We start from the raw sequence: 230,686 nt of genomic DNA, 5'->3' as shown, positions 1-230,686 counted from the left end.
CAGCAGGGCCGCGTGGATCGTGTTGAGCCGGTAGCGCTTCGGGAAGTCGATGATGTCCCAGTGGCCGTTGTCGGCTTTGTACTCCGGCTTGTTGATCGTGTACTGGTGGTACTTGTCCGTCCCGAAGCGGTACAGCCACGGCCCGTTCATCCCGGCCAGCGCGAGCACCACCACCCCGGTTATCCCGAGGCGGCGGGCACGGCGGCGACGGGCACCGTCATTCATTTCTTACGTCCCCCAAGGGCGATCTGCACGGTCTGGTCGCCGCCCCCGCCCGCCGCGGCCCACCGGGGCTTGTGCTGCGGCGCGTGCGGGGCGTGCTGCTCCTGCTGCGGGGCCGGGGGCTGCTGCGGAACGGCCACGTTCTCGGGCACCGCCGGCGACCTGCGCCGCTCCTGCCGCAGGCTCCAGCGCCAGGCGAGGATCGGCGACGCGGTGATCAGCAGGGCGAAGGCGCCCCAGGTGATCATCGCCGGGTGGGAGTGGCCGAAGACGAAGCCGGCGGTGATCGAGCCGGCGAAGACCAGGATGAAGAACAGATGGATCCGGAAGGTCCCGAACAGCGTGTCGGGACTGGCCGAGTCGCCCTTGGGTGTCACCACGAACGAGCTCTTGCGGCGCAGCACGGTGTCCATCAGCGACCGTGCGTAGATCGGCGCGGACAGCGCCGACATCACCATGCCCGCGACACCGCCGGAGCCCTCCGGCTCGTGCGGCGAGACGTTGTGACGGCGGTTCCAGATGTACAGGCCGATCTGGAGTGCCGAGGCGTTGCCGTACAGCATCAGCCAGACCGTCGGGTCGATGTTCACGCCCGAGGCGCCGAGCCCGAGGAACAGGGCACAACTCAGCGCCGCGAGGATCCAGTTGAGCGCCGACATCGGGTAGAAGATGATCATCATCGTGTAGTTGAAGAGCTTGCCCGGAGGCATCGTGGCGAAGCCCTTCCAGTACTGCTTGAGGATCGTCTCGTAGGTGCCCCGCGACCAGCGCAGCTGCTGGGTGAAGAAGTCCGTCCAGGCGCCGGGGCCCTCACCGACGGCGAGCACGTCCGGTGTGTAGACGGACTTCCACCTCCGGCCCGTCGCCGGGTTCTTGGCGCGGTGCATCTCGAACCCGGTCGCCATGTCCTCGGTGATCGAGTCGTAGAGACCGCCGATCTGCTTCAGCGCCCTGATGCGGACGGCGTTGGAAGTGCCGACGAACATCGGGGAGCCGTAGAAGTTGCCGGCCCGCTGGATGAGGGCGTGGAAGAGGAACTGCTGGGACTCGGCGGCCTTGGTGATGGGGTTGTCGTAATTGCCGTACACCTGGGGGCCGATGACGAAGCCGACGTTCGGGTCGCGGAAGAAACCGAGCATCCGCTCCAGGTAGTTGGGCAGCGGAACGTGGTCGGTGTCGACCGAGGCGAAGTAGTCGTACGCGTCGCCGTGCGCCTCCAGCCAGGCGTTGTAGTTGCCGTGCTTGGTCTTCGCACGGTGCGCGCCCTTGGGCTGGTTCCACTTCTCCACGCCCTTGCGGGAGAAGTGGTGCACGCCCAGGCGCGCGCAGACCTCCTTCACCTCCGGGTCGTCGCCCTCGTCGAGGAGCCAGATGTGCAGAAGGCCCCGGTGGCGCAGCCTGACGGCGGCCTCCAGGGTCGCCGTCACCATGGCGAGCGGCTCCTTGCCCGGCACGAACGAGGTGAGGAAGGCGACTCTGGTGCCGGTCTCGGGCACCACCGGGACCGGGTCGCGGGCGACCAGGGTGGCGTGCGCGTTCGACAGCACGTTCATGCAGCGGAAGAACTCGATCAGACCGATCGAGACCAGCATCACGATGTCGAGGACCGGCAGGAAGTCGTAGGCGGGATAGTCGCGTTCGGTCCAGTGCTCGGGCTGGAGCAGCCAGCCGAGCAGCACCAGCGACAGCAGCGGCGCGGCCCCCAGCATGAGCGCGGCCCTGAGGCGGTGCGGTTCCTGCGAGAGCAGGGAGCGGTACTGCACCGTGTACGGCTTGTCCGGGTCGGGCTGGGTGAGCGGGCCGGCGAGCCGGCTGTAGTGCTCGTAGTCGTATCTCGGCAGCGTGCTCTTGATCCTGCGGATGCTGCCGGTGCGGTGTGCCGGCATGCGCAGCTGGGTCGTCTCGGACGGGTCGAAATCCTTTCGGGCACCCGTCGGCGTCGACGTCATGAGTCATCCCCCCAACACGCGCCGTCTGGCGCGTGTTCGTCGGTTCTCTTCGTCCGCCGGGGTCCCCCTCGACCCTCGCGGACGTGTCACTGGCAGACCGGGGCCAACGCGTCGTCCACAGCGTATGGACGTGGAACCCCGGCTATCCGGTTGCACGACGCCCCCCTCGGCGTCCGGCCATGAACGGGGCCCCCAACCCCCCATGCCGCAACCGGCCAAGCCCCCCACTTCTCTCAACTGCCATAAATCGACAGCCTCTTGCGGGCCCAGGGTTCTACGTCTCCCTTCATGATCGCAAGATGCGAAACGCGGTGTTAACCGGTCATACGCGCTAATTGGGACGCGTGTGCGAAGAAGGGGCACATGGGGGCGTCCGTGAGGGGCTCCCGGGGCATGACGAAGAGCCCCCTCGTCACCACGAGGGGGCTCTTCGGTCGGTGCGCCGCCAGGGACTCGAACCCCGGACCCGCTGATTAAGAGTCAGCTGCTCTAACCAACTGAGCTAGCGGCGCCTGCTGACGCGAAAACTCTATCCGACCCGCGGGGGTGCTCCGGACCGCAGGGGTGTGCTCCGCAGCAGGTGGGAGGGGTCCCGTACATCATTCGGACCGTCAACATGCGACACCGGACGACAGTTGAGAAACTGACGATTGTGCAGAAATGCGAACATTTCCATCTGGAGTGTGAGGGGCATCGCATGGAGACTCCGGTATTCGAGGAACTCGATCCCGCGAGCGACTGCGACTGCCCCGGATGCGTTCACTGGCGGCGCGTCCTGCCCCCAGGGTCCCGGGCGGCGGGCCCCTGGGGCCACCCGGCGACCCTCTCCCACGTACGCGGCCTCGCCCGGGCCGGGCGGACCCCGATGGCTCTCGCGCTGGCCGCCACGGCGGGCGCCGTCCTCGCGGCCGGGCAGGCGGTGCCGGCGGTCGCCGCCGCGCACGGACCCGCCCTGCCGGGCGTTCCCGCAGGTGACGAGCCCGACACGCCGCAAGGCAGCAAGGCGCCGCTGCACGGACCCGCGGGCAGTCCGGCGGCAGCGGCGAAGCCCGGCCAGGCTGCCAAGGCGCCCACCACCACGCGGGCCGAGATCATCAACCGCGCCAAGACCTGGATCGACGCGGACGTGCCGTACAGCATGAGCGCGTACTGGAAGGACGGCTACCGGCAGGACTGCTCCGGGTTCGTCTCGATGGCCTGGGGGCTCCCGGGCAACGAGTGGACGGGCAGCCTCGACAGCTTCGGGGTGCGGATCACCCGCGACCAGCTGCAGCCCGGGGACATGCTGCTCTTCCACAACCCGGACAACCCGGAGAAGGGCTCGCACGTCGTCATCTTCGGCGGCTGGACCGACTACACCCACACCTACTACGTCGCCTACGAGCAGACCCCGCCGCACGCCAGGAAGCAGTCCACCCCGTACGCGTACTGGTCGAACTCGGACCACTACGTGCCCTACCGCTCCAAGGGGCTGGCGGAGGGCGCGGGCGGTGCGGAGCCGTCCACGCCGACGGTGCCGGCCACCCCGGGGACGGCGACCCGTTTCCCGGGAGCCGCGTACTTCGGGACCGGCGCGAACAACGCCTACGTCACCCAGCTCGGCAAGCTCCTGGTCGAGCGGGGCGGCGCACGCTTCTACACCACGGGTCCCGGACCGCGCTGGACGAGCGCCGACCAGCGGGCGACCCAGGCGTTCCAGAAGGCGCAGGGCTGGACCGGCGCGGACGCGGACGGCCGGCCCGGACCGACCACCTGGGCCTACCTGACCGGCAAGAAGGGCAAGGACATCCCGGCCGTCGCCGGAAGCCCCGGGGCCCCGGGCACGGGCACCTCGCACCCCGTGCCCGGCTACCCCGGACGCGCGATGTTCCGGCCCGGCGCGAACAACGCGTACGTCACCCAGCTCGGGAAGCAGCTCGTCAAGAAGGGGTTCGGCACGCACTACACGACCGGCCCCGGGTCCCGCTGGGGCGAGGCGGACCGGCGCAACGTCGAGGCGTTCCAGCGGGCCCAGGGCTGGCGCGGCGGCGCGGCGGACGGCTACCCCGGGCCGGAGACCTGGCGGCGGCTCTTCTCCTGAGCCCGCCGGACCCCGGATCCGAACCGGCCGGATCCCCCGCCGAACCGGCCGGGCTCGCCCACGGTTCGTGAACACACTTCCAGGCGCGGAGGCATGGAGGCAGCTATGACTACGACGACGTCACACACCCCGGAACACACCCCCGAGCCCGAGGGGCCGCCCTCACCCGAGTCCCGGCCCGAGGGCCCCGCCGAGGGCGGCGGCGGTGCGCGGGCCGTCCGGCTCATCCAGAACGAGGTGACCACCGAGATCCCCGTCCACCTGCTCTTCCGCGACGACCCCGACCCGGTGTCGGTGCCGCTCGCGCCCGCCGTCGTGGGCCGGCGGCGCGGCACCGGCGAACAGCCGAGGATCAGGCGGCCCGCCGTCGGCCGGCCGCCCCGCCCGGTCCCGGAGACCGACCCCGACCTCGTCGAGCGGCCCGCCCGCGTGCTCCCGGGACTGGCGGGCGTGCTCGCCGGGACCTGCGGTGTGGCCGGCTGCGCCGTCACCTCGTGGTGGGCCGGCGTCCTGCCGCCCGCCCTCCTCGACGCCCTGCACCTGCCCCAGGCCGCGGGCGCCGGGTTCGGCCCCGCGCAGTGGGCGGCGTACGTGGGGGCCGGCACCCTCGGTCTGTTCGGCTTCGGCGGTCTCGCCCGCGGCCGGACCGGACGGGCCTGGGTGCTCGGCCTCTTCGGGCGCTACCGCGGCACCGTCCGGCGTACCGGGCTGATGTGGGTCAACCCGCTGGTGCTGCGCCGCCGGGTCGACGTCCGGCTGCGGCACTGGCGCAGCGAACCGATGTCCGTGGTGGACGCGAACGGCGTCGCGCTGCGGGTGGTCGTGCTCGTCGTCTGGCGCGTCAAGGACACCGCGCGGGCCACCCTCGGGGTCGACGACCACCAGATGTATCTGCGCGAGTGCGTGGAGGCGGCACTGTCGCGGGTCCTCTCGCAGCAGCCGGCCGAACTGCCCCCCGCGGTGGTCAAGGACCTGACCCTGCGCAACACGGACGCGGTCGGCGAGGCGCTGACCCGGATGGTGGCCGCGGACACCGCCCCGGTCGGCCTGGAGGTCTTCTCCGCCCAGCCGACGCGGATCGAGTACGCGCCCGAGATCGCGGCCGTGATGCAGCGGCGCCGGATCGCGGCCCTGGACGCGCAGCACCGTGACAGTGTGCTCGGCTCTGTCGTCGACTCGGTGGAGGACACCGTGACCCGGCTGACCGTGCGGGGACTGGTCGAACTCGACGACTACGAGCGCAAGGCGCTGGTGAAGGACCTCACGGTGGCGTTCTGCACGGGACGCGGAGAGGTGTCGTCGTAGGCGGGTCCGCGATTGGTATGGACATGTTCAACTACCCGCAATAATCTGGGACTTGGTCTAGACCTGAGTACCGCGCGCACAGCTCACGAGAACCTCCCCCACGTCCTCCAGGAGCGGCAGCATGCGCAAACGGACGAACAAGTCCCTCACCAGCGGCAAGACGAAGATGTACGCGGCGGCTCTCGGCCTCGCCACGGCGGGCACGTTCGTGCTCTCCAGCGGCGGGGCGAGCGCCCACGGCTACACCGACCAGCCCCTCAGCCGGCAGAAGATGTGTGCCAGCGGCGGCAGCGTCGCCAACTGCGGTGACATCCAGTGGGAACCGCAGAGCGCCGAGGGTCTCAAGGGCTTCCCGGCGGCGGGTCCGGCCGACGGGCAGATCTGCTCCGCGGGCCACACCAACTTCAGCCAGCTCGACCAGCCCAAGACCCCCTCGGGTACGGCCTGGCCGACGACCAAGGTCAGCGCGGGGCAGAGCTACAGCTTCCGCTGGCAGTTCACCGCCATGCACGCGACGACCGACTTCAAGTACTTCATCACCAAGACCGGCTGGAACCAGAACCACGCGCTGACCCGCGCGGACCTGGAGACCACCCCGTTCCTGACGGTCCCCTACAACGGACAGCGCCCCCCGTCCACGCTCTCGCACACCGGCACCCTGCCGAGCGGCAAGAGCGGACACCACATCATCCTCGGGGTGTGGACGGTCGCGGACACGACGAACGCGTTCTACTCCTGCGCGGACGTCACGTTCTGAGGCCGGCACGGTTCTGAGCCTCTCTTGAGGCGCGGGCACCACCGGCGCGGGTATGTTCCCCGCACGCCGTTCCGACCAGGACGGCGTGCGGGGAAAGCGGTGTCCGACCGACCGGGGGGTCCATGATGAGTGTGTTCTTCTACGCAGTGCCCGTGCTGATCATCGCCGTGGCGCTGCTCATGGCGGTCAAGGTGGTCCGCCGCTCGCTGGAACTGCGCAGCGCGTGGAACAGCGGGCTCACCGCCGAGGCGCGCTGTCTGCGCTTCTACACCACGACCAGCGGAGGCAGTGGCGACTCCTCGGTCACCACGACCCGGCACCACGTCTACGAGTTCACGACGCGCGACGGCCGCGCCGTCCGCTTCGACGAGGAGAACGGCCGCCCGACCGTCGTCGAGGGCGACATCGTCACCGTGCACTACACCACCGCGCACCCCGAGAAGGCCACGGCCCACGCGCCGAGCCCGGTGAAGGCGGCGGCGGGCACGTTCGTCATGCTGGCGTTCTGCGGTGTGATCGTCGCCTTCTGTGTCGGCTTCATGGTCACCTACCACGAGGCCTTCGCGGGGGACTCCTTCTTCGGCGGCATCTAGGACCTCACGGGTGACGGACGCACACCCCTCCACATCTGACGGGCCGTCAATTACCGTACGCGCCCATGGGGTCCAGCAGGCGTACCGTCGGGGAACTCGTGGCGCAGCGATGGGGCGACCACCGGCTGGGGCTGTGGTTCGAGGGCCGGACCGTCAGCCACCACCGGATGGCGGCGGGCGCGGCCCAACGCGCCGCGCTGCTCGGCGAACTGCTGCCGCCCGGCGCCGAACCACACCTCGGGGTGCTGCTCGACAACACCCCCGAGTACCCGCTGTGGCTCGGCGCGGCCGCCCTCGCCGGAGCCACCGTCGCCGGGATCAACCCGACCCGGCGCGGGGCCGAACTCGCCCGCGACATCCTGCACACCGAATGCCGCGTCCTGATCACCGAGCGGGCCCACCTGCCGCTCCTGGACGGCCTCGAACTCCCCGGCGTACAGGTCCTGGTGACCGACACGGACGCCTACGGCGAACTCCTCGCACCGTACGAGGGAGCGAAGCCCGACCCGACCGCCGCGCGGCCCGACAGCCGGTTCCTGCTCCTCTTCACCTCCGGCTCGACCGGCGCTCCCAAGGCCGCGATCTGCACCCAGGGCAGGATCGCGGCCGCCGGACTCTCGCTCGCCGGCCACTTCGGGGTGCGCCCGGACGACACCCACTACATCTGCATGCCGATGTTCCACGGCAACGCGGTGATCGCCGACTGGGCGCCCGCGCTCGCGGCCGGCGCGCGCGTCGCGCTGCGGCGCCGCTTCTCGGCGTCCGGGTTCCTCCCCGACGTCCGCGCCTGCGGCGCCACCTACTTCACCTATGTGGGCCGCGCGGTGCAGTACCTGCTGGCCACACCAGCCCGCCCCGACGACCGGGACAACCCGCTGCGCAGGGGATTCGGCACCGAGGCCGGCGCGGTCGACGCGGCGGCCTTCGAGAAACGCTTCGGCGCGCGACTGGTGGAGGGGTACGGATCCTCGGAGGGCGGCGCCGCCATCCAGCGCACGTCCGGCACCCCCGCCGGGGCCATCGGGCGGGCGGCCCCCGGAGACGACCTCGCGGTGATCGACCCCCGGACCGGCCGCAGCTGCCCGCCGGCCGTCTTCACCCCCGACGGGCGGCTGCTCAACGGGGACGAGTCGATAGGGGAGTTGGTGAACCGGGGCGCCAGCCCCTTCGAGGGGTACTGGCGCAACCCCGCCGCGGACGCGGCCCGGCGCCGGGGCACGGATCCTCGACCGGACGCCCCCGCCGCGGAACGGAACTGGTACTGGACCGGCGACCTCTTCTACCGGGACAAGGACGGCTACCTCTACTTCGCCGGACGCACCGACGACCGGCTCCGCGTCGACAGCGAGAACCTCGCCGCCGCGATGATCGAGAACATCCTTGCCCGGTACGGGGACGCCGCCGCCGTCGCGGTGTACGCCGTGCCGGATCCGGTGGCGGGCGACCAGGTCATGGCGACGCTCGCCCTGAAGGACGGGGCCTCCTTCGACCCCCTGGACTTCGCGGCGTTCCTGGACGCCCAGCCCGACCTGGGCACCAAGATGGCGCCCCGCTTCCTGCGGATCGTGGAGCGCATGCCCGTCACCGCCACCAACAAGATCCACCGGGTTTGCCTGCGACGCGAGGGCTTCCGCTGCCCCGACCCCGTGTGGTGGCGGCCCCCGGGTGAGCGGGCGTACCGGCCCCTGACGGCCGCCGACACCGACGGCCTCGACGCCCAGTACCGGGCCCACGGCCGGGAGGATCTCCTCGCCCGACCGTCCCACGCGCCGGCGGAGTCGCCCACGGGCCGGACCCCGCAGGGCTAGGCGGGCGGGTTCCGGGCGGCGGGGCGCCGGAGGGTGGGGCACGGTCCACGCCGTGCGCACCCGCGGGCCGGTTGGTGCGCGGTCACCGGGCCCGCCTACGGTGTTCGCCATGATCCGACCGGTGGCGTACACGGGATATCTCGTCGGCGGCGTGCTGGTCGGCGCACCGCTGTCGGCGGGACTGCTGACCCTCGGCACCCTGGGCGCGGCGCTGACCCCCGTCCTGGTCGGGCTGCCCCTGCTCGGGCTGCTCGCGCTGTCCGGCATACCCGTCGGCGTCCTCGAACGGTGGCGGGTGGGCCGACTCGACCGGCCCGCCGTGCGGGACCCCGGCCCGGGTGACGAGCGCGGCCACCCGCCGGTCGACCCGCACCGCACCCCGGCCGAGCCGGGACTCGGACCCTGGGCCAGACTCCGCTTCACCGAGCAGGCGACCTGGCGCGAACTGGCGTACACGGTGCTGCTCGCCTTCGTGCTGTGGCCGCTGGACCTGCTGGTCCTGGCCGTGGTGTTCGGTCTCCCCGGCGCCCTGCTCGCCGCCCCCGCCGGGCTCGCCCTCGCCGGCGACGAGACCCGCGTCGCCAAGCTCTGGCTCGTCGACGGCTACGCGCAGGCGTCCGTGATCGCCGCGGGCGGACTCCTGCTGCTCTTCGCCCTGTTGTGGCCGCTCGCCCTCTACGGCCGGGCCCGCGCCGCCCTCGCCCGGGTGCTCCTCGCGCCGCGCGAGACGGAGACGCGGCTCGCCGAGGTGACGGAGTCCCGGGCCCGGCTGGTGGCCGCCTTCGAGGCGGAACGGCGGCGCATCGAACGGGACCTGCACGACGGAGCCCAACAGCGGCTGGTCGCCCTGAGCATGCGTCTCGGGCTCGCCCGCCTCGACGCCCCGCCCGAACTGGCCGACCGCCTCGCGGAAGCGCACCGGGAGGCCGACGAAGCCCTGGGTGAACTGAGGGAGTTGATCCACGGCATCCACCCCCAGGTACTCGCCGACTACGGCCTCGGGGACGCGATCACCGACGCCGCCGACCGCTCGGCCGTCCCGGTGGACGTCGACGTCGAGCTGCCCCGGTTCACCGAAGCCGTCGAGTCCGCCGCGTACTTCGCCGTCCGCGAGGCGCTCGCGAACGTGGCCCGGCACAGCGGCGCCGGACGGGCGTGGATCAGCGCCGGCTGCGCGTCGGGGGACCGGCACGGACGGCGGCTGTGGATCGAGGTGCGGGACGACGGCCGCGGCGGAGCCGTGCCGTCCGGGGGCGCGGCCGGAGGGATCGTCGGGATGGGCGGGACCGTTGGGACCGGAGGATCCGCCGGTCGTGCCGGTTCCGGCCTCACCGGTCTCGCCGACCGCCTCGCCGTCCTCGATGGAACACTGGCCGTCGACAGCCCACCGGGCGGTCCCACCGTGCTGCGTATGGAGATCCCGTGCTGAGAGTCGTACTCGCCGAGGACGGCGTGCTGTTGCGGGAGGGCCTGGTGGGGCTGCTGAACCGCTTCGGGCACGAGGTGGTCGCGGCCGTGGGCGACGCGGAGGCGCTGCGGGACGCCGTGTCCGCGTACACGCCCGACCTCGTCGTCACCGATGTCCGTATGCCGCCCGGCTTCCAGGACGAGGGCCTGCGCGCGGCCCTCGCGCTGCGCGCCGCCGACCCGCGTCTCCCGGTGCTGGTGCTCAGCCAGTACGTCCAGCGCGCCTACGCGGCCGACCTCCTCGACACCGGTGACGGAACCGGCGTCGGCTACCTCCTCAAGGACCGGGTCGGGCAGGTCGAGCAGTTCGCGGAGGCGGTCGAGCGGGTCGCGGCCGGCGGGACCGTCGTGGACCCCGAGGTCGTACGGCAGTTGCTGCGCCGCCGGCGCGATCCGCTGGCGACGCTGACACCGCGCGAGCGTGAGGTCCTCGCCCTGGTCGCCGAAGGCCGCTCCAACGGCGCCATCGCCCGGGAACTGGTCGTCACCGAGGCCGCCGTCGGCAAGCACATCGGCAACATCCTGGGAAAGCTGGACCTGCCGCCGGCCGAGGGGACACACCGCCGCGTCCTCGCCGTACTCGCCTATCTGCGGGGGTAGTTGGGGCGCCACGGGGTCTTTCCGGAGTGCCGTGAAGGGTGCCGCGGTGAGGAGTCCCGGCCGGTCCGCGCGGGGAGGATACCGGGACACGTGAGCCGGCGGGCCCGCGTGCCCGACGCCCGAGCCCAGGTGGGCCTTCGAACGGATCGGAGAGACACCCCCTGGGGGCCGGACCGTGCACCCGGCCCGACGGTCCGGCGGTGCCCCACCCACCCTCGACAGCACCCGAAAGGCACTCATGTCCCCCACGCATGACACGCTCGACCGCGGCCACACCGACGACCTGCTCGCCTTCGTCAGGGCCAGCCCCTCGCCGTACCACGTAGTGGCGAGCGCGGCGCAGCGCCTGGAGAAGGCGGGCTTCGCGGAGCTGCGGGAGCGGGACGACTGGACGGCCGGAGCCGAGGGCGGCCGGTACGTCGTCCGTGCGGGAGCGCTGCTCGCCTGGTACGTGCCGCCGGGCGCCCCCGCCCACACGCCCTTCCGGATCGTCGGCGCCCACACCGACTCCCCGAACCTGCGGGTCAAGCCCACCCCGGACACCGGTTCGGCGGGCTGGCGGCAGATCGCCGTGGAGGTCTACGGCGGTGTGCCGCTCAACACCTGGCTCGACCGTGACCTGGGCGTCTCGGGGCGGCTGGCCCTGCGTGACGGTTCGAGCCGGCTGGTCTGCGTCGACGAGCCGCTGCTGCGGGTGCCCCAGCTCGCCATCCATCTGGACCGGACCGTCAACGAGGGGCTCGCCCTGGACCGGCAGCGCCACATGGCCCCGCTGTGGGGACTGGGCGACCCGCGGCCCGGCGCGCTGCTCGGCCGGGTCGCGGAGGCGGCCGGCGCGGACGTCTCCGAGATCCTCGGCTGGGACCTGATGCTCCACGACGTCCAGCCGCCCGGGTACCTGGGCGCGGACGAGGAGTTCGTCGTCGCGTCCCGCCTGGACAACCAGATCTCGGTGCACGCGGGCGTCGCGGCCCTGGTGGCCGCGGCCGGCGCGGCCCGGCCGCCCGCGCGCATCCCGGTGCTCGCCGCCTTCGACCACGAGGAGGTGGGCAGCGGCTCCGAGTCCGGCGCCCAGGGCCCCCTCCTGGAACGGGTGCTCGGCCGGTCGGTGACCGCTCGCGGCGGGGGTGCGGAGGACTTCGACCGGGCTCTCGCCGGCGCCCTGTGCGTCTCCTCCGACATGTCCCACGCCGTCCACCCCAACTACGCCGAGCGGCACGACCCGGGCCACCACCCGCTGCCCAACGGCGGCCCGGTCATCAAGGTCAACGCCAACCAGCGGTACGCCACCGACGGCGCGGGTTTCGCCGCCTTCGCCGGGGCGTGCGAGCGGGCCGGGGTGTCCTGGCAGCCGTTCGTCTCGCACAACGCGATGCCCTGCGGCACCTCGATCGGCCCGATCACCGCGGCCCGGCTCGGCGTGGCGACGGTCGACGTGGGGGTGGCCGGACTGTCGATGCACTCGGCGCGTGAGCTGTGCGGAGCACGGGACCCCGGGCTGCTGGCGCGGGTGCTGACGGAGTTCGTCACGTCACAGTAGGCCGACACGCGTGAAGGCCCCCCACGCGCGTGGGGGGCCTTCACCAAGGTGCGCCGCCAGGGACTCGAACCCCGGACCCGCTGATTAAGAGTCAGCTGCTCTAACCAACTGAGCTAGCGGCGCATGACTCTCGCCTCCCGCTTCCGCGGGCGGCGACAAAAGAAATACTACCTGGTCCTCGGGGGTGCTTCCGACCACCCGCGCGACACCCCGGGGACACCGGTGGGTGCCGGGTCCCGGGGACGCCGTGCGGGTCGGTCCCTAGATCGAGAGGGAGAGCAGGACGGGGGCCGCGCCGCGGTTCAGTGTCTCCGCGGCGCGGCGCAGCCGGTGGGCGTGCTCGACCGGGAGGGAGAGGGCGAGGCAGCCGACGGAGGAGCCCGCGGTGATCGGGACGGCCGCGCAGACCGTGCCGATCGCGTACTCCTGGAGGTCGAGCACCGGCATGGTGGCCGGCTGGGAGTCCAAGCGGGACAGCAGCAGCCGCTCGCTGGTGATGGTCCGCGAGGTGAGGCGGGCCATCCTGTGCCGGGCGAGGTGGTCACGGCGGCCGTCGTGGTCGAGCTGGCCCAGCAGGCTCTTGCCGACCGCGCTGGCGTGCGCGGCGGAACGGAAGTCGACCCATTCGTTGACCGCGGGGGTCGCCGGGCTCTCCGCGTACTGGGTGACGTGCACCTCGCCGTCGATGTACCGGCTGACGTAGACCGCCGCGCCGACCGAGTCCCGGAGCCGGTCGAGGGTCTGCTGGAGCGTCTCGCGCACGGCCTGGTCGCGGCCCTCGGCGGAACCCAGGCGGCTGAGGGAGGTGCCGGTCACGTACGCCCCGTCGGCGACCTGCTCGACGTACCCCTCCCGGCGCAGCATCCTGACCAGCGCGGTCAGCCGGTCACCGCCGAGGCCGGTCTGCCGGGCGAGCTCGGCGCCGGTGACACCGGTGGTCTGCCGGGCCACCGTCTCCAGGACGCGCAGGGCGTCCTGAGCCGAGTGGTACGGCGTGGTCGGCTCGTTCTTCAGCGCCACGGTTTCCCCCTGCGCTTTGTGGCCCGGCTCAAAAAAGACGTCGGTCCGGACGGCTGGGCTCACCCCACGATAACCGTCAAGCAGCTCTCCGTGAGCGCCTGTTGACGAGATTGGTGGTGCGCTCCATGCCGCTCAGCAGGAGCGCACCACCCTGGCATATGTCAAGGTCACGGCCCATGGGGCATGCCCCGCACGCCGGACCTCGCGCCTTCCCCTCCGCGCCCGCCGTCCGCCCCCGGTTCACTCCCCGTCGTCACAGCACGGCGCTGAGGAATTCCCGGGTCCGCTCGTGCTCCGGATCGCTGAAGATCTTCTCCGGCGGACCGGACTCGATGACGTGGCCGGAATCGAACATGAGGACCTGGTCCGAGATGTCCCGGGCGAAATTCATCTCGTGGGTCACGCAGAGCATCGTGATGTCCGTGGTGCGGGCGATGTCCCGGAGGACATCGAGGACGCCCGCGACCAGCTCCGGGTCGAGCGCGGAGGTCACCTCGTCCAGCAGCAGCACCTGCGGCCGCATCGCCAGCGCGCGGGCGATCGCCACCCGCTGCTGCTGGCCACCGGACAGCCGACTCGGCCGCTCGTCGCACTTGTCCGCGAGGCCGACCAGGTCGAGCAGTTCCCGTGCCCGCACCTCCGCCTCGTCCTTGGACATGCCGAGGACCGTCACCGGCGCCTCGGTGACGTTTCTGAGCACGCTCATGTTCGGGAACAGGTTGAACTGCTGGAAGACCATCCCGATCTTCTTGCGGACCTCACGGACCTCCCTCTCTGCCGCGGGGAAGAGCCGGTCCCCGGCGACGGTGATCGTCCCCTCGTCCGGCTTGGTCAGCGTCATCAGCAGCCGCAGGATCGTCGTCTTGCCGGACCCGGACGGGCCGATCAGCGTGACGTGCTTGCCGGAGTCGACCCGGAAGTCGAGGTGGTCGAGGACGGTGTTGTCCCCGAAGCGCTTGGTGACCTGGTCGAAGCGGATCAGCTCGCTGCCGTCCACCTTGGGATTGGCCAGGTCCTTCAGGGGGCTGGTGTCGGTGTTCGTGTCAGCGGACAAGGCGTCGCTCCAGGGCTCGCAGCAGCAGGGAAGCCGGGTAGGAAATGAGGATGAAGGCCACGCCGATGACCGTGAGCGGCTCGGTGAACTGGAAGTGCTGCTGCGAGTACAGCCGCGCCTCCCCGAGCATCTCCAGCACGGTGATCGTCATCAGCATCGGGGTGTCCTTGAGCATGGCGATGACGTAGTTGCCGAGCGCCGGCACCACGCGGCGGATCGCCTGCGGCAGGATCACCGCCGTCCAGGTGCGCCGCACCGGCAGGCTGAGCGCGGTGGCCGCCTCCCACTGGCCGGCGGGCACCCCCTCGATACCGGCCCGGTAGACCTGCATCGTGTACGTCGAGTAGTGCAGGCCGATCGCGACGACACCGGTGGTCAGCGCGGAGAACGTGATGTTCCACTCGGGCAGCACGTAGAAGAGGAAGAACAGCTGCACCAGCAGCGGGGTGTTGCGGACGAACTCGGTGACCACCCCGACCGGCCAGCGCACCCAGCGCGTCGGCGTCCGCATCAGCAGCGCCCACACCAGACCGAGCGCGAACGCGATCACCGAGCCGAGGGCCAGCGCCTGCAGGGTGACCAGCAGGCCGTCCCAGAAGTGCGGCATGAAGTCACCGACGGCGTTCCAGTCCCACGTCATGAGGCACCTCCGGTCGTCGTCTCCATGAGGTCCGTGGTGCTCATGAGCCACTCCCGCCCGCGGTACCGGCGCCGGCGCCCACGCCGGTCGTCTCCGCCCGCTTCAGCTCGCGTGCCGGCAGGCTGTCCGGCTCCTTGCCGACCCCGGCCTTCAGCCGCTTCTCCAGACCGCGCATCAGACGGGTGAGGACGAAGGCGATGACGAAGTAGATCAGCAGGACGTACGTGTAGACCTCCGCGCTCTGCTGGAGCGCGAGCCGCACCAGGTTGGCGCTGAACGTCAGGTCGCCCATGCCCATCACGGAGACCAGCGCCGTGCCCTTGAGCAGCTCGACGAGCAGGTTGCTGAACGGAGGCACCATTTCCGGCACAGCCTGCGGCAGCAGGATCAGCCGCAGCCGCTGCCAGTGCGTGAAACTGAGGGCGATCCCGCCCTCACGCTGCGCCGGGTCGACCGCGTTCAGCGCGCCGCGCACGATCTCCGAGCCGTACGCGCCGTAGGTCAGCCCCAGCGCCAGCGTGCCCGCCCACAGCGGGACGAGCTGCCAGCCGAAGGCGAGCGGCAGCACGAAGTACACCCAGAAGATCATGATCAGGGCGGAGGTACCGCGGAACACCTCGGTGTAGAAGCCCGCGAGGAAGCGGACGATCCATCGCCGCGAGGTACGCGCGATGCCCACCACGAAGGACATGGCACCGGCCAACAGAGCGCTGCAGAACAGCAGTTGGACGGTGACCCAGATCCCTTTGAGTACGAGTTCCCAGAGTCCCGATGTCATCCGCGGCACAGCTCCTTCGCGGTCATGTCGGTCATCTCGGCCTTGGTGAAGCCGAACGGCCGCAGGATGCGGAAGAGTTCGCCGCTCTCCTTCATCTTCCGCAGCTCGACGTTGAAGGCGTCCCGCAGTCTCGTCTCCGGCGAACGGAACGCGAAACCGCCGCCGTCGACGTGCGGCTTGCCCTTGACCAGTGGCGCGAAGGGCTTGGTGCTCTCGGTCTTGCCGGACTTCTTCACCACTTCGCGGACGGTCAGCGCGGTCCCCGCGAAGACGTCGGCGCGCCCGGCCTCGACCGCGTTCAGCCCGGCGACCTGGTCGGGCACGATCAGGATCTCGCTCTCCTCGTACCCGGCCTCGACCGCGTACTGGATCTCCGCGTACCCCGTGCCCGTCGCGAACCTGGCCTTCTTCGCCACGACGTCCTTGTAGTCGCGCAGGCCCTTCGGATTGCCCTTGCGCACGATGAACGCGTCGAGCATCTGGTAGTCGGGGTCGGCGAAGATGACCTGCTCGCACCGCTCGGCGTTGATGTACATCCCGGCGGACACGACGTCGAACTGCTGCGAGTTGAGCCCGGGTATGAGGGAGCCGAACTCGGTCGGCACCGGCTGGACCCGGTCGACGCCCAGCCGCTTGAAGACGGCCTTGGCCAGTTCCGGTGCCTCTCCGGTGAGGTGGCCGTCCCGGTCGATGTACCCGAAGGGGATCTCGCCCGCGATACCCAGCCGGACGACGCCCTGCGCCCTCAGCCGGTCGAGGAGTTCGCCGCCGTCGGTCGAGGACGCGGTGGCCACCCGACTGCAGCCGGCGGCACCCAGCGCACCGAGCGCCGCGACCCCCGCGAGCAGCGACCGGCGGGTGGTCCCGGGGGTGTGTCTGTCGTGTGCGCGGCTGTTTTCATGTGCTTTCCCAAAAGGTGGAGCCATGGCCGCGCGGCTACCCGAGAGCATGCGAAGTATTCGGATCTATTTCAGCCCCGTACGGGTACGACGCGCACTTGACCTCGGGGGGACCATGGAATGCATGGCTGATCGATTCATCGAAGTCTCGCTGGTCAAGCGCGGTGTGCACGGCACCGCGAAACTCCTCGACGACCGCGCGCCGATCACCTGCGCGGCGGTCTGGGACGCCCTTCCGCTGAGCGGCGACGTCTACCACGCGAAATACGCACGCAATGAGATCTACGCTCTCTTCCCCCCTTTCGCGATATCCGAGCCACCCCTGGAAAATCCGACAGTTACCCCTATTCCAGGAGACCTCTGCTATTTCGCTTTCGCGGGAACGGAGCTGGGGACCAAGGCCTACGGCTACGACGCGGACGTCCGTCCCGGCACGACGGTGGTCGACCTCGCGCTCTTCTACGAGCGCAACAACCTGCTCCTGAACGGGGACGTGGGCTGGATCCCGGGCATCGTCTGGGGCCAACTGGTCGAAGGCCTCGACGAGATGGCCGAGGCCTGCAACGACCTGTGGCGGACCGGCGCCGCCGGGGAGACACTCAGCTTCCGGCGGGCCTGAGGCGCACCGGCAGCTTCCGGCACCGCCGGTGCCGGTCCCACCGGGCGGCTAGGGCGCGGGAGTCGCCGGGGGAGCGACCCCGGCGGCGCCCGCCTCGTACAGCGCGTGCGCGGTGCGCAGGACGAGGTCGTCCCGGTGCCGGGCCGCGACGATCTGCAGCCCGGCCGGCAGTCCGTCCCCGTCCAGACCGACCGGGACCGTCGCGGCGGGCTGCTGCGTCAGGTTGAAGGGGTATGTGAACGGTGTCCAGCCCGTCCAGCGGCGCAGCCCCGAACGGGCCGGCACCTCGACGCCCGCGGCGAACGCCGTCAGCGGCAGCGTCGGCGTGACCAGCACGTCGTACGTCGTGTGGAACAGGCCCGTGCGGCGGCCCAGCGCCATCCGGACGTCCGTCGCGGCGAGATACTCCAGCGCGCTGTACCGGGCGCCCCGGCCGCAGACCTCCCGCAGCCCCGGATCGAGCAGGGCCCGCCGGTCGGGCCCGAGTCGCTGGGTCACCCGGGCCGCCCCGCTGAACCACAGCGTGTGGAACGCCTCCACCGGATCGGTGAAGTCCGGGTCGGCCTCGGTGACATGGGCGCCGAGCCCCGCGAGCCGCTCCACCGCCCGCCGCACCGCAGCCGCGACCGCGGGGGCGACCGCGACCTGCCCGCCGAGCGACGGCGAGTACGCGACGCGCAGACCGCGCACCCCGCCGTCGAGGGCGTCCACGAAGGAACCGTGCGCCGGGCCGAGCGCGGACCAGTCGCGGGCGTCCGGCGCGCCGATCACGTCGAGCATCAGCGCCGCGTCGGCGGCGTCCCGGGTCATCGGGCCCACGTGCGCGAGCGTCCCGAAGGCGCTGGCCGGATAGAGCGGCACCCTGCCGTACGTCGGCTTCAGCCCGAAGATCCCGCAGAACGCGGCCGGTATGCGCACGCTGCCACCGCCGTCCGTGCCGAGCGACAGGGGACCCGCGCCGAGCGCGACGGCCGCCGCGCTGCCCCCGCTGGAGCCGCCCGCCGTGCGCGAGACGTCGTACGGGTTGCGGGTCACGCCCGACAGCGGCGAGTCCGTGACCCCCTTCCAGCCGAACTCCGGCGTGGTCGTCTTGCCGAGGAACACCGCGCCGTGCTCGCGCAGCCGGGCCACCGACGGCGCGTCCTCGTCCCAACGGCCCTGCTCGCTCACGGTCCTGGAGCCGCGCAGCGTCGGATGCCCGCGCAGCAGCAGGATGTCCTTCACCGTGACGGGCACCCCGTCCAGCAGGCCCGCCGGCGCCCCGCGCCGCCAGCGGTCCGCCGAAGCGCGCGCCTGGTCCATCGCGTCGCCGGCGAGGAGACGGACGAACGCGTTCACGGCGGGCTGCACCCGCTCGGCCCGTTCCAGGGCGGCACGCGTCACCTCCTCGGGGCTGAATTCGCCCTTGCGGTACCCGTCGACGAGTTGTACGGCGGTCAGCTCGGTGAGTTCCGACATCGGCCCCTCCACGGTGGTTCAGTGTCCGGGTACGTACCCACGCTTCTTGTCGACCACGTTCCGCAGGGGCTCACCCGCCGCCCAGCGGTCGTACAACTCCAGGAACTGTGCGCTCAGTTCGTCCCGCCAGCCGATCGTGTCCCCGCTCATGTGCGGCGACACGATCAGACCCGGGACCTGCCACAACGGGCTGTCGGGGCCCAGCGGTTCGTGCTCGAAGACGTCGAGGGCCGCGCCCGCGATCCAGCGCTTCGACAGTGCCTCGGCGAGCGCCCGCTCGACGACGAGCTGACCGCGCCCCACGTTGATGAACCGGGCCGAGGGCTGCATCATCCCGAAGCGCCGCGCGTCGAACATGCCGTGCGTCTCGTCGGTGAGCGGCGCGGCGCACACCACCCAGTCGGCGCGGGCCATCAACCGGTCGAGCTCCGCCGGTCCGTGGATCCCGGTGCGCGGCCTGCGGCCGACCAGGGCCGTGGTGATGTCGAGCGCCTTGAGCGTGCGGACGATCGCCCGCCCGATGGGCCCGGACCCCACCACACAGGCCCGGGTGCCGGCCACGCGCTGTGACTCACGGTGGCGCCACTCACGGTCGCGCTGGAGGTCCCAGGTCCGGGGCAGGTCCTTCGCCATGGCGAGCACCAGCGCCGCCACGTACTCGGCGATCGGCTGGTCGAACACCCCGCGCGCGTTCGTCACTACCGTGTCGGAGGCGGCGAGTTCGGGGCACATCAGATGGTCCACACCGGCGCTCGCGGTGTGCACCCAGCGGGGCCGCGGACCCTCGCCCGGCCAGGCGCGGCGCACGGCGTCCGAGGCGAAGTCCCACACGAGCAGCGCGTCCGCGGACGGCAGCTTCTCCGCGAGCGTCGAGGTGTCGGCGTGCTCGACGCGGACCCGGCCGGTGAGACGGCCGAGGCGGGGGAGGGGCTCGGCGTCCAGGACGAGCAGGGTGGTCCCGGGGGACGAGGGGGAGGACGGGGCGAGGGACATACGGGCGTTCATCGGAGGAAACCGTTTCGCAATGCCAGTCCGCTTCTCTGGGGTGTCCTGAGGCGAGATGACCGGGGGGACGTGCGGGCGAACAGGGGTCGAAGCCGTCTGAGATGCGCGGATTGACCACGCTCGCACCCGAACCTACCTTCGTCAACACGGGCCCGCACACGGTCCGTTGCCCACCTGTTTCCCTTCGTGAGGCCGGTGCCAGCCATGGACGTTTCCTTTCTCGGCGGTCCGCATCCGCAGCGCGGGGTCGGTGTCGTCGCCCCGTTCGACTTCGCCCTCGACCGTGAGCTGTGGCGCTGGGTGCCGGCCGAGGTCTCCCTGCATCTGACCCGCACGCCGTTCGTGCCGGTCGAGGTCAGCCTCGACCTGGCCCGGCTGGTCTCCGAGCACGAGACGCTCGGCGACGCGGTCCGCGCGCTGAACGCGGTCGCCCCCGAGGTCGTCGCGTACGCGTGCACCTCCGGCAGCTTCGTCGGCGGGGTCGCCGGTGAGAAGGCCATGTGCGAGGCGATGACACGGGCGGGCGCGATCCCCTCGCTCACCACCTCCGGTGCCCTCCTGGACGCCCTCAAGGAACTCGGCGCCCGCCGGATCGCCCTGGTCACCCCGTACACCGTGTCCGTCACCCAGTCCCTGGAGGAGTACCTCGCCGAGGCCGGCATCACCGTCACGGACCGCGCCTTCATGGGCCTGACCCGGCACATCTGGAAGGTCCCGTACCGCGACGTCGCCGAGATGGCCCGCCGGGCGGTGCGCTGCCACGCCGACGCCCTCTTCATCAGCTGCACCAACCTTCCGACGTACGACGTCATCCCCCAGCTGGAGGCCGAGCTGCGGATCCCGGTGATCTCGGCCAACCAGGTGACGATGTGGGCGGCGCTGCGCCAACTGGGTACCCGAGCGGTGGGCCCCTATCAACGGCTGATCGATTCCGCCGCCCGCAGGGACCCCGTACTGCCGGAAGAACAGGAAGGTTGGGCATGACCGCACTCGGATTCCTCTACCCCGGCCACTCGGCCGAGGACGACTACCCGCGCATGGAGCAGCTGCTCGGCAGCGACGTCCGCCTGACCGTCGTCCACACGGACATCGGGGAGGACGCCCACCGCGTGGACGCCCTGCTCGAGATGGGGTCCGCGGAACGCCTGGAGGCAGGTGTCGAGGAGCTGCGCCTGTCCGGTGCCGAGGCCGTGGTCTGGGCCTGCACCAGTGGCAGCTTCGTCCGTGGCCTGGAGGGCGCCCACGAGCAGGTCCGCGGCCTCGCCCGCTCGGCGGGCATCCCCGCGTCCTCGACCTCCTTCGCCTTCGCGCACGCCGTCCAGGAGATCGGGGCGACCCGCGTGGCGATCGGGGCGACGTACCCCGAGGACGTGGCCGCGCTCTTCGCCGCGTTCCTCAAGGAGGCGGGCACCGAGGTGGTGGCCGTGAGCGCCTCCGGCGTCGTCACCGCGGCCGAGGTCGGCACCTGGGAGTACGACCAGGTCCTCGCCCTCGCACGCGACGTGGACCGCCCCGACGCCGAGGCGATCCTCCTCCCGGACACCGCGCTGCACACCGTGGCGCACATCCCGGACCTGGAGAAGGAACTCGGCAAACCGGTCCTCACCGCCAACCAGGTCACGGTCCGGGAGGCCCTCCGCCTGACGGACCGCCGCGTGAACGCTCCCCAACTGGGCGCCCTGTTCACGAGGGAACCGATCGTCCAGGCGTAGCGAGCCGCTCGCCAAAAGTAGTCTCAGCCCCTCCGGCGTTTGAGGAGCGGGGTCTGGGGCGGAGCCCCAGGGGACGGGAAGGGCAGGGGCGGAGGGGGCGAAACCAACGCCCCTCCGCCCGCCCGGGGGGCACCCCGAGGAATAAACGGAGCCACCCTCCTGTTGGCAGGCGCGAGGACACGATCGCGGAGCAACAGGAGGCACCCCCGGTGGACGAGACGGCCGAAACGGGCGAGATCCGAGGCACGGCACAGGGCACGGCCCCGGTCCCCCTCTCCGTACTGGACCTGGTCACCGTGGGCGCGGGCCGCACCGCGACCGACGCGCTGCGCACCAGCGTCCGGATCGCCCGCCTCGCGGAATCCCGCGGCTTCCACCGCTACTGGGTGGCCGAGCACCACTCGATGCCGGGCGTGGCCAGCTCCTCGCCCGCGGTGATCCTCGCCCACCTGGCCGCCCACACGGACCGCATCCGGCTGGGCTCCGGCGGAGTGATGCTCCCGAACCACGCGCCGCTGGTCATCGCGGAGCAGTTCGGGACCCTCGAAGCGATGGCCCCGGGCCGCGTCGACCTCGGCCTCGGCCGGGCCCCCGGCACGGACGGCGCCACGGCCGCGGCCCTGCGCCGCAGCCAGCGGCTCAACGAGGGCGCCGACGACTTCCCCGAGCAGCTCGCGGAACTCACCCGCTTCCTGGACGACGACTTCCCCGACGGCCACCCCTACGCTCGGATCCACGCCGTTCCGGGACCCGTCCAGTCCACCTCGCCCGGCGGCGTCCAGTCCCCGCACCGGCCGCCGATCTGGCTGCTCGGCTCGTCCGGTTTCAGCGCCCGCCTCGCCGGAGTGCTCGGTCTGCCCTTCGCCTTCGCCCACCACTTCTCGGCGCAGAACACCGTTCCGGCGCTCGACCTCTACCGCGAGTCCTTCCGGCCGAGCGCGGTCCTGGACGCCCCGTACGCCCTCATCGGCGTCTCCGCGCTCGCCACGGACGACGAGCGGGAGGCCCGCCGTCAGGTACTGGCCGCCGCCCTGAACATGGTCCGCCTGCGCACCGGCCGCCCGGGACTCGTCCCGACGCCGGAGGAGGCGGAGGCGTACGAATTCAGCCCGATGGAGCGGGAGTTCATCGACTCCTGGAACGCCAACGTCATCCACGGCACCGCCGACGAGGTGCGCACCGGGCTCGACGACCTCCAGAAGCGCACCGGGGCCGACGAGTTGATGATCACGGGCAACGCGCACGGCGGAGACGTACGGCTGCGCTCCTACGAACTGATCGCGGACGCCTACGGGTTGCCGAAGGCCGAGGACACCGAGGCCTGAGGGCAGGTCCGCAGACCCGGGGACCGGCGAGACCGGCCAGGCGTGTGACCGCGTCCGGCCGCCCCGCTCGGGACCCGGTCAGGCCAGCGGGCAGGCGCCCGAGGTCAGCAGCGCGGAGATGCGGTCCGGTGCCACCGGCCGGGAGTACAGCCACCCCTGGCCGGTGTCGCAGCCGATCCCGCGCAGCCGGGACGCCTGCGAGGCCGTCTCCACGCACTCCGCGGTGACGGTCAGCCCGAGCCGGTGCGCGAGCTGGATCAGCGCCTCGACGATGACCTCGTCGGCCGGGTTGGGGTGGGCGGAGGTCCCGTCGGCGTTCTCGTACTGGAAGCCGCGGACGAAGGAACCGTCCAGCTTCAGCACGGACACCGGGAGCCGGCTGAGGTAGGCGAGGTTCGAGTAGCCGGTGCCGAAGTCGTCGATCGCGATGCGCACGCCCATGTCGCTGAGCGCCTGGAGGGCCTGGAGCGGCCGGCCCGCCGAGCCCATCACCGCCGACTCCGTGAGCTCCAACTGCAGGAGATGCGGGGCGAGTCCGGTCTCCGCCAGGATCTCCGCGACGTCGGCCACCAGATCCGAGTCCCAGACCTGGCGCACGGCGACGTTGACGCTGACGAAGAGCGGCGGCGCGTCCGGATGGTCCAGCTGCCAGCGGCGGGCCTGCCGGCAGGCGGTGGCCAGCACCCAGCGGCCGAGCTGCACGATCGAACCGTCCTCCTCGGCCAGTCCGATGAACCGATTCGGCGTCAGCATGCCGAACCGCGGATGGTTCCAGCGGACCAGCGCCTCGACCCCGTGCACGCCGCCGTCCTCCATACCCACCAACGGCTGGTACTCCAGGGCGAATTCACCGCGCTCGACGGCGGACCGCAGGGTGGACGACAGGGCCTGGCGGGTCATCCGGTGCGCGTTGCGCTCCGGGTCGAAGAGCGTCCAGCGCCCCTTGCCGTCGGCCTTCGCCCAGTACAGCGTGGTGTCGGCGGCCTGCATCAGGCCCGTCGCGGTCGTCCCGGTGGCGCGCCGCTCGACGACCCCGATGGAGGCCGACAGGGACAGCCGCTGACCCGACAGGTCGAACGGCGCCTGGAGCGCCTTCAGTACGGACTCGGCGAGGTCCGCCACCTGCTCGGTGCCGGTCGAGTCCTCGACGAGCAGCGCGAACTCGTCGCCGCCCAGCCGCGCCACCAGGGGAGACGTGGCCCGGGCGTGTCCGGCCTCGTCGGCGCAGCGTGTCAGCCGCTCCGCGACGGCCGCGAGCAGTCTGTCCCCGACCCGGTGGCCGAGGGTGTCGTTGACGGCCTTGAAACCGTCGAGGTCCAGATAGCAGAGTCCGATCCGGCCGGTGCCGCCGTCCTCGTACGCCTCCGCCTCCAGGGCCGCCGTCAGACGCTCGAAGAACAGCGTGCGGTTGGGCAGCCGGGTCACCGGGTCGTGCATCTGCAAGTGACGCAGCCGGGCCTGGAGTTCACGCCGGGGACCGATGTCGGCGACCGACACCAGGACGGCCTGTTCCTGTGGGGGCAGCGGGGTGACCGTGATCTGCACCCAGAGGGAGTGACCGTCGGGGTGCTTGAGCCGGCGGGTGCAGCGCAGCCGCGCCTGCCGGCCGCGCAGCACCTCGCGGTAGGCGTGCCAGGTCCGGGCGTCGGAGGCCAGGTCCACCAGCTCGGAGGCGGACCGGCCGGCGAACGTGTGCGCCTCGACGCCCAGCAGCGTGGCCAGGGACTCGTTCGCGGTGACGACGGTGCCGTCGCGGTCGACGACGGCCATCGCGAGGGGCGCGGTGGCGAACGCCGCCTGGAAGGCGCGGGGTGACGTTCCGTCGGGAGCCGCAGACTCCACGGCCGTCCCCGGTGACACGGAGGACACGGGTGGCGAGGGAGGGGCGGATGTGCCGGGGGAGGGTCCGACGGACGGACGAGAAGACGTGTCGATGTGACGCTCTGTGACGGTCGGCCGGACGAGGTCTCCCGCGGGCGCCGGCCCTTCGGACGTTCCGCTCACCGCTCGCTCCCGCAGTGCAGTCGTTCTTCGTATGGGTCTCTCGGGTGGTCGGCCGGACTGGGCGGCCGCACAAGCCGTGTCGGTGCAGGAAAGTGTGCCGATCATAGAGGCTGGCCTCGGAACGGTGCAGCCCCTGTCCAGTGTCCCGGAACAACCACCCGTTCTGACAGATCGTTTCTGCCTGCATCTGGACGGGTTCCTTCCCCTGCCGACCGCATGTGACGTTCCGTGAGTGGTCGGGGGTGTCGCCCCGTCAGCCCTCTCACTCTTCTGGTGCAGACAAACAGGGCGAAGTAATACAAATGCACACAGGCTGGGTGCGGTGTCCCGAAATCCGCATCCGGAGGTCGACGTGCCGCGTCCGCTCCCCCTGGGGGTTCTCACTCGTGGGGCCCTGCGCGGCCTCGCCCGTGACGGGCTGCCCCGCTGGCGCAGCACCGCGGCCGCGTTCACCTCGATGACCGCGCTCGCCGCGACCTCCCTGGTGCCCGGCCCCGCGCTCGCCGAGCCCCTCGCGGACCCGTGCGCCCTGACGCGCACCGAGGCGCACCACTCGGAGGGCGTCGACACCTGGAATTCCTCCTATGTGCGCCCCACCCGCCCCCTCGACGCCGTGATGGTGTTCCTGTCCTTCCCGGACTCCACCCCGACCACCACCCCGGCGGAGCTGACCGGCGACTACTTCCCCGCCACCAGCCGTTTCTTCGAACGCGCCTCGTACGGCAGGTTCACGGTCCGCCCGCATCCCCAGCGCGCCTGGATCCAGATGCCGCACCCCTCCACCTCGTACGCCATACAGCGCGACTGGAACGCCACCGACCGGGCCGCCTATCTGCGCGACGCCCTCGCGGTGTCCGACCCGCAGGTCGACTTCTCGCGCTACGACGTCGTCTACTTCGTCGCCGACCCGGACGCGCCGGGCGTCGACTCCGACGCCACGAAGGTCGTCAACCTGGACACACCGCTGCGCGCGGACGGCACGGACATCCGCCGCGTCGTCACGGTCTTCGAGAAGCACCCGCCGGACCGGCTGGTCCTCGCGCACGAGACCGGCCATGTCTTCGACCTGCCCGACCTGTACCACCGTCCCGAGGACGGCAAGGGCGACTGGGACACGTACGTCGGAGACTGGGACCTCATGGGCAGCCAGTTCGGCCTCGCGCCCGACCTCTTCGGCTGGCACAAGTGGCGGCTGGGCTGGCTGGAACCGAACCAGGTGGCGTGCGTACGGGGCTCGGGAACCACCCGTCTGACGCTGGAGCCGCTGGGTGCCGGGCCGGCCGGGTCCGCCGGTTCCGCCGGTTCGGCGGTGCGCCCGGTGGGTGGTACGGGTTCCGTCGGTGCGGCCGGGGTCTCGGGCGGGGCGCCGGGCAGTGCCGGCGGTGCGGCCGAGCGCGGGGCGCTGGGGGTCGCCTCCCTCCCGGGCACGCGGACGTTCGGTGTCGGGCGGGGCACCAAGCTGGCGGTCGTCCCGACGGGACCCGGCACGGCCCTCGCCTTCGAGGCGCGCGGCTCGGCGGGCAACGACGGCTCGACCTGCACCCAGGGCGTTCTCGTCTACCGGGTGCGCAGCGGCACCGAGTCGGGCGGCGGCCCCATCCAGGTCCTCGACGCCCACCCGCACACCGAGGCCTGCTGGGAGGACTCGGTCTACCCGCCCCTGGCGGACGCGCCGGTGAGCCTCGGAGAGAGCTTCACGGTGCCGGGCGAACGCGTCCGGGTCGAGGTGGAGGACCGGACCGCGTCGGGCTCCTGGACGGTCCGGATCACGACGGGCTGAGCGGACGCGACGGCACGGCCGTACGCCGGTGCGTAGGGGTGGGGGGAAACGACGAGAGCGGGACGCTCGCGTCTCCGCGATCATCCCGCTCTCGTTGGCGTGCGCCGCCAGGGACTCGAACCCCGGACCCGCTGATTAAGAGTCAGCTGCTCTAACCAACTGAGCTAGCGGCGCCTGCTGACGTCGTAGACCTTAGCATCCTGATCGGCGGGAGGAAAAATCGATATCCGCACCGCCGCCGACACCGCCGCACGGGCCGCCCGCACGGCCGCCCAGAGCAGGATCTCGGGCCCGGGGAGCCAGGGCTGACGGGTGTCGGGGGCGACCAGCCAGCGCGCGTCGTGCCGGCCGGAGTCCGTCGCGACGCCGGGCGCGGCGAGCGCCGGTACGGTCACCGCGTCCCCGGTGCCGTGACAGAGCAGGGGCGGCACCTCGCGGCAGCGACCCACGTGCCCGCCCGCGCTTCCGTGCCCTCCGGAGTCCCGCCCCTCGGAGCCCCACTCCTCCCAGCGCATCAGCGACGGCAGCCGCTGGGCGGTGCCGGGCGCGGCGAACAGCAGCATCCGCCCGCGGTACGCCGCCACCGGGCCCGAGCCCGGCCCGTCGTCCCACAGCCGGTCGAGCATCCGTCGGCCGAAGAGTGACGGCGCGCTGACGACGTCGAAGGCGCTGCCGCACGGCAGCACGACCGGCGCGTCCGGCCGCTCCGCCCAGAGGGTGAGCATGCTTCGCGGATACGTTCCTGCCGAGGCGAGCCAGGTGGCTCCCTCGGAGGTGACTCCCGAGGCGTCCCGCCACTCGGGCAACGGCGTTCCGGGGCTGTGCGGGGTGCTGCTGGCCGGGTTCCGTGTGCTGCTCATGACGCATACATCTACCGGGGGTGAGCGGGTCACTCCGGAGGGTTGCGAAAAACCGGGACAGGAGCGGGTGGAGGGGAGTATCTTGCCCGCCTGGCATATGCCAGCGATCTTGTGACGGCATGGACGACCTGATCGCCGGACCGCCTCCCGGCGGCCTGCGGGTGCCTCGGCGAGGTTCCGGACGGCAGGGCGCGACGTGCCGCGGTGTGCCGGGACCGGGCCCACCGGGGAGGCTGCGTGGGACTCCGGCTCCGCACGTCGCGCGGAGCCGGGGCCCAGGTGGGGTGGGCCTGGTGATGGGGCACGCGGTCGGACCGCCGGCGGAGGCGGAGGGTCCGCGGGGCGCACGCCGCGCCAAGCCGGAGGTCGAGGACCGCCGGCGCGGCGGCGGGTGTGCGGGGACTCGGGCGGGGGTCGCGCCCCCGGCGCCGGGGCCGCACGGCTCTCGGTCCGCGGCCGGCCGCTTCCTGCCGGAGGGCGAGGCGCGGCGCAGCCGGGGGCACGGGGACGGGTGGAGGCCGTGGCGGTCCCCGGCGCCGTTGGCTGCGGCTCCCGGGCGGCGGGGTGGCCCGTATCAAGCCGTGGGCCGGGTGGCCCGATCCGGGGCCGGCGGAGGGCGTGCGGCGACGTGGCGGAAGCCGCGCCGTCCCCGGGGTCCGGTGGCCGCACGGCTTCGGCACGCGGGCGGGTGCGGTCCCCGCTCAGAGGGTGTCGGACACCCCGTGGCCGTGGCCACCGCCCTCGGCGCCGGAGAGCAGGTCGCGGCCGAACTCGACCATCTTCTTCGCGTAGTCCTCGGTCCACTCGGCCCGCTCGGCGATCTCCGCCGTGGTCAGCCGGTCGAAGCGGCGCGGGTCGGCGAGCTGCGCGGCCGCGACGGCCTGGAACTCGAGCGCCCGGTCCGCCGCGGCGCGGAACGCCTGGGTCAGCTCCGTGGCCCGGTCCAGCAGCGCGTGCGGATCGTCTATCGACTCCAGGTCGAAGAAGTGCTCCGGGTCCCCGGCGGCCTCCGCGGGCTCGAAGAGCAGGGGCGCGGGGCGAAGCCGCGGTTCGTTCCGACGCGGCGTGGGCTCCGCCATGTCTTCTCCTCCTCGTACGGTTCAGATGCCCCTCTCGGAAGAGGGCCACCGTCCATTGTCCCCCGGCGGCGCAAGTGGGCCCCCGGGGGCCGGGCGCGCCCCCTGTGCGGGTGCCCGGTCCGCCGGTTCACGCCGGGTCCGTCCGGAACGGCTGGGTCCGGAGCGGGGGCGGTCCCGCAGCCGCGGCTCAGGAGCGCCACGCCACCCGATGTTCCTCCAGATGGGACAACACGGAGTGGTTGGCTTCCCAACCGTCCGGGAACTTCACCGTGACGCCCAGCTGGACCGGCTCGGTCGAGGGGTGGTCGTCCAGCAGATCGCCCACGCCCTCACGGCACACCACGATGCAGGCGTGCCGGTGCCGGGACGCGAGCACGCACAGCCGCCCGGTCTCCAGATGGAACGCGGTGGCGTCCGGCCGCCCCGACAGGGGATGCAGGACGACCGTGACGTCGAACTCCCGCCCCTGGAGGCGGTTCGCCGTGTCGACGGTGACGTCCGCGACCCCGAGGCCCGCCAGCGCCGCGCGCACCGCCGCGGCCTGGTCCCGGTGCGCGGTGCCGACCGCGATCCGGTCGGCGGTCAGCGGCACCGGCTCCGGCGCCCGCTCCGAGGTGGCCGCGCCGCCCCGGTCGAGCAGCCGGCGGACGACCTCGGCCACCGCCCGTACGGCCTCCGGGTCCGTGCGCGGTGTGTGCCGGGCGGGGAGCTGGAGCAGACCCCAACCGGACTCCGCCGCCTCGTCGATGACCCGGTCGGTCCCCGAACCGTCCGACGGGACACCGAAGTTCAGCCGCCGGTCGGCGTGACCGGTGCCACTGCGGAACGGCGTGTACGGATAGAAGGCGTCCGAGACGAGCGGGGCCGCCGACGCGGGCAGCCGCCAGGACACCGGCAACCGGTGCTGCGGCAGGTGCGGGTTGTGGGCGAGCAGCGTGGTCACCGCGGACGCGGACGGGTCGTACGACAGGCCGGCCCACTGCTCCGAGCCGACGATGGCGAACGGGTCCAACTGGCCCGGGTCACCGACGAACAGCGCCCGCTCGAAGAGTCCCGCGACGGCGAGCAGCGCGTCCGAGCGCATCTGGTACGCCTCGTCCACGATCGCGTGCCGCCAGGGCTCGACCCCCTTGACGTGGGCCCACTTCGCGGCGGTGGAGATGACGACGTCCAGGCCCGCCAGGTCGGCCGCCTTCGTCGACTTGCGGACCTGGTCCAGGCCGTCGAGCGCCTTGTCGTACGGGTCGGAGTCGCTGCTGTGCAGCCGCCCCACGGGCACCTCCGGGGCCTTCTCTGCGATCCGCAGCACCAGGTCGTCGACCTGGGCGTTGGTCTGCGCGATGACCATCAACGGGCGTCCGGCGGCGGCCAGTTCGAGGGCCGCGCGGACCACGAGCGTCGATTTCCCGGCGCCGGGAGGCGAGTCGACGACGACGCCGCGGTCGGTGCCGTGCAGGGTGTCGCGCAGGATCGCGTCGGTGGCGCGGGCGGCCTCGGCACCCGGGTCGAAGACGGCGGTCACAGGACGTCCTCCTCGGTCACCGGGTCCGGGAGCGGCAGGGCGTCCGGCTCACCCGGCGGCCCCCCGTGCGTCCACGGCGTGTCCTCCGGGTCGGGCAGCTTGGCGCCGCCGCGCTGCTCGTGCTCGAAGAGGGTGAAGCAGAGGAGGTCCCCCTTCTCCGGCACGGACCCGGCCTCGGGTTCCCTGCCCCGGCCCATCTTGTCGGTGATCCGCAGCACCACGGCGGCACCCTCGTCCTCGTACCCCACGAACTCCGCGGACTGCGGCTTCCCGCCGAGCGAGCGGTACACCTTGGCGCGCTCGCCGAGGTGCGGGTGGTCGTCGGTGCGGACGGTGACCAGGGGACGGGGACTCGGCCGCTTGCCCTCGCTGTACGCCATGACGACGTCGGTGACCTCGCCCGCGAACGCCTCCCCGGCGAGCCGCCGGCCGGCCATCACCAGCGGGTCGTCCAGCGCCTCCTGCGCTTCCAGGCGCGCCTGTTCGCGCTCGCGCGTGGCGAGCTTGTTCGCCGCGGTGACCGCGTCGTCCCGGCGCGGCTGCGGCGGTTCGCCCGCCACCACCCGGTCGCGGTGACCGGTGAACGACCAGCGGTCGCGAGTCCACCGGTCGGCTGCGTGCGGTCCCTCCGGCAGGGTGCGCAGCAGGTCGAGCCCCTGCCACACGGCGTCCCAGGTGGGCCGGGTGACGCTCGCGACGAGATCGCGGATCCGCCGCTCGGCGGTGGTCAGTTCACCGAGCCGGTCGTCCGCCTCGACGCCGTCCTCGGCGGCGGCGAACGCCGTCCGCGCGCGGTCGTACGCCTCGATGGCGGGGGCGAGCAGCTGGTTGTCGAAGGCGGGGTCCGTGGCGGGGCCCGCGGGCGGCCACACGAGCTGGCCCCGGCCGTCCCGCTGGAGCTCGGCCCGCACCGCGGCCTCGGCGCCCGGCTCGCCCTCCGGCGGATCGATCCAGGCGAGCAGCGCGCCGAGATGCTGGTCCTCCAGGCTGCTCTGGCCGGTGGCCCAGTGCCGGGACAGCACGTCGGTGAGGGCGAGGAGCAGGGCGGAGCCGGGCACCCGGGCCCGCTCCCCGAAGTGGGTGAGCCAGCGCCCGGACAACGGCACCCGCGGCGGCGCCGGATGCGGTGCCTCGGGATCCTGCTCGGCGGTGCGACGGAACCGGGTGGAGCGCCCGAGCAGGCGGACGAACTCGATGGCCGCGCGGCCCGGCACGATCAACTGCGGTGCGTCCGCGCACAGCTCGACCTCGACCTTGACGCGCTTGCCGGTCTCGGGGTCGGTGTCGCTGCGCTCGGCCGCCTCGACCACGTCCGCGAACGTGTCGATGTACGGCAGGACGACGTCCGCCAGCTCGGCGAGGAACGCGAACCGCAGGTCGCGGTCGCGGGGCTGCGGCACGACCAGCAGCCGCGGCGTGTCCCGGTCGGTGCCGACGAGCGCGCCGAGCGGCGCGCCCGCCTCGCCCGCGGTGGTCAACGGCACGAACACCAGCGGTCGCTCGACGAGATGACGGTGGAGCACGGTCGCGGTGGGCTGCGCCCGGCCGCTCTCGACGGCCTCCAGCCGGGCGAGCGTGGAGATCAGCGACATACGCCCGCCTCCCGGGCGTCGGCCGACGCGGGGCTCACCGACACCTGGGCCGGGACGCCGACCGGAGTGCCCAGCGCCTCCGCCCGCAGCAGGGCCGCTCTCCGCAGGGCCGCGACGGCCGGGTCCGCCGGATCGCCGGCCTCTCCGTGCGCCGCCGCGAGGACGTCGGTGACCGTCGTCAGACCGCCCAGCTCGGCGCGCAGGGAGCGGCCCAGGGACGTCACCACGCCCCGCGCGCGGGAGCGGGCCCGGCAGTGGAAGGCCAGCTCGCAGGCGGCCAGGCACTCGGGCGCGTACGTCGCGGGAACCGCCTCGACGGCCGTGATCAGCTCCTCGGCCGGGAGGTCGGGGGAGAAGCAGCTGCCCTCGGGGAGGGCCGCCGCGATGTCCTCGACCCGGGTGAGGCGGGCGAGCTGCCGGCGGGTGACGGCGCGCTGCTTGCGCACGTCGACGGCCGAGGCGGTGGGGAGGTTGGAGAAGTCCTTCGGGCAGACCAGCAGGACGCGGTGGCGGACCTCGGGGACGGGATCGAGACGGGCCGCGACCTCCTCCAGCGCCAGGACGTACACCGCGGACTGCCGGGCGGCGGCGCCCACCTTCGCCGGGTCGGCCGAACCGTCCAGCATCGGGAACGACTTGATCTCGACGACCGTCCAGCCGCCGTCGGGATGCACGACCACCGCGTCCGGCTCCAGGAAGGCGGCGGAACCCGCGACGTCCAGGGCGAGCATCGGATGGTCGAGCAGCGTCCAGCCGCCGGCCTCGGTCGCCTCGCGCAGGGCGAGCGCCGTGCGGGCGGCGCGCCCCTCGGGGCCGATCGCGCTCAGGTCGGGCACGGCACCGGAGCCGGGCGCCGCGGCGCCGGGGTCGAGCTTCTCGTGCACCAGCCGGAGCAGTTCGGCACCGCCGTCGGCCTTGACGCGGGCCTCGAACGCGTTGCCCCGCATGAAGGCGAACTGCGACTGGCCGAACGCGGACGGCGCACCGAGCGCGCCCGCCAGCTTCGCCTTGTCGACCCCCGCGCCGTCCAGCAGGGCCCGGCGGTCACAGCCGGGGTTGGCCGCGAGCGCCGCGAGGGCGCGCGCGTCCAGTGCCTTCGGTGGGACGTCCGGACCGCGCAGCTCAGCGAGCTGCTGCCGCAGCGCCGTCCCCCGCGTCCGCGGGAGAGGCACCCGGCTCGGCTCCCGGTCCGGATCGGGACTCGCGCTGTCGGGGGATGCGTTCACCCGGGGAAGTCTGGCACCCCGCACTGACAATCGCGGAACCCTCGCCCCGCGCGACACCCGCGACCCACGGGACACGGCCCTCGAAGAGCGACCACAGCCGGTTCGCCGCGCGCATCACGAACGGGGTCAGCAGCAGGCCGACGCCCATCACGGCGGCGCCCGCGACGGCGTCCAGGAAGTAGTGGTTGGCGGTGCCCATCACGACGATCGTGGTGAACAGCGGATAGACGACACCGGCGACCTTCGCCGCGGGCGTACGGCCGTGGCGCCACAGCATCACGCCGCACCACAGCGCCCAGCCCACGTGCAGGCTCGGCATCGCCGCGTACTGGTTCGTCATCCCGCCCATACCGCGCGGGGCGCTCGCCTCGCCGCCCCACCAGCCGTAGTCGCTGTACTGGGCCATCGTGTCGACGAAGCCGTGCCCCGACGACAGCAGGCGGGGCGGGCACGTCGGCAGCAGCGTGAAGCCGATCAGGCCGATGAACGTGGAGGTCATCAGCCAGGTGCGGGCCGCGCGGTAGCGCACGGCCCGGGAACGGAACAGCCAGACGAGGATCGCGGGCGTCACCAGGTAGTGCAGCGACGCGTACCAGAAGTCGGCGGGCACACCCAGCCAGGCCTCCCGGGTGAACAGCCGGTTCAGCGGGTGCTCGGCGTTGAGGCGGAGGACCTTCTCGATCCGCAGGATCTGCAGGCCGTGGTCGACCGCGCCGGCGGTGTCGCCCCGGGCGAGCAGCCGGCCCGCGGAGTAGCACGCGTACACGAGGACTATCAGCGGGAGCTCGGTCCACCAGCGGAGCCGGCTCTGCGCGGCAGCGGACCCGCGCAGCTCGGTCCACCGGCGCAGCCGGGCGCGTGGTGCCGCCTCCGTACGCGGTGCATCGGTCTGCGGCATCCGATCGCCCTCCCCCATCTGCTCGTGGCCCTTCGTCCGTCGTGACCCGACAGTCTGCAGTCTGCTGACGGTGGTGTGTGGCCACATGGGATTTTACGGTGCGTGCGGCCGCCCCGAAGGGGCGCCCCCGGTCCTCAAAGACGCGGAGATCGCCCCCCGGGTTGCCTCGCGCGCCGGTGCGCGATGATGGAGTGACCGACTTGTCAGCGGTTCCGAGTACCCGTCCCCTCGTGCCGCCCGTTCCGGAAGGGCTCCTCTCCATGGCACCGCGCATCCTGCTGGCCCGGCACGGACAGACCGAATGGTCGCTGTCCGGAAAGCACACCGGCAGGACCGACATCCCCCTCCTCGAAGAGGGACGGCGCGGCGCCAAGCTGCTGGGCGAGCGGCTGCACCGGCCGCCCCTGGACGGTCTCCCCGGTGTCGAGGTGCGCACCAGCCCGCTCGTGCGCGCGCGGGAGACCTGCGAACTGGCCGGTTTCGGGGACCGCGCGGACACCTGGGACGCGCTCATGGAGTGGGACTACGGCGCCTACGAGGGCATGACCCCGGCCGAGATCCAGGCGGTCCGGCCCGGCTGGTTCATCTGGCGCGACGGGGTTCCCGGGGGCGAGACGCTGGACCAGGTCACCGCGCGCGCGGACGAGGTCGTCTCCTGGGCGCGCTCCGCCGACCGTGACGTGCTGGTGTTCGCCCACGGCCACATCCTGCGGTCGATAGGCGCCCGCTGGCTCGGGCTCCCGCTGGACTTCGCGGCCCGCGTCCGCCTGAACCCGACCTCGCTGTCGGTGCTCGGCTGGGCCTACGGCGAGCCCGCGATCGAGACGTGGAACGACTGCGGACACCTGAGCGGCTGAGCGGCGCCACCGCCACCGACGCCGGCGGCGGGTGTCACGCCGTGCGCGGCAGGCTCGCGTGGCGGTCCAGGAACGCCGAGACGCCCGAGGCCCTGCGGTGCGGGAGCAGCACCCGGGCCGTGCCCGCCAGCATGGTCTGGATGCGGGAGGACTGGACCTCGCTCAGCAGCTCCAGGACGCGCAGCCCGGCGACGGCGGCCTCGTCCGGTCGTCCGCCGCGCGCCAGGTCGTCGGCGAGCTCGGCGGTGTAGAGGGCGATGTTGCGGGTGAAGTGCGGGTCCTGGAGGTCGGCCGCGCGGCGGGCGTGCCGGGCCGCCCGGGGCCAGTCGCCCAGCATCGACCAGCACTGCGCCTCGAGACCCTGCAGTTCGGCCTCCCCGTAGAACGTCATCCACTCGGGGTCCGTCTCGGCGGGGCCGCGCTCGTAGAGGGCGTGCGCGCGGGCCATCGCCTGTTCGCAGCTCCTGCGGTCGGCGAGTCCCGCCCAGCCGCCCGCCTCGCGCAGCGCGAGCAGCGAGAGCAGCCGCGGGGAGCCGAGGGGGCGGCCCGCGCGCTGGGCGGCCTGGGCCGCGCGCACCGCCTCGCGCGGGCGGCCCGCGTCACGGGCGAGGAACGCCGTGTTGCAGAAGGCGTGGGCCTCCAGCCCCCCGTCGTCGGCCATCCGCGCGGTCGCGAGCGCCTCCGCGTAGTGCGAGCGGGCGTCGTCGAAGCGCCCGGAGTCGTGGGCCAGCCAGCCCACCGAGATGGCCAGTTCGCCCGCGCCGGAGTACAGCCGGTCGGCGGTCGCCTGCCGGGTGGTGCCGGCGTCGAGCAGCTCGTAGGCGGTGCGCAGCGGCGCCGCCGCGCGCCGGTACAGGCCGTCGGCCCCGTGCCGGTCGTCGAGCAGCCGGATCTTGCGGACCGCCTCCTCCAGGGCGCCGGCCTCGGAGGTCCCCGCGCGGTGGACACGCCGTTCGGCGGCCACGGCGCTGTTGCCGAAGGCGACCGCGAAGGGTCCCAGTGAGGCCGCCGCCACGGTGGCGGTGCCTCCCGTCATGAATGCGCGACGCTGCACGTCGCTCTCCTCGTGGTTCTGACCGTGTTCCTCGTACGGGGCGTACGGATCGCACCCGGGATGCGGGTCGTACGGAGCGTGCTGTTCGTGCGCGGCGTACGGGGTCGGCGGCTCGTAGGGGGTGGGGTGGAGCGAGTTCGGCGTCTCATACGTCCCGGGCGTCACGTCCGTCTCATACGAGGCGGGCGAAGGGCTCGCGAGGTGCTCGGGGGGCGCCTCGTCCGTGCCACGCGCCCCGCGTCCGCGTACCCATGAGCGGGGTGCGAAACCCAGGTCGGTCAGCGTGCGGCCGGGGAACATGTGCAGGAACACCCGCTCGTACGCGTAGTTGGGACAGCGGATCTCGCCCGCCTCGACCCGCCCGATGTAGCGCGCGTCGCAGCTCACCCGCTCGCCGATGTCGCGCGCGGCCCGCCGGACCAGCGCGGCGAACTCGCCGGGGGAGCGCAGGCCGCGCAACCGCCTGAAGGCGAGATTCGGCCGGGGTGGCCTGGGGGACGGGGACGAGGTCACCGTTGACGACGCCATGGCCGGGCCCTCTCTTGCGAACCGTCGAACCATGCCGGAAGCGTGGCGGGTTGCCCGGGTTGTGCCCAGTAGGTGCCCTGCTTCCGGCGGGGCAAGAACGTACCTGCTGTGACAGCGCCACCACGCTGGGTTTGGCTACAAACCGGATATCTCATCCACGATCCGCCATGAACTGCCATCCTTTGCGGCGGAGTTTCGCCGTAGCCGTTGACGTCCTGGCGCGTTGAACCCGATGGACCGGGAGCCGCCCGAACTCCCGACCCACTCGTCATGAGGAGGGGTTCCGTTGGAGGCCGGGATGCAGATCAGGCAGAGCACCGAGTCACGTACACCGCTGTCGACGGCACAGCACAGACCGTCCCCGGAGTACGGCGCCCCCCAGCGCCGGGTCGCCGAGTGCGACCTCGTGACCGTTCCGGCACGTCAGGGTCTGGAGGCGGTCGACATCCTGCGCCGCGGCGCCTGCGACGCCGTGGGGCCCGTGCTGCACGACGACGACTGCGACACCCTCGGCTTCCTGGTGCCGCCGGGCACCGCGGACGCCTGGGACGTGCCGGGCAGCACCTGCACACAGACGGAGGGCCGCGGCCTGCGGCTGGCCCCCGAGCCCCCGGTCGAGGGCTCGGACTGGCTCCTCCCGCCCGGCGACGCCGACCTCGCCACCGACCCGGCGGTGCTGCGGGCCGCGCTGGGCGAGGCGGCCCGGCTCATCGAGGCCGCGGACGGCTGCCGGTGACGGCACCGGCCGACGGCCGTCCGCCCCCGGTGACCCGCCGCTGAGCCGAGCCGCCCGCGCCCCCCGATAATGGCGGGATGGCACGGGCGAAGAACCAGCGGTCGGACGACCGCCGTGACACGGGACGGGGCGCGCGGCGCGGTCAGGCGGCCGAGGCCGTCGTCGAGACCGTCGACGGCGGACTCGCCGAGCTGCTGCCCGACCGGGACCGGGCGCGTGCCTGGACGCTGCTCATCGACGGCGCCCCGCAGTCCCACGTGGACCTCGACGACCCGTCCTACCTGAGCTTCGAGTACCAGCGCCGCCTCGGTCACGTCATCGACCTGGTCGCGCCGACGGGCAAGCCCGTGCAGGCCGTGCACCTCGGCGGCGGCGCCCTGAGCCTCGCCCGCTACACCGCCGCGACCCGCCCCCGGTCCACCCAGCAGGTCGTCGAGCGCGACGCCGCCCTCGTCCAACTCGTCCGCCGCGAGCTGCCGTTGGACCCGAACGCCCGGATCAGGGTGCGGTCCACGGATGCCCGCGAAGGTCTCGCCAAGGTGCCCGACGGCTGGGCCGACCTGGTCATCGCGGACGTCTTCAGCGGCGCGCGCACCCCGGCCCACCTCACGTCCGTCGAGTTCGTCACCGAGGTCCGCCGCGCCCTGAAGGTCTCCGGGGTCTACGCCGCGAACCTCGCCGACGGACCGCCGCTCGCCCATCTCCGCGGCCAGATCGCCACCGTGGCCGCCGTCTTCCCCGAACTCGCCCTGATCGCCGACCCGGCGGTGCTGCGCGGCAAACGCTTCGGCAACGCCGTCCTCGTCGCCTCCGGGCTGCCGCTCCCCGTCGCGGAACTCACCCGCCGCGCCGCCTCCGACCCGCACCCCGCGCGGGTCGAACACGGCAGGCAGCTCGCGGACTTCACCGGCGGCGCCGTACCGGTCACCGACGCGGTGGCCGTCGCGTCACCGGCCCCGCCGCCCTCGGTCTTCCGCTGACCCGGAGTCCGGCCACGGCGGTGCCCCGCCCCGCGGGGACGTCAGTACGTCCCGATCTCCACGTGCGGCGGCCCGTCGTGCCAGGTGCAGAACACCGACACCCGGTCCGCGCCCGAGGTGTACTCCACGCGGATCCACGACTCGGTCTTCCACACCTGCATCGACCAGCCGGCCTTCGGCGTCGCCGAGACCAGCGTCGCGTAGGCGGGACCGATGTCGAAGACCGCCCGGCCGCCGTCGGTGTCGTAGCTCTTGACCTGGCCGGACGCGCTCGGAGAGGCGGGCGGGCCGCTGCCGCTCGGCGTCGCGGACGCCGAGGGTGTCGCGCTCGGCCGTGACGTCGCCGACGGCCTGCCCGACGCCTTCCCCGACGGCTCGGCCCGATGGGTCGAGGAGGCCAGCGGCTTCGACTCCTGCGCCGTCGCGCCGGCCACCGTGATGGGCAGGGCGCGCGGCGGGTCGTACGCCGTCCCCGTCATCACCGTGTGCACACCCCACCACGACAGCGTGACCGCCGCGCCCGTGGCGAGCGACCACGCGAGTACATGTACGAGTCCTCTGCGCATCGCGGCCATACTGCACCACGCGCCCCACGGGTGTCTCAGGGACCCGGCACCGCCGGGCGGCGCCGCGGACGTCCGGCCGGGATTGTCCACAGGTGCCCGGAAGGGGTTGTCCACAGGCGCCGTGGGGCATCGCCCGGATGGCGTACGGTGCCGCCCATGGCAAGTGTGCTCGTGGTCGAGGACGACCAGTTCGTACGCTCGGCCCTCATCCGGCATCTGACCGAGGCCGCACACACCGTGCGCAGCGTCGGTACGGCCCTGGAGGCGCTGCGCGAGGTCGCCCATTTCTCCTTCGACGTCGTGATCCTCGACCTCGGGCTGCCCGACCTGGACGGGTCCGAGGCGCTGAAGATGCTGCGCGGCATCACCGACGTGCCCGTCATCATCGCCACCGCGCGGGACGACGAGACGGAGATCGTCCGCCTGCTGAACGACGGCGCGGACGACTACCTGACCAAGCCGTTCTCGGTCGAGCACCTGTCGGCGCGGATGGCCGCGGTGCTGCGCCGTTCCCGCACGAGCGCGGCCGACGCCCCGCCGTCCACGGTCATTCGCGTCGGCGGCCTCGCCATCGACCCGCTGCGCCGCCAGGCCGAGCTCGACGGGGTACGACTCGACCTCACCCGGCGCGAGTTCGACCTGCTCGCCTTCCTCGCCGGCCGCCCCGGCGTCGTCGTCCCGCGCAGGGAGTTGCTCGCCGAGGTGTGGCAGCAGGCGTACGGCGACGACCAGACCATCGACGTCCATCTGTCCTGGCTGCGCCGGAAGCTGGGCGAGACGGCGGCGCGACCGCGCTATCTGCACACTCTGCGCGGCGTCGGCGTGAAGCTGGAGCCGCCGAGAGCGGAGCGACCGCTGTGAGGTGGGCCCTGGTCAAGGTCTGTGTGGCGGTGACGACGATGGTCGTCGTCGCCTTCGCGGTGCCGCTCGGCCTGGTCATCAAGGAGATGGCACGCGACCGGGCGTTCTCGAACGCCGAGCGGGAGGCCGCCGCCATCGCGCCCGCGCTCTCCATCACCACCGACCGGGACGAGTTGGAGCGCGTCGTCGCCTCGGCCGGCTCGGACGCGGGCATCGGCGTGCACATACCCGCCGCCGACCGTGAACCGGCGGTCGAGATCGGCAAGGGGCGCGCCGCCGCCAAGGACATTGCCATGACCCGCAGGCTCGGCCGGGCCTCCACCACGGAGGTGGCCGGCGGATCGACCCTGCTCCAGCCCATCGCCATCAGCTCGGGCGAGATCGCGGTCGTCGAGGTGTACGTCCCCGAGGCCGAGGTCAGCAACGGCGTGGGCACCGCCTGGGCGGTCCTCGCCGCGGTCGGCGTCGCGCTCATCATCGGCTCCGTCGCGGTCGCCGACCGGCTCGGCATCCGTATGGTCCAGCCCGCGCAGCGCCTGGTCGAGAGCGCGCACGAGCTGGGGGAGGGGAAGCTGGGCTCCCGGGTGCCCGAGGAGGGGCCGACCGAACTGCGGCTGGCCGCGGTCGCGTTCAACGCGATGGCCGACCAGGTCGTCCAACTCCTCGCCAACGAAAGGGAGCTGGCCGCCGATCTCTCGCACCGGCTGCGCACCCCGCTGACCGTGCTCCGCCTCAACACCGCCTCGCTCGGCGACGGTCCGGCGGCCGAACAGACCCGGGCCGCCGTCGCCCAGCTGGAGCGCGAGGTCGACACGATCATCCGGACCGCCCGTGACGCCAAGCCGCAGACCGCGGCGATCGGCGTCGGCGCCGGATGCGACGCGGCCGAAGTGGTCCGTGAGCGCATGGACTTCTGGTCGGCGCTCGCCGAGGACGAGGGCCGCAAGGTGCGGGTGGCGGGGGTGGACCGGCCGGTCCGTATCCCCGTGGCCCGCACGGATCTCGCGGCCTCGCTCGACGCCCTGCTCGGCAACGTCTTCCGGCACACCGCCGAGGGCACGGCGTTCGCGGTCGACGTGCACAACGGCGAGGACGCGGTGATCGTGCTGGTGTCGGACGCGGGCCCGGGCATCGCGGACCCGGAGGCCGCCATGGCGCGCGGCCGGGGCTCGGGCAACGACGGCTCGACCGGCCTCGGCCTGGACATCGTGCGCCGGCTCGCGGAGTCGACGGGCGGTGACGTACGGATCGGTTCCTCCGTGCTGGGCGGGACCGAGGTGCGCATCTGGATCCAGCTGGACGGCCGCGCGCCGGTCCGCCGCGGCCACCGGGGGACGGTCCGCCGCCGCAGGCGCGGCGCGGGCGTGAGCTGAGCACGACCGACGCGATACGGAGGCCCGGCCGCCGGCGGACCGAAGGCCCGGTCGCGGCCGGATGCCGAGACGTTCCGCCCGCGCGCCGACCCCGCCGAACCGCCCATATTGGTCTCGACCTTTAACCGTCCCCGATGCCTTCCTTAAGCGGACCCTAAGATCCGCAACCTCCGCCCGGATGGGCCGGTTTGACCGATTCCGGATCGCTAGCGTGTGCCGCACCCCCATGGGACACCCCCCTGAGAACCCCCGTGAAACCGCGAAGGCAGGCACGCGATGAGCAGTACGCACCGGCGCAAGGTCAGTGGCAGGAACAAGGCGATAGGCGGCGTGGTCGCCGCGGCCGTGGTCGGCGGCGGCGCCCTCCTGTTCACCGGCAGCGCGCAGGCGGCGAGCGTCGGCGCGGCGTACACGAAGACCAGCGACTGGTCGACCGGATACACCGCGCAGTACGTCATCACCAACGACACCGCCCAGGCCAAGAAGGACTGGAAGCTGGAGTTCGACCTGCCCTCCGGCAGCACGCTCGGCTCGCTGTGGAACGCCACGTCGAAGGTGAGCGGTCAGCACGTCACCGTGAGCCCCCCGTCCTGGGACAAGGACGGCCTGACGCCCGGCGCGACCGTCACCGTCGGCTTCGTCGTGAACGGCACCGCGAACCCCACGGGCTGTCTCATCGACGACGCCAAGTGCTCGGTGGACGGCGGCGCCACGCCCGAGCCGAGCGGCCGACCGAGCGAGTCCGCGAGCCCCACCACGACCCCGAAGCCGACCGCCACCGCCTCGCAGAGCGAGACCCCGAAGCCGACCGCGACGGCCACCACCGCGACCCCCACGCAGAGTTCGGGCAGCGGCAGCGCCACGACGGCGGGCTTCGCGCCCTACGTCGACACCTCCCTCTACCCGGCCTTCGACCTGGTCAAGGCGGCCGAGTCCACCGGCGTGAAGAACTACAACCTCGCCTTCATCACCGACGGCGGCGGCTGCACCCCCAAGTGGGGCGGCGTCAGCGACCTCGCGAGCGACGCGGTGGCCTCGCAGATCGGCGCGCTCCGCGCGAAGGGCGGCGACGTCCGGGTCTCCTTCGGCGGCGCCTCCGGCTCGGAGCTGGCCACGACCTGCTCCTCGGCGGACACGCTCGCGGCGGCGTACGGGAAGGCCGTCGACGCGTACAAGCTCACGAAGGTCGACTTCGACATCGAGGGCGGGGCTCTGCCGAACACGGCCGCCAACACCACCCGCGCCAAGGCCATCGCCAAGCTCCAGCAGCTCCACCCCGACCTGGACGTCTCGTTCACCCTGCCGGTCATGCCCGAGGGCCTCACCCAGGACGGCGTGAACCTGCTCTCCAACGCCAAGACGAACGGCGTGAAGATCAACACCGTGAACATCATGGCGATGGACTACGGCGCCTCGTACAGCGGTGACATGGGCACCTACGCCGAGCAGGCCGCCACCGCCACCCAGGCGCAGGTCAAGAGCGTCCTCGGCCTCTCCGACAGCGCCGCGTGGAAGGCCGTCGCGATCACTCCGATGATCGGCGTCAACGACGTCTCGTCCGAGATCTTCAAGGTCGACGACGCCTCGCAGCTGGTGACGTTCGCGCAGTCGAAGGGCCTCGGCTGGCTCTCCATGTGGTCCGCGACCCGCGACAAGCAGTGCGCGGGCGGCGCCAAGAACTCCGCCGACCCGGTCTGCAGTTCGATCACGCAGAGCGACGGCGCCTTCTCGAAGGCCTTCGGGGCCTACAAGTAGCCATCCGAAAACGGGGGTTGCGCGCCCCGGCCGGACCCCTGCACCCCCCACCCGGCCGGGGCGTCGTGGCGCCCGGTGAAGAACCGGCCCGCGGAACAGCGGGGCGCGGCACCCCCCTCGGTGCCGCGCCCCGCTCCCGTTTCCCCCGCACCCGAGGCCTTCCGGCCCGGCCTACTCGGCGGGCGTCACCGGCGCGAGCGTCCCGGTGCGTGCGGCCTGGCTGTACCAGTGGGCACTCGACTTCGGGGTGCGGACCTGGGTCGCGTAGTCGACGTACACCGCGCCGAACCGCTTGCCGTAGCCGTACGCCCACTCGAAGTTGTCCAGCAGGGACCAGAGGTAGTAGCCGCGGACGTCCGCGCCGTCGGCGATCGCCCGGTGCACGGCGGACAGGTGGCCGTTCAGGTAGGCGATGCGCTCGGGGTCGTGGACGCGGCCGTCCGGGTCCGGCTTGTCGTCGTAGGCCGCGCCGTTCTCCGTCACGTACAGCGGCAGGCCCGGCACCTCCCGGGTGTAGCGCATGATCAGGTCGTGCAGACCCGACGGGTCGATCGTCCAGCCCATCTCCGTGCGCTCGCCCGGCGTCTGGTGGAACGCGACGTCGTCCGCCCCGGGCCAGGGGGAGTGCGAGCTGGCACCGTGACCGTCCGCGCGCGGACCGTCCGCGGGCGCCTCGGCGGCCGAGACCAGCGTCGGCGTGTAGTAGTTGAGACCGAGCGCGTCCAGCGGCTGCTTGATCGTCTTGAGGTCGCCCTCCTGGACGAACGACCAGTCGGTGACCGACCGGGTCGCCGCGAGGAGCGTCTGCGGGTACGCGCCGTGCAGCATCGGTCCGTGGAAGATGCCGTTGGCGAGGTCGTCGATGCGCTGCACGGCGTCCAGGTCCGCCGGGTCCTGCGAAACAGGCCTGACCACCGAGGAGTTGAGGCTCACCGCGACCGAGTTGCGGGACGGCATCACGGAACGCAGCGCCGACGTGCCGAGCCCGTGTGCCAGGTTGAGGTGGTGGGCCGCGCGCAGGGCGGCCACCGGGTCCGTCCGGCCGGGGGCGTGCACCCCGGAGCCGTAGCCGAGGAACGCGCTGCACCAGGGCTCGTTGAGGGTGATCCACTGCTCGACGCGGTCGCCGAGCGCCTCGCCCACGATCTGCGCGTACTCCGCGAACCGCAGCGCCGTCTCCCGCTCGGGCCAGCCGCCCGCGTCCTCCAGCTCCTGGGGCAGGTCCCAGTGGTAGAGGGTGACGGCCGGCTTGATGCCGTGGGCGAGCAGCTCGTCCACCAGCCGCCGGTAGAAGTCGAGACCGCGCTGCACGGCGGGACCCCGGCCGGTCGGCTGCACCCGCGACCAGGAGACCGAGAAGCGGTACGCGCTCAGGCCGAGGTCCGCCATCAGCGCCACGTCGTCGCGGTAGCGGTGGTAGTGGTCGACAGCGATGTCACCGTGCTCGCCGCCGGCCGTCCTGCCCGGCGTATGGCTGAAGGTGTCCCAGATCGAGGGGGTTCGGCCGTCCTCCCGCACCGCTCCCTCGATCTGGTACGCGGAGGTCGCCGCGCCCCAGAGAAAGGCCGGAGGGAAGGTCAGGGGCGATACGGACTCAGGCATGGAAGCGCTCCCAAGGGGGTCGTGAAGACCGACGGGTTGGAGGAGGGGGAGAGGCGGGAGGACGGGGGCCGGGGCAGCGGTGGCCCGGCCCCCGGGCGAACGGTCAGCCCTTGATCGCGCCCTGCATGATCCCGCCCACGATCTGCTTGCCGAACAGCAGGAAGGCGATGAGCAGCGGCAGGGTGCCGAGCAGCGCGCCCGCCATGATGACGGCCTGGTCGGGGATGTATCCGGTGCCCAGCGAGTTCAGGGCGACCTGCACGGTCGGCTTCTGCTGGTTGAGGGCGATGATCGGCCAGAGGAAGTCGTTCCAGGCCATCACGAACGTCAGCAGGCCGAGCACCGCCATGGCCGGCCGAGCCGCCGGGAAGACGACGTGCCAGACGACCCGCAGACTGCTGGCGCCGTCGACCCGCGCCGCCTCGATCAGCTCGGTGGGCAGCGCCTGCATGAGGTACTGCCGCATGAAGAACGTGCCGAAGGCGCTCACCAGGGTGGGCAGGATGACCGTCTGCAACTGGTTGGACCAGCCGAGGTCGCTCATCCACAGGTACAGCGGGACGACCGCGAGCTGCGGCGGGATCATCATCGTGCCGATGGTGAGCAGCAGCAGCAGGCCGGAGAACTTGAACCGCAGTTTGGCGAAGGCGAACCCGGCGAGCGTGGAGAACACGACCGTACCGACGGTGATGGTCCCGGCGACGATCGTGGAGTTGACCATCGCGGTGCCGAGCCCGGCCTGCTCCCACGCGGCCTGGAGGTTCTTGAACAGGTTCCCGCCGAACCAGAGCGGGGGCGGCGACTGCGCCAGTCGCTCGTTGTTGCGGGAGGCCGCGACGGCCGTCCAGACCAGCGGAGCGAGTGAGACCAGCGCGAAGACGGTCAGGACGAGATAGGTGACCGGGCCCGCGTGGAGCTGCTTGCCCGCGCCGAGGATCCGACGGCGCCCGGGGACCCGGTCCTCCGGCGTTCCCTTCGCCTCTGCCTGAGGTGCAGTCAGTTCAGTGGTGGTCATTGGGATTTCCTCAGCCGTCGGGTGACCAGCAGGTTGATCGCGGCGATGATCAGCAGGATCAGGAACATGGTCCACGCGATCGCCGACGCCTTGCCGAGGTTGCCGATGGTCCAGCCCTGGTCGTACATGTAGAGGCCGAGCGTCTGGTACTGGTGCGCGGAGCCGCCCTTCGACCCGCTGACCCCACCGAACAGGAGCGGCTCACCGAACACCTGCGTCGCGCCGATGGTGGAGACGACCACGGTGAACAGGATCGTCGGCCGCAGCATGGGGACCGTCACGTGGCGGAACTGCTGCCAGCGGCCCGCGCCGTCCAGCGCCGCCGACTCGTACAGGTCGGCGGGGATCGCCTGCATCGCCGCCAGGTAGATCAGCGCGTTGTAGCCGGTCCAGCGCCAGATCACGATCGAGGAGACGGCGAACTGGCCGCCCCAGTCGGACTCGCGCCAGTTGATCGGGTCGACCCCGACGAAGTGGAGGAGCCAGTTGATCATGCCGCCGTCCCACGAGTACAGCAGCGTGAAGACGAGCGTCGCCGCCGCCACCGAGGTGGCGTACGGGGTGAGCATCACGACCCGCCACACGGTCGAGCCGCGCAGCCGGTAGTTGAGCAGGTGGGCGATCCCGAGGGCCATGACCAGCTGCGGCACCGTGGAGATCACGCCGATGGTGAAGGTGTTCTCCAGGGCGTTCCAGAAGAACTCCGAGGACAGCAGGTTCTTGTAGTTGTCGAGGCCGGCCCACGTCTGGTGGTCCAGGCCGGACAGCTGCACGTTGTGCAGCGAGTACCAGGCCGTGTAGAGCAGCGGCACGAGCCCGAAGGCCCCGAAGATGATGAAGAAGGGGGCGATGAACGCGTACGGCGACGCCTTCATGTCCCAGCGGTACAGCCGGCTGCGCCAGGAGTCCGGGCCCGGCGGAGGCGTACCGCGACCCTGAGCGCCCCGGGCCGCGCCCGGCTGGGAGCCGGGCGCGGCGTCGGCGCTCGTCGCGGGGTGCGCGAGAGCCTGCTTGGAGCTGGTCACTGGCCGAGCACGTCCTTGATCTCCGCCTTGGCCGCGTTCCAGCCCTGCTCGGGGGACTTGCCCTTCTGCTCGACCTGGAGGATGCCCACGTCGGTGATCGCGGTGCCGATCGGCTGGTCCTTGGTGCCGAAGTTCTGGACCGGGATCGTCTTCGCCGAGTCGGCGAAGATCTGCGTGATCGGCGCGTCCGAGAAGTACGACGTCGTCGCGGCCGCCGGCTTCAGGGTGTCGTACGCCGCGGGCGTCGACGGGAAGCTGGCCTGCTTGGCGAAGACCTTCGCCTGCTGCGCGGGCGCGGTCAGCCACTTGGCCAGTGCGATGGCCTCCTTCTGGTGCTTGCCCGCCGTCGGAACACCGATGAACGAACCGCCCCAGTTGGCCGCGGTCGGCGCGGCCGCCACGTCCCACTTGCCCTTGCCGGCGTCACCGGACTTCTCCTGGATGTAGCCCATCATCCAGGCGGGGCAGGCCACCGTCGCGAACGAACCCTTGGCGAAGCCCTGGTCCCACGTCGGGTCGAACTGCTTCAGCTTCGCCGACATGTCGCTGGTCGCCACCGTCATCGCGGCGTTCCAGGACTTCTTCACGCCCGTGGACTTGTCCCAGATGACGTTGCCGTCCTTGTCGTAGTACCGCTGGCTCTCGCCACCGAGGGCCGCGTTGTAGACCGAGGAGGCGGAGTCCACGAACTTGGTGCCGCTCGGCGCCTTCTTCATGTACTGCTTGCCCAGGTCGACGTACTTGGCCCAGTCGCCCTTCCACTGCGCGGCGAGCTTGGTCCGGTCGGTCTCCAGACCGGCCTTCTCGAACAGGTCCTTGCGGTAGCAGATCGCCATCGGGCCGATGTCCGTACCGAGCCCGATGGTCTTGCCGTCCTTGGTGGTGGCCTGGGCGAGCTTCCAGTCCAGCCACTGCGACTTGTCGACCTCCTTGCCGAGGTCGACGAACTTGTCGGCCTGGGTCTGGACGGCCTCCGTTATGTTGCCGACCTCGATCGCCTGGATGTCGTCGGTGCCGGAGCCGGCCTGCAGACGGGTGAGCGTCTTGGGCCAGTAGACGTCGGTGCGGGTGGTGACGTTCTCCTTGATCGAGATGTTCGGGTGCTGCTTCATGTACTCGTCGTAGAGACCGGCCTGCTTGTAGCCGAAGACGCCGAAGGTGCCGACGGTCAGGGTCGTCTTGCCCTTGCCGTTGCCACCGTTGTTCGCGTCCGACGAGCCGCTGTCCGGGTCGCTGGAACAGCCGGCCAGCAGTCCCGTGGCGAGCGCGGCGACGGCCGCGATGGCCCCCAGCCTGCGGGACCGGCGGGTACTCGTGCGCATTGCGTCCTCCTGTTGCCTGACGTGCCGACCCCCCGGCCAACTGCATTGGTGGCGCCCGTTGTTACTCGCTGCGGCTCGGGCGGGGAACGTGCGGGTTGTGTATGTGTCAGGTACTGTGGGAGCGCTCCCACCAGTGATGTGTTGAAGAGTCGTCGGTTCCCGCGGGGGTGTCAAGGGTGGGGGAGCGGAGAGATGCGTTCAGTTATCGGCCTGTTAGCTGAAGATGTCATTCCGCTACATGGCCAGAGTTGTCTTATAGCCCCTTCGGAGCCCGAAGGCGAGCGCCGGGTGCGGGAACGGGTCCCCGCGCGGACGTGAGCGGCGCTCACCTCGGCGGACGGGACTGTTAGATTCCAGGCCACTTGGTGTCGACGGGAGGGCGAAGCCCATGGCAGTCCACGGAGCGCGGGGCCGCAGCGGTGGGCGGCCCACCCTCGAGGAGGTGGCCGCGCGCGCCGGCGTGGGCCGCGGCACGGTCTCCCGGGTGATCAACGGCTCCCCGCGGGTCAGCGACGCGACCCGCGCCGCGGTCGAGGCGGCGGTCGCCGAACTCGGGTACGTCCCCAACACGGCGGCCCGGGCCCTGGCCGCCAACCGCACGGACGCCATCGCCCTGGTCGTCCCCGAGCCGGAGACCCGGTTCTTCGCGGAACCGTACTTCTCGGACATGCTGCGCGGTGTCGGGGCGGAACTCTCCGACACCGAGATGCAGTTGCTGCTGATCTTCGCGGGCAGCGACCGGGAGCGGGAGCGTCTCGCCCAGTACCTGGCGGCGCACCGCGTGGACGGGGTCCTGCTCGTCTCGGTGCACGCGGACGACCCGCTGCCCGACCTGCTCTCCCAGCTGGAGATCCCCGCGGTGATCAGCGGCCGGCGCTCGGCCGAGGAGACGCTGCCGTCGGTGGACTCCGACAACTACGGCGGGGGCCGCGCCGCCGTGCAGCACCTGGTCGCCCGCGGCCGCCGCTCCATCGCCCATCTCGCCGGCCGCATGGACGTGTACGGAGCCCAGCAGCGCGTCGCCGGCTACCGCCAGGGGCTGCTCGACGCGGGCCGCCCGGTGGACGACCGGCTGATCGTGCCGGGCGACTTCACCGAGGAGGGCGGCCGCCGGGGCATGACCCTGCTGCTGGAGCGCTGCCCCGACCTGGACGCGGTCTTCGCCGGCTCCGACGTCATGGCGGCGGGCGCCCGCCAGGTCCTGCGCGAGACCGGCCGCCGTATCCCGGACGACGTGGCCCTGATCGGCTACGACGACTCGGCCATAGCCCGCCACATGGAACCGCCCCTCACCAGCGTCCGTCAGCCCATCGAGGACATGGGCCGCGCGATGACCGACCTCCTCCTCGGCGAAATAGCGGACCGCCGCCCCACCGCCTCCCGCACCCTGGAGCAGCGTCAGCTGGTGCTGCCGGCGGAGCTGGTGGTGCGGGCGTCGTCCTAGAGGTCCGGTTCGGGTGGTTTCGACGCGCCCGGAATGCCTGGCCTGCGGTTTCCGTCCCTTCGGGGGGCTCGGTAGGGCAGGCTGATGGGCATGGTCCTGCATCCCTTGCTCGGAGTCGACGAAGTGCCCGCCGTGGAGACGTACTTGGGTCGGGTGGGTGAGGTGTTCACGGTGTTCCGTGAGCAGGACTCCGGGTGTGTGTCCTACGGAGTGCGCCTTCTCGACGGCGCCCGCTGGTTCGTCAAGGAGGCCGCCGACGAACGGGGCCGCCGCTCGCTCGACCGGGGATGGGCGTTCCACCGGTCCGTACGGCACACCGCGATCGTGCCGCAGGTCCACCGGATGGCCGTCCGGGACGGATGGGCGGTGGTCATGCCGTGGCGCGAGGGCGAGGTGCTGTACCACCCCACCGTGGGCGGTCCCCGGGACCGTACGACCCAGGGGAGTCCGATGGCGCGCTTCCGGTCCCTGCCCGTCGCCGACATCCTGTGCGCGTTCGACCGGGTCCTCGACGCGCACCTCGCCGTCGAGGCCGCGGGCCATGTCGCCGTCGACTTCTACGACGGCACCCTGCTCTACGACTTCACCGGGCGGACGGTGCACCTCGTCGACCTGGACGCGTACCGGCCGGGCCCCTTCGTCCTCGACGAGGAGCGACTGCCGGGCTCACGACGGTTCATGGCTCCCGAGGAGTTCGAGCGCGGGGCCGTGATCGACACCCGTACGACCGTCTTCACGCTCGGCCGGGCGGCCCGGCTGCTTCTCGACGCGGGCGACGACGAACGGGCCTGGCGCGGCACCCCGGAGCTGCTGGCGGTCGTCGAGCGCGCCACGTTCCCCGCTCCGGACGACCGCTTCCCCGACGTCCACCACTTCGCGGCGGCGTGGCGCACGGCGGGCGGGTCCCGGCAGCGCTGACCTCAGTCACGCACCGTCAGTTCCCAGCGGACCTCGCCGTCCTGCCAGGCGTCGGTCGGTGACAGCCCCGCCGCCGTGGCGACGGCGGCGGAGGCGTGGTGCGCGGGGTGGACATGCGCGACGACCGTACGGACGCCGAACGTGCCGGTCAGCAACGGGACCAGTGACCGGGCCGCCTCGACCGCGTACCCGCGTCCCTGCCAGGGCGTGCCCACGACCCAGGCGATCTCCGCGACCTCCCCCTCGACGGTGGCCTGGACGGTCCCCACCAGGCACCCCTCCCGGCGCGCCCTGAGCACCCAGTTGCCCCAGACGACGGCGGGGTCCGGTGAGCCCGCGGCGAGCCGTTCGTACCGCGCCCGGAGCGCCTCGGCGGTGAGCGGCTCCCCGCCGATGAACGCGTGCAGCGCCGGGTCGGACAGCACCGCGGCCATCTCCTCGGCGTGCCGGGCCCGCAGCGGGAGCAGATCGAGCCGGGCGCTGGTGGTGTCGGGCTCGGGGTCCATGGCGTCTCCGTTCGACGGCCGCTCGCGGACCGGGTTCCCCCGGAACGCAATCAGCCGGTGACCTGTTCAACAGGTCACCGGCTGATTACTCAGGGTGAGTGACGGGACTTGAACCCGCGGCCACCTGGACCACAACCAGGTGCTCTACCAACTGAGCTACACCCACCATGTCCGGTCTTTGTGCTTCTCCGACCGGCCGAGAAAAAGTGTACAGGGTCGGAAGGGGTGCTCGCGCACGGCTTTTTCCGGGGCCCGGAAGGGCCCCGTCAAAGGCCTATTCGGTGGGTACGACGTGCTTGGCGGCGATGGTGCGGGCGGTGTCCGAGTCGGGGCCGGGCTGCGGGACGAAGATCGCCTCGCGGTAGTAGCGGAGCTCGGCGATGGACTCGCGGATGTCGGCGAGGGCGCGGTGGTTGCCGTTCTTGTCCGGGCTGTTGAAGTACGCCCGGGGGTACCAGCGGCGCGCCAGTTCCTTCACCGAGGAGACGTCGACGATGCGGTAGTGGAGGTAGCTCTCCAGGCCCGGCATGTCGCGCAGCAGGAAACCGCGGTCGGTACCGACGGAGTTCCCGCACAGCGGCGCCTTGCCGGGCTCCTTGACGTGCTCCCGTACGTAGGAGAGGACCTGCTCCTCGGCGTCCGCCAGGGTCGTGCCCCCGGCGAGCTCCTCCAGCAGACCGGACTTCGTGTGCATCTGGCGCACCACGTCCGGCATCGTCTCCAGGGCGGCGTCCGGCGGGCGGATCACGATGTCCACACCGTCGCCGAGTACGTTCAGCTCCGAGTCGGTGACCAGCGCGGCCACCTCGATGAGCGCGTCATCCGACAGCGAGAGCCCGGTCATCTCGCAGTCGATCCACACCATGCGATCGTTCATGTGTCTCACCCTACGGCCCGCCCCGGCCAGGTGGACCCGCCCGTGCGCCGGGCCGCGGCGACGGATCGCCCCGCGGACGGCATGCGTGAGGGCCCGCACCCGAAGGTGCGGGCCCTCACGTTCACCTACGAGGCGGTCGGGCTACGGCGCGCTGCGCTGCCCGGGCAGGCTCGGCCGGCCCGCGACGTACAGCTCGGGCCGTTCGCGCAGCGCGTCCGGCGAGAGCGCCGAGGCGCCCAGCGCCGCCGCTGTGCGGCGGGTCTGCATCGGGACCGGGCCCGGATGGTCCTGGTGCACCGACGCCGGTGGTCCGACCGGACCCGTCGCGCTCTCCGGGTCCACCGAACGTTCCGCCTGTGGCCGACGGGCGCGGTACGCCGCCCGGTACGCGGCCGGGGACGATCCCAGCTGACGCCGGAAGTGACCCCGCAGCGCGACCGGTGAGCGGAAGCCGCAGCGGCCCGCGACCTCGTCGACCGAGTAGTCGGACGTCTCCAGCAGCCGCTGCGCCTGCAGCACGCGCTGCGTGATCAGCCACTGCAGCGGAGCACTGCCGGTCAGCGAACGGAACCGGCGGTCGAAGGTGCGGCGGCTCATGTAGGCGCGCGCCGCCAGCGTCTCCACGTCGAACTGTTCGTGGAGATGCTCGAGCGCCCAGGCGACGACCTCGGCCAGTGGGTCTGCGCCGATCTCCTCCGGCAGTGACCGGTCGAGGTAGCGCTCCTGGCCGCCGCTGCGCCGGGGCGGCACCACCAGACGCCGGGCGAGCGCGCCGGCGGCTTCGTTGCCGTGGTCCGTGCGCACGATGTGGAGGCAGAGATCGATTCCGGCCGCCGTCCCCGCGGAGGTGAGCACGTCGCCGTCGTCCACGAAGAGTTCGCGGGGGTCGACGTGCACCGACGGATAGCGCTTGGCCAGTGTCGGTGCGTACATCCAGTGGGTGGTCGCCGGACGGCCGTCCAGTAAACCGGCCGCGGCCAGCACGAAGGCGCCGGTGCACAGTCCGACGATGCGGGCACCTTCCTCGTGCGCGCGGCGCAGTGCGTCGAGTGCCTCCTCGGGTGGTGGCGAGGTGATCGACCGCCAGGCGGGCACGACCACCGTGCCGGCCCTGGAGATCGCTTCCAGGCCATGTGGTGCGGTGAGTTCCAGGCCCCCTGTGGTCCGCAGCGGGCCTTCCTCGCCGGCACACACCAGAAGGCGGTAGCGCGGCACGCCGGCGTCCTGGCGGTCAATCCCGAACACCGACAGCGGTATGGAACTCTCGAAGATGGGGCCGCCGCTGAACAGCAGCACCGCGACGATCTCCTTGCGGCGTCGCCCGGACAGCTTCCGGGCCGCGGCATCCGGCGCGGCAGTGGAGTCGTGGCTCATCCTGCTAAGCCCCCCTCGGTGGTCGCGGCTCCTCGGTTGTGTCGCTCCTGCACGTTTCCCCTCGGTCCTGCACGAGTCCCCCGCCGTAAGACAAGATCGAATCTACTGTGTCCCGTGGCGCCAAGGTGACCAGATCGGTACTCCGTGGAATGTCGACATGGCAACTTGGCGTGAAGCATTCGATCACGAAGCGTTGCACTCGTGGGCCGTGCAGGGAAGTGCGCCTCGTGGCAGTGGCCAATCCACGTAGGGTGTGCGCGCCCTCCGTACCCCTTTCGGTGCAGGTGGAACGGGGGTTGGGGGGTCGTTCGACCAAGGGATGGGCCATAACGAGAAGTTGGCTGAAAAGAAACGCAGGAGTGCGTGCAAACCGGTCAGTCGACCGACTTGTTTCCCGCACCGTGACGCCCGCCACGACGGGTTCCCGAGCCGCTCGTGCCGCGTTGGCCGCCCCCCGTCTCCGTACCGTTCCCGCGTCCCGCGTCCGCCGCCGGGCCCGGTGCGGTCCTCCCGTGCCGGCCCCGCTGCTGCGGCGTCCGCTGCCGCGCGGACGACCGTGCGGCGTCCCGCTGTTGCTCGCGCAGGACGGCCGCGCCCCGCTCGGACCGGCGCAGCAGCACCAGGCAGGCTCCGGTCACGGCCGCGAGACCGAGGGCGGTGCCGGTCGCGCCGGCCAGCGAGGTGCCGTACCAGAAGAGGACCACGGGGACGAGGACACAGCTGAAGGCCGCCCAGCGGACCAGGTCGCTCACCGTGTCGGTCGCGGGCGCCGTCGCGGGGCCGGGGGCGGCGTGCGATCCGGGGTGCGCGGCGGGGCGTGATCCGGACGGGGGCGCGGCGGGGGAAGAGGACGGGGCGGACGGGCGGGGGGCGGTGTCGGGTCCGGGCACGTTCTGCTCCCTAGTACTCCTGTTGTTCTCCATGCTCTCCATGGCGATGGCTGCGCAGGGTTCAACGTCTGGTCGACCGGCCGGTCACTGCCCGGCCCGCTGTCTCCGCCGTCCGGCAGGGTGGTGCGGGCCCGCGCGAGGGCGCCGAACGGTCAGGAAAGCGCCCGTCCCTGGGTGAACCCTGTGCAAACCGCCTGTACGGGGCAGCAACCATTGCGTTACGGGCGCCTCTCATGCATGCTCCCTGGAACGCCGCGTAAGGCGCGCGGGATCTGGGCAGAGGAGGCGTGCCGCCGTACCCTTGGGGGTATGGGGTTGGGAAGATGTTTCCCAGACACAGCTCTGCCGATCGTTGTCGTCCCCACCACGAGGATCCAGACGCCGAGACAACCATGGCCGGTCACGAATTCTTCGATCACGCGGACCGCAAGCGCCCGCTCGCCGATCCCACGGCGGCCGAGCCCCTGGCGGCGGAAGCTCCACGCCAGTCCTGCGATCCCGCTTTCCAGCACGGCGTCGTCGTCGGTTTCGACGGCTCGACGTCCAGCGAGCGCGCCCTCGCCTACGCGATCGGCATGGCTCACCGCTCCGGTTCGGGCCTGATCATCGTGCATGTGGCCAACCGGCTGCCCACCACGGTGTGGGCGGGCTGCGAGCCACCCGTCTTCGTCGACGTCCCCGATCACCGCACCGAGGTGCTGGGACTGGAACTGGCCTGTGCCGAGTACCTCTCCGAGGTGCCGTGGATCCTGGTCGAGCGCGGCGGTGACATCTGCCACGAACTCGAAGAGGTGGGGCGGGAGTACGAGGCGGACGCGATCGTCGTCGGCTCCACGCACGGCATCGTCGGGCGCATCTTCGGCTCCGTCGCGGGGCGGCTCGCCAAGCGCGCCAGGCGCCCTGTGATCGTCATTCCCTGACGCTGCGTCACGCCGACCGCACCGATTCCGGGAGCGGCTCCCTCTTCTGCGTGAAGCGCGTCAACCTACCGGCGCGTAGCGGGTGTTCGTGCCCTGGTGGGGGGAATACACCGGACGCCGGTCCTTGTGGCGGCGACCGCCGGGACGCGAGATCGACCGCACCGGACAGCACGACACCCGACGCCGCCCCCGGACTGCCGCGACGCGCCGCGGCCGGGGTGTGACGGCCACCGGCTGAGATCGGCGCGGGCCGGGGCATTGGGCGGCTCCGGCCCTTCGGGAACGGTCCCCGTGCACAGGTGGCGCGCACGGGGACCGTTCATGTCCGGCTTCCGGTGAGGGACTTGGCGGTGCGGACTACTCGACGGTGACCGACTTGGCCAGGTTGCGCGGCTTGTCGATGTCTCGGCCGAGCGCCAACGCCGTGTGGTAGGCGAGCAGTTGGAGCGGGATGCCCATCAGGATCGGGTCCAGCTCGTCCTCGTTCTTCGGGACGACGATCGTCTGGTCGGCCTTCTCCTGCTCCTGGTGCGCGACCGCGAGGATCTTGCCGCTGCGGGCCTTGATCTCCTCCAGCGCGGCGCGGTTCTTCTCCAGCAGGTCGTCGTCCGGGACGATCGCGACCGTGGGGAGCGCGGGCTCGATGAGGGCCAGCGGGCCGTGCTTCAACTCGGAGGCCGGGTAGGCCTCGGCGTGGATGTACGAGACCTCCTTGAGCTTCAGCGAGGCCTCGCGGGCCACCGGATAACCTCGGACGCGGCCGATGAAGAGCATCGAGCGGGCCTCGGCGTACTGCTCGGCCAGCTTCTTGATCTCGTCCTCGCGCTCCAGGATCTCGGAGATCTGCGCGGGCAGCCTGCGCAGGCCCTCGATGATCCGCTTGCCGTCGCGGACCGACAGGTCACGGGTGCGGCCGAGGTGCAGGGCGAGCAGCGCGAACGCCACCGTGGTGTTGGTGAAGCACTTCGTCGAGACGACGCAGACCTCGGGGCCCGCGTGGACGTACATGCCGCCGTCGGCCTCGCGGGCGATCGCCGAGCCGACGACGTTGACCACCCCGAGCACCCGGGCGCCCTTGCGCTTCAGCTCCTGCACGGCGGCCAGCACGTCGTACGTCTCACCGGACTGGGAGACGGCGACGTACAGGGTGTCGGGGTCGACGACCGCGTTGCGGTAGCGGAACTCGGAGGCAGGCTCGGCGTCCGCGGGGATGCGGGCCAGCTCCTCGATCATCTGGGCGCCGATCATGCCCGCGTGGTACGAGGTGCCGCAGCCGAGGATCTTCACGCGGCGGATCAGGCGCGCCTCGCGGGCGTCCAGGTTCAGGCCGCCGAGGTGGACCGTCGAGAACCGGTCGTCGATCCGGCCGCGCAGCACCCGGTCCACGGCCTCGGCCTGCTCGTGGATCTCCTTGTGCATGTACGTGTCGTGGCCGCCCATGTCGTACGACGCGGCCTCCCACTCCACGGTGGTCGGCTCGGAGGTCGTCCGGGTGCCCTCCGTGGTGTAGGTCCGGAAGTCGTCGGCCTTGAGGGTGGCCATCTCGCCGTCGTCGAGGGTGACGATCTGGCGGGTGTGGGTGACCAGCGCGGCGATGTCCGAGGCGACGAACATCTCCTTCTCGCCGATGCCGAGCACGACGGGGGAGCCGTTGCGCGCCACCACGATGCGGTCGGGGAAGTCGGCGTGCATCACGGCGATGCCGTAGGTGCCCTCGATGACCCGCAGGGTCTCGCGGACCTTGTCCTCCAGCTTCTCCTGCTGGGACCGGGCGATGAGGTGGGTGAGGACCTCGGTGTCGGTCTCGGAGAGGAACTCGACGCCGTCCGCCTCCAGCTTCTTGCGCAGGTCGGAGGCGTTGTCGATGATGCCGTTGTGGACGACGGCGACCGAGCTGTCGGCCGACATGTGGGGGTGCGCGTTCACGTCGGAGGGGGCACCGTGCGTGGCCCAGCGGGTGTGCGCGATGCCGGTGGTGCCGGCGAACCGCTTGGGGACCTTGGCCTCCAGGTCGCGGACCCGGCCCTTGGCCTTGACCATCTTCAGGCCCGCGGCCTTCGGCGAGGTCACGACGATGCCCGCCGAGTCGTAGCCGCGGTACTCGAGGCGCTGCAGGCCCTCCAGGAGCAGCGGCGCCACGTCACGCCTGCCGATGTATCCGACGATTCCGCACATATATACGTATTCCTCAGCCGTAGACGATGCGGCGCAGCTGCCTGAGGCTGAGCTCGGGCGGCGCGACCGCGCGGTACTTCAGGTCCGCCTCGATCCGATCGAAGATCGTCGCGTTCACCAGGCCCTGTGCCTGGAGTTCGCGGTGGCGGCGACGGACGTACTCCTCGGTCGTCTCGTCGAACCAGGCGAGCACGTCCTGGACCACGCGCAGCGCCTCGCCCCGGCTCAGGGGCGTGGACCGCGTCAGATGATCAACAAGTTCGTCGTGCACCCGTTGATCCTGGGGTACCGGAAGGCGATCCGCAAGAATTCTGCCCGATATCGGGCAAGAGGTTGTTGAAACTCTTATGGGCCGCTGTTTGCACGCTGTCCATCCGGCGTCTTGCGCCCCGTCGATTGCCGGGAGCAACTTCTGGAGCCATGGACACTCCACGCATGGGCGTACCCGAGCGGCTCGCCGAGAACATGAGCATGGCCGAGCAGCACGAGTACCTGCGCGCCAAGTTCTCGCGGCGCAACATGATCAGAGGCGGCGCCGTGACCCTCGGCGCCGTCGCCGGCGGCGCCTTCGTGCCCGCCGCCGTCGCACAGGCGGCGGTCCCGACACAGCGGACCTCCGCCCCCGCCGCGACGGAGAAGGTGGACGGCGCGCTCGTCGCCCCCTTCGGCCGTCACCTCGCCTTCGGCAACGACCCGCGCACCGAGATGACCGTCTCCTGGCAGGTGCCGACCGCGGTCAGCCGGCCCTACATCCGCATCGGAGCCCACCCCTGGGACCTCTCCCGCAAGATCGACGCCGAGGTCCGCACCCTCTACACCCCGGCCGGCGTCGGCGCGAGCGGCGACCACACCCAGTACTACCTGCACGCCAAGCTCACCCACCTGCGCCCCGGGAAGACCTACTACTACGGCGTGGGCCACGCGGGCTTCGACCCCGCCGCGCCCCACCTCCTCGGCACGCTCGGCACCTTCACCACCCCGCCCGACCGCGCCGAGCCCTTCACCTTCACCGCCTTCGGCGACGAGGGCGTCGGCTACCACGGCCTCGCCAACGACGCCCTGCTCCTCGCCCAGAACCCGTCCTTCCACCTGCACGCGGGCGACATCGCGTACGCGGACCCGTCCGGCGCGGGCAAGAAGGAGGACACCGGCTTCGACTCGCGCATCTGGGACCAGTTCCTCGCCCAGACCGAGACGGTCGCCAAGCAGGTCCCCTGGATGCCGGCCTACGGCAACCACGACATGGAGGCCTGGTACTCGCCCAACGGGTACGGCGGCGAGGAGGCCCGCTGGACGCTGCCCGACAACGGCCCCGACAAGGCCAACCTGCCCGGCGTCTACTCCTTCGTCCACGGCAACACGGCGATCATCTCGCTGGACGCCAACGACATCTCCTTCGAGATCCCGGCCAACCTCGGCATCTCCGGCGGCACCCAGACGAAGTGGCTGGAGACCCAGCTCAAGAAGTACCGGGCCGCGCGGGACATCGACTTCATCGTGATCTTCTTCCACCACTGCGCGTACTGCACCTCCACGGCGCACGCCTCGGAGGGGGGCGTGCGCCAGGAGTGGGTGCCGCTGTTCGAGAAGTACACCGTCGACCTGGTGATCAACGGCCACAACCACCAGTACGAGCGCACCGACGTCATCAAGAACAACGCGGTCACCAAGAAGCTGCCGATCGGCGGCACGGCCTACCCGGAGACCGACGGCGTCGTCTACGTCACGGCGGGCGCGGCCGGCCGCAGCCTCTACGCGTTCACCGCCCCGGAGTCCTACGAGGGCAAGGAGAACGAGGTCGAGTCCGTCGCCTCCTTCGTCAACCTGAAGGACGGCAAGCAGAACGAGACGGTCACCTGGTCGCGCGTGCGCTACCTCAACTACTCGTTCCTGCGCGTCGACGTCACGCCCGCCTCCCGCGGCCGCCTGGCCACGCTGAAGGTCCGCGGCATCGCCGAGACCGGCGCCGAGGTCGACCACTTCACGGTCGCCCGCCGCGCCAAGTAGGCACCCACCCGCGCCCCGGCCACGGGGGTATCGCCGGCGATCCCGCGAGCGGGGCGGTCCTCGATCCGTCTGTCGTCACAGGCGTTTGAGGACCGCCTGCTTGGCCAGTGTGAACTCCTCGTCGGTCAGGACGCCCTCCCGGTGCAGCTCGCCCAGTTCCCGGAGCCTGCGCAGCAGGGCGTCGTGATCGGCCTCGGACGCGGGTGCGGGGATCGCCGCCCGGCCCGCCTCCGCGGCCGGCAGGGCGGCCTCCTCGGGCACGGACACCGCCGGATGCGGCAGCCGGGCCTGCACCGCGGCGGCGATCAGCGCCATCAGCGGATCCTTCTTGAAGCCCCACAGCTCCACGGAGTTGGGGTCGTACTTCGGCGGCGCCTTCGTCTCCGCGCCCCGCACGGTGAAGCGCAGACAGCCGTTCTCCAGGCCCACCGCCGGGTGCCACTCGACGGCCGTGATGTCGCCGAGGGCGAGCGTGCGCGCGCCGGCCGCCGACTTCGCCTCCTCCGTCTTCCAGTTCCAGTCCAGCCGTACGGAATCGCCGTCGAAGGTCGCCGTGCCGTCACCGGCGGAGGCGGACAGCGGGACCGCCGGGCCGGGCAGCAGATAGCCGTCGACCGGCCCCGCGGGCACCTCGTCGAGCAGCAGCGCGTTCCGTACCTCGTCCACGAAGTACTCGGCCACGCCGAACCGGTCCGCCTCGACCGTCAGTTGGTAGGGGTCGTTCGGCTCGCCGAGCTTGCCGCCGGTCGCCTGGAGCAGCGGGTCCGCGCCGTCGCGCAGCCGCAGCCTCAGCCGCCCCGCCTTCTTGCCCTGCTCCAGCGAGACACCCGCCAACGCCCCCAGGGGAACGGTCAGTTCACCCAGCTCCTTGCGCAGCAGGCCGACGTTCCTGTCCCGTCCCGGGGTCAGTCGCAGCGCGTCGCCGTCGAAGACCCAGGTGCCGTCCCGCTGGATGATTTCCGCCATGAAGGGGATTGTTCCACCGCGACTGCGGGAGAGTGGTCTCGACCAATTCGACGGCACGGTGAGCGGCCCACCCCCGAGGCCGGTCGGAGCCCGTGCCGGGCATCGATGGGAGCGCATGTGAGACAGCACCACAGAACGCCCCGCCTTCTCGGAACGCTGCTGCTCGTGGCCGCGGCCGGCCTCTCCCTCACCGGAGCCGCCCCGACCGTGGCGCCCACCCCCTCCACCCCCACCCCGCTGGGCCGGGTCGTCCCCGCCCCCGCCTCCGTCGACCCGGGCGGAGCCCCGTACCGCGTCACCCCGGACGCCCGCATCCGCGTCGACGACTCCCGCGCCGTCCGCGCGGTCGGCGCGTACCTCGCGGACGTCCTGCGGCCCTCCACCGGCTACCGGCTGCCCGTCACCGCGCACGGCGAGGGGGCGATCCGGCTGCGGCTCGGCGGCAAGGGCCTCGGCGAGGAGGGCTACCGCCTCGTCAGCGGCAGGTCGGGCGTCACCATCACGGCCGGCCGCCCCGCCGGCCTCTTCCACGGCGTCCAGACCCTGCGCCAGCTGCTCCCCGCCGCCGTCGAGAAGAACTCCGTCCAGTCCGGACCCTGGCTGATCGCCGGCGGCACCGTCACGGACACTCCGCGCTACGGCTACCGCGGCGCCATGCTCGACGTCTCCCGGCACTTCTTCACCGTCGCCCAGGTCGAGCGCTACATCGACGAACTGGCCCTCTACAAGGTCAACACCCTGCATCTGCACCTCAGCGACGACCAGGGCTGGCGCATCGCCCTCGACTCCTGGCCGCGCCTCGCCACCTACGGCGGCTCCACCCAGGTCGACGGCGGACCGGGCGGCCACTACACCAAGGCCGACTACCGCGAGATCGTCCGCTACGCCGCCTCCCGCTACATGGAGGTCGTCCCGGAGATCGACATGCCGGGGCACACCAACGCGGCCCTCGCCTCGTACGCGCGGCTGAACTGCGACGGTGTCGCGCCACCGCTCTACACCGGCACCGAGGTCGGCTTCAGCTCGCTGTGCGTGACCAAGCCGGTGACGTACGACTTCGTGGACGACGTCCTCCGCGAGCTGGCCGCGCTCACCCCGGGCCGGTACCTCCACATCGGCGGCGACGAGGCCCACTCCACCAGCCACGCCGACTACGTGACCTTCATGGACAAGGTGCAGCCCCTCGTCGCCAAGTACGGCAAGAAGGTGATCGGCTGGCACCAGCTGACCGGAGCCACTCCGGCGAAGGGCGCCATCGCGCAGTACTGGGGGCTCGACGACACCGACGCCGCCGAGAAGGCACAGGTCGCCCGGGCCGCGCAGAACGGCACCGGCATCGTCCTGTCGCCCGCCGACCGGCTGTACCTCGACATGAAGTACACCGCCGACACCCCGCTCGGCCAGGACTGGGCCGGACTCGTCGAGGTGCGCAGGGCGTACGACTGGGATCCGGGCAGCTACCTCGCCGGTGTGCCGGCCTCGGCCGTCAGGGGCGTCGAGGCGCCGCTGTGGACGGAAACGCTCGCGACCTCCGCCGACATCGACGTCATGGCCTTCCCGAGGCTGCCAGGCGCCGCCGAACTCGGCTGGTCGCCCGCGTCGACGCACGACTGGGACACCTACAAGGTGCGCCTGGCCGCGCAGGCCCCGCGCTGGGACGCACTGGGGATCGGCTACTACCGCTCGCCCCAGGTCCCCTGGCCCGCGAGCTAGCCCCACCCGGGCCGACGTGCCGACGGGCGCCCCGGAGGACCGTCTCCGGGGCGCCCGCCCGTGTGTGGGGCTCGCGGGAGCCCGGTACTCAGAACCCGGCGATCGGGTTCTTCAGCGTGCCGACCAGCTGGAGCGCGCCCGACGGGTCGGCCAGGTCCACCATCTGCCGGTTGTCGCGCAGCTGGAGTCGGTTGAGGCAGGACAGCGCGAACTCCGGGGCGAACATGTCGTACTGCCGGAACTTGTCCTCGAGTTCGGGATTCTCCTCCTGGTAGGAGCGCACCGACTCGGCGACCGTGCGCCAGAAGTCCTGCTCGCCGAGGATTCCCTCGGCCGCCAACTGTGCCGCCAGGAAACGGAAGTAGCAGTCGAAGACGTCCGTGAAGACCGACAGCAGCTTCTGGTCCTCGGGGACCTCGACCCGGATCCGCTCCACCGCAGGCGGCAGCACCGCCTGCGGGTCGAGGACCGCGATCTCCTCGGCGATGTCCTTGTAGACCGCCCGCCGCACCGCCCCGTCCTTCAGGACGAGGATGACGTTCTCGCCGTGCGGCATGTAGACGAGGTCGTACGCGTAGAAGCTGTGCAGCAGCGGGGTGAGGTAGGCGCGCAGGTAGTCGCGCAGCCACTCCACCGGTGTCTGCCCCGACCGCTCGATCAGCGCGCCCGCGAAGGACGCGCCCTCGTGGTCCACGTGCACGAGGGACGCCATCGTGGCGAGGCTCTCGCCCTCCTGGAGCGAGGACACCGGGCTCTCGCGCCACAGCGCGGCCAGCATCTTGCGGTACGGGGAGTACCGGTCGGTGGCGGCCTCGTACTCCAGGTGCCGGTAGCCGACGGCGGCCCGCTCGCGGATGATCGACAGGCCCGTCGACTTCAGCACCGGGTCGTTCTCGATCAGCTGCGCCAGCCAGTCGTTGATGGCCGGGGTCGCCTCCATGTACGCGGCGGACAGACCACGCATGAAGCCCATGTTGAGGACGCTCAGCGCCGTCTTCACATAGTGCTTCTCGGGGTTCGTCGTGTTGAAGAACGTCCGGATCGACTGCTGCGCGAGGTACTCGTCGTCGCCCTCGCCGAGGCACACCAGGTGGCGCTGGGCGACCTCGGCGGCGAAGGTCACGGAGAGCTTGTTCCACCACTGCCAGGGGTGCACGGGGATGAGCAGGTAGTCCTCCGGGTCCAGCCCCTGCGCGGACAGCGTGCCGGCGAACCGCTCGACGGTCTCCGCGCCCAGCTCGTCCCGCACGAACGACTCGTACGCGATGCCGACCCCGGCCGTGAACGCGGCCCGCGAGCGGTGCGCGGCCAGCCACACCAGCCGGACCGGGCTCGCGGTCTCGGGGGCGTACGCGAGGTACTCGTGCACCCCGAAGCCGAGCCGCCCGTTGTTGGCGACGAAGCAGGGGTGGCCCTCGGTCATGCCGGTCTCGATGGCCTGGAAGCCGGCGCCGGCCAGCTCGCGGACCGGGACCTGCGGCTTGGTCAGTTTGAAGCAGGTACCCGAGAGCGTGGAGGAGATCTCCTCCAGGTAGACCGGCAGGACCTCGTCGCTCAGCCCCAGCGACTCCTTCAGCTCGATGAGGAAGTCCAGTGCGGCCAGCGGCAGTTCGGCGCCGTCACGGTGCCGGGTGATGGACTCGGCGTCCACCTGCCAGTGGTCGAGGGAGCGGCGCACCGCGGTGTAGCGGTAGCGGGTCTGCCCGTCGTCGCCGCGGACCTCGTAGCGGCCGTCGGGCAGCAGCTCCGGAGTGATCAGCCGCTCGTGGGCGAACTCGGCGAGGGCCTTGCGGACGAGGAGGCGGTTGGCGGTGGCCCAGCGCTCGGGGGAGAGGTGGGCGACGCTGTCGGCGAGGGTCATGCCGCCACCGCCTTCGCGAACTGCTCGCGGGTGCAGAAGCTCAACAGGGCCTTCTTCTCCGGCTTCTGGATCTCCCGCTCGGGCACGAAGCCGACGGCCTCGTTCAGGGCGTGCACCGCCGCGTTGCTCACGTCGGGCTCCACGACGACGCGGCGGGTGGCCGGGTCGGCGAACAGGTCCTCCATCACCGCGGTGATGACGGCGCGGGTGAAGCCGTGCACGGGGGTGTCGCTCGGCGCGACCAGGAAGTGCATACCGACGTCGCCGGGTTCGGGCTCGTACAGGCCGACGAGCTCGATGTACCGGGGGTCGTAGCGCTCCATCAGGAAGACGGGCTCGCCGTCCAGCAGACCGAGGTACGCGTGGTGGTGCTCACTGGCCGCGATGGCCATGTACTCGCGCTCCACGTCGTGCAGTTTCGCCTCCTGCATCATCCAGAAGGCGGCCTTGGGATGCGTCACCCAGCGGTGCAGCAGCGGGGCGTCCTCGACGGGGTCGAGGGGGCGGATGTGGAACGTGCCGATGGCGGTGGGGGTGGTCATACGGAGAACTCCTGGAACGCGATGGTCTTCTCGACCGGGTAGTACTCGGTGCCGAGCAGCTCGCGGATGATGTACGCGTTGCGGTACGCGCCCATGCCGAGGTCCGGCGAGGTGATCGAGTGCGTGTGGACACCCGCGTTCTGCAGGAAGATCCCGCGTCCCGTGGTGTCGATGGCGTAGTTGCGGGCCACGTCGAAGTTGCCCTGGGCGTCGTAGCACAGCCGGTCGCGGACCGGGGCGAGGAACGCGGGCTCGGTGTACCGGTAGCCCGTGGCGAGGATCAGGCCCTCGGAGTGCAGCTCGTAGTCCTTGACCTGCTCCTGCTGCCGCAGGCCCAGCGTGTACACGCCGTTCTCGTGGCGCACCGACTCCAGGGCGGAGTTGGTGAGGAGCCGCGCGGGGACCGGGCCGCCGAGGTTCTTCTGGTAGAGCAGGTCGAAGATCTCGTTGATCAGGTCGCCGTCGATGCCCTTGAACAGGCCCTTCTGCTCGGCCTGGAGGCGGTAGCGGGTCGGCTCGGGCAGCGCGTGGAAGTAGTCGATGTACTCCGGAGAGGTCATCTCCAGGGTGAGCTTGGTGTATTCGAGCGGGAAGAAGCGCGGCGAGCGGGTCACCCAGTTCAGCCGGTAGCCGTGGACGTCGATCTCGCTCAGCAGGTCGAGGAAGATCTCCGCGGCGGACTGGCCGCTGCCGACCAGAGTGATCGACTCCTTGGCCTGCAGCTCCTGCTTGTTCTGCAGGTAGCGGGAGTTGTGGATGAAGTCGCCGCCGAGACCCGCGCAGGCCTCCGGGACATAGGGCTGGGTGCCGGTGCCGAGGACCAGGTGCCGGGCGCGGTAGGTCTCGCCGGCCTCCGTCCGCACGACGTACACCTCGTCCTCGTACGTCACCTCCGCGACCGTGGTGGAGAAGCGGACGCTGCTCAGCTTGTTCGCCGCCCAGCGGCAGTAGTCGTCGTACTCGACGCGCAGCGGGTAGAAGTTCTCGCGGATGTAGAACGAGTAGAGACGGCCCGATTCCTTCAGATAGCTGAGGAAGGAGTACGGGGACGTCGGGTCGGCGAGGGTGACCAGGTCCGACATGAACGGGGTCTGGAGGTGCGCGCCCTCCAGGAACATCCCGGAGTGCCACTCGAAGTTCGGCTTCGACTCCAGGAAGACGCCGTCGAGTTCGGCGATCGGTTCGGTCAGGCAGGCGAGGCCGAGGTTGAAGGGCCCGAGCCCGATCCCCACGAAGTCGTAGGTCTTGTCCGTGGTGTCAGCAAGCGCGGTCAAGGGAGTCTCCCAGGTGCTGCTCGGCGTGGCCGGCGATCAGGTCGAGGACGGCGGCGATGTCGTCCACCGTGGTCTCGGGGTTGAGCAACGTGAACTTCAGGTAGTGGCGTCCGCCGACCTTGGTGCCCGCGACGACGGCGTCACCGGAGGCGAACAGGGCCTTGCGGGCGTACAGGTTGGCGCGGTCGATCTCGGCCGGGTCGGTGACGCCGGACGGGACGACGCGGAAGACGAGGGTGGAGAGCGAGGGCTCGACCACGACGTCGAAGCGCGGGTCCGCGGCGAGAAGTTCCCAGCCCTGTGCCGCCAGGTCGCAGACCTCGTCGAAGAGTTCGCCGATGCCGTCGGCGCCCATCACCCGCAGCGTCATCCACAGCTTCAGGGCGTCGAAGCGGCGGGTGGTCTGGAGGGACTTGTCGACCTGGTTGGGGATGCGCTCCTCGACCATGCGGCGCGGGTTGAGGTACTCCGCGTGGTAGGTCGCGTGCCGCAGCGTGGCCACGTCGCGGACCAGCAGGGCGGAGGAACTCACCGGCTGGAAGAAGGACTTGTGGTAGTCGACGGTGACGGAGTCGGCGCGCTCGATGCCGTCGATACGGCCGCGGTTCTTCAGCGAGGCGAGCAGGCCGCAGCCGTAGGCCGCGTCCACGTGCATCCAGGCGCCGAACTGCGAGCAGAGTTCGGCGACTTCGGGCAGCGGGTCGATGGAGCCGAAGTCGGTGGTGCCGGCGGTCGCGACGACGGCCATGGGGACGAGGCCGGCCTCCTTGCAGCGCTCCAGCTCGCGGGCGAGGGCGAGGGTCTGCATCCGCTTGTCGTGGTCGACGGGGATCGAGACGACGGCGTCCGGGCCGAGGCCCAGGAGTTTGGCGGACTTCCTGACGCTGAAGTGGCTCACCTCGGAGGCGAAGATGCGCAGGTCGGCGAGGTCGTCCGACTTGGCCTCCTCGCGGGCCAGGAGCAGCGCCTGGAGGTTGGACTGGCTGCCGCCGCTGGTGAACACGCCGTCGGCGGACGGTCCGAAGCCGATGCGCTCGTTCGTCCAGTCGATGAGCTTGCGCTCGATGAGGGTGCCGCCGGCCGACTGGTCCCAGGTGTCCAGGGAGGAGTTGACGGCGGAGAGCACGGCCTCGCCGAGCACGGCGGGTATGACGACCGGGCAGTTGAGGTGGGCGAGGTAGCGGGGGTGGTGGAAGTAGACCGCGTCCCGCAGGTAGACCTCCTCCAGTTCGTCGAGGACGGCCGTCGTGTCGTGGAGCGGCTTGTCGAGGTCGATCCCCTGGATGCGGGGAGTGAGATCGTCGACCGAGACACCCGTGAACGGGCGGGTGGTGGTGGCGAGTTTGGCCGCCACCCGCTCGACGCCTTCGGTCACGGAGCGGCGATACCGCTCCGCGGTGGTGTCGTTGAGCAGGTGCGAGCGCATGTGGGGGTCCTCCGTGCGGGGGAGAGTCCGAGCGGGACAGGAGAAAGGGCGGGTCGCGACGTTCGACTTAGGTTAGCCTAACCTAAATCGATCACGCGTCCCGCCCGGTCCCGCTCCCGCCGTGCGTGACGTACGCCTCGCCCGGATCGCCGAAGAGAGGTGTACGTCCGGCAACCAACTACTCGCCGCTGTCCCGCAGTTGTTCCTCCGTCAGTCCCTGTCGCCAGTAGCCGACGAAGGTGACCCGGCGGCGGTCGACGCCGCGCTCACGCACGAGATGTCTGCGCAGTTCCTTCACGCGGCCGGACTCTCCCGCGATCCAGGCGTACGGTGCCTCGGCGGCCGGGAGCCGGGCGGTCCGCACCGCGTCGAGGCCCATGGAGCAGTCCGCGCCGGGGTGTTCGTCCCGCACGAGCCAGGTGATCTCGACGTCGGCGGCCGTCACCGGCTCCTGGATGTCACCGACGTGCTGGACCTCCAGCCAGGCCCGGACACGCAGGCCGGCCGGGAGCGACTCGAGGATGGCGCAGGCGGCGGGGAGGGCCGTCTCGTCGCCCCACAGGACCACGAGGTCGGTGTCGGCCGGCGGCCGGAAGCGGATGGCCCGGTTGTCCGCGAGGGCGGGGCCGAGCAGGGCGACCCGGTCGCCGGGCCGCGCGCCGGACGCCCAGCGCGAGGCGGGCCCGGCGGGGACGTCGGCACCCGGCTCCGTGCCGTGCAGCACGAAGTCGATGTCGATCTCGGTGGGCCCGCCGGGTCCGCGGCGCAGCGAGCGCAGGGTGTACGAGCGCATCACGGCCCGTACGTCGTCGGGGAGTTCACGCCAGCCCTGCCACCAGCCCTCGCCGAGCTCGACCGGCACGGCCGGCTCGCTCTGGCCGGGGTGCGGCAGGAAGAGGGACAGGGACTGGTCGCGTCCGTCGGAGTGGAACGCCTCCAGGTCGGACCCGCCGAAGGTCACCCGGACCAGAGACGGACCGAGCCGCCTCGTCCGTACGACCCGGAGGGCGAAGAAACGGAACGGGGCGGCTACGGCCGTCGTCATGCGTGCTCCTGAGGGATCGTCAGGGGGTCACCGTCAGCGGGTCACGCCGGGTGTCAGGCGACCTTCTTGGCGTTCTCGATGGCCTCGGCGAGCTTGTCGAGGATCGGGGTGCACTTGTCGTACGACAGGATCGGCTCGGGCGTGCGCGCGATGACCTGGCCGGCCTTGACGGCGGGCAGCTTCTTCCAGGTGGCCTCGGTGATGTCGGCCGGCTGGATGGTCGAGGTGCGGTCGTCCATGATGATGATGTCGGCCGGGTACTTGTCGACGTTCTCCCAGCTCAGGTTCTCGAACCAGCCGCCGCTGGCCTTCAGGGCCTTGGCGGAGGGCTCGACGATGTTCACGCCGAGGGCCTTGAAGTACTCCAGGTCGATGGAGAGGTTGGAGCCGGAGACGTAGAAGATGTCCTGGCTCGCGCTGCCCGCGAGGACCTTGATCTCCGGGCGGGCCTTGGCGGCCTTGCGCAGCCGCTCGGCGGCCGTCTCGAACTTCTTCTTCGCCTCGACGATCTTCGCGGACTTCACGTCGGCGCCGAGCGACTCGGCCAGGGCGAGCATCCGCTGGAGCGGCTGCGGCATCTGCACGTCGAAGACGGAGACACCGACGCTCGGGGCCAGCTTGAGGATCTTGTCCTTGGACTCCTCGGGGACGTACCAGAGGGTGCCCGCGCTGTCGAACATCGTCGAGATCAGTACGTCGGGCGCCAGGCCCGCGTACTTCTCGATGTTGAACTGGCCCCACTCGTTGCCGAGGACGGTCACCTTGCTGATGTCCATGTCGCCGGCCTGGACGTCGGCCTTGCCGTCCTTGGTCTTCGTCGGGCCGAACACGCCCTTGACCTCGACGCCGTAGTCGAACAGGGCGGCGGCGACACCGGTGAAGGCGACGATGTTCGCCGGGATCTTGTCCAGCTTCACCGTCGTGCCGCGGTCGTCCTTGAACGTCCACGGGCCGGACTTGGCGGCGGCCTTCGTCGCGTCCGAGCCACCGTTTTTCGAGGCGTCGTCGTCGCAGGCGGCGAGGACGGCACCGAGGCCGAGGGCGCCGCCCGCGGCGAGGATGCCGCGACGGGAGAGGTGGGTGGCACGGGCGTTGGGCATGAGTGTGACTGCTTTCGGCACGGGGCGGGGACGCCCGCCGGACAAGTTCGAAGGTAGGTTAGCCTAACCTCATCACCTGTCCAGCGGGTGGGGTGCGTCGCGACCGGACGTACCGGGCGGAACGCCATCGACCGCCCGCGCAGCGGCGCCGCCCGCGGCCCCTCGCCGAGGCCGGCGGGGGATCAGCCCGTGAGCCCCAACTCCCGGGCGATCAGCATGCGCTGGACCTCGCTGGTGCCCTCGCCGATCTCCAGGATCTTGGAGTCGCGCCACATACGGGCCACCGGGTACTCGTTCATGAAGCCGTAGCCGCCGTGGACCTGGGTGGCGTCCCGGGCGTTGTCGACCGCGATCGTGGAGGAGTACAGCTTGGCGATCGCCGCCTCCTTCTTGAACGGCTCGCCCGCCACGAGACGCGATGCGGCGTCGCGCCAGCCGACCCGGGCCATGTGGGCCTTCATCTCCATGTCCGCGATCTTGAACTGGATCGCCTGGTTGGCGCCGATCGGACGCCCGAACGCGTGCCGCTCCTTGGCGTACCGCACCGACTCGTCCACGCAGCCCTGCGCGAGCCCGGTGGCGAGCGCGGCGATGGCGATGCGGCCCTCGTCCAGGATGCGCAGGAACTGGGCGTAGCCGCGGCCCTCCTCGCCGAGCAGGTTCGCCGCGGGGACGCGCACGTCGGCGAAGGACAGCTCGCGGGTGTCGGAGGCGTTCCAGCCGACCTTCGAGTACGGGGCCGCGACCGTGAAGCCCGGGGTGCCCGAGGGGACGATGATCGCGGAGATCCGCGGCTTTCCGTCGGGCTTGCGGCCGGTGACCGCGGTGACCGTCACCAGGCCGGTGATGTCCGTACCGGAGTTGGTGATGAAGCACTTGCTGCCGTTGATGACCCACTCGTCGGTGTCGGGGTCGAGCCGCGCCGTCGTACGGGTCGCGCCCGCGTCCGAGCCGCCGTCCGGCTCGGTCAGGCCGAACGCGCCGAGGATCTCGCCGGAGCAGAGCCGGGGCAGCCACTCGGCCTTCTGGGCGTCCGTGCCGAAGAGGTGGATCGGCATGGCGCCCAGCGAGACGCCCGCCTCGAGCGTGATGGCCACGGACGAGTCGACCCGGGCCAGCTCCTCCAGGGCGACGCCGAGGGCGAGGTAGTCGCCGCCCATGCCGCCGTACTCCTCCGGGAACGGCAGCCCGAACAGGCCCATGCGGCCCATCTCGCGCACGATCTCGTACGGGAACTCGTGCCGCTCGTAGAGGTCGCCGATCTTCGGGGCGACGACGTCGTGCGCGAACTCCTCCACCGTGCGGCGGAGTTCCTCGAGTTCGGGGGAGAGACGGTGGTCCAGCGACATGGGGATCACTCCTGGTGGGACTGAGTCGTGTTACCGAGCGCTTTGACGGTGCGGGACGGGCTGGGTCGGCCCAGTTGTCCGGCCATCCACACGCTGGTGGCGGTGAGGCGGCCGAGGTCGACCCCGGTGTCGACACCGAGGCCCTGGAGCATCCACACGAGGTCCTCGGTGGCGAGGTTGCCGGTCGCGGACTTCGCGTACGGGCAGCCGCCGAGGCCGCCCGCGGAGGCGTCGACGGTGCTGACGCCGTGCTGGAGGGCGGCCAGGGTGTTGGAGAGCGCCTGGCCGTAGGTGTCGTGGAAGTGCACGCCGATCGCGCTGGTCGGCACGCCCGCCGCGTTCAACTCGGCGAGCAGGGACTGCACATGGCCGGGGGTGGCCACGCCGATCGTGTCGCCGAGGCTCAGTTCGTCGGCGCCCATGTCCATGAGCGCCTTGCAGACCCGGACGACCTGGTGGACGGGGACCGGGCCCTCCCACGGGTCACCGAAGCACATCGACACATAGGCGCGGACCGTCAGTTGCGCGTCCTTCGCGCGGCGCACCACCGGCTCGAACATGGCGAGCGCCTCGTCGAGCGTGCGGTTGAGATTGGCCTTGGCGAAGGACTCCGTCGCACTGGCGAAGACGGCCACGTGCCGGGCGCCGAGCGCGAGCGCCCGGTCCAGTCCGCGTTCGTTCGGCACGAGGACGGGGAGCGCCACCGGCAGGCCGGACACCTGCGGGAACAGCTGCTCGGCGTCCGCCAGTTGGGGAACCCATCTGGGGTGTACGAAGCTGGTCGCCTCGATGGTGGTCAGTCCCGCGCCGGCGAGGCGGCGGATGAACTCCGCCTTGACCTCGGTCGGCACGGTCGCCTTCTCGTTCTGCAGACCGTCGCGCGCGCCGACCTCGTAGATCCGCACCCGGGCGGGCAGGTCCTCGGCCGGTACGGCCATCGGCAGGCCCAGTTCGGACGTGCTCATGCTGTCTCCGCCTCCTCGGCCGGGGTGACGACCGCGAGGACCTGGTCCATCGCGACGGTGGTGCCCGGCGTGACGTCCAGCTCGCTGACCGTGCCGGCGTGCGGCGCGGAGATGACGTGCTCCATCTTCATCGCCTCGACCACCAGCAGGCTCTGCCCGGCGGTCACCTCGTCGCCGACGGCGACCTTCACGACGGTCACCGTGCCCGGCATCGGGGCGGTCAGCGAGTCGGCCCCCGCGTGCGCGGCGCCGGTCAGCGACGCGGCCACCGGGTCGTGGTCGCGGACGTGCCAGGCGTCGCCGTCGCGGCCGATCCAGTCGGCGGCGCGGTGGAAGGTGTGGCGCACGCCGTCGAGGGTCACCGCGACCTGTCCATCACCGACCGTGTGGGCGCCGCGCGGGGTGTACTCGACGGGGTCGAGGACCCGCAACGAGAAGGTGGTCGGCTTCGGTGTGCCGCCCAGTCGCCAGCCGCTGGGCACGGAGAACGGGTCGGTCCAGCCGTCGCCCGCCGGGCTCAGCTCGGCGAGCCGCACGGCCGCGGCGGCCTCGTACACCTCCTCCGGCACCCCGTCCGGGACCAGGCCGGCCGCCTCGCGCTCGACCAGTCCGGTGTCCAGCCGGCCGGCCACCACGTCCGGGTGGGCCAGCAGGCGGCGCAGGAAACCCGCGTTGGTCTGGACGCCGAGGGTGACCGTGTCGGCGAGGGCGGCCCGCAGCCGGCGCAGCGCCGTCGGCCGGTCGGGCCCGTACGCGATGACCTTGGAGAGCATCGGGTCGTAGAGGCTGCCGACCTCGGTGCCCTCCGAGAGGCCCGAGTCGGTGCGCACCCCGTCGCCCTGGGGCTCGCGCAGGGCGAGCACCGTGCCGCCGGAGGGGAGGAAACCGCGCGCGGGGTCCTCGGCGCAGATCCGGGCCTCCACGGCGTGCCCGGTGAGGGTGATGTCGTCCTGCTCGTAGGGGAGCCGCTCCCCGGCGGCGACCCGCAGCTGCCACTCGACGAGGTCGAGGCCGGTGACCAGCTCGGTGACCGGGTGCTCCACCTGGAGACGGGTGTTCATCTCCATGAAGTAGTACGACGACGCGTCGCCGCCGGGGACGATGAACTCGACCGTGCCCGCCCCGCGGTAGCCGCAGGAGCGGGCCGCCTGGACGGCCGCCTCGCCCATCGCGGCCCGGGTGGCGGGGTCGAGGAACACGCTGGGCGCCTCCTCGATGATCTTCTGGTGGCGGCGTTGGAGCGAGCACTCGCGCTCGCCCAGGTGCACCACATGGCCGTGTCCGTCCGCGAGGACCTGGATCTCGATGTGCCGGGGGCGGTCGACCCAGCGCTCGACGAGGAGGGTGTCGTCGCCGAAGGAGGCGCGCGCCTCGCGGCGGGCGGCGGCGATCTCGTCGGCGAGGACGGTGGCGTCGCGGACCAGGCGCATGCCCTTGCCGCCGCCGCCCGCGCTCGGCTTCAGGAGCACCGGCACGCCGATCTCGCGGGCGGCCTCGATCAGTTCGTCGTCCGTCAGACCGCTGCCGGAGGAGCCGGGGACGACCGGGACCCCGGCCTTCTTCACCGTCTCCTTGGCGCGGATCTTGTCGCCCATCAGGGAGATCGCCTCGGGGGAGGGCCCGATGAACACGAGTCCGGCGTCCGCGCAGGCCTGCGCGAAGGCGGCGTTCTCGGCGAGGAACCCGTATCCCGGGTGGACGGCCTGGGCGCCGGTCCTGGCCGCCGCCTCCAGCAGCCGCTCCACCGACAGATAGCTCTCGGACGCGGGCGCGGGCCCGATCCGAACGGCCGTGTCGGCCTCCCGGACGTGCCGCGCGTCGGCGTCGGCGTCCGAGAAGACGGCCACCGAGCGCACGCCGAGCGCGCGCAGCGTGCGGATGACGCGTACGGCGATCTCTCCCCGGTTGGCCACAAGCACCGTGTCGAACATGGGTCCCCTCACATCCGGAAGACGCCGAACTGGGGTTCACCCAGGGGCGCGTTGGCACAGGCGGTCAGGGCGAGTCCGAGGACCTGCCGGGTCTCCATCGGGTCGATCACGCCGTCGTCCCAGAGACGGGCCGTCGCGTAGTAGGCGTTCCCCTGCTCTTCGTACTGCCGGCGGATCGGCGCCTTGAAATCCTCCTCGTCGGAGGCCGGCCAGGACTCGCCGCGTCCCTCCAACTGGTCGCGCTTGACCGTCGCGAGGACCGAGGCGGCCTGCTCGCCGCCCATCACGGAGATCTTCGCGCCGGGCCACATCCACAGGAAGCGCGGCGAGTACGCCCGGCCGCACATCGAGTAGTTGCCCGCTCCGTACGACCCGCCGATCACGACGGTCAGCTTCGGCACGCGGGTGCAGGCGACGGCCGTGACCATCTTGGCGCCGTGCTTGGCGATGCCACCGGCCTCGTACTGACGGCCGACCATGAAGCCCGAGATGTTCTGGAGGAAGACCAGCGGGATGCCGCGCTGGTCGCACAGCTCGATGAAGTGGGCGCCCTTCTGGGCCGACTCGGAGAAGAGGATGCCGTTGTTCGCGACGATGCCGACCGGGTGGCCGTGGATCCGGGCGAACCCGGTGACCAGGGTCTGCCCGAACTCGGCCTTGAACTCGGCGAAGCGGGACCCGTCCACCACGCGCGCGATGACCTCGCGCACGTCGTAGGGGGTGCGGGAGTCGACCGGCACCGCGCCGTACAGCCCGAACGGGTCCACCTTGGGCTCGACCGACGGTTCCACGGACCAGGGCAGCTCCCCGCGCGCGGGGAGGGTGGCCGCGATGTTCCGGACGATCCGCAGGGCGTGCGCGTCGTCCTCCGCGAGGTGGTCGGTGACGCCCGACACGCGTGCGTGCACCTCGCCGCCGCCGAGCTCCTCGGCCGTGACGACCTCGCCGGTGGCGGCCTTCACCAGGGGCGGGCCGCCGAGGAAGATCGTGCCCTGGCCGCGGACGATCACGGCCTCGTCGCTCATCGCCGGGACGTACGCCCCGCCCGCCGTGCAGGAGCCGAGGACGGCGGCGATCTGCGGGATGCCCGCGCCGGACATCCGCGCCTGGTTGTAGAAGATCCGCCCGAAGTGGTCGCGGTCGGGGAACACCTCGTCCTGCATCGGCAGGAAGGCGCCCCCGGAGTCCACGAGGTAGATGCAGGGCAGGCGGTTCTCCAGCGCGACCTCCTGGGCGCGCAGGTGCTTCTTCACGGTCATCGGGTAGTACGTGCCGCCCTTGACCGTGGCGTCGTTGGCGACGATCACGCACTCGCGGCCGCTGACCCGGCCGATCCCCGCGACGACGCCGGCGGCCGGGGCCTGTCCGTCGTACATCCCGTCGGCGGCGAGTGGCGCCAGCTCCAGGAACGGCGAGCCGGGGTCGAGGAGGGTGTCCACTCGGTCGCGCGGCAGCAGCTTCCCGCGCGCGGTGTGCCGGGCGCGCGCCTTCTCGCCGCCGCCGAGCCGCGCCGCGGCCAGCTTTCGGCGCAGCTCCTCGCCCAGCGCGCGGTGCGCGGCCTCGTTGGCCCGCCAGGCCTCCGACGCGGGATCGGCCGCGCTCGTCAGCTCCGGTGCCTCGTGCATCCTGCGGTCCCCTCACCAGGTGTCGACCAGTTAATGAGCGTTAACGCATTTCCTTCAGGTTAACGACCGCTAACCTCCCTGTCTAGAATCGTTTGCATGGCCACGAGAACCGACGCCCCCACCCGCCGCGAGCAGATCCTCAAGGAGGCGGCCCGGCTCTTCGCCGAGCGCGGCTTCCACGGCGTGGGCGTGGACGAGATAGGGGCGGCGGTCGGCATCAGCGGCCCCGGTCTGTACCGGCACTTCCCGGGCAAGGACGCGATGCTCGCCGAGCTGCTGGTGGGCATCAGCGGCCAGCTCCTCACGGGCGGCAAGCGCCGGGTGGCCGAGGCGGAGGGGGGCGCGGAGGTGCTGCTCGACTCGCTCATCGAGGGGCACATCGACTTCGCGCTCGACGACCGTCCCCTGATCACGCTGCACGACCGTGAACTGGACCGCCTGCGGGACAGCGACCGCAAGCTCGTGCGCCAGCTCCAGCGCCAGTACGTCGAGCTGTGGGTGGAGGTGGTCCGCGAGGTGTACCCGGAGCTGGCCGAGCCCGCCGCCCGGTCGGCCGTGCACTCGGTCTTCGGCCTGCTGAACTCCACCCCGCACCTGGGACGCCCCGGCGCGCTCCCCGGGCGCGCCGTGACGGCGCGGCTGCTGCACCGGATGGCCAGGGGTGCCTTCGGGGCGGCCGCGGTGGCCCCCGGCGCGTGACGAGCGTCTCGGACGGTGGCCCCTGGACGTCTGTCGTGACCGGCGGGTAACGTGGTATCTGAGCAAGCGCTTAGACATGACCCAGGTATTCAGGTGGAGGTGGCGGCGGTGCGCCGTACTGTGTTCAACGAGGACCACGAGGCGTTCCGGGAGACCCTGCGCGCCTTCATCGAGGCCGAGGTCGTCCCGGTCTACGACGAGTGGTTCGCCGCCGGCCAGGCGCCGCGCGACTTCTACCTCAAGCTCGCCGAGCTGGGCGTCTTCGGTATCCGCGTCGACGAGGAGTTCGGCGGCGCCGGCATCGACTCGTACAAGTTCGAAGCCGTGATGTACGAGGAGACCGCGCGCGCCGGTGTCCAGTTCGGCGGCTCGGGCGTGCACGTGCTGCTCGGCCTGCCCTACATCAAGATGCTCGCCACCGACGAGCAGAAGAAGCGCTTCCTGCCGAAGTTCGTCACCGGCGAGGAGATGTGGGCCCTCGCGATGACCGAGCCGGGCACCGGCTCCGACCTCGCGGGCATGAAGACCACCGCCAAGCTCTCCGAGGACGGCACGCACTACGTCCTCAACGGCTCCAAGACCTTCATCACCGGTGGCGTGCACGCCGACCGCGTGATCGTCTGCGCGCGCACCTCCGCGCCCACCGCCGGCGACCGCCGCTTCGGCATCTCGCTGTTCGCCGTGGACACCAAGGCCGAGGGCTACTCCATCGGACGCAAGCTCGACAAGCTCGGCCTGAAGACCTCCGACACCGCCGAGCTGGCGTTCGTCGACGTGAAGGTCCCCGTCGAGGACCTCCTCGGCGAGGAGAACAAGGGCTTCTCCTACCTCGGCCACAACCTCGCCTCCGAGCGCTGGGGCATCGCCTTCGGCGCCTACGCGCAGGCCAAGGCCGCCGTCCGGTTCGCCAAGGAGTACGTCCAGGAGCGCACGGTCTTCGGCAAGCCCGTCGCCTCCTTCCAGAACACCAAGTTCGAGCTGGCCGCCTGCCAGGCCGAGGTGGACGCCGCCGAGGCCGTCGCCGACCGCGCCCTGGAGGCCCTCGACGCCGGTGAGCTGACTCCGGCCGAGGCCGCCAGCGCCAAGCTGTTCTGCACCGAGGTCGCGCACCGCGTCATCGACCGCTGCCTCCAGCTGCACGGCGGGTACGGCTTCATGAACGAGTACCCGATCGCCCGCCTGTACGCGGACAACCGGGTCAACCGCATCTACGGCGGCACCAGCGAGATCATGAAGACGATCATCGCCAAGAACATGGGCCTGTAAGGCCCGCGAAACGACTGCACGGTACAACTGCCCCATGAGCGAGGCACTTCAGTCCCTCCTCGATCTGCTCGACCTCGAGCGGATCGAGGAGGACATCTTCCGCGGCCGGTCCCGTTCGGCCGTCGTCCCCCGCGTCTTCGGCGGGCAGGTGGCGGCGCAGGCACTGGTCGCCGCCGGGCGCACGGTCCCCGCGGACCGGCACGCCCACTCCCTGCACGCCTACTTCCTGCGGGCGGGCGATCCGGGCGCCCCCATCGTCTACACCGTGGACCGCATCCGTGACGGACGGTCCTTCACCACCCGCCGGGTGGTCGCCGTCCAGCACGGACAGCCGATCTTCCACCTCTCGGCGTCCTTCCAGACGTACGAGGAGGGCCTGGAGCACCAGGCGACGATGCCGTCGGCGCCCGACCCCGAGACGCTGCCCACGGCCGCCGAACTGCTGCCCCGGTACGCCGACCGCTTCTCCGGCACCGACGTCCTCGAACGGCTCCTGGAGACCCGCGAGTCCGTCGACCTGCGCTACGTCGACGCGCCGCCGTACGGCACCGTCGGCGAGGTCCGCGAACCGCGCTCCCAGGTGTGGTTCCGCACCAACGGCAAGCTCGACGGCGCCGTCGACCAGCCGCTGCTGCACGTCGTCCTCGCCACCTACGTCTCCGACATGACCCTCCTCGACTCGATCCTCCTCGCGCACGGGCGCGGCGGCTGGGTGACCGGGGACGTCGTCGGGGCGTCCCTGGACCACGCGATGTGGTTCCACCGCCCGTTCCGCGCCGACGAATGGCTCCTGTACGACCAGGAGTCGCCGTCCGCGTCCGGCGGCCGGGGTCTCGGCCAGGCCCGCATCTACACGCGGGACGGCCGCCTCGCCATCTCGGTGATCCAGGAAGGCGTGGTCCGCGTCCCGCGCCAGGGCCTTCGCCGGTAAGACTGGGGCATGACTGAAGCAGCGCGGGACGAAGCGGCGGGTCCTGACGGTGGGGGCGAGAGCGTCGCCACGGTGATCGTCGCCGCCGTCGCCAATCTCGGGATCGCCCTCGCCAAGGCGGTCGCCGGCATCATCAGCGGATCCAGCGCGATGCTGTCGGAGGCCGCGCACTCCGTCGCCGACACCGTCACGGAACTCCTGCTGCTCACGGCCCTGAAACGCAGCGAGAAACCGGCCGACGAGGAGCATCCGCTGGGCTACGGCCCCGAGCGCTACATCTGGGCGCTGCTCGCCGCCGTCGCCACCTTCGTCGGCGGCGCGGTCTTCTCGATCTACGACGGCATCCACACCCTGGTCGCGGGGGAGGAACTCGGCAACCCCCTCGTCTCGTACATCGTGCTCGGCGTCGCCTTCCTGCTGGAGGGCTTCTCCCTGCGGACGGGACTGCGGCAGGCCCGCGGCGAGGCCGCCCGCGTCGACACCACGTTCAAGCACTACCTGCGGCACACGCCGGACACCGCCGTGAAGGCCGTCGTCCTGGAGGACTCGGCGGCCCTGATCGGCCTGGTGTTCGCCGCGGGCGGCCTGCTGGGCGGCCAGCTCACCGGCTCGGGCGTCTGGGACGGCGTCGCCTCGCTCCTCATCGGTGTGCTGCTGCTCTACGTCGCCTGGGTGCTGGGGCGGTCCAACGCGGAACTCCTCATCGGACGGCCGCTGCCCAAGGCCATGCGGGAGCGGATCCGGGCGGAGCTGCTGGCGGTCGAGCACGTGGAGGCCGTCCTGGAGCTGACGACGCTCATGCAGGGGCCGCGCGAGGCACTCGTGGCCGCCAAGGTCGACTTCCGGGACGTGTCGACGGCGGCCCAGATCGAGTGGGCCTGCGAACAGGCCGAGGACCGGCTCCGGGCGGTGTTCCCCTCGGTGATCCGGGTCTACCTGGACCCGACGCCGGGGTACGCCCAGCGTCGGGCGGAGGGCCTGAACCCCTGGCCGTGACGGGACTCGGGCCGCTCACCCGGGGATCCGGGACACGCGCGCGTGCCGTACGGCGTGCCGGGCGTTACGCCAGGCCGGCTTCCTTCAGCAGATACGCGGTCATCGGGTCGTAGTGGCGCGGGCTGACGACGTGGTCGTCGAGCGGGACCACGACCTGCACGGTGCCCTCCGCCTCGGCGAGGAACAGGGCCGGGTCGTTGCAGTCGGCGTAGCCGACGGAGTCCACACCCTGCTGGCCCGCGCGGCCCGCCCAGCCGTGGTCGGCGACGACCAGGTCGGGCAGCGGGCGTCCCTCGCGCGCCAGGCCGTCGAGGATCGCGCGCATCGGCTCGCCGGAGTGCGTGTGCCACAGCGTGGCCCCGTGCTCCAGCACGGCGACGTCCGCGAACTGCATGACGTAGCCCTCGTCCGTCTGGAGGCCTTCCGGGATCACGACGATCTCGCAGCCGGCGGCGCGCAGCGCGGCGGCCGTGGCGCGGTGCACGTCGAGCAGACCGCCGGGGTGGCCGGTCGCGAACAGCACCCGCTGGCGCCCCTCGGCCGCCTTGCGCAGCCGGGCCGCGAGGCGGTCCAGACCGTCCACGGTCAGCTCGGGATCGATGGTGTCCTGCCCGTAGCGGAACTCCGGGTCGTCGTTGACACCGACCCGCTCCGCCATCACCGCGAGCACGTCCTGCTCGTCGGTCCAGCGGTCGCCGAGCTCCAGACCGAGCCACCAGTTGCGCTCGCCGTTGGCCAGCTTGCGGTAGTGGGAGAGGTTGTTCTCGCGGGGGGTGGCGACATCGCCCGCGATGCGGGTCTTCACGAGATGGTCGACAAGTTCGGCGCGGCTGGGAGTCCCGGGTATCGGCATACCTCCCATTGTGCCGGTGGGCCCTGGCCGAGGGCGCGGCCGTTCCGGTCGCTGGGACGCGCGTCACTCGGGAGTACGGGCCCGGGGGCGGGCCGGGGTGGGCGGTGAGACCGGGAGAGGTCCGTTGTCAGTGGCGTGGTGCAGGATCTCCCCCACGGGTCGAGGGACGCCGAGGGATGTCCGACGGACGGGGGAAGCAGTGGCGGTCACCAATGTTCAGGTGGGGGACCACGCGTTCCTGCGCGGGCTGTACCGCGACGGGTACTACCCGGATCACCTCGTCGACCGCGGCCGGATGATCCTGCTGGGCCTGTGCGAGCGGATCGAGGCGGAGCGGCCCGCGGACCTCGCTGCGCTGTACGTGCTCACCCACGCGGCGACCGAGGAGTTCAACGCGCTGCAGGACGCGTTCTGGGAGGCGGACAGCGACATCGAGACGGTGGCCCGCGAGGAGATAGCGGAGGACTTCTGGTTCGTGGCCTCGGCGTACGGGTTCGCCGCCGCGGACGTGGAGGAGCTGATCGCCCCCCGGGACTGGTGAGTTCGAGGGAACGGAGGCCGCCGGACCAGCGGCGGGCCGTGCCTCACCCGGCTCGGAGCGCGAACCACAACTCCATCCGTACGTCCGGATCGTCGAGGTCGGCCTCCAGCAACGCCGAGCAGCGCGCGATGCGTTGGCGGACGGTGTTGCGGTGGACGGCCAGAGCCACCGCCGTCCGGTCCCAACTGCCGTGCAGGGAGAGCCAGGCGCGCAGGGTCTCGGTCAGCGCGGGCGTCCCGGCGAGGGGCGCGAGAAGGGCCAGGGCGTGGGCCTCGGCGTCGCCCGCCGGGAGGAGATCGGCGAGCGCGGGGCGGTCGCCGTGCCGGACCAGGGCGGTGCGGGTCGCGCGGGCGCGGGCCAGCGCGCGGGCCGCCTGGGTGTCGGCCGCCGGCCACGCGTCCGGGCCGGCGGGTGCGCTGACGCCGCAGGTCCAGCCCGACTGCTCGGCGGGCGCGCGGTCACCGGGGACGAGGACGCGGACGACGTCGCCGTCCACGTCGACCAGCGCGGAGCCGAGGGCCGCCCCGAGCGCGGTGGCGGTGACGGCGTCGGGGGCGGGCCCTTCCCCGGTGCGGCACGCGTGCACGACGGTCCACCGCTCGCCGCCGAGGAGTGGCGCCACCGCCTCGGGCGCGGCACCGAGCAGCAGCCGAACCAGCGCCGCCGACCGGGCCGCACCGCTGCCGCTCTGGTGTTCCCCGGTCAGGAGCGAGAGCAGCACGGACGCGACGGAGGCGATCGTGTGGTCACCGGGGTCGCGGCGCGGCGCGGCGATCCCGAGCACGAAGCCCTGACCGCTGCCGAGGGCGTAGGCGGCGAGATGGACGCCCTCGACGGTGTCGGTGGCGGAAGAAGGCCTGGGTGAAGGGGCCCCCGCCCCTTGATCCGGGCGGACGACGCCGGCCAGCTCGGAGAGGGCGACCTCGGGGGGCGTCACGGTGAGACGGGCGTCGGTGGAACCGGGCCCCCCGGCGGCGGGCGGGTTGACGCGGGTGCTTGCGGGGGTGCCGGCGGAGGCGCTCGCCGGTGGGTCGTCGCGGGTGCCGGCGGCCGTACCCGCCCGGGTGGCCTCGCCGGTGCCGGTGGCGCTGCCTGCCGAGGTCGCCGTCGGGGCCGCGGAGGCGTCCCCCGAGGCACCCCGCCCGGAGGCGCTCCCAGCCGTCGAGGCGTCCGGGATCCTGCCGGTCCGGGCCAGTTCCGTGCCCTCCGGGCCGTACAGGACCGCGAGGCCGCCCACCCGCTGGGCGAGCTGCCGGAGCACGGCCGGGACGGGATCGGGGCGGGCCGCCGCTGCCGCGAGGCTCTGCTGGGCCTCGGTCACCCGCCGCAGCTCGGCCAGCCGGGCCTGCGCCATGAGCTGCCACACGGCGCGGGCGACGCCGGAGAACGTCGTGCGGGGCGGCACCTCCAGCAGCGGCAGGCCGTGGGCGTCGCAGGCCGCGACCAGCGCGGGTGGCACCTGGTCGTGCACCGGGGCCAGTCCGAAGCCGAGGGCCGCCCCGCCCGCCGCGACGATGCGGGACACATAGTCGTCGAAGTACCCCCGCAGGCTTCCGGCGTCCCCCGCACGCGGGGTGCCGTCCGGGCCCTCGGCCGGCTCCGGGACGTGGACCCCGGCGGTGAGCAGCAGCTCGCCGCCCAGCAGGTAGGGATAGGGGTCGGCCATCTCCGAGGTGTGCGCCCAGCGGATCACGGTGCCGGGCGCGGCGGGACCGGCGATCTGCCGCAGGCCCAGGTCCTCGCGGGCGAGGAGCGCCGACAGCGGAACCGGGGGAGTCGGCGGTACGGCCGGAGCGGACGCGGTGGACGCGGCAGGTGGGACGGACGGGGCTGTCGGGGACTGTGGGTCCGGCACGGTGGACGGTTCCTCCATCCTGCTCGGCTCGAATGGATGAAACGTACACTTCGCAGTCGCTTTCCGGCCACCTAGTGTCGGTCCCGACCGGCAGCCGCGGGTACGGGCGGATGTCCCCGCGATCAGTTGCCGGCTCCCCACACCACCGCACGACACGCCACCCAGTGCCCGGAGGAGACCCATGGCCGTCGACTACACAGTGATCGTCGTCTATCTGGCCGGCATGCTGGCCATGGGCTGGTGGGGCATGCGCCGCGCCAAGTCCAAGAGCGAGTTCCTGGTCGCCGGGCGGCGCCTCGGGCCCGCCATGTACTCCGGCACCATGGCCGCCATCGTCCTCGGCGGCGCGTCCACCATCGGCGGCGTCGGCCTCGGCTACCAGTACGGCCTCTCCGGAGCCTGGATGGTCTTCACCATCGGACTCGGCCTGCTCGCCCTCAGCGTCTTCTTCTCGGCGCGCATCGCCCGCCTGAAGGTCTACACCGTCTCCGAGATGCTCGACCTGCGCTACGGCGGCCGGGCCGGCCTCATCTCCGGGGTCGTCATGTGGGCGTACACCCTGATGCTGGCGGTCACCTCGACCATCGCGTACGCCACGATCTTCGACGTCCTCTTCGACATGAACCGGACGCTCGCGATCATCATCGGCGGGTCGATCGTCGTCGCCTACTCGACCCTCGGCGGCATGTGGTCGATCACCCTCACCGACATGGTGCAGTTCGTCGTCAAGACCATCGGCGTGCTGCTCCTGCTGCTGCCCATCGCCGTCATCAAGGCCGGCGGGTTCAGCGAGATGAAGGCCAAGCTGCCCACCGAGTACTTCGACCCGCTGGGCATCGGCGGCGAGACGATCTTCACCTACGTCCTCATCTACACGTTCGGCATGCTGATCGGGCAGGACATCTGGCAGCGCGTGTTCACCGCGCGCGGCGACAGGACGGCCAAGTGGGGCGGCACCGTCGCCGGCACCTACTGCCTGGTCTACGCCGTCGCCGGCGCCGTCATCGGCACCGCGGCCAAGGTGATGTACCCGAAGCTGCCCAGCGCCGACACCGCCTTCGCGACCATCGTCAAGGACGAACTCCCCGTCGGTGTGCGCGGCCTGGTGCTCGCCGCCGCGCTCGCCGCCGTGATGTCCACCTCCTCCGGCGCGCTCATCGCCTGCGCCACCGTCGCCAACAACGACATCTGGTCGCGGCTGCGCGGTGCCGTGAAGCCCGGCGCCGCCGAACACGACGAGGTCAAGGGCAACCGCGTCTTCATCCTGATCATGGGCGTCGCGGCGATCGGCACGGCGATCGCGCTCAACAACGTCGTCGAGGCGCTCACGGTCGCGTACAACCTGCTCGTGGCCGGACTGCTCGTGCCGATCCTCGGCGGACTGCTGTGGAAGCGCGGCACGGCGCAGGGCGCCCTCGCCTCCGTCGTGGTGGGCGGTCTCGCCGTCGTCGGCCTGATGGCCGGGTACGGCATCCTCGCCAACGAGCCCGTCTACTACGGGCTGCTCCTCTCCCTGGCCGCCTACGTGATCGTCTCGCTGGCCACGCCCGCGACCGACGCGGCGGTGCTGGCCGTCTGGCGCGAGCGGCTGGCCGGCCGCACCGCCGAACCCTTGTCCGAACCGGTCCCGGTTCACCAGTAGAGTCGCACTAGTTGTACTTAGTTGTACATACGCGACGAAGCGTAGGAAAGAAGGCATCACCCCATGAGCAACGAGACGCCCCGCGGCCCCGTCGACTCGTCCCGCGTCCCGCGGTACGCCGGCCCCGCGACCTTCGCCCGGCTGCCCCGCCTCGACGAGGTCGGCACCGCCGACGTCGCCGTGGTCGGTGTGCCGTTCGACTCCGGCGTCTCGTACCGGCCGGGCGCCCGCTTCGGCGGCAACGCCATCCGCGAGGCGTCCCGGCTGCTCCGCCCCTACAACCCGGCCCAGGACGCCTCGCCGTTCGCCCTCGCCCAGGTCGCCGACGCCGGTGACATCGCGGCGAACCCGTTCAACATCAACGAGGCCGTCGAGACGGTCGAGGCCGCCGCCGACGAACTGCTCGGCACCGGCGCCCGGCTGATGACCCTGGGCGGCGACCACACCATCGCGCTGCCCCTGCTGCGCTCCGTGGCCAAGAAGCACGGCCCGGTCGCGCTGCTCCACTTCGACGCGCACCTCGACACCTGGGACACGTACTTCGGCGCCGAGTACACCCACGGCACCCCGTTCCGCCGTGCCGTCGAGGAGGGCATCCTCGACACCGAGGCGCTCTCGCACGTCGGCACGCGCGGCCCGCTGTACGGCAAGCAGGACCTCACCGACGACGAGAAGATGGGCTTCGGCATCGTCACCTCGGCGGACATCTACCGCCGCGGCGCCGACGAGGTCGCCGACCAGCTCCGTCAGCGCATCGGCGACCGCCCGCTCTACATCTCCATCGACATCGACTGCCTCGACCCGGCGCACGCCCCCGGCACCGGCACCCCCGAGGCGGGCGGCATGACCTCCCGCGAACTCCTGGAGATCCTGCGCGGACTCTCGTCCTGCAACCTGGTCTCCGCCGACGTCGTCGAGGTCGCCCCGGCCTACGACCACGCGGAGATCACCGCCGTGGCGGCGTCCCACACCGCCTACGAACTGACCACCATCATGTCCCGCCAGATCGCGGAGGCCCGGAACAAGTGACCCACGACCACGACCTGGTGCTCCGTCCGACGGCGGCGCAGACGGAGGCCGCGCTCAACCCGCCCCCCGGCCGCAACGGCGGAGACCTGGTCGTGGAGACCCTCTCCGGTCTCGGTGCGACGACCGTCTTCGGGCTGCCCGGCCAGCACGCGCTCGGCATGTTCGACGCGCTGCGCCGCTCCTCCCTCCAGTACGTCGGACTGCGCGTCGAGAACAACGCCGGGTTCGCGGCGGACGCCTACGGCCGGGTCACCGGCGAGGCCGCGCCGCTGCTGCTGTCCACCGGCCCCGGCGCGCTGACCTCGCTGGCCGCCCTCCAGGAGGCACGGGCCGCCTCGGCGCCGGTGCTCGCCATCAGCAGCCAGATCCCCACCGCGGGCCTGGGCGGCGGACGCCACGGCTATCTGCACGAACTCCCCGACCAGCAGGCCTCGTTCCGGGGCGTGGTCAAGTCGGTCCACACGGTCCGTACGCCGTCGCAGATCCCCTCCGCGATCGCCGCGGCCTGGGAGTCGGCGCTCACGGCCCCGCACGGACCGGTGTGGGTGGAGATCCCGCAGGACGTCCTCCTCGCCGAGACCTCCCTGCCCGTGGTGACCGCGATGGACGCCACCCCCGAGGACGTCGTCCCGCGCCCCGAACTCACCGCGCTGGCTGCCCATCTGCTCTCCACGGCCGAGCGCCCCGCGATCATCGCGGGCGGCGGTGTCGTGCGTGCCGACGCCTCCGGCAAACTGCGCCTGCTCGCCGAGAGGCTGAACGCGCCGGTCGTCACCACCTTCGGCGGCAAGGGCGCCTTCCCCTGGGAGCACCCGCTGTCGCTCCAGTCCTGGCTGGAGGACCGGCACACGACCGACTTCCTGGAGGACGCCGACGTCCTGCTCGTGGTGGGTTCCGGACTCGGTGAACTCTCCTCGAACTACCACACGTTCAAGCCCCGCGGCCGGGTGATCCAGATCGAGGCCGACCTCGGCAAGCTGGAGTCCAACCACCCGGCGCTCGGCATCCACGCGGACGCCCGCCTCGCGCTCTCCGCGCTCCTGGAGACGGTGGAGGAACGCCCCGACGCGTCGGCGGCGGACCGGGTGACCTCGGTGCTCGCCCAGGTCGCGGACCGTATCGCCGGTCAGGAACTCACCCTGGAGCAGGACGTGCTGGCGGCCGTGCGCCGCGCCCTGCCGGCCACCTCGCCGTCCTTCTGGGACATGACGATCCTGGCCTACTGGGCCTGGTCGGCCTTCGACCCGCGCGGCACCAACACCATGCACTCCGCCCAGGGCGCCGGCGGTCTCGGCTACGGCTTCCCGGCGGCGCTCGGCGCGGCCGCCGCCGACCCCTCCCGCCCGGTCCTCGCGGTGTCCGGCGACGGCGGCGCGCTGTACTCCATCGCCGAGCTGGCGACGGCGAAGCAGTACGGCCTGCCCGTCACCTGGCTCATCGTCGACGACGGCGGCTACGGCATCCTGCGCGAGTACATGACGGACGCGTTCGGCCAGGCGACCGCCACCGAGCTGTCCCGCCCCGACTACGTGGCCCTCGCCGAGTCGTTCGGCGTGCCGGGCACCCTCACCGGCCCCGAGACGCTGGAGGCGGACCTGGCCGAGGCGCTGGCCGCCCCCGGCCCCTCGGTCGTCGTGCTGCCCGCCGTGCTGCGCATGTTCGCGCCGACGCACCTGGACTGACCGGGCCGGACGCGGCGGCGGAAACGCGGGAGCGCCGGGGAGTGTGCGAGACACTCCCCGGCGCTCCGCCGTACGGCCGGACTCGGTGAGGGCTCAGCGAAGCGACGAGCCGAACAGTGCCTTCACGTCGGGCGCCGCGATGGTCTTCGGGCCGAACGCGAGGGCGGACGTGGTGGTCAGGCCGGTCGTCGTGCCGCGCAGCACCCAGACCGCGCCGGCCGAGGCGTTCTCTGCGGTGGAGGAGGCGGCGAGGTCGCGCCGGCCGTTGCCGTCGACGTCCAGCAGCGCGGTGGCCACGCCGAACCGGTCGTCGGTCTCGGCGACGCCGGGCATGCCGGCGGTGTCCTGGTGGAAGACCTGGGTGCCCGCGCCGGTCACGCCGGAGGCGCCGCCGTGCACGAGGGCGACCGAACCGGCGTCGGCCACACCGGCGACGTCCTCGCCGGCGATGCCGAGCGCGATGTCCGCGTAGCCGTCACCGGTGACGTCGGCGACGGAGACGGCGGAGCCGAGCTCGTCGCCCTCCTCCTGGACGCCGGGGAAGCCGGCCAGGTCCTGGTCGAAGGTCTGCACGTGGTCGGTGAGTCCGGCGGAGGAACCGTAGGCGATCCGCACCTTGTCGTTCCAGCCGTCGGCGCCGACGACGACGTCGTCGAAGCCGTCGCCGTTCACGTCGCCGACACCGGTCCCCGACGCGGTCCGGCTCACGCCGTCACCGGGGGCGTCGGTGCGCTTGAAGCCCGTCGGGCTGCCGTACAACAGCCGGTTGCCCCACGTCCCGTCCCCGGTGTAGTACCACTGCACGATGTCGTCCCGGCCGTCGCCGTTGACGTCGCCGACCTGGCCGGAGACGACGGGACCGGTGATCGAGTCGCCGTCCTCCTCGCAGCCGCCGCCGGTGGCGCAGGTGGCGTCGTCCTCGTCGTAGCCCCACCAGGCGGACTTGTCGAGGATGTTCAGGACGGCGGCCGGCTTGCCGGCGCGGGAGACCGGGCCCTTCCACAGGGCGGCCGGGGCGCCCGCGGGGTCGTCCCCGCCGACGGACTGCGCGGAGAACAGAGCGAGGTCCGTGGTGCCGTCGCCGTCGAAGTCACCGGCCTCGGGCGCGGCGCCGTACCCGGCGATGGCGGTGCCCCCGGTGAGCCCGGAGGCGGAGCCCCACAGGACGACCGAGCCCGTCGTGCCGCCGGCGATCACCAGGTCGGTGTAGCCGTCCTTGTCCAGGTCGCCCTTGGTGAAGGCCGAGCCGAAGCGCTGGCTCGCGGTGGCGGAGCCGGGCACGCCCGTGGTGGAACGGCTGACGATCTGCTTCTTCGCGGTGGACAGGCCGCTCGCGGAGCCGTACATGATCGCCACGTACCCGGCCTTGGCCTTGCTCGACACGGTGGCGTCCGGCGCTCCGACGACCAGGTCCGCGTAGCCGTCCTTGTTGAAGTCGTCCTGGACGGCCGCCGATCCGGTGGCCGCCTGGGCGGTCGCGCCGGTGAGGGCCCAGGCGCCGGCTCCCCCGGCCAGCAGGGCGGCGGCGGCCAGCGGCGCGGTCAGCCGCGTGGAGCGGTCGCGGCGTCGTGCTCGGGACATCAGGTGCTGCCTTTCGTCGTCTTCCGGACGCGGTGGTCCGACGCGTCCACGGAGTGCGACTCGGGCGGGGGGTCACTGGTTGTACATCCTGAGGCCATTCATTTGTCACCATCCGGTGACAGCGGTGCGCGCGGGCCGCCTGAACTCCCGTGATCACTGGGGGAGTTCAGGCGACTACGGCGACCGTCGGGGCTACCAGATCGCTTCGACCCACTCGGGGTGGTCGATGAACGGGTTGCGGTTGTGCTGGTAGGTGTCGTAGATGACCTGGTTGCGCTTCTCCTCGAAGGCGCTCGGCGGGTCCTGCTCGTTCCACTGCTTCAGCACGGACAGCTTGCCGATGTAGGGGGCGCTGCCGTTGTTCACCTTCTCGTCGGGCTCCAGGTCGGCGAACCCGTCGCCGCCGTCGTAGCGCACGGCCATGTAGAGGATCATGCGGGCCACGTCGCCCTTGTCCGCGGCGCGCGGCTCGAAGGAGTCGGAGTCCACGCGACTGCCGCCGCCGTTGGTCACCGTGCTGCCGCCGTTGTCGAAGTCCAGGTTGCCGCGGATGCCGTTGACCTGGACGTCCGCCGGGCGCAGGTGGTGCAGGTCCGTGCCGGGTCCGGTCACCTCGCCGAAGTCGCCGTGCGACTTGGCCCAGGTGTGCTCACGGTTCCAGTCGCCGACGTCGCCGCCGTTGAGGGTCTTGCTGCGGGAGACGCCGCTGTACAGCAGGATCACGTTGCTGCTGTTGTTCGGGTCCTGGTCGGTGACCTTCAGCGCGTTCCAGACCGCGGAGTACGAGATCTTGCTCTGGCTGCTGATGATCGTGTGCAGCGAGGACTTGAGGCTCGTGCCGGTCTTGCCGACCGCGTTCTTGTAGTACGTGCTGTCGTACGAGGTGTTCGTCGCGCTCGCGGGGGACGCGGTCACGGTCGGGAGGGTGAGTCCGACGAGTACCGCGGACGTCGTCAGCGCCAGGGTCTTCCAGCGCCGTATGTGCGTGGCGGGCATGGGGGTGTCCGTTCTACGCGGGTTGAATGGAGCGGATAACCGGGAGCGTGACATGGACATGCGGTGCATGGGGTTAAGGAGAGGTGTCGGTTCTGTGTCGGGATTCAACAAACTGTGCGGCGTGCACGGGAGTTGACGCGCCGGCGGCCCCCGGCCGGGAGGGGGGCTCCGCCGGGGGGCCTCCCCGCCCGTCCCGTCCCGCCCCCGCCGACCGCCCTCCCGGACGCGCGGCTCCCGTCGTCAGAGCACCCGCACGACTGTGGTCAGAACACCTGTACAACTATCGGGCGCCTCGGCGAGTCATCTGGGGCGAGCGCGCCGGGGGTGCGCTCGTATCGGTCCAAGGGGATGGGAAGCCTCCATGACTCACCGGATATCCCGGGGTGCCCGTGTGCTCGCAGCGAGCCTGGGCGCCGGGGTGATCGTGCCGTTCGCGGTCGCCGCGGCTCCCGCCGCCGCCGCACCGGCGCCCACCGTCGGCTGTACGTCGGGCAAGGCCGGTCTGGCCGCCAAACTGCAGAAGGACATCACCGCCGCGCTCGCGGGCCGCAGGGGCACTGTCGCGGTCGGTCTCTACGACCGGAGCACCAGGACCACCTGCACGCTGCGGAGCACGTCCGCCTTCGACTCGGCGAGCGTCGTGAAGGTCACGGTCCTCGCCACGCTGCTGTGGGACGCCAAGAAGCACAACCGCTACCTGACGTCCCGCGAGACGAGTCTCGCCACCGCGATGATCACCCAGTCCGACAACACCGCGACCAGCACCCTGTGGAAGCAGCTCGGCACGACCAAGGTGAAGGGCTTCCTCGCCGCGGCCGGGATGACCGGGACCAAGCCGGGCGCGGACGGCTACTGGGGCCTCACCCAGATCACGGTCCGCGACGAACAGAAGCTGCTCGCCCTGCTCACCGCCAAGAACTCCGTGCTGAGCGACAACGCGCGCGCCTACGTCCTGAAGCTGATGGGCAAGGTCGTCTCGTCGCAGCGCTGGGGCACCCCGGCCGGGGCGCCCTCGTCGGTCGCGGTGCACGTGAAGAACGGCTGGCTCTCGCGCGCCACGAACGGCTGGCGGGTGCACAGCGTCGGCACCTTCGACGGCGGCGGCCACGACTACACGATCACGGTGCTCACCCAGGGCAACAGCACCATGGACTACGGCGTCGCCACCATCCAGGGCGTCGCCCGGGCCATCCACAAGGACCTCGTCCCGGTCACCGTCAGTGCCCACCGGTACACGCCGACGGCGATGCCGCGGGAGGCCTTCCCGGCCGTCCCCGCGCGCTGATCGCGAGGTCGTCCCCCGCGCCCGCCCGTCCGGCCTCCGCGCCGGGCGGGCGGAGGATTGTTGCGGAGGGATGAAATCCGCTTCACTCGGTGTTGGTGCCTCCGGCGGAGTGAGATCTACGGAAGGTATCGGCGTGGCGACGGAACGGGGATGGGCACGGCGACTCGCCGGGTACGCGTGGCGGTACCCGAAGGACGTGGTGCTCGCACTCGGGTCGTCCCTGGGCGGCATGGCCCTGATGGCCGTGGTCCCGCTGATCACCAAGGTGATCATCGACGACGTGATCGGCGACCACAGCCGCGGCATGGCCCCCTGGGCGGGCGCGCTGATCGGTGCCGCCGTCCTCGTCTACGCCTTCACCTTCGTCCGCCGCTACTACGGCGGCCGGCTCGCCCTCGACGTCCAGCACGACCTCCGTACCGACATGTACCGGACGATCACGCGCCTGGACGGGCGGCGGCAGGACGAGCTGTCCACCGGACAGGTCGTGGGCCGCGCGACCAGCGACCTCCAGCTGATCCAGGGCCTGCTCTTCATGCTCCCGATGACCATCGGGAACGTGCTGCTCTTCCTGATCTCCCTCGGGATCATGGCCTCGCTCTCCCTGCCGCTGACCCTGGTCGCGCTGGCCGTCGCCCCGGCCCTGTGGGTCGTCGCCAAGCGCAGCCGCTCCAAGCTGCACCCGGCCACCTGGTACGCGCAGGCCCAGGCCGCCGCCGTGGCGGGCGTCGTCGACGGCTCCGTCAGCGGCGTCCGCGTGGTCAAGGGCTTCGGCCAGGAGGAGCAGGAGACCGGCAAGCTGCGCGAGGTCGGCCGGCGCCTCTTCGCGGGACGCCTGCGCACCATCCGGCTGAACGCCAAGTACACCCCGGCCCTCCAGGCCGTGCCCGCGCTCGGCCAGGTCGCGATGCTCGCCGTCGGCGGCTGGCTGGCGGTGCGCGGCCAGATCACCCTCGGCACCTTCGTCGCCTTCTCCACCTACCTCGCGCAGCTCGTCGGACCGGTGCGGATGCTCGCGGTCGTACTGACCGTCGGACAGCAGGCCCGCGCGGGCGCCGAGCGGGTCCTCGAACTCATCGACACCCGGCCGTCGATCAAGGACGGCACCAAGGACCTGCCCGCGGACGCGCCCGCCACCGTGGAGTTCGACGACGTGTCGTTCGGCTACGAGGAGGGCCGGCCGGTCCTCGACGGCCTGAGCTTCGAGATCCGCGCCGGCGAGACCCTCGCGGTCGTCGGCACCTCCGGCTCCGGCAAGTCGACGGTCTCGCTGCTGATGCCCCGCTTCTACGACGTGAGCCACGGCGCCGTCCTCGTCGGCGGGCACGACGTCCGCGAGCTGACCACCGAGTCGCTGCGCGCCGCGATCGGACTCGTCCCCGAGGACTCCTTCCTCTTCTCCGACACCGTCCGCGCCAACATCGCCTACGGCCGCCCCGACGCCACCCAGGACGAGATCGAGACCGCGGCCCGCGCCGCCCAGGCGCACCGCTTCATCGCGGAACTGCCCGCCGGCTACGACACCACCGTCGGCGAGCACGGCCTCACCCTCTCCGGCGGCCAGCGCCAGCGCGTCGCGCTCGCCCGCGCGATCCTCACCGACCCCCGGCTGCTCGTCCTCGACGACGCCACCTCCGCCGTGGACGCCCGGGTCGAGCACGAGATCCACGAGGCGCTGAGCCACGTCATGGAGGGCCGCACCACCCTGCTGATCGCCCACCGCCGCTCCACCCTGAACCTCGCCGACCGCATCGCCGTCCTCGACGGCGGCCGGCTCGCCGACATCGGCACCCACGAGGAACTCCAGGCCCGCTCCGCGCTCTACCGCCGGCTGCTCACCGACCCGGACGAACTGGGCGGCGTCTCCCCGGGCCACGCGCGGCCCGCCACGCCCCGCGAGGACACCTCCGTACGCGACGAACTGGACGCCGAGTTCGACGCCGAGCGCGGGGTGACACCGCGCCTGTGGACGGGCGACCGCGAACCCCGCGACACCGCGCTCGACGGGATGCCCGCCACCCCCGGACTCCTCGCCCAGGTCGAGGCGCTGCCCCCGGCCACCGACGTGCCGGACGTCGACGAGGCCCAGGCGGTCCGGGCCGAGGACTCCTACGGACTGCGCCGGCTGCTCCGCGGCTTCGGCGCCCCGCTGCTCGTCAGCCTCGCGCTGGTCGCCGTCGACGCGGTGATGACCCTGCTGCTGCCCGTGCTGATCCGGCACGGCATCGACCAGGGCGTCACCCGCGTCGCGCTCGGCGCGGTGTGGGCGGCCGCCGCCCTCGGCCTGGTCACCGTGCTCGTCCAGTGGGCGGCGCAGATCGGTGAGACCCGGATGACGGGCCGCACCGGCGAACGGGTCCTCTACGCGCTGCGCCTGAAGATCTTCGCCCAGCTCCAACGCCTCGGCCTCGACTACTACGAGCGGGAGCTGACCGGCCGGATCATGACCCGGATGACGACCGACGTCGACGCCCTGTCGACGTTCCTGCAGACCGGCCTGGTCACGGCCTTCGTCGCCGTCGTCACCTTCTTCGGCATCATGGGCGCCCTCCTGGTCATCGACGTCCAGCTGGCCGTGGTCGTCTTCGTGACCCTCCCGCCGCTCGTCATCGGCACGTTCTTCTTCCGCCGTGCGAGCGTCAAGGCCTACGAACTGGCCCGTGAGCGCGTCTCGCTCGTCAACGCCGACCTCCAGGAGTCGGTGTCCGGCCTGCGGATCCTCCAGGCGTTCCGGCGCGAGGACGCGAGCGGAGCGCGGTTCACCGAGGCCAGCGACAGCTACCGCAGCGCGCGCATCCGCGGACAGTGGCTGATCTCCGTCTACTTCCCCTTCGTCCAGCTGCTGTCCTCGGTGGCCGCCGCGGCCGTGCTGATCATGGGCGCCCACCGGATCGACGCCGGCACCCTGTCCACCGGCGCCCTGGTCGCCTACCTCCTCTACATCGACCTGTTCTTCGCGCCCGTGCAGCAGCTCTCGCAGGTCTTCGACGGCTACCAGCAGGCCACCGTCTCGCTGGGCCGCATCCAGGAACTGCTCCAGGAGCCGACCTCGACGAAGACCGCCGACGAACCCCTCGACGTGCTGTCGCTGCGCGGCGAGATCGCGTTCGAGGACGTCGACTTCGCCTACGGGCCCGCAGGCGAGGCCGAGGAGGCGCTCAGCGCGGTGTCGCTGCGCATCCCGGCCGGCCAGACCGTCGCCTTCGTCGGCGAGACCGGCGCGGGCAAGTCGACCCTGGTGAAGCTCGTCGCCCGCTTCTACGACCCGACCGGCGGGCGGGTCACCGTCGACGGCACGGACCTGCGCGCCCTCGACATCACCTCCTACCGCCACCGCCTCGGGGTCGTCCCCCAGGAGGCCTACCTCTTCCAGGGAACCGTCCGCGACGCCATCGCCTACGGCCGTCCCGACGCCGGTGACGCCGAGGTGGAGGCCGCCGCCCGCGCGGTCGGCGCCCACGACATGATCGCCACACTGGAGGGCGGCTACCTCCACGAGGTCGCCGAGCGCGGACGCAACCTCTCCGCCGGCCAGCGCCAGCTGATCGCGCTGGCCCGCGCGGAGCTGGTCGACCCGGACGTGCTGCTCCTGGACGAGGCGACCGCCGCGCTGGACCTCGCCTCCGAGGCACTGGTCAACCAGGCCACCGACCGGCTCGCGGGCCGCCGTACGACGCTGGTCGTCGCCCACCGGCTGACCACGGCCGCCCGCGCCGACCGGGTCGTGCTGATGGACCACGGCCGCGTCGCCGAGGACGGCACCCACGACGAACTGCTGCGCCAGGACGGCCGGTACGCCGCGCTGTGGCGGACCTTCGTCGGCGACCCGGAGCCGGAGGAGCCGGTCGGCTCCACCGCCTGACACCGGAGATCCTGCGGCGCGGCGGACGGGGAACGGGAGTCCCCGCCGCCGCGCGCAACCGTCCGACGTACGTTCTGCGTCCGTACACCCGTACGCTGTCTGCGGCGGAAGGGGCGAGAGTGGACCGTGGTGCGATACGTCGACGGCTGGCGGTCGGCGTGGCCGTGCTGGCCGCGTCCGCGGTGCTCGCGCTCGTGAGCCCGGGCAGTGCCCAGGCCGCCTCCAGCTCCTGCTCGGGCCGCAAGGTCCGCACCCTGTCCTTCTCGACGGGCTCCGTGCGGATCTACCGCCACGGCGACTACGTGTGCGCCGTGACCGTCCCCAAGAAGCCGGGCGCCCGCAGGTGGATGTCCGTCAGCGTGCAGGCCCGCGGCGGCCGCCCGGTGGTCGACTCCGGGCACTTCACCCGTCGCGCGGGGCCGGTGACCGTCCACGCGGGCCACCGCTGCGTCCTGTTCAGGGGATCGGTCGGCTCGGGTTCGGTGAACTCCGGTTGGATCCTCTGCTGAGCGGTCGCGGGCCCGCCCGGCATTTCCGGCCGCATCACAACAAGCTCACAGGCTTCGCCCAAGGACCCCTGGTGTCACGGGAGTTGCTCCGCTAGGTTCCGGCGGACATCTGCCACATCCCAGGGAGGGTGCATGCGCAAGGCGCTCAGATGGCTGCTGGCGCTCACGGTGCTCATAGGCACACTGAGCACGGCCGGGGCCGCCACCGCGGCCCCGCCGGAGGCCCACGGCACCACCACCGGCACCACCGGCAGGGCGGGCGAGGACATCCTGGACCGCCTCCTCGCGATCCCGGGCATGAGCCTCGTCGAGGAGAAGCCCTACACGGGCTACCGGTTCTTCGTCCTGAACTACACCCAGCCGGTCGACCACCGACACCCGTCCAAGGGCACGTTCCAGCAGCGCATCACCGTGCTGCACAAGGACACCGAACGCCCGACGGTCTTCTACACCGGCGGCTACAACGTCTCCACCACACCGAGCCGCCGCGAGCCGACCCAGATCGTGGACGGCAACCAGGTCTCCCTGGAGTACCGCTACTTCACGCCGTCCCGGCCGGCCCCGGCCGACTGGTCCAAGCTCGACATCTGGCAGGCGGCCAGCGACCAGCACCGCGTCTTCCGGGCCCTCAAGCCGATCTACCACAAGAAGTGGATCGCCACCGGCGGCTCGAAGGGCGGCATGACCGCCACGTACTTCGAGCGCTTCTACCCGCGCGACATGGACGGTGTCGTCGCCTACGTCGCGCCCAACGACGTCGTCAACGACGAGGACTCGGCGTACGACCGCTTCTTCACGCAGGTCGGCACCAAGGAGTGCCGCGACCGGCTGAACGCCGTGCAGCGCGAGGCCCTCGTGCGCCGGGAGCCGCTGGAGAGGAAGTACGCGGCCTACGCCGCCGACAACGGCTACACCTTCACCACCGTCGGCAGCCTCGACAAGGCGTATGAGGCCGTCGTGCTCGACTACGTGTGGGGCTTCTGGCAGTACAGCCTGCTCGCCGACTGCGACACGATCCCGGCGAACGCCGCCTCCGCCACCGACGACGAGATCTGGGACTCCGTCGACACGATCTCCGGCTTCTCCTTCTACACCGACCAGGGCCTGGAGCCGTACACGCCGTACTACTACCAGGCGGGCACCCAGCTCGGCGCGCCGACGATCCACTTCCCGTACATCGAGAAGAAGTACGTCCACTACGGCTACCAGCCGCCGCGGAACTTCGTGCCGCGTTCCATCCCCATGAGGTTCCAGGCGTCCGCGATGCGTGACGTGGACAGCTGGGTCCGCCACCACGCGCACCACATGCTGTTCGTGTACGGCCAGAACGACCCGTGGGGCGCCGAGCGCTTCCGCGTCGGCTCCGGTGCGCGCGACGCGTACGTCTTCACGGCCCCCGGCATGAACCACGGCGCGAACGTCGCCGGTCTCGCCGCCGACCAGAAGGCGCTCGCCACCGCCCGCATCCTCCAGTGGGCGGGCGTCGCTCCGGCGGCGGTCGCGGCGGACCCGTCGGCGGCCCGGCCCCTCGCGCCGTACGACGCGAAGCTGGACCGGCGTGACGTCGAACGGGAGATGACGCTGCGCCCGTGAGTCCCCGGCTGCGCCCGCTCCCCTCACACGGGGCGGGCGCAGCCCACCGGCTTCGCGCCGCCGAGCTGCACGTAGAGCGCCGTGACGGACGGGCACGCGGAGCGGGCGGTCACCGCCGACGTCACCTGGTACTCCGGGGGCTTCTCGCCCGTGCCGTCGCACGCCGTCTCGCGGACCTCGCCGCGGCCCGCACCGTAGACGCAGTCCCCGACGATCGTACGGGGGCCTCCGCCGCCTCCCGGGTCGCCGGGGTGCGGGGGTTCGAGTCTGCGCATGCAGGCGTAGCCCTGGGGGACGGTGCCGTCGCCGTCCTCGTCGGAGGCCGGCCTGCTCTCGCTGATGTGCAGGACGAAGTCGGTGGTCGCCGGGCAGGCGGGGCCGTCCGCGACCTTGCCGTCGTGGCGAGCGGTCACCCGGGCGGCGGCCCGTTCGCTGGAGCAGGGCACCTCGGTGAAGCTGGTCGTGCCGAACGAACTGCACTCGCCACGGGCGAGGAAGACCGTTCCGTAGCCGGAGACGCGGGTCGACGCCGGGGACGGGAGGGGCTCGGCGGCTCCCGCCCCGGACCACCGGTCGCACCCCGCGAGGGCGGCCGTGACCAGCAGCAGAGCGGCCGTCCCGCCCGCGGAACGCCGGAACACCGAGCTGGCTCGCATGGCTTACCCCCGTACCCCCGCCCAGCGTGGCCCGCCGAGGCGGGCACACGCCAGACATCCGGGTCCCTTTGGCTCACTTGGGGGTGGGCCGCCGGGTGGGCTGCGTACGGCTAGTACGTCAGGCCGTGCCCGATCGGATACAGCACCTGCGTCGGGTCGTCCGCCCGCTGCACGGCCACCGGGAGGGTGCCGCGCGGCTCCGCCCGGCCGGCGATCACCCGGGCGGCGGCGCGCACTTCGACGTCGATCCAGGAGTAGGCGGCCACGCAGGCGCCGACCCCCGGGAGCTGGGCGACGTCGTACGGGTTGCGGACGGAGACGGCGACCACGGGCACGCCCGTGGCGACGAGCCGTTCGACGAGGGTCTTCTGGGACCCGGTCGCCGTGACGTTGTACGTCGCGACGACCACGACGTCCGCGCCGCCCGCCGCCGTGACGGCCTCGGTGATCTTCGCCGCCGTCGGTGCCGTGCCCGTGGACAGGGCGGTCGCGGTGAAGCCCAGTTCGGTCAGGGCGCCGGCGAGCACGGTGGTGGGCGGCCCGTCGGAGAGGGAGGGGGAGGCCGGGTCGGCGCCCACCACGAGCACCTTCGGGGTGCGCCGCCGGGACAGCGGGAGCAGCTTCTCCTTGTTGACCAGCAGGGTCGTGGTCCGCTCCGCGATCCGGTCGGCCTCCCTGAGGTGGGCACGCGTGCCCACCACCCGGTCGACGGCCGCGTCCTTGACGTACGGGTCGCTCAGCAGGCCGAGCTTTGCCTTGAGGCGCAGGACGCGCAGGATCGATTCGTCGAGGCGGGCCTCGGTCAGCTCGCCGCCGCGTACCGCGTCCAGCACGGCGTTCCACGCGACGTGCAGGTCCGGCGGGTTGAGGAGCTGGTCGACACCGGCCTTCAGGGCGAGGACCGGGACGCGGTCGTCGCCGTACTTCGTCCGCACGCCCTCCATGCCGAGCGCGTCGGTCACCACCACACCGTCGTAGCCGAGTTCGCCGCGCAGGATGCCGGTGAGGATCGGGTGGGAGAGGGTGGCGGGGTCGCCGGCGTCGTCGAGGGCCGGGACCATGATGTGCGCCGTCATGATCGAGTCGATGCCGGCGCGGATCGCCGCCCGGAACGGCACCGCGTCGAGCTTCTCCCACACCTCGCGGGTGTGGGTGATGACCGGGAAGCCGAAGTGGCTGTCGACGGCGGTGTCGCCGTGCCCGGGGAAGTGCTTGGCCGTGGCCGCGACCGCCGAACTCTGGTAGCCCTTCACCTCGGCGGCGACGAGGCCCGCGACCGCGTCCGGGTCCGCGCCGAAGGAGCGGACGCCGATCACCGGGTTGGCCGGGTTGACGTTCACGTCGGCGTCCGTGGAGTAGTCCTGGCGGATGCCGATCGCGCGCAGCTCGGCGCCGCTGATGGTGCCCACCGTCCGGGCGTCGGCCCGCGAGCCGCCCGCTCCCAGCGCCATGGCGCCGGGGAACAGGGTCGCGGGCTTGCCCACGCGGGCCACTATCCCGTGCTCCTGGTCGGTGGAGATGAGCACGGGCAGCCCGCGCGGCTGGTCCAGCGAGGCGCGCTGGATGCCGTTCGACAGGTCGGCGATCTGGTGCGGGTCGCGGGTGTTGTGCGCCCAGGCGAAGTAGATGATGCCGCCGACGCGGTACTTGGCGATCAGCTCCTCGGCGGTCCTGACGCCGATCTCCGCGAGGTTGGCGTCGATGTCGGCCTGGTCGGGTGCGGTGGCCGAATGGCCGTAGACCCGCATGACGAACAGCTGGCCGACCTTCTCCTCCAGGGTCATCCGGGACACGATGGCGCGCAGCGCCTTGTCCCCGTGCGGGGCGCGGGCGTCGGCCGCGTGGGCGACGGGCCCCGTGGCGAGTGCGGCGCTGACGCCCGCCGTGGCGGCGAGAACCGTACGCCGGGAGGGTCTTGACGGTGTGTTCGGCCCGTCCGGACCGGACGGGCCTGCGGTGCTTCCCGTGCTGGAGTCGCGCACAAGCGCTCCTTCCCTCGTGAAGGAAACTTCCAAGGAGTCACGAATATCCAGGAAGTTTCTTCCAGTCAAGGGTGTGCACAGTAACGGGGGGAGGGCCGCCACCGGCGCAGTTGGAGGGGGGCGCGCCGGTGACGGCGTGCTGCCGGCCGCAGGCGGCGGAGAGGGTAAGTCAGCGATCGCAGCCAGCAGCGAGGCCGACACCGCTCTGCGGAGACTCATCCGGCAGCACGCGGTTGGGACGAAGCGGGAGGAGCCGGGGTTCCCGGAATCGGGGAGAACGCCGCAAGTCGGTACGGACGGGACGCGGGGGGCCGGTGGTCCGTCCGGCCGGGGGCCGGAGGAGCGGTGGTCCGTCCGGCCGGGTCCCGGGGAGCCGGTGGTGCGTCCTGCTCCGGGTCGGGGCTCGTGGTCCGCCGGTGGCGCGGGATCGGTGGTCCGTCCGGGCCGGGCCGCGGGCCGTGATCCGTTCGGGCGGTGGCGCCCAGGCTCGGTTCGACCGGGCCCGTTGCGCGGCGGCTGTGTTTCGTCCGGAACGGGGCGCGGGCCGGTGGCGCGGAGCTGGTGGTCCGCCCGTCCCGGGGGCGCGGACGCCGGCTCAGTTCCTCGCCGACACCGCCGGCCAGTGCGTCTGGAGCGTGCGGACCGTCTCCGCGATGGCCGGGCGGCGAGCAGCTCCCGAGCGCCACAGCGCGTACAGGCGGCGCACGGGCAGCGGGTCGAGCGGCACCTCCACGACCCCGGCGGGCAGCGGCCCGCGGCCGAGCCGGGGGATGAGGGCGACGCCGAGGCCCGCGGCGACGAGGGCGACCAGGGTCGGGTTCTCGTCGGCCTGGTGGACGATGTCCGGCTCGCAGCCCGCCGCCCGCAGCGTGCGGACCAGCCAGTCGTGGCAGACCCGACCCGGCGGCTGGCAGATCCACCGCTCGCCGCCGAGGTCCTCGCGCCGCACCGAGGACCGCCCGGCGAAGGGATGCCCGGCGGGGACGAGCAGATCGCACAGGTCCTCCCCGATCGCGGCCTGCTCCACCCCGGGCGGCGCGGGCAGCGGGGCGATGTCCCAGTCGTGCGCGATCGCCAGATCGACCGCGCCCCGGGCCACCAGATCGACGGAAAGATGCGGGTCCACCTCCGTCAGCCGGGTGTCCAGGGCCGGATGGCGGACGGCCAGATCGGCCAGCACGGCGGGCAGCAGACCCCGCGCGGCCGAGGCGAACGCGGCCACCGTCAACCGCCCCGCGGGCAGCCCCCTGCGCTCCTCCAGCTCGGTCTCGGCGCGCTCCACGATGGCCAGCAACTGCTGAGCGGTGGCGGCCAGTTGCTCTGCCTGCTCGGTGAGCCGGACACCGCGCCCCTGCCGCTCCAGCAGGACCGTCCTGGTCTCCCGCTCCAGCTTGGCGATCTGCTGCGACACCGCGGAGGGGGTGTAGCCGAGCGAGGCGGCGGCGGCACCGACCGTGCCGTGCACCGCCACGGCGTGCAGGGCGCGCAGACGCTGGAGATCGAGCATGGGGCCTCCCGGGACACGACATCGCTCGCCGCCAGCATACGTAAGCATCGCTTCATCCATTCATGCAGAGATCCGCGCTGGTGCTACACGGTGCGGTCGTCCGATGCTCGACGCATGCGCCCCGCCCACATCGCCCTCGCCGTCCTCGTCGCCGCCGTCTGGGGCGTGAACTTCACCGTCATCGAGGTCGGCCTCGACCACTTCCCACCGCTTCTCTTCTCGGCCCTGCGCTTCCTGGTGGCCGCCCTGCCCGCCGTGTTCCTCGTGGGCCGCCCCAAGGTGGCGTGGAAGTGGATCGTGGCCGTCGGACTCGCCCTCGGCGTCGCGAAGTTCGGCCTGCTGTTCATCGGCATGGACGCCGGGATGCCCGCGGGCCTGTCCTCCCTGGTGCTCCAGATCCAGGCGGTGTTCACGGCGCTCCTCGCCTTCGCCTTCCTCGGCGAACGCCCCAGCGGCGTCAGGGTGGCGGGTATGGCGGTGGCGCTCTGTGGCGTGGGCCTCGCCGCCGTCGACGAGGGCACGGCAGGACCGCTCGGAGCCTTCGCCCTGGTCATCGCGGCGGCCGCCTGCTGGGGCGTCTCCAACGTCCTCACCCGCAAGGCGTCCCCGCCCGACCCGCTCAACTTCATGGTGTGGGTGAGCACCGTGCCCGTCCTCCCGCTGCTCGGCCTCTCGCTGCTCACCGAGGGCCCCTCCCGCGACCTCGACGCGCTGCGCGCCCTGGACTGGCAGGGCGCCGGAGTCGTCGTCTACGTCGCCTGGATCACCACCGTTTTCGGCTTCGGCGCCTGGGGCTGGCTGCTGCACCGGCATCCCGCGTCCACCGTCGCCCCCTTCTCGCTGCTGGTCCCGGTCTTCGGGATGTCGTCGGCGGCCCTGTTCCTCGGCGAGTCCGTCGGCCCGCTGCGCTGGGCGTCCGCGGCCCTGCTGGTGGCCGGGGTCGCGCTGACCTCACGGACGCCCCGGACGGCCCGGACGGCGCGCACAGCGCTCTTGTCGAGCCCCGCGCCGACGGTTAGCGTCCCGACGGACAGCGCTCACCGCGCCTGCGACCCGACCGGGAAAGCGGCCCCCCGATGACCTTCGAAGCCCCCGCCTCAGCCGACCCCGTCGTCACGCTCGCCGTCGTCGGTGCCGGTGACCGGGGGACCGGTCACGCGCGCTGGGCCCTGGACCACCCCGGGCGGGCCAGGGTGGTGGCCGTCGCCGAACCCCGTGAGCCGCGGCGCCGCCGTTTCGCGGCCGCCCACGGCCTGGAGCCGGACGCCGCCGTCGGGGACTGGCGGGACCTCGCCGCGCGCGGCCGGATCGCGGACGCCGTACTGATCTGCACCCTCGACCGCGAACACCTCGAACCCGTCCTGGAGTTCGCCGCCCTCGGTTACCACGTCCTGCTGGAGAAGCCGATGGCCCTCACCGAGGACGAGTGCCGGGCGATCGTCGACGCCGTGGAGCGCGCGGGGGTGACCCTCGCCGTCGGGCACGTCCTGCGCTACACGCGCTACACCCGCGCGGTGAAGGAGGTCGTCGACTCCGGGCGGCTCGGCGACGTCGTCAACGTCCAGCACCTGGAACCCGTCGGCTTCTGGCACCAGGCGCACTCCTTCGTGCGCGGCAACTGGCGCAACACGCGGGAGGCGACGTCGATGCTGATGGCCAAGTCCTGCCACGACATCGACTGGCTGCAGTACGTCCTCGGGCAGCCGCCCGTCCGCGTCTCCAGCTTCGGACGCCTCTCGCACTTCCGCCCGGAGAACCGGCCCGAGGGCGCGGCCGACCGCTGCCTGGACTGCGCGGTGGAGCCCGACTGCCCCTACTCCGCCCGGCGCGAGTACGGCGACCGGCTCGCCCGCGGCGAACACCACTGGCCGCTCAGCGTGCTCCTCGACGACTTCACGCCCGAGGCTCTGGAGACGGCCCTGCGCGAGGGCCCGTACGGGCGGTGCGTGTACGCCTGCGACAACGACGTCGTCGACCACCAGGTGGTGTCGATGGAGTTCGCCTCCGGGGCCACCGGCACCTTCACCATGACGGCGTTCACCGAACAGGCCGACCGCCGGACCCGGATCTTCGGCACCCGGGGCGAACTGCGCGGCGACGGCGAGAACGTGAGCGTGTACGACTTCCTGACCCGGACCGAGGAGGCCGTCGACCTCGGCCGCGCCGGCGGCATGGACGCGGCGGGCGGCCACGGCGGAGGCGACGCCGGCCTGATGGACGCCTTCGTCGCCGCCGTCGCCACCAAGAACCCCGCTCTGGTGAAGTCCGGCCCGCGCGAGTCCCTCACCAGCCACCTCACCGTCCTGGCCGCCGAACGCGCCCGCCTCGCGGGCACCGTGGAGACCGTCTAGGGCCGACCACCACGACTGCCCGACGGATCCCGATCCACCAACCTCGCGGCTGTCGAGCGCAGTTGGTCGCGTACGGCGGTCAGTACCGGGTCGGTCTCCGCGCCCGCGCGGACGGCCGCGAACACGTTCCGGGACGGCTGCGCGCCCCGTGTGCTCAGCAGGGCGAGCCGGCGCCGTTCGTACAACGGCCGGACGAGCCGCGGGACCAGGGCCACGCCCCGGCCCGCCTCGACCAGTGCGGCCAGGGCCCCCCAGTCGTCGACGGCGTGCCGGACGTCCGGGGTGAAACCGGCGGCGGCGCAGACCGAACGGGCCACCGCGCCGCAGCAGCCGGCCGGGTCGCCGATGATCCAGGGCTCGCCGGCGAGTTCCCGCAGATCGACCGGGCCGCCGCCCGCGAGCCGGTGACCGGCCGGCAGAGCCAGGTCCAGGACGTCCCGGAGCAGGTCGAGGCGGTGGTAGCGCCGGTCGGTGTGCGGGGGAGCGGCCGCGAAGTCGACGGCCACGGCGAGGTCGACCTGCCCGGCGTCCAGAGCGGTGAACAGGTCCGGGGGCGCCGCCTCGACGACATCGATCCGCACGTGCGGCAGTTGATCCGCCAGCGTCGTCAGCGCGTCCGGGAGCAGACCGAGGATGCCGCTGGAGAAGCAGCCGACCGTGACCGTCCCCCGGCCGCCTCCGTCGTAGGCGGTCAAGTCGGCTCTGGCGCGCTCCAGTTGGGCGGCGATCAGATCGGCGTGCGCCAGCAGAACCCGCGCCTGCCCGGTCAGCCGGACGCCCCGGCCGTCCCGTTCGGTCAGCGGCACGCCCACCTCGCGTGCGAGCGCGGCGAGTTGCTGGGAGACGGCGGAAGGCGTGAGGTGCAGGGCCGCGGCGGTGCGGGCCAGGCTGCCCCGCCGCCGGAGTTCCCGCAGCACGGTCAGGCGACGCAGGTCCATGGTGAAGGTCTCGCTTACCTGTTCCACCGGAAAAGATTAACTGGACCGAATGCCCCGCGGTCGGAAACGATCGGCCCATGACCACGGACGACCGGAGCGGGACCCCGCCCACCGACGAGCAGCCCGCCACCCCGCCCACCGCCGAGGACGACACGGGCGCCGCGCGCTCCTTCCTCGTCCTGCACGGATGGCAGAACCACCGGCCCGCCGGCCACTGGCAGCACTGGCTGGCCGACCGCCTCGGCGAACGCGGCCGGCACGTCGTCTACCCGCAGCTGCCGAACCCCGACGCGCCGGACCCGGAGGTGTGGCTCGCCGAGTTCGCCCGCCACCTGGACGCGCTGCGGGGCGCCGAGCGGGTGGTCCTCGCGCACAGCGCCTCCGCCGTGCTGTGGCTGCACGCCGTCGCCCGCGCGCTGCCGGGCCTGGACGGTGTCGACCGGGTGCTGCTGGTCGCCCCGCCCTCGCCTTCCGTCCTCGCCGGGCTGCCGGAGATCGCCGCGTTCACCCCGGCCGGACTGGACCTGCGCGCACTTCCCGGGTCCACCCGTCTGGTCGCGGGGGACGACGACCCGTACTGCCCCGAGGGCGCCGACGCCGTCTACGGTGACCCGCTGGGCGTACCCACGGAGATCCTTCCCGGGGCCGCGCACCTCGACATGGACGCCGGGTACGGGCCGTGGCCGGCGGTCCTGGACTGGTGCCTCGACGGCTCGGTCCGGCTCACCGGCCGCACGGGGTGACACGGGGCCCGGGTGTCCGCGCCCGTGCCGCGGCCCGGACCCGGTGTGCCGGGCCGCTCACCTCCGCTTCTCCGCCGCGCCCACGAGCCCGACGAGGTGCTCGCGCCCCGCTGCCAGCAGCTCCTCCAGCGGCGCCGCCCGCTCGTACCAGCGCTTCTCGTACTCCCAGCACAGCCAGCCGTCCCACCCGTTCCGCACGAGGACGTCCACGCAGGCGCCGAGCGGAAGGACCCCCGAGCCGAGCGGCAGCGGGGTGGTGTCTCCGGCCGACGCGATGTCCTTGACCTGCGTGTATCCGAGGAACGGGGCCAGGGCGGGGTACGTCTCGTCGGGGTCCTCGCCGCCGAGCCAGGTGTGCATCACGTCCCACAGGGAGCCGACGTGGTGGTGACCGACCCGGCCGAGGACCCGCATCGCGTCCGCGCCGGTGCGGTGCGAGTCGTGGGTCTCCAGCAGGATGCGCACGCCGAGGTCGGCGGCGTACTCCGCCGCGGTGCCGAGCCGCCGGGCGGCCGTCGCGTCCGACTCCGCGGCGCTCGCCCCGGGGTCACCGCCGGGGAAGACCCGGACGAACGGAGCGTTCACGTCCCGCGCCAGTTCGATCAGTTCACGCATCTCGTGCAGCACCGGAGCGTCGTCACCCGGTTGCGCGACCCGCGCGTACCCCGCGACACCGAGCACCTCGATCCCGCCCGCCTCGAACTCGGCGGCCACGGCGTCCCGTTCAGCCGCCCCGATCCCGGGATGTACGGGCTCCTCGGGGTGCGCCCGGAGCTCAACCCCCTGATAGCCGTGCGCGACGGCCAGCCGCACGACATCGGCGACGGGCAGCCCGGGCACACCGAGAGTGGAGAACGCCAGCTTCATGGCCGGGACCCTACGGCCTGCCCCGTCGACACCCAAGACCGCCCCGGGGCCTCGGGAGACGGGACCCGTCCCGGTACGGCACGGTTCCCGGACGGGGGAGGACCACCGGCGATGCTCGCCGGGCTCACCCCACAGCGCCGGACTCTCCGCGCGCGTACCGACGCCGGGGAGACCTCCCGTGGAGGGTGAGGGGAGGGAGAGTCAGCCCCGGGGAACCCCGGTGGACCCTCGCACCATCAACTCGCCCCGGACGGTGGCGATCCCGCCCGGCGGGGGGTCCTCGCGGCCCATGGCGACGCGGCCGGCGCGGGCGCCCGCCTCGGAGAGCGGCAGGCGCACGGTCGTGAGGGCCGGTACCGCGTCGACGCTGAACGGCAGGTCGTCGAAGCCCGCCACGGACACGTCGTCCGGGATGCGCAGCCCGGAGTCGCGCAGGGCCGCGCAGGCGCCCAGCGCGACCGTGTCGTTCGCGGCGACGACCGCGGTCAACTCCGGCTCGCGGCGGAGGAGTTCGAGGGTCGCCTCGTAACCGGAGCGACGGTCGTAGCGGCCGTGCACGGTGAGCCGCGGATCCTCCTCGACGCCGTGCGCGGCGAGCGCGGCACGGTGGCCCTCCAGCCGGTGGCGCGTCGTGGTGCGCTCCTCGGGGCCCGCGATGTAGCCGAGCCGCCGGTGGCCGAGGCCGAGCAGGTGATCGGTGAGCTGCCGGCCGCCGCCGCGGTTGTCGAAGGTGAGCGCGATCGCGTCCGGCGCGTCCGGCGCGGGCGGGCGCCCGCAGAGCACGACCCGGGTGCCCGCCTCCGCCAGCCGGCGCAGCTTCGCGGCGACGGCGGCCGCGTGCCCCGCGTTCTCGATGGCACCGCCGGTGAGGACGACGGCGGCGGCGCGTTGGCGCTGAAGGAGCGTGAGGTAGGTGAGTTCGCGCTCCGGGGAGCCGCCGGTGTTGCACACGACCCCGAGCCGCTCCCCGCCCGCGCGCCCCCCGGGGCCGCCGATCTCGGACTGGATCGCGGCGGCCATGATCCCGAAGAAGGGGTCGGCGATGTCGTTCACCAGGATGCCGACGAGGTCGGAGGTCGCGGCGGCCAGCGAGCTGGCGGGACCGTTCAGCACGTAGTCCAGCTCGTCCACCGCGCGCAGTACCCGCTCCCGCGTGGAGGAGGCCACGGGATAGTTCCCGTTCAGCACGCGCGACACCGTCGCGGGAGAGACCTGCGCGCGGGCCGCCACGTCCGCCAGGGTCACCGTCATCTCGTCGTCCTCCGGTCGCGCCTCTCGCCGTACCTCGTCGTACGGCGGCTACGTCGTCGTGCCTGGTCGTGCCTCGTCGAACGGCGTCGAACACGGGGGCGAGGCCGAACGCGCCGCCTCCCGTGGTCGGGGTCCGTGCAGACCATACGGCCAACGGTCCCCGTCGTTCGCCCCCTCGAACAACTCGACCCGGCGACGGTCTTGTCCCGACCAGTGAACAGAGGCTAGCTTCTCACCGCATAGAAAGCGCTTGCTGTCATGCTCGTCCGAGTGTGCGCGGCGCCTGACGCGGACGAAGGGAACGACGTGACACGCAAGACGGTGCGCATCGCCATGAACGGCGTGACGGGGCGCATGGGCTACCGCCAGCACCTCGTCCGCTCGATTCTCGCCCTGCGCGACCAGGGCGGCCTCGACCTGGGCGACGGCACCGTGCTGTGGCCCGAGCCCGTCCTCGTCGGCCGCCGCGAGGCCGCCCTGCGGGCCCTCGCCGAGCGGCACGGCCTCGACCACTGGTCGACCGACCTCGACGCCGTCCTCGCCGACCCGGACGTGGATCTCTACTTCGACGCCCAGGTCACCTCCGCCCGCGAGGAGGCCCTGCGCAAGGCCATCGCCGCGGGCAAGCACGTCTACACCGAGAAGCCGACCTCCACCGGCCTCGACGGGGCGCTCGAACTGGCCCGGCTCGCGCACACGGCGGGTGTCCGGCACGGCGTCGTCCAGGACAAGCTCTTCCTCCCCGGCCTGCTCAAGCTCAAGCGGCTGATCGACGGCGGCTTCTTCGGCCGGATCCTGTCCGTCCGCGGGGAGTTCGGCTACTGGGTCTTCGAGGGCGACTGGCAGCAGGCCCAGCGGCCCTCCTGGAACTACCGCTCCGAGGACGGCGGCGGCATCGTCGTCGACATGTTCCCGCACTGGGAGTACGTCCTGCACGAGCTGTTCGGCAGGGTCACCTCGGTGCAGGCGCTCACCGCCACCCACGTCCCCCAGCGCTGGGACGAGCGGGACAAGCCCTACGACGCCACCGCCGACGACGCCGCCTACGGCATCTTCGAGCTGGAGGGCGGCGCGATCGCCCAGATCAACTCCTCCTGGGCCGTGCGCGTCAACCGCGACGAACTCGTCGAGTTCCAGGTCGACGGCACGGAGGGATCCGCCGTCGCAGGACTGCGCAACTGCCGTGTCCAGCACCGCGGTACGACGCCGAAGCCGGTCTGGAACCCCGACATCCCGGCCACCTACTCCTTCCGCGACCAGTGGCAGGAGGTGCCCGACAACGCCGAGTTCGACAACGGCTTCAAGGCCCAGTGGGAGCTGTTCCTGCGGCACGTCTACGCCGACACCCCCTACCACTGGGACCTCCTCGCGGGTGCCCGCGGCGTGCAGCTCGCCGAACTGGGCCTGCGCTCCTCCGCCGAGGGCCGCCGTCTCGCCGTACCGGAGATCACCCTGTGACCATCCGACTCCCGGGCGCCGACGGCCGGTTGCGGGCCTACGAGCCGCGCACCGACCCCCTCGCCGTGCTCCCCGACGGCGCGCCCCTCGCCTCCCGCACGGTCTTCTCGGCGGCGCACGTCGTCGCCGACCCCTACGCCGACGTGTCGCCCGGCGCGCCCGCCGCCGTCGACTGGGACGCCACCCTCGCCTTCCGCCGCCATCTGTGGTCCCACGGCCTCGGCGTCGCGGAGGCGATGGACACCGCGCAGCGCGGCATGGGCCTCGACTGGGCCACCGCGGCCGAGCTGATCCGCCGCTCCGCCGCCGAGGCCCGCGCCACCGGAGGTGCCGTCGCCTGCGGTGTCGGCACCGACCAGCTCACCGGCCCGGCCACCCTCGACGAGGTCCGGGCCGCGTACGAGGAACAGCTCGCCCTCGTCGAGGACTCGGGCGCCCAGGCGATCCTGATGGCCTCCCGCGCGCTCGCCGCGACCGCCGCGGGACCCGAGGACTACCTCGACGTCTACGGCCATCTGCTGCGGCAGGCCGCCGAGCCGGTGATCCTGCACTGGCTGGGCCCGATGTTCGACCCGGCCCTGGAGGGCTACTGGGGCTCCGGCGACCTCGACGCGGCGACCGAGGTGTTTCTGGAGGTGATCGCCGCCCACCCGGACAAGGTGGACGGCATCAAGGTGTCCCTGCTGGACGCCCGGCGCGAGGTCGACCTGCGCCGCCGTCTCCCGGACGGCGTCCGCTGCTACACCGGCGACGACTTCAACTACCCCGAACTGATCGCGGGCGACGAGCAGGGCTTCAGTCACGCGCTGCTCGGCATCTTCGACCCGCTCGGGCCGGCCGCCGCACGGGCCGTCCGTGTCCTGGACACCGGAGACGTCAAGGGATTCCGCGAACTCCTCGACCCCACCGTCGAGTTGTCCCGGCACCTCTTCGAGCACCCGACCCGGTTCTACAAGACCGGCGTCGTCCTGCTGGCCTGGCTCGCCGGTCACCAGGAGCACTTCACGATGGTGGGCGGACTCCAGTCGGCGCGCTCCCTGCCGCACCTGGCCCGCGCCTACCAACTGGCCGACGGCCTCGGCCTGTTCCCCGACCCGCCGCGCGCCGAGACCCGGATGAAGAGACTGCTGGCCGTGTACGGGGTGACCTCGTGAACAGCCTCACCCGGTTCTCCGTCAACCAGATGACGGTCAAGCAGCTGTCCCTGCCCGACCTCGTGACGTCCTGCCTGACGCTCGGCGTCGGGGGCGTCGGGCTGTGGCGCGAACCCGTGCGCGCCTACGGCGTGGAGGCGGCCGCCGCACTGGTCCGTGACGCGGGCCTGACGGTGACCACCCTGTGCCGGGGCGGCTTCCTCACCGCCCTTGACCCGGCGGAGCGGGCGAAGGCCCTGGACGACAACCGTGCCGCGGTCGACGAGGCCGCGACCCTGGGCACGGACACCCTCGTGCTGGTGTCGGGCGGCCTCCCGGCCGGCTCGAAGGACCTGCACGGCGCCCGCGAACGCATCGCCGACGGCCTCGGTGAACTGGGCCCGTACGCCGCCGCGCGGGGCGTACGGCTCGCCATCGAACCGCTCCACCCGATGTACGCCGCCGACCGCTGTGTGGTCTCCACGCTCGCGCAGGCCCTCGACCTCGCCGAACGGTTCCCCGCCGAGCAGGTGGGCGTCACCGTCGACACCTACCACCTCTGGTGGGACGACACGGCCCCCGCCCAGATCGCCCGCGCGGGCGCCGCCGGCCGCATCCACACCTTCCAGCTCGCCGACTGGACGACCCCGCTGCCGGAGGGCGTCCTTAACGGCCGCGGTCAGCTGGGAGACGGCTCGATCGATTTCCGGGAGTGGCGCCGGTACGTGGAGGCGGCCGGGTACACCGGGCCGATCGAGGTCGAACTCTTCAACGACGTCCTGTGGGCCCGGGACGGCCACGACGTGCTGGCCGAGACGGTGGCACGCTTCCTGGAGCATGCCGCCTGACCTGCGGCTTTGGCGCCCGGAAAAAATCTTCAGAAGTTCGTGCAACCCTTCCCGCACCTCGCGGGTCGTACTTGGCATCAGGACACCTGGAGGGGGATCTGGGGGGATCGCGGGGTTCTGATACGGAGGGGAATGCCGAGGGGCCCGGTCGACGGACCGGGCCCCTCGAAACTTTCCGCGCCGCACCCGCGCGGTTCGCTCCGGCGCGGATCGCGCGGATCGGCCGATCCACGGATCAGAAGAAGACCCCGCAGCGCAGCAGCACGTTCGCGTACGGCCGGGCCTCACCCGTGCGGACCACGAGCCGCGCCCCCGCGGACAGTGACTTCAGCTCTTCGTGCCCGACCAGTTCGAGTCCGGGCACCCGTGCCTCCAGCAGCTCCGCCGCCGCCGGGTTCGCCTCCCGCACCTCGCGCGCCGCCGTCCCGCCCTCCACCACCAGCTCGGCCAGCAGCCCGTCCAGGACCTCCGCGAAGGACGGCACACCCGCCCGGAACGCCAGGTCGACGACGCGCGGCCCCGCCGGGATCGGCATCCCCGCGTCGCACACGAGCACCCCGTCCCCGTGGCCCAACTCGGCCAACGCGCCCGCCAGATGACGGTTCAGGATTCCGGCCCGCTTCACAGCGCGGCCACCTCCTCCGCGGTCGGGAACGACTCCTGCGCCCCGGCCCGGGTGACCGCGGCGGCACCGACCCGGGCCGCGTACCCGGCCGCCTCGGGCAGCGACTCCCCGCGCCCCAGACGCCAGGCCAGCGCCGCGGTGAAGGCGTCGCCCGCACCCGTCGTGTCCACGGCCGCGACCCGCACCGACGGCACCCGGACCCGGGCGCCGGCCCGTTCCGCCACCAGCGCGCCCGCCGCGCCCAGCGTGATGACCACCGAACGCGGGCCGAGCGCGAGCAGCGCCGTCGCCCAGTCCTCGGGGGACTCCCCGAGGTCGTCCCCGGCGATCACCCGCGCCTCGTGCTCGTTCACGATCAGCGGGTCGCAGGCGGCGAGCACCTCGCGGGGCAGCGGGCGCGGCGGCGACGGGTTCAGCACGAGACGACTGCCCGCCGCGAGACTCCGTACGACCTCCACGACCGACTCCAGCGGGATCTCCAGCTGGGTCGACACCACCCGGGACGCCTGGAAGAGGCTTCCGGCGGCCCGTACGTCCTCCGGGGCGAGCCGGCCGTTGGCGCCCGGCGACACCACGATGCTGTTGTCCCCGGAGGGATCCACCGTGATCAGCGCGACCCCGGTCGGGGCCCCGCCGACGAGGACGCCGACGGTGTCGACGCCGGCCGTGCGCTGCGCGTCGAGCAGCAGCCGCCCGTGGCCGTCGTCGCCGACCCGGGCGAGAAGCGCCGTGCGCGCCCCGAGCCGGGCGGCGGCGACCGCCTGGTTGGCGCCCTTTCCGCCCGGGTGGACGGCGAGATCGGAGCCGAGCACCGTCTCGCCCGCCGCCGGCCGTCGCTCGACCCGGACCACCAGGTCGGCGTTGGCCGATCCCACGACCAGAAGGTCGTAGTCGTACATGAACTGTCTCCCTGCACCGATGAGTCGAGCCGATGTGCGCGAGACCCGGAGGGCGCGCGGCGGCTGCCGTGCGCCCTCCCCGGTCCGATGTCAGCCGCCGAACCCGGCGACGTTCTCCTTCGTGACGACCTTCACCGGCACCTTCACCGTCTCCTGGACCTTCTTGCCCTCGGCGGCCCGCAGCGCGTTGTCCACCGCGATCCGGCCGAGCTCCTTCGGCTGCTGGGCGACGGACGCGTACAGCGTGCCCGCGGAGACCGCCTTCAGGCCGTCGGGGGTGCCGTCGAAGCCGATGACGGAGACCGACTTCCCGGCCTTGGAGCCGAGCGCCTTGACCGCGCCGAGCGCCATCTCGTCGTTCTCGGCGAAGACGCCGTCGACGTCGGGGTGCGCCTGGAGCAGGTTCGTCATCACGTCGAGGCCCTTGGTGCGGTCGAAGTCCGCGGGCTGCCGGGCGACCACCTTGATGCCCGGGTACACCTTCAGACCCTCGGCGAAGCCGGCCCCGCGCTCACGGCTCGCGGACGTGCCGGCCAGACCCTGCAGGATCACGATCCTGCCCTTGCCGCCCAGCTTCTCGGCGAGCGCCTTCGCGCCCAGCCTGCCGCCCGCGACGTTGTCGGAGGCCACGAGCGCGGCGGTCTTGGCCTTGTTGACGCCCCGGTCGACGCCGACGACGGGGATGTCCGCCTTGTTCGCGGAACGGACCGAGGGGCCCGCCGCGTCCGAGTCCACCGGGTTCACGATGATCGAGCCGAGCCCCGAACTGGTGAAGTTCTGAAGCTGGTTGGCCTGCTGAGAGGCGTCGTTCTGCGCGTCGGTGACCGTCAGGTCCACCCCGCGCTTCTTCGCCTCCTGCTGTGCGCCCGCCTTGATCTGCACGAAGAAGGGGTTGTTCAGCGTGGAGAGGGACAGACCGACCTTCTGCGTCGTCGAGGTGGACGAGCCGCCGTGCACGAAGGACATCGCGCCGACGACCGCCGCCGCGACCACGGCCGCGATCACATAGGTCGCCGCCTGCTTGCGGCGGTCGCCGCCCGAGGCGCCCCCGGCGACCGGCGTCGCCCCGGCCTTGCGCCGCACGGTGTCGAGCAGCACGGCCAGCGCGATCACCACACCGATGACGACCTGCTGCCAGAACGCCGACACCGACAGGAGGTTGAGGCCGTTGCGCAGCACCGCGAGGATCAGCGCGCCGATGAGCGTGCCGGACGCCTTGCCGGTGCCGCCGGCCAGCGAGGCGCCGCCGATGACGACGGCCGCGATGGCGTCGAGTTCGTAGCCCTGCGCGGCCTGCGGCTGCGCGGAGGACAGCCGGGAGGCGAGCACGATGCCCGCGGCGGCGGCGAAGAGGCCGGAGAGGGCGTAGATCGCGAGCTTCTGCTTCTTGACCCGCAGGCCGGACAGACGCGCGGCCTCCTCGTTGCCGCCGATCGCGTACATGGAGCGGCCGATGTACGTACGGCCGAGGATCACGGCCGTGATCAGGCCCATGACGGCCATGACCAGGACCGGCACCGGCAGCCAGCCGCCGAGCGTGTCACCGAGGTGCGAGACCGAGTCGGGGAAGGCGATCGGGCTGCCCTGCGAGATCACCAGGGACAGACCGCGGCCCACCGACAGCATGGCGAGGGTCGCGATGAAGGGCGGCAGCTTGCCGTACGAGATCAGCACGCCGTTGACCAGGCCGCAGGCGATGCCGGTGGCGACCGCGAGGAGGACCGCGATCCAGACCGGTATGCCCTGCGACGTCGCCGTCCAGGCGAGGACGGTGGCCGACAGGGCGGCGACCGAGCCGACCGACAGGTCGATGCCCGCCGAGACGATCACGAAGGTCACACCGAACGCGAGGATGGCGGTGACGGCCGCCTGGACGCCGATGTTCAGCAGGTTGTCCGTCGTCAGGAAGTCCCCGGACAGGGCCGACATCGCGATGACGAGGACGATGAGCGCGGTGAGCGCCCCGTTGTCGAGCAGCAGGCGGCGGACCGCGGAGGCGCCGCTCGCGCCCGCTGTGCTCGGTTGCGTGTCAGTGGCCACGGGGGGCCTCCTTGCCGTTCTCGTTCTGGGTGTCGTTCTGGTTCGTGGTGTCGTTCTGGTGCGCGGTGGTGGGGTTGCTGACGGCGAGGGCCATCACGGAGTCCTGGGACGCCTGTTCGGCGGTGAGTTCGCCCGCGATCCGGCCCTGGGCCATCACGAGGACCCGGTCGCTCATGCCGAGCACCTCGGGCAGGTCGCTGGAGATCATCAGGACGGCGGCACCGGCGGCCGTCAGTTCGTTGACGAGCTGGTAGATCTCGACCTTGGCGCCGACGTCGATACCGCGCGTCGGCTCGTCGAGGATCAGCACCTTGGTGTCGGCGAGCAGCCACTTGCCGATGACGACCTTCTGCTGGTTGCCGCCGGACAGGGTGCGCACGTGCTGGCCGAGCCCGGCCATCCGCACGCCGAGCTGTCCGGCGATCCGCGCGGCGGCGGCCCGCTGGCCCTTGAGGTCGACGAGTCCGCCGTGGGTCGCGGAGCGCAGCGTGACCAGGCCGAGGTTCTCCTCGACGGAGGCGTCCAGGACGAGGCCCTGGCCCTTGCGGTCCTCGGGCACGAGCCCGATGCCGGCCTCCATGGCCGCGTTCACGTCGCCCCGCCGCAGGCCGGCCCCGGCGACCTTCACGGAACCCCGGTCGTAGGGATCGGCGCCGAAGACGGCCCGGACCACCTCGGTGCGGCCCGCGCCGACGAGTCCCGCGATGCCGACGACCTCACCGGCCCGCACCTCGAAACTCACGTCGTGGAACACCCCGTCCCGGGTCAGCCCCTCGACGGTCAGCAACGCGTCCCCGGCGTCAGCCCGTTCGCGCGGGTACTGCTGCTCGATGGAGCGTCCGACCATGAGGCGGACGAGTTCGTCCTCGGGCGTGGAGGCGGGCACCTGGCCGACGCTGCGGCCGTCACGGATGACGGTGACCCGGTCGCCGAGGGCGGCGATCTCGTCCAGGTGGTGCGTGATGAAGACGACGCCGACGCCGTCCTCGCGCAGCCTGCGCACGATCCGGAAGAGCTTGTCGACCTCTCCCGAGGTGAGCACGGCGGTCGGCTCGTCCATGATCAGAACGCGGGCGTCCAGGCTCAGCGCCTTGGCGATCTCCACCATCTGGAGCCGGGCGACGCCCAGTTCACGCACTCGCGCGCGGGGGGACACGTTCACGCCGACGCGCTCCAGGAGAGCCGCGGCGTCCGCCTCCATCCTCTTGCGGTCGATCAGCCCGAAGCGGCGCGGCTGCCGGCCCAGGAAGATGTTCTCGGCGACCGTCAGATCGGGGACGAGGTTGAACTCCTGGTAGATGGTGGCGATCCCGAGGCGCTCGGAGTCCTGGGCGCCGTGGATGCGCACCTCCTCGCCGTCGACGAGAACGCGTCCCGCGTCGGGCCGGTAGGCGCCGGAGAGCATCTTGATCAGCGTGCTCTTGCCCGCGCCGTTCTCACCGAGCAGGACGTGCACCTCGCCGCGGCGCAGGTCGAAGTCGACGCTGTCGAGCGCGACCACGCCGGGAAAGGTCTTGCGTATGCCCTCGATGCGCAGCAACTCGTCCTCGTCGCTCACGACTGGCTCCTTCGTACGGGGGACTGCTGTGCGGGGGCGGGCCGCACGGGGGCCTGCCCGGTCGCCGCGGCGCCGCACGAGCGGCGCACGACGAGACGGGCGGGGAGGGTGACGGAGCGCGGGGTCCGTCCCTCGATGCGGTCGACCAGGGCACGGACGGCGGCCCGGCCCAGTTCGCCCGTGGGCTGGGCGATGGCGGTGACCGGCGGATCGGTGTGCACGAACCACCGGATGTCGTCGAACGCGGCGAGCGCGATGTCGTCGGGGACCCGCAGCCCGCGCGCGCGGACGGCGTCCAGCGCGCCGAGCGCCATCAGGTTGTCGGCCGCGAAGACGACCTCGGGCGGCTCGGCCAGGTCGAGGAAGGCCTCGGTGGCGCGGCGTCCGCTCTCGGCCTGGAAGTCGCCCTGCCCGATGTAGGCGTCGGGCAGCGCGATCCCGAACGCGGCGAGGGCCTCGCGGAAGGCCTCCACCCGCTCGCTGCCGGTCGTGGTGGCCGCCGGGCCCGCGATGATCGCGAGCCTGCGGTGGCCGAGACCGTGCAGATGGGCGACCAGGTCACGGACCGCCGCGCGGCCGTCGGCGCGGACCACCGGCACGTCCAGGCCCGGGATCCAGCGGTCCACGAAGACCATCGGCGTCCCCGCGCGCGCGGCGTCCAGCATGCCGGGGGAGCCGCCGTCGGTGGGGGAGACCAGCAGGCCGTCGATGCGCCGGTCCAGCAGGGTCCGTACGTGGTGGTCCTGGAGGTCGGGCCGCTCGTCGGCGTTGCCGATGATGACGCTGTAGCCGAGGGCGCGGGCCTCCTCCTCGACGGAGCGGGCCAGTTCGGTGAAGTACGGGTTCAGCACGTCGCTGATGACCAGGCCGAGGGTGCGGGTCTGGTCGGTGCGCAGGGAGCGGGCGACGGCGTTCGGGCGGTAGCCGAGGCTCCGCACGGCGGCCAGCACGCGGGTGCGTGCCTCCTCGCTGACCGACGGGTGGTCGTTCAGCACCCGCGAGACCGTGGCGACGGACACGCCTGCCTCGGCGGCAACGTCCTTGATGCTCGCCATCGTCGCTCCACCTCCTCGTGGAATCGATTACACGGAGGATTGGAATCGATTACACGGGCGTTGGGCAACCCCCTGAGGGCATCCCGCAACCGGATCGTGATGTACCGCTTCCCTGGACCCCCGTCCCTTTCGGGCGGGATCGTCCACAGGGGCCGCAGCGCTGTCGGAGGCGGGCGGTACCGTCGGATCATGTCCACTCAGGCGGGGGCCGACCAGCAGGGCGAGCGGCGACTGGCGACGCTGGAAGGCGTGCTGGAGCGCATCACGTACGCGAACGAGGAGAGCGGTTACACGGTCGCCCGGGTAGACACCGGCCGGGGCGCGGGCGACCTGCTCACGGTGGTCGGAGCGCTCCTCGGCGCCCAGGCCGGCGAGTCCCTGCGCATGGAGGGCCGCTGGGGCTCCCACCCGCAGTACGGCAAGCAGTTCACGGTGGAGAACTACACGACGGTGCTCCCCGCCACGATCCAGGGCATCCGCCGCTATCTCGGCTCCGGCCTGGTCAAGGGCATCGGCCCCGTCTTCGCCGACCGCATCACCCGGCACTTCGGCCTGGACACCCTGCGGATCATCGAGGAGGAGCCGAAGCGGCTCATCGAGGTCCCCGGACTCGGCCCCAAGCGCACGGGCCGGATCGCCGACGCCTGGGAGGAGCAGAAGGCGATCAAGGAGGTCATGCTCTTCCTCCAGACCGTCGAGGTCTCCACCTCCATCGCCGTGCGCATCTACAAGAAGTACGGCGACGCGTCGATCTCCGTCGTGAAGAACCGGCCCTACCGCCTGGCGTCCGACGTCTGGGGCATCGGCTTCCTCACCGCGGACAAGATCGCCCGGTCCGTCGGCATCCCGCACGACAGCCCCGAGCGCGTCAAGGCCGGCCTTCAGTACGCGCTGTCCCAGTCCACCGACCAGGGCCACTGCTATCTCCCCGAGGAGCAACTGATCGCGGACGCGGTGAAGTTGCTCCAGGTCGACACCGGCCTGGTCATCGAGTGCCTGGCCGAGCTGGCCGCCCCCTCCGAGGAGGGCGAGGAACCCGGAGTGGTCCGCGAGAAGGTGCCGGGACCGGACGGCGGCGACCCGGTGACGGCGGTCTACCTGGTGCCCTTCCACCGCGCCGAACTGTCGCTCGCCGCCCAGCTGTTGCGCCTGCTGCGCGCCGACGGCGACCGGATGCCCGCCTTCCGCGACGTGGCCTGGGACAAGGCCCTCGCCTGGCTGAGGGCAAGGACGGGTGCGGAGCTGGCCCCCGAGCAGGAGGCGGCCGTCCGACTCGCGCTCACCGAGAAGGTCGCCGTGCTCACCGGCGGCCCCGGCTGCGGCAAGTCGTTCACCGTCCGCTCGATCGTCGAGCTGGCCCGCGCCCGGCGCGCCAAGGTGGTCCTCGCCGCCCCCACCGGCCGGGCCGCCAAGCGGCTCTCCGAGCTGACCGGCGCCGACGCGTCCACCGTGCACCGCCTGTTGGAGCTCAAGCCGGGCGGCGACGCGGCGTACGACAGGGACCGTCCGCTCGACGCCGACCTGGTCGTCGTCGACGAGGCCTCGATGCTCGACCTGCTCCTCGCGAACAAGCTGGTCAAGGCGGTGCCCCCGGGCGCGCACCTGCTCTTCGTCGGCGACGTCGACCAGCTGCCGAGCGTCGGCGCGGGGGAGGTGCTGCGCGACCTGCTCGCCGACCGCGGCCCGGTCCCGGCGGTGCGGCTCACCCGGGTCTTCCGCCAGGCCCAGCAGTCAGGCGTGGTGACCAACGCGCACCGGATCAACTCCGGGCAGCACCCCCTCACCGACGGCATGAAGGACTTCTTCCTCTTCGTCGAGGACGACACGGAGGAGGCGGGCCGGCTCGCGGTGGACGTGGCGGCCCGACGGATTCCGGCCAAGTTCGGCCTCGACCCGCGCCGGGACATCCAGGTCCTCGCGCCCATGCACCGGGGCCCCGCGGGCGCCGGACATCTCAACGGCCTGTTGCAGCAGGCCATCACCCCCGGTCGCCCCGACCTCGCCGAGAAGCGGTTCGGCGGCCGTGTCTTCCGCGTCGGCGACAAGGTCACCCAGATCCGCAACAACTACGAGAAGGGCGAGAACGGCGTCTTCAACGGCACGGTGGGCGTCGTCACCTCCCTCGATGCCGTCGAGCAGCGCCTCACGGTGCGCACGGACGAGGACGAGGAGGTGGGGTACGAGTTCGACGAACTCGACGAGCTGGCCCACGCGTACGCGCTGACCATCCACCGCTCCCAGGGCAGCGAGTATCCGGCGGTGGTGATCCCGGTCACCACCAGCGCGTGGATGATGCTCCAGCGCAATCTGCTCTACACGGCGGTGACCCGCGCCAAGAAGCTGGTCGTCCTCGTCGGTTCGCGCAAGGCGATAGGCCAGGCGGTGCGTACGGTGTCGGCGGGACGCCGGTGCACGGCCCTGGACTTCCGGCTCTCCGGCGTCTGATCCGCAGCTTCTCCGGCCCGCAGAGCGGGGGGACGCAAAAAATGATCGATCAAATGAGTCACGAAGGTCACAGAGACCTTCCGGATGCGGGGTCGGCGGGGCAGGATGAGCAGGTTGGCGGCACTGAGTGCCGCCAATAGGCCCAATGGTCGACCCCGAGTGCACTCTCCAGGGCCAAATGGGGGATGGTAGAGACAGTCAGGGCACCTCGAAGAAGAGGCACAACGTCGGTGAGGGATGACGTGAGCGACAACTCTGTAGTACTGCGGTACGGCGATGGCGAGTACACCTACCCGGTGATCGACAGCACCGTCGGCGACAAGGGCTTCGACATCGGCAAGCTCCGCGCCCAGACCGGTCTGGTGACGCTGGACAGCGGGTACGGCAACACCGCCGCCTATAAATCCGCGATCACCTATCTCGACGGTGAGCAGGGCATCCTTCGGTACCGCGGCTACCCGATCGAGCAGCTGGCCGAGCGTTCCACCTTCCTTGAGGTGGCCTACCTGCTGATCAACGGTGAGCTTCCGAACATCGACGAGCTCTCCACCTTCAAGAACGAGATCACGCAGCACACCCTGCTGCACGAGGACGTCAAGAACTTCTACCGGGGCTTCCCGCGCGACGCCCACCCGATGGCGATGCTGTCGTCGGTCGTCTCGGCGCTGTCCACCTTCTACCAGGACAGCCACAACCCGTTCGACGAGGAGCAGCGCAACCTCTCCACGATCCGGCTGCTCGCGAAGCTTCCGACGATCGCGGCGTACGCGTACAAGAAGTCGATCGGCCACCCCTTCGTCTACCCGCGCAACGACCTCGGGTACGTCGAGAACTTCCTGCGCATGACCTTCTCGGTCCCCGCGCAGGAGTACGAGCTGGACCCGGTCGTCGTCTCGGCGCTCGACAAGCTGCTCATCCTGCACGCCGACCACGAGCAGAACTGTTCGACCTCCACCGTGCGTCTGGTCGGCTCCTCGCAGGCGAACATGTTCGCCTCGATCTCCGCCGGCATCTCCGCCCTGTGGGGCCCGCTGCACGGCGGCGCCAACCAGTCGGTCCTGGAGATGCTGGAAGGCATCAAGGCCAACGGCGGCGACGTCGACTCCTTCATCCGCAAGGTGAAGAACAAGGAGGACGGCGTCCGCCTGATGGGCTTCGGCCACCGGGTGTACAAGTCCTTCGACCCGCGCGCGAAGATCATCAAGGCTGCCGCGCACGACGTCCTGTCCGCTCTCGGCAAGTCCGACGAGCTGCTGGACATCGCGCTCAAGCTGGAGGAGCACGCGCTCTCCGACGACTACTTCGTCTCGCGCAACCTCTACCCGAACGTCGACTTCTACACCGGCCTGATCTACCGGGCCATGGGCTTCCCGACCGAGATGTTCACGGTCCTGTTCGCTCTCGGCCGGCTGCCGGGCTGGATCGCCCAGTGGCACGAGATGATCAAGGAGCCCGGCTCCCGTATCGGCCGCCCCCGCCAGATCTACACGGGTGTCGTCGAGCGCGACTTCGTGCCGGTCGAGGGCCGCTGAGGCTCGTACGAGACGGTCGGTCGGGCCCCGCACGCGGGGCCCGCTGAGCCCGTACAAAGAAGCGGGGCCCGCTGAGCCCGTACAAAGAAGCAGAAAACGGAAAGCGCCCTGCTACTGGTCCCCCCACGGGCCGGCAGTCAGGGCGCTTTCCTTGTCCCGGTGCGGATTCCCCCCACGGGATCCGGCCGGGCGTCTGTGGGACAGCGCCTGAATCGCTGTGTGCCGGCACGGGGGCCGGCGGTGAGCAGAACGAGCAGAACCCGTCATGCCGCGGTGGTGCTCGTGTTGCGGTCGGTGCGGTGCGATCTGCCGGGACCCGTACGGATCGGGAGGGCCGCTCAAAGCTCCCCGCTGTACGCGCCCCGGCGACGCAATTTCCGGGAACGTCCCCCAAGACATCCCCAGATGTCAGTCACGCCCCCCAAGACGCTTCTGACATCGCCAACTTAGACTCACGAACCCCTTCGATGGTTACGTTCACATCACTGTGATCTGTGTCTCTTGCATATGTCCTGAAGATAGGCAAGAGCCCCGATACGGGAATCGAGGTCCCAGCGTAAGGAAGATGCGCGAGCCTTGTGAAGAGCTTATGTGAGGCTGCCGTTGGACTCTAGGGGGACTCTTAAGTCCGTCGTCACGAGAATGCCCGGAGCCGAAGGCTGTTCGTCACCACGAACACCGACGAGAAGGCCATCGCGGCCCCCGCGATCATCGGGTTCAGCAGCCCGGCGGCGGCCAGCGGCAGGGCCGCCACGTTGTAGCCGAACGCCCAGACCAGGTTTCCTCTGATCGTCGACAGGGTCCTGCGCGCCAGCCGGATCGCGTCGGCCGCCACCCGCAGGTCCCCGCGCACCAGCGTCAGATCGCTCGCCTCGATCGCCGCGTCGGTCCCCGTGCCCATCGCGAGACCCAGGTCGGCGGTCGCGAGCGCCGCCGCGTCGTTGACCCCGTCGCCCACCATCGCGACGCTGCGCCCCTCGGCCCGGAGCCGCTCGACGACGGCGACCTTCTCCTCGGGCAGCACCTCGGCGAACACGTCGGCGGCGTCGATGCCGACCGCCCGCGCGACGGCCTCGGCGACCGCGCGGTTGTCCCCGGTCAGCAGGACCGGCGTGAGCCCGAGGGCCCGCAGGTCGCGTACGGCCTCGGCGCTGGTCTCCTTGATCGTGTCGGCGACGGTCAGGACGCCCACCGCCGTGCCGTCCAGAGTGACCACGACGGCCGTACGCCCCTCCGCCTCGGCGGCGTCCTTCGCCCGCGCCAGCGCGTCAGGGAGTGGATCGGGGAACCGGCCCACGGTGACCTCGCGTCCGTCCACCCGGCCGCGCACCCCGCGGCCCGGCACGTTCTCGAAGTGCTCGGGTGCCGGAAGGCCGCCGACGCGCTTTTCGGCGCCTGCCGCGACGGCCCGGGCGACGGGATGCTCGGAGGCGTGCTCCAGGGCTCCGGCGAGCCGCAGGACGTCCTCCTCGGCGGTGCCGTCGGCGACGTACACCTCCTGGAGGCTCATGCGTCCGGTCGTCACCGTGCCGGTCTTGTCCAGGACGACGGTGTCGACGCGGCGGGTGGACTCCAGGACCTCGGGTCCCTTGATGAGGATGCCGAGCTGGGCCCCCCGGCCGGTGCCGACCATCAGCGCGGTCGGGGTGGCCAGGCCCAGGGCGCAGGGGCAGGCGATGATGAGTACCGCGACGGCGGCGGTGAACGCGGCGGCCGTGTCGCCGGTCGCGGCGATCCACACCGCGAAGGTGCCGAGCGCGATGAGCAGCACGACGGGCACGAAGACCCCGGAGATCCGGTCGGCGAGCCGCTGCACCTCCGCCTTGCCGTTCTGCGCGTCCTCCACCAGCCGGGCCATCCGCGCGAGCTGGGTGTCGGCGCCGATCCGGGTGGCCTCGACGACGAGCCGGCCCCCGGCGTTCACGGTCGCGCCGGTGACGGCGGCGCCGACGGTCACGTCCACGGGCACGGACTCGCCGGTCAGCATGGACGCGTCGACGGCCGACACGCCCTCGACCACCGTGCCGTCGGTGGCGATCTTCTCGCCGGGCCGGACGACGAAACGGTCGCCGACGGCCAGTCGGGCCACGGGGACGCGGATCTCGCGGCCGTCCCGCAGGACGGCGACGTCCCGGGCGCCGAGTTCCATCAGGGCGCGCAGGGCCGCTCCCGCGCGCCGCTTGGAGCGGGCCTCCAGATAGCGGCCGAGCAGGATGAAGGCGATGACACCGGAGGCGACCTCCAGGTAGAGCGTGGAGGCGCCGTCCGTACGGGAGACGGTGAAGGAGAAGCTGTCCCGCATGCCCGGCATGCCCGCGTCACCGAAGAACAGCGCCCACAGGGACCAGCCGAACGCGGCGAGGGTGCCGACCGAGACCAGGGTGTCCATGGTGGCGGCGCCGTGCCGCGCGTTCGTCAGGGCGGCCCGGTGGAAGGGCAGTCCGCCCCAGACCACGACGGGCGAGGCCAGCGTCAGCGCGAGCCACTGCCAGTTCTCGAACTGCAGGAGCGGGACCATCGACATCAGCACGACGGGCAGCGCGAGCACTGCGGAGACGGTCAGCCGCCGGCGCAGGGAGGCCGTCTCGGGGTCCTCGGCGTCGGCGGGCGGGATGGTCTCCTCGGGGGCCGGTGGCGGGGGCTCCTCGGCGGTGTAGCCCGTCCTCACGACGGTGGCGATCAGATCGGCGACCCGCACCCCCTGCGGGTACGAGACCCGGGCCTTCTCCGTCGCGTAGTTGACGGTCGCGGTGACACCGTCCATGCGGTTGAGCTTCTTCTCGACGCGGGCGGCGCAGGAGGCGCACGTCATCCCGCCGATGGAGAGCTCGACCTGCGAGGACCCGTCGGCGGCTATCTCGGGTGGTGCGGTGGACATCGTCCGGCTCCCGGAATCAGCCGGTCCGTGCGGAGGCAGTATCAGCTGGTCGGCACGGACCGGTGCGGAGGGAAAGGGTGCGGGCCGCTCAGACCCGGCCGGCGAGCTCGAAGCCCGCCTCGTCGACCGCGGCGCGGACGGCGGCCTCGTCGAGCGCGGCCTCGGAGACGACGGTGACCTCACCGGTCGCCGCGACGGCCTTCACCGAGCTGACGCCGGGGATCTCGGAGATCTCGCTGCTGACGGAGCCTTCACAGTGCCCGCAGCTCATCCCGCTCACCTGGTAGACGGTGGTGACGGAACCCGGGGTGTCGGTCTGGGCGGTCATGGCGTTACTCCTCGTCGAGGCGTGTGCTGCGTACGGGTGCGGAAGAGGACTCCCGGGACCCAGGGTTCTCTCCGACTGTCACCAGACTATACCCCTAGGGGGTATGAATCCAGCCGACCCCGGCGAGGATCGACACCGCCGACCGCGGGGTGATTTGTCCGAACCCTATGGCAGATGCCGGGGGTGTCGCCGCCGTCGCGGGCGGGTGCGCTGGCGACGACCGGGCGGCGCGGGCCCTCAGGGGCTCTCGGTGACTCCGCCTTCGAGCAGCGGTTCCAGGTAGCGGTACATGACCGTCTTCAGCTCGTTGACGTACGCGTCCCGCTCGGCGCCCTCGTGGGCCATGATCAGCGTGAGGCCGGCCTTGAAGAGCATGAGCGTCATGTTCGCGGTACGGCTGCGCTCGTCGGGCGGGCTGTCCGGCAGGCGGGCCGCGATCAGGTCCTCCACCCGGGTGAGGATCGCGCCGTGCAGGGTGCTGATCTCCTCGACGATCCGTCCCGGGGTGTCGGGGGCGTGCATCAGGATTCCGAAGGCGGGGTTCTCCACGTTGAACGCGATCAGCGGGTCGAGTACCGCGTCGAGCATCCGGTCGAGCGGGAGGCCGGTGTTCTCGGCGGTGAGCGCCTGCCCGTGGGAGGTGGCCCAGTGCTCCAGCAGCTGGTCGCTGAGGCCGACCGCGATGGCCTCCTTGTTCGGGAAGAACTGGTAGAGCGTGCCGGGTGAGACGCCCGCCTCGCGTGCGATCGCGTTGGTGCTCGCCCCCGTGTAGCCGGACCGGCAGAACACCGAGGCCGCCGCCTCCAGGAGCTGGGCGATCCGCCGTTCGCCGCGCGCCTGACGGCGCCGCGGCTTCTCCTCGACGCGCTCCTGCGGCGCCGGCGACTCCTCGGTCTGCTGATTCTCGGGCACGGGTTATCCCCAGCTTCTCGGGACGCGATTGACAAACACGAGCGCTCGCTCGCATTCTTGAAAAACGCGAGCGATGACTCGTGTTTGCCAATTCTATGGCAATGGGCGACCCATGCTGCCTGCACGGAAGCGGGCCATCGAGGTCACGGTGAAGGGGACACCGCATCATGTCCGAAGTCAACAGCGCGGGTGACGGGCCCGGAACGGGCCCCGACCAGGGGAAGGGCGAGGAAGCGGACCCCGGCACGGACCCCGGCACGGGCGCCGGCCCGGCTCGGGGCGAGGGCGGGAACGCGGACGGTCGCGGCACCGGCGCGCGGCTCGGCGGCTGGACCCGGTTCGTGACCGCACGGCCCCGCCTCTCCCTGCTCGTCGCCCTGCTGCTGACCGCGCTCGCCGTGGTCGCCGGCAGCGGGGTCGCCGACCGGCTGGGCAGCGGAGGCTGGGAGGACCCGACCGCCGAGTCGACGTACGCGACGAAGGCGCTGGAGCGGGAGTTCCCCGCCTCGCAGCCCAACCTGCTGCTCCTGCTGGACGCGGGCGGCTCCTCGGTGGACGACCCCTCCGTCGCCGCCGAGGCGAAGCGCGTCACGGCGCGGCTGGCCGCCGAGCCGGGCGTCACCGGCGTCGGGTCGTACTGGCAGTCCGGTTCCCCCGCCCTGAAGGCCCGGGACGGTCACGAGGCGCTGATAGCCGCCCGGATCACCGGGGACGAGACGGCGGCCGCCGACACCCTGGACCGCCTCGCGCCCTCCTACCGCGGCAGGAGCGGGCCCGTCGAGGTCGAGATCGGCGGACCGGTCGCCGTGCGGCACGAGATGCAGACGACCATCCGCGAGGACCTGACCCGGGCCGAGCTGATCGCCCTGCCCGTGACCCTCCTGCTGCTGGTGATGGTCTTCGGCAGCGCGATCGCGGCCCTGCTGCCGCTCGGCGTCGGCATCTTCGCGATCCTCGGCACCAATGCCGTGCTCCGCGGACTCACCGAGGTCACGGACGTCTCCGTCTTCGCGATGAACCTGACGACGGCCCTCGGCCTCGGCCTGGCCATCGACTACGCCCTGTTCATCGTCCGCCGGTTCCGCGAGGAGCTGGCCACCGGCGCCGCACCGCGCGCCGCCGTCGGCACCACCCTGCGCACCGCGGGCCGCACCGTGCTCTTCTCCTCCCTCACCGTCGCGGTGTCGCTGGCCGCGATGCTGCTGTTCCCGCAGTACTTCCTGCGCTCCTTCGCCTACGCCGGGATCGCCGTGGTGCTGCTGGCCGCCGGCGCCGCCCTGATCCTGCTCCCGGCCGCCCTCGTGCTCCTCGGCCACCGGGTCAACTCCCTCGACCTGCGGCGGCTGTTCCGGCGCGGCGCGCCCCGGGCCGCCGACGACGGGGCCGCCTGGGGCCGGACGGCCTCCCTTGTGATGCGCAGAGCGCCGCTCTTCGTCGTGGCCACCACCGCCGGTCTCATCGTCCTCGGACTGCCCTTCCTGGGCGTGAAGTTCGGTACGGCGGACGACCGCCAGCTGCCCTCGACGGCCGAGTCCCACGTCGTCCAGCAGCACATCCGCGACGGCTTCCCGGGCAGCCCCGGCGGCGGCCTGGAGGTGCTCGCCGAGGGCCCGGCCACCGCCACCCAGTACGCCGAGTACGGCAGGCGGATCGCCGCGCTACCGGAGGTGCAGCGGGTGGAGGGGCCCCTGGTGAAGGGGGACGCGGCCTACTTCACGGTGCTGCCCAGGGGCGAGGCGGTGGACGAGGGCGCGCAACGGCTGGTGGGTGAACTGCGCTCCACGAACGCCCCGTTCGCGACCTCGGTGACCGGCACGGCCGCCGTCCTCGTCGACTCCAAGGACGCGATAGGCGACCGGCTCCCGTGGGCCGCCGCGTTCATCGCGATCGTCACCCTGCTCCTGGTGTTCCTGCTGACCGGCAGCATCCTGATCCCCGTACAGGCCGTGCTGCTCAACGCGCTCAGCCTGACCGCGATGTTCGGCGCTGTCGTCTGGGTCTTCCAGGACGGCCACCTCTCCGGCCTGCTCGACTTCACCAGCTCCGGATCCATCGAGACGACACTCCCGGTCCTGATGTTCTGCGTCGCCTTCGGCCTCTCCATGGACTACGGCGTGTTCCTCCTCTCCCGCATCAAGGAGGAGTACGACCACACCGGCGACCACCAGGAGGCCGTCCGCTTCGGGCTCCAGCGGACCGGCGGGCTGATCACCGCCGCCGCCGTCATCCTCGCGGTGGTGATGGTCGCCATCGGCACCTCGCGGGTGGCCAACACCAAGATGCTCGGCCTCGGCATCGCGCTCGCCGTCCTGATGGACGCGATGGTCGTCCGCAGCCTGCTGGTCCCGGCGGTCATGCGTCTCACCGGCCGCGCCACCTGGTGGGCGCCCGGACCGCTGCGCCGCTTCCACGACCGGTTCGGTCTGAGCGAAGGCGAGGCGCCCGCGGCGGCGGCACCGGCGCCGTCGCCCGAGCCGGCGGGAGAGCCGGAGCCCGACCGGGATCCGGTGGAGGCGCGCTGAGGAGCCCTTAGGGTTCCCCGCGGAAGGTCGTCTCCTGCGGAGGGCGGGACCCATGCGGGCAGTGGTGTTCGAGCGGTACGGGGAACCGGCCGAGGTCCGTGAGGTCGCGGACCCGGAGCCGGAGGAGCACGGAGTGGTGGTGCGGGTCGGGGCCACCGGCCTGTGCCGCAGCGACTGGCACGGCTGGATGGGCCACGACCCGGACATCGCGCTGCCGCACGTCCCGGGCCACGAACTCGCCGGCGTCGTCGAGGCGGTGGGGCCCCGGGTGAGCGGCTGGCGCCCCGGCGACCGGGTCACCGTCCCCTTCGTCTGCGCCTGCGGGAGCTGTCCGGCGTGCGCGGCGGGCGACCAGCAGGTGTGCGAGCGGCAGACCCAGCCGGGCTTCACGCACTGGGGTTCCTTCGCCGAGTACGTGGCGCTGGACCACGCGGACGTGAACCTGGTCGCGGTCCCGGAGGAGATGTCCTTCGGGACGGCCGCTGCGCTCGGCTGCCGGTTCGCCACGGCGTTCCGTGCGGTCGCCGTCCAGGGGCGGGTGAGCCCGGGGGAGTGGGTCGCGGTGCACGGCTGCGGTGGCGTCGGCCTCTCGGCGGTGATGATCGCGGCGGCGTCCGGGGCGCGGGTCGTGGCCGTCGACGTGTCCCCGGCGGCGCTCGGTCTGGCACGGAAGTTCGGGGCGGCGGAGTGTGTGGACGCCTCCGCCGTGGCCGACCCGGCGGACTCGGTGCGCGAGCTGACCGGCGGCGGCGCGCACCTGTCGCTGGACGCCCTCGGGTCGCCCGCCACCTGCGCCGCCTCGGTGAACGGACTGCGCCGCCGCGGACGCCATGTCCAGGTCGGCCTGCTGCCCTCGCCGACCGGCGTCACCCCGGTCCCGATGGCCCGGGTGATCGGCCTGGAGCTCGAACTCCTCGGCAGTCACGGCATGGCGGCCCACGCCTACCCCGCGATGCTGGAGCTGGTCCGCGCCGGAGTCCTGCGGCCCGACCTCCTCGTGACGTCCACCATCGCCCTGGACGCGGCCCCGGCCGCGCTGGCGGCCATGGGGTCGGCGCCGGGCTCGGGTGTGACGGTCGTCGAACCGTGGGGCTGAGCGCCGAACCGGACCGCGCGGCCCAGGAGGTGAGGACGCGGGTCGGCGTCAGGCCGCGGGTACGGCGGGACGGCCCCGGTGGGCGGCCCATTCCGGGGCCAGGACCGACATCCGTACGGCGTCGATCCACTCCCCGTCGTGCAGCAGCGTCTGCCGCTCGACCCCCTCGGCCACGAAGCCGACCTTCTCGTAGGCGCGCCGGGCCCGGGGGTTGAAGGCGAAGACGTGCAACGAGACGCGGTGCAGGTCCAGTTGCTCGAAGGCGTGGCCCACGATCAGCCGGGTGGCCTCGGTGCCGAGCCCGCGGTCGCGACCGCGCGGACCGACGAGGATACGGAACGTGCAGTTGCGGTTGTGCTCGTCCCACTCGAACAGGACGACCTCGCCGACCAGTTCACCGGTGGCGCGGTCCACCACGCCGAGGTCCAGCCGGTCCGGCTGCTCGGAGCGGGTGCCGTACCACTGGCGCAGCCGTTCCGCCCCGAACTCCTCGACGGGGCTGCCGGTGAGCCGCAGGACGTCGGGGTCGCGCAGGATCTCCGTCATCACCGGGACGTCGTCCACGGTGAACGGGCGCAGCACGGTCCTCTCGCCGGTGAGGACGGGTTTCTCGGAGAAGCTCATCGGTGGATCATCGACGGACGCACGGCGGTGCGGCAATCGAATTAGGTCCCGTCCGGAAGCCTAGGCGGAAGCGGCACCGGAGCCGCCGTGGCCCGGTGCCCCACCGGAAGCGGGGTGCCGGGCCACGGGCGGTCAGTCGGTTCTGCGTCCCCGGTTGCCCGGGCGGGAGGCGACCCAGGCGCGGACCGTGTCCGCGTACCAGTAGGGCTTCCCGCTCTCGACGTGGTCCGGCGGAGGAAGCAGCCCGTGCTTGCGGTAGGAACGCACCGTGTCCGGCTGCACCTTGATGTGCGCGGCGATCTCCTTGTACGACCAGAGTCTGGGGTCGGTCATGCGTGGCACCTCCCTGCGCGCGCCGCGGCGGCGGCCTGGGGCGGCCGGCGGGGGAGCCGGGGCGCTGCGCTGGTGATCACAAAGCCTGTGCCCCTTGAACGACGCCGAGTGAGCGCCGGGCAGCGGCTGTCGACCGGGTGTGACGCAAGACCCGCGTACACGCGACATCTGTGACACGGAGGTGGTTTTTGTGACACGGGTGACGCATTGGCCCCGTGTGGCCGCGTCGGCTCTCGGGCCCTCCGGCGCTCAGGCCCCGCAGGACCTCAGGAACGCACGGGTGCGCCGGGCGATCGGCAGGGGCTTGTCCGGCGGGCACGGGTACATGTCCTGCTCGACGATCGCGAAGAGATCGACGCCGAGCTGCTGCGCGGCGGCCAGGACGGGTTCCAGGGCCGGTACGCCCGACGGCGGTTCGCACATCACCCCGCGCGCGACCGCCGGCCCGAACGGGACCTCCTCGGCGCGCACCGAGGCCAGCACCAGCGGGTCCACCTGCTTGAGGTGGAGGTAGCCGATGCGTTCCCCGTACGTCTCGATGAGCTTGACGCTGTCGCCGCCGCAGTAGGCGTAGTGACCGGTGTCGAGGCACAGGGAGACCAGCGACGAGTCGGTCGCGTCGAGGAAGCGCGTGACGTTCTCCTCGCTGTCGATGTGCGTGTCGGCGTGCGGGTGGACGACGATCCGCAGCCCGAAGCGCTCGCGCACCTCGTGGGCGAGCCGCTCGGTCTGCGTGGTGAGACTGCGCCACTGCGCCGGCGTCAGCGTGCTGTCCTCCAGCACGGCGCCCGTCTTGTCGTCGCGCCAGAACGCCGGGATGACGACCAGGTGCCGCGCGCCCATCGCCTGGGTCAGCGCGGCGATGTCCGCGACGTGCTCCCAGGTCGAGTCCCAGACCTCGGGTCCCCGGTGCAGCCCGGTGAAGACCGTGCCGGCGGACACGGTGAGCCCGCGCCGGGCCGTCTCCTCCCGGAGGACTGCGGGATCGGTGGGCAGATAGCCGTAGGGGCCCAGCTCGATCCACTCGTACCCGGAGCCGGAGACCTCGTCGAGGAAGCGCTGCCAGGGCACCTGCTGCGGGTCGTCGGGGAACCAGACGCCCCAGGAGTCGGGAGCCGAACCGATCCGGATGCGCGACAGTGAGGACGGAGGCGACGACTCCGGCGACGGCTGGGGCTCGGACCGCGGCGATGACTGAGGTGACAACGACGTCATGGGCGCCAGCTTCCGGCGGCTCCGAAGAGGTGTCAAGGGCGTCGTCCGAATGTCCGGACAAAACGTTGACAGGGCTCCCCGCGCGGGACTAGACCTGGGGACAGCCGGAGGGAAGGGAACGGGATGGCGTACGAGCTGATCACCATGGGGCGGATCGGAGTGGACCTCTACCCGCTCCAGGCGGGGGTGCCGCTGGCCCGGGTGACGTCCTTCGGCAAGTTCCTCGGCGGCTCGGCGACGAACGTCGCGGTGGCCGCCGCACGACTCGGACGGCGTACGGCCGTCATCACCCGCACGGGTGATGATCCCTTCGGTGTCTATCTGCACGACGCGCTGCGCGGATTCGGCGTCGACGACCGCTGGGTCACCCCGGTCCCCGGACTGCCGACCCCCGTCACCTTCTGCGAGATCTTCCCGCCGAACGACTTCCCGCTGTACTTCTACCGCCTGCCCAAGGCCCCCGACCTGGAGATCGACGCGCACGAACTCGATCTCGAAGCCGTGCGGGACGCCCAGGTCTTCTGGGTCACCGGCACCGGGCTGTGCGCGGAGCCCAGCCGCACCGCCACGCTCGCGGCGCTGGCCCACCGCGCCCGGTCCGGTACGACGGTCTTCGACCTCGACTGGCGGCCCATGTTCTGGCAGGACCCCGCGTCGGCGCGCCCCTTCTACAAGGAGGCCCTGCGCCACACCACCGTCGCCGTCGGGAACGTCGACGAGGTCGAGATCGCCACGGGGGAGCGCGACCCGCACGCCGCTGCCGCCGCCCTCCTGGAGGCCGGCGTCGAACTCGCCGTGGTCAAGCAGGGCCCCAAGGGCGTGCTCGCCGTCCACCGCGACGGCACCTCCGCCGAGGTCCCGCCCCTGCCGGTCGAGGTCCTCAACGGCCTCGGTGCGGGCGACGCGTTCGGCGGCTCCCTCTGCCACGGGCTGCTCGCCGGCTGGGACCTGGAGCGGATCATGCGGCACGCGAACGCGGCGGGCGCCATCGTCGCCTCCCGTCTGGAGTGCTCCTCCGCGATGCCGACCGCGCACGAGGTCGAGGACGCGCTCGCCGCCGGAGCGGTGCGGTGAGGGCGGGCCACGTCGGGGGCGCACACCAGGAACCGGGCGGCGACGCGGTCCCGCCGGCCGGTCCCGCCGCCCCGCCCACGGCCTGTGCCCCGCTGCGCCCGTCGTCCCCCCGTGTCGACGTCGCCCGCCTCGCGCGGACCCGGGCCCGGCACCCCGAGGCGGTCGCGGAGGCCGCCGCACGACGGGTGCGCAGACCCCTGCTCGGCGACTCCGGCCGGTTGATGATCGTCGCCGCCGACCATCCGGCACGCGGCGTGCTCGCCGTCGGTGACCGCGCACGCGCCATGGCGAGCCGCGCCGACCTGCTGGAGCGGCTCTGTCTCGCGCTCTCCCGCCCCGGCGTCGACGGCGTGCTCGCCACCGCCGACATCCTCGACGACCTGCTGCTGCTCGGCGCGCTCGACGACAAGGTGGCCATCGGGTCGATGAACCGGGGCGGCCTCGCCGGCTCGGCCTTCGAACTGGACGACCGGTTCACCGGACACCGCCCCCAGGACATCGAACGGCTGGGCTTCGACGCGGGGAAGCTGCTGCTGCGCATCGACTACGACGACCCGGGATCGCTGCGGACCCTGGAGTCGGCCGCCCGGGTGATCGACGCCATGGCCGAACGCCGACTCCCGGTCTTCGTCGAACCGTTCCTCTGCCGTCGCCGGGAGGACGGCACGCTGCGCAACGATCTGGGCGCCGAGGCCGTCACCAAGTCACTCGCCATCGCGGCCGGCCTGGGCGGCAGTTCGGCGTACACCTGGCTCAAGGTCCCCGTCACCGAGAACCCCGACGACATGGCGCGGGTCATGGAGGCCTCCACGCTGCCCGCGGTGCTGCTGGGCGGAGATGTGGGCGACGACCAGGAGGGTGCCTACGAGAAGTGGCGTGGTGCCCTTCAACTCCCCACCGTGCAGGGGCTGGTGGTGGGACGTTCGCTGCTGTACCCGGCGGACGGCGAGGTCGCCGCGGCCGTGGACACCGCCGTGGGGCTTCTGTGAGGAGCGCGTGAGCCGTCCGGGCGCCGGGCTGCACGTGCCGAGAGGCACCGCCGCCGACGCGCACTACGCGCTCGACATCGACCCCGCGCGGGCCGGCTGGACGCACAGCGCCCTGCGGATCGTGGAACTGGCGCCAGGGGGTACCCATACCTTCACCACCGGCGACAGCGAGTGGATCGTGCTCCCGCTCGCCGGTGGCTGCACGGTCCGCGCCAAGGACGGCTTGGACGAGGAAGAGTTCCATCTCCTGGGCAGAGAGGGCGTGTTCGACGGAGTCACCGACTTCGCCTACGTGCCCCGTGACGCCCTGGCCCATATCGCCTCCGGCGTGGGAGGCCGCTTCGCCCTGGCAGGAGCGAAGTGCGAGCGCCGACTCCCCGCCCGCTACGGCCCCGCGCCGGAGGTTCCCGTCGAGCACCGCGGCAGCGGCGTCTGCGCCCGACAGGTGCGCAACTTCGCCGCCGCGGACGTCTTCGCCTGCGACCGGCTCATCGCCGTCGAGGTGATCACCCCCGGCGGCAACTGGTCCTCGTACCCGCCGCACAAGCACGACGAGGACGTCCCCGGGGTCGAGTCCCGGCTGGAGGAGATCTACTACTTCGAGATCGACGGCCCGAACGGTTTCGGCTATCAGCGCGTATTCCCTTCCCGTGAGGGCGGTTCGGACGTCCTCGCCGAGGTCCGCACCGGCGATGCCGTCCTCGTCCCCGACGGATGGCACGGCCCGTCCGTCGCCCAGCCCGGCCACGCCATGTACTACCTGAACGTCATGGCGGGGCCGGGCCGGGACAGGGAGTGGCGGATCCGCTTCCACCCCGGACACGCAGAGAGCACAGGGGGATACCGATGACCTCGACGACGAGGCTGACGGTCGCGCAGGCGCTGGTGCGGTTCCTGGCCGCCCAGCACACCGAACGGGACGGGGCGCGACACCGGCTGATCGGCGCCACCTGGGGCATCTTCGGACACGGCAACGTCGCCGGGATCGGTCAGGCACTCGTCGAGTACGCGGACGTGATGCCCTACCACCAGGGCCGCAACGAACAGGCCATGGTGCACGCGGCGGTCGGCTACGCACGGCAGAGCGACCGGCTCTCCACGCACGCCGTGACGACCTCCATCGGCCCCGGCGCCACCAACCTCGTCACCGGCGCCGCCCTCGCCACGGTCAACCACCTGCCCGTCCTGCTGCTGCCCGGCGACGTCTTCGCCACCCGGCCCGCCGACCCGGTGCTCCAGCAGCTCGAGGTGCCCTTCGCGGGCGACGTGTCGGTCAACGACTGTCTGCGCCCGGTGTCGCGCTACTTCGACCGGATCACCCGCCCCGAGGCGCTGATCCCTGCGGCGCTCCAGGCGATGCGCGTGCTCACCGACCCCGCCGACACCGGTGCCGTCACGCTCGCGCTGCCGCAGGACGTGCAGGCGGAGGCGTACGACTGGCCCGAGGAGTTCTTCGCCGAGCGGACCTGGACAGTGCGGCGCCCGGCCGCCGACCCCGGCGAGCTGGCCGCCGCCGTCGCCGCGGTCCGGGCGGCGCGGCGTCCGCTGATCGTGGCGGGCGGCGGGGTCCACCACAGCCGCGCCGAGGAGTCCCTGGCCGAACTGGCCTCCGCCACCCGCATACCGGTGGCGTCCACGCAGGCGGGCAAGGGCTCGCTGCGCTGGGACCATCCGCAGGACGTCGGCGGCATCGGGCACACCGGCACGGCGACCGCCGACGAGCTGGCCCGCACCGCCGACCTCGTGATCGGCGTCGGCACCCGCTACACCGACTTCACGACCGCCTCGGGCACCCTGTTCGGCGCCCCCGGCGTCCGCTTCCTCAACCTCAACATCGCCGCGTACGACGGTCACAAGCTCGCCGGCATCCCGCTGATCGCGGACGCGCGCGCCGGTCTGGAGGCCCTCACCGGGGCGCTGCTGCCCGACCGGCACCGCGTCGAGCCCGCCTACGTCACCGAGTACACGGACGACAAGGAGCGCTGGGAGTACCGCGTCGACGCGGCCTACGAGGCCGAGGACATCGACATCCGACCCACCCAGCCGCAGGTCCTGGGCGTCCTCGACGAGCTGGTCACCGAGGACGACATCCTGATCAACGCGGCCGGTTCGCTCCCGGGCGACCTGCACAAGCTGTGGCGGGCGCGGTCGCGGGACCAGTACCACGTCGAGTACGGGTACTCGTGCATGGGCTACGAGATCCCGGCCGCGATCGGCGTCCGGATGGCGGCCCCGGACCGGCCCGTGTGGGCCCTGGTCGGGGACGGCACGTATCTGATGAATCCGACCGAGATCGTCACCGCCGTCCAGGAGGGAGTCGCGATCAAGGTCGTCGTCCTGCAGAACCACGGGTACGCGTCCATCGGCGGGCTCTCCGCCTCGGTGGGCGCCGAGAGGTACGGCACCGCCTACCGCTACCGCGCGGGGGACCGTACGTTCACGGGGGCGCCGCTGCCGGTCGATCTCGCGGCCAACGCGGCCAGCCTGGGCATGCGGGTTCTGCGCGCGAAGACCGTGCGTGACCTGCGGACCGCCCTCGCCGAGGCGCGCGCCGCGGACACTCCCACTTGTGTCTACGTGGAGACCGAAACGGCAGACACAGTGTCGGGCGCGCCCCCGGCCCAGGCCTGGTGGGATGTACCCGTGGCCGAGACCGCGACCCGATCGTCGGCGGTGGCGGCCCGCGAGGAGTACGACCGGCACGTCGCCGCCCGACGCCGCCATCTGTGAAGGAGTTTTTGGCCATGACGAAGACCGTCGACCACTGGATCGGTGGCAAGCCAGTCGAAGGTGTCTCGGGTACGTACGGGCCGGTCACGGACCCGGCGACCGGGGCCGTGACCACGCGGGTCGCGTTCGCGAGCGTCGACGAGGTCGACGCCGCGGTCGCCGCGGCCAAGGAGGCCTACGCGACCTGGGGCACCTCGTCGCTGGCCAAGCGGACCACGATCCTCTTCAAGTTCCGCGCGCTGCTCGACGCCCACCGCGACGACATCGCCGCGCTGATCACCGCAGAGCACGGCAAGGTCCACTCGGACGCGCTCGGCGAGGTCGCGCGCGGCCTGGAGATCGTCGACCTGGCGTGCGGGATCACCGTGCAGCTGAAGGGCGAGCTGTCGACCGAGGTGGCCTCCCGGGTCGACGTGTCCTCGATCCGCCAGTCGCTCGGCGTCGTCGTGGGCATCACCCCGTTCAACTTCCCGGCCATGGTGCCGATGTGGATGTTCCCGATCGCCATCGCGTGCGGCAACACCTTCGTCCTCAAGCCCTCCGAGAAGGACCCGTCGGCCGCGATGAAGATCGCCGAGCTGCTCGCCGAGGCCGGTCTGCCCGAGGGCGTCTTCAACGTCGTGCACGGTGACAAGACCGCCGTCGACCGCCTCCTGGAGCACCCGGACGTCGCGGCCGTGTCCTTCGTGGGCTCGACGCCGATCGCCCGGCACATCCACACCACCGCCGCCGCCAACCACAAGCGCGTACAGGCGCTCGGCGGCGCCAAGAACCACATGCTGGTCCTGCCGGACGCCGACCTGGACGCGGCCGCCGACGCCGCCGTCTCCGCCGCCTACGGCTCGGCCGGCGAGCGCTGCATGGCGATCTCCGCGGTCGTGGCGGTCGGCTCCATCGGCGACGAGCTGGTGGCCAAGATCCGCGAGCGCGCCGAGAAGATCAAGATCGGTCCCGGCAACGACCCGGCGTCCGAGATGGGCCCGCTGATCACCGCCGCCCACCGCGACAAGGTCGCCTCGTACGTGACGGGCGCCGCCGCCCAGGGCTCCGAGGTCGTCCTCGACGGCACGGGCTACACGGTCGAGGGCCACGAGGACGGCCACTGGATCGGCCTCTCGCTCCTGGACCGGGTGCCGGTGACGGCGGACGCGTACAAGGACGAGATCTTCGGCCCGGTGCTGTGCGTGCTGCGCGTGGACACCTACGAGGAGGGTGTGGCGCTGATCAACGCGTCCCCCTTCGGCAACGGCACCGCGATCTTCACCCGGGACGGCGGCGCCGCCCGCCGGTTCCAGCTGGAGGTCGAGGCGGGCATGGTCGGCGTGAACGTGCCGATCCCGGTGCCGGTCGGCTACCACTCCTTCGGTGGCTGGAAGGACTCCCTCTTCGGGGACCACCACATCTACGGCAACGACGGCACGCACTTCTACACCCGCGGCAAGGTCGTCACCACCCGCTGGCCGGACCCCTCCGAGGCTCCGACAGGCGTCGACCTGGGCTTCCCGCGCAACCACTGAGCCCCACGGAACCACCCGATGAAGCCGTCCGCATAGCGGACGGCTTCATCTTTTTTTGACACGCCCGCAACGATTCCCGTGGAGGGGGGAGGAACCGGGTGGCGCAGGGTATCTGCGGCTGATGCCTTCGAAAGCATGGTCACATTTCACAGAGGCTTGTTGATTGATGTGCTCAGCCGTCCGTGCCTCAGAAAGCGTTGTGACCCTCGTCGCTTTGTGGCTGCGGATTCCGCAGGTAAACGGCCATTGACGCAACGGTTTCCGTCAAGGTTCCATCAACGCGGGAGCGGACGACGAGACGTACGACACGAGCCGCCGGAGGCGATAACGCTCCCGCCCGAACCACCTGACGCACGAGTCGATCGGAACCGCCTTCATGACCGACACGCTCCGCCCTGTCGAGACCGCCGCCCTCACGGCGACCGGGAACCCCCAGAAGCTCAAGCGCTCCATCGGCATCGTCGGCGGGACCCTGCTGACGCTCTCGTGCGTGACACCCGCGTCGACGCTGTTCGTCGTGGTCCCCGACCTCTTCTCGTCCCTCGGCACGGCCACCGCGCTCACCATCGCGATCGGCTCCCTGCTCTGTATCGCCGTGGCGTTCTGCTACTCGGAGCTGGGCACCCTCATCCCCAGCGCCGGCGGCGAGTACGCCATGGTCTCCACGCTGGCCGGACGCCTCGCGGGCTGGCTGGTCTTCGTGCTCTCCCTGCTGGTCGTCATGATCGTGCCGCCGGTGATCGCCATGGGCACCGCGGACTACCTCGCGCCCCTCGTGCATCTGAACCCCTCGATCGCCGGCGCCGGGGTGATGCTCCTGGCCACCCTCGCGGGCCTGCTCGACCTGCGCGCCAACGCCTGGATCACCGGCATCTTCCTGGTCCTCGAAGTCATCGCCGCGGGCGTCGTCGCCGTCCTCGGCTTCTCGCACAGCGAGCGCGGCGCAGGCAGTCTCGTCTCCATGCAGGTCTCCGGCTCCGGCGGCCACACGGACACCGTGACGGCCATGCTCGTCGTCTCCGGACTCGCCATCGCCCTCTTCATCACCCAGGGCTTCTCGACCGCGGTCTACCTCTCCGAGGAACTGGAGAACCCGCGCCGCAACGTCGCCCGCACGGTCCTCGCCACCCTCGCCATCTCCACCGTCATCATCCTGGTCCCGGTCGTCGCCATCACCATGGGCGCCCCCGACCTGTCCGCCCTCACCGGCGGCGACATCAGCACCATGGTCACGGCCTGGTCCAACTCCGCCGTCGGCACCTTCGTCAGCCTCTGCGTGGCCCTCGCGATCATCAACGCGGGCATCGTCATGGTCATCCAGAACTCCCGCGTGCTGTTCGCCTCGGCCCGTGACAAGGCGTGGCCCGGACCGGTCAACAAGGGACTGTCCCGGCTCGGCCGCTTCGGCTCCCCCTGGGTCGCCACCCTCCTGGTCGGCGTCCCCGGCGCGGCCCTCTGCTCCGTCAACCTGGACACGCTGTACGGCGTGACGGGTGTCTCCGTGACGGCGATGTACCTGCTCGTCGCGGTCGCCGCGCTGCTCGCCCGGCGCGGCCACCACCGCCACACGCCCGCCTGGCGGATGCCGCTGTGGCCCGTCGTCCCGGTCCTGCTGATCGCGGTCCTCGCCTACATCCTGACCCAGCAGGAGACGGTCTACCTGCTGTGGACCGGCGGCATCACGGCGGTCGCCACCCTGTACTGGGCCTTCTACCTGCGCCCGCGCCGCGACACCCGTTGGCTGGTGTCGATCCCGGAGGACGAGCAGGTCTGACCGGCGCCCCGGGCCGCCCGGCCCCGCGGGACGGACGGCGGCCTCAGCCGAAGTCCCACGTCACCACCGTGCACGTCCCGTCGTCCTTGCCGTCCGCACCGCGGTACACGGCGAGGGCGACGTCGTTCCCGGTGTCCACCCCCACCCACATCCCGTAACAGTCGCGTTCCCGTGCCAGGGAAGCGAGTTCACGGACCAGCGCCCGCCCGATCCCGCGCCGCCGGAACGGCTCCGCCACCGCCAGTTCGTACAGGAACATCTCGGTGCCCTTGTCCGGGTGGACGGTCTCGACGCCGCTGACGAAGCCGACGGGCTCCCCGTCCTCGTAGGCGAGGAACAGGTGGTGCCCCTGGGTCTCCAGGAACCGCCGCGCCCACTCGGGACGCACGGGGTTGTCGAAGAGGTACTCGGCGGCGGTCAGTTCCCCGACGGTGGTGGCGCGGCGCATCTCCATGGCCCGTTCGTACCACGGACGCGGTACGCGGGGGCCGTACCGTACTCCCGTGGGAGGGGCCCCGGTTCAGCCGGGCGGCTGCCCCGGATGTCCGTGGGCACCCGTACCGTTGAGGCATGGATCTTCGACTGCCCCGGCCGCGGCTGCCGCGCCGGGGACGCCTGCCCGCCCGGACGGACGCGCGAGCCCGCTGGAGGTGGGCGGCCGCCGCCGCGGCGCTCGTCGTGCTCGCGGGCGCGGGCACGTGGACGGCCGTCGCCTCCGACGACCCGCAGGGCGTGCACCGCAGCGACCGGATGATGTCCATGGGCGGCGGAGTGCGGATCGACACCTCGTACTTCACCACCGGCCCGTCCACACAGCGCCGCCCCGCCGTCCTTCTCGCGCACGGCTTCGGCGGCAGCAAGGCGGACGTCCGCGGCGAGGCCGAGAAGCTCGCCCGCGACGGGTACGCGGTACTGACCTGGTCGGCCCGCGGCTTCGGCCGGTCCAACGGGAAGATCGGACTGAACGACGCGCGGGGCGAGGTCGCCGACGCCTCCCGGCTCATCGACTGGCTGGCGAAGCGCCCCGAGGTCCGGCTCGACAAGACCGGCGACCCGCGCGTGGGCATGGCCGGCGCGTCCTACGGCGGCGCCGTCTCGCTGCTGACCGCCGCGCACGACCCGCGCGTCGACGCCATCGCCCCGTCCATCACGTACTGGAACCTCGCCGACGCCCTCTTCCCGAACGGCGTGTTCAAGAAGGTCTGGGCCGGCCTCTTCATCAACTCCGGCGGCGGCTGCCGGCGGTTCGAGGCCGAGCTGTGCGCGATGTACAACCGGGTCGCGGAGTCCGGGAAGCCCGACGCCGCGGCGGAGAAGCTCCTCCAGGAGCGCAGCCCCGAGGCCGTCGCCTCCCGCATCAAGGTGCCCACCCTCATCGCGCAGGGCCAGACGGACTCCCTCTTCCCGCTCGGCCAGGCCGACGCGATGGAGAAGGCGCTCCGCGCCAACCGCGCACCCGTGAAGGTCGACTGGATCTCCGGCGGACACGACGGCGGCGACATGGAGGCGGACCGCGTCAGCTCCCGCGCCGCCTCCTGGTTCGACCGCTACCTGAAGGACGACAAGGGCGCCGACACCGGCCCCGCCTTCCGCGTCACCCGCACCGGAGGCATCGACTCCACCGACGGCGCCGCCCTGCTGCGCGGCGCGAGCGCCGACCGCTACCCCGGACTGGAGAGCGGCCGACACACCGTCGCGCTGACCGGCCGGGAACAGACCTTCCAGAACCCGGCCGGCGCCAGCCCGCCCGCCATCTCCGCCCTGCCGGGTCTCGGCGACTCGGGAGGCCTCACCCAGCTCTCCTCCCTCGGCGTCGGCATCGGCATCGACTTCCCCGGCCAGTACGCCCACTTCCAGTCCGCGCCCTTCCGTGACGACCTGCGCGTCACCGGCTCGCCCACGGTCACGGTGCACGTGAAGTCGAGCAGCGACGACGCCGTCCTCTTCGGCAAGGTGTACGACGTCGGCCCCGGCGGCAAGCGCCAGGTGCTGCCCTCCCAACTCGTCACCCCCGTGCGGGTGGAGGGCGCGAAGTCCGGCAAGGACGTCCGCCTCACCCTGCCCGCCGTCGACCACGAGGTGCAGAAGGGCCACCGGCTCCGCCTGGTCCTCGCCTCGACCGACCTGGGCTACGCCTCTCCGGTCGCCCCGGCCACGTACACCGTCTCGGTGAAGAGCGGCCTCCAGGTGCCCACGGCACCCGGCGTGACGACCGCCGCCGCGCCGCTCCCCTCCTGGGTGTGGTGGCTGCCGGTCGCCGGCGCGCTCGTCGCACTGGCCCTGCTGGTCACCGGCCGCCGCCGCACGACCGCCCCGGCGCCCGACCCCGCGCTCGCCGAGGTCCCGCTCCAGATCACCGACCTGACCAAGCGCTACGCGAAGTCGGCCGACCGGTACGCCGTGCGCGACCTGTCGTTCCGGGTGGAGAGGGGCCAGGTCCTCGGCCTGCTCGGGCCGAACGGCGCGGGCAAGACGACCACCCTGCGCATGCTGATGGGCCTCATCAAGCCCGACGACGGCGAGATCCGCGTCTTCGGGCACGCCATCCGCCCCGGCGCTCCCGTCCTCTCCCGGGTCGGCGCGTTCGTCGAGGGCGCCGGCTTCCTCCCGCACCTCTCCGGCCGGGAGAACCTGGAGCTGTACTGGCAGGCCACCGGCCGGCCTCCCGAGGACGCCCACCTCGAAGAGGCCCTGGAGATCGCCGATCTCGGCGACGCGCTGGCCCGCGCCGTGCGCACCTACTCCCAGGGCATGCGCCAGCGCCTCGCCATCGCGCAGGCCATGCTCGGCCTCCCGGACCTGCTGATCCTCGACGAACCGACCAACGGCCTGGACCCGCCGCAGATCCGCGAGATGCGCGGGGTGATGATCCGGTACGCCGCCGCGGGCCGTACCGTCATCGTCTCCAGCCATCTCCTCGCCGAGGTCGAGCAGTCCTGCACCCACCTGGTGGTCATGGACCGCGGCCGGCTCGTCCAGGCGGGCCCCGTCGCCGAGATCATCGGCTCCGGCGACACCCTGCTCGTCGGCACCGGAGCACCCGTCGACGCACCCGTCGTCGAGAAGGTCGGCGCCCTCCCGGGCGTCGTGTCGGCCCTCGCCACCGAGGACGGACTGCTCGTCCGCCTCGGCGCCGACGGCAGCGCGCAGCGGCTCGTCGCCGAACTCGTGCGCCTCGACGTGCCGGTGGCGTCGGTGGGACCCCACCGCCGGCTGGAAGACGCGTTCCTCACCCTGATCGGAGGCTCCGCATGAGCACGCTCGTCGAGCGGACCGAGACGGCGGACGGGTACCGGGCGCGCCGCACCCTGCCGCTGCGCGTGGAGCTCCTCCGCCAGCTGAAGCGCCGCCGCACCCTGGTGATGGGCGCGATCCTCGCGCTCCTGCCCTTCGTCCTCGTCGCGGCGTTCGCGATCGGCGGCGAACCCGGCGGCCGGAACGGCCAGGTCACCCTGATGGACACGGCCACCGCGTCGGGCGCCAACTTCGCCGCGGTGAACCTGTTCGTCTCCGCGGGATTCCTCCTGGTGATCCCGGTCGCCCTGTTCTGCGGCGACACCATCGCCTCGGAGGCCAGCTGGTCCTCCCTGCGCTATCTGCTGGCGGCGCCCGTGCCGCGAACGCGGCTGCTGTGGTCCAAGCTCACCGTGGCGCTCGGCCTCAGCCTCGCCGCGATGGTCCTGCTGCCGGTCGTCGCGCTCGTCGTCGGCACCGCCGCGTACGGCTGGGGCCCGCTGGAGATCCCGACCGGCGGCGCGCTCTCCGCGGGCACCGCCACCCAGCGCCTGCTCGTCGTCATCGCGTACGTCTTCGTGTCCCAACTGGTCACCGCGGCGCTCGCGTTCTGGCTGTCGACGAAGACGGACGCCCCGCTCGGCGCGGTCGGCGGCGCGGTCGGCCTGACCATCGTGGGCAACGTCCTGGACGCGGTCACCGCCCTCGGCCACTGGCGCGACTTCCTGCCCGCCCACTGGCAGTTCGCCTGGGCCGACGCCGTCCAGCCCACCCCGGAATGGGGCGGCATGATCCAGGGCACGGCGATCTCGGTGACGTACGCCCTCGTCCTGTTCGCCCTGGCCTTCCGCGGCTTCCGGCACAAGGACATCGTGTCGTAGCCGCGTCGTCGGGTGCCGCCGGCCGAACCCGGCGGCACCCGACGACACCCCCAGGTCTCCGGAAGATCACCCACCGGTCTCGAAGCCCCGCCGCCGTGGCCGGTTCGAGACTCTTCCGCAACGCTCCTGAGCGCTCGTCCGGGCCCCCTCGGCCGTCACAGTCACACACGTCGGGCCACACAAGGGCCGTACGACCGAGGGGGCACGGATGGGGAAGAACCACATACGCACAGCGTCCGGCGGAAAAACCAGGACGAGCGGTGCCCGGGCGGCGGGCCGACGCCTGGGCCTCCCGCTGCTCGCCCTCGCCGCGGCCGGCGCGGTCCTGCTCACCGGATGCGGCGCGGGCAGCGGCGACAACTCCTCCGACGGGAGCAAGTCACGCCACAACCTCCCGCTCCCGGGTCAGCCGACCGGCGGCAGCGCGGAACGCGACCAGGAGGGCGAGCAGTCGGACGCCCCCGACGCCACCCCGTCGGCCGACTACCTCTCCACCTTCGCCCTCGACGTCGACACCGCGTCGTACGGCTACGCCCGCCGCTCCCTCGCGAGCGGCCGCGCCCCGGACCCGTCCACCGTCCGCCCCGAGGAGTTCGTCAACAGCTTCCGCCAGGACTACGAACGCCCCGAGGGCGACGGCTTCTCCGTCACCGTCGACGGCGCCCGCACCGACGACGCGCGCTGGTCCCTCGTCCGGGTCGGCCTCGCCACCCGGGCCGCCGAGACCGAGAGCCGCCGCCCGCCCGCCGCCCTCACCTTCGTCATCGACATCTCGGGCTCCATGTCCGAACCCGGGCGCCTCGACCTGGCCCGTGCCTCCCTCGACGTGATGACCGACCGGCTGCGCGACGACGACTCGGTCGCGCTGGTCACCTTCAGCGACGAGGCCGAGACCGTCCTGCCGATGACCCGGATCGGCGACCACCGCGACCGCGTCCACAAGGCGATCGACCGCCTGGAACCGACCGACTCGACCAACCTCGGGGCGGGCGTGCGGACCGGCTACGCGACCGCCGTCGAAGGCCTGCGCAAGGGTGCCACCAACCGCGTCGTCCTCGTCTCCGACGCCCTCGCCAACACCGGCGACACCGACGCCGACAGCATCCTCGAACGGATCTCCTCCGCCCGCCGCGAGCACGGCATCACGCTCTTCGGCGTCGGGGTCGGCAGCGAGTACGGCGACGCCCTCATGGAACGCCTCGCCGACAAGGGCGACGGCCACACGACGTACGTCTCCAGCCGCGACGACGCGTACACCGTCTTCTGCGACCAACTCCCGCAGAACATCGACCTCACGGCCCGCGACGCCAAGGCGCAGGTCGCCTTCGACCCCGAGACGGTCGAGCGGTTCCGGCTGATCGGCTACGACAACCGCAAGGTCGCCGACGACGACTTCCGCGACGACCGGGTGGACGGCGGCGAGGTCGGCCCCGGCCACACCGTCACCGCGCTCTACGCCGTCCGCACCCGCCCCGGCGCCTCCGGCCGGCTCGCCACCGCGACCGTCCGCTGGCTCGACCCCGACAGCCGCACCCCGCACGAGAACTCCGGCCGGCTGGGGACCGGTTCGCTGCGCGACGACGTCTGGGCCGCCCCGCCCGCCTTCCAGATCACCGCCGTGGCCGCCTACTTCGCCGACGCCCTCCGCTCGGGCGACGCGCGCTGGAGCGCCCTGCCCGGCGGGCGCCCGCTCGGCGAACTCGCCTCCCGCACCCGCGATCTGGCGCGTGCCACCGGCGACAAGGACGTCGAGGCACTCGCCACCGCGATCGGCCAGGCCGACGACCTGAACGTCTGCGACGCGGACTGCGTCGGGTAGTCCCCACCCGGGACCCCTCCCGCGGGAACTGATCGTGCGCGACCCATTGAATTTCTGTTACGCGCGAGTAAGTTGACCCGGGAGTAAGGACCCTGCGACCGGGAGCCGTGATGGGCGTACGCAAGGATCTGAAGCGGGCGAAGCGGCGTGCGGGCCTGCCGAGCCGCGGTCAGCTGGAGCTGGTCCGGGACGAGAGCGGTACGGTCCGCGAGGCACGTACCGCCCGTCTGGCACCGGCTCCCACCACCGGGAGCACGGCCGACCTGCCGTTCACCAACGCGGCCGAGGCCCCCGGCGCGATCGTGCTGCGCCGGCCGGCCGACGGCGCGTGGACCTCGGTGACCGCCGCCGCCTTCGCCCGTGAAGTCACCGACACGGCAAAGGGGTTGATCGCGGCCGGCCTCCAACCGGGCGGCCGGGTCGCCGTGATGTCCCGTACCCGCTACGAGTGGACGGTCCTCGACTTCGCGATCTGGGCGGCCGGCGGCCAGGTCGTTCCCGTCTACGCGACCTCCTCCGCCGAGCAGGTGGAGTGGATCGTCCGGGACTCCGGCGCCCGCTTCGTGATCGTCGAGACCCCCGGCAACGCGGACACCGTGACCACCGGTACCGCCCGCCACCCCGAACCTCCGCGCGTCTGGGGGCTCGACGCCGGAGCCCTCGGTGAACTCGCCTCCCTGGGGCGGGACATCACCGACGAGGAGGTCGTCAAACGCCGCGCCGCGCTCACCCCCGACACGGTCGCGACGGTCTGCTACACCTCCGGGACCACCGGCAGACCCAAGGGCTGCGTCCTCACCCACGCCAACCTGCACGCCGAGGCCGCCAACACCGTCGAGCTGCTGCACCCCCTCTTCAAGGAGGTCACCGGCCAGACGGCCTCCACCCTCCTCTTCCTTCCGCTCGCCCACATCATGGGCCGCACCCTGCAGATCGCCTGCCTGATGGCCCGCATCGAGCTGGGCCACTGCCCGAGCATCAAGCCCGACGAACTCCGCCCCGCGCTCAAGGAGTTCCGGCCCACCTTCCTGGTCGGCGTGCCGTACCTCTTCGAGAAGATCCACGCCACCGGCCGCGCCACCGCCGAGAAGATGGGCCGCGCCGCCTCCTTCGACCGCGCCGACCGCGTCGCCGTGCGCTTCGGGGAGGCGTACCTGAACAAGTTCCTCGGCACCGGCAAGGGCCCCGGCATCGGCCTGTACGCCGCCTGGGCGCTCTACGACCTGCTGGTCTACCGCCGCATCCGCAACGAGATCGGTGGACGCGCGCACTACGCCATCAGCGGCGGCTCCCCGCTCGACCGCGACCTCAACCTGTTCTTCTACGCCGCCGGAATCCTCGTCTACGAGGGCTACGGCCTCACCGAGACGACCGCCGCCGCCACCGTCGTCCCACCGCTCGGCCCGCGCCCCGGCACGGTCGGCCTGCCGATCCCGGGCACCGCCGTGCGGATCGCCGACGACGGCGAGGTGCTCATCAGGGGCGGAGTCGTCTTCGGCGCCTACTGGAACAACCCGGCGGCCACCGACGCCGCCCTGACCGACGACTGGTTCGCCACCGGCGACCTCGGCGCCCTGGACCAGGACGGGTACCTGACCATCACCGGCCGCAAGAAGGACATCCTCATCACCACGGGCGGCAAGAACGTCTCTCCGGCCGTGCTGGAGGACCGGCTGCGCAGCCGCGCCCCCGTCGGCCAGTGTCTCGTCGTCGGCGACAACCGCCCGTTCGTCGCGGCCCTCATCACCCTCGACCCGGAGGCGGTGGCGCACTGGCTCGCCGTCCGCGGACTCCCGGCGGACACCCCGCTCTCGGACCTCGTGAGCGATCCCCGGATGCGCGCCGATGTGCAGAAGGCGGTGGACCACGCCAACGCGGCCGTCTCCCGGGCCGAGTCCATCCGCGCGTTCGTCCTGGTGGAAGGGGAGTTCACCGAGGACAACGGCCTGCTCACGCCGTCCCTGAAGGTGAAGCGGCACGCGGTGACGACGGTGCACGCGGCCGACATCGAGGCGCTGTACGGGAACTGACGGGCAGACCGGCCCAACCGTCCCCGGACACGGGAACAGCGGGCCGCTCCGAAGAGCGACCCGCTGTCCGCGGAGCTGAGGGTGATCAGCTGCCGGCCGAGCCGTTGCCCGACAGGACCGGGATGTTGTCCAGGATGTGCGACAGCGGCTCGTCGCCCTTGGCCTGGGTGGAGTTCTCGGTGCACTGCTGGTTCTGCGGCGCCGAGAGGATCGGCACGTCCTGGAGGACGGTGACCGGGACCAGGCCGACGAGCGAGGCCAGGTTGGCCTTGACGGGCAGGCCGACACAGGGCTTGTTCAGGGAGCCCTGCACGAGCGAGAGCTGGGGGCTCATGTCGCCGTGCGTGGCCTGGTTGCCGTACTTCTGGACGGAGCCGTTGCCGTTCGTGGTGGTGACACCGTCATCGTTGCCGATGGCGAGCGCCTGGGGCGCGGCGGCAGCCGAGACACCGGCGATGGAAGCGGCAATGGCCGCGGTCGCCCAGAGCTTCTTCATGGTGGTTTTGCCCTTTCGGAGAGCGGACTCCGAGCGGAGCCGCGTCATGATCAACAGTGCTGCGGATGGTGCGGTTGCGGGGTGTGCCCCGAATGGCCCACCGGAAGTTTCCGGGGCCGGGACGTCGCCGCCGCTGTCGTCGTGGAGGTGACAGCGGCAGCGGGCCGCCGGAGATGCGGACGGCCCGCTGTACGCGGCGAAGGGTCAGCTGCCGAGGGAGCCGTTGCCCGACAGGACCGGGATGTTGTCCAGGATGTGCGACAGCGGCTCGTCGCCCTTGGCCTGGGTGGAGTTCTCGGTGCACTGCTGGTTCTGCGGGGCCGACAGGATCGGCACGTCCTGGGCGACGGTGACCGGCACGAGGCCGACGAGCGAGGCGAGGTTGGCCTTGGCGGGCAGGCCGATGCAGGGCTTGTTCAGGGAGCCCTGGATGAGCGCCATCTGCGGGCTCATGTTGCCGTACGTGGCCTGGTTGCCGTAGATCTGCGCGGCGCCGTTGCCCTGGGTGGTGGTGACACCACCGTCGTTGCCGATGGCCAGCGCCTGCGGCGCGGCGGCAGCCGTGGCTCCGACGACGGAAGCGGCGATCGCCGCAGCAGCCATAACCTTCTTGATCACTTGCTGATCCCTTCTGGAGTAACCCCGTCCACCGGAGCGACCTGGACAACTGGACCCGGCCCGCATAGTTGCTGCGATTCACCCCAATGGCCCATGTGCGCGGCGTGAACGTCACGTGCTCGGGCCAGAGGTTCCGTGAATTCGGACGGGATGAACGGTCCGATCGGGTGATGTCGCGGAACCAATCCGGCGGGCTCCGGTTGATGTGGGAGCAGGAATATGTGTCACAGGTAGGAAAGGAACCCGGAGAAATGCTCAAGAAGGCAATGGCCGTGGCTGCTGTCGCGGCTTCCGTCGTCGGTGTCTCGGCGGCGGCCGCCCCGCAGGCGCTGGCCATCGGCAACGACGACGGCGTCACCACCACCAACGGGAACGGTGCCGAGCAGTCGTACGGCAACTCCGTCGCCAAGGGCGACCTGAGCCCGCAGGCCTCGCTCGTGCAGGGCTCGCTGAACAAGCTCTGCCTCGGTGTGCCGGTCAAGGTCAACGCGGGTTCGCTCGTCGGCGTCCTGGTCCCGGTCACCGCTCTTCAGGACGTGCCGGTCCTCTCCGCTCCGCAGAACCAGCAGTGCGCCGAGAACTCCACCCAGGCCAAGGGTGACGAGCCGCTGTCGCACATCGCGGACAACATCCCGGTCCTGTCGGGCAACGGCTCCCTCGGCAGCTGACCCCCGGCCGGGCCCGGGTCGCGCGCTCCGTCCGACGCGCGCGACCCGGGCCCGGTTTCGCGTACCCCCCGTACGGTGACGTCTTTTCCTGCCGAAACACCCCGTGCGTGAACACCCCCTGGGAAACGTTTCTCTCCTTTTCCAGCGAAACGCTTCTTCTTCGCCGCGCTCCCGACAGAAGCGTTTCTCCTGCTGTGGCCGCTTGTGCCTCCTTCCCGTCAGGGCGATTCGAGTGAATTAACAAGCGGCGCGCACTGCGCAGTTTCTTCGGTCGTCCGTCCCTCGTTTACAGCCTGCAGGTCATGGTGCGAGCCGTTCAAGTTGTGCTCGCTCGGTTTCGGCCGACAAAGGGGCATGACCGCAGAGAAGGGAAAGCACGTGAAGCACAAGAAGAGCGCTGCTGTCGTCGCCGGCGCGATCATGGCCCTGGGCATGGCTGCCCCGGCCTTCGCGGACGCGGGTGCCGAGGGTGCCGCCGTCCACTCTCCCGGTGTCCTCTCGGGCAACGTGATCCAGGTTCCCGTCCACATCCCCGTCAACGTGTGCGGCAACTCGATCAACGTGATCGCTCTGCTGAACCCGGCGTTCGGCAACACCTGCGTCAACGACTGACGTCTCCCGGCACCTCAGCCGCCCCCGGCTGTGCCACGGCCGGCCTTGGACCGCAGTGCGGGCCGAGGCCGGCTTCCTCACTTCTACCAGCAGGAAGACAACAAGAGTGCGACAGAACCTGAGTAGGGGAGTGGTCGTGGCGGCGGCCGCGACGAGCATCATGTCCCTGTACGCCAGCCCGGCCTTCGCGGACTCCGGCGCGGTGTCGGCCGCCTCGGGCTCCCCGGGCGTCGCGTCGGGCAACAACGTCCAGGTGCCGGTGAACGTGCCGCTGAACGCCTGCGGCAACACGGTCGACGTGGTCGCGGCGCTCAACCCGGCCTTCGGCAACTCCTGTGCCAACCCGTCGGGTTCGCACGGCAGGCACGCCGCGCCGCGCATCCCAGCCCAGCAGGACACCGGCTCCGGCCACGGCGGCTCCGGCCACCAGGGCGGCCGCCACGGCGGCGGAGCGTACGGCGGCGGCCCCGGGAACTCCGGCCACGGGAACTCCGGCCACGGGGATGCGGGCTACGGGGATTCGGGCCACGGCCACTCCGGGTACGGCGACTCGGGGCAGGGTCACTCGGGTTACGGCGACTCCGGCCATGGAGGCTCCGGATACGGCGACTCCGGGTACGGGGACTCGGGCTACGGGGATTCCGGCTACGGCGGACACGGTCACGGTCAGCACGGCGGTCACGGTGGTTCCTCCGCGCACGGCGGGGCCCAGGGCTCGCCGGGTGTGCTCTCCGGCAACCACGCCGGTGCCCCGGTGGACGCCCCGGTCGAGCTGTGCGGCGACACCGTCGACGTGATCGGCATCGGGAACCCGGTGTTCGGCAACGAGTGCGGCCACCAGCACACCCCCGGGGGCTACGGGTCCACCCCGGACGAGAACTGCACCCCGCCGTTCACGCCCCCGCCGACGCACGAACACCCGCCCACCGAGACGCCGTTCACGCCCGTCTCGTACACCCCGCCGCCCACGGTCCACGAGCAGCCGCCCGCGCCGCCCGCCCCGGAGCACCACCGGTCCACGCACCCCGCCGCGTTGGCGGAGACCGGCGGGGCGGGTCTCCCGGCGACCGCGGCCGTCAGCCTGTTTCTGCTCGCCGGCGGCACGGTGATGTACCGGCGGAGCCGCGTCGCGTCGCGTCCCTGACGCCACCGGGGGCCGGACGCGTCACCGCGTCCGACCCCCGAACCGTCGTGCCCCCGGACCCCGGGCCCGCCGGTCAGCTCCGCGCGCCGAGCCCCTCGTCGGATCCCCTCGGCAGGCGTGACGCGGGCGCGGGAACCCGCGCGCCGCTCGGCCCCGTGCGCAGCCTTCGCCGTACGCCCCGCACGAGGGTGTCCGCGGTGAAGCCGGCGCCCTGCACGAAACGCATGGCGGGCCCGAACGCGGACGCGGTGACCAGACCGGCCATGAACAGGCCCGGCACCGAGGACTCGAAGTCCCTGCCGATGGCGGGGGAACCGTCGGGCAGGGCCGCCACGCCCGCCCGGAGTTCGCCGGCGAGCAGGCCGAGACGGTCGCGCCGGCCCCGGAAGCCGGTGGCCGCGATGACGTGGTCGGTCTCCAGACAGGTCGGCGTACCGTCCGCGTCCACCGTCTCGACGCGCAGCCCGATCCCCGACGCGTAGGCCGACGTGACCTCGTGACCCAGCATCAGCTCGACGACGGGCTCGACGCGGTCGCGCACCCACCAGGCCCCCGCGGGCCCCAGCGCGGTGGCCGCGATCCGCGTCCGGGTGGGTTCCGGGAGCCGGCGGAAGAGACCGGGGCGCTCGGCGTAGAACCAGTTGCGCCAGCCGCAGCCGAGACCGCTGTGCGGGGCACGGGCCGCCCGCCACCACGGCCGGTCCCGGTCGGGCGGCACGTCGTTCCAGCGCAGCCGGCCCGCGCGGGCCAGCAGCCTGACCCGGGTGCCCTGTTCGGCGAGCAGTGCCGCCGTCTCCAGTGCCGCCTGGCCGCCTCCGATCACGGTGACGTCGCGGTCCCGGAAGCGGGAGAGGTCGCCGTGGTGGCTGCTGTGCGACACCTGCTCGGGGCCGAGGTCGCGCAGCACGGACGGCACCTCGACGAAGGGCATCACACCGACGGCCAGGGCGACCGTCCGGGCGCGCAGCACCTCGCCGTCGTCGATCAGCGCCTCGAACCCGCCGGGGCAGGCCCGCACACGGACGACCATGCGCTCGTCGACGTGCGGCACGGCGTTGCGGGCGAACCACAGGCCGTACGAGGCGAACATGCCGACCGGGATCGGTTCGCCGTGCCGGGCTGGCACCCCCCGGCCGGCGCAGTACGTCTCCAGACGCCAGCGGCCCTCCGGGTCGGAGAGGTTCGACGCCCACGGCTCCGACTTCAGGAACATGCCGCCGGGCATGTGGTCCCGCCAGGAGGCCATGGGGCGGCCGAGGACCCGCAGGCTCAGCCCGGCGGCCGCGGCGTGGGACGCGATGGACAGGCCGTAGGGTCCGGCTCCCACCACCAGGAGGTCGTACATCAGCGGCTGCTCGCTTTCTCGTCGTCGGCAAGGGAGTCGGCAAGGGGACCGGCCGGAGTGTCGGCCGACGGGGCGGGCGGGGGAGCGGGGACCGGGACGGTCCTGGCCTCGGGGCGGGTGACCGCTTCGCCGCGCGGGCGGACGACGGTCGGGTCCGGGCCGGGGGCGTCCGGTCCCTCCACGGGGACCGCGAGCTCTTCGAGCGCCTCGGTCACCGCCGCCCGCTCCCGCTCCGCCGTGCGACCCGTCGTGACGTCGTCGGATTCCCGCGAAGCGGCCGGTCCGCACAGCAGACGGCCGGCGCGCTGGGTCAGACGCCGCGGCACGTGCCGGGTCCACAGGCTCCACATCGCCCGGCCCGGCGCGGGGTCGTCCGGCGCGTGCCAGGCGAGTTCGCGCCCCGCCGGGCGAGGACGCAGGGCGCCGAGCGGAGCGTAGTTCTCCACGACGAACGCGCGGCCCGGAAGAGGAACCGGATCGGGCAGTGGACGGTGGGTCAGATCCAGGTGCAGGGCGCGGACGACGTCCAGGCCGCCGCCGTCCTCGAAGAGCCGGAACTGGGCGCCGGGACGGGGGTTGAAGTCGAGCAGGTGGTAGCGGCCCGTCGTGCCGTCCCTGCGGAAGTCGAGGTCGAAGATGCCCCGGTAGCCGAGGGCGCCGGTGAGCCGTTCGACCAGCGTCTCCAGCTCGGGGTTGGGCGTCCAGCGGCCGACCGCCGTGAGGCCCGCGCCACGCGGCCAGGACAGGTGCTTGCGGCCGGCGCCGCCGCCGTGCGTCGCTCCGGACCGGCCGACGTATCCGTGGAAGAACCAGTCGCGATCGGGCCCCGGCGGCAGGAAGGCCTGCAGCAGCAGCGGGCTGCCCGCCTCCGCGCTGCGCAGATAGAGGTCCTGCGCCTCCCGCGCCGAGCGCACCACGACGGTGCTGCGCAGTCCGGTCCCGGCCGGGATCAGCCACGGGCGGCTCCACTTGGCCATCACCGGCAGCCCCAGCTGCCAGGCCGCGGCGGCGGCCTGCGCCGGGCTCTCCGGGATCAGGGTCACCGGGTGCGGAACTCCCACGCTCGCGCAGACGGCGGCCAGTTCGGCCTTGTCGGCGACGCGTTCGGCGAGGGCGCCGGGCTGCTGCGGCAGCAGATACCCGTCGGCGAGGTCCTCGCCCATGCGGCCCACCGCCAGCGCGCTCGCGTCATCCATCGGGACCAGTACGGCCGGCCGGGACACCCGGGCGGCCACTCGGCGCAACACCGCGGCGATGTCCGCGGTGGACGAACCCGGCGGCGGCGGGGGATGCATCTCGCACACAAAACGCGATCTGCGGACGGGACTTCCCTCGGAGTCCGCGACGACATGAACCTCCACACCGGCTCTGCCGAGTGAGCGCACGGCCCCCAGAGTTCCGTGGTGAAAGGGATTCCGGTCGATGCGCAGCAGAACGGCGGGGACCCGGGTGTCGAGAATCTGCACAGGCTTTTCCTTCGGATCGGCGACAGGGTCGTTGTAGGGGTGGGGAACGCTTCGGGGGGTGATTTCGGGAACGGGACCGGACGTTCCGTGGTGGACGCGCGCACGAGTGGGTCACCCGTGCGGGTGATCATCAGGTGCGGAGGCAGGGGCCTCGGTTGGCGGAATGGGTATTCGTATGACTGAGTGTCAGTAATCGGAGATGTAAATCCGAGAAACAAGAGGGAGAAAGGAGCAGGCATGGCCCCACAGCAGCATCGGCCCCGGAACAGAAGGCTGGCGTTCGTCGCGGCCGGCATCGTCACGTCGGTCGCGCTCGCGTCGGGTCCGGGATACGCCGTGGGCGCCGGGGTGGGTCGGGTCGGCGATCCGCCGGCTCCGACGCCCACGGTGGTGGCACCGCCCGCGGCCTCCTCGACCACCGGCGGGGCCCAGACCCCGCTTCCGGTTCCCAGCCCGCCGATCAGCGCGCCCGCCGCGTCCGGCAAGCCCGCGGCGACCGGCGCGACGCCCACGCCCACCGTCCAACCGGACGCCGCGCAGCCCGCCTTCGGCGCCTACCTGGACTACGGCGCCAGGGGTATCGCCCGCATCGCCCAGCTCAGCGAGTGGTTGGGCGGCACCGAACTGCGCGTCGGGCACACGTATCTGCCCGGTGACCGCTGGAGCAACATCGAGGGCGCGCCCGGCTTCCTGGACGCCTGGGCGGACTGGCGTCGCGAGCAGGCCGACCGGATGCTCGTCCTCAACGTCCCGATGATGGAGCGCAACGAGGACCGGGTCTCCGACAGCGAGGTCAGGAGCCTGCTCGCCGAGGCCTCCTCCGGAGCGTTCGACAGCCACTTCCGCGCGCTCGCCGAGCGTCTCGTCGAGCTGAAGGTGCCGGACACCGTCATCGTGCTCGGCTGGGAGATGAACGGCATCACGTACACCCATCGCTGCGGTCCCGACCCGGAGGCCTGGAAGAAGTACTGGAACAGAATCGTCACCACCATGCGCGCGGTGCCGGGGCAGAAATTCAAGTTCGACTTCGCCCCGAACCGCGGCCGGGACGGCATTCCCTGGACACAGTGCTATCCCGGGGACGACACGGTCGACATCATCGGCATGGATTCGTACGACCAGCCGTCGGGGCTCTCATTCGACGAGCAGGTGAAGGAGCCGTACGGGCTTCAGGAGCAGGTCGACTTCGCGAAGGCCCACGGCAAGCCCATTTCCTATCCCGAATGGGGGCTGTTCCGCAACGGCGACAACGCGGAGTACATGAAGCGCATGCTCGGGTGGATCGACGAGCACAAGCCGCTGTACAACACCCTCACCGACTACTGTCCGCACGGCGTGTGGCAGTGCGAGGACAACCCGAAGGCGTCCCAGGCCTACCGTGCCGCGCTGTCCGGACGGACCGACCCGACGGCCCCGCCGTCGCCGGAGCCGACGCCCACGCCGACACCGAAGCCCACGCCGAAGCCCGAGCCGACCAAGCCGGTCACGCCCGTTCCCCTTCCCCCGCCGAACTGTTCGCCGCTCGACCTGGGCGACTGGGTGGAGTACTGGATGGGCGGGAAGCTGTGCCTGCGCTTCGACTGGTGGTCGCGCAACCGGTGAACCCCGGGTGGCGGCGGGTCGTTCAGGGCCTGCCGCCACCGCGTTCCCTCCAACTGCGCAGCAGCTCCTTGCCCCGCCGGCGCGCGGCGACGTCGCAGACGACCGCCGACATCAGCGGTGCGGTGAACCCGCGGGCGAGGAGCAGCCGCTGGTTGACGACCGGCTCCGGACGCCAGTGGCGTTTGTACGGTTCGTCGCCGCGCAACAGGCTCAGGGTCCCGCGGACTCCCGTCTCGGTGTGCCGGGAGCACGCGTTCAACAGCATCACCGCGACGTCCGCCTTGCGTTCGCGCAGCCGTGGATGGGCGCCGTACAGATAGCCGCCCGCCAGGCGCGGCGACAACAGCGTCAGGTCCACGGCGACCACCATGCCGTCGAGGCGGAACTCGGTGACCACCGCGTCCCCGGAACGCACCATCGGGACCACCGAGCGGACCAGATGCTCGGCGAACCGCTCCTGGAGGTGCTCGGTCGTCACCTTCCTGCCCTGCCACTGCAACCGGTGCAGCTCGAGCAGCCGGCGCAGCGCCGCGTCGACCTCGGCGAGGCCGACGACCCGCTGCTCGACCCCCAGCGCGGTGAGCTTGCGCAGCTTCGCCCGGACGCGCTGGGCCTTGGCCGAGGGCAGCCGGCCCACCAGCTCCTCCATCGAGGCGGCGGGCAGCTCCAGGCACAGCGAGTCGCCCACCCGGCGGCGCGGACCGCGCCAGCGCTCGTAGATCCGCTCCACCGCCCCGCCGGGACGGACCTCGCGGAAGTCGATGAGCGCGGTGCGGGCGGCGGCCGACAGACCGTCGGTGAGTGTCGCCGCCCACCGGTCGGCCTGCTCGTCGTCGAGGAGCACGTCCGCGTAGTCGGAGATGGCCCCGCCGAGCGGCACGAGGGCGGGCAGCGGGCGGCGGACCAGCATCAGGGGTGCGGCCGCCCGCAGCTCACCGTCCTCGCGGACGACCACCAGACGCAGCCGGCCCGGTGTCCCGTACGACAGCCACCACGAGTGCAGCCAGGCGTGGCTCTGGAACGCGGTGACGGCGCCGCACCGGCGGTACAGGCGATCCCAGGCGGGCCCCAGTTCCGCGAACTCCCGCTCGTCGGTGATGAGTTCCGCTCGCGCGGTCCTCCGTACCTCGGTCCGGAGCGTCTCGGTCACAGCGCTCCGTGCACGTCGGCGGCGGTGGCGGGGCTCGGCACGGAGGCCGGCCGGGCCGCGTCGGCGGACCTGCGGGGGCGGACCAGCAGCACGAGACCGCCGAGCAGGCCGCCCGCGCTCGCGCCGACCAGCCCGGTCACCGTCGCCGACGCGGAGGACGCCGAGGCCGGCTTCACCGCGCGGGAGAACGACAGGAGCTGGACGTGCGTGTCCTTCTGGCTGTCGTTGGCGTGCTGGGTCAGCGAGCGTGTGACCGCGTTGGCCATGTCGGCGGCGCGGTCGGGGCGCGAGGAGGTCGCCGAGACGGCGACCATCGGGGCGTCCGGCGAGGTCGCCGTCCGCACGTCCGCCTGCAGCGTCCTGACGGGGACACCGGCCCACACCTGCGCGTCGCCGAGGACCGCGAGCTGGGTCGCGACCCGGCCGTACGCCTGGGCGAAGCCGAGCGCGGCCGACGGGTCGCCCTTGTCGGTCGGCACGGCGATGACGTAACTCGTCGCCGTGTAGGTCGGGGTCTTCACCACGCCGTACGCGCCGCCGAGCAGGCCACCGAGCACGGCTCCGGCGGCGAGCAGCGACCACGGCGGCATGGATTTCGCCCGGGCGAGGCCCGTTCCCGCGGAACGGTGGCCCCTGGTGAGGTTTTCGGACATGAGGAACTCACTCCAGTTCAGGTGCGCGAGACAGCGGCCGCGTACACGTCCATGAGCCGTGCGGCGCTGCGGGTGATGCAGTAGTGGTGGGCGGCGTCCGCGGCCGCGCGGGGGGCCGGGCCCTCCGTACGGACGCGGGCCAGGGCGCGGACGAACGAGTCCGTGCCGCCCCCGACCCGCACGGCGCCGCGGGCCGCTTCGGGCGGCAGGTCCTCGACGGCCGGGCAGGAGACGTACAGCACCGGCAGTCCGGCCGCCATCGCCTCCACCACGGCCAGCCCGAACGCCTCCTCGGGACTGGGCGAGGCGAGGACGTCCATGGCTCCTATCAGCGACGGCAGGTCGGCGCCGGGGGAGCCGCCGGTGGGGCGCTCGCCGGTGAACAGCACCCGGTCCGCCACCCCGGCGTCGTGCGCGGCGCGCCGCAGCACGCTCTCCTCCGTGCCGCCGCCGACGAGCAGCAGCCAGCAGTCGCCGGGCAGTTCGGCCAGCGCACGGATCAGCACGTCGAACCGCTTGCCCGCCGCGAGGCGCCCGACCCCGCCGACGACGAACGCGCCCTCCGGCAGCCCGAGCCGGCGGCGGGTGCGTTCGCGCAGCACCGGGTCGAAGCGGAAACGGGCGACGTCGACGCCGTTCGGCACGACCTCGATGCGCGGCCCGGGCACGCCCCAGCGGCGCAGCCGGTCGGCGACCGTGGGGGACACGGCGACGGTGGAGCGGCCGAGCCGCTCACTGGCCAGATAGAGGGCGCGGACGCCGGAGCTGAGCCGGCGCCCCTCCATCTGGGAGTCGCCGAGGGAGTGTTCGGTGGCCACGACGGCCTTCACCCCGGCCAGCCGCGCGGCGAGCCTGCCGTAGACGCAGGCCCGGTAGAGGTGGGTGTGCACGAGGTCGTAGCGGCCCGCGCGGATCACCTTCACCAGCCGGGGGAGCGCCCCGAGGTCACGGTTGCCGGTCATGCCGAGGTCGATCACGCGCACACCGTCGTCGGTGAGGCCGGTGGCGACGGCACCCGGGTTGGTGAGCGTCACGACGTCGCACTCGACGGGCAGGTGTCGGAGCAGCAGCCGCAGTTGCTGCTCGGCGCCGCCGACCCCGAGACCGGTGATGATGTGCAGCGCCTTCATCAGACCCCCTCGACAGGGCGCCGGCGCAGACGGTGCAGCTTGTGCTTCAGGAGCATGCGTACGGGGGTGTCGTTCTCGCCGACGTGGACGCGGGGGAGGGCGTGCGGGCCGGTCAGCGGGCCGGGGTCGATGGCGCACCCGTAGCCGTACCCGGCGTCGCGGACGGCGTGGATCACCCGCTCGTCGATGGTCCCGTAGGGGTAGCAGAAGCCCTCGACCGGAGCACCGATCAACTCGGAGAGCACCGCTCTGCTCTCCGCGACCTCGGCGTGCAGCACCGTGTCGTCGGCCTTCGTCAGGTCGACGTGGGTCAGGCCGTGGGAGCCGACCTCGACGCCCTCGGAGGCGGCCGCCAGCCGGATGCCCTGCTTCGACAGCAACGGCTTGCGGGGGCCCAGCGGATCCCAGGCGTTCTCGCCGCCGAGCCGCCCGGGCAGCACGAAGAGCGTGGCGCCGAAGCCGTACCGGTGCAGCAGGGGGAGCGCCGCGTCGACGAAGTCCGCGTACCCGTCGTCGAAGGTGAGGCCCACCAGGTCACGGGCCTCACCGCGGGCGCGGGCGGCGAGCAGGTCCGTCATCCCCACCCCGCGCAGCCCGCGGCGGCGCAGCCAGCTCAGCTGCTGGTCGAGGCGGTCCGGGGAGACCGTGATGCGGTACGGGTCGTCGGAGCAGTCCCCGACGGAGTGGTACATCGCCACCCAGGGCGGTGCGTCGAGGGAGCTCGTGCCGGTACGTCTGCTGCTGTCAGCGGAAACGGGCATGCGGAACCCTTCGTGTGACGGAACGGAGTGCGGGTGCGAACCCCTCGACCCGGAGGATCCAGGCCAGCAGGGCGAAGACGACGGTCACGACCGTGCCGCCGAGGACGAGGCCGAGCAGCGGGGAGTCCGGGCGGCTCGCGCACAGACCCCCGGCCACCGCGGCGACCAGCGCGGCCCGCAGCGGTTTGCCGATCTCGGTCAGCACCCGGCGGGTGCGGATCGGCACACTGCGCGGCCCGGTGCCGTACAGCAGGAGCACGGCGCTGAGGGTGATGCCGGTGGCGTTGGCGGCGGCGATGCCGCACACCCCCCACGGGCCGACGGCCAGGACGCCGATCCAGGAGGTCGCGATGATCCCGGCGGTCATCGCGAACAGCGGGTACCAGGTGGGCCGCCCCGAGGAGAAGTACGACCGCACGAGCGCGCCGACCAGGGTGTGGCCGAGCAGCCCGAGCGCGTACACGCGCATGACCGACGCCGTGGCGGCCGTGTCCGCGGCGGTGAACGCGCCCCGCTGGAAGAGGAGCTGGATGATCTGCGGGGCGCACGCGGCGACCGCCGCCGCGCCCAGCAGCACCGTGCAGGACACGAGCGCCAGATCGCGCTCCACCCGGTCGCGGGCCCGCTCCGTGTCCCCCTCGGCGATCGCCTGCGCGACCACCGGGAAGGTGACCGTGCACAGCATCAGCGAGAGGACCATGGGCATCTGCGCCACCTTCTGCGCGTAGTTCAGATGCGAGATGGCCCCGGCGGGCAGCGAGGAGGCGAGGAAGCGTTCGACGAGGACCTGGGACTGCCGGCAGAGCGCGAAGAGCAGCACCGTGCTGACGAGCGTCAGGTCCATCGGGCGGGCCGGCTCGCTCTCCAGGAGTTCGCCCGCCGACTCCTTGCGCCGCCACTGCCGCCCCACCGAGGGGAGTTGCGCCACCACCATCAGGGCGCCGCCGACCGCGACCCCGAGGGCCGCGGACCGCACCCCCCAGCGGCTGCCGAGCACGAACATCGCCGCGATGATCCCGGCGTTGTACGCCACGTAGATCGCCGCCGGAGCGACGAACCGGCGGTGCGCCCGCAGGGCAGCGCTGCAGTATCCGGCGAGTCCGAAGGAGAACACGCAGGTCGCGGTCAGCCGGGTGCAGTCCACCGCGAGCCGGGGGTCGGGCAGGCCGGGCGCGAGCGCCTCGACGAGGTAGGGGGCTCCGGCGATCAGCAGCGCGCCGACCGCCGCGAAGGCGAGCGTCAGCCGTGGCAGCGTGGCGGCGACCAGGGCCCGTACGGGATCTCCCGCGTCCCCCCGCGCCCGCCGGGCGACGGCCACGCTGAACAACGGGACCAGTACGAAGGCCAGTCCGTCCTCGATCAGCAGCGTCGCCGCGAACTCCGGGACCGTCCACGCGACCAGGAACGCGTCCGTGTCCGACCCGGCTCCGAACAGGTGGGCGAGCGCCTGGTCCCGGCCGAGGCCGAGGACGGCTCCGGCGATCGAGAGCGCGACGGTGACGAGCGCGGCCTTCGCGAGGAACCGGTTGGAGGCGGCCGCTTCGGACCGGGCCTCCTTGTTCCGGGCGCTCGGGGGGTCGGCGGGGTCGCCGGGTCCCGTTAAGGCGGGGGGAGCGGTGCGGGCGTTGGGGAGCGGGAGGGGTTCCGGAGCGGGGGCGGTGTCCGGCGCGGGCCGGCCGCCCTGACCGAACGGGTCGTCCGCCGGGGTGCCGCTCCCGGACCGTCCCGCCGTGCCGGCCGTGGCCCCGATGCCGCCGCCGCGGCTGCCGCTGCCGAAGCCGTGTCCGCTTCCGCTGCCCGCCGACGTCCGGCCGCTGGGGCCGCCCGGGACACCGCCCGGCACCGCGCCGCCTCCCGCCGCGGCCTCGGACTCCCCGCCCCGACGCGAGGCGGACCCGAACTCCGCGGCTGCGCCGAGGCATGGGCCCGCCGCGGTCGCCGCGGGCTCCGCCGATGATCCGAACTCCGGCCCTGTGCCGAGGCGCGCGGCAGTCCCGAACTCCGCTGCTGAGCCGGGGCCTTCGGACGCGTCCGCCTCCGTTGCTGCTCGGAACTCCGCTGCCGTGCCGGTCGCCGTCCGGGTCGCGGCCGGGTAGGCCGCCCCGCTCGCGGTGGTCGGTTCGTTGCCCGGTTCGACGACCGTGACCGGCGGGGCACTCCCGCCGCTGCTCGTGTCCTGTGCTGCCCCCGTGTTCGCGCCCTCGTTCGCGTCCGTGTCCGCGTCTTCCCCCGCCCTGGGCGGCGTGACCGTCATCGCGCCGTGGCCTCCTCGGGTACGGAGGGGGCCGCGACCGTGGCCTCCGGGCCGGCCGGGGTCGCCGGGTCGACCAGCGCCCACCAGCCGATGAGGCCGAACACGACGGCGGTCAGCACCGTGGAGGGGCCGCCGATGTCGGCGTACACGAAGTCGGTCAACTGCCAGATGAGCAGACCGCACGCGACGAGCGCGCAGTCCGTGCCCGCCGGGATCCGGGTCCCGGCGGACGGGTTCCCCGAGGGCGTGCGGCGTACCCGGACGAGCCCGCGCAGCGCGCACACGAGGAGCGCGAGCCAACTGCCTCCGAGCGCGAGCAGCCCGATGAGGCCCTGCTCGCTCAGGACGAGGAGGTACATGTTGTGCGGCGAGAGCAGCGCCTGCTTGTGGAAGGCGGCGCCCGCGCCCGCGATGTCGCTGCCCGCGGAGAGCGCGAGCGAGGCGTGGCCGTCACGGTTGTCGGGGAAGCCCTTCAACCCGACGCCCGTGAGCGGGTGTTCGCTCCACATGTCGGTGGCGGCGGCCCACATCGTGTACCGGTCGACGACCGACTGGTCCGGCGCGTCGGTGACCTGCGTGATGCTCGCGATGCGCTCCTGGAGCATCGCGGTGCCGACCCCGAGGCCGCCCACCAGGATCACCCCGGTGGCGAGAACCACCGCGCCCACCTTCGCCGCGCGCCGCAGACCCGCGAGGACCAGCTGCGCTCCGCAGGCCACGGTCGTGGCGATCCAGGCACCCCGGCTGAACGACAGGGCGAGCGGCAGCAGCAGGACCAGCGCGCACGCCGTGGCGACCGCGCGCTGGCGGGCCGCACTCGTCCCGAGGGCCAGCGCCACCGCGCACACCAGCCCGAACGCGACGACCGTCGCCATCCCCATCACGTCCGTCGGCCCGAACGTGCCGACCGCACGCACGTCCTCGCCCTGGTACGAGGCTCCGGTCCCGGTGACGTACTGCTGCACGCCGACCGCTCCCTGCCACAGCGCCAGGCCGACGAACGACCAGGCCAGCAGCCGGAAGTCGCGCCGGTCGCGCACCGAGAGGAGCACGGCGGCGGGGACCAGCACGAAGACCTGGAGGTAGCGGGCGAGGCCGGTGATCCCGGCCCCCGGGTCCGCCGCCCCGGCCGCCGCGACCGCGATGCCGACCACGGGGAGCCCGAGGACCAGCGCGGCGGTCGCGGACAGCGGCCGCCGCCGGGCCCGTACGAGACGGATCGCGCAACTCACCACGACCACACCGGACATGGCGTCCGCGATGTTCGCCCCGCCCTCGCCGCCGGGTGCGACCGGCAGGCCGAGCAGGGCGATCACGACGACGACCGGCAGCACCGGCAGCGCCCGCCGAAGGACCGAGATCACGCTGTCCAGGGGGGTGACGGGCAGGGCGTCGCTCATCGACTCAGCTCCCCGTCGGACGGACGAGCGCGGCGGCCGTACGCAGCAGGATGCAGACGTCCTGCCACAGCGACCAGTTGTCGATGTAGGCGTTGTCGAAGCGGCAGCGGTCCTCGATCGAGGTGTCGCCGCGCAGCCCGTGCACCTGGGCGAGCCCGGTGATGCCGGTCCGCATCCGGTGCCGTGCCGCGTAACCGGGGTAGGTCTGGCTGAACTTTGCTACGAAGTACGGGCGTTCGGGGCGCGGCCCGACCAGGCTCATGTCGCCCCAGAAGACGTTCCACAGCTGGAGCAGCTCGTCGAGCGAGGTGCGCCGCAGGAAGTGGCAGAACGGGCTCATCTTCAGCTCGTTGGCCACGCTCCAGCGGGTCGCCGCCTCGTGCGCGTCGACCGGGCGGTGGGTGCGGAACTTCAGCAGGGTGAAAGGCCGGCCGTCCTTGCCGATGCGCTCCTGCCGGAACACCACACCCGGCCCGTCGCTCAGCCGCAGAACCACCGCGCACAGCAGCAGCAGCGGACTGACCAGCAGCAGCAGCGTCCCGGAGACGGCGACGTCCAGCAGGCGCTTGCCGACACTGGAGCGCCGCAGCGTCATGGAGAGCCGGCGGCAGGCGAAGCCGGCCAGCGTGTGCCGCCCGTCCCGCTCGTACGACGGGGAGTCCGCGTCGACCTCCCACAGCTCACAGCCCGCCTCCGCCAAGGCCCGCAGCATCGGGGCGCGTTCGGCGGCCGGCTCGACCACGAGCACGGACCGCACGCCGTTCTGGATGAGGGCCCGCTGCACCTCCTCACCGGTCGTCAGGACCGGCAGGCCCTCGACGCCGGCCGGCTGGTCGGCGACGACACCGACCGGCCGGACCCCGCAGTTCGGGTGGCGCAGGAAGGCCGCCGCCACGCGCTGCGCCGTCGCGGCGGGGCCGACGACCAGGGCCGCGCCCGGGTGCAGGACGAGGGCCCGGCGGCGGCGCCAGTGCACCGTGCCGCGGCCCGCACAGCTGATCGCCGACTGCGCCGCGCAGCCCAGGGCGAGCGTCCGCGCGGACAGCGCGGCGTCCGGGACGAACGCGGCGACCAGCGCGGCGAGCGTGCACCAGGTGACCGCGATCCGCGCGCACAGGGTGGGCAGTTCGTCGAGGAGGACCGGTACGGGCGCCGGACGGTACAGCGACGCCCGCGTGTTCAGAGCGACCACACCGACCAGCAGAGCGACGACGAAGAGCGGGTGCCGGCTCTCCGTGAGCGCCTGCCCGGTCGCCAGGGCCGCGACGGCGTCCACGGCGACCAGCGGCGCCCAGGCGGCACGCCGGGCCGCCGTCCGCCGGCCGGCCGGAAATCTGAAGCCGCCGTCGGCCTCGCGTGGAGGGATGACCGAGACGGGCGAGAATCCGTACTCCCAGGGCTGTCCGCCGGGGGAGGGAACGGTGCTTTCCGCAGTCACGAGTGGATGGACTCCCTGCACTCGGTGTGGTCCCCGCACGTGGCGCTCCCGGCGTGCTGCGCCGGTACGCCGGCCAGCAGTTCGCGGTACACCCCCGCGACCGCGTCGGCCGTGAGGCGCACGTCGTGCGTGGTCAGTACATGACGGCGCCCTTGGTGACCGAGCGACTCGCGCAGCTCCGGTTCGGCCAGCAGTGCGCCGATCGACTCGGCGAGCGGCTCCGGCTCCCGCGCGGGGACCAGGCAGCGGGGGTCGTGGGCGGCCGGAAGGCTTTCCCGTGCGCCGTCCACGTCCGTCATCACGACCGGACGGCCGCAGGCCATGGCCTCCAGCGGGGCCAGCGCCATGCCCTCCCACCGGGACGGCAGCACCACGAGGTCGGCGGCCTGGTACCAGGGCACGGCATCGTCGGTGGCCCCGGCGAACAGCACGTCACGCGGTGCCCCGGCCCGCAGTCGGGCGGCGTCCGGGCCGTCCCCGACGAGCACCAGCCGGGCCTCGGGGACCCGGCGCTGCACCGCGTCCCACGCCTCCAGCAGGACGTCCTGCCCCTTCTGCCGGCACAGCCGCCCGACGCACACCACCAGGGGGGCAGCCGGGTCGACCCCGGCGAGCTGGGGGAGCCCGGCGCGTACGGCGTCCGTGGGCGCGGGGCGGAAGCGCTCCGGGTCGACCCCGTTGGGGATCACCCGCCACTGGGCGCGTACTCCGGCGTGTACGCCCGTCGTACGCTCCGCGTCGCTCACGCACACCACCCGGGACGCCCAACGCGCCCCCCACCGTTCCCACCGGAGCGCCAGCGCGGCTGCGGTGCCGTCGACCGCCTCGAACGACCAGGCGTGTGGCTGGAACACGGTCGGTACGCGTCCACGCAGGGCGAGCCGGGCCGCGAGACCCGCTTTCGCGCTGTGCGCGTGCACCACGTCGGGCCGCACCCGCGCCAGCACCCGGCCGAGCCGGCGCACCTCCTGCGGCAGCAGCCGCCCCGGCGCGCGCGTGGCCTGCCAAGGCCGTACGTCGGCGCCGAGCTCCCGCACCTCCCGGGCGAAGGCGTTGCCGTCAGGGCAGGCGACGGTCACCCGGGTTCCGGCGGCCAGTTGCGCCCGGACGAGGTCGGCGACCACCCGGGCGACGCCGCCGTCGACCGGCTGCGTGACATGAAGGACACGCGGCGGAGGGTCGGTTGACAGATACATGCGCGGTTCCTTGCTCACGGGCGGCGCGCCGGGGCGCGCGTCACTGCTTCGCGTCGACGGCGGCGAACAGTGCCCCGACCCAGGCCGCGTCCCGGTGCGAAACGATCCGGAAGGCCAACTGGTCACCCCCGGAACGGATCCCCTTGCCGAATTCGAGAACATCCGAGTCGTAACCGAGCGTGTTCGAGTACGCGGGAACCCGCTTCGTCACCGCAGGTCCGGGCTCGCTGATGGTCGAATTGAGCACATCGTCACGGGGGTTGGCTGCGTCGCTCAGCACCGTGGCCGCGCCAGGGCCGGTCGAAAGGGCGAGCGAGTCACCCGTACTGCCGCGGTCGCCGTTGTACGCGACCAGGCCCACCCGGCCCCTGATGGTCCCCGGGAGCGACATCCGGCCCAGCGGCACGGACCGCTCCTCGTCGTCCGGGCCCAGCGTCCCGAAGCCGTCCCACACGGACAGGTGTCTGAGGGGCTCCGTCTTCTTCTCGTACGCCACCACCAGCGTCCAGCCGCCCCACGCACCGGCGGCCGTCCTGCCCTTGGCGACGTTGACCTGGGCCACGGTCCACAGTCCCGCGCCGCTCGCCCTCACCAGCCGGGTGATGTCCGCCGAGGCCTGGAACGCGTCCGCCCCGTGCGCCACCCGGTGCCCGACCACGCTGTCCGCGAGCAGTTCCTTGTACTGGCCGCCGGGCTCGGCGATCAGCACCCGGCCGTTGTCCTTCGGCGGCTTCTGCTCGCCGACACGGAGGTTGCCGCCCCAGTACAGGCGCGCGTACGTGACGTGCGCCCCCTTGGGCAGACGGACCTCGGAGCGGCTGGAGTTGTAGGTGTTCGGGTCCTTGTCGACGTCGATGTAGACCATGTCGAAGTCGCCGTTGGAGGACCGGCCGCCCGCGCGGGCGGTGGAGCACGCGTCCGCCGCGGAGCGGGGGGCGGGAGCTGTCGTCGACCGGCCCCTGGTGCCGGCGGCCTTCACGGGAGCCTTGGGGCGCTTGGCCTTCGCGGAACCGCGGCAGCTGATCGAGGAGTTGGCGGCCCGTACGATCCCGCCGTGCTGGAGCGCGTGGTACCGCTGTGTGAAGGCCAGGTTCTCCGCCTCCGCGGCGGGTCCGGCGGCGGTCGCGGCGGCGGCCGGCGCCCACAGGGTGGCGAGGGCGGAGCAGCCCACCATCGCACGGCGCAGCAGCAGACCCGGGGAAATAGGCATGACCGGCGGTGCCCTTTCGGGGAAAAGGTTCTGGACCAGCGGAGGGACGGACATCTGCGGGATCGGTGCGCGCCGGCTCCCCGTCTTTCTTCCGGCGCCAGTCGGCGTCTGGTCGCAGGCGCCCTCGGGAGGTGGCCGACTCTAGCTCTTGTCCGTATTTATGGGTGAAACCTGGGATGTGTGTCGGATTCGTGAAGCCCGGCCGTTTGTGAGATCACCCCTTTGGAGGCACAACCCGCGTGCGCGCCGCGCGTTGAATGCAGAGCCGGGCAACCCGCCCGGATGTTGTGTCGACTTCCAAGGAGCATTTCTCCATGTCGCGTATCGCTAAGGGCCTGGCCCTGACCTCCGTTGCCGCCGCCGCCGTGGCCGGCACCGCCGGCATCGCCGCCGCCGACAGCGACGCGCACGGCGCGGCCGCCCACTCCCCGGGCGTCCTGTCGGGCAACGTCCTGCAGGTTCCCGTCCACGTCCCGGTCAACGTCTGCGGCAACACCGTGAACGTCATCGGCCTGCTGAACCCCGCGTTCGGCAACACCTGCGTCAACGGCTGACGTCCGCGCGGATCCTTCTGCCGGCCGCCCTCCCCGACGGGAGGGCGGCCGGTTCGCGTTGCCCCGAACGGGGGAGACCCGCAGCGCGGCTCGGCATGGCTCCTCACCTGCGGCGATGGCGGTGTTAGGGGGGTCGATGAGTTACTCAGGGCATTCGAACAGTTGCAGAGAGCGATGGCTGCTTTCACGGTGGAGTCAAGATCCGACGCACCACCGAAGGGAACATCCATGCGTGCTCTGCCCGCACGGCGCATCGCGACCTCCGCACTCTGTGCCACGCTTCTGATCGGGATCGCCGCACCGGCCTCGATGGCCGCCGACAGCGTCCTGCCGCGTGGCCACAGCCATGCGGCGGCGCCCGTACCCGGCGCGGACGCGCTTCTGGCGCAGACCAAGACCCTGGGCGACATAGGCGGCGTCCTGGCCCCGGTCACCGCCCTGGTCGACGCCGCGCTCAAGGCGGACAACGGCCAGCTTCCCGCCGATCAGGCGACGAAGCTCGGCCAGGCCGCGAAGGACGCCATCGCCAAGGTCACCGCCGCGGCTCCGGTCGCGCCGCCGGCCGCCGTCCCCGCCGTCCCGGCCGCGCCGCCCGTCGCGCTGCCGGCCGTGCCCCCGCTGGCCAAGAGCGCCGAGCGCCCGCGGGCGCTGGCCGCCGCGGCGGACGTCAAGGCCGACGCGCTGACGGCCCTGCAGACGGCCGTCGACTCGCTGGTCAAGGCGGTCACGTCGGGTGACGCCGCCTCCGTCGTCCCCGCGGCCACTGCCGTGGTGACCGGCCTCGTCAACTTCGTCGTCGCCACCGTTCTCGGCGGCGGCCTGCCGGCGCCGAACCTGCCGGGCCTCCCGGCCCTTCCGGCGCTGCCGACCAGCGCCCTCCCGACGGGTTCGCTGCCGGTTTCCTGACGGTCCGGCCCGCGAACCGGGCGTCGCGCCCACCGGCCGCCGTGCCGACCCTCACCGGGTCGACACGGCGGCCGGCTTCGTGTGCCCGCACGCCGTCCGCCCGCCTCTTATATGAGAATGCGACACGCCGGTCATTCGGGTGGGGTGCAGTAATTTTCTGCACGCGGGGTTTCCGTCGGGTTCGGGGCTCGTTAGCAATGCCGAAGAGGAATTCCCGCTGGTGACATGAGTCGCCGAAGAAAGGAACACGATGAAGTCCCTCAAGGCCGCCGCTGTAGTCGCCGGGTCCCTGGTCGTCGCCGGTGCCGCCGCACCCGCGTTCGCCGCCGGAGCCTCCGACCTCACGCCCTCCAGCCTCAACGGCGCCCTGGAGACCATCACCAGCCAGCGTTCGCTCAGCGTGCAGGACGTCATGCCCCTGCAGCACCAGTCGAACGCGCTCGACACCGAGAACAAGAACTCCCTGCTCAGCACCGTGAGCGGCACGACGAAGGCGCTCAACACGGCCGGCGGCCCCTCGCAGCTGCTCGGCGGACTTCCCCTTCAGAGCTAGTCGGTCGAATTCGTCGCGTGTCTTTCCGCGACGTCCGCGGGCATTTCCTTAGGCTCGTGGGCAAATCTCCGAAGAAAGGGCTGACGATGAACTCTGCCAAGAAGGCCGCGCTGATTTTCGCCACCGCCGGAATGGCCGCCGGTGCCGCCGCGGGCAGCGCTGCTGCCGACGCCGGTGCCGAGGGTGCGGCGGTCAAGTCCCCGGGCGTCGCCTCCGGAAACGTCATTCAGGTTCCCGTGCACGTTCCGGTCAACGTCTGCGGCAACACGGTCGACGTCGTCGGCCTGCTGAACCCGGCGTTCGGCAACACCTGCGTCAACGGCTGACGTCGTACGGCCGATGCGCCGAAAGGACCGATTCCGCAGCCGTGGAATCGGTCCTTCGCGCTGTTCGAGTCGCATCCCTCGTTCGTGTGGTCGCGCCGCCGGTCATCGCCCGGGCGGGTGAGATCGGGAAGGGGCCCGAACGGATGCGTCGATAAGGTTCCGCGGTGACCTCAACCTCAAGCCAAATGAGCCCTCTTCGGGCCGTCGATCTCGGCACCCTCGCCGTCATGGCATTCAGCGGCGAAGCCCCCGACGGCGACATGCCCTATCTCCTCGCCTACTCGCTGGGCGACGGCGAGGCCGGCCCGGAAGGGTCCGCCTCCGCCATCCGGCAGCTGCTGACCGACAACGGGATCCCGGTCGGTGAGACCCTCATCGACGGGTCCAAGCACCCGAGCCTGCCGCTCACCCTGCTCGTCGAGGGCGGCCAGGCCGTCGTCAGGATGCCGCACCTCAACGCTCAGTGCGTCGCCCCGCCGGAGTGGCTCGCGGCGGTGGGCGAACGCGGCTACGCCTACTTCCTGTTCGCCACCCGCGCGTGGCCCGTCGCCCAGCCCGGCAAGCCCGTCGCGCCGGAGGACCTGACGGCCTTCGCTGGCGACGAGGACACCCTGCTCAGCGCCGCGCACGTGCTGCTGCCCGCGCGCAGCCTGCGCGGCTGATGACGGCCGCCGCAGGGCCGCGGGACGGCGTCGCGGGCGGCGGTGCGCGCGGGCACGCCGTGGGCGGCAGCCGGGCCCTCGCCCTGCTGCTGGTGATCACGGGCGCGGCCGGTCTCCTCGCCGCGTGGGTCATCACGATCGACAAGTTCAAGCTGCTGGAGAACCCGAACTTCGTGCCCGGGTGCAGCCTGAACCCGGTCGTGTCCTGCGGCAACATCATGAAGAGCGACCAGGCCTCGGCCTTCGGGTTCCCCAACCCGATGCTGGGCCTGGTGACGTACGGCGTGGTGACCTGCGTCGGCGTGAGCCTGTTCGCCCGCGCCGCGTTCCCCCGTTGGTACTGGCTGGTCCTCAACGCCGGAATGCTGTTCGGCGTCGGATTCTGCACCTGGCTCCAGTTCCAGTCGTTCTACCGGATCAACTCGCTGTGCCTCTGGTGCTGTCTGGCGTGGGTCGCCACGATCATCATGTTCTGGTACGTCACATCATTCAACGTACGACATGATTTTCTGCCCGCCCCGGAATGGCTGAAGACATTTCTCGCGGAATTCACCTGGGTTTTTCCGGTGCTGCACATCGGCGTCATCGGCATGCTGATCCTGACCCGGTGGTGGGATTTCTGGACGAGCTGATCATTCCTATCGGACGACTATTGCGTCCGTCGGGGGAATCTTTCGCTGATGGCGTTCCCGGCATCGTTACGCGGTACGGACGCAGAGCCACCGAATCCTGAAAGGGACCGTACCTGAGATGAAGCCGACCACACGAGGAACTCTCGCCGCCGTCATGACCGGGGTGGCGGCGGTGGTGGGTGCCGCCGCCGCGACCCCCGCCGTCGCGGCGGACACGGTCCCCATCCCCGTGCCGCTGAACGGTGTCGAGCAGGCACTCAACCTGCGCACGCCGCACATCGCGGGCGAGCTGCCGGTACCGGTGCCCGGCTCGCCCGAGGGGCCCCGGTACGTCGAGGGCCGGATGCTGCCCGACCACACCCTTCCCCAGCTGCCGCTCGCCGGCGGCCTGCCCGGGGCGGACCTGCGGGCGCCCCTTCCGCACATCCTCGGCGAGGGCTTCGACCACCTCGGGGTCTCGGCGCCCGCCGCCGACCTGCGGACGCTGACTCCCGGGCTGTCCCTGGAGGCTCCGCTCGGCGCGCCGAACGCCGACCACTTCGGTCTCCCCGACATCAAGCTGCCGCAGGCCGCCGTGCTCACGCCGCTGCTGCAGACCGTCCCGGGGGCGAACGTGGAGACGGGCTCCGGCGCCTGACACCCGCGTGGTCGCGGTCCCGGGAGTCCGGCCCGGGTCCGCCGCCCGAACCATCGGGGGCCGCCGTCGTTGAACCCTGCTGAAGACGATGCATCCGCCTCAATCCGTGGAGGAGACAAGCATGTTCGTCAGCTGGGTGTCGAGCAGATTGCGGGGACGCGGACCGAGCCGTGCACCGGACCGAGTGCCGGGCCGGGGCGCGGAACGCGTGGCGGGCACGATGGCGGTGACCCGGCGCGGTGTGACGCGGGGCCTGCTGGTCTCCGCAGTCGCCGTGGCACTGGCCCCGGTCGTCGCCGCCTCCCGGTCCTCGCGCCCCGAGCGCTCGGCCGACCTCTCCTTCGACGAGGTGTACCGCGGCCGGCATCTGCTCGGGAGGAAGAGCGGCTCGGAGGGCCGGGTCGCGTTCGACGGCGGAGAGTGGCTGGTCACGGTGGACGGCCGGCCCCTGCACCTGATGCGCCGGGCGGACGGCGGCTATCTGAGCATGGTGGACCACTACGTCTCGTACCCGACGGCCCTGGAGGCCGCTCGCGCCGCCGTCGACGAACTGGACCCCGCCGAACACCTGCGATCCATGGAGGGGATGGACGGCATGGAAGGGATGGACGGTACGGGCGGAGACCGGAGCGGCGGGGGCGGCGGCACCCCGCACGGCAGCGGCACGGAAGGGGGCGGCCACCACCATGGTGTACACGCGTAAGGATGTCAGCACGCTGACCGGCGCGGAGCGGCGCCGATTCGTCTCCGCGATGCTGGAGGTCAAACGCCGCGGCCAGTACGACGAGTTCGTCCGCACGCACATCGACTACTACGTCGCGGACGGCGACGACGGGCTGCGCGCGGCCCACATGACGCCGTCCTTCCTGCCCTGGCACCGGCGTTTCCTGCTGGAGCTGGAGGGTGCGCTGCGCCGGGTGGACCCGTCGGTGAGCGTGCCCTACTGGGACTGGACACGGGACCGTGCGACGACGTCCGCGCCGTGGACCAAGGACCTGCTCGGCGGAGACGGGCGGCGCTCGGACCGGCAGGTGACGACCGGGCCGTTCGCCTACGCGCAGGGCAAGTGGAACATCAAGGAGGGGGTGACGGACGGGGAGTTCCTCACCCGGGAGTTCGGCCGGCCGCGACAGCCGCTCCAACTGCCCACGGCGCGCGACCTGAACGCCGCCCTGGAGGACCCCGTCTACGACACGTCGCCCTGGAACTCCACGTCCAGGCGCGGCTTCCGCAACAAGCTGGAGGGGTGGGGGCACGGGTCCGGCAACGCCGCCTGGGCCAACCACAACCGCGTCCACCGCTGGGTCGGCGGCCACATGCTGGGCGGCGGTTCCGTCAACGACCCCGTGTTCTGGCTGCACCACGCCTTCGTCGACCTGCAGTGGTCGCGCTGGCAGCAGCGGCACCGCGGTGCCCGCTACCTGCCCGAGCGCCCGCCGGGTCTCGGGAACTCCCAGCGCGGCCGGATCATCGCCCGCACCGAGGAGATGCCCCCGTGGGGCGTGACGCCGCAGTCGATGGAGGACCACAGCGCCGTCTACCGGTACGCGTGACGGTCGTCCCCCCGTCCGCGCGCCGAAGACGGCGAGGCCCCCGGCAGTGACTTCCTGCCGGGGGCCTCTCGCGTGGCGTGGGTCAGTGGCCGTAGCCGTAGCCGCCGCGGTCCTTGTCCTTGTGGCCGCCGTCGTTCGAGCAGTGGTTGCCGAAGGCCGGGTTCAGCAGGCCGATGACGCTGACGGTGTTGCCGCACACGTTGACCGGGATGTTGACCGGCACCTGGATGACGTTGCCCGAGAGGACGCCGGGCGAGCCGACGGCCTCGCCCTGGGCGCCCGCGTCAGCCATGGCCAGACCGGCCCCGCTGATGACAACGGCACCCGTGCCGAGGGCGACTGCGGCGACCTTCGCGATGCGAGACATCACGTTCTCCTTTGGTTCGATGAGCGCGGTGGCACGGACGCGACCGCACTCCCCCTTCAACGCGTCCGCCCACACCTGGTCACGGGCGTGCATCGGGGTATCACCCATCGACCGGCACCGGTCGGGCGGCGGAAATTCGCTTCGGTCCGCCCCACCCGCTCAACTAGCCTGCCGGGCATGCCGACCGACCGATCCACCGACCGGGGGGCCGAACAGCCGTCCGCCCCGGCGACCGCACCCGCCCCGTCCGCCCCACCTGCCGCACCCGCCGGGCGGACCGGACCGGTCGAGCCGGCCGATCTCTCCGGCGCGGTCGGCCTCTTTGCCGAGGAGTCCCGCGCCCGCGCGTTCGCCGCCGTCGTCCTGGGTGCGACCACCCCCGCACAGGTGACCGAGCGGACGGGCCTGTCCCCGAAGGAAGCCAACACCGCGCTGCGCAGGCTGCGGGACCAGGGTGTGATCGGGGAGGGCGGCGACGGACTCGCCGTCGTCTACGACCGCTTCCGTGAACTCGCGCGCTCCGCACGGGCGTCGAAGCCCTCCGCCGAGAGCTACGGCTCCGGCGACGAGCAGTCCGAGACGGTGCTGCGGACCTTCGTCCGCGGTGGCCGCCTCGTGCGGCTGCCCGCCCAGTGGGAGCGCAAGCTGGTCGTCCTGCGGCACATCGCCGAGCAGACCTTCGAGCCGGGCGTCGAGTATCCGGAGCGCACGGTCAACGAGAAGCTGCGCGCCTGGTGCGAGGACGCTCCCGTCGACCATGTGACGCTCCGGCGTTACCTCGTGGACCTGCACCACCTGCACCGCCGGGTCGGCCTCTACCGGCGGCCCGCGGCGGCCGCCTGAACCGCGGACCGGCCCGGCGACGGGCCGGTCCGGTCAGCCGAGGCGGCGTACCGGACTGCCCGCCAGATACGCCTCGATGTCCTCGACCGCCGCGCCGTAGTACGTCGCGTAGTTGGACCGCGTCACATAGCCGAGGTGCGGGGTGGCCAGCAGGCGGGGGGCCGACCGCATCGGGTGATCGGCGGGCAGCGGCTCCACGTCGAACACGTCGATGCCCGCTCCGGCGATCCGCCCGGCGCGCAGCGCGGCGAGCAGGGCCTCCTGGTCGACGATCGCCGAGCGCGAGGTGTTGACGAGAAAGGCCGTCGGCTTGAGGAGAGCCAGCTCGGCGGCGCCGACGAGGCCCCGTGTACGGTCCCCGAGCGCGAGATGCACGGAGACGAAGTCGCTGTCCGCCAGCAGTTCCTCCTTGGAGGGCGCGAGCTCCACCCCCACCTCCTCGGCGCGTTCCTTCGTGAGGTTCTGGCTCCACGCGCCGACGCGCATGCCGAAAGCGAGGCCCACCTGGGCCACCCGGGCGCCGATCTTGCCGAGCCCCAGCAGGCCGAGCCGGCGGCCGTGCAGATCGGCGCCGACGGTGCTCTGCCAGGGGCCGCCCGACCGCACCGCCTCGTGCTCGGGGACGATGCCCCGCGCGAGGCCGAGCAGCAGCGCCCAGGTCAGCTCGACCGGAGGAGTCGAGGAACTCGGCGTGCCGCACACGGTCACCCCGTGCGCCTCGGCGGCCGCGTAGTCGATCACGCTGTTGCGCATCCCGGACGCGATCAGCAGCTTCAGCCGCGGCAGCCGGGCCAGCAGCGAGGCCGGGAAGGCCACCCGCTCGCGGAGCGTGACGACGATCTCGAACTCCGCGAGGGCCGTGGCCAGCGCGTCCTCGTCGGCGAAGTGCCGGTCGAAGGAGGTGATCTCCACCCGGTCCGCGACCGGCGACCAGTCGGCGATCTCGGTGGCCACCCTCTGATAGTCGTCCAGCACGGCACAGCGAAGTCGCATGTCGGATCCCTCCCAGGCTCAGCCGGACCCTATCCGAGCGGCCGTGGGGTGAGCCTGGCGGTCCGTGACGGACGGCTCATCCGGAAGGCCCTACGGTCACTCCCTCCCCATGGCAGTATCTGGGCTTCATGAGTGCGTCCCCAGCGGTACGGAGCCTGCGCGCGGCGGTGTTCGCCGTGCTCTGCGTGCTGCTGGCGGCCGGCGGCCACGTGCTCGCCACCGGGCAGGCGCCCTCGCGTGGCGCCGTCGGCGCGGGCCTCCTCGTCGTCTTCGCCTTCGGCTGTCCGCTGTGCGGCCGGGAACGGTCGCTGCTCGGGATAGCCGGGGCCATGCTGGGCGCGCAGGCCGGACTCCACCTCGGGTTCGGGGCCGGGCGCCCTCGGATGACGATGACCATGCACGGGGCGCACATGACGTACGCCCACACCCATGCCCTGACACCCCACGCCACGGCCGCCCATGTCACCGCCGCCCTCCTCGCGACCTGGTGGCTGCGGCGCGGCGAGGCCGCCCTGTGGTCCCTGCTGCGCCGGGCCGTCGCCTTCGTGCCCGGGCTCGCCGCCTGGTGGAAGGGGCGCACGGGACCGGCTCCCGCACGGCCGTACGGGGATGCCGCGGGCCGCCCGGCCGAACCGCGGCCGCTCCGCCAGGCGTTGCTGCGGCACGCCGTCTCCCGCCGGGGACCGCCGGCAGGGCTCGTGTCCACGCCCTGACCACGTCCCCTCCCGTACGGAGTTCCCCAGATGTCCCCGACGAGCACCACCCTGTGCCGCGCCGGCACCGTCACCGCCCTCACCCTGGCCGGTGTCCTGGCCGCGGCGGGCGCCGCTTCCGCGCATGTGACGGTCCACCCCGAGAGCTATGCCAAGGGCGCCACGGACGGTGTCCTGAGCTTCCGCGTCCCCAACGAGGAGGACACCGCGAGCACCACGAAGGTGCAGGTGTTCCTGCCCACCGACCATCCCGTCCTGGGGGTTCTCGTCACCCCGCAGGCGGGCTGGACCGCGAAGGTGACGACCACCAAGCTGAAGAAGCCGGTGAAGACGGACGACGGCACGATCACCGACGCCGTCTCCGAGATCACCTGGACCGGAGGCAGGATCCGCCACGGCGAGTTCCAGGACTTCGACGTCGCCTTCGGTCAACTGCCCGACGACACCGGCCGGCTGAGCTTCAAGACGCTCCAGACCTACTCGGACGGCAACGTCGCCCGCTGGATCGAGGAGGCGAAGGCGGGTGCCGACGAGCCGGAGAACCCCGCTCCCGCGCTGACGCTCACCGCCGAGGGCGCGGCGGACGAGGCCTCGAACGGGTCCGGCGGGGCCGCCGGTTCGGACGCCGACTCCGCGGCGCCGTCGTCCGCGTCGACCCCGAAGGACACCGAGGAGTCCACCGCGAGCGACAAGGCCAGTGACTCCACCGCGCGCTCCCTCGGAACGGCCGGCCTGGTCGTCGGCGTCCTCGGTCTGATCGCGGCCGGGTTCGCCATCGCCCGCGGCCGGAACACCCGCCCCTGACACTCCGCGTCACCCGCCCCGCCGACCGGAAGCCTCCGGTCGGCGGGGCGGCCCACGTCCAGAGGGTCTCGTACCCCCTGACCTCAGTCCTGCGCCGGGCCCTGCCCGGGTGTCTGCCTCCTGCGGACGACGAGGACCGCCGCGCCGCCGACGACGACGAGCGCGATGGCGACTCCGGCGATGACCGGCGTCGCGCCGGAACCGCCCGTCTCCGCGAGGTCGCTGCCCCCGGTGCCGTTGCCGCCCACCGACGCGGGGCTCGGCTCACTGACCGTCTGGGTCGTGATGTCGCTCGCGCCGCCCTGGGTCCTGCAGTCCAGCACGCCCTTGAACCGCTTCGCGAAGCCGCTCGGACCGCTGATCGTGAAGTCGTAGGCCTGGTCCTCCTGGAGCGGGACCGTCATCGTCTGGGCCGCACCCGCGGCGATGGTGTGCTCGACGCCCATCAGCTCGAACGTGAACGCCTCGTCGCCCTTATTGACCGCCGTGATGTCCACACCGCCGTCGGCGCAGTTCTTCTCGGCGGTCAGCGCGGGTATCGCACCCTTCGCCGCCCAGTCCACGGTCGCCGTGGCGGAGACGGTGGACTCGCTGGAGCCCGCCAGGATCTGCGTCTGGCTGCGGGAGTCGGAGGCGAAGGCCCGCCCGACCGGCACGCTCGTGGACGCCTGCACCGTCAGCGACGCCGAGCCGTCCGCGCTGTCCTTCGGTATGTCGAAGAAGAGACGGCTGCCGTCGGCCGCGGAGGTGACCTTCCTGCCGTTCTTGTCGACGACCTTCACCCCGCTGGCCGCCGTGTCCGCGGGCGGTGTCACCGTCACGCCGTCCGCGTCCGTGTGGACCGTGACCGGGCCGAGCCGCTCACCCGCGTGACCGGAGACGGCGGCCGGGGTCAGGGTGAGCGAGGCGTCGGGCTCCGGGAGGTCCCGCGCGTTCTTCTGCAGGTAGTCCGCGAGCTTCTCCGCCTTCGGGTCGACCGCGTCCACGTCGGCGCCGTCCGAGTACCGCCAGATGGCCACCTGGGTGCCCGCCGCCGCGTCCTGTTCGGTGAGCCCGCCGACGCCGGCCTTCTCGGCGAGCGCCGTCAGGTCGTTCACCTGCGGGTAGGAGTTCCGCAGGATCCAGCGGATCCTGCCCGCGTCCTTGTTGCCGCTCAGCGACGTGCCGCTCCAGGAGGTCTCCTGGTACCTGGCGTCCCGCTGTGTGGGGTTGTGCAGGTCGACGCAGTACGTCTGGAGGGTCCCGCCGTCGTCGACGGACATCTCGAAGAGTCCGGCGGAGACCCAGGAGTCCTCGCCGTGGTCATGGATGACCGCCGACCCGTACGTCTTCAGGTCGCCGAGGGTGGCGGTCGCTCCGCCGGGGCTCTGCGGCGTCTCGTCGGCGACGGCCGTGCCGGCGGTGGCGACTGCTCCCGCGGCGACGAGGCCCGACACCAACGTCGCGGCGGCGAGACGGGCTGCCCCTCGCCTGCACGCGGACAACGCAGAAAACGCAGAAAGCACAGAATTCCCCTTCGTGCAGGACCCGTTGACATGGGGGGACGGTCCCGCCAGCAGAATCAGAAGCCCCGAGAGCTGTGTTCGGCATCCTAAGGAAGGCGGCACAACGCTCTCCCCGGTCATGTCGTCCGATAACCGATCCGACTCGGAATCGTTATCACGGTACGGCCGTGAGCTGCGCTTATCGACAAATCCACGCGGTCTGTCGCAGGGCGCATCCGTCGATAAGCCGCAGTCCGGTTAGAGCGTGCCCGCCTCTGACATCACGTCGCCCCGGCCCGCTCCGGCTGCTGTCGGGCGGCGTCCTCCGCGGTGACGGTGTCCTCGGGTGCCGATTCCCAACTCGGCTCGGGCCGCCCGTCTGCCCCGCCGGCGGACTGCTCGCCCTCCTTGGCCGGGCGCCGGAACGCCGACGTGCCGCGGGATAGGTCGTGGCCGATCGCCACCGCGTCGATGTCCGCCGACGTCCAGCTCTGCCCGTCACGGGTCTCGGTGCGCACCTTCAGCCTGCCCTGCACGATGACGGGATCACCCACCGACACCGAAGCCCCCACGTTCGTCGCGAGCGCCCGGTTCGCCCACACCGTGAAGAAGTTGGTGTGCCCGTCCGTCCACGCGCTCTTCTCGCGGTCCCAGTACCGCGAGGTCACCGCCAGCCGGAAGCGCGCCGACGCGCCGTTCGCCAGCTCCCGGTACACGGGCCGTGTCGCCACGTTGCCCACCGCGCACACCATCGTCTCGTTCATCGCGAATTCCCTCCCGTGCGAATGCGTCCGTCGCGGCGACCGCATGCGCTGCGGTCGCCGCGAGATCAGACTGCCTTCGCCGGGCCGGACCCGCCGGGCCCTGTGTACCGCCGGGCGGTTGTGGAGAACCGCGTCACCCGACCGGGGCACCCGCCGGCGCCACACCCAGAACCCGCCCGTACTGCTCCCGCACCTCGCGGTACCGCAGCAGCTCCGCCGCCACCGGATCGAGCACCCGGGCCCTGCCGCACCCGGCCGCCGCCTCGCGCAACCGGCGTTCCGCTTCCAGGCCGTAGCGCCGGGCGGGCCCGCGGGCCGCCATTCTGCTGCTCCACTCGACGGCCGGCCCGCCGACGATCCCGCACACCATCAGCAGCACCGGAACCCCGAGGTTCGGGGAGGTGATGCCGACGATCTGTGCCACCAGCCAGAGCCCGCCGACGACCTGGACGATCGTCATCATGGCCTGCGCGAGCACCGCGACCGGCCACCAGCCGGGCCGCGGCGGCCGGCCCACCGGAGTGACCGCTCGCGCCGCCATGTCGTCCAGCGCCTCGGGCAGCCCCTGCGCGCCGCGTACGGCCGCCTCGCGGACCGCCTGCGCCCAGGGGAGCGGCAGTCCGTACGCCGCCCGGTCCGCGACCGTGCGCACCGCCTGCTCCACCCGCTGGCGCGCGGTGGCCTCCTCGTCCGCGGGGGCCCGCACGGGCAGTCGGCCGGTCGGGGGTTCGCGCCGGTCCTGGTACCAGCGCCACAGCCGCAGCCAGGGGGTTCCGCAGGCGCGGTTGGCGTTGCGGCGCCAGGCACGCTCGGCCGCCTCACCCGCCGCGACGGCACCCACCGCGTCCGCGAGCCGGTCCGCGAACTCGTCGCGCGCCTCCTCGCTGAGCCCGACCCGCCGCCCGGTCGCGTAGACCGGACGCAGCCGCGCGGCCGCCGCGTCGAGATCGGCCGAAATTCGTCGGGCGGCCGCTCCGCGTTCCGCCACGAACTGGCCCAGACACTCCCGCAGTTCACCGATCCCGTCCCCCGTGAGCGCGGACAGCGCGAGGACCGTCGCGCCCGGCTCGCCGTACTCGCCGAGCGCGATGCCGTCCTCGTCGAGCAGGCGCCGCAGATCGTCGAGCACCTGGTCCGCGGCCTCGCCGGGGAGCCGGTCCACCTGGTTGAGCACGACGAAGGTGACCTCCGCGTGCCCGGCCAGTGGCCGCAGATAGCGCTCGTGCAGGACGGCGTCCGCGTACTTCTCCGGGTCCACGACCCAGATGACCGCGTCGACCAGCGCCAGGACGCGGTCCACCTGCTCACGGTGCTGGACCGCGGCGGAGTCGTGGTCGGGCAGGTCGACCAGCACCAGGCCGCGCAGCTGGGCCTCGGCCTCGGCACTCTGCAGCGGGCGTCTGCGCAGCCGGCCGGGGATGCCGAGCCGGTCGATGAGGGTGGCCGCGCCGTCGCTCCAACTGCAGGCGATCGGTGCCGAGGTGGTCGGCCTGCGCACGCCGGTCTCCGAAATGGCGACGCCGGCCAGCGCGTTGAAGAGCTGCGACTTGCCGCTGCCCGTGGCACCGGCGATGGCGACGACGGTGTGCTCCCCGGACAGCTTGCGGCGCGCCGCCGCCTCGTCCAGGACGCGGCCCGCCTCGGCGAGGGTCCTGCTGTCCAGCCGGGTGCGGGAGAGGCCCACCAGCTCGCGCAGCGCGTCCAGGCGTGAGCGCAGCGGCCCGTCGTACGCGAGGGGCGCCGGGGCGGCCGGTGCGGAGGCGCGGGTCTCCACCACCGGGGTCTGGTAGCGGACGGGGGCCGACTCGTTCACGCGCCGCGCGATGAGGCCGTCGTCCCAGACCGGGCCGTCCTCCGCACGCGCGGGGGAGTCGCCCGCACGGGGAGCGTCGCCCTTCCGGGCGGAGCCGGTGTCCCGGGCGGTGCCGTTCGCGCGGGGCGGGGTGTCGTCGCCCTTGCCACGCGCGCGTGGTCCGGCCGCCGGTGCGCTCTTCGGGGCGGCCGCACCGGACGCGCCCTCGGTCCGTGCGCCCTCGGGCCGCGTGTCCTCGCCGTCTCCGTCCGTCCCGGTGCCTTTCCCTGCTCCGGCCGCCGAAGTGGCCTTCTTCGAGGCGTCGTTCTCGCCCGGGGACCCGGAGGGCACCTCGTCGCCGGAGTCCTCGGTGCCCGCGGCGGTGTCCCCGGAGGAGGCGTTCTCCGGAGTGCCCTCCTCAGAGTGCATCTCCTCCTCGGCGCGGATCCCTTCGGGTCGGACCTCTTCGGGACGGTTGTCGCCGGAACGGTCCTCTCCGGGGCGGACGTCGCCGGAGGGGTCGTCTCCGGGACGGTCGGCGTGATCCGTGTGGTCAGTGACGGCAGTCACCGCGGTCACCTCTCCTTCTGCAGTACGGACAGCGCGGCGATGAGTTCGGCCTGGGGTTCCGGGTGGACGTCCAGCGCGTCGAGCGGCGCGAGCCGGCGCTCACGCTCGGTGTGCAGGGCCCTGTCGATGAGCTCCGTGAGCAGCCGGCCGCCCTTGTCGCGCAGCCGCAGCGCCCCGTGCGCCCCGATCCGCTCGGCGAGCCCCTCACCGGCGTTGCGCGCCCTGCGTCCGCCCAGGAGGGCGGTGGCGACGAGCGCGGCCACCACGGAGGGGTCCGGCGCGACGCTCTTGTCGAGGTCGCGCACCTCCTCCTCGGCGTACTCCTCCAGGACGCGCCGCCAGCGGCGTACGGCCATGCCGATCCGGTGCTCGGCGCTCTCCAGCGTGGGGTCACGGTCCGTCAGTCCCGTTGCGTCCGAGGCGGGTTCGCGGCGCCAGGCGTCGTCCACCCGCTCGTCGGCGGCCGTCACGGAGCACAACAGGAGGGCGGACAGGCTCTCCACGAGGGCGTCCAGCAGTTCGTCGGCGCTGCAGTCGAGGGGATAGGCCCGCCACCGTTTGAGGGCGTCCCCGGCGAGCACGGCGCCGGCCTGCAAACGGCCCTTCACGCGCGTGTGTTCGCTGTCGTACGCGCCGTCGACGGCGGCCGTGAGCCGGGTCGCCGCCGCGTACTGGGCGGCCGCGGCGCTCGCCAGCTCCGGCATCCGCGACTTCATGGAGTCGAGCACCCCGTAGGCCGTGCGGGCCATCGCGCCCTGCCGGGCCCCCGGGTCCTGCACATGGTGCGCGAGCCAGGTGCGCAGCGGCGCCACGGCCGTCGCGGGCAGCAGGCCACCGCCCCAGGCGGACTCGGGGAGTTCGGGCACCGTGAACCGCGGGACGTCGCCGAGTCCGGCCTTGGTGAGCAGCGCGCCGTACTGCCGGGAGACCTCGGACACCACCTGGTGCGGCACCCGGTCGAGGACGGTCACCAGCGTCGCCTTGTGCTCCTTGGCGGTACGCAGGAGATGCCAGGGAACGGCGTCGGCGTAGCGGGCGGCCGTGGTGACCATCACCCAGATGTCGGCCGCGCAGATGAGTTCGGCGGCCAGGACGCGGTTGTCGGCCAGCAGGGAGTCGACGTCGGGCGCGTCCAGGAGGGCGAGTCCGCGGGGGAGGGTGTCGGCGGTCTCGATGCGCAGCACCCGCTCCCCGCGGTCGCCGAGGGCGGGGAGTTCGTCGCCCGGCTCCTGATGGGGCACCCACACGCGCGTGAGCTGGGGCAGCACGCGCATCCCGCTGAACCAGTGGTGGTCCTCGGGATGGCACACCAGCACCGGCGTACGGGTCGTCGGGCGGAGCACGCCCGCCTCGCTGACCCTGCGCCCCACAAGGGAGTTGACGAGTGTCGACTTGCCTGCGCCGGTGGACCCCCCGATGACGGCGAGAAGCGGTGCTTCGGGTTCTCTCAAGCGGGGCACCAGATAGTCGTCGAGCTGTGCGAGCAGTTCGTCGCGGTTGGCACGCGCGCGTGGAGCCCCCGGAAGGGGCAGCGGGAAGCGTGCGGCGGCGACACGGTCGCGCAGGGCGGAAAGTGCGTCGAGCAGCTGAGGCCGTACGTCCAAGGTCACCACATGCGAAGAATGCCCAATTTTGGAGGCTTTCTGAAGCATATGGGTATGTCTGCGCGCCGACCGGACACAGGGGGCGGAAGGGATGACTGGGGCGCAGGCATAACGAGTGCACAACACCCGATGCGTGAGGCGCCAAAAGCGGTGCACGATTCGTACCCGCCTGCGATTATCGGGACCGCTTCACCGAACCTCCACATTGAGCCACGGAGGTGAAGCATGAGGGACAGGGATGCGGGAGCCCTATTCTTGTCCCCGGCAAGGTCAGGGATCAGCCCGCACCAGGGCACCAGGACACCGGCCGACACAACCGGCCCCCGTAGCTCAGTGGATAGAGCAGGCGCCTTCTAAGCGCTTGGCCGCAGGTTCGAGTCCTGCCGGGGGCGCCAGTCTCCGCCCTCCCTCGGGAGGGCCTTTTGCTGTTCCGGTCCGGCCGGGCGATCCCGCCGCGCGGCCCCGTCCGGGGCTCCTAGACTCCGCCCTACGGCCCTCCGGGACGGGTCCTGCGGCGCGATTTCCGGCACAACAGTGATCCTTTCGGCGTACGGCATTCACCTCGCCGTACGGCCGAACGGCGCAGCCGACCTCCGCCCCCGGCCCGTCCCGCGGTGCGCGCCGGTCACCTGAGCGTGTGCGAAGTCCTCCCCGACGCGTCGTCGATCTCGTCGTGGGCCTTGGTCAGCAGCCGCATGGCGAGCTCGTTCAGCGCGCGCCCGCCGGCGACCTCCTCGCCGACCCTGGGCTGGTTCGCGTCGGACGGATGGCGGCTGGCGTACCCGTGGGCCCGCATCTCGCTCCCGTCGGGGAGTCGCACGAGGGCCGCGGCGCGCGTGCGGTGCTCGTCCTCCTCGAATTCCATCTCGACGTGCCAGCCGACCGTGGTCCGTGGCCGGGCCTGCGTCTGTGTCATCGCGATCACCTCCGGAGCCGCGTCCCCCGCCGGCCCCCCTGATGGACCCTCTCCTGAAAGTGTCCTCCTCCGGCCCGCCCCGCACGAGACGGGCCGGGGGTCTCGGGGCCGGAAGCGGCGGGCGGAGACGGGCGGTGACGGTCCCGCTACCGGCACGCACGGTGAACCGCCAGGTCACAGCCCCCCGATGAGACTGGTTTCCGTCGAGGGGTGGCCGTCAGGCAAGATGGGGTGTATCTGCCCACTCCCGATTTCAAGCGTCCGGACGGTTTCTCTTGGCTGAGTTCATTTACACCATGCGCAAGACGCGCAAGGCGCACGGCGACAAGGTGATCCTCGACGACGTCACCCTGAGCTTCCTCCCGGGCGCGAAGATCGGTGTGGTCGGTCCGAACGGTGCCGGTAAGTCCACCGTTCTCAAGATCATGGCGGGCCTCGAGCAGCCCTCCAACGGCGACGCGTTCCTGTCGCCCGGCTACAGCGTCGGCATCCTCATGCAGGAGCCGGAGCTGGACGAGTCCAAGACGGTGCTGGAGAACGTCCAGGACGGCGCCAAGGAGCTCATGGGCAAGCTCAGCCGCTTCAACGAGGTCGCCGAGCTGATGGCGACCGACTACTCGGACGCGCTCATGGAGGAGATGGGGAAGCTCCAGGACGACCTGGACCACTCCAACGCCTGGGACCTCGACGCGCAGCTCGAGCAGGCCATGGACGCGCTGGGCTGCCCGCCCGGCGACTGGCCGGTCACCAACCTCTCCGGTGGCGAGAAGCGCCGCGTGGCGCTCTGCAAGCTGCTGATCGAGGCTCCGGACCTGCTCCTCCTCGACGAGCCCACCAACCATCTCGACGCCGAGTCGGTGAACTGGCTGGAGCAGCACCTCACCAAGTACGCGGGCGCCGTCGTCGCCGTCACGCACGACCGGTACTTCCTGAACAACGTCGCCGAGTGGATCCTCGAACTGGACCGCGGCCGCGCGATCCCCTACGAGGGCAACTACTCCACGTACCTCGACAAGAAGTCCGCCCGCCTCAAGGTCGAGGGCCGCAAGGACGAGAAGCGCGCCAAGCGGCTCAAGGAAGAGCTGGAGTGGGTCCGGTCCAACGCCAAGGGCCGCCAGACCAAGTCCAAGGCCCGCCTCGCCCGTTACGAGGAGATGGCGGCCGAGGCCGACAAGATGCGGAAGCTGGACTTCGAGGAGATCCAGATCCCGCCGGGCCCGCGTCTGGGCTCCATCGTCGTCGAGGTCCAGAACCTCTCCAAGGCGTTCGGCGACAAGGTCCTCATCGACGACCTCAGCTTCACCCTGCCGCGCAACGGCATCGTCGGCGTCATCGGCCCGAACGGCGCCGGCAAGACCACGCTGTTCAAGATGATCCAGGGCCTGGAGACGCCGGACACCGGCGCCATCAAGGTCGGCGAAACGGTCAAGATCAGCTACGTCGACCAGAGCCGCGCCAACATCGACCCCAAGAAGACGCTGTGGGCCGTCGTCTCCGACGAGCTCGACTACATCAACGTCGGTCAGGTCGAGATGCCGTCGCGGGCCTACGTGTCCGCCTTCGGCTTCAAGGGTCCGGACCAGCAGAAGCCCGCGGGCGTCCTCTCCGGCGGTGAGCGCAACCGGCTGAACCTGGCGCTGACCCTCAAGGAGGGCGGCAACCTGCTGCTCCTCGACGAGCCCACGAACGACCTCGACGTGGAGACCCTGTCCTCGCTCGAGAACGCGCTGCTGGAGTTCCCCGGTGCGGCCGTGGTCATCTCCCACGACCGCTGGTTCCTGGACCGGGTCGCGACGCACATCCTCGCCTACGAGGGCGAGTCGAAGTGGTACTGGTTCGAGGGCAACTTCGAGTCGTACGAGAAGAACAAGGTCGAGCGTCTCGGCGCCGACGCGGCCCGCCCGCACCGCGCCACCTACAAGAAGCTGACCCGGGGCTGATCGGTCTTGCGCCACATCTACCGCTGCCCGCTGCGCTGGGCGGACATGGACGCGTACGGCCACGTCAACAACGTGGTGTTCCTCCGCTACCTGGAGGAAGCCCGTATCGACTTCCTGTTCCGCCCGGAGAAGGACTTCAAGCAGGGGTCCGTGGTGGCGCGTCACGAGATCGACTACAAGCGGCAGTTGGTCCACCGGCACGCGCCGGTGGACATCGAGCTGTGGGTGACGCAGATCCGTGCGGCGTCCTTCACCATCGCCTACGAGGTGAAGGACCCGGACCAGGTCTACGTCACCGCCTCGACGGTCATCGTGCCGTTCGACTTCGAGCAGCAGCGCCCGCGCCGGATCACCGCCGACGAGCGCGACTTCCTGGAGTCCTACCGGGACGACGAGGACGAGGCCGTCGCGGCATGACCGTCCTGCACCTCGCCGACGCGGGGGAGGCCGCCGATCTCGGGGCCTTCCTCGCCCGGCTGGTCCACTACGACCGTGCGGCCGCCGTGCGCCTCCAGGCGCGGGGCACCACCCTCGCGGTGTTCGGCCGGCCTCCGTCGTTCGAGGTCCTCGCGATCCGCACGGCACGGCTGGCCAAGCCCTACGAGCGGGGGCTCGACGACACCCTCGACGTGACCGTCTCCGCGGGCGAACTCCTGGAGTCCGTCGACGAGTCGGCGTCCACCGCGACCGTCCCGGGCGCCGTCACCGGACCGCCGTGGGCCGGGGTGCTGCCGCCGCGCGGCGGCTGGCGGCAGGAACCGGGGCTGCCCGCCCCGGACGCGGTGCGCGCCACGGTCGCCGCCGTGGTCGCCGAATTCCGCTCCCGCACGCAGGAGTTGGCGCCCGAGCTGCGGACCCGCGCCGAACTCGACCGCCTCGGGCGGGAGATCTGGTCCCGGCCGCTCGGCGACACCGCGCTGCCCGTCAGAGCCGCGCACGCCGCCCAGTCGCTGGGATTCCTGCGCCCCGTCGCGCCCACCGCCGCGCGTGTCCGCCCGTCCGCCGCCCGGACCGCGGACGATCCGCGACTCCCCTCGGGCGAGGGCGAGTTGGGGTTGTACTCGTCGGGAGCCTGGCTGCGGCTGCGCACCCCCTTCGGGTCGATCGCCGTCCGCAGCGCGGGACTCGGTGTCCTGGACGTCAGCGTCCACTGATCCGGTCCTTCGGGAACCGCGGGGTCACTCGGGACGGCTGTCGTCCGGCCACACGCCGATGTGGTCCGCTTCCAGTTCCAGGGCCACGCGGTCCCGCATGCCCAGCGTCCGCGTGTAGTCCGCGGGGAGCTGCAGACGCCCCGCCCGGTCGAGCATCGCGTACTCGCGGGCCACCACCGCCTCCTGGCCCGTCGCCGCGTCGACCTCCGTGCGGCGCAGCACCTCCGTGGACGTCCGGCCGTCGCGGATGGCGACCGTGCGGCGGACCTCCGAGGCGACCGCCTGGTCGTGCGTGACGATCACGATCGTCGTCCCGAGCCGCTCGTTGGCCGTACGGAACGCGCCGAAGATCTGCTCGGCGGTGTGCGAGTCGAGTTCGCCGGTGGGCTCGTCGGCGAGCAGGACGGCCGGCGCGTTGGCGAGGGCCACCGCGATCGCCACCCGCTGCTGCTGACCGCCCGACATCTGGTGCGGGCGCCGGGCGCGGCAGTCGCCGACATCCAGCAACTCCAGCAGCTCCAGGGCCCGTTCGGACTGGGCGCGGCGGCTCGTGCGGCGGGCCGCCAGCTGCATCGGCAGCACCACGTTCTGGGCCGCGCTCAGGTAGGGCAACAGGTTGCGGGCGGTCTGCTGCCAGACGAAGCCGACGACCTCCCGGCGGTAGCGCAGCCGGTCCTTCGCGTTCATCGTGAGCAGATCGCGGCCGGCGACCCGCGCCGCGCCCGCCGTCGGGGTGTCCAGCCCGGCCAGGATGTTCATCAGGGTCGACTTGCCGCTGCCCGAGGCCCCCACCAGAGCCATCAACTCGCCCTCCCGGACCAGCAGATCGAGACCCTGGAGCGCCTGCACCTCCACCCCGTCCGTGGTGAAGATCCGCACCAGACGGTCGCACGTGATCAGGGCGTCGTGACCGTAGGCGGGACGGTCCCGACGCGCGGCGGCACGGTCCGCGAGGTCGGCGAACGTCGGGCCCGAGGGCTGCGCGGAGCCCGCGGCTTCCGTCGGGTCGGCGGTGGTCATGGGCGACTCCCGGTGCTGCTCGTCGAAGGGGTGCGCGAGGTGGCGGCCGAGCCGGTCGGCGGTCTGCGGTGCACGGGTCCCGCCCTCATCGGCCGTCCCCCGCCCGCAGCTCCCGGACCGAACCGCGCCGGCCCGTCCACCACGCCTGCGCCACCGCGACGCCCGTGGCGACGACCAGCACGGCGAGGGACGGGACGAGCAACGAGAGCGCGTCCGTGCGGAGGCGGGCCGCTCCTTCGGGCGCGGGGTGGCCCGCGACCGCGATGGCCGTCAGATCGAGCCCGGGGGACAGGAGACGGATGGCCGCCCAGCCCGTGAGCGCGCCGCCCACCGCCGCCAGCAGGGCCTGGGGCAGGGACTCCAGGACCAGCAGGCGGCGCCCCTGGGCCCGGGTGAGGCCCATCGTGCGCAGCCGGGCGAGGAGCGCCGAGCGTTCCGGGGCGGCCCGCACGAGGGCCAGCAGCAGGGCCAGCACGGCGTATCCGGCGCCTGCCGCGACGGCCGCCGTGTAGATCCGCTCGGCGCCGGACTGGAGGGGCGAGTCGACGTACGCCGCCCGCACCTCAGCGCGCAGCCGTACGTCCACGCCATCGCCCGCCGCCCTGCGCAGAGCGGCCCCGTCGAGGTGGCCGCCGGTCAGGAGCAGCGCGGTCGGCCGCGCGGCCCGCCGGGTGAGGGCCTCCCGGTCCACGACGAGGAAGTCCAGGTCGGTCACGGCGGGCGTCACGTCCCGTACCGCCGCGATCCGGACGGTCACCGTGCTGTCGTCCTCCAGCCGCACGGAGAACGGGGCGGTGCCGAAGCGGTCGGCGAGGGAGGGGGAGGCGATGGCGGGGACGACGGCTTTGCCGGTGCCGGTGCCGGTGCCGGTGCTCGGTCCGGCGGCGCGCAGCGTTGCCGCCGGGAACCCTCCGAGGCCCAGCTCCCGGGACAGATGTCCGTAGGCGCCCGGTTCGACGCCCACGAGCGCCGCCGTCTCGCCGGCGGTGCCCGAACCCCTGCCGGCCTGGGCCCGGTAGGCGACGCTTACGGGGACCGCCTCGCGCACGCCCCGGGTGTCGCGGATCCGGCCGGGCAGGGCGGTGGGCAGGGCGTGGGTCGCCTCGACGCGGGCGTCGGCGCCGATGGTGAGGAGGGCCGCGCGGTCGCGGGCGGTGTGCACGCCCGCGAGGACCGAGCCGCCGAAGGCCGCCGTGGTGAGCGCCGTGAGGAGGGCCAGCAGGGGCAGTGCCGTGGAGGCCGAGGTGCGGCCCGCGCGGGCCAGCGAGAGAGGGGCGACCACTCCGCGCAGCCGCCCGGCGGGGCCGGACAGCCGGCGCAGGGGGAGCGGATAGAGCCGGACGAGGACCAGCGCCGCGATGACGCCGACCAGCACCGGTGCCAGGGCGACCAGCTGGTCCCCGGATCCGCCGGCGTCGGCGGTCCCCCCGCGTCGCAGGGCGGCCACCGCGGCCGTGGCGAGCACCAGCACGGTGAGTTCCGCGACGGTGCGGCGCCGAGAGGGACGTACGGACGCGATGTCCTCGCGTCCCGCGTGGACGCGGACCGCACGATGGGCGTACGCGGCGCGCACCGGCAGGGCGGCGCAGGCGAGGGCGGTCACGGCGAGGGCGGCGGACACGGCGTAGGAGAGGCGGCCGTGCGGGACGGCGAGCAGGGCGGCCCCGAGGCCGAGCGCCCCCGCCGGGACGGCGACGACGGCCGTCTCGGCGAACAGCCGTCCGAGGACACCGGGCAGCGAGCCGCCGCGGGCGCGCAGCAGGGCCAGCTCGCCGCGGCGGCGCTCGGCGGCGAGACCGCTCGCCATGAGGACGACGACCGCGGCGACCGTGCCCGCGCCGAAGGCGGCGACGGCCACCAACGGGGCGATGCCGGAGCGCAGTTCGGTGAAGGACGACAGGACCTCGTCGAGATCCGTCGTCGCGTCCGTCAGCGGGTCCACGCGCTCACGGATCCGCGACAGGCCGGGTCCCGACTCCAGTGCGGCGACCGAGGAGGCGAGCCCGGACACGTCGTGGGCGGCCGGGCCGGACGTGTCGGGGGCCACCTGCCAGTACCGCTCGGGCTTCCCGGGCGTGCCGAGCAGGACCGGTGCCGCGTCCGGCGCCAGCAGCAGCGCGCCGATCCAGTACGTGCCGCCGTCGCTGGGCAGTTGGATGAGGGACGGCTCGCGGATCAGCGGGGTGGACATCCAGTACGCGCCGTCCGGCGCGCGCGGCGCGACGATGCCGGTGATCCGTACGGTCAGCGGCGCGCGCTCCAGGCCGGGCAGGTGGATCACCGAACCGACCTCGATGTGCAGGGTCCTGGCGGTCTCGGTGGTGACGGCCGCCTCCACCTCGCGGGTCGTCGCGGTGACCGAGCCCGTCGCGTGGGGCAGGCGGCCCGACGCCGGACGGGAATGGGCGCCGAGGGCGTTCTGCGCGACGAGGGCGATACGCGGCGGCAGCCCGCTCGGCCGGGCCAGGAAGGAGTCCGACGCGTTGGTCGGGTTGGCGGTGCGCACCCCGTACGAGGACTGGTCGCGGTCGGCGACCAGGGGCTTGTCGACGGCGGCCAGCACGGCGGCGTACCCCTTGCGCAGCGCGGTCTCGCGCAGGGCGTCCTCGCCTTCCTGCCGGGAGAGCTCGACGTCGGGCCGCGGGGCGAAGAACTGGACGGTGGTCCGTCGCGGTGACGCGTCGTCGAGGGTCCGGCGCAGGCCGGCGTCCTCGTACCGGTCGACGGCGCGCGGGAAGGCGGCGGCGAGTGTGGCGGTGAGCGCGACGAGCAGGGCCAGCGCGAGAGCCGCCGCGGGGGCGGCGCGCAGCCGGGTGCGCACCCAGGGGGCCGGCACCCTCGGCCCGTCCCGGCGGGTGCGCCCACGCGTTCCGGCCTCCGTACCGTCGTCCGTGCCCGTCATGTCACTCGCCTCCCTGGCGGCGCAGCGAACTGTCCGCGTCCGGGCGGCGCAGCGCCATGAACGCCGTGATGGCCAGCGGTGTCACGGCGACGCCCGCCAGCAGCACGGCGATGTGCGGCAGCGGGAGCCGCACCAGGACCGCGGGGACCGGACGGGTGGCCTCCGAGGTCAGGACGATCAGGGGGACCACCGCGCGGGTCAGTACCGTGCCCAGCGCCACCCCCACGACGAGAGCCAGGCCCACCAGGACGCCCTGTTCGGCGGCGATCAGCCGGGCCAGCTGGCGGCGCGGCGCGCCCAGCGCCCTGAGCACCGCGAACTCGTCCCGGCGCTCGCGCAGCGAACCGGCCGTGCTCACCGCGAACCCGACCGCGGCCAGCGCCGCCGCGACGACGGCGGCCGCCGCGAACGCGGCCTCGGGGCCCGCCCCGAACGGGTCGTCGCGCAGCCGGTCGGCGACCTCGTCCCGCACGACGACCTGGGACGGTTCGGTGCCGGGCAGCTTCCGCAGCGCCGCCGCGACCCGCGCCGCGTCGCCCGGCGCGGTGTCCAGCCACCACTCGGTGGGCGGCACGCTCTGCCCCTGGCGCGCCTGCAACACCCGGTTCACGGCGCGCAGATCGACCAGCAGCGCCCCGCCGTCGCCGTCAACGCCGTCGGCCTCCGAGGTGGTCGGCAGGGCCCGTACGGTGTCCACGATCGTCACCCGGACCGTCTCGCCCGCGAAGGGCACGTCCAGCTGCTGCCCCTTCCGCGCGCCCGCCGCCTTCAGGAAGCGGTCGGTCGCGACCGCCCTGACCTCGGGAACGGCCGACCGGTCCGGGTGCAGACGGACCGTCACCGAAGTGACCTGCCAGGCCAGGTCGGCGGGCACGTAACCGGTGCCGTAGCGGACGGACAGTGCCTCGGCGGAGGACGCCACCAGCTTCGGGCGCGTGGGCCGCGTGGCGTCGTCCGGCGCCGCCGCCGTGCTGCTGGTCTGCGAGTCGGCCTTCCAGTCGGCCGGCAGCGCGAGCCGCCGCCGCGCCCCGCCGGCGTCGCTGACGCTCAACTCCCGCAGGTCCAGCCGGTGTCGCTGGGCCGTGTCGACGGGCTGGGCCATGTCCAGCTGGACGCCGGTCAAGGTCAGGGGTCCCGTCGCGAGGTCGAGCGACAGGGCGTGAGGCCGTCCGTCGGCGGGGAGTTGACCGATCCGCTCGGTGTACGGCGTCCCGAAGCGGTCCTCCAGCGTCGCCGACACGTCCACCTCCACGCGGGCGTTCGAGCTGCGCAGCCGCATCACCAGACCGAGTCGCGTCGAGCCCTTCGGGATCGCGACCCCTTCGGCGGCCCCCTTCGCCGCGAGCTCCTTCAGCAGGGGTCCCGACGGCCGTGCGGCCAGGTCCGTGCGGAGCAGCATCCCGTCCGCGGCGTGCGCGGTGTCCAGCGCGAGGACCGCCGCAGTGCGGCCGCCCGACAGCGGCAGGGTCGTCCGGAGGGCGGGCGCCGCCGCGCGGACGCCCGGGAACGCGGTGAAGACGGCCGCCTCGCCCGGCCCGGCGTCGCTGTCCCCGGTCACGCGCACCGACGTGCCCGCGCGGAAGTCCGCCTGGTCATCCTGCGAGCGGTTCCAGGAGGCGCCCTGGCCGATGGCGAGCATGCCCATCGCCACGGCCAGGACCAGCAGCAGGACCGGTCCCGCGCCGCGCATCGGGCGCCGGCTGAGCTGCCAGCCCGCGAGCGCCGCGGGCAGCCCGCGGCCGCTCGCCGCCCGGTGCTCGGCGAGCCGGGCCACGGGCGGCAGCAGCCGCAGGGTGAGCACGGTCCCGGCGAGCAGCGCGAGGGCGGGCGCCGCCACCAGGAGCGGATCGATGCCGAGCGAACGCACGCCGGTTCCCCCGGTGGCCCCCGACGCGGCGGAACCTCCGGTCAGAGCGCCGGAGGTCTGCCGGTCCAGCTGCCAGTAGGCGACGGCGGCGATCACCAGCAGGCCGACGTCGGCGCCCGCGCGCACCGGAGCCGGCAGCGCCCGGGCCCGCCCCGCGGGCCCGTCGCCCGAGGTGAGCGCCGGCAGGGTCACCGCGAGGGCGCATCCCAGCGCCACTCCCGCGCCGACGAGCCACACCCCGCCCCGTTCCTGGGCGACGTCCAGGCGCAGCCCGATGCGGGCCAGCGCCCCCTGCCCGGCGAGCAGCCGGGTCAGCGGGCCCGCGACGAGCGGCGCGCACAGGGCCGCCGGTACGGCCAGCAGCAGCGCCTCCAGGGCGGCGAGCCCGGCGATCCGCCGACGGGAGGCTCCCCGCGCCCGCAACACCCGCGTCTCGCCCGCCCGTTCGGCGCTCAGCAGCCGGGCGACCAGCAGCAGCGCGTATCCGGCCAGGAGCGCCAGTTGCAGGGCGACGATGAGCAGGGTGGAGCGCGACACGAGCAGCGAACGCTCCACACCGTCCAGGATCTCGGGCAGCGAGGTCGTCACGGCGGTCGCCCCGCTCAGCGCGTGGTCCTTGCGCAGGGCCGACTGCCCGACCCGCGCGGTGTTCCGCAGGGCCTCGATGCCGTCGGGCGAGAGCGTCGAGAAGTCCGCGGACGCCTGCCACGCGGACTCCCCGGCGCTGACCCGGCCGCCGGTCAGGACGGTGGGATCGGTGAGGAGCGGACCGTACGTCGTGAAGTCGACCTTCTTGATCCCGCGGCCGCCCAGCTCGTCCAGCCGCCAGTAGGGCGCGTCCGCCCGGGCGGGCCGGTACAGCCCGGTGACCCGGACCTCGCGCCTGGGGCCGCCGAGCCGGTCGACCAGGGTGAGGCGCGCGCCCGGCCTCAGACCGAGCCGTTCGGCCGCCGACGCGGGCAGGGCCACCTCGATCGCGGAGCCGCGGGAGCCGCCGGAGCCGGCCGACGGTCCGGGCAGTCGTCCCGCGGTGAGGTCCACCTGGGTGCGGTCGAGGGCGGCGAAGTGGGTGAGGTCGGGATCCCCGGCCCGCGCGGCCGGCTCCTGGAGGGCCCGGGGGAGCGCGTAGGAGCCCGAACGCACCAGCGTGCGCACGGTCACCGGGTATCCGCCGAAGGTGCGCCGGGCCCCCTCGCGGACGGCGCTGTCCGCGGCGGCCCGCTGGTCGGCTGGAAGGTCGGCGCGGACGACGAGCGCGGTGTCCGCGGCGTTGCCCGGGTCCCGGAGCGCGTGGCGCAGCGAGGCGTCGCCGATGGCGGCGGAGTAGGCGGTGAGCGTCGCGAGGACGGCCGTGGTCAGCAGGACCGTGAGCAGCGCCGCGGCCAGCAGAAGACGGTGTGCCCGCGCGCGCAGTAGGACGAACCCCGTCACCCGGCCCCCCGCCGTCGTTCCGGATCTCGGACGAGCGCGATGCTTTCAGAGCGGAGGGCCCGAGGGTAAGCGCTTGTAGACCTGCCTTGACCGGATCGTGACCGGAATCCGACGTCGAACGACCGGAATGCGCCCGTCAGTGACCGGTGATCAGCCCGCCGTGTTCACCATGGAGGCGGCCGCGTACGTCAGGTAGTTCCACAGGGTGTGCTCGTGCTCCTCGGAGAGGCCGAGCTCGTCGACCGCGACGCGCATGTGCCGGATCCACGCGTCGTGCGCGGCCTGGTCGACCTTGAAGGGCGCGTGCCGCATCCGCAGCCGGGGGTGCCCGCGGTTCTCGCTGTACGTCGTCGGGCCGCCCCAGTACTGGATCAGGAACAGCGTGAGCCGCTCCTCGGCCGGGCCCAGGTCCTCCTCCGGATACATGGGCTTCAGCAGCGGATCCTCGGCGACCCCCTCGTAGAAACGGTGCACGAGGCGGCGGAAGGTCTCCTCGCCGCCGACCTGCTCGTAGAAGGTCTGCTCCTGCAACGTGCCGCGCCGAATCTCATTCACGTCCCCCATGCTCTCAGACCGGGTGACCGAGGACCCAGGGCTTAGGACCACGCCCGGGGAGCGCGACGCACGGCGTCCCCCGCGGCGACTTCGGGCGGATCGCGGGGGAGCCGCCGCGCGCGGCCGCTCGCTCCGGGGGCCGTCCGGCAGCACAGTGGAGGTATGGCCGCGCATGCTCTGGAGACCGGACCGGAGGACCTCGCCTGCCGGGCGCGGGCGGCCCTCGTGCGCGAGATCGACCGGAGCGGGGCCTTCGCCGCCGACCCGGCCTGGCGGGAGGCCTTCGAGGCCGTGCCGCGCCACCTCTTCGTGCCCTTCTACTACGTCGGCGGCGCAGCCGGCACGGGCGGCTTCGAGCGGGTGTGGAGCGAGGACCCGGACCCGCGGGCCAGGGACGACTGGCTGCGCGGTGCCTACGAGGACGCCCCGCTCGCGACCCGGGTGCGCGACGGCGAACTCGTCTCCTCCAGCAGCCAGCCGTCGCTGATGGCCAGGATGCTGGCCGAGCTGGACGTACGGGACGGGCACGACGTCCTGGAGATCGGCGCCGGCACCGGCTACAACGCGGCCCTGCTCGCCCACCGGCTCGGCGACTCCCGGGTGACGACGATCGACCTCGACGCGGAGATCACCGAGACCGCGCGCAGGCACCTCGCCCGGGCCGGACACCACCCGGCCGTCGTCACCGGGGACGGCGCCCTCGGGGTGCCCGAACGCGCCCCCTTCGACCGGATCATCGCCACCTGCACGCTCACCACCATCCCGCCCGCCTGGCTGCCCCAGTGCGCGCCCGACGCCCGCATCCTCGCCCCACTGGCCACCGGCCTGATCGCGCTGCGCGTGCGGACCCCGGGGCACGCGGAGGGCACCTTCCTGCACACCCCCGCGTACTTCGTGCCGCTGCGCGGTGACACCTCGCCCGGCCCGCGGCCCGACCGGCTCGGCGGGCTGCCCCGGCGGGCCCGGGGCCAGGACCTGTTCCGCTTCCTGCTGACTCTCACCGAGGGCCGCCTCGACCCCCAGGACGCGTACGCGCTCTGGGAGCGCGAGGGACGGCCCGAGCGCGAGCGGTACGGGGTCACGGTCGGCGACGGTCCGGCCCGCGCCTGGCTGGACGATCCGCGGGGGCCGTACGCCTGGCCGTTGGGGTGAAGGGGCGGGCCCCCGGCGGTGTGGGCCCCAGCTGCGTGAGCCCGGCGGTGTGGGCCCCAGCTGCGTGAGCCCGGCGATCCGAGCCCCCGGACACACCGGACCGGACGGGGTCCCGGACACACGGAGGCGGTGCGCCGGATGCAGGGAAGCGGTGCTCCGGACACTCCGGAACACCGCCTCCGTCACAGCTCTGTCGGACCCTGGAACCGTCGCTCAGCCCCGTCGGATCGTGATCGTCGTCCAGGCGCCCACGTGCACCCGGTCGCCGTCCTGGAGCGGCACCGGCACGAACGGCTGGATGGGCTCCTCGCCGCCGTTGACCGTGGTGCCGTTCGTCGAGTTCTGGTCGACGACCGCCCATCCGCCGTCCGGCTGCTGGACCAGGACCGCGTGCTGGTGCGAGACGCCCGGGTCCTCCGGCGGCACCGACAGGTCGATGTCCGGGGTGTCGCCGGTGGAGTGCCGGCGGCGGCCGATGGTCAGCTGGTTGCCGGTGAGCGGACGCTGCTGCTCGGGCGAGTAGGCGGGCAGGTTCAGGCCCGCGGCCTCGGGTCCCGAACGCTGCATCATCGCCATGAAGTACTCGCGGTCCGGACCGATCGTCGCGCTCCACGACAGCGGCTGCTGTTGCTGCTGCTGGTAGCCGGGACCGGGCGGCGCCTGGGTGGCACCGGGCTGCGGGTAGCCGTAGCCGCCACCGCCCTGACCGGGGCCGCCCTGGCCGCCGGGCGAACCGCCCGTCGGCGGGGGGATCACCCAGTCGTCGTCTCCGCCGAAACCGGGACCGCCGGACTGCGGGCCGCCCTGCTGCGGAGGCCGGCCCTGGGTGAAGGGAGCGGCGGGCTGCTGGGTGAAGGGAGCGCCGGGCTGCTGGGTGTAGGCCTGTTGCGGAGCGCCTTGGCCGCCGGGCGTGGGCCCGGGCGGCGGAACCGGACGCGCCGGGTCGGCACCGTAACCCTGGTCCCCGCCGAAGGCCGGATCTCCGCCGAAGGCCGAGGGGCCGCCGTACTGCTGGCCGGGCGGGCCCGGCGGAATCGGCTCGGCGGGCCGGTTCATCTGCGAGGGCCGCGAGCTCTGGTAGTCGAACGGGTCGTGTCCGGGGCCACCGGGACCCGGACCACCCTGGCCACCGGGCTGCCCCTGCTGCTGGAAGCGCGGCGGGCCGCCCTGGTTGCCGGGGCCGCCCTGGGGACCGGGACCGCCCTGCTGGCCGGGGCCACCCGGGCCGCCGGGGCGAGCGGGGCCGCCGAACGGCGACGGTCCGCCGGGACCGCCCGGCGAGGAGCCGGTGGGACGCGGTGCGGCCGGGGTGTAGGACGTCGCCGTGTTGGTGAGGTAGTTCCACCGGCACTCCTCGCAGAACGGCGCCGCGCCCTCGCGGGGCGTGCGGCACTGCGGGCAGAGCTCGGGCTCGCCGTCCGGCACGGCCGACAGATGGGAGCGGCCTCCCCCCTGCTGCGGCGAACCGGGCGGCGGATAGCCGTATCCGGCGCCGGGGGGCGGCGGGGGCAACGGGGGCACGGCACCGGCCATGCGGTGACCGCAGACCTCGCACCAGTCGTCGGAACCCGACTGGTGTCCGTTCGGGCAGGTCGGCATGTCGGCGCTTCCCCCTCTCCTCTTCCGGTCGTTGTGACCGGGTTTCTCCGCTTCCCCTCGGGAACCGGGCTCGCTACTTCTTTACACGAACAGTCTTTGTGGACCGTGTCTCGAGGGTCATCTCGTCGGCCTCCTCGACCCGGGCCTTCAATCGCACAGTACCTGCAGCGGCGTCGACCACGTCCACCACCTTCGCAAGCAGTTTCGCAGTATCGGCGTTGCCGGACGCACCGGCGAGCTGAACGGCCCGTCCCAGCTTGGCCGTTGCTCCGTCGACATCTCCCGCTTTGCGTAGATCCAGACCTTGTTGGATGACTTGCGCCAGTTCGGCCTGACCCGTGTAGTGCGCGACCTGTGGGTTGATGGACGTCGAGGCGACCATGTCCTCGGTCCACACGGCCCGTACGAGACCCTGTGCGCCGAGGTTCTGCACGCTGCCGTCGGCCTGCGGGATCACCAGGGAGACCCGGGCCGCGAGCATCTCCTGGCCGATGCCCGCCGTCGGCACCCTGACGCAGACGTGGTAGTCGCGGGACTCGTCGCCCCACGAGCCGGTGGGATAGTCGCCCGCGCGGGGGCCCGCCTCGGTGCGACGGTCGGTCAACTCCTCGACCGTGGGCGCCACTTGCTTGACGAACTTGATCTCGGTGCCGACCGGCGTCCAGAGCCGCAGCGCCACGTCGGCGACCTCCTTGCCCATCGCCGTCTCCATCATCTGCGTGAAGTCGGCGGCCAGGGCAGCCGGGTCGGCGACGATGTCGGAGGTGCCGAGCAGCGCCGAGGCGATGCCGGTGACCTCCTTGACCTCCCAGTCGGTGCCCACACCCCGCGCGTCACAGGTGAAGCGCCCGGCACAGGAGTCGAGGGCGGCCCTGAGGTCCTCGGGCGACTCGTGCTCGTTGCGGCCGTCGGTGAGCAGGATGCCGTGCCGGATGGCCACGTCCACCGAGGACAGCAGGCGGTCGGCGAGCCGCAGCCAGGTGCCGATCGCCGTTCCGCCGCCCGAACTGAGCTTGCGCAGCGCCTGCTTGGCCTGGCCGCGGGTGGCCGCGTCGGCGACGGCCAGCCGGCCGTTGCCCGGGTAGACCTCCTTGGCGACGTGCGTGCCGCCGATCACCGCGAAGTGCACGCCGTCGCGCAGCGTGTCGATCGCGGCGGACGTCGCGTCGCGGGCGTTGCGCATCTTGGTCGGCGGGTAGTCCATCGAGCCCGAGCAGTCGACCATGACCACCACCGCGGCGTCCGGGCCCTGACCGGCCGTGTACAGATGCGGCGCGGCGACCGCGGTGCCGACGGTGCCGCCGCCGGTCGCGCTCACCGTGACGATCGCGTTGACCTCACGCCCGCCCTCGGGCAGGTACTCGTTCTGGTACACGTCGACCGAGAACTGCGGCACGTTCGACTTCGAGAAATTGGCCATGCCTTCTCTGTCCCCCTCGCGCCCCCGCCACCGGCGGGGGCCATGACTGTGCGGACCGGTCCCCTTCGGTCCTCGGCCGTCCCCGTCCGTTCGTCGGCCTCAGGCCGATCCTGCCCCCTGGACGGGGGCGGGGAACGGCAGGACGGCCACTGTTACGTTGTCGTGGCCCCCGCCGTCCAGTGCGTGGCCGACCAGGACCTGTGCGCTGTGCAGCGGCCGCTCGGCGGCGTCGAGGGGCACGGCCCGGGCCATGTCCTCGGCCGCCTCCGCGTAGTTCCACAGCCCGTCGGTGCAGACCACGACCACACCCGGCCGGTCCGGTTTGAAGGACGCGGTGTGCGGCTCCAGTTCGTAGGCGTCGGCGCCCAGCCAGCCGGTGATCGCGTGGGCGCGCTCGTCGGCGTACGCCTCCGCCTCGTTCATCAGGCCCGCGGCGACCATCTGCGCGGCCCACGAGTCGTCCTCGGTGAGCCGGGCCGGCAGCGAGGTGCGGTCGACGGGAACCCAGTAGGCGCGGCTGTCGCCGACCCAGCCGACGATCAGCAGGGTCGGGGTGACGACGGCGCCGACGATGGTGCAGGCGGGCGCGTTCACGTGCGGGGCGTGGTCGCCCTGCGCGGTGGACGGGTCGGCCAGCGCGTTGACGGCCTCCGCCGCCACGACGATCGCCTCGTGCATGGCCTGCTGGGGGTGCGTGCCGAGCGGCAGGGCCGCCATGAGCGACTCGCTCGCCGCGCGGGACGCCGCGAGGGAGGCCTCGTCGGGGCGGGTCGCGGAGGAGACGCCGTCGCAGACGATCGCCACGACGGCGGGAGAGCCGTCGGGCAGCGCGGTCGAGGAGATCGCGAACGCGTCCTCGTTGCGGTGGTGACGCAGACCGCGGTCGCTGACCGCGGCGACCGCGCCCAACTCCTGCTCCATGTGGTCCCGTTCCCGTGGCTGCGCGTGGCCGCAGTTCTCGCAGTACCCGTCGGTGTCGACCTGGCCGGACCGGCACGCCACGCAGGTCTTGCCGCCCGCGGGGGGCGCCGGCAGGTCGGCGGTGCGGGGATCGGCGGGAACCGCCGGCGCTCCGGGGGCGGCCGGGACGCTCTCGGCGGTCGGCGGGGCGAGCGGGTACTCGTCCGGCTCCGCGGGCCGGTCGAACCGTACGCCCGACGGATGATCGCCGTGCGGGTGCTCGGGGTGCGGGAGTTCGGAACCGCCGGAGTCGGTGCCCCGGATGTCGGCGGCGCGGTGCACCGGCGCGGGCACGTCGGAGGTGTCGACCTCCGGCGCCACGGGCCAGTCCACGGAAGGCGCCGCCGGAGCCGCCGGCGCGGGTGGTGCCGCCGGTGCCGCCGAGGGGGCGCCCGCCGCGGCACCGTTGATGGCGATCGTGGGGTGGTCCTGCGGCGGTGTCGGCACCGTCGAGAGGTCGTAGCCGCACGCACCGCAGAAACGGTCACCCGCCTCCAGCGGCTCCTCGCAACTGGGGCACCGCGAAAGGGCCGTGGGCTGGGGCATCTGGGACATCAATCACACCCACGTCCGGGGGCGGTAACGGTTTGCACGTTCCACCAGGTCGATCCTCTCCTCGCCGCCCCGCGCGAGCCGGGCCAGCGTCCGGTACGAACGTTCGAGGCCGAAACGGAGGCCGCGTTCGTCCAACGCGCTGCCGAGCAGCACATGTCCGCCTCCGGAGGCCGGAGCGGAACCCTGGCTACCGGAGAGTACCCAGTCCAGGGCGCAACCGAGGACCTCCGTCGACAACTGCTCGCGTCGCACCGCGTCGAGACCGAACCCGTCGAGCGCCTCGACCTGCCCCGCGGCGGCCGTCAGGTCGTCCAGGAACGGCGGTGCGGCGGCGTCCGCGACCGGGCGCTGCCGCAGCCGCGCCCGCACGGCGGCGACCCGCGCCGCCGTGTAGTGGATCGACGACTCCGGTACGGACTCCAGGGTGCGGACGGCGGCACGGCGGTCCCCGGCGGCGAGCTGCACGCGGGCCAGGCCGAACGCCGCGCTCACATAACCGGGGTCCGTCGTCCACACCAGGCGGTAGTACTCCGCGGCGTTGTCCAGCTGGCCGAGCACCTCCGCGCACAGACCGAGGGCCAGCTTCGGCGCGGGCTCGCCGGGGAAGGCGTCGTACACGGCGTCGAAGGACAGGGCCGCGATCTCGTTCCCGCCCGACGCGAGCGCCGTGACACCGCGGTACCAGACCACCCGCCAGTCGTCCGGGTGGTCCGACTCCAGCGCCTCCACCCCGTGGTGCGCGGCCGCCACCTCGCCCATCTCCAGGCGGGCCCGCAGCTCGCGCAGCCGCAGCTCCGGCGAGCCGGCCGGAGCCGCGTGCAGCGCGGCGATCAGCTCGGCGGGCGCCGAGGCGATGAGTCCCGCGAGGAAACCGGCGTTCGGGTCGCCCGGGTCCACCCGCGGAACGGGCAGCGCGAGCGCGGCGGCCGCCGCGGGCACGGGCTTGACCAGCGTGGGGGAGTCCGGAGGCGGAGGCAGGGGTGCCGCGCCGTTCGCGCCCGCGGGCAGCCGGGGCGCGGCCTTCCTCCCGCGGACGGGCACCACCCGGGCCCCGAGCCGCGACACGTCCTCGGCCACCGTCCCGAACAGCTCCGTGTCGGTGACCTTCGTCTCCGGCCCGAACAGCGTCGACAGCGCGGGCCGTGCCCGCCCCGTCTGGAGGGACACCACCTCGCGCAGCACGCCGGTCAGCTGCTCGGCCATCTCCTGCGCCGACGCGAACCGGCGCGCGGGGTCCGGGTCGGTGGCACGGACCAGGAGCCGGTAGAACGACTCGTACTGGCGGAAGACCTCGATGTGGCCGGGGTCGGGCAGGGAGTCCACGAAGACGTTCGTGTAGCCCTGGAAGTCGAAGGTGAGGACCGCGAGCGTCCGCGCGACCGTGTAGAGGTCGGAGGCGACGGAGGGGCCCACCTCGGCGACCTCGGGCGCCTGGTAGCCCACCGTGCCGTAGATGGCCGACTCGTCGTCGTCCATGCGGCGCACCGCGCCCATGTCGATCAGCTTGAGCTGGTCCTCGGTCTGGATCGCGTTGTCGACCTTGAAGTCGCAGTACAGCAGGTTGCGGCTGTGCAGATGGCCGAGGGCCTCCAGCGCCTCGATGCCGTACGCGCAGGCCTGTTCCACCGGCAGCGGGTCCCGCTTGCCGTCCACCGTCCGGCGTCCGTTGGCGATCTCCTTCAGCGACTTGCCGCCGACGTACTCCATGACGATGTACCCGTCCAGCGAACCCGTCCGCTGGTCGAGGTGCTCGACGAAGTTGTAGATCCGCACGATGTTGGCGTGCTCGATCTCCGCGAGGAAGCGCCGCTCGGAGATCGCCGCCGCCATCGCGTCCTGGTCGCCCGTGTCGAGCAGCCCCTTGAGGACCACCCAGCGGTCGGAGACCGCGCGGTCCACGGCGAGGTACACCCAGCCGAGCCCGCCGTGCGCGAGACAGCCCGCCACCTCGTACTGGCCGTGCACGATGTCACCGGTCCGGAGCTTCGGCACGAACGAGTACGGGTGGCCGCACTTCGTGCAGAAGCCCTCGGTGCGGCCGGGCCGGTCACCGCGTGAACGCCCCACCGGCGCACCGCAGTCGGAGCGCGAGCAGAACCGCTTGCGCTCGGGGACCTCCGGGTTCTCCTGCACCATCTCGCGCGGATCGGGACGCGGCACGCCCGGGACCTCGACGAGGCCCGCGCCGAGCCGGCCCCGGCCGGAGGAACCCGCCGTCGAACCGGAGCTGCGCACCGACACCGAACGGCCCGTCGAACCGCCGGACAGCGACCGCGACAGCCGGCCGGACACCGAGCGCCGCGACTGCGAGGAGCGCGACGACGTCCGCGAGCTGGCCCGCGAACTCCCGCGCACACTCCCGCTGGTGGAACCTCGCGAGGCGCTCCCGCCCGCCGTCACCCCCGTCGGAGGCGAGTTCACCGTCCCCTTCGCGGACACGACCGGGGCGAGCCCGCACGTGTCGCAGTACAGCTCGCCACCGCCCATGTCCTCGTACGACCCCTCACAACCGGGCCGCTGGCATCTCTGTCGTTCACCCACAGCGTGCTCACTCACGCCGCACCCCCTTCCCCGCTCACGCGTCGGGCCCCCTGTGCTCCGCCCGGTCCTGCGGTCCGCCCTGCTCCGGCACCCGCGGGCTCAGCGCCTCCGCGGCCGCCCGTTGATACCGCAGCACCGCCTCCTCCGCCACCCGGAGATCGCAGGGAGCGCTCCACAGCATGCGCCGGGCCGCGTCGTAGCGCTCCACGAGGAACGGGTCCTCGGCGAAGCCGAGACGTGCGACCTTCGCCTTGTAGGCGTCGAGCCGGCCGCGCAGCTCCGCGCGGATCGCGAGCGGCGCGGTGACCGCCGTCAACGACTCGCGGGCGCGCAGCAGTTCGTCCTCCGCCTTCTCCTCCAGCGCCTCCAGCAGCGGTGACAGGCGGTGCCACTGCGCGTGCCTGCGGTACTCCGCGGCCGCCGCCAGCTGCTCCTGCAACGCCGTCGGCGGACCGCTCACGGCGGGCACCTCCGACGCGGCGATCTTCGCGAGCACCTCGCCGCGGGCACTGCGGGCCTCGGCGAGCGTGCGGTCCGCCCGGCTGAGCACGTCCCGAAGCTTCATCAGCCGTGCCTCCGCGTCCTGGCGCACGGTGAGCACCGCGTCGATCTCGCGGCGCACCTCCTCCAGGGCGCGCGCCTCACGGTCGTACGCCGTCGTGTCCGGCCGGCCGCCGCCGGGGGCCGAACTCCCCTGTGTCGGCGCCCAGAAGGCCAGCGGGTCGGAGATGACCTGCTCGCGCAGGGTGGTCAGCGTGCGGGTGATCCGCTCCAGGTCGTCGCCCGAGGGATGCTCGCCGGGGCGCACGCCCACGGAGTGCGCGAGCCGGCGGGTGCGCTGGAGCTCCGCGGCCAGTAAATCGATCCGGGCGGGCAGCGCGGACCACACGGCGTCCGCGCTGACGACCATGTCGAGCGAGGACGCGTACAGCTCGTTCATCCGGTCCACCAGCGCGGCCAGCGTGAACCGCTCGCTGAGCTTGCCGGTGCCGGCCAGCGTCGGCGCGTTCGCCGTGGCCGTGGTGGAACCGGCGACCGTGATGCCCGATCCCCGCAGCAGCTCGGTCAGTTCGACCAGGTCCTCACGGCTGGACCAGCGCCTGCGGGAGCGGATGTCGCGCGCGGAGCGCAGTGCGTCGGTGTACGCGTCGAAGTACGCCCACAACAGGGTGATCGAGGCGTCCGCGGACGCCCAGCGCTCCTTGGTGGTGCCGGTCAGTTCGGCGCCTTCGAGGAGCCTGCGGCCCGCGTGGTCCTGCAGGGCCAGGAGGGAGGTCTCGATGGCCTCGTGCTCGGCGCCGAGGCGCGCCAGCGCACGGTCCGCCTCGTCCCGGTCCAGCACCGGCCCGGGGGGCTCCGTGGCGCCCATCGATCACCTCTCGCTTCCTGTCCGTCCCCCGCGCGCTCGGCGGCGCGCCGGGGCAACTCTCCAGTGGTATCAGGTCGGTTACTTGTACCGGGCGGTGGGCGGTTCCTTCGAGGGGGAGTCGTCCTTGAGGGTCGGCGCGAGCCACTTGTCGTAGGACCGGCGCCAGCCGTCCTTGCGGTAGTCCGCGAGGATCTGGTTGACCCGGCGTACGAGGTCCCCCGACTGCTTCTGCATGGCCACGCCGTAGTACTCGGTGGTGAAGGTGTCGCCCTTCAGCCGGACCGTCGGGTCCTGCGCCGCCTGGCTCGCGGCGAGCGCGCCGTCCGTCACCACCGCGTCCGCCTCACCCAGCTGGAGCCGCACCAGGCAGTCGAGCTGGTTGGGGACGGCGATGACGGTGGCGGACGCGACCATCTTGTCGGTCGTCAGCTTGGCCAGGGCCGTCGATCCCGACGCCGCGCAGATCCTCTTGCCGGCGAGGCTCTTGTCGTACCCCGTGATCGAGGAGCTGTCCGGGGCGAGCACCTGTTGGCCGGTCTTGAAGTAGGGCGCGGAGAAGGCGACGTCCGTCAGCCGGTCGCAGGTGATCGTCATCGTGCGGACCACCATGTCGACCGTGCCGTCCTTGACGGCGGAGATGCGCTGGCTGGTGGGGATGGCGCGGAACTGGACGGCGTCCGGGTCGCCGAGGATGTCCTTGGCGATGGCGTGGACCAGGTCGATGTCGAAGCCCTCCAGGTCGCTGCCGGCCTTCGGGTTGTTCGGGTCGCGGTAGCCCCAGCGGTAGCTGTTCTGGTCGACGCCCACGATCAGCCGCCGGTCCTGGCGCGCCTTGATGGCCTCGATCGTCGGCCCGTCCGCACTCGACGGCGCTGGGCTCTGGTCCTGCGGGTCGGTGCACTTCTCGGCCTTGGCCTGGGTGCCCCGGCCGAGACCCTGCCCGCCGAGACCCGCACCGCCCTCCCCGTGCGCGTCGCTCAGCGGCAGCAGCAGGGCGAAGACGAGCGCGACCGCGCAGGCGACCGCCATCGCGCCCACGCCGCCCCAGCCGCGCAGGCTCGCCCTCAGGCGTCGTGCGATCATCGCCGCTCCCCCTCTCACCGGTACTCCGAAAGCCTGCGCCCGACGCCGAACACCGCGCCCGCCGCGGCCAGTACCGCGAGCACCGCCGCGCCGACCGGGAGCCCGCTCATGGCCCCCAGGCCGTCGCTCGCCGCCTGCTTGAACTCGGCCTGCTCGTGCGTCAGCGCGATCGTGAGGTTCTTGTCGACACCGTCGAAGCACGCGCCCGTGGGCTTCTTGTCCAGGGAGCCGATGACCTTGTCGAGTGCGTCCTGGTACTTGCCCTGCTTGTCGAACGCGCGGGCTTCCTTGTGCCGGGCCTTCCACTCCTTCATGTTGGACGTCGCCGTCCGTACGGGCTTCTCGCCCGCCGTGTCGTCGGCGAGGTTCTCCGCCACGGCGAGGCCCTTGGTGAGCTGCTTCATCTCCGTGTCGAACTCGCTGTCGTACAGGTCGACCGTCGACTTGTCGGGCAGGGTCTTGGTCTCCGCGCCCCGGCTGACCAGGGTGAGGTTCTCGTTGCCCCGCGCCTTCAGGGAGGCGATCTGCGCGTCGTGCAGCACGTTCAGGGACCGGACCCCGTGGTCGTAGGACTCGTCGAGCCCGGCCCGGGCGAAGGTGTGTCCCACGGCGAGCCACAGCAGGACGACCGCGGACGCGGCGGTCGCCGCGGCCATGCCCTGGTTCATCACGCGGTTCGTCCGGCGGTAGTTGCGCCGCTGCGCCCACACGAGCGCGCCGAGCGCGACGAGGCCGAGAGCGATCGCCGCCCACGGGTAGGGCTTCGCCTCGGCGTAGTCCGCGCTCAGCCGCTGGTTCTCCCGCGTGTAGAGCTGCTGGGCCTTCGGCAGCATCTGTTCCTGCATCTTCTCGTTCGCGTACCGCAGATAGGCGCCGCCCAGCGGGAAGCCCTGCCGGTTGTTGGCCCGGGCGCGCTCGACCAGGCCCGTGTACTCGGGCAGCAGCCTGTTCAGGTCGGAGATCGTGGCCGCCGAAGCGGAGCCCGGCTCGCTGCTGTTCGCCGCGGTGACGAGCTTCGCGGACGCCGTCCGGATGTCCTTGTCGTAGAGCTCGCGCGACTCCTTCGTCTCCTGGCCGCCGGCCAGGAAGCCGCTGGCTGCCGCGGTGTTGGCGTCGGCGAGGGAGCGGTAGATGTCGGCCGCGCTCGCGCTCAGCGGCTGACTGCTGTTCAGCACGTTGTCCGCGGCGTCCGAACGCTGCGTCATCTGCAGCGCGGTGACCGCCCCGAAGGCGACGACCAGCAGGGCCAGGAGAGCGCCGATGATCCGCAGGCGTCCCGGCTCCGTCGTCGCCCCGGCGCGCAGCCGGTCCACGCCCTCCGCCCACGCCGTACGCCGTGGCGGAGCGGCCGGTGCCGCGGCGGTCACCGGCGGCATCCCCTGGGGAGCGCCGGGCCCGGGCTGCGGCACGGGAGGTCCGGACTGCGGCGGCACGGCCGGCATCGTCGGGGCGCCCCGCCCCGGTGGCGCCGCACTGCCTTTCGGCGGCTGTGTCACGTGACCTCCCCCATGGTCATCCGTCCGGTCACGCTCGCCGCGGGCGCGGCGGGCGCGGCCGTACGGCGTAGGTGCACGGCGGCAAGTATCGCCGCCGGGACCGGCATCCGCACAGGCCTTGCCTGGATCTTGTTCGGATCACGGCGCAGCACGAAATTCCCGGCACCGCCCCCCTGTCCATGAACACGTGTTCCGGTCCGGTTCGGTTCCCGCGCCGGCGCAGCGGAACGCGGGGGCGCCCCTGCGCGCGCCCCCGCGTTCCACCAGTCCGGTCAGGCCCCTTCGTAGAAGGCCCGCACGCGCGCGTGGACGTCGTGCCCCGCGCTCACCCGGTCCAGGCCCAGCAGCGCCGCACCCAGCACGGGCGGGGCGGCGACCACCTGCGGGACGGCCTTCGGGGCGCGGGCGGCGAGGAGTTCGGCGATCCGGTCGTCGAGCTGCGGATGCCGGGCCGCGAGGATGCTGCCGCCGAGGAGGACCGGGGTCTCCTCGGCGAGCAGGTCGAGGCGGGTCAGCGCCACCGTGGCCATGGCGACCACCTCCTCCGCGAGCCGGTCGACGAGCCCGCGGGCCACCGGGTCGCCGTCCACCGCGGTGGCGAACAGGACCGGGGTCAGTTCGTGCCGACGCGCGTTGCCGATGTGCTCCAGGTGGAGCGCCTCGATGAGCGCGTACATGGAGTCCAGGCCGAAGTGCGCGGGCAGCGTGCGTGTCAGGGCGGTGGGTCCGCCCCGGCCGTCCTCCGCCCGTGCCGCGTGCCACAGGGCCTCCTCCGCCAGACCCCAACCGCCGCCCCAGTCACCGGAGATGCGGCCGATGGCGGGGAAGCGGGCGGTACGGCCGTCGGGCCGCATGCCGACGCAGTTGATGCCGGCGCCGCACACCACGGCGACACCGCGCGGGTCGGCTATCCCGGCGCGCAGGATCGCGAACGTGTCGTTGCGCACCTCCACGCTCACGCCCCACGCGCGCGCGTCCAGCGCGGCCGCCAACTGCTCCTCCTCCACCGGCAGATCGGCGTTGGCGAGACAGGCGGAGACGTGCTCGACCGAGGTGACGCCCGCCTCGGCGAAGGCCCGCCGCACGGCCTCGGCGAGCACGTCGACGGCGGTCTCGACCCCGACCACCGGGGGCCGGAACCCGCCGCCGCGCGCGGTGCCGGTCACCCGGCCGTCCGCGGTGACCACGGCGACGTCGGTCTTGCTGTTCCCCGCGTCGATGGCCAGCACGAGGCCGGTGGGGTCTGCGGGGCCGGACCCGGCGGCCGTCCCGGCGCCGGACTCCGTCGAGGTCATGCCCACGCGAGGTGCTCCCGGTTGTGCGCGATCAGCTGGTCGGTCAGGGTGTCGGCGTAGGCGTACTGGCCGACCAGGGGGTGGGCGAGCAGGGCCCGGAAGACCCGGTCGCGGCCGCCGCGCAGGGCGGCCTCCAGAGCGAGGTCCTCGTACGCCGTCACGTTCGCCATGAGGCCCGCGTACAGCGGGTCCACGGCCGGCACCGCGAGCGGCGTCGGGCCCTTGGCGTTGATCGCGGCCTGTACCTCGATCACCGCGTCGTCCGGCAGGAACGGCAGGGTCCCACGGTTGTACGTGTTCACCACCTGGTAGGGGCTGCCGCCTCCGCCGAGCAGCGACGCGGCGAGGTCCACGGCGGCCTCCGAGTAGAAGGCGCCGCCGCGGCGGGCCAGCAGCTCCGGCTTCTCGTCGAGCGTCGGGTCGCCGTACATCGTCAGCAACTGCCGCTCCATCTCGGCGACTTCGGCCGCTCGCGAGGGCTTGGTGCGCAGCTCCTCGACGACGGCGTCGTGCGCGTAGAAGTAGCGCAGGTAGTACGAGGGGACCACGCCGAGCCGGTCGACGAGGCTGCGGGGCAGGCGCAGGTCGTCGGCGACGGCGTCGCCGTGCTCGGCGAGCAGCTTGGGCAGGACGTTCTCGCCCTCGGGGCCGCCGAGGCGCACCCCGGTCTCCCAGGTGAGGTGGTTCAGGCCCACGTGGTCGAGGTGCACGTCCGCGGGGGAGACGCCGAGCAGGCCGGCGAACTTCCGCTGGAAGCCGATCGCCACGTTGCACAGGCCGACCGTCTTGTGGCCGGCCTGGAGGAGGGCGCGGGTGACGATGCCGACCGGGTTGGTGAAGTCGATGATCCACGCGTCCGGGTTGCTGCGGCGGACCCGCTCGGCGATGTCGAGCACCACCGGAACGGTCCGCAGCGCCTTGGCCAGACCGCCCGCGCCCGTCGTCTCCTGTCCGACGCAGCCGCACTCCAGCGGCCAGGTCTCGTCCTGCTGACGGGCCGCCTGCCCGCCGACCCGGAGCTGCAGGAGCACCGCGTCGGCGCCCTCCACGCCCGCGTCGAGGTCGGAGGTCGTGACGATCCGGCCGGGGTGGCCCTGCTTGGCGAAGATGCGCCGCGCCAGACCGCCCACCAGCTCCAGACGGTCGGCCGCCGGATCCACCAGGACCAGCTCCTCGACCGGCAGCGTGTCCCGCAACCGGGCGAAGCCGTCGATGAGTTCGGGGGTGTAGGTCGACCCTCCGCCGACCACGGTGAGTTTCATGGTTAACCCTTCACTCCGGTGAGCGTGACACCCTCGACGAACGCCTTCTGCGCGAAGAAGAACACGAGGATCACGGGGGCCATGACCAGAACGGTCGCGGCCATGGTGAGATTCCAGTCGGTGTGGTGCGCGCCCTTGAACGACTCCAGGCCGTAGGACAGGGTCCAGGCGCCCTGGTTCTCCGAGGCGTAGATCTGCGGTCCGAAGTAGTCGTTCCAGGCGTAGAAGAACTGGAACAGGGCGACGGCCGCGATACCGGGCTTCGCCATCGGCAGGACGACCCTCAGCAGGGTCCGCAGGTCCCCGCAGCCGTCGACCTTGGCGGCGTCCAGGTACTCGTTCGGGATGGTCATCAGGAACTGGCGCAGCAGGAAGATGGAGAACGCGTCGCCGAACGCCATCGGGATGATCAGCGGCCACAACGTGCCGGACAGGTCGAGCTGCTTGGCCCAGAACAGGTACATCGGGATGATCACGACCTGCGGCGGCAGCATCATCATCGAGATGACCAGCATCAGGGACAGGTTCCGGCCGCGGAAGCGGAACTTGGCGAGCGCGTAGGCGACCGGGATCGACGAGACGACGGTCAGCACGGTGCCGAAGCCCGCGTACAGCAGGGTGTTCTTCCACCAGGTGAGGAAGCCCGGGGTGTCGAAGACCTTCTTGTAGTTGCCCCACTCCCAGGTGTGCGGGATCAGGTCGCGGCTGAGTGCCTGGCTGTCGCTCATCAGCGAGGTCAGGAACACGAACACGAAGGGCAGGACGAAGAAGAGGGCGGCGGCGAGGCCGAGCGAGTGGATCGCCACCCACTCCAGGAGCGCCTTGCGGCGGGCGGTGCGTTCGGCGGGGGAGACGGGCTTCGTCAACTCCGCCGGCTTGTCGAGTACGTGGGTCATGGGTCAGTCACCTGCCTGGATGAGACCGCCCCGGCGCCGCATCAAGAACGCGGTGAACACCATGGACAGGGCGAACAGCACGAGCGCGACCACACAGGCGGAGCCGTAGTCGAAGCGCTGGAAGCCGAGGTTGTAGACGAGCTGGGGCAGGGTGAGCGTCGACTTGTCGGGATAGCCGGGCTCGAACTGCGTGCCGGCGCCCTGGATGACGCCCGAGGCGACCTTCCCGGCGATCAGCGGCTGTGTGTAGTACTGCATGGTCTGGATCACGCCGGTGACCACGGCGAACATCACGATCGGCGAGATGTTCGGCAGGGTGACGTACCGGAAGCGCTGCCAGGCGGAGGCGCCGTCCAGCTCGGCGGCCTCGTACTGCTCGGTCGGCACGTCGAGCAGCGCGGCCATGAAGATGACCATCAGGTCGCCGATGCCCCACAGGGCGAGCAGGGTCAGCGCCGGTTTGGACCAGGAGGGGTCGTTGAACCAGCCGGGGGCCGGGACGCCGACCTTCTCCAGGATCGAGTTGACCGGTCCCGTACCGGGGTTGAGGAGGAAGGCGAAGGCCATGGTGGCCGCCACCGGCGGGGCGAGGTAGGGCAGGTAGAAGAGGGTGCGGAAGACACCCGTGGCCGTCTTGATCTTCGTGATCAGCAGGCCCACACCGAGTCCGAACAGGACCCGCAGGGTCACCATCACGAGGACCAGCCACAGGGTGTTGCGCAACGCGGGCCAGAACAGCGGGTAGTTCTCGAAGACGTAACGCCAGTTCTTCGTCCCCGCCCACGTCGGCGGCTTGAAGCCGTCGTAGTGCATGAAGGAGAAGTAGACGGTCGAGAGCAGCGGGTAGGCGAAGAAGACCGCGAACCCGATCAACCAGGGCGACATGAAGGCGAGGGTCCGAAGCGCCGCCCTGCGGCGCTTCGAAGCCAGCGTGACAGTGCTCATCGTGTGGCTACTTCGCCTGCGCGATGTCCGTGTCGATCTGCTTGGCGGTGGATTCCAGGCCCGCCTTCAGATCCTTCGTCCTGCCGCTCTCGTAGTCGTATCCGAACTGCTGGAGCGTCACGAGGTAGGTGCCGCCGTTGATGGACGCCGGCGTGGTCGTGGAGTTCGGGTTCGACGCGATGTCCAGGAACGTCTTGAACCGCGGGTCGTACTTCAGCTTCGGCGACTTGAGGGCGGCGAGCGTCGAGGGCACGTTGTGGATGTCGTTGGCGAAGCCGACCACCGCGTCCGTGTCCGTGGTCATGTACTTGATGAATTCCCAGGCCGCGTTCTGCTTCTTGCTGGTGGCCGCGATGCCCGCGATCGTGCCGGTGATGTAGCCCTTGCCGTACTGGTCCGCCTGGTCGTCCGGGACGGGCAGCGGGGCGACGCCGATCTCGAAGCCGGGCTTGGCCTCCTCGGCCATGCCGAGCCGCCACTCGCCGTCCAGCTGCATGGCGACCTGGCCGGTGTGGAAGGGGTGCTTGGGGCCCCACTCGTCACCGAGCTTGGAGCGGTAGGTCTCCAGCTTCTTGAAGCCGCCGAGCTCGTCGACCAGCTTCTTCTGGAGGGTGAAACCGGCCGTGAAGGCGGGGTCCTTGGCGACGTTCGACTTGCCGCCGCCGTCGAAGTACGTCGGCGAGAACTGCCCGAAGTAGTGCTCGGTGGTGGACTCCCAGCCGTGGTAGTTCGGCATGAAGCCGAGCTGGGAGTAGGAGTCGCCCTTGGTGACGGTGAGCTTCTTGGCGTCCTTCTCGAACTCCGACCAGGTCTTCGGCGGCGAGGAGATCCCGGCCTTCTCGAAGGCGGTCTTGTTGTAGTAGAGGCCGTACGCGTCACCGAGCAGCGGCGCCGTGCAGCGGTTCCCGTCGAACTGGGTGTACTCGTTCATCGCCTTCGGGAACGTGGTCTCGGGGTCGATGTCCGCCTTCTTGAAGAAGGGGTTGAGATCGACGAGCGCGCCCGAGGAGCAGAACTTGCCCACGTTGTTCGTGGTGAACGAGGAGATCACGTCGGGCGCCTTGTCACCGCCGGCCCGCAGCGCCTGGTTGATCTTGTCGTCCGTCATGTTGGCGACGACGTTGACGTGGATGTTGGGGTGCGCCTTCTCGAAGCCGGCGACCATCGACTTGACGGCCTTGACCTCGCCCGGCGCGCTCCAGGCGTGCCAGAAGTTGATCGTCTGTTCCTTGGACGCGTCGTCGCTCCCGCCGCCGTCGGACTGGCCGGTACACGCGGTGGCGAAGAGGGCTATCGAGGCGGAGGCGGCGAGCGCGACAGCCGCCTTTCGGGACATTCCGGGCATGGCGAGGTCTCCCTGCGAAGGACGGGGCGAAACGGGGTGACGGGCGGGACGGGTGGGACGGTGAAGGTGACGGGGGCGTGCGGGTGCCGAGAGGTGGTGCGGATCAGCGGGAGGTGTCGAAGACCTCGTCGCGGGTGGCTGCCAGCGCGCTCTCCAACGCGCCGCGCAGTACGGGGTGTTCGTGGACGCCGCCGACGACCAGGCGTGGCCGGGACGCGGCCAGTTCCTCCAGCTCGGCCTGGACCAGGGCGCGCAGTGGTTCGCCGCCCGCGGTGAGCGACGAGCCGCTGAGCACGACCAGTTCGGGATCGAGCACGGAGACCAGCGAGGCCAGACCGGTGGCGAGACCGGTCGCGTAGGTCTCCAGGAGCTGTCGGTAGGGGCCGTCCTCGACGGTCGCCGCCCGCTCGACGGCGGTGGCGGCGACCTCGGTGTACGGACCCGCGGGCAGGTCCTTGATGCCGAGTTCGCGGGCCAGCTTCGGGATCGCCTGGGAACCGGCCAGCTCCTGGTAGCCACCGCTGTTGGCCTTGGTCACCTGGCGCACCAGGGGCGCGCCGGGCACCGGCAGGAAGCCGACCTCGCCCGCGCCGCCGGTCCAGCCGCGGTGCAGCCGTCCGCCGAGGACGAGCGCGGCACCGAGACCGCCCTCGTTCCACAGCAGGACGAAGTCCTCGTGCCCCTGCGCGGCGCCGAGCCGCTGCTCCGCGATGGCGACGAGGTTGACGTCGTTCTCGTACTCGACGGGCATCGGCAGCGCGGCCGCCAGCTCGTCGAGCAGCGTCGGGGTGTGCCAGCCGGGCAGGTGCGAGGCGTACCGCAGCCGGCCGGTGTTGGGGTCGAAGGCGCCGGGGGTGCCGATGACGAGCCGGCGGACGTCGTCCCGGGCGAGCCCGGCGGCCTTCACGGCGCCGTCGAGGGCGTCGGTGACCTGGCGTACGACGGGCTGTGCGGGGTGCCGGCCCGGGGTGGGCAGTTCGTACTCGCCGACGGTCCGGCCGGTGATGTCGGCGACGGCGGCGAGGATGCGCTCGGGGGTCACGTCCAGGCCCGCCGCGTGACCGGCGCCCGGATTGACCACGTACAGCTGGGCGTTGGGGCCCGGGCGGCCCTCGCTCGTGCCGGTGGCGAGCACCAGGCCCGCCGCTTCCAGGCGGGCGAGGAGCTGCGAGGCGGTGGGCTTGGACAGCCCGGTGAGCTTGCCGATGCGGGTCCGGGAGAGGGGGCCGTGCGCGAGCAGCAGGTCGAGTGCGGCCCGGTCGTTCATGGCGCGCAGGACGCGCGGGGTGCCCGGCGTACCGGCGGATCCTGCCATGTCTGTCGCCACCTGCCCTTCTCGGCCGACCAGCTTCCCAGGGGTGCCTTCGGTAAGTCCACCCAAGATCATTGTTAGGAAAGTTTCCTATTGCTGGTGCGAGGAAAGTAGGCCGGGGGAGGCGGAGGCGTCAAGAGAAACCACCCCCGAGGCAACCGACTCGTTACCTGCGGGGGTGGTGCTGTTCGAGGTCGGGGGCGTCCTCGTTCGAGGCGAGGCGCACTTGTTCGAGGGCGCGGGGGTGCGCCCCGTTCGCGGAGCCGCCGGCATGCGAAAGGAGGCGGCCCCCGGGGTGACCGGGTGCCGCCTCCCTCGTACGGGCGAGTCCTGTCGCGCTACTTGGGCGTGCTGGGCGGGGTGGGGCCGGGGACGATGGGGGCCGCCGCCAGGGACTGCGGGGAGGTCGGGTTGGCGTGGGCCGAGGGGGCCGCGACGCTCTCCGACGGGTCGACCGGCTCCTCCTCGTGGGCCGCCGCCACTCCACCGACGATCCGGATGTCCGCCTCGTCGAAGGCCCGCTTGATGCGCCAGCGCAGCTCACGCTCGACGGACAGGGCCTTGCCGGGCATGGTCTTGGCCGAGACGCGGACCACCATGGAGTCGAGGAGCACGCTGTCCAGGCCGAGGATCTCGATCGGGCCCCACAGGCGCTCGTTCCAGGGCTCTTCCTTGCTCATGGCCTCGGCGACGTCGTTCAGGACGGACTGGACCTGGTCCAGGTCCTCCGAGGCGCGGACGGTGACGTCCACGCCCGCCGTGGCCCAGCCCTGGGAGAGGTTGCCGATGCGCTTGACCTCGCCGTTGCGGACGTACCAGATCTCGCCGCCGTCGCCGCGCAGCTTCGTCACGCGCAGGCCGACCTCGATGACCTCGCCGGACGCGACGCCCGCGTCGATCGTGTCACCGACGCCGTACTGGTCCTCCAGGATCATGAAGACGCCGGAGAGGAAGTCCGTGACCAGGTTGCGGGCGCCGAAACCGATGGCGACACCGGCCACACCGGCCGAGGCGAGCAGCGGGGCCAGGTTGATCGCGAACGTGCCGAGGATCATCAGCGCGGCGGTGCCCATGATCAGGAAGGACGCGACCGAGCGCAGGACCGAGCCGATGGCCTGCGAGCGCTGCCGGCGGCGCTCCACGTTCACCAGCAGACCGCCCAGCGACGTGCCGTCGACGGCCTGCACCGTGCGGTTCATGCGATCGATGAGCTTGGTGATCGCCCGCCGCACCATCACTCTCAGCACCGCGGCTATCACCACGATGAGCAGCACGCGCAGACCGATCGCGAGCCAGGTCGACCAGTTCTCCTCGACCCAGCTCGCGGCGTTGGTCGCACTTTCCTGGGCGTCCTGAAGCGTGGGGGCGACCCGACCTGTCGTCGACGGGGACGGCGACGGGGTCGGGGCGGCGGCCAGGGCCGATAGGACGGTCAGGGACACGGCAGGTACCTCCAGGCGTAGCGGTCCGCCCACGGCCGAGGACATAAGAGGCGCCGTTCGGGCAGAACCACCACACTAACGGGGCATCGTGTGTGGATCGTTGTGTTCAGCGGGGGAGAGACGGTGCTCACCTGGGGATGTAGGGGGTGTGGTCGAAAACACTCCCAGCCCGTTACCGGGACATGGTGGCGCTTCCACCAGGCATGAGGAGAGACTGACTACAGATCGTCCCGGCGCGAGCCACGCGCCGCCGGCGTACAAGGAGGCATCCGTGCCGCACGTCCTGGTTCTCAACGCGTCGTACGAGCCGCTCGGCGTCGTACCGCTCCGCCGCGCGCTCGTCCTCGTCCTGGAGAACAAAGCCGTCTCCCTCGAGGAATCCGGCGCCTTCCTGCACAGCGCGACCGTTACTGTCCCCGCACCCAGCGTGGTCCGGCTGAAGAGGTTCGTACGGGTTCCCTACCGAGGGCCCGTCCCGCTGACCAGGCGAGCTCTGTTCGCCCGCGACGGCGGCCGGTGCATGTACTGCGGTGGCGTCGCAACCAGCGTCGACCACGTCATCCCGCGCTCCCGCGGGGGTCAGCACGCCTGGGACAACGTGGTGGCTTCCTGCCGCCGCTGCAACCACACCAAGGCCGACCGCCACCTGGTCGAGATCGGCTGGCGCCTGCGCCACAAACCCGCCCCGCCGACGGGGCTCGCCTGGCGCATCATCGGAACCGGGCACAGGGACCCGCGCTGGTTGCCCTACCTGCAGCCTTACGGCGCGGACGACGCGATGGCCCGGATCGACGGCATTTCAGCCTGACGATCCGGGCTTTTGTGTTGGCGCGGCCCCGTGCGGCACGCCACACCCGGCCCACCGGAGGGGCTCCTGTGCCTTCCGGGGGCGGGCGTGGGCCGCCGCACGCCGCTCAGAGGTGGCGCAGCTCCGCGGGCCGCATCGAGCGACGCAGCAGGGGCAGGGACGTCGCCGCGGCGAGCAGGCAGGCCGCGTAGACGGCGAAGGGCACGGCCAGCGGCAGGACCGGGACCGTTCCGTGGCCGGCCAGCTGTCCGTACCAGAGGCCGACGACGAGGCCTCCGGCACCGGCGACCGCGACGGCCGGGGCGAGCGGCAGCGCCGTCTCCAGGAGCAGCGCGCGACCGAGCACGCTCCGCGGCACGCCCGCCGCGACCTGCGCCGCGAGGCCCCGGCGCCGGGTGGCCAGCGACTCGGCGGTGCCCACGGCGAGCCCGGACAGCGCGAGCGCGAGAGCGATCAGGACGGCCGCGCCGGTCAGGTCGATCGCCGTGGTGTACAAGGACAGGTCGGACGCGAGCATCTCGGGGTCGCGTCCGGTGAGGTCGTCGAGCAATACCTGACGTACGCCGACGAAGGCGGTCCCCACGACGGTCACCAGCAGCACCGCCGCGTGGGTGCGGGCGCCGGCCCACGGATCGTCCCGCAGCCGCTCGGCCGCGATCAGCGTCGCCGGGTTCCCGGTCCGCTCCGCGAGCCGGCGGCCGATCAGACGGGCGGCCGCGCCCGCCGCCCGGACGGCGCCCAGGCCGGTGAGAATCACCACGGTCAGGACGAACCCCTGGGCCGTCTCGTACCCGCCGAGGCGGCGCGGGCCGAGGACAAAGCCGGTGAGAAGGATCACCAGCGCCACCACGAGGACGACCCGGCCCGGGCCCCGCCCCGCCTCCGGACGCGTCCGGCGCACGTGGCCCAGCGGCGAGGCCACGACCCGGCGCAGCGCGAACACACTCACGGCCGTGCCCAGCACGGGTACGGCCACCGCGACCAGCGCGCACGCCACCCAGAGCAGGGCGGGCGGCTCCGGCCACCCGCGCAGCAGGTACTGCACGACGAGGGCGGTGGCGAGCGCCGAGCCGGCGACGCAGGCCAGTCCGGTCTCCAGGGCGGCGATCCGCCGCACCTGACCGGGTGCGGCTCCCGCTAGGCGCAGTGTGGCCAGCCGCCGGTCGCGGTGCACGGCGCCCACGCGGGCGCACTGCCCGAGGAAGCCCACGACCGGTATCAGCAGCAGCACCAGGGCCAGGGCCACGCCCGAACGCTCGTCGGGACGGTCGAGCAGGCCGTCGGCCAGCGGCACCCGGTGGTACCCGCGGGTCGAGAGGACCGCGGCGGCGGCCAGCCCGAACCCGGCGGCGAGGGCCGCGCCGGCCGCCGTCAGCGTGACGCGCCACCACTCGCGCCGGTCGGAACCGCGGGTCAGGAGCAGCGCGAGCGCGAGGTCCGTTCTCACCGGGAGGCCTCCCCCGCGAAGAGCGCCGCCGCGGCCGCCGACGGGGATCCGTGGTCGAGCACAGCGCCGTCCCGCAGCGAGACCTCCCGGTCCGCGTACGCCGCCACCTGGGCGTCGTGCGTCACCAGCAGGACCGCCGTGCCGGACTCCCGGGCGGTGCGGATCAGAGCGCTCATCACCTGCTCCCCGGCGAGGGAGTCGAGCGCGCCGGTCGGCTCGTCCGCGAACACGATCCTCGGTTCCGTCGCCATGGCCCGGGCCAGCGCCACCCGCTGGGCCTCGCCGCCGCTCATCTCGCCGGGCCGCTTCGCCTCCTGGCCCCGGACGCCGAACCGCTCCAGCCATTCACCCGCCCGCTCGCGCGCCGCCGGGCGGGGCGTGCCCGCGAGCATCAGCGGCAGTGCCACGTTGTCGGCGGCGGTCAGCTCGGGGATCAACTGGCCGAACTGGAACACCACCCCGAACTCCGTCCTGCGCAGCTCGCTGAGCCGCTTCTCGGGCAGCAGGTCGAGGCGCTCACCGTCGTACTCCACCGTCCCGAAGTCGGGCTGGTCGATGCCCGCCAGGCAGTGCAGCAGCGTCGACTTGCCGCTGCCGCTGGGTCCCGTGACCGCTACCACTTCTCCGGCGGTCACTTCGATCGAGGCACCGCGCAGGGCCCGGGTCGGACCGTGGGCCTTGACCAGGTCGTGGGCGGTCAGAAGGGGGTTGCTCATGCTGAGTCGACCTCCGCGGTCAAAGGGGTGAGCCGGGCCGCGGTGGTGGTCATCCAGCGGAGGTCGGCGTCCAGGTGGTTGAGGGCGTAGTCGGCCGAGAGGACGGTCGCGAGGTCGGCGCCGGGCTCCGTCTTCACGGCGGTGAGTTCGCGCATCCGGTCCATGTGCGCGGTGCGCTGCGCCCGGAGGTAGCCGGCCGGATCCGCCGAGGCGAGGATCGAGACGACGACCTTGGCGAAGATCTCGTTCGTCACGAAGGGGGCGGGCGGGGTGATCTCGCCCGCCCACCGGGCCAGTTCGCGCGAGCCGTCGTCGGTCGAGCGGTACAGCGTCCGTTCCGGACCGCCGTCCGAGTCGGTGCCGTCGATCGCGGCGAGTCCGTCGCGGACCAGCCGTTGCAGTGTCGTGTAGGCCTGCCCGTAGGCCAACGGGCGTGCCTGCGGGAAGCGTTCGTCGTGCCGCCGCTTGAGGTCGTACCCATGGCTGGGCCCCCCGGCGAGCAGCCCCAACAGGATGTGACGGGTGCTCATGGGCTGAGTATGTACTCAATATATGTACTGAGTGAATAGCTGGCCGGAAGATCGCCGGAATTGATCACCGGGAGCGCCCGTGCCCCGTCGGCGGATCCGGCCCGCGGGTCAGTCCGCGACCGCGTAGACCCCCGCCGACCACAACGAATACCCGTATTTCGTGGCCCTCTTGACGCCCTGGACGCGTACGTAGCGGGCGTCCCGTTCGTCGAAGCGGACCTCCTCCCGGCCGCCCCGGCTGTCGGTCACGGTGGCCGCCGTGCGCCAGACGCGGCCGTCGGCGGAGACCTGGACGCGGTACGCGGAGGGGTGGGCGTCCTGCCAGTGCAGGGTGAGGCGGCCGAGGCGGGCCGGTTCGGCGAGGCGCACCTGCCACCAGGCGCCGTCCTCGACGGGGGAGGACCAACGCGTCCCCGGATCACCGTCGTTGGCCGCCGAGGCCGGGAAGTCCGGGGTCTCGTCGCCGGACGAGGAGGCCGTGCCGGTGCGCGCGAGGTCGGGGCCCGCCGTGCGGGGGAAGGCCCGGACCGTCAGGGTGCGGGTCTCGGAGCCGAAGGTGACCGGCACCTCGTACGTGCCCGAGGGGGTGCCCGGCGCGATCGTGACCTCGACCGGGGTGTCGACGACCGCGCCGCGCGGGAGCGTCGAGGAACCCCGCGACACCTCGACGCGGATGCCCTTGGGAGCCTTCGCGGTCAGTTCGCCGCGGACGTCGGAGGGGCGCAGTGAGGTGATCCGGGCGGTCACCCGCAGGCTGCCGCCGATCTCCGCGTCCGCCGTCGAACGGGTCAACTCCAGTTCGGCGGCGGGGGAGTCGGCGAACCACGGCACAAGATGGCGGACCTGGTCGCGGGTGGGCCCGCTGACCCGGAGCGCGTCCGTACGCACGTCCGACGTGTGGATCTCCGTCGCGCCGCCGGCCGCCAGCGGGCCGAGGCGCCGCCAGCCCTCGCCGGGCACGTGCGCCTCGACGGAGCCCGTGGCGGCGGGGTCGGTGAGCACGCTCACGGCGGTCAGCGTGCGGGGGTGCGGAAGGGTGAGGGTGCGGGGATCGGCAGCCTCGTGCGCCCCGCCGTCCTGCTTCCCGCCGTTGTCCCGGGGCGCGTCGTCCCCCACGTCGCCGGTGTCGTCCCGGGTACCAGTGCCGGGGCCCGCCCGGCCGTCACCCTTCGGCGCCGTTCCGTCCGCCGCCCCGCCGGGCTTCGTCCGTCCGCCGGGCCGGGCCGACGGGTCGTTGTCGAGCCCGGCCCACCTCTGGTAGGCGGAGCGGGCCTTCGTCAGGAACGGGTCGAGCACGCCCTTGCCGACCGTCACCCCGCTCGCCGCGAGTTCGGTGCGCAGCCGCTCCAGGGTGCGGTACGCCGTCCACGCGGCCGTCGCGTCACCGCGCTCCTGCGCGGCGGACAGGTCGACAGCCGTCTCGCCGGCCTCCCCGTACCGGGCCAACTGCGCGGTCCAGGGCTCCACTTCGGTCGCGACCGGGCGTCCGGCCAGCCGCTTCGGGGTCTCGCGCATCACCGTGAAGGCGGCGCGCAGCCGTTCGGCCGCCCTCGCGTTCGCGACCCGGTCCGTGGTCGTCCGCGCCTGCCAGAACGCCTCGATGAGCGGGCGCAGATACGCCGACTCCTCGCCGCCGAGCACGGACGAGGCCTCGTTCCCGGCCAGCGCGCGCAGTGCACCGGCCCGCCGGGCGTCCCCGTCCGCGAGGTCCTCGATCGCGGCCTTCCAGGACTCCTGGGGGCGGTAGTCCCGCGGGTTCCACGCGTAGTCGGCCGCGGTGAACAGCGGGATGCGGGAGGCCTCGGCCTGGGGCATCGCGTTCGCCAGCAAGGCCGCCGAGCCGGTCGCGACCGCGGGTTCGCGTCCCTCGTAGGGGCCCAGGAACATCCGGTCCTGGGCGTAGTCGTTGACCGGGTAGTTGTCCATGGTGACGAGCCGGTGGCCGCCGAACACCTCGCGGGTACGGGCCAGTTCACTGCCCGTGATCGTCTTCGGTACGACCCCGACGCCCGTCCAGGCGACCTCGACGCCCTCGGCCAGGGCGCTCGCCAGCACGCGCCGGTAGTCCGTCGAGCCGTCCTCGTAGTACTCCGTCGGCATCAGGGACAGGGCGGCCACGTCCGGGTGGCGATCGGCGAGATGCCGGGCCACGGCGTTCGTCACCCGTGCCTGGGCCCGCGCCGCCGCCCCGGGTCCCGAGCCGAACCTGTCCGCGTCCGTCCCGCAGTGCCACTCGCTGTAGCTGACGTCCTGGAACTGGAGCTGGAACGCGCGGAATCCGAGCGCCCACATGGCGTCGAGCTTGCGCGTGAGGGCCGACACGTCGGCGTCCGAGGAGAAGCACATCGCCTGCCCCGGGGCCACCGTCCACGTCAGCGTCACGTGGTTGCGCCGTGCGCGCTCCGCCAGGTCCCGGAAGTGCGCGCGCTGGGCCGCCGGGTACGGTTCCCGCCAGCGTTCCTGCCGGTAGAGGTCGTCGCCGGGGGCGTAGACGTACCGGTTCTGCTTGGTGCGCCCCATGAAGTCGATTTGCGCCAGGCGCTGTTCGGTGGTCCACGGGCTGCCGTAGAACCCTTCGGTGGTGCCGCGCACACCGGTGCCGGGCCAGTCCCGGACGACGGCGCCGGCGATCCTGCCGTCCGTGCGCACGAGTTGACGGAGCGTCTGCACCGCGTGGAACAGGCCGTCCTCGCCGACACCCGCGAGCGCGAGGGTGTCGCGGCCGTCGGCCCTCCCCACGGCCAGCCGGTAGCCGCCGGTGGGGAGATCGGCCCGGGGTGCCGCGCCGAGCGCCGTGAGCGCACGCTCCAGGGAGCTCGGTCCGGCGCCGGGGAGGGAGTTCGCGCCCCACCGCCCGGTGCGCGCCGCCTCCGTGCCGATCCGCACCACCAGGGCGTGCGCCGGAAGGGCGTCACCCTCGCGCGCCGTGCTGATCCTCCGCGCGCCCGCCTCCCGCAGCACCGTGCGCAAGGCCTCGACGGCGTACGGGTCGAGCGTGCCGTCGGAGGCAGCGGAGGTGGCGGGGGTACCGGAGGGTGTCGGTGCGTGCCGGCCGAGGGTGACGCCGGGTGCGTACGGGGTGTGCGGTGTGCCGGGGGCGTACGGGGCCGCCGTCGCGCCCGCCGGACCGGTGACCAGGACGACCTCGTCGGGGACGGTGACCGGGGAGCCCTTCGCGCGCAGGGACTGCGGGCGGGGCCAGACGGAGGGCACCCCGCCGGCGCTGGACTCGGCGTCGTCCGCGGAGGCCGTGGGACCGGTACCGGGGGGCACCGCGACGGCGACCGGGGCCGTCCCGAGAGCGCTCGCCACCACGGCGAACGCGAGTGCGGTCGTCCCCTTCGCCCGCCGGAGCCGCACGCTTCCCCCTCGTAGCTCGCCACCCGGCCACTGCGCCGGAGTGGCGACGAGCCCACCATCCGAGTGGTGAGGGTGTCAACGAGAGTGGCCGAAGTGTCAGGATTGCCCCAGCCTGGAAGGGCTGCCCGGAGGGACGGGAAGGCGGCGGAGTGTGACCAGAAGCACGTTGTTCGTCCGTGTACGTCTGCCGTCGCGCCCACTGGGTAGGGCTGCGGTGACCACCTGGGCATGCCTCTCCGGCGACGGCACGCCACCGACCGCCGGAATGCCCTCGGAAGCCGTACCCGACTCGACCAAGGAGGCCCCCGTGGCCGCATCGGCTCACCTGCTTCTCTCGGCCCTGTCCAAACGCGACGCGGAGCCGTCCTTCCCCGGCCAGCGCGGCGGACGCGCGTCCGCCGAGCCCGAGGCCGCCGACCTCTGCCTGCTCAGCGCGGAAGGCGCCTGCACGGAGCTGCCGCTGACCAGCGAACCCCCGCTGCCCGACGCGGAACCCCTGACCAGCGAGCCCCCGCTGGCCGACGCCGCGCACCTGACGAGCGAGCCCACCTCCACCGGCGCCGCGTCGGGGTTCTAGATGGCATCGAGTGGGCCCGCCGAGCCGCAGCGGACGCCATCGGAGCCGGCACCGCGGACACCCCTGTCCCGGCTCGCCGAACTGCACGGCGTCGCCCCCGCCTACAACCCCTCCCCGGACCGCACCGTCGCCGCCTCGGACGCCGCACTCGTCGCGATCCTGGCCGCCCTCGGCGTCGACGCGAGCACCCCGGACGCCGTCACCGCCTCCCTCGCCCGCCACGAGGCGGAAGCGGCCCGGCGCCTGCTGCCGCCGACCGTGGTCTGCTGGGGCGGCCTGGCCCCCGCCGGGCTCGACGCGCTGCCCGAGGGCACCCGGCTGCGCGTCACCACCGAACAGGGTGAGGCCCGCGCCTCCGCCGAGGGTCTGCCCCCCGGCGTCCACACGCTGCACGCCACCGCGCCCGACGGCCGCACCGCCGACGCCCACCTCGTCGTCGCCCCCACCCGGCTGCCCGCGCCGCCCGGACGCACGTACGGCCTGCTCGTCCAGCTCTACTCCCTCCTCTCCCGCCGCTCCTGGGGCATGGGCGACCTCGGGGACCTCGCCGAGCTGACCGCCTGGGCGGGGCGCGCGCTCGGCGCCGGATTCGTCCAGGTCAACCCGCTGCACGCGGCCGTGCCCGGTCATCCCACCGACCCCTCCCCGTACCGGCCCTCCTCCCGGCGCTTCCCCGACCCGGTGCACCTGCGCGTCGAGGACGTTCCCGAGTACCCGTACGTCGAGGACCCCGAGCGGCTGCGCACGGTGCTGGAGCGGGCCGAGCAACTGCGCGAATCCGTTCTGCGCAAGGGCGCGTTGATCGACCGTGACGCCGTCTGGGAACTCAAGCGCGAGGCACTGGAAGCGGTGCGCGCCGTTCCGCTCGGCCCCGGCCGGCGGGCCGCCTACGCCGACTTCCTCGCCGAGGAGGGCCAGGCACTGGAGGACCACGCCACCTGGTACGCGCTCGCGGAGGTGCACGGCTCCGACTGGCGCTCCTGGCCCGCGGGCCTGCGCGACCCCCGCTCGCCGGAGACGGCCCGCGCGCGCGGCGAGCTGATGGACCGCGTCGACTTCCACAGTCGGCTCGCCTGGCTCACCGACGCCCAGCTCGCCGCCGCCCAGCGCTCGGCGCGCGACGCGGGCATGGCGGTCGGCCTCGTCCACGACCTGGCCGTCGGAGTCCACCCGGACGGGGCCGACGCCTGGGCGCAGCAGGAGCACTTCGCGGCCGGCATGTCGGTCGGCGCGCCCCCGGACGCCTTCAACGCGCGCGGCCAGGACTGGGGTCTGCCGCCCTGGCGGCCCGACCGGCTCGCCGCCTCCGGCTACGCCCCCTACCGCCGCCTCCTGCGTGCCCTCCTGCGGCACGCGGGCGCGCTGCGCATCGACCACGTCATGGGCCTGTTCCGGCTCTGGTGGGTCCCCCAGGGACAGCCGCCCACGGAGGGCTCCTACGTCCGCTACGACGCCGAGGCCATGCTCGCGATCCTGGTCCTGGAGGCCTCACGGGCCGGGACCCTGGTGATCGGCGAGGACCTCGGCACGGTCGAACCGGGGGTGCGCGAGACGCTCCAGGAGCGCGGTGTGCTCGGCACATCCGTGCTGTGGTTCGAGCGGGACTGGGAGGGCGACGGGCATCCGCTGCCTCCCGAGAGCTGGCGCGCCGACTGTCTGGCCACCGTCACCACCCACGACCTGCCGTCCACCGCGGCCCGGCTCACCGGTGAACACGTCGAACTGCGCGCCAGTCTCGGTCTGTTGCTCGGCTCGCTCGCCGAGGAGCGGGCGGCCGCCGCGGCGGACACCCGGGAGTGGCTCGCCCTGCTGTCCCGGCTCGGGCTGCTGCACGGCACGACCGGCGGCAGCCCCGCGTCGGCCGAGGAGGCCGAGATCCAGGCCGTGCACCGCTTCCTGCTGCGCACCCCGGCCCACATGATCGGCGTCTGGCTGCCGGACGCCGTCGGGGACCGGCGCCCGCAGAACCTGCCCGGCACCTGGGACCAGTACCCCAACTGGCGGCTGCCCGTCGCCGACGCGGAGGGCCGTCCGGTGACCCTGGAGGACCTCGCCGCGTCACCCCGGCTGCACGCCCTCCTGGAGGTCGTCCGGGCGGAGAGCGGCCCGGGCGGGATCGGGGGCGGCGACCAGGGCGGCGGACCCGCGCAGGCATCGGGAGGGGGGCCGTGACCTCCGTACGGCACCCCCGGGCGCGCGCGTCCTTCGGGTGTTCGCTACGTTTGCTCCGTGGACAAGAAGAACGCTCTGCGCGCCGGTGCCCTGGCCGCCGGTACGACGCTGATGATGCTGCTCATGTCGTCCCCCGCGCTCGCGCTGACCCGCGACGACGGTGACGACCCCGGCAACGGGCTGAGCGTGCTCGACACGCTGGGTCTCTATGTCGCGGCACCGATCGTGCTGTTCCTGATCATCGCCGGCCTGGTGATGGTCCTGGACAAGTCCCACAAGCAGCCGAAGCAGGGCTGAGCGCCGCTCGCCCCACCGTCTCTCTCCGTCGAGGGAGTTCCCACACCCACCGGGGGCGGGAACTCCCTCGACGCGTTTGCGCGGGGGCTCTCCGCGGGCCGCGCGGGCTGTGCCCCGGACGCTGAGGCGGAGGTTCAGTCGGTGGCCGCGGCCAGCAACGGGCGCAGCAGGGCGGCCAATTGGGCGGCCTGGTCGCCGTCGAGTGCCGAGAGCGCGGCCGTCTGGACCGCGAGCCCCGTGCCCACCGCCTCGTCGATCAGCCGCAGACCCTCGTCCGTCAGGGTGACCTGCAGGCCGCGCCGGTCGTGCGGATCGGGGGACCGGCGGAGCAGCCCGGCGCGCTCCAGTTTGTCCAGCCGTCCGGTCATCCCGCCGGTGGTGAGCATGAGCGTGGCCGAGAGCTCGCGGGGCGAGAGCGTGTAGGGGGCGTCGGAGCGGCGCAGGGTCGCCAGGACGTCGAACTCCCCGCGTGAGATGCCGTACCGCGCGTACGCCTTCTCCATCCGGTCTCCCAGCGCCCGCGAGATCCGGAACACGCGCCCGAAGACCTCCATCGCCGCGGTGTCGAGATCCGGCCGGACCGCGGCCCACTGCTCGATGATCGCGTCGACGGGGTCCTGGGGGGTGCTCATGGGGCGAGTATCCGCCGCGTCGCGGGTGGCCCGCAAGAAAGTAGCTCGGAAGGGAGTGGGTCGTCGGCAAGTGGATGAGCGGCGAGCGGGTCGCCGCCAAGTCGATCAGCATCAAGCATCTTGTATCTAATTAACTTAGCGCTAAGCTAATTGTATGGCCACGACAGCGAACCGCTTCGCCCTGACCGCGCTCACCGCGCTCGCCCCCGTCTCCTGGGGCAGCACCTACGCGGTCACCACGGAGCTCCTGCCCGCCGACCGACCGCTGTTCACGGCCGCGCTGCGCGCCCTGCCCGCGGGGCTGCTGCTCCTCGCGCTCGCCCGGGTGCTGCCGCGGGGCGTCTGGTGGGGGAAGGCGGCCGTGCTGGGCGCGCTGAACATCGGCGCGTTCTTCCCGCTGCTGTTCCTCTCCGCGTACCGGCTGCCCGGTGGCATGGCGGCCGTCGTCGGATCGATCGGGCCGCTGTTCGTGGCGGGCCTCTCCGTGCTGCTGCTCGCCGACCGGCCGACCCTCCGCACGCTCCTCACCGGCGTCGCCGCCGCGCTCGGGGTCAGCCTCGTCGTCCTGAAGGCCGCGGGCGCCCTCGACCCCGTCGGGGTCCTCGCGGCGCTCGCCTCCACCGCCTCGATGTCCGCGGGCACCGTGCTCACCAAGCGCTGGGGCCGGCCCGACGGGGTCGGCCCGCTCGCGCTGACCGCCTGGCAGCTGACGGCGGGTGGGCTGCTGATCGTGCCGGTCGCCCTCGTCGTCGAGGGGGCCCCGCCCGCCCTGGACGGCCGTGCGGTCGGCGGCTACCTGTACCTCGCGCTGGCGAACACCGCGGTCGCGTACTGGCTCTGGTTCCGCGGCATCGGCCGGCTGACCGCCACGCAGGTCACCTTCCTCGGCCCGCTCTCGCCGCTGACCGCCGCGGTCATCGGCTGGGCCGCTCTGGGACAGACCCTGACCCCGCTGCAACTGGCGGGCATGGGGCTGGCGTTCGGGGCCACCGTCCTCGGCCAGCTGAGGACCCGCGGGCCCGCCACCGTGGTCGCCGCCCCCTCCGCCGTCGAGGTCCAGGACGCCCGGCGGACCTCCCGGCCCTTCGCTTCCCCCGAAGAGAACGGTCGGAAGGATCCGACGGACCTGACGGCTCCCGGCCCGCGACGGTAGGACCCCGGGCGGACGCCTCGCCTCCGGGTGGGCCCCGTCAGCCCCGTTCCACCGCGTACAGGAAGCAGCCGTACTCCACCGCCCGCACATGGACGAGGGCCACCTCGGGGTCGGTGAAGGCCGCGCTGAAGGCCTCCTGGAACGCGTCCGGGGTCTCCACCCGCCGGCCGCCCAGGATGTGGCCCTCGGCCGAGTAGCGGCGCAGGACGCGGTGGGCGTTCGTGAAGGGGAGGTCCCCGTCGGCCGGACCGGCGCAGTCGTCGGCGTGGACGAAGACCGGACCCTGCTCGTCGTACGCGCCCGGCTCGGTGCCGGTCTCCGCGGCCCGGCGGCGCAGCGGGGCGTACGAGACGAGGGCGATGCGCTCGCCGGGTTCGCTGCGGCGCAGGCAGCAGCGCAGCGGTGCGCCGCCCTCCGGGTCGGTCAGCGGGACGGCCGGACGACCGGCGTCGTCGCTGTCGCGGAGCTCCTTCAGGACGGTCGGGGGGATGGGCCGTGCGGTGTACGTCGTCATGGCTCCAGGCTCGCGCCCGCGCGGGCCGGGCACCGGCGGGAAACGGACATCGCCTTCCGTGTGGGTCCCGTGGAAGGATGGCGCAACCCACACATAACGAGGAGATGACCGCGTGCCTGGCACAAACCTGACCCGCGAAGAGGCGCAGCAGCGCGCGAAGCTGCTCACCGTTGACTCGTACGAGGTCGATCTCGACCTCTCCGGCGCGCAGGAGGGCGGCACCTACCGGTCCGTGACCACGGTGCGCTTCGACTCCGCCGAGGACGGCGCCGAGTCGTTCATCGACCTGGTCGCCCCGACCGTCCACGAGGTCACCCTCAACGGCGACCCGCTCGACCCGGCCCAGGTCTTCGAGGACTCGCGGATCGCCCTGCCCGGTCTGCTGCAGGGGCGCAACGTCGTCCGTGTCGTCGCGGACTGCGCGTACACCAACACCGGTGAGGGTCTGCACCGGTTCGTCGACCCCGTCGACCAGCAGGCCTACCTCTACACCCAGTTCGAGGTGCCGGACGCCCGCCGTGTCTTCGCGTCCTTCGAGCAGCCGGACCTGAAGGCGACCTTCCAGTTCACCGTGAAGGCGCCGTCCGGCTGGACGGTCATCTCCAACTCGCCGACGCCGGAGCCCAAGGACGACGTCTGGGCCTTCGAGCCGACGCCCCGGATCTCGTCGTACATCACCGCGCTGATCGTCGGCCCGTACCACTCCGTGCACAGCGTGTACGAGAAGGACGGGCAGTCCGTGCCGCTGGGCATCTACTGCCGTCCCTCGCTCGCCGAGTACCTCGACTCCGACGCGATCTTCGAGGTCACCCGGCAGGGCTTCGACTGGTTCCAGGAGAAGTTCGACTACGCGTACCCGTTCAAGAAGTACGACCAGCTCTTCGTGCCCGAGTTCAACGCGGGCGCGATGGAGAACGCGGGCGCGGTCACCATCCGCGACCAGTACGTCTTCCGCTCGAAGGTCACCGACGCCTCCTACGAGCTGCGCGCCGAGACGATCCTGCACGAGCTCGCCCACATGTGGTTCGGCGACCTCGTGACCATGGAGTGGTGGAACGACCTGTGGCTGAACGAGTCGTTCGCCACCTACACCTCCATCGCCTGCCAGGCCCACCACGCGGACAGCCGGTGGCCGCACTCCTGGACCACCTTCGCCAACTCGATGAAGACGTGGGCCTACCGGCAGGACCAGCTGCCCTCCACCCACCCGATCATGGCGGAGATCCGCGACCTCGACGACGTGCTCGTCAACTTCGACGGCATCACGTACGCCAAGGGCGCCTCGGTCCTCAAGCAGCTCGTCGCCTACGTCGGCATGGACGAGTTCTTCAGCGGCGTCCAGGCCTACTTCAAGGCCCACGCCTTCGGGAACACCCGCCTGTCCGACCTCCTCGGCGCGCTGGAGCAGACCTCCGGACGCGACCTCGGGACCTGGTCGCAGAAGTGGCTCCAGACCGCCGGCATCAACATCCTGCGCCCGGAGATCGAGACCGACGCCGACGGTGTCGTCACCTCGTTCGCCGTCCGCCAGGAGGCCCCGGCGCTGCCCGTCGGCGCCCAGGGCGAGCCCACGCTGCGCCCGCACCGCATCGCGGTCGGCCTCTACGACCTCGACGCGGACAGCGGCAAGCTCGTCCGCGGCGAGCGCGTCGAACTGGACGTGGACGGGGAGCTGACCGCCGTACCGCAGCTCGTCGGCAAGCGCCGCCCCGACGTGATCCTCCTCAACGACGACGACCTCTCGTACGCCAAGGTCCGCCTCGACGAGGACTCGCTGGCCTTCGTCACCGAGCACCTCGGCGACTTCGAGTCCTCCCTGCCGCGCGCCCTGTGCTGGGCGTCGGCCTGGGACATGACCCGTGACGCCGAGCTCCCCACCCGCGACTACCTCGCCCTGGTGCTGTCCGGCATCGGCAAGGAGTCCGACATCGGTGTCGTCCAGTCGCTGCACCGTCAGGTGAAGCTGGCGATCGAGCTGTACGCCGACCCGACGGCCCGCGAGGCGCTGCTGACCCGCTGGACCGACGCCACGCTCGCCCACCTGCGGGCGGCCGAGGCCGGCAGCGACCACCAGCTCGCCTGGGCGCGCGCCTTCTCGGCGACCGCCCGCACGCCGGAGCAGCTCGACCTCCTGGAGGCGCTCCTCGAGGGCCGCGAGACCGTCGAGGGCCTCGCCGTGGACACCGAGCTGCGCTGGGCCTTCGTGGAGCGGCTCGCCGCCGTCGGCCGCTTCGACGAGGCGGAGATCGCCGCCGAGTACGAGCGGGACAGGACGGCCGCCGGTGAGCGGCACGCGGCCACCGCGCGGGCGGCCCGGCCGACCGAGGAGGCGAAGGCGGAGGCCTGGGCCTCGGTCGTCGAGTCCGACAAGCTCCCGAACGCCGTGCAGGAAGCGGTGATCGGCGGCTTCGTGCAGACCGACCAGCGCGAACTGCTCGCCCCGTACACGGACAAGTTCTTCGCCGTGGTCAAGGAGATCTGGGACGGCCGCTCGCACGAGATCGCGCAGCAGGTCGCCGTGGGCCTCTACCCGTCCGTGCAGGTCTCCGAGGAGACCCTCGCCACGACGGACGCGTGGCTGGCCTCGGCCGAGCCCAGCGCCGCCCTGCGCCGCCTCGTCTCGGAGTCCCGCTCCGGCGTCGAGCGGGCGCTGAAGGCCCAGGCGGCCGACGCGCGGGGGGCGACCGCCTAGGTCGTGCCCGACGGGAAACCGTGACGGCGGGCGGGGAGACCGAACCGGTCTCCCCGCCCGCCGTCGCGTTCCCGCCCGCCGTCGTCCTCCCGCCCGTGGCAGAGGCCGGTCAGTGCCGCTCAGTGGGGGACCATTCCGCCCGTGACGTTGACGAACGTGCCCGTGATGCCGCCCGCCAGGTCCGAGGCGAGGAACGCGGCGGTGGCGGCGATCTCGGCGAGGGTCGGGTTGCGGCGGGTCATCCGCATCCCGGCGAGGTTCGCCAGCAGCCCCTGGAGGGCGGCGTCGTCCAGGTTCATGTTGCTGTCGACGGCGGCGAGCTTCTCCCGGGTCAGCGTCTCGGGCACCCCGGCCGCCCACAGACCGACGACCCGCAGGCCGTGCGGTCCCTGCTCCGTCGCCAGGTTCCGCACCAGCGTGTCGATCGCCGCGTCCGCCGGACCGGTGCCACCCATCATCGGGCTGCCGTGCGCGGAGCCGCTGTCGAGGGTGAGGACCACGCCGGAACCGGACCGGGCCATGCGCCGGGCGGCGGCGCGGGCGGTGATGAAGTTGGTGCGGATGCCCGTCTCGACGGGCCGTACGAAGTCCTCGACGGACAGGTCGACCAGCGGCAGGCCCTGCACGTCGCCGCGCGTCACCAGGTTGAAGGAGATGTCGAGAGCGTCGAGCGAGGCGACGTGCGCCTCGACCGCCGCCTCGTCCAGCGCGTCGAGCACCGCGGTCTCGGCGTGCCCGCCCGCCGCCGTGATGTCCTTGGCCACCGTCTCCAGGGTCTCGGCCGTACGCCCCACCAGGTGCACACGGGCGCCCTCGCGGGCGAAGGCGCGGGCGACGGCGCCGCCGATGGATCCGCCCGCGCCGTAGACGACCGCGGTCTTGTCGGTGAGCAGCATGGTGATCTCCTGAGGGTTCGTTCGCCGTATGGGCCTGTGTGTCCACGTAGGGCCGGCCGTTCCGGTCGGCCCTACGTGTCGGTCATACAGACGTCACGCCCCCGCCCCACTCATCGGTCGGCGTCCGACCTACGGCGCGGACCGCTCGGCGGACGAGTCACCGGGCCGCTCACCGCACCGCTCACCGGTCCGCAGGGAGCCGCAGCGGCAGCCCGAACGCGGGGAACAGGTGCGGTTCGAACGACGTGATCTCCACGATGCGGTCGCCCTCGATGCGCAGGACGTCCAGGACCTGCGCGCGGTAGACCGTCGTACCCGGCCGCCGTACGTAACCCCCGGCCGCGAGCTGCCCGTTGGCTCGCGCGGGCAGGTGGCGCCAGTGCCCGAGGAACATCGGGGAGGCGGGGTCCAGGCTGATCCGCAGGAACTCGGTGATCGCGTCGCGGCCCACGAACCAGAACGGGTTCGGCGGCATGGTGAGAGCGATGTCCTCGCCGAGCAGGCCGGTGAACTGCGTGAGGTCGAGGCTCTCGGCGGCGGCCATGTAGCGGCGCAGGACCTCCCGCTCGCGGGCGTCGGTCTCGGCGGTCCACTCGGTGCGGCGGCGGGGCAGCCGGTCGCGCAGCGTGGGCCGGGCCCGCTGCAGGGCGCTGTTGACCGAGGCGACCGTCATCTCCAGGGCCTCGGCCGTCTCGGCGGCGGACAGCCCGAGGACGTCCCGCAGGACCAGGACGGCGCGCTGGCGGGCCGGCAGGTGCTGGACGGCGGCGAGGAAGACCAGCTCCAGGGTCTCTCTGGAGACGGCGAGGGCGTCCGGCTGCTCCTCGGCGGAGGGCAGGTCCTCGTCGGGGTAGGGCTGCAGCCAGGTGACACGGGCCGGAGGCTCGGCGCTGCCGTGGTTCATGCCGGGGAGCGGCTCGTAGCGCTGCGGGCGGCGGGCCGTGCGCCGCTGGAGGTCCAGACAGGCGTTGGTGGCGATCCGGTACAGCCAGGTCCGTACGCTCGCCTTCCCCGCGTAGCCCTCGCGGGCCCGCCACGCGCGCAGGAACGTCTCCTGCACGAGGTCCTCCGCGTCGTCGTACGACCCCGACATCCGGTAGCAGTGCACGCGCAGCTCACGCCGGTACGGCTCGACCAGCACGGCGAAGTCGCTCTCGTCGAGGACGGAGCCCGTCTCGGAGTCCCGCGTCGCGTGGTCATGCCTCACGCGCCCGTGCGTGACGGAATCCGGTGCCGGTCCCGAGGGGGGACGAGCGGCCGACGGTTCCGTCACGGCGGCCGGCGTGACGGAACCGGCCTGTGCGGAGTCCCGGGCGACCCGGGCGATGCGGCGGAGCCGTCCGACCGAGGAGGCCAGGTCGCTCACGCCGGAGTAGAAGACCGACGGAGGCTGCGGCACCAGGTCCTCGACCTGCCGGCCGATCGCGTCGATCAGTCCGCGCACGGTGTCGTCGGGTGCCGCCCGGCGGCCCCGGTACGCCTTCTGCCGGCAGGCCGCCGAGCAGTACACCAAGGAACGCCCCGTGCGTCCGGCCCGCCCGGGCAGGGGCTTCCCACAGCTGCGGCACACGGTGTCGGCGACCACGGGGACCTCCGGGCTCTTTCGTCACGCGGGGACGACGTGACGGTATCGGCTCGACCCCCCGGCGCACCGGGGAAGCGCCGCAACGGAGGAGCGTGCGCTCCCTGCGGACCCCCGCTCGTGCGAAGCGGGGCTACTGCCGTACCGGCCCGCTGTCCGTGCGGTACGGGAGTGCCCTGAGCGGTGCGGGTCTGTCGTCGGCGTGGCCCGGAGACCTCGCCGAGGCTGCCGCCCCGGATGCCAGGCAGACGGCGGTCGCGGGACCGGGAGACCGGCGGGGCGGCACGGACGGGGGCGGGCCGGGGTGTTGGAGAGCCGGGACGCGAGACGGGCGGGGACGCGGGAGGGCGGGGTGGGGGGCGGGCGCGTGCGGTAGGGTCGACTGCTGAACTCGAAACACCCTATAAGTGAAAAA

Annotated in this window: 189 protein-coding genes and 5 tRNA genes (1 of these 194 cut by a window edge); 83 read left to right on the top strand and 111 right to left on the bottom strand. The window is 72.4% G+C overall.

Translation table 11 applies throughout. The features are described from left to right. From AB0C62_RS06310 to AB0C62_RS06300, 3 genes are all read right to left on the bottom strand, one after another. A protein-coding gene (locus AB0C62_RS06310) for a kelch motif-containing protein (protein ID WP_362970069.1) crosses the window boundary here: on the bottom strand, positions 1–225 show its beginning. 1,713 nt of this gene lie to the left of the window's left edge; 225 of the gene's 1,938 nt are visible here — the first part of the coding sequence; it begins with the start codon at positions 223–225; its stop codon lies off the left edge, out of view. Next, positions 222–2,171, bottom strand: a complete 1,950-nt coding sequence (locus AB0C62_RS06305) for a glycosyltransferase family 2 protein (protein WP_362970067.1) — start codon at positions 2,169–2,171, stop codon at positions 222–224. The genes AB0C62_RS06310 and AB0C62_RS06305 overlap by 4 nt, the downstream gene beginning before the upstream one ends. Before the next feature lie 438 nt (positions 2,172–2,609). Continuing rightward, positions 2,610–2,683, bottom strand: a tRNA-Lys gene (locus tag AB0C62_RS06300). 185 nt (positions 2,684–2,868) lie between these two features. Between AB0C62_RS06300 and AB0C62_RS06295 the strand changes: the two genes are divergently transcribed. The 8 genes from AB0C62_RS06295 (at position 2,869) to AB0C62_RS06260 (ending at position 12,321) form a co-directional block, all read left to right on the top strand. After that, entirely contained in the window at positions 2,869–4,251 is a 1,383-nt protein-coding gene (locus AB0C62_RS06295) for a peptidoglycan-binding protein (protein ID WP_362970065.1), read from the top strand. Positions 4,252–4,356: 105 nt separating this feature from the next. Beyond that, positions 4,357–5,556 carry an SPFH domain-containing protein gene (locus AB0C62_RS06290; protein WP_362970063.1) on the top strand — a complete coding sequence of 400 codons (1,200 nt, stop codon included), beginning with the start codon at positions 4,357–4,359 and terminating at the stop codon, positions 5,554–5,556. A 121-nt stretch (positions 5,557–5,677) separates the two neighbouring features. Continuing rightward, complete coding sequence (locus AB0C62_RS06285; RefSeq protein ID WP_362970061.1) at positions 5,678–6,313, top strand: lytic polysaccharide monooxygenase; 636 nt, start codon at positions 5,678–5,680, stop codon at positions 6,311–6,313. Between the two features lie 125 nt (positions 6,314–6,438). Next, on the top strand, positions 6,439–6,906 hold the full coding sequence (locus AB0C62_RS06280) for a DUF3592 domain-containing protein (protein ID WP_362970194.1): 468 nt from the start codon (positions 6,439–6,441) through the stop codon (positions 6,904–6,906). Positions 6,907–6,971: 65 nt separating this feature from the next. Further along, positions 6,972–8,714 carry an AMP-binding protein gene (locus AB0C62_RS06275; RefSeq protein ID WP_362970060.1) on the top strand — a complete coding sequence of 581 codons (1,743 nt, stop codon included), beginning with the start codon at positions 6,972–6,974 and terminating at the stop codon, positions 8,712–8,714. A 109-nt stretch (positions 8,715–8,823) separates the two neighbouring features. Next, positions 8,824–10,143 (top strand): sensor domain-containing protein, encoded by a 1,320-nt coding sequence (locus tag AB0C62_RS06270; protein WP_362970058.1) that lies wholly within the window; start codon positions 8,824–8,826, stop codon positions 10,141–10,143. Beyond that, positions 10,137–10,781: a response regulator transcription factor gene (locus AB0C62_RS06265; protein WP_362970056.1), complete on the top strand. Its 645-nt coding sequence runs from the start codon at positions 10,137–10,139 to the stop codon at positions 10,779–10,781. Before AB0C62_RS06270 ends, AB0C62_RS06265 begins: the two co-directional genes overlap by 7 nt. 238 nt (positions 10,782–11,019) lie before the next feature. Then, the gene (locus tag AB0C62_RS06260) at positions 11,020–12,321 is read left to right on the top strand and encodes a M18 family aminopeptidase (protein WP_362970054.1); all 1,302 of its coding nucleotides are present in this window, start codon (positions 11,020–11,022) and stop codon (positions 12,319–12,321) included. 49 nt (positions 12,322–12,370) lie between these two features. On the opposite strand, the gene AB0C62_RS06255 is transcribed toward AB0C62_RS06260, so the two are convergent. From AB0C62_RS06255 to ehuB, 6 genes are all read right to left on the bottom strand, one after another. Next, positions 12,371–12,444: transfer RNA gene (locus AB0C62_RS06255), tRNA-Lys, on the bottom strand. A gap of 138 nt (positions 12,445–12,582) precedes the next feature. Next, a complete protein-coding gene (locus AB0C62_RS06250) occupies positions 12,583–13,341 on the bottom strand; it encodes an IclR family transcriptional regulator C-terminal domain-containing protein (RefSeq protein WP_362970052.1) in 759 nt (252 codons plus the stop codon). A gap of 253 nt (positions 13,342–13,594) precedes the next feature. Then, positions 13,595–14,362, bottom strand: coding sequence for an ectoine/hydroxyectoine ABC transporter ATP-binding protein EhuA (gene ehuA, locus AB0C62_RS06245; protein ID WP_362970192.1), 768 nt, complete (start codon positions 14,360–14,362; stop codon positions 13,595–13,597). A 22-nt stretch (positions 14,363–14,384) separates the two neighbouring features. Then, positions 14,385–15,035 carry an ectoine/hydroxyectoine ABC transporter permease subunit EhuD gene (ehuD, locus tag AB0C62_RS06240; protein ID WP_081217447.1) on the bottom strand — a complete coding sequence of 217 codons (651 nt, stop codon included), beginning with the start codon at positions 15,033–15,035 and terminating at the stop codon, positions 14,385–14,387. A gap of 40 nt (positions 15,036–15,075) precedes the next feature. Further along, entirely contained in the window at positions 15,076–15,813 is a 738-nt protein-coding gene (gene ehuC, locus AB0C62_RS06235) for an ectoine/hydroxyectoine ABC transporter permease subunit EhuC (protein WP_362970050.1), read from the bottom strand. Continuing rightward, positions 15,810–16,739, bottom strand: coding sequence for an ectoine/hydroxyectoine ABC transporter substrate-binding protein EhuB (ehuB, locus tag AB0C62_RS06230; RefSeq protein ID WP_362970048.1), 930 nt, complete (start codon positions 16,737–16,739; stop codon positions 15,810–15,812). Before ehuB ends, ehuC begins: the two co-directional genes overlap by 4 nt. A gap of 97 nt (positions 16,740–16,836) precedes the next feature. Here ehuB and AB0C62_RS06225 point away from each other — a divergent pair, with 97 nt between their 5' ends. Further along, a complete protein-coding gene (locus AB0C62_RS06225; RefSeq protein ID WP_362970046.1) occupies positions 16,837–17,331 on the top strand; it encodes a DUF3830 family protein in 495 nt (164 codons plus the stop codon). A gap of 48 nt (positions 17,332–17,379) precedes the next feature. On the opposite strand, the gene AB0C62_RS06220 is transcribed toward AB0C62_RS06225, so the two are convergent. Beyond that, positions 17,380–18,789, bottom strand: coding sequence for an amidase (locus tag AB0C62_RS06220; RefSeq protein WP_362970044.1), 1,410 nt, complete (start codon positions 18,787–18,789; stop codon positions 17,380–17,382). 18 nt (positions 18,790–18,807) lie between these two features. Continuing rightward, positions 18,808–19,794: a D-2-hydroxyacid dehydrogenase gene (locus tag AB0C62_RS06215; protein ID WP_362970042.1), complete on the bottom strand. Its 987-nt coding sequence runs from the start codon at positions 19,792–19,794 to the stop codon at positions 18,808–18,810. Between the two features lie 204 nt (positions 19,795–19,998). On the opposite strand from AB0C62_RS06215, the gene AB0C62_RS06210 reads away from it, so the two are divergent. The 3 genes from AB0C62_RS06210 (at position 19,999) to AB0C62_RS06200 (ending at position 22,831) form a co-directional block, all read left to right on the top strand. After that, complete coding sequence (locus tag AB0C62_RS06210) at positions 19,999–20,778, top strand: aspartate/glutamate racemase family protein (RefSeq protein WP_362970040.1); 780 nt, start codon at positions 19,999–20,001, stop codon at positions 20,776–20,778. Further along, on the top strand, positions 20,775–21,506 hold the full coding sequence (locus AB0C62_RS06205; protein WP_362970038.1) for a decarboxylase: 732 nt from the start codon (positions 20,775–20,777) through the stop codon (positions 21,504–21,506). Before AB0C62_RS06210 ends, AB0C62_RS06205 begins: the two co-directional genes overlap by 4 nt. A gap of 209 nt (positions 21,507–21,715) precedes the next feature. Then, positions 21,716–22,831 (top strand): LLM class flavin-dependent oxidoreductase, encoded by a 1,116-nt coding sequence (locus tag AB0C62_RS06200; RefSeq protein ID WP_362970036.1) that lies wholly within the window; start codon positions 21,716–21,718, stop codon positions 22,829–22,831. A 78-nt stretch (positions 22,832–22,909) separates the two neighbouring features. Here AB0C62_RS06200 and AB0C62_RS06195 read toward each other — a convergent pair whose 3' ends face one another. Next, the gene (locus AB0C62_RS06195) at positions 22,910–24,835 is read right to left on the bottom strand and encodes an EAL domain-containing protein (RefSeq protein ID WP_362970034.1); all 1,926 of its coding nucleotides are present in this window, start codon (positions 24,833–24,835) and stop codon (positions 22,910–22,912) included. Positions 24,836–25,157: 322 nt separating this feature from the next. Between AB0C62_RS06195 and AB0C62_RS06190 the strand changes: the two genes are divergently transcribed. Next, entirely contained in the window at positions 25,158–26,615 is a 1,458-nt protein-coding gene (locus AB0C62_RS06190; protein ID WP_362970032.1) for a M6 family metalloprotease domain-containing protein, read from the top strand. A 100-nt stretch (positions 26,616–26,715) separates the two neighbouring features. Here AB0C62_RS06190 and AB0C62_RS06185 read toward each other — a convergent pair. The 7 genes from AB0C62_RS06185 to AB0C62_RS06155 form a co-directional block, all read right to left on the bottom strand. Then, positions 26,716–26,789: transfer RNA gene (locus tag AB0C62_RS06185), tRNA-Lys, on the bottom strand. Beyond that, entirely contained in the window at positions 26,780–27,475 is a 696-nt protein-coding gene (locus AB0C62_RS06180) for a bifunctional DNA primase/polymerase (RefSeq protein ID WP_362970030.1), read from the bottom strand. Before AB0C62_RS06180 ends, AB0C62_RS06185 begins: the two co-directional genes overlap by 10 nt. 701 nt (positions 27,476–28,176) lie before the next feature. After that, positions 28,177–28,554, bottom strand: coding sequence for a hypothetical protein (locus tag AB0C62_RS06175; protein WP_362970028.1), 378 nt, complete (start codon positions 28,552–28,554; stop codon positions 28,177–28,179). Between the two features lie 187 nt (positions 28,555–28,741). Beyond that, a complete protein-coding gene (locus AB0C62_RS06170) occupies positions 28,742–30,076 on the bottom strand; it encodes an AAA family ATPase (protein ID WP_362970026.1) in 1,335 nt (444 codons plus the stop codon). After that, positions 30,073–31,668 carry a hypothetical protein gene (locus AB0C62_RS06165; RefSeq protein WP_362970024.1) on the bottom strand — a complete coding sequence of 532 codons (1,596 nt, stop codon included), beginning with the start codon at positions 31,666–31,668 and terminating at the stop codon, positions 30,073–30,075. The genes AB0C62_RS06170 and AB0C62_RS06165 overlap by 4 nt, the downstream gene beginning before the upstream one ends. After that, a complete protein-coding gene (locus AB0C62_RS06160; RefSeq protein ID WP_362970190.1) occupies positions 31,659–32,840 on the bottom strand; it encodes a hypothetical protein in 1,182 nt (393 codons plus the stop codon). Before AB0C62_RS06160 ends, AB0C62_RS06165 begins: the two co-directional genes overlap by 10 nt. Then, positions 32,791–33,792: a phosphatase PAP2 family protein gene (locus AB0C62_RS06155; protein ID WP_362970022.1), complete on the bottom strand. Its 1,002-nt coding sequence runs from the start codon at positions 33,790–33,792 to the stop codon at positions 32,791–32,793. The genes AB0C62_RS06160 and AB0C62_RS06155 overlap by 50 nt, the downstream gene beginning before the upstream one ends. 260 nt (positions 33,793–34,052) lie before the next feature. On the opposite strand from AB0C62_RS06155, the gene AB0C62_RS06150 reads away from it, so the two are divergent. Then, the gene (locus tag AB0C62_RS06150) at positions 34,053–34,649 is read left to right on the top strand and encodes a histidine phosphatase family protein (protein WP_362970020.1); all 597 of its coding nucleotides are present in this window, start codon (positions 34,053–34,055) and stop codon (positions 34,647–34,649) included. 34 nt (positions 34,650–34,683) lie between these two features. Here AB0C62_RS06150 and AB0C62_RS06145 read toward each other — a convergent pair whose 3' ends face one another. Further along, on the bottom strand, positions 34,684–36,231 hold the full coding sequence (locus AB0C62_RS06145) for a hypothetical protein (protein WP_362970018.1): 1,548 nt from the start codon (positions 36,229–36,231) through the stop codon (positions 34,684–34,686). 298 nt (positions 36,232–36,529) lie between these two features. Between AB0C62_RS06145 and AB0C62_RS06140 the strand changes: the two genes are divergently transcribed. Together AB0C62_RS06140 and AB0C62_RS06135 are read left to right on the top strand one after the other, a co-directional pair. Further along, positions 36,530–36,967 (top strand): hypothetical protein, encoded by a 438-nt coding sequence (locus tag AB0C62_RS06140; protein ID WP_362970016.1) that lies wholly within the window; start codon positions 36,530–36,532, stop codon positions 36,965–36,967. A gap of 77 nt (positions 36,968–37,044) precedes the next feature. Continuing rightward, a complete protein-coding gene (locus tag AB0C62_RS06135; RefSeq protein WP_362970014.1) occupies positions 37,045–37,947 on the top strand; it encodes a fused MFS/spermidine synthase in 903 nt (300 codons plus the stop codon). Positions 37,948–37,988: 41 nt separating this feature from the next. Here AB0C62_RS06135 and AB0C62_RS06130 read toward each other — a convergent pair whose 3' ends face one another. Continuing rightward, on the bottom strand, positions 37,989–38,513 hold the full coding sequence (locus AB0C62_RS06130) for a hypothetical protein (protein ID WP_362970012.1): 525 nt from the start codon (positions 38,511–38,513) through the stop codon (positions 37,989–37,991). Positions 38,514–38,669: 156 nt separating this feature from the next. Between AB0C62_RS06130 and AB0C62_RS06125 the strand changes: the two genes are divergently transcribed. The 3 genes from AB0C62_RS06125 to AB0C62_RS06115 all read left to right on the top strand — a co-directional run bounded on the left by AB0C62_RS06125 (position 38,670) and on the right by AB0C62_RS06115 (position 42,502). Then, positions 38,670–39,374 carry a response regulator transcription factor gene (locus AB0C62_RS06125; protein ID WP_362970010.1) on the top strand — a complete coding sequence of 235 codons (705 nt, stop codon included), beginning with the start codon at positions 38,670–38,672 and terminating at the stop codon, positions 39,372–39,374. Beyond that, a complete protein-coding gene (locus AB0C62_RS06120) occupies positions 39,371–40,747 on the top strand; it encodes a HAMP domain-containing sensor histidine kinase (RefSeq protein ID WP_362970008.1) in 1,377 nt (458 codons plus the stop codon). The genes AB0C62_RS06125 and AB0C62_RS06120 overlap by 4 nt, the downstream gene beginning before the upstream one ends. A 276-nt stretch (positions 40,748–41,023) precedes the next feature. Next, positions 41,024–42,502, top strand: a complete 1,479-nt coding sequence (locus AB0C62_RS06115; protein ID WP_362970006.1) for a cellulose binding domain-containing protein — start codon at positions 41,024–41,026, stop codon at positions 42,500–42,502. Between the two features lie 171 nt (positions 42,503–42,673). Here AB0C62_RS06115 and AB0C62_RS06110 read toward each other — a convergent pair whose 3' ends face one another. The 4 genes from AB0C62_RS06110 to AB0C62_RS06095 form a co-directional block, all read right to left on the bottom strand. Then, positions 42,674–44,104, bottom strand: coding sequence for a GH1 family beta-glucosidase (locus tag AB0C62_RS06110; RefSeq protein ID WP_362970004.1), 1,431 nt, complete (start codon positions 44,102–44,104; stop codon positions 42,674–42,676). A 103-nt stretch (positions 44,105–44,207) separates the two neighbouring features. Further along, positions 44,208–45,119, bottom strand: coding sequence for a carbohydrate ABC transporter permease (locus AB0C62_RS06105; RefSeq protein WP_362970002.1), 912 nt, complete (start codon positions 45,117–45,119; stop codon positions 44,208–44,210). After that, entirely contained in the window at positions 45,116–46,144 is a 1,029-nt protein-coding gene (locus AB0C62_RS06100) for a sugar ABC transporter permease (RefSeq protein ID WP_362970000.1), read from the bottom strand. The genes AB0C62_RS06105 and AB0C62_RS06100 overlap by 4 nt, the downstream gene beginning before the upstream one ends. Then, a complete protein-coding gene (locus AB0C62_RS06095; protein ID WP_362969998.1) occupies positions 46,141–47,466 on the bottom strand; it encodes an ABC transporter substrate-binding protein in 1,326 nt (441 codons plus the stop codon). The genes AB0C62_RS06100 and AB0C62_RS06095 overlap by 4 nt, the downstream gene beginning before the upstream one ends. A 388-nt stretch (positions 47,467–47,854) precedes the next feature. On the opposite strand from AB0C62_RS06095, the gene AB0C62_RS06090 reads away from it, so the two are divergent. Both AB0C62_RS06090 and AB0C62_RS06085 read left to right on the top strand, forming a co-directional pair. Beyond that, a complete protein-coding gene (locus tag AB0C62_RS06090; protein ID WP_362969997.1) occupies positions 47,855–48,910 on the top strand; it encodes a LacI family DNA-binding transcriptional regulator in 1,056 nt (351 codons plus the stop codon). A gap of 90 nt (positions 48,911–49,000) precedes the next feature. Beyond that, positions 49,001–49,828: a serine/threonine protein kinase gene (locus AB0C62_RS06085; protein ID WP_362969995.1), complete on the top strand. Its 828-nt coding sequence runs from the start codon at positions 49,001–49,003 to the stop codon at positions 49,826–49,828. A 2-nt stretch (positions 49,829–49,830) separates the two neighbouring features. Here AB0C62_RS06085 and AB0C62_RS06080 read toward each other — a convergent pair whose 3' ends face one another. The 5 genes from AB0C62_RS06080 to AB0C62_RS06060 all read right to left on the bottom strand — a co-directional run bounded on the left by AB0C62_RS06080 (position 49,831) and on the right by AB0C62_RS06060 (position 53,337). Further along, positions 49,831–50,334, bottom strand: a complete 504-nt coding sequence (locus AB0C62_RS06080) for a GNAT family N-acetyltransferase (protein ID WP_362969993.1) — start codon at positions 50,332–50,334, stop codon at positions 49,831–49,833. 93 nt (positions 50,335–50,427) lie between these two features. After that, positions 50,428–50,500 (bottom strand) — tRNA-His (locus AB0C62_RS06075). 108 nt (positions 50,501–50,608) lie between these two features. Beyond that, entirely contained in the window at positions 50,609–51,211 is a 603-nt protein-coding gene (orn, locus tag AB0C62_RS06070) for an oligoribonuclease (protein WP_362969991.1), read from the bottom strand. Positions 51,212–51,352: 141 nt separating this feature from the next. Continuing rightward, positions 51,353–52,585, bottom strand: a complete 1,233-nt coding sequence (locus AB0C62_RS06065) for a helix-turn-helix domain-containing protein (protein WP_362969989.1) — start codon at positions 52,583–52,585, stop codon at positions 51,353–51,355. Positions 52,586–52,959: 374 nt separating this feature from the next. Then, positions 52,960–53,337 (bottom strand): hypothetical protein, encoded by a 378-nt coding sequence (locus AB0C62_RS06060; RefSeq protein ID WP_362970188.1) that lies wholly within the window; start codon positions 53,335–53,337, stop codon positions 52,960–52,962. Between the two features lie 530 nt (positions 53,338–53,867). On the opposite strand from AB0C62_RS06060, the gene AB0C62_RS06055 reads away from it, so the two are divergent. Next, positions 53,868–54,395: a universal stress protein gene (locus AB0C62_RS06055; protein ID WP_362969987.1), complete on the top strand. Its 528-nt coding sequence runs from the start codon at positions 53,868–53,870 to the stop codon at positions 54,393–54,395. Positions 54,396–54,752: 357 nt separating this feature from the next. On the opposite strand, the gene glmS is transcribed toward AB0C62_RS06055, so the two are convergent. Both glmS and AB0C62_RS06045 read right to left on the bottom strand, forming a co-directional pair. Then, positions 54,753–56,570, bottom strand: coding sequence for a glutamine--fructose-6-phosphate transaminase (isomerizing) (glmS, locus tag AB0C62_RS06050; protein ID WP_362969985.1), 1,818 nt, complete (start codon positions 56,568–56,570; stop codon positions 54,753–54,755). A 13-nt stretch (positions 56,571–56,583) separates the two neighbouring features. Beyond that, positions 56,584–56,841: a hypothetical protein gene (locus AB0C62_RS06045; RefSeq protein ID WP_164370625.1), complete on the bottom strand. Its 258-nt coding sequence runs from the start codon at positions 56,839–56,841 to the stop codon at positions 56,584–56,586. A 164-nt stretch (positions 56,842–57,005) separates the two neighbouring features. On the opposite strand from AB0C62_RS06045, the gene AB0C62_RS06040 reads away from it, so the two are divergent. After that, positions 57,006–58,577 carry a metallophosphoesterase family protein gene (locus tag AB0C62_RS06040; protein ID WP_362969983.1) on the top strand — a complete coding sequence of 524 codons (1,572 nt, stop codon included), beginning with the start codon at positions 57,006–57,008 and terminating at the stop codon, positions 58,575–58,577. A gap of 75 nt (positions 58,578–58,652) precedes the next feature. On the opposite strand, the gene AB0C62_RS06035 is transcribed toward AB0C62_RS06040, so the two are convergent. Then, a complete protein-coding gene (locus AB0C62_RS06035; RefSeq protein WP_362969981.1) occupies positions 58,653–59,543 on the bottom strand; it encodes a DUF4429 domain-containing protein in 891 nt (296 codons plus the stop codon). 117 nt (positions 59,544–59,660) lie between these two features. On the opposite strand from AB0C62_RS06035, the gene AB0C62_RS06030 reads away from it, so the two are divergent. Further along, positions 59,661–61,256, top strand: a complete 1,596-nt coding sequence (locus AB0C62_RS06030) for a beta-N-acetylhexosaminidase (RefSeq protein ID WP_362969979.1) — start codon at positions 59,661–59,663, stop codon at positions 61,254–61,256. A gap of 88 nt (positions 61,257–61,344) precedes the next feature. Here the strand turns inward: AB0C62_RS06030 and AB0C62_RS06025 are convergent, their stop codons facing one another. From AB0C62_RS06025 to AB0C62_RS05980, 10 genes are all read right to left on the bottom strand, one after another. Next, positions 61,345–63,117 (bottom strand): IucA/IucC family siderophore biosynthesis protein, encoded by a 1,773-nt coding sequence (locus AB0C62_RS06025; protein WP_362969977.1) that lies wholly within the window; start codon positions 63,115–63,117, stop codon positions 61,345–61,347. Beyond that, complete coding sequence (locus AB0C62_RS06020; protein ID WP_362969975.1) at positions 63,114–63,659, bottom strand: GNAT family N-acetyltransferase; 546 nt, start codon at positions 63,657–63,659, stop codon at positions 63,114–63,116. Before AB0C62_RS06020 ends, AB0C62_RS06025 begins: the two co-directional genes overlap by 4 nt. Further along, a complete protein-coding gene (locus tag AB0C62_RS06015; protein ID WP_362969973.1) occupies positions 63,656–64,933 on the bottom strand; it encodes a lysine N(6)-hydroxylase/L-ornithine N(5)-oxygenase family protein in 1,278 nt (425 codons plus the stop codon). The genes AB0C62_RS06020 and AB0C62_RS06015 overlap by 4 nt, the downstream gene beginning before the upstream one ends. Continuing rightward, positions 64,917–66,359, bottom strand: coding sequence for a lysine decarboxylase DesA (desA, locus tag AB0C62_RS06010; RefSeq protein WP_362969971.1), 1,443 nt, complete (start codon positions 66,357–66,359; stop codon positions 64,917–64,919). Before desA ends, AB0C62_RS06015 begins: the two co-directional genes overlap by 17 nt. A 178-nt stretch (positions 66,360–66,537) precedes the next feature. Next, positions 66,538–67,404: a siderophore-interacting protein gene (locus AB0C62_RS06005; protein ID WP_362969969.1), complete on the bottom strand. Its 867-nt coding sequence runs from the start codon at positions 67,402–67,404 to the stop codon at positions 66,538–66,540. Positions 67,405–67,457: 53 nt separating this feature from the next. Continuing rightward, positions 67,458–68,504, bottom strand: a complete 1,047-nt coding sequence (locus tag AB0C62_RS06000; protein WP_362969967.1) for an ABC transporter substrate-binding protein — start codon at positions 68,502–68,504, stop codon at positions 67,458–67,460. A gap of 182 nt (positions 68,505–68,686) precedes the next feature. After that, positions 68,687–69,847 carry an acyl-CoA dehydrogenase family protein gene (locus tag AB0C62_RS05995; RefSeq protein ID WP_362970186.1) on the bottom strand — a complete coding sequence of 387 codons (1,161 nt, stop codon included), beginning with the start codon at positions 69,845–69,847 and terminating at the stop codon, positions 68,687–68,689. An 11-nt stretch (positions 69,848–69,858) separates the two neighbouring features. Next, positions 69,859–70,818, bottom strand: coding sequence for a hydroxymethylglutaryl-CoA lyase (locus AB0C62_RS05990; RefSeq protein WP_362969965.1), 960 nt, complete (start codon positions 70,816–70,818; stop codon positions 69,859–69,861). After that, positions 70,815–72,749 (bottom strand): acetyl-CoA carboxylase biotin carboxylase subunit, encoded by a 1,935-nt coding sequence (locus AB0C62_RS05985; RefSeq protein WP_362969963.1) that lies wholly within the window; start codon positions 72,747–72,749, stop codon positions 70,815–70,817. The genes AB0C62_RS05990 and AB0C62_RS05985 overlap by 4 nt, the downstream gene beginning before the upstream one ends. Positions 72,750–72,757: 8 nt before the next feature. Beyond that, entirely contained in the window at positions 72,758–74,374 is a 1,617-nt protein-coding gene (locus AB0C62_RS05980) for a carboxyl transferase domain-containing protein (protein WP_362969961.1), read from the bottom strand. Between the two features lie 96 nt (positions 74,375–74,470). Here AB0C62_RS05980 and AB0C62_RS05975 point away from each other — a divergent pair, with 96 nt between their 5' ends. The 4 genes from AB0C62_RS05975 (at position 74,471) to AB0C62_RS05960 (ending at position 78,266) form a co-directional block, all read left to right on the top strand. Beyond that, positions 74,471–75,073, top strand: a complete 603-nt coding sequence (locus tag AB0C62_RS05975) for a TetR/AcrR family transcriptional regulator (RefSeq protein WP_362969959.1) — start codon at positions 74,471–74,473, stop codon at positions 75,071–75,073. A gap of 108 nt (positions 75,074–75,181) precedes the next feature. Beyond that, positions 75,182–76,339 (top strand): acyl-CoA dehydrogenase family protein, encoded by a 1,158-nt coding sequence (locus tag AB0C62_RS05970; protein ID WP_362969957.1) that lies wholly within the window; start codon positions 75,182–75,184, stop codon positions 76,337–76,339. Positions 76,340–76,373: 34 nt separating this feature from the next. Further along, positions 76,374–77,270 carry an acyl-CoA thioesterase II gene (locus AB0C62_RS05965; RefSeq protein ID WP_362969955.1) on the top strand — a complete coding sequence of 299 codons (897 nt, stop codon included), beginning with the start codon at positions 76,374–76,376 and terminating at the stop codon, positions 77,268–77,270. A 9-nt stretch (positions 77,271–77,279) separates the two neighbouring features. Continuing rightward, positions 77,280–78,266, top strand: coding sequence for a cation diffusion facilitator family transporter (locus tag AB0C62_RS05960; RefSeq protein ID WP_362969953.1), 987 nt, complete (start codon positions 77,280–77,282; stop codon positions 78,264–78,266). 64 nt (positions 78,267–78,330) lie between these two features. On the opposite strand, the gene AB0C62_RS05955 is transcribed toward AB0C62_RS05960, so the two are convergent. After that, positions 78,331–79,119 (bottom strand): phosphatase, encoded by a 789-nt coding sequence (locus AB0C62_RS05955; protein ID WP_362969951.1) that lies wholly within the window; start codon positions 79,117–79,119, stop codon positions 78,331–78,333. A gap of 199 nt (positions 79,120–79,318) precedes the next feature. Here AB0C62_RS05955 and AB0C62_RS05950 point away from each other — a divergent pair, with 199 nt between their 5' ends. Further along, positions 79,319–79,660, top strand: coding sequence for a DUF5713 family protein (locus AB0C62_RS05950; RefSeq protein ID WP_362969949.1), 342 nt, complete (start codon positions 79,319–79,321; stop codon positions 79,658–79,660). Between the two features lie 43 nt (positions 79,661–79,703). Here the strand turns inward: AB0C62_RS05950 and AB0C62_RS05945 are convergent, their stop codons facing one another. Beyond that, positions 79,704–81,515: a PucR family transcriptional regulator gene (locus AB0C62_RS05945; protein WP_362969947.1), complete on the bottom strand. Its 1,812-nt coding sequence runs from the start codon at positions 81,513–81,515 to the stop codon at positions 79,704–79,706. Positions 81,516–81,696: 181 nt separating this feature from the next. Here AB0C62_RS05945 and AB0C62_RS05940 point away from each other — a divergent pair, with 181 nt between their 5' ends. The 3 genes from AB0C62_RS05940 to AB0C62_RS05930 all read left to right on the top strand — a co-directional run bounded on the left by AB0C62_RS05940 (position 81,697) and on the right by AB0C62_RS05930 (position 85,868). Continuing rightward, a complete protein-coding gene (locus tag AB0C62_RS05940) occupies positions 81,697–83,157 on the top strand; it encodes a sodium:solute symporter (protein WP_362969945.1) in 1,461 nt (486 codons plus the stop codon). A 63-nt stretch (positions 83,158–83,220) separates the two neighbouring features. Then, complete coding sequence (speB, locus tag AB0C62_RS05935) at positions 83,221–84,186, top strand: agmatinase (protein ID WP_081217395.1); 966 nt, start codon at positions 83,221–83,223, stop codon at positions 84,184–84,186. After that, positions 84,183–85,868 (top strand): thiamine pyrophosphate-binding protein, encoded by a 1,686-nt coding sequence (locus AB0C62_RS05930; protein ID WP_362969943.1) that lies wholly within the window; start codon positions 84,183–84,185, stop codon positions 85,866–85,868. Before speB ends, AB0C62_RS05930 begins: the two co-directional genes overlap by 4 nt. A gap of 93 nt (positions 85,869–85,961) precedes the next feature. Here the strand turns inward: AB0C62_RS05930 and AB0C62_RS05925 are convergent, their stop codons facing one another. After that, positions 85,962–87,449 (bottom strand): FG-GAP and VCBS repeat-containing protein, encoded by a 1,488-nt coding sequence (locus tag AB0C62_RS05925; RefSeq protein ID WP_362969941.1) that lies wholly within the window; start codon positions 87,447–87,449, stop codon positions 85,962–85,964. Positions 87,450–87,641: 192 nt separating this feature from the next. Next, positions 87,642–88,445, bottom strand: coding sequence for an endonuclease (locus AB0C62_RS05920; protein ID WP_362969939.1), 804 nt, complete (start codon positions 88,443–88,445; stop codon positions 87,642–87,644). Between the two features lie 361 nt (positions 88,446–88,806). Here AB0C62_RS05920 and AB0C62_RS05915 point away from each other — a divergent pair, with 361 nt between their 5' ends. The 4 genes from AB0C62_RS05915 to AB0C62_RS05900 all read left to right on the top strand — a co-directional run bounded on the left by AB0C62_RS05915 (position 88,807) and on the right by AB0C62_RS05900 (position 95,694). Continuing rightward, positions 88,807–89,730 (top strand): serine hydrolase, encoded by a 924-nt coding sequence (locus AB0C62_RS05915; protein WP_362969937.1) that lies wholly within the window; start codon positions 88,807–88,809, stop codon positions 89,728–89,730. Between the two features lie 133 nt (positions 89,731–89,863). Beyond that, the gene (locus AB0C62_RS05910; protein WP_362969935.1) at positions 89,864–93,592 is read left to right on the top strand and encodes an ABC transporter ATP-binding protein; all 3,729 of its coding nucleotides are present in this window, start codon (positions 89,864–89,866) and stop codon (positions 93,590–93,592) included. A 119-nt stretch (positions 93,593–93,711) separates the two neighbouring features. Next, entirely contained in the window at positions 93,712–94,101 is a 390-nt protein-coding gene (locus AB0C62_RS05905) for a hypothetical protein (RefSeq protein ID WP_362969933.1), read from the top strand. Between the two features lie 132 nt (positions 94,102–94,233). Then, on the top strand, positions 94,234–95,694 hold the full coding sequence (locus AB0C62_RS05900; RefSeq protein ID WP_362969931.1) for a S28 family serine protease: 1,461 nt from the start codon (positions 94,234–94,236) through the stop codon (positions 95,692–95,694). Between the two features lie 23 nt (positions 95,695–95,717). On the opposite strand, the gene AB0C62_RS05895 is transcribed toward AB0C62_RS05900, so the two are convergent. The 3 genes from AB0C62_RS05895 to AB0C62_RS05885 form a co-directional block, all read right to left on the bottom strand. Further along, on the bottom strand, positions 95,718–96,350 hold the full coding sequence (locus AB0C62_RS05895; protein WP_362969929.1) for a hypothetical protein: 633 nt from the start codon (positions 96,348–96,350) through the stop codon (positions 95,718–95,720). A gap of 110 nt (positions 96,351–96,460) precedes the next feature. Next, positions 96,461–98,332, bottom strand: coding sequence for a glycoside hydrolase family 3 protein (locus AB0C62_RS05890; protein ID WP_362969927.1), 1,872 nt, complete (start codon positions 98,330–98,332; stop codon positions 96,461–96,463). A 595-nt stretch (positions 98,333–98,927) separates the two neighbouring features. Further along, positions 98,928–99,839, bottom strand: a complete 912-nt coding sequence (locus tag AB0C62_RS05885) for a LysR family transcriptional regulator (RefSeq protein ID WP_362969925.1) — start codon at positions 99,837–99,839, stop codon at positions 98,928–98,930. Positions 99,840–99,953: 114 nt separating this feature from the next. Here AB0C62_RS05885 and AB0C62_RS05880 point away from each other — a divergent pair, with 114 nt between their 5' ends. Continuing rightward, positions 99,954–100,919, top strand: coding sequence for an EamA family transporter (locus AB0C62_RS05880; RefSeq protein WP_362969923.1), 966 nt, complete (start codon positions 99,954–99,956; stop codon positions 100,917–100,919). Continuing rightward, complete coding sequence (locus tag AB0C62_RS05875; protein WP_362969921.1) at positions 100,916–102,190, top strand: Gfo/Idh/MocA family oxidoreductase; 1,275 nt, start codon at positions 100,916–100,918, stop codon at positions 102,188–102,190. Before AB0C62_RS05880 ends, AB0C62_RS05875 begins: the two co-directional genes overlap by 4 nt. On the opposite strand, the gene AB0C62_RS05870 is transcribed toward AB0C62_RS05875, so the two are convergent. Further along, a complete protein-coding gene (locus AB0C62_RS05870; RefSeq protein ID WP_362969919.1) occupies positions 102,187–103,155 on the bottom strand; it encodes a LysR family transcriptional regulator in 969 nt (322 codons plus the stop codon). The two genes, AB0C62_RS05875 and AB0C62_RS05870, sit on opposite strands and share 4 nt — an antisense overlap. 50 nt (positions 103,156–103,205) lie before the next feature. Here AB0C62_RS05870 and AB0C62_RS05865 point away from each other — a divergent pair, with 50 nt between their 5' ends. Beyond that, positions 103,206–103,871, top strand: a complete 666-nt coding sequence (locus tag AB0C62_RS05865) for an alpha/beta hydrolase (protein ID WP_362969917.1) — start codon at positions 103,206–103,208, stop codon at positions 103,869–103,871. A gap of 57 nt (positions 103,872–103,928) precedes the next feature. On the opposite strand, the gene AB0C62_RS05860 is transcribed toward AB0C62_RS05865, so the two are convergent. Both AB0C62_RS05860 and AB0C62_RS05855 read right to left on the bottom strand, forming a co-directional pair. After that, positions 103,929–104,738, bottom strand: a complete 810-nt coding sequence (locus AB0C62_RS05860) for a sugar phosphate isomerase/epimerase family protein (RefSeq protein ID WP_362969915.1) — start codon at positions 104,736–104,738, stop codon at positions 103,929–103,931. Positions 104,739–104,939: 201 nt separating this feature from the next. Then, the gene (locus AB0C62_RS05855; RefSeq protein ID WP_362969913.1) at positions 104,940–105,989 is read right to left on the bottom strand and encodes a LacI family DNA-binding transcriptional regulator; all 1,050 of its coding nucleotides are present in this window, start codon (positions 105,987–105,989) and stop codon (positions 104,940–104,942) included. 306 nt (positions 105,990–106,295) lie between these two features. On the opposite strand from AB0C62_RS05855, the gene AB0C62_RS05850 reads away from it, so the two are divergent. Genes AB0C62_RS05850 through AB0C62_RS05840 form a run of 3 tightly spaced genes read left to right on the top strand, consistent with a single transcriptional unit; the run spans position 106,296 to position 109,428 of the window. Continuing rightward, positions 106,296–107,447: a Gfo/Idh/MocA family oxidoreductase gene (locus AB0C62_RS05850; protein ID WP_362969911.1), complete on the top strand. Its 1,152-nt coding sequence runs from the start codon at positions 106,296–106,298 to the stop codon at positions 107,445–107,447. Beyond that, positions 107,444–108,601, top strand: coding sequence for a dihydrodipicolinate synthase family protein (locus AB0C62_RS05845; protein WP_362969909.1), 1,158 nt, complete (start codon positions 107,444–107,446; stop codon positions 108,599–108,601). Before AB0C62_RS05850 ends, AB0C62_RS05845 begins: the two co-directional genes overlap by 4 nt. After that, the gene (locus AB0C62_RS05840; RefSeq protein WP_362969907.1) at positions 108,598–109,428 is read left to right on the top strand and encodes a sugar phosphate isomerase/epimerase family protein; all 831 of its coding nucleotides are present in this window, start codon (positions 108,598–108,600) and stop codon (positions 109,426–109,428) included. The genes AB0C62_RS05845 and AB0C62_RS05840 overlap by 4 nt, the downstream gene beginning before the upstream one ends. A gap of 235 nt (positions 109,429–109,663) precedes the next feature. On the opposite strand, the gene rbsD is transcribed toward AB0C62_RS05840, so the two are convergent. The 5 genes from rbsD to AB0C62_RS05815 form a co-directional block, all read right to left on the bottom strand. After that, positions 109,664–110,053, bottom strand: a complete 390-nt coding sequence (gene rbsD / locus AB0C62_RS05835) for a D-ribose pyranase (protein ID WP_358814875.1) — start codon at positions 110,051–110,053, stop codon at positions 109,664–109,666. Then, complete coding sequence (locus AB0C62_RS05830) at positions 110,050–110,952, bottom strand: ribokinase (RefSeq protein WP_362969905.1); 903 nt, start codon at positions 110,950–110,952, stop codon at positions 110,050–110,052. Before AB0C62_RS05830 ends, rbsD begins: the two co-directional genes overlap by 4 nt. Positions 110,953–111,042: 90 nt before the next feature. Further along, positions 111,043–112,992, bottom strand: a complete 1,950-nt coding sequence (locus AB0C62_RS05825; protein WP_362969903.1) for a substrate-binding domain-containing protein — start codon at positions 112,990–112,992, stop codon at positions 111,043–111,045. Then, positions 112,982–114,550 (bottom strand): sugar ABC transporter ATP-binding protein, encoded by a 1,569-nt coding sequence (locus tag AB0C62_RS05820; RefSeq protein ID WP_362969901.1) that lies wholly within the window; start codon positions 114,548–114,550, stop codon positions 112,982–112,984. Before AB0C62_RS05820 ends, AB0C62_RS05825 begins: the two co-directional genes overlap by 11 nt. Further along, complete coding sequence (locus tag AB0C62_RS05815; RefSeq protein WP_362969899.1) at positions 114,547–115,605, bottom strand: LacI family DNA-binding transcriptional regulator; 1,059 nt, start codon at positions 115,603–115,605, stop codon at positions 114,547–114,549. Before AB0C62_RS05815 ends, AB0C62_RS05820 begins: the two co-directional genes overlap by 4 nt. 189 nt (positions 115,606–115,794) lie before the next feature. Here AB0C62_RS05815 and AB0C62_RS05810 point away from each other — a divergent pair, with 189 nt between their 5' ends. Both AB0C62_RS05810 and AB0C62_RS05805 read left to right on the top strand, forming a co-directional pair. Beyond that, complete coding sequence (locus AB0C62_RS05810) at positions 115,795–118,050, top strand: ATP-dependent RecD-like DNA helicase (RefSeq protein ID WP_362969897.1); 2,256 nt, start codon at positions 115,795–115,797, stop codon at positions 118,048–118,050. Positions 118,051–118,292: 242 nt separating this feature from the next. Next, positions 118,293–119,582, top strand: coding sequence for a citrate synthase (locus AB0C62_RS05805; protein ID WP_362969895.1), 1,290 nt, complete (start codon positions 118,293–118,295; stop codon positions 119,580–119,582). A 634-nt stretch (positions 119,583–120,216) separates the two neighbouring features. Here AB0C62_RS05805 and AB0C62_RS05800 read toward each other — a convergent pair. The 3 genes from AB0C62_RS05800 to AB0C62_RS05790 all read right to left on the bottom strand — a co-directional run bounded on the left by AB0C62_RS05800 (position 120,217) and on the right by AB0C62_RS05790 (position 123,700). Continuing rightward, positions 120,217–122,460, bottom strand: a complete 2,244-nt coding sequence (locus AB0C62_RS05800; RefSeq protein WP_362969893.1) for a heavy metal translocating P-type ATPase — start codon at positions 122,458–122,460, stop codon at positions 120,217–120,219. An 88-nt stretch (positions 122,461–122,548) separates the two neighbouring features. After that, positions 122,549–122,788 carry a heavy-metal-associated domain-containing protein gene (locus AB0C62_RS05795; RefSeq protein WP_362969891.1) on the bottom strand — a complete coding sequence of 80 codons (240 nt, stop codon included), beginning with the start codon at positions 122,786–122,788 and terminating at the stop codon, positions 122,549–122,551. Positions 122,789–123,025: 237 nt separating this feature from the next. After that, positions 123,026–123,700 carry a TetR family transcriptional regulator gene (locus AB0C62_RS05790; protein WP_362969889.1) on the bottom strand — a complete coding sequence of 225 codons (675 nt, stop codon included), beginning with the start codon at positions 123,698–123,700 and terminating at the stop codon, positions 123,026–123,028. Positions 123,701–123,867: 167 nt separating this feature from the next. Between AB0C62_RS05790 and AB0C62_RS05785 the strand changes: the two genes are divergently transcribed. Then, positions 123,868–126,222 carry an MMPL family transporter gene (locus tag AB0C62_RS05785; RefSeq protein ID WP_362969887.1) on the top strand — a complete coding sequence of 785 codons (2,355 nt, stop codon included), beginning with the start codon at positions 123,868–123,870 and terminating at the stop codon, positions 126,220–126,222. A 52-nt stretch (positions 126,223–126,274) separates the two neighbouring features. Then, on the top strand, positions 126,275–127,318 hold the full coding sequence (locus AB0C62_RS05780; RefSeq protein ID WP_362969885.1) for a zinc-dependent alcohol dehydrogenase family protein: 1,044 nt from the start codon (positions 126,275–126,277) through the stop codon (positions 127,316–127,318). A gap of 48 nt (positions 127,319–127,366) precedes the next feature. Here AB0C62_RS05780 and AB0C62_RS05775 read toward each other — a convergent pair whose 3' ends face one another. The 3 genes from AB0C62_RS05775 to AB0C62_RS05765 all read right to left on the bottom strand — a co-directional run bounded on the left by AB0C62_RS05775 (position 127,367) and on the right by AB0C62_RS05765 (position 129,490). Further along, positions 127,367–127,942, bottom strand: coding sequence for a GNAT family protein (locus AB0C62_RS05775; protein ID WP_362969883.1), 576 nt, complete (start codon positions 127,940–127,942; stop codon positions 127,367–127,369). A gap of 132 nt (positions 127,943–128,074) precedes the next feature. Further along, positions 128,075–128,275 (bottom strand): MerR family transcriptional regulator, encoded by a 201-nt coding sequence (locus tag AB0C62_RS05770; RefSeq protein WP_081217364.1) that lies wholly within the window; start codon positions 128,273–128,275, stop codon positions 128,075–128,077. Positions 128,276–128,524: 249 nt separating this feature from the next. Then, positions 128,525–129,490: a sugar phosphate isomerase/epimerase gene (locus AB0C62_RS05765; protein WP_362969881.1), complete on the bottom strand. Its 966-nt coding sequence runs from the start codon at positions 129,488–129,490 to the stop codon at positions 128,525–128,527. A gap of 123 nt (positions 129,491–129,613) precedes the next feature. On the opposite strand from AB0C62_RS05765, the gene iolC reads away from it, so the two are divergent. From iolC to AB0C62_RS05735, 6 genes are all read left to right on the top strand, one after another. Continuing rightward, on the top strand, positions 129,614–130,564 hold the full coding sequence (gene iolC, locus AB0C62_RS05760) for a 5-dehydro-2-deoxygluconokinase (RefSeq protein ID WP_362969879.1): 951 nt from the start codon (positions 129,614–129,616) through the stop codon (positions 130,562–130,564). A 92-nt stretch (positions 130,565–130,656) separates the two neighbouring features. Next, entirely contained in the window at positions 130,657–131,553 is an 897-nt protein-coding gene (locus AB0C62_RS05755; RefSeq protein ID WP_362970184.1) for a deoxyribose-phosphate aldolase, read from the top strand. Positions 131,554–131,560: 7 nt separating this feature from the next. Further along, positions 131,561–132,403, top strand: coding sequence for a 5-deoxy-glucuronate isomerase (gene iolB / locus AB0C62_RS05750; RefSeq protein ID WP_362969877.1), 843 nt, complete (start codon positions 131,561–131,563; stop codon positions 132,401–132,403). After that, entirely contained in the window at positions 132,400–134,283 is a 1,884-nt protein-coding gene (gene iolD / locus AB0C62_RS05745) for a 3D-(3,5/4)-trihydroxycyclohexane-1,2-dione acylhydrolase (decyclizing) (RefSeq protein ID WP_362969875.1), read from the top strand. The genes iolB and iolD overlap by 4 nt, the downstream gene beginning before the upstream one ends. A 14-nt stretch (positions 134,284–134,297) precedes the next feature. Continuing rightward, positions 134,298–135,800: a CoA-acylating methylmalonate-semialdehyde dehydrogenase gene (mmsA, locus tag AB0C62_RS05740; protein ID WP_164370573.1), complete on the top strand. Its 1,503-nt coding sequence runs from the start codon at positions 134,298–134,300 to the stop codon at positions 135,798–135,800. Positions 135,801–136,176: 376 nt separating this feature from the next. Then, positions 136,177–137,574 (top strand): APC family permease, encoded by a 1,398-nt coding sequence (locus AB0C62_RS05735; RefSeq protein WP_362969873.1) that lies wholly within the window; start codon positions 136,177–136,179, stop codon positions 137,572–137,574. 43 nt (positions 137,575–137,617) lie between these two features. Here AB0C62_RS05735 and AB0C62_RS05730 read toward each other — a convergent pair whose 3' ends face one another. Further along, a complete protein-coding gene (locus tag AB0C62_RS05730) occupies positions 137,618–138,028 on the bottom strand; it encodes a GNAT family N-acetyltransferase (RefSeq protein ID WP_362969871.1) in 411 nt (136 codons plus the stop codon). A 116-nt stretch (positions 138,029–138,144) separates the two neighbouring features. Between AB0C62_RS05730 and AB0C62_RS05725 the strand changes: the two genes are divergently transcribed. The 4 genes from AB0C62_RS05725 to AB0C62_RS05710 all read left to right on the top strand — a co-directional run bounded on the left by AB0C62_RS05725 (position 138,145) and on the right by AB0C62_RS05710 (position 145,538). Next, the gene (locus AB0C62_RS05725) at positions 138,145–140,829 is read left to right on the top strand and encodes an alpha/beta fold hydrolase (RefSeq protein WP_362969869.1); all 2,685 of its coding nucleotides are present in this window, start codon (positions 138,145–138,147) and stop codon (positions 140,827–140,829) included. After that, a complete protein-coding gene (locus AB0C62_RS05720) occupies positions 140,826–141,689 on the top strand; it encodes an ABC transporter permease (RefSeq protein WP_362969867.1) in 864 nt (287 codons plus the stop codon). Before AB0C62_RS05725 ends, AB0C62_RS05720 begins: the two co-directional genes overlap by 4 nt. Before the next feature lie 208 nt (positions 141,690–141,897). Continuing rightward, positions 141,898–143,508: a von Willebrand factor type A domain-containing protein gene (locus tag AB0C62_RS05715; protein ID WP_362969865.1), complete on the top strand. Its 1,611-nt coding sequence runs from the start codon at positions 141,898–141,900 to the stop codon at positions 143,506–143,508. A gap of 110 nt (positions 143,509–143,618) precedes the next feature. Beyond that, entirely contained in the window at positions 143,619–145,538 is a 1,920-nt protein-coding gene (locus AB0C62_RS05710; protein WP_362969863.1) for an AMP-dependent synthetase/ligase, read from the top strand. A gap of 85 nt (positions 145,539–145,623) precedes the next feature. On the opposite strand, the gene AB0C62_RS05705 is transcribed toward AB0C62_RS05710, so the two are convergent. Both AB0C62_RS05705 and AB0C62_RS05700 read right to left on the bottom strand, forming a co-directional pair. Next, on the bottom strand, positions 145,624–146,034 hold the full coding sequence (locus AB0C62_RS05705) for a rodlin (protein WP_081217351.1): 411 nt from the start codon (positions 146,032–146,034) through the stop codon (positions 145,624–145,626). A 204-nt stretch (positions 146,035–146,238) separates the two neighbouring features. Continuing rightward, positions 146,239–146,652 (bottom strand): rodlin, encoded by a 414-nt coding sequence (locus AB0C62_RS05700; protein WP_081217350.1) that lies wholly within the window; start codon positions 146,650–146,652, stop codon positions 146,239–146,241. Positions 146,653–146,903: 251 nt separating this feature from the next. On the opposite strand from AB0C62_RS05700, the gene AB0C62_RS05695 reads away from it, so the two are divergent. The 3 genes from AB0C62_RS05695 (at position 146,904) to AB0C62_RS05685 (ending at position 149,076) form a co-directional block, all read left to right on the top strand. After that, a complete protein-coding gene (locus AB0C62_RS05695) occupies positions 146,904–147,320 on the top strand; it encodes a rodlin (RefSeq protein WP_362969861.1) in 417 nt (138 codons plus the stop codon). Between the two features lie 354 nt (positions 147,321–147,674). Then, a complete protein-coding gene (locus tag AB0C62_RS05690) occupies positions 147,675–147,932 on the top strand; it encodes a chaplin (protein WP_081217348.1) in 258 nt (85 codons plus the stop codon). A 106-nt stretch (positions 147,933–148,038) separates the two neighbouring features. Next, a complete protein-coding gene (locus tag AB0C62_RS05685) occupies positions 148,039–149,076 on the top strand; it encodes a chaplin (RefSeq protein ID WP_362969859.1) in 1,038 nt (345 codons plus the stop codon). A gap of 73 nt (positions 149,077–149,149) precedes the next feature. Here AB0C62_RS05685 and AB0C62_RS05680 read toward each other — a convergent pair whose 3' ends face one another. Together AB0C62_RS05680 and AB0C62_RS05675 are read right to left on the bottom strand one after the other, a co-directional pair. Continuing rightward, the gene (locus AB0C62_RS05680; protein ID WP_362969857.1) at positions 149,150–150,421 is read right to left on the bottom strand and encodes an FAD-dependent oxidoreductase; all 1,272 of its coding nucleotides are present in this window, start codon (positions 150,419–150,421) and stop codon (positions 149,150–149,152) included. Next, positions 150,421–151,887, bottom strand: coding sequence for an ATP-grasp domain-containing protein (locus AB0C62_RS05675; protein WP_362969855.1), 1,467 nt, complete (start codon positions 151,885–151,887; stop codon positions 150,421–150,423). Before AB0C62_RS05675 ends, AB0C62_RS05680 begins: the two co-directional genes overlap by 1 nt. 237 nt (positions 151,888–152,124) lie before the next feature. On the opposite strand from AB0C62_RS05675, the gene AB0C62_RS05670 reads away from it, so the two are divergent. Then, positions 152,125–153,489, top strand: coding sequence for a glycosyl hydrolase (locus AB0C62_RS05670; protein WP_362969853.1), 1,365 nt, complete (start codon positions 152,125–152,127; stop codon positions 153,487–153,489). A gap of 22 nt (positions 153,490–153,511) precedes the next feature. On the opposite strand, the gene AB0C62_RS05665 is transcribed toward AB0C62_RS05670, so the two are convergent. From AB0C62_RS05665 to AB0C62_RS05625, 9 genes are read right to left on the bottom strand one after another with little or no spacing between them, the layout of a single operon-like run. Continuing rightward, positions 153,512–154,639, bottom strand: coding sequence for a GNAT family N-acetyltransferase (locus AB0C62_RS05665; RefSeq protein ID WP_362969851.1), 1,128 nt, complete (start codon positions 154,637–154,639; stop codon positions 153,512–153,514). Continuing rightward, positions 154,636–155,292 (bottom strand): lipopolysaccharide biosynthesis protein, encoded by a 657-nt coding sequence (locus tag AB0C62_RS05660; RefSeq protein WP_362969849.1) that lies wholly within the window; start codon positions 155,290–155,292, stop codon positions 154,636–154,638. Before AB0C62_RS05660 ends, AB0C62_RS05665 begins: the two co-directional genes overlap by 4 nt. A 17-nt stretch (positions 155,293–155,309) precedes the next feature. After that, on the bottom strand, positions 155,310–156,422 hold the full coding sequence (locus AB0C62_RS05655) for a glycosyltransferase (RefSeq protein WP_362969847.1): 1,113 nt from the start codon (positions 156,420–156,422) through the stop codon (positions 155,310–155,312). Beyond that, positions 156,422–157,183: a polysaccharide deacetylase family protein gene (locus tag AB0C62_RS05650; protein ID WP_362969845.1), complete on the bottom strand. Its 762-nt coding sequence runs from the start codon at positions 157,181–157,183 to the stop codon at positions 156,422–156,424. Before AB0C62_RS05650 ends, AB0C62_RS05655 begins: the two co-directional genes overlap by 1 nt. Continuing rightward, the gene (locus AB0C62_RS05645; RefSeq protein WP_362969843.1) at positions 157,167–159,437 is read right to left on the bottom strand and encodes a lipid II flippase MurJ; all 2,271 of its coding nucleotides are present in this window, start codon (positions 159,435–159,437) and stop codon (positions 157,167–157,169) included. The genes AB0C62_RS05650 and AB0C62_RS05645 overlap by 17 nt, the downstream gene beginning before the upstream one ends. Next, the gene (locus tag AB0C62_RS05640) at positions 159,434–160,837 is read right to left on the bottom strand and encodes an O-antigen ligase family protein (protein WP_362969841.1); all 1,404 of its coding nucleotides are present in this window, start codon (positions 160,835–160,837) and stop codon (positions 159,434–159,436) included. The genes AB0C62_RS05645 and AB0C62_RS05640 overlap by 4 nt, the downstream gene beginning before the upstream one ends. 4 nt (positions 160,838–160,841) lie before the next feature. Next, complete coding sequence (locus tag AB0C62_RS05635; RefSeq protein ID WP_362969839.1) at positions 160,842–162,275, bottom strand: exopolysaccharide biosynthesis polyprenyl glycosylphosphotransferase; 1,434 nt, start codon at positions 162,273–162,275, stop codon at positions 160,842–160,844. Continuing rightward, positions 162,272–163,471, bottom strand: coding sequence for a glycosyltransferase (locus AB0C62_RS05630; protein ID WP_362969837.1), 1,200 nt, complete (start codon positions 163,469–163,471; stop codon positions 162,272–162,274). The genes AB0C62_RS05635 and AB0C62_RS05630 overlap by 4 nt, the downstream gene beginning before the upstream one ends. A gap of 40 nt (positions 163,472–163,511) precedes the next feature. After that, positions 163,512–164,681 (bottom strand): DUF3344 domain-containing protein, encoded by a 1,170-nt coding sequence (locus AB0C62_RS05625; RefSeq protein WP_362969835.1) that lies wholly within the window; start codon positions 164,679–164,681, stop codon positions 163,512–163,514. A gap of 314 nt (positions 164,682–164,995) precedes the next feature. Here AB0C62_RS05625 and chpG point away from each other — a divergent pair, with 314 nt between their 5' ends. From chpG to AB0C62_RS05580, 9 genes are all read left to right on the top strand, one after another. After that, positions 164,996–165,235 (top strand): chaplin ChpG, encoded by a 240-nt coding sequence (gene chpG / locus AB0C62_RS05620; RefSeq protein ID WP_081217336.1) that lies wholly within the window; start codon positions 164,996–164,998, stop codon positions 165,233–165,235. A 228-nt stretch (positions 165,236–165,463) separates the two neighbouring features. Further along, on the top strand, positions 165,464–166,141 hold the full coding sequence (locus tag AB0C62_RS05615; protein ID WP_362969833.1) for a hypothetical protein: 678 nt from the start codon (positions 165,464–165,466) through the stop codon (positions 166,139–166,141). Positions 166,142–166,391: 250 nt separating this feature from the next. After that, a complete protein-coding gene (locus AB0C62_RS05610) occupies positions 166,392–166,694 on the top strand; it encodes a hypothetical protein (protein ID WP_358821948.1) in 303 nt (100 codons plus the stop codon). Positions 166,695–166,780: 86 nt separating this feature from the next. Further along, complete coding sequence (locus AB0C62_RS05605) at positions 166,781–167,020, top strand: chaplin (RefSeq protein WP_362970182.1); 240 nt, start codon at positions 166,781–166,783, stop codon at positions 167,018–167,020. 164 nt (positions 167,021–167,184) lie between these two features. After that, positions 167,185–167,682 (top strand): DUF5949 family protein, encoded by a 498-nt coding sequence (locus AB0C62_RS05600; RefSeq protein WP_362969831.1) that lies wholly within the window; start codon positions 167,185–167,187, stop codon positions 167,680–167,682. Beyond that, positions 167,682–168,314, top strand: a complete 633-nt coding sequence (locus AB0C62_RS05595; RefSeq protein WP_362969829.1) for a vitamin K epoxide reductase family protein — start codon at positions 167,682–167,684, stop codon at positions 168,312–168,314. The genes AB0C62_RS05600 and AB0C62_RS05595 overlap by 1 nt, the downstream gene beginning before the upstream one ends. 118 nt (positions 168,315–168,432) lie before the next feature. Beyond that, a complete protein-coding gene (locus tag AB0C62_RS05590) occupies positions 168,433–168,951 on the top strand; it encodes a hypothetical protein (RefSeq protein WP_362969827.1) in 519 nt (172 codons plus the stop codon). A gap of 220 nt (positions 168,952–169,171) precedes the next feature. Beyond that, positions 169,172–169,654 carry a tyrosinase family oxidase copper chaperone gene (locus AB0C62_RS05585; protein ID WP_362970180.1) on the top strand — a complete coding sequence of 161 codons (483 nt, stop codon included), beginning with the start codon at positions 169,172–169,174 and terminating at the stop codon, positions 169,652–169,654. Continuing rightward, positions 169,638–170,504 carry a tyrosinase family protein gene (locus AB0C62_RS05580; protein ID WP_362969825.1) on the top strand — a complete coding sequence of 289 codons (867 nt, stop codon included), beginning with the start codon at positions 169,638–169,640 and terminating at the stop codon, positions 170,502–170,504. Before AB0C62_RS05585 ends, AB0C62_RS05580 begins: the two co-directional genes overlap by 17 nt. Positions 170,505–170,586: 82 nt before the next feature. On the opposite strand, the gene AB0C62_RS05575 is transcribed toward AB0C62_RS05580, so the two are convergent. Then, positions 170,587–170,871, bottom strand: coding sequence for a chaplin (locus AB0C62_RS05575; RefSeq protein ID WP_362969823.1), 285 nt, complete (start codon positions 170,869–170,871; stop codon positions 170,587–170,589). Positions 170,872–171,048: 177 nt separating this feature from the next. Here AB0C62_RS05575 and AB0C62_RS05570 point away from each other — a divergent pair, with 177 nt between their 5' ends. Beyond that, on the top strand, positions 171,049–171,714 hold the full coding sequence (locus AB0C62_RS05570) for a DUF2087 domain-containing protein (RefSeq protein ID WP_362969821.1): 666 nt from the start codon (positions 171,049–171,051) through the stop codon (positions 171,712–171,714). Positions 171,715–171,747: 33 nt separating this feature from the next. Here AB0C62_RS05570 and AB0C62_RS05565 read toward each other — a convergent pair whose 3' ends face one another. Then, entirely contained in the window at positions 171,748–172,707 is a 960-nt protein-coding gene (locus AB0C62_RS05565) for a D-2-hydroxyacid dehydrogenase family protein (protein ID WP_362969819.1), read from the bottom strand. Between the two features lie 128 nt (positions 172,708–172,835). Here AB0C62_RS05565 and AB0C62_RS05560 point away from each other — a divergent pair, with 128 nt between their 5' ends. After that, positions 172,836–173,420: a hypothetical protein gene (locus AB0C62_RS05560; RefSeq protein ID WP_362969817.1), complete on the top strand. Its 585-nt coding sequence runs from the start codon at positions 172,836–172,838 to the stop codon at positions 173,418–173,420. Positions 173,421–173,450: 30 nt separating this feature from the next. After that, on the top strand, positions 173,451–174,224 hold the full coding sequence (locus AB0C62_RS05555) for a YcnI family protein (RefSeq protein WP_362969815.1): 774 nt from the start codon (positions 173,451–173,453) through the stop codon (positions 174,222–174,224). An 83-nt stretch (positions 174,225–174,307) separates the two neighbouring features. Here AB0C62_RS05555 and AB0C62_RS05550 read toward each other — a convergent pair whose 3' ends face one another. The 4 genes from AB0C62_RS05550 to AB0C62_RS05535 all read right to left on the bottom strand — a co-directional run bounded on the left by AB0C62_RS05550 (position 174,308) and on the right by AB0C62_RS05535 (position 180,447). Beyond that, complete coding sequence (locus tag AB0C62_RS05550) at positions 174,308–175,729, bottom strand: Cys-Gln thioester bond-forming surface protein (protein WP_362969813.1); 1,422 nt, start codon at positions 175,727–175,729, stop codon at positions 174,308–174,310. A gap of 260 nt (positions 175,730–175,989) precedes the next feature. Then, positions 175,990–176,472, bottom strand: a complete 483-nt coding sequence (locus AB0C62_RS05545; RefSeq protein ID WP_362969811.1) for a single-stranded DNA-binding protein — start codon at positions 176,470–176,472, stop codon at positions 175,990–175,992. Between the two features lie 133 nt (positions 176,473–176,605). Then, positions 176,606–178,843 (bottom strand): YfjP family GTPase, encoded by a 2,238-nt coding sequence (locus AB0C62_RS05540; RefSeq protein ID WP_362969809.1) that lies wholly within the window; start codon positions 178,841–178,843, stop codon positions 176,606–176,608. Further along, positions 178,840–180,447 (bottom strand): dynamin family protein, encoded by a 1,608-nt coding sequence (locus AB0C62_RS05535; RefSeq protein ID WP_362969807.1) that lies wholly within the window; start codon positions 180,445–180,447, stop codon positions 178,840–178,842. The genes AB0C62_RS05540 and AB0C62_RS05535 overlap by 4 nt, the downstream gene beginning before the upstream one ends. A gap of 310 nt (positions 180,448–180,757) precedes the next feature. Between AB0C62_RS05535 and AB0C62_RS05530 the strand changes: the two genes are divergently transcribed. Then, positions 180,758–180,833: transfer RNA gene (locus AB0C62_RS05530), tRNA-Arg, on the top strand. A gap of 230 nt (positions 180,834–181,063) precedes the next feature. Here the strand turns inward: AB0C62_RS05530 and AB0C62_RS05525 are convergent. Further along, positions 181,064–181,354 (bottom strand): DUF1876 domain-containing protein, encoded by a 291-nt coding sequence (locus AB0C62_RS05525; protein WP_362969805.1) that lies wholly within the window; start codon positions 181,352–181,354, stop codon positions 181,064–181,066. Positions 181,355–181,629: 275 nt separating this feature from the next. On the opposite strand from AB0C62_RS05525, the gene ettA reads away from it, so the two are divergent. From ettA to AB0C62_RS05510, 3 genes are read left to right on the top strand one after another with little or no spacing between them, the layout of a single operon-like run. Beyond that, positions 181,630–183,294 carry an energy-dependent translational throttle protein EttA gene (ettA, locus tag AB0C62_RS05520; RefSeq protein ID WP_362969803.1) on the top strand — a complete coding sequence of 555 codons (1,665 nt, stop codon included), beginning with the start codon at positions 181,630–181,632 and terminating at the stop codon, positions 183,292–183,294. Between the two features lie 6 nt (positions 183,295–183,300). After that, positions 183,301–183,711 carry a thioesterase family protein gene (locus AB0C62_RS05515; protein ID WP_081217319.1) on the top strand — a complete coding sequence of 137 codons (411 nt, stop codon included), beginning with the start codon at positions 183,301–183,303 and terminating at the stop codon, positions 183,709–183,711. Continuing rightward, positions 183,708–184,448 (top strand): hypothetical protein, encoded by a 741-nt coding sequence (locus tag AB0C62_RS05510; protein ID WP_362969801.1) that lies wholly within the window; start codon positions 183,708–183,710, stop codon positions 184,446–184,448. Before AB0C62_RS05515 ends, AB0C62_RS05510 begins: the two co-directional genes overlap by 4 nt. A 24-nt stretch (positions 184,449–184,472) precedes the next feature. Here the strand turns inward: AB0C62_RS05510 and AB0C62_RS05505 are convergent, their stop codons facing one another. The 4 genes from AB0C62_RS05505 to AB0C62_RS05490 form a co-directional block, all read right to left on the bottom strand. Next, positions 184,473–185,468, bottom strand: a complete 996-nt coding sequence (locus AB0C62_RS05505) for an ABC transporter ATP-binding protein (protein WP_362969799.1) — start codon at positions 185,466–185,468, stop codon at positions 184,473–184,475. An 85-nt stretch (positions 185,469–185,553) separates the two neighbouring features. Next, positions 185,554–188,370, bottom strand: coding sequence for an ABC transporter permease (locus AB0C62_RS05500; protein WP_362969797.1), 2,817 nt, complete (start codon positions 188,368–188,370; stop codon positions 185,554–185,556). Position 188,371: 1 nt separating this feature from the next. After that, on the bottom strand, positions 188,372–191,668 hold the full coding sequence (locus AB0C62_RS05495; protein ID WP_362969795.1) for an ABC transporter permease: 3,297 nt from the start codon (positions 191,666–191,668) through the stop codon (positions 188,372–188,374). Positions 191,669–191,818: 150 nt separating this feature from the next. Next, entirely contained in the window at positions 191,819–192,232 is a 414-nt protein-coding gene (locus AB0C62_RS05490) for a globin (RefSeq protein WP_179165238.1), read from the bottom strand. Between the two features lie 153 nt (positions 192,233–192,385). Here AB0C62_RS05490 and AB0C62_RS05485 point away from each other — a divergent pair, with 153 nt between their 5' ends. Beyond that, positions 192,386–193,375 (top strand): methyltransferase domain-containing protein, encoded by a 990-nt coding sequence (locus tag AB0C62_RS05485; protein WP_362969792.1) that lies wholly within the window; start codon positions 192,386–192,388, stop codon positions 193,373–193,375. Positions 193,376–193,588: 213 nt separating this feature from the next. On the opposite strand, the gene AB0C62_RS05480 is transcribed toward AB0C62_RS05485, so the two are convergent. From AB0C62_RS05480 to AB0C62_RS05415, 14 genes are all read right to left on the bottom strand, one after another. Next, positions 193,589–194,974, bottom strand: coding sequence for an FHA domain-containing protein (locus AB0C62_RS05480; RefSeq protein ID WP_362969790.1), 1,386 nt, complete (start codon positions 194,972–194,974; stop codon positions 193,589–193,591). Positions 194,975–195,047: 73 nt separating this feature from the next. Beyond that, on the bottom strand, positions 195,048–196,394 hold the full coding sequence (locus AB0C62_RS05475; RefSeq protein ID WP_362969788.1) for a VWA domain-containing protein: 1,347 nt from the start codon (positions 196,392–196,394) through the stop codon (positions 195,048–195,050). Positions 196,395–196,493: 99 nt separating this feature from the next. After that, the gene (locus tag AB0C62_RS05470) at positions 196,494–197,909 is read right to left on the bottom strand and encodes a protein phosphatase 2C domain-containing protein (protein WP_362969786.1); all 1,416 of its coding nucleotides are present in this window, start codon (positions 197,907–197,909) and stop codon (positions 196,494–196,496) included. Positions 197,910–197,912: 3 nt separating this feature from the next. Then, a complete protein-coding gene (locus AB0C62_RS05465; RefSeq protein ID WP_362969784.1) occupies positions 197,913–200,396 on the bottom strand; it encodes a tetratricopeptide repeat protein in 2,484 nt (827 codons plus the stop codon). 88 nt (positions 200,397–200,484) lie between these two features. After that, complete coding sequence (locus AB0C62_RS05460) at positions 200,485–201,819, bottom strand: hypothetical protein (RefSeq protein ID WP_362969782.1); 1,335 nt, start codon at positions 201,817–201,819, stop codon at positions 200,485–200,487. A 78-nt stretch (positions 201,820–201,897) separates the two neighbouring features. Then, the gene (locus AB0C62_RS05455; protein ID WP_362969780.1) at positions 201,898–202,902 is read right to left on the bottom strand and encodes a glutamate ABC transporter substrate-binding protein; all 1,005 of its coding nucleotides are present in this window, start codon (positions 202,900–202,902) and stop codon (positions 201,898–201,900) included. Positions 202,903–202,916: 14 nt separating this feature from the next. Continuing rightward, positions 202,917–204,344 carry a hypothetical protein gene (locus AB0C62_RS05450; RefSeq protein WP_362970178.1) on the bottom strand — a complete coding sequence of 476 codons (1,428 nt, stop codon included), beginning with the start codon at positions 204,342–204,344 and terminating at the stop codon, positions 202,917–202,919. A gap of 326 nt (positions 204,345–204,670) precedes the next feature. Beyond that, positions 204,671–205,693, bottom strand: a complete 1,023-nt coding sequence (locus AB0C62_RS05445; RefSeq protein WP_362969778.1) for a BadF/BadG/BcrA/BcrD ATPase family protein — start codon at positions 205,691–205,693, stop codon at positions 204,671–204,673. After that, the gene (locus AB0C62_RS05440; protein ID WP_362969776.1) at positions 205,690–206,955 is read right to left on the bottom strand and encodes a 6-phospho-beta-glucosidase; all 1,266 of its coding nucleotides are present in this window, start codon (positions 206,953–206,955) and stop codon (positions 205,690–205,692) included. The genes AB0C62_RS05445 and AB0C62_RS05440 overlap by 4 nt, the downstream gene beginning before the upstream one ends. 2 nt (positions 206,956–206,957) lie before the next feature. Next, the gene (locus AB0C62_RS05435; RefSeq protein WP_081217305.1) at positions 206,958–207,851 is read right to left on the bottom strand and encodes a carbohydrate ABC transporter permease; all 894 of its coding nucleotides are present in this window, start codon (positions 207,849–207,851) and stop codon (positions 206,958–206,960) included. Between the two features lie 3 nt (positions 207,852–207,854). After that, positions 207,855–208,796, bottom strand: coding sequence for a sugar ABC transporter permease (locus tag AB0C62_RS05430; RefSeq protein WP_362969774.1), 942 nt, complete (start codon positions 208,794–208,796; stop codon positions 207,855–207,857). Between the two features lie 7 nt (positions 208,797–208,803). Then, a complete protein-coding gene (locus AB0C62_RS05425; RefSeq protein WP_362969772.1) occupies positions 208,804–210,141 on the bottom strand; it encodes an ABC transporter substrate-binding protein in 1,338 nt (445 codons plus the stop codon). Between the two features lie 103 nt (positions 210,142–210,244). Beyond that, positions 210,245–211,456, bottom strand: coding sequence for an ROK family transcriptional regulator (locus AB0C62_RS05420; protein ID WP_362969770.1), 1,212 nt, complete (start codon positions 211,454–211,456; stop codon positions 210,245–210,247). A gap of 335 nt (positions 211,457–211,791) precedes the next feature. After that, a complete protein-coding gene (locus AB0C62_RS05415) occupies positions 211,792–212,940 on the bottom strand; it encodes a mechanosensitive ion channel domain-containing protein (protein ID WP_362969768.1) in 1,149 nt (382 codons plus the stop codon). Positions 212,941–213,166: 226 nt separating this feature from the next. On the opposite strand from AB0C62_RS05415, the gene AB0C62_RS05410 reads away from it, so the two are divergent. Further along, positions 213,167–213,703 carry an HNH endonuclease gene (locus tag AB0C62_RS05410; protein ID WP_362969766.1) on the top strand — a complete coding sequence of 179 codons (537 nt, stop codon included), beginning with the start codon at positions 213,167–213,169 and terminating at the stop codon, positions 213,701–213,703. 106 nt (positions 213,704–213,809) lie between these two features. Here AB0C62_RS05410 and AB0C62_RS05405 read toward each other — a convergent pair whose 3' ends face one another. From AB0C62_RS05405 to AB0C62_RS05390, 4 genes are all read right to left on the bottom strand, one after another. Continuing rightward, positions 213,810–215,150, bottom strand: coding sequence for an FtsX-like permease family protein (locus AB0C62_RS05405; RefSeq protein ID WP_362969764.1), 1,341 nt, complete (start codon positions 215,148–215,150; stop codon positions 213,810–213,812). Further along, positions 215,147–215,866 carry an ABC transporter ATP-binding protein gene (locus AB0C62_RS05400; RefSeq protein WP_362969762.1) on the bottom strand — a complete coding sequence of 240 codons (720 nt, stop codon included), beginning with the start codon at positions 215,864–215,866 and terminating at the stop codon, positions 215,147–215,149. Before AB0C62_RS05400 ends, AB0C62_RS05405 begins: the two co-directional genes overlap by 4 nt. Then, complete coding sequence (locus tag AB0C62_RS05395) at positions 215,863–216,396, bottom strand: PadR family transcriptional regulator (RefSeq protein WP_362969760.1); 534 nt, start codon at positions 216,394–216,396, stop codon at positions 215,863–215,865. The genes AB0C62_RS05400 and AB0C62_RS05395 overlap by 4 nt, the downstream gene beginning before the upstream one ends. 108 nt (positions 216,397–216,504) lie before the next feature. Next, the gene (locus tag AB0C62_RS05390) at positions 216,505–219,756 is read right to left on the bottom strand and encodes a beta-N-acetylglucosaminidase domain-containing protein (protein ID WP_362969758.1); all 3,252 of its coding nucleotides are present in this window, start codon (positions 219,754–219,756) and stop codon (positions 216,505–216,507) included. Between the two features lie 307 nt (positions 219,757–220,063). Here AB0C62_RS05390 and AB0C62_RS05385 point away from each other — a divergent pair, with 307 nt between their 5' ends. Genes AB0C62_RS05385 through AB0C62_RS05375 form a run of 3 tightly spaced genes read left to right on the top strand, consistent with a single transcriptional unit; the run spans position 220,064 to position 222,802 of the window. Further along, on the top strand, positions 220,064–220,333 hold the full coding sequence (locus tag AB0C62_RS05385) for a hypothetical protein (protein ID WP_081221567.1): 270 nt from the start codon (positions 220,064–220,066) through the stop codon (positions 220,331–220,333). Beyond that, complete coding sequence (malQ, locus tag AB0C62_RS05380) at positions 220,334–222,505, top strand: 4-alpha-glucanotransferase (protein WP_362969756.1); 2,172 nt, start codon at positions 220,334–220,336, stop codon at positions 222,503–222,505. Between the two features lie 57 nt (positions 222,506–222,562). Next, on the top strand, positions 222,563–222,802 hold the full coding sequence (locus tag AB0C62_RS05375; RefSeq protein ID WP_362969754.1) for a hypothetical protein: 240 nt from the start codon (positions 222,563–222,565) through the stop codon (positions 222,800–222,802). Between the two features lie 134 nt (positions 222,803–222,936). Here AB0C62_RS05375 and AB0C62_RS05370 read toward each other — a convergent pair whose 3' ends face one another. Then, positions 222,937–223,434 carry a MarR family transcriptional regulator gene (locus AB0C62_RS05370; RefSeq protein WP_362969752.1) on the bottom strand — a complete coding sequence of 166 codons (498 nt, stop codon included), beginning with the start codon at positions 223,432–223,434 and terminating at the stop codon, positions 222,937–222,939. A gap of 154 nt (positions 223,435–223,588) precedes the next feature. Between AB0C62_RS05370 and AB0C62_RS05365 the strand changes: the two genes are divergently transcribed. After that, positions 223,589–224,587 carry an EamA family transporter gene (locus AB0C62_RS05365; RefSeq protein ID WP_362969750.1) on the top strand — a complete coding sequence of 333 codons (999 nt, stop codon included), beginning with the start codon at positions 223,589–223,591 and terminating at the stop codon, positions 224,585–224,587. Positions 224,588–224,624: 37 nt separating this feature from the next. On the opposite strand, the gene AB0C62_RS05360 is transcribed toward AB0C62_RS05365, so the two are convergent. Then, positions 224,625–225,101, bottom strand: coding sequence for a DUF1203 domain-containing protein (locus tag AB0C62_RS05360; protein ID WP_362969748.1), 477 nt, complete (start codon positions 225,099–225,101; stop codon positions 224,625–224,627). Between the two features lie 112 nt (positions 225,102–225,213). On the opposite strand from AB0C62_RS05360, the gene pepN reads away from it, so the two are divergent. After that, positions 225,214–227,793 (top strand): aminopeptidase N, encoded by a 2,580-nt coding sequence (gene pepN / locus AB0C62_RS05355; RefSeq protein WP_362969746.1) that lies wholly within the window; start codon positions 225,214–225,216, stop codon positions 227,791–227,793. Positions 227,794–227,912: 119 nt separating this feature from the next. Here the strand turns inward: pepN and AB0C62_RS05350 are convergent, their stop codons facing one another. Further along, the gene (locus tag AB0C62_RS05350; protein ID WP_362969744.1) at positions 227,913–228,689 is read right to left on the bottom strand and encodes an SDR family oxidoreductase; all 777 of its coding nucleotides are present in this window, start codon (positions 228,687–228,689) and stop codon (positions 227,913–227,915) included. Between the two features lie 181 nt (positions 228,690–228,870). Beyond that, positions 228,871–230,274 carry a sigma-70 family RNA polymerase sigma factor gene (locus tag AB0C62_RS05345; protein ID WP_362969742.1) on the bottom strand — a complete coding sequence of 468 codons (1,404 nt, stop codon included), beginning with the start codon at positions 230,272–230,274 and terminating at the stop codon, positions 228,871–228,873. Positions 230,275–230,686 lie beyond the last annotated feature (412 nt).

It is taken from the genome of Streptomyces sp. NPDC048643, from assembly GCF_040650615.1.
Taxonomy (GTDB): Bacteria; Actinomycetota; Actinomycetes; order Streptomycetales; family Streptomycetaceae; genus Streptomyces.
This window is presented reverse-complemented; position numbering and strand designations above follow the sequence as displayed.

Bases quoted from the DNA above. Each gene is read 5' to 3' on its own strand.
- AB0C62_RS06305 (WP_362970067.1), bottom strand. From the start codon at position 2,171: ATGACGTCGACGCCGACGGGTGCCCGAAAGGATTTCGACCCGTCCGAG.
- AB0C62_RS06295 (WP_362970065.1), top strand. From the start codon at position 2,869: ATGGAGACTCCGGTATTCGAGGAACTCGATCCCGCGAGCGACTGCGAC.
- AB0C62_RS06290 (WP_362970063.1), top strand. From the start codon at position 4,357: ATGACTACGACGACGTCACACACCCCGGAACACACCCCCGAGCCCGAG.
- AB0C62_RS06285 (WP_362970061.1), top strand. From the start codon at position 5,678: ATGCGCAAACGGACGAACAAGTCCCTCACCAGCGGCAAGACGAAGATG.
- AB0C62_RS06280 (WP_362970194.1), top strand. From the start codon at position 6,439: ATGAGTGTGTTCTTCTACGCAGTGCCCGTGCTGATCATCGCCGTGGCG.
- AB0C62_RS06275 (WP_362970060.1), top strand. From the start codon at position 6,972: ATGGGGTCCAGCAGGCGTACCGTCGGGGAACTCGTGGCGCAGCGATGG.
- AB0C62_RS06270 (WP_362970058.1), top strand. From the start codon at position 8,824: ATGATCCGACCGGTGGCGTACACGGGATATCTCGTCGGCGGCGTGCTG.
- AB0C62_RS06260 (WP_362970054.1), top strand. From the start codon at position 11,020: ATGTCCCCCACGCATGACACGCTCGACCGCGGCCACACCGACGACCTG.
- ehuD (WP_081217447.1), bottom strand. From the start codon at position 15,035: ATGACGTGGGACTGGAACGCCGTCGGTGACTTCATGCCGCACTTCTGG.
- ehuC (WP_362970050.1), bottom strand. From the start codon at position 15,813: ATGACATCGGGACTCTGGGAACTCGTACTCAAAGGGATCTGGGTCACC.
- ehuB (WP_362970048.1), bottom strand. From the start codon at position 16,739: ATGGCTCCACCTTTTGGGAAAGCACATGAAAACAGCCGCGCACACGAC.
- AB0C62_RS06225 (WP_362970046.1), top strand. From the start codon at position 16,837: ATGGCTGATCGATTCATCGAAGTCTCGCTGGTCAAGCGCGGTGTGCAC.
- AB0C62_RS06220 (WP_362970044.1), bottom strand. From the start codon at position 18,789: ATGTCGGAACTCACCGAGCTGACCGCCGTACAACTCGTCGACGGGTAC.
- AB0C62_RS06215 (WP_362970042.1), bottom strand. From the start codon at position 19,794: ATGAACGCCCGTATGTCCCTCGCCCCGTCCTCCCCCTCGTCCCCCGGG.
- AB0C62_RS06210 (WP_362970040.1), top strand. From the start codon at position 19,999: ATGGACGTTTCCTTTCTCGGCGGTCCGCATCCGCAGCGCGGGGTCGGT.
- AB0C62_RS06205 (WP_362970038.1), top strand. From the start codon at position 20,775: ATGACCGCACTCGGATTCCTCTACCCCGGCCACTCGGCCGAGGACGAC.
- AB0C62_RS06180 (WP_362970030.1), bottom strand. From the start codon at position 27,475: ATGAGCAGCACACGGAACCCGGCCAGCAGCACCCCGCACAGCCCCGGA.
- AB0C62_RS06175 (WP_362970028.1), bottom strand. From the start codon at position 28,554: ATGGCGGAGCCCACGCCGCGTCGGAACGAACCGCGGCTTCGCCCCGCG.
- AB0C62_RS06165 (WP_362970024.1), bottom strand. From the start codon at position 31,668: ATGTCGCTGATCTCCACGCTCGCCCGGCTGGAGGCCGTCGAGAGCGGC.
- AB0C62_RS06155 (WP_362970022.1), bottom strand. From the start codon at position 33,792: ATGCCGCAGACCGATGCACCGCGTACGGAGGCGGCACCACGCGCCCGG.
- AB0C62_RS06150 (WP_362970020.1), top strand. From the start codon at position 34,053: ATGGCACCGCGCATCCTGCTGGCCCGGCACGGACAGACCGAATGGTCG.
- AB0C62_RS06145 (WP_362970018.1), bottom strand. From the start codon at position 36,231: ATGGCGTCGTCAACGGTGACCTCGTCCCCGTCCCCCAGGCCACCCCGG.
- AB0C62_RS06140 (WP_362970016.1), top strand. From the start codon at position 36,530: ATGCAGATCAGGCAGAGCACCGAGTCACGTACACCGCTGTCGACGGCA.
- AB0C62_RS06135 (WP_362970014.1), top strand. From the start codon at position 37,045: ATGGCACGGGCGAAGAACCAGCGGTCGGACGACCGCCGTGACACGGGA.
- AB0C62_RS06130 (WP_362970012.1), bottom strand. From the start codon at position 38,513: ATGCGCAGAGGACTCGTACATGTACTCGCGTGGTCGCTCGCCACGGGC.
- AB0C62_RS06125 (WP_362970010.1), top strand. From the start codon at position 38,670: ATGGCAAGTGTGCTCGTGGTCGAGGACGACCAGTTCGTACGCTCGGCC.
- AB0C62_RS06115 (WP_362970006.1), top strand. From the start codon at position 41,024: ATGAGCAGTACGCACCGGCGCAAGGTCAGTGGCAGGAACAAGGCGATA.
- AB0C62_RS06110 (WP_362970004.1), bottom strand. From the start codon at position 44,104: ATGCCTGAGTCCGTATCGCCCCTGACCTTCCCTCCGGCCTTTCTCTGG.
- AB0C62_RS06105 (WP_362970002.1), bottom strand. From the start codon at position 45,119: ATGACCACCACTGAACTGACTGCACCTCAGGCAGAGGCGAAGGGAACG.
- AB0C62_RS06095 (WP_362969998.1), bottom strand. From the start codon at position 47,466: ATGCGCACGAGTACCCGCCGGTCCCGCAGGCTGGGGGCCATCGCGGCC.
- AB0C62_RS06090 (WP_362969997.1), top strand. From the start codon at position 47,855: ATGGCAGTCCACGGAGCGCGGGGCCGCAGCGGTGGGCGGCCCACCCTC.
- AB0C62_RS06085 (WP_362969995.1), top strand. From the start codon at position 49,001: ATGGTCCTGCATCCCTTGCTCGGAGTCGACGAAGTGCCCGCCGTGGAG.
- AB0C62_RS06080 (WP_362969993.1), bottom strand. From the start codon at position 50,334: ATGGACCCCGAGCCCGACACCACCAGCGCCCGGCTCGATCTGCTCCCG.
- orn (WP_362969991.1), bottom strand. From the start codon at position 51,211: ATGAACGATCGCATGGTGTGGATCGACTGCGAGATGACCGGGCTCTCG.
- AB0C62_RS06065 (WP_362969989.1), bottom strand. From the start codon at position 52,585: ATGAGCCACGACTCCACTGCCGCGCCGGATGCCGCGGCCCGGAAGCTG.
- AB0C62_RS06055 (WP_362969987.1), top strand. From the start codon at position 53,868: ATGGCCGGTCACGAATTCTTCGATCACGCGGACCGCAAGCGCCCGCTC.
- glmS (WP_362969985.1), bottom strand. From the start codon at position 56,570: ATGTGCGGAATCGTCGGATACATCGGCAGGCGTGACGTGGCGCCGCTG.
- AB0C62_RS06040 (WP_362969983.1), top strand. From the start codon at position 57,006: ATGGGCGTACCCGAGCGGCTCGCCGAGAACATGAGCATGGCCGAGCAG.
- AB0C62_RS06035 (WP_362969981.1), bottom strand. From the start codon at position 59,543: ATGGCGGAAATCATCCAGCGGGACGGCACCTGGGTCTTCGACGGCGAC.
- AB0C62_RS06025 (WP_362969977.1), bottom strand. From the start codon at position 63,117: ATGACCCTCGCCGACAGCGTCGCCCACCTCTCCCCCGAGCGCTGGGCC.
- AB0C62_RS06020 (WP_362969975.1), bottom strand. From the start codon at position 63,659: ATGACCACCCCCACCGCCATCGGCACGTTCCACATCCGCCCCCTCGAC.
- desA (WP_362969971.1), bottom strand. From the start codon at position 66,359: ATGCGCTCGCACCTGCTCAACGACACCACCGCGGAGCGGTATCGCCGC.
- AB0C62_RS06005 (WP_362969969.1), bottom strand. From the start codon at position 67,404: ATGACGACGGCCGTAGCCGCCCCGTTCCGTTTCTTCGCCCTCCGGGTC.
- AB0C62_RS06000 (WP_362969967.1), bottom strand. From the start codon at position 68,504: ATGCCCAACGCCCGTGCCACCCACCTCTCCCGTCGCGGCATCCTCGCC.
- AB0C62_RS05990 (WP_362969965.1), bottom strand. From the start codon at position 70,818: ATGAGCACGTCCGAACTGGGCCTGCCGATGGCCGTACCGGCCGAGGAC.
- AB0C62_RS05985 (WP_362969963.1), bottom strand. From the start codon at position 72,749: ATGTTCGACACGGTGCTTGTGGCCAACCGGGGAGAGATCGCCGTACGC.
- AB0C62_RS05980 (WP_362969961.1), bottom strand. From the start codon at position 74,374: ATGCACGAGGCACCGGAGCTGACGAGCGCGGCCGATCCCGCGTCGGAG.
- AB0C62_RS05975 (WP_362969959.1), top strand. From the start codon at position 74,471: ATGGCCACGAGAACCGACGCCCCCACCCGCCGCGAGCAGATCCTCAAG.
- AB0C62_RS05965 (WP_362969955.1), top strand. From the start codon at position 76,374: ATGAGCGAGGCACTTCAGTCCCTCCTCGATCTGCTCGACCTCGAGCGG.
- AB0C62_RS05960 (WP_362969953.1), top strand. From the start codon at position 77,280: ATGACTGAAGCAGCGCGGGACGAAGCGGCGGGTCCTGACGGTGGGGGC.
- AB0C62_RS05955 (WP_362969951.1), bottom strand. From the start codon at position 79,119: ATGCCGATACCCGGGACTCCCAGCCGCGCCGAACTTGTCGACCATCTC.
- AB0C62_RS05940 (WP_362969945.1), top strand. From the start codon at position 81,697: ATGGCCGTCGACTACACAGTGATCGTCGTCTATCTGGCCGGCATGCTG.
- speB (WP_081217395.1), top strand. From the start codon at position 83,221: ATGAGCAACGAGACGCCCCGCGGCCCCGTCGACTCGTCCCGCGTCCCG.
- AB0C62_RS05925 (WP_362969941.1), bottom strand. From the start codon at position 87,449: ATGTCCCGAGCACGACGCCGCGACCGCTCCACGCGGCTGACCGCGCCG.
- AB0C62_RS05920 (WP_362969939.1), bottom strand. From the start codon at position 88,445: ATGCCCGCCACGCACATACGGCGCTGGAAGACCCTGGCGCTGACGACG.
- AB0C62_RS05915 (WP_362969937.1), top strand. From the start codon at position 88,807: ATGACTCACCGGATATCCCGGGGTGCCCGTGTGCTCGCAGCGAGCCTG.
- AB0C62_RS05900 (WP_362969931.1), top strand. From the start codon at position 94,234: ATGCGCAAGGCGCTCAGATGGCTGCTGGCGCTCACGGTGCTCATAGGC.
- AB0C62_RS05895 (WP_362969929.1), bottom strand. From the start codon at position 96,350: ATGCGAGCCAGCTCGGTGTTCCGGCGTTCCGCGGGCGGGACGGCCGCT.
- AB0C62_RS05885 (WP_362969925.1), bottom strand. From the start codon at position 99,839: ATGCTCGATCTCCAGCGTCTGCGCGCCCTGCACGCCGTGGCGGTGCAC.
- AB0C62_RS05880 (WP_362969923.1), top strand. From the start codon at position 99,954: ATGCGCCCCGCCCACATCGCCCTCGCCGTCCTCGTCGCCGCCGTCTGG.
- AB0C62_RS05875 (WP_362969921.1), top strand. From the start codon at position 100,916: ATGACCTTCGAAGCCCCCGCCTCAGCCGACCCCGTCGTCACGCTCGCC.
- AB0C62_RS05865 (WP_362969917.1), top strand. From the start codon at position 103,206: ATGACCACGGACGACCGGAGCGGGACCCCGCCCACCGACGAGCAGCCC.
- AB0C62_RS05860 (WP_362969915.1), bottom strand. From the start codon at position 104,738: ATGAAGCTGGCGTTCTCCACTCTCGGTGTGCCCGGGCTGCCCGTCGCC.
- AB0C62_RS05855 (WP_362969913.1), bottom strand. From the start codon at position 105,989: ATGACGGTGACCCTGGCGGACGTGGCGGCCCGCGCGCAGGTCTCTCCC.
- AB0C62_RS05830 (WP_362969905.1), bottom strand. From the start codon at position 110,952: ATGTACGACTACGACCTTCTGGTCGTGGGATCGGCCAACGCCGACCTG.
- AB0C62_RS05815 (WP_362969899.1), bottom strand. From the start codon at position 115,605: ATGGCGAGCATCAAGGACGTTGCCGCCGAGGCAGGCGTGTCCGTCGCC.
- AB0C62_RS05810 (WP_362969897.1), top strand. From the start codon at position 115,795: ATGTCCACTCAGGCGGGGGCCGACCAGCAGGGCGAGCGGCGACTGGCG.
- AB0C62_RS05800 (WP_362969893.1), bottom strand. From the start codon at position 122,460: ATGTCCACCGCACCACCCGAGATAGCCGCCGACGGGTCCTCGCAGGTC.
- AB0C62_RS05795 (WP_362969891.1), bottom strand. From the start codon at position 122,788: ATGACCGCCCAGACCGACACCCCGGGTTCCGTCACCACCGTCTACCAG.
- AB0C62_RS05785 (WP_362969887.1), top strand. From the start codon at position 123,868: ATGTCCGAAGTCAACAGCGCGGGTGACGGGCCCGGAACGGGCCCCGAC.
- AB0C62_RS05780 (WP_362969885.1), top strand. From the start codon at position 126,275: ATGCGGGCAGTGGTGTTCGAGCGGTACGGGGAACCGGCCGAGGTCCGT.
- AB0C62_RS05775 (WP_362969883.1), bottom strand. From the start codon at position 127,942: ATGAGCTTCTCCGAGAAACCCGTCCTCACCGGCGAGAGGACCGTGCTG.
- AB0C62_RS05770 (WP_081217364.1), bottom strand. From the start codon at position 128,275: ATGACCGACCCCAGACTCTGGTCGTACAAGGAGATCGCCGCGCACATC.
- AB0C62_RS05765 (WP_362969881.1), bottom strand. From the start codon at position 129,490: ATGACGTCGTTGTCACCTCAGTCATCGCCGCGGTCCGAGCCCCAGCCG.
- iolC (WP_362969879.1), top strand. From the start codon at position 129,614: ATGGCGTACGAGCTGATCACCATGGGGCGGATCGGAGTGGACCTCTAC.
- iolD (WP_362969875.1), top strand. From the start codon at position 132,400: ATGACCTCGACGACGAGGCTGACGGTCGCGCAGGCGCTGGTGCGGTTC.
- mmsA (WP_164370573.1), top strand. From the start codon at position 134,298: ATGACGAAGACCGTCGACCACTGGATCGGTGGCAAGCCAGTCGAAGGT.
- AB0C62_RS05735 (WP_362969873.1), top strand. From the start codon at position 136,177: ATGACCGACACGCTCCGCCCTGTCGAGACCGCCGCCCTCACGGCGACC.
- AB0C62_RS05730 (WP_362969871.1), bottom strand. From the start codon at position 138,028: ATGGAGATGCGCCGCGCCACCACCGTCGGGGAACTGACCGCCGCCGAG.
- AB0C62_RS05725 (WP_362969869.1), top strand. From the start codon at position 138,145: ATGGATCTTCGACTGCCCCGGCCGCGGCTGCCGCGCCGGGGACGCCTG.
- AB0C62_RS05720 (WP_362969867.1), top strand. From the start codon at position 140,826: ATGAGCACGCTCGTCGAGCGGACCGAGACGGCGGACGGGTACCGGGCG.
- AB0C62_RS05715 (WP_362969865.1), top strand. From the start codon at position 141,898: ATGGGGAAGAACCACATACGCACAGCGTCCGGCGGAAAAACCAGGACG.
- AB0C62_RS05710 (WP_362969863.1), top strand. From the start codon at position 143,619: ATGGGCGTACGCAAGGATCTGAAGCGGGCGAAGCGGCGTGCGGGCCTG.
- AB0C62_RS05705 (WP_081217351.1), bottom strand. From the start codon at position 146,034: ATGAAGAAGCTCTGGGCGACCGCGGCCATTGCCGCTTCCATCGCCGGT.
- AB0C62_RS05695 (WP_362969861.1), top strand. From the start codon at position 146,904: ATGCTCAAGAAGGCAATGGCCGTGGCTGCTGTCGCGGCTTCCGTCGTC.
- AB0C62_RS05690 (WP_081217348.1), top strand. From the start codon at position 147,675: ATGACCGCAGAGAAGGGAAAGCACGTGAAGCACAAGAAGAGCGCTGCT.
- AB0C62_RS05680 (WP_362969857.1), bottom strand. From the start codon at position 150,421: ATGTACGACCTCCTGGTGGTGGGAGCCGGACCCTACGGCCTGTCCATC.
- AB0C62_RS05670 (WP_362969853.1), top strand. From the start codon at position 152,125: ATGGCCCCACAGCAGCATCGGCCCCGGAACAGAAGGCTGGCGTTCGTC.
- AB0C62_RS05660 (WP_362969849.1), bottom strand. From the start codon at position 155,292: ATGTCCGAAAACCTCACCAGGGGCCACCGTTCCGCGGGAACGGGCCTC.
- AB0C62_RS05655 (WP_362969847.1), bottom strand. From the start codon at position 156,422: ATGAAGGCGCTGCACATCATCACCGGTCTCGGGGTCGGCGGCGCCGAG.
- AB0C62_RS05650 (WP_362969845.1), bottom strand. From the start codon at position 157,183: ATGCCCGTTTCCGCTGACAGCAGCAGACGTACCGGCACGAGCTCCCTC.
- AB0C62_RS05645 (WP_362969843.1), bottom strand. From the start codon at position 159,437: ATGACGGTCACGCCGCCCAGGGCGGGGGAAGACGCGGACACGGACGCG.
- AB0C62_RS05640 (WP_362969841.1), bottom strand. From the start codon at position 160,837: ATGAGCGACGCCCTGCCCGTCACCCCCCTGGACAGCGTGATCTCGGTC.
- AB0C62_RS05630 (WP_362969837.1), bottom strand. From the start codon at position 163,471: ATGTATCTGTCAACCGACCCTCCGCCGCGTGTCCTTCATGTCACGCAG.
- AB0C62_RS05625 (WP_362969835.1), bottom strand. From the start codon at position 164,681: ATGCCTATTTCCCCGGGTCTGCTGCTGCGCCGTGCGATGGTGGGCTGC.
- chpG (WP_081217336.1), top strand. From the start codon at position 164,996: ATGTCGCGTATCGCTAAGGGCCTGGCCCTGACCTCCGTTGCCGCCGCC.
- AB0C62_RS05615 (WP_362969833.1), top strand. From the start codon at position 165,464: ATGCGTGCTCTGCCCGCACGGCGCATCGCGACCTCCGCACTCTGTGCC.
- AB0C62_RS05610 (WP_358821948.1), top strand. From the start codon at position 166,392: ATGAAGTCCCTCAAGGCCGCCGCTGTAGTCGCCGGGTCCCTGGTCGTC.
- AB0C62_RS05605 (WP_362970182.1), top strand. From the start codon at position 166,781: ATGAACTCTGCCAAGAAGGCCGCGCTGATTTTCGCCACCGCCGGAATG.
- AB0C62_RS05595 (WP_362969829.1), top strand. From the start codon at position 167,682: ATGACGGCCGCCGCAGGGCCGCGGGACGGCGTCGCGGGCGGCGGTGCG.
- AB0C62_RS05590 (WP_362969827.1), top strand. From the start codon at position 168,433: ATGAAGCCGACCACACGAGGAACTCTCGCCGCCGTCATGACCGGGGTG.
- AB0C62_RS05585 (WP_362970180.1), top strand. From the start codon at position 169,172: ATGGCGGTGACCCGGCGCGGTGTGACGCGGGGCCTGCTGGTCTCCGCA.
- AB0C62_RS05580 (WP_362969825.1), top strand. From the start codon at position 169,638: ATGGTGTACACGCGTAAGGATGTCAGCACGCTGACCGGCGCGGAGCGG.
- AB0C62_RS05575 (WP_362969823.1), bottom strand. From the start codon at position 170,871: ATGTCTCGCATCGCGAAGGTCGCCGCAGTCGCCCTCGGCACGGGTGCC.
- AB0C62_RS05570 (WP_362969821.1), top strand. From the start codon at position 171,049: ATGCCGACCGACCGATCCACCGACCGGGGGGCCGAACAGCCGTCCGCC.
- AB0C62_RS05565 (WP_362969819.1), bottom strand. From the start codon at position 172,707: ATGCGACTTCGCTGTGCCGTGCTGGACGACTATCAGAGGGTGGCCACC.
- AB0C62_RS05560 (WP_362969817.1), top strand. From the start codon at position 172,836: ATGAGTGCGTCCCCAGCGGTACGGAGCCTGCGCGCGGCGGTGTTCGCC.
- AB0C62_RS05555 (WP_362969815.1), top strand. From the start codon at position 173,451: ATGTCCCCGACGAGCACCACCCTGTGCCGCGCCGGCACCGTCACCGCC.
- AB0C62_RS05545 (WP_362969811.1), bottom strand. From the start codon at position 176,472: ATGAACGAGACGATGGTGTGCGCGGTGGGCAACGTGGCGACACGGCCC.
- AB0C62_RS05525 (WP_362969805.1), bottom strand. From the start codon at position 181,354: ATGACACAGACGCAGGCCCGGCCACGGACCACGGTCGGCTGGCACGTC.
- AB0C62_RS05510 (WP_362969801.1), top strand. From the start codon at position 183,708: ATGACCGTCCTGCACCTCGCCGACGCGGGGGAGGCCGCCGATCTCGGG.
- AB0C62_RS05505 (WP_362969799.1), bottom strand. From the start codon at position 185,468: ATGACCACCGCCGACCCGACGGAAGCCGCGGGCTCCGCGCAGCCCTCG.
- AB0C62_RS05500 (WP_362969797.1), bottom strand. From the start codon at position 188,370: ATGACGGGCACGGACGACGGTACGGAGGCCGGAACGCGTGGGCGCACC.
- AB0C62_RS05490 (WP_179165238.1), bottom strand. From the start codon at position 192,232: ATGGGGGACGTGAATGAGATTCGGCGCGGCACGTTGCAGGAGCAGACC.
- AB0C62_RS05485 (WP_362969792.1), top strand. From the start codon at position 192,386: ATGGCCGCGCATGCTCTGGAGACCGGACCGGAGGACCTCGCCTGCCGG.
- AB0C62_RS05480 (WP_362969790.1), bottom strand. From the start codon at position 194,974: ATGCCGACCTGCCCGAACGGACACCAGTCGGGTTCCGACGACTGGTGC.
- AB0C62_RS05475 (WP_362969788.1), bottom strand. From the start codon at position 196,394: ATGGCCAATTTCTCGAAGTCGAACGTGCCGCAGTTCTCGGTCGACGTG.
- AB0C62_RS05470 (WP_362969786.1), bottom strand. From the start codon at position 197,909: ATGTCCCAGATGCCCCAGCCCACGGCCCTTTCGCGGTGCCCCAGTTGC.
- AB0C62_RS05465 (WP_362969784.1), bottom strand. From the start codon at position 200,396: ATGGGCGGTGGCGAGCTGTACTGCGACACGTGCGGGCTCGCCCCGGTC.
- AB0C62_RS05460 (WP_362969782.1), bottom strand. From the start codon at position 201,819: ATGGGCGCCACGGAGCCCCCCGGGCCGGTGCTGGACCGGGACGAGGCG.
- AB0C62_RS05455 (WP_362969780.1), bottom strand. From the start codon at position 202,902: ATGATCGCACGACGCCTGAGGGCGAGCCTGCGCGGCTGGGGCGGCGTG.
- AB0C62_RS05450 (WP_362970178.1), bottom strand. From the start codon at position 204,344: ATGCCGGCCGTGCCGCCGCAGTCCGGACCTCCCGTGCCGCAGCCCGGG.
- AB0C62_RS05445 (WP_362969778.1), bottom strand. From the start codon at position 205,693: ATGACCTCGACGGAGTCCGGCGCCGGGACGGCCGCCGGGTCCGGCCCC.
- AB0C62_RS05440 (WP_362969776.1), bottom strand. From the start codon at position 206,955: ATGAAACTCACCGTGGTCGGCGGAGGGTCGACCTACACCCCCGAACTC.
- AB0C62_RS05435 (WP_081217305.1), bottom strand. From the start codon at position 207,851: ATGACCCACGTACTCGACAAGCCGGCGGAGTTGACGAAGCCCGTCTCC.
- AB0C62_RS05430 (WP_362969774.1), bottom strand. From the start codon at position 208,796: ATGAGCACTGTCACGCTGGCTTCGAAGCGCCGCAGGGCGGCGCTTCGG.
- AB0C62_RS05425 (WP_362969772.1), bottom strand. From the start codon at position 210,141: ATGCCCGGAATGTCCCGAAAGGCGGCTGTCGCGCTCGCCGCCTCCGCC.
- AB0C62_RS05420 (WP_362969770.1), bottom strand. From the start codon at position 211,456: ATGGCAGGATCCGCCGGTACGCCGGGCACCCCGCGCGTCCTGCGCGCC.
- AB0C62_RS05415 (WP_362969768.1), bottom strand. From the start codon at position 212,940: ATGTCCTCGGCCGTGGGCGGACCGCTACGCCTGGAGGTACCTGCCGTG.
- AB0C62_RS05400 (WP_362969762.1), bottom strand. From the start codon at position 215,866: ATGAGCAACCCCCTTCTGACCGCCCACGACCTGGTCAAGGCCCACGGT.
- AB0C62_RS05395 (WP_362969760.1), bottom strand. From the start codon at position 216,396: ATGAGCACCCGTCACATCCTGTTGGGGCTGCTCGCCGGGGGGCCCAGC.
- malQ (WP_362969756.1), top strand. From the start codon at position 220,334: ATGGCATCGAGTGGGCCCGCCGAGCCGCAGCGGACGCCATCGGAGCCG.
- AB0C62_RS05370 (WP_362969752.1), bottom strand. From the start codon at position 223,434: ATGAGCACCCCCCAGGACCCCGTCGACGCGATCATCGAGCAGTGGGCC.
- AB0C62_RS05365 (WP_362969750.1), top strand. From the start codon at position 223,589: ATGGCCACGACAGCGAACCGCTTCGCCCTGACCGCGCTCACCGCGCTC.
- AB0C62_RS05360 (WP_362969748.1), bottom strand. From the start codon at position 225,101: ATGACGACGTACACCGCACGGCCCATCCCCCCGACCGTCCTGAAGGAG.
- AB0C62_RS05350 (WP_362969744.1), bottom strand. From the start codon at position 228,689: ATGCTGCTCACCGACAAGACCGCGGTCGTCTACGGCGCGGGCGGATCC.